Annotated in this window: 228 protein-coding genes, 1 tRNA gene and 18 pseudogenes; 127 read left to right on the forward strand and 120 right to left on the reverse strand. The window is 57.4% G+C overall.

Annotation, left to right across the window (positions count from 1 at the left end):
- Positions 1-153: 153 nt before the first annotated feature.
- Complete coding sequence (locus tag AC1DNK_RS22115; protein WP_477943361.1) at positions 154-429, forward strand: ABC transporter permease subunit; 276 nt, start codon at positions 154-156, stop codon at positions 427-429.
- On the opposite strand, the pseudogene AC1DNK_RS22120 reads toward AC1DNK_RS22115, so the two are convergent.
- Together AC1DNK_RS22120 and AC1DNK_RS22125 are read right to left on the reverse strand one after the other, a co-directional pair.
- A pseudogene (locus AC1DNK_RS22120) lies at positions 374-1,636 on the reverse strand (cation:proton antiporter). The gene AC1DNK_RS22115 and the pseudogene AC1DNK_RS22120 sit on opposite strands and share 56 nt — an antisense overlap.
- Before the next feature lie 42 nt (positions 1,637-1,678).
- Positions 1,679-3,580: a potassium transporter Kup gene (locus AC1DNK_RS22125; RefSeq protein ID WP_477943362.1), complete on the reverse strand. Its 1,902-nt coding sequence runs from the start codon at positions 3,578-3,580 to the stop codon at positions 1,679-1,681.
- Positions 3,581-4,355: 775 nt separating this feature from the next.
- Here AC1DNK_RS22125 and AC1DNK_RS22130 point away from each other — a divergent pair.
- Complete coding sequence (locus AC1DNK_RS22130; RefSeq protein WP_477943363.1) at positions 4,356-4,844, forward strand: invasion associated locus B family protein; 489 nt, start codon at positions 4,356-4,358, stop codon at positions 4,842-4,844.
- Between the two features lie 8 nt (positions 4,845-4,852).
- Here AC1DNK_RS22130 and AC1DNK_RS22135 read toward each other — a convergent pair whose 3' ends face one another.
- Together AC1DNK_RS22135 and AC1DNK_RS22140 are read right to left on the reverse strand one after the other, a co-directional pair.
- Complete coding sequence (locus AC1DNK_RS22135; RefSeq protein WP_477943364.1) at positions 4,853-5,104, reverse strand: hypothetical protein; 252 nt, start codon at positions 5,102-5,104, stop codon at positions 4,853-4,855.
- A 232-nt stretch (positions 5,105-5,336) separates the two neighbouring features.
- Positions 5,337-5,465 carry a hypothetical protein gene (locus AC1DNK_RS22140; protein WP_477943365.1) on the reverse strand — a complete coding sequence of 43 codons (129 nt, stop codon included), beginning with the start codon at positions 5,463-5,465 and terminating at the stop codon, positions 5,337-5,339.
- A gap of 93 nt (positions 5,466-5,558) precedes the next feature.
- Between AC1DNK_RS22140 and AC1DNK_RS22145 the strand changes: the two genes are divergently transcribed.
- Both AC1DNK_RS22145 and AC1DNK_RS22150 read left to right on the forward strand, forming a co-directional pair.
- Entirely contained in the window at positions 5,559-5,960 is a 402-nt protein-coding gene (locus AC1DNK_RS22145; protein ID WP_477943366.1) for a response regulator, read from the forward strand.
- A 16-nt stretch (positions 5,961-5,976) separates the two neighbouring features.
- On the forward strand, positions 5,977-6,279 hold the full coding sequence (locus tag AC1DNK_RS22150; protein WP_477943367.1) for a hypothetical protein: 303 nt from the start codon (positions 5,977-5,979) through the stop codon (positions 6,277-6,279).
- An 85-nt stretch (positions 6,280-6,364) separates the two neighbouring features.
- On the opposite strand, the gene AC1DNK_RS22155 is transcribed toward AC1DNK_RS22150, so the two are convergent.
- Complete coding sequence (locus AC1DNK_RS22155) at positions 6,365-6,781, reverse strand: hypothetical protein (RefSeq protein WP_477943368.1); 417 nt, start codon at positions 6,779-6,781, stop codon at positions 6,365-6,367.
- Between the two features lie 88 nt (positions 6,782-6,869).
- Positions 6,870-7,310 (reverse strand): MarR family winged helix-turn-helix transcriptional regulator, encoded by a 441-nt coding sequence (locus AC1DNK_RS22160; RefSeq protein WP_477943369.1) that lies wholly within the window; start codon positions 7,308-7,310, stop codon positions 6,870-6,872.
- Positions 7,311-7,499: 189 nt separating this feature from the next.
- Between AC1DNK_RS22160 and AC1DNK_RS22165 the strand changes: the two genes are divergently transcribed.
- Positions 7,500-7,721: a hypothetical protein gene (locus AC1DNK_RS22165; RefSeq protein ID WP_477943370.1), complete on the forward strand. Its 222-nt coding sequence runs from the start codon at positions 7,500-7,502 to the stop codon at positions 7,719-7,721.
- A gap of 99 nt (positions 7,722-7,820) precedes the next feature.
- Complete coding sequence (locus AC1DNK_RS22170) at positions 7,821-9,092, forward strand: DUF2254 domain-containing protein (protein WP_477943371.1); 1,272 nt, start codon at positions 7,821-7,823, stop codon at positions 9,090-9,092.
- Between the two features lie 829 nt (positions 9,093-9,921).
- Here the strand turns inward: AC1DNK_RS22170 and AC1DNK_RS22175 are convergent.
- From AC1DNK_RS22175 to AC1DNK_RS22185, 3 genes are read right to left on the reverse strand one after another with little or no spacing between them, the layout of a single operon-like run.
- Entirely contained in the window at positions 9,922-10,320 is a 399-nt protein-coding gene (locus AC1DNK_RS22175) for a GFA family protein (protein WP_477943556.1), read from the reverse strand.
- Between the two features lie 58 nt (positions 10,321-10,378).
- On the reverse strand, positions 10,379-10,576 hold the full coding sequence (locus tag AC1DNK_RS22180; RefSeq protein ID WP_477943372.1) for a hypothetical protein: 198 nt from the start codon (positions 10,574-10,576) through the stop codon (positions 10,379-10,381).
- 18 nt (positions 10,577-10,594) lie between these two features.
- Positions 10,595-11,950 carry a chloride channel protein gene (locus tag AC1DNK_RS22185; protein WP_477943373.1) on the reverse strand — a complete coding sequence of 452 codons (1,356 nt, stop codon included), beginning with the start codon at positions 11,948-11,950 and terminating at the stop codon, positions 10,595-10,597.
- Between the two features lie 177 nt (positions 11,951-12,127).
- On the opposite strand from AC1DNK_RS22185, the gene AC1DNK_RS22190 reads away from it, so the two are divergent.
- Positions 12,128-12,283, forward strand: coding sequence for a hypothetical protein (locus tag AC1DNK_RS22190; RefSeq protein ID WP_477943374.1), 156 nt, complete (start codon positions 12,128-12,130; stop codon positions 12,281-12,283).
- A gap of 30 nt (positions 12,284-12,313) precedes the next feature.
- On the opposite strand, the gene nhaA is transcribed toward AC1DNK_RS22190, so the two are convergent.
- From nhaA to AC1DNK_RS22220, 6 genes are all read right to left on the reverse strand, one after another.
- A complete protein-coding gene (gene nhaA, locus AC1DNK_RS22195; protein ID WP_477943375.1) occupies positions 12,314-13,501 on the reverse strand; it encodes a Na+/H+ antiporter NhaA in 1,188 nt (395 codons plus the stop codon).
- A gap of 548 nt (positions 13,502-14,049) precedes the next feature.
- Complete coding sequence (locus tag AC1DNK_RS22200; RefSeq protein ID WP_477943376.1) at positions 14,050-14,283, reverse strand: cation:proton antiporter domain-containing protein; 234 nt, start codon at positions 14,281-14,283, stop codon at positions 14,050-14,052.
- Between the two features lie 448 nt (positions 14,284-14,731).
- Positions 14,732-16,285, reverse strand: coding sequence for a DHA2 family efflux MFS transporter permease subunit (locus AC1DNK_RS22205; protein WP_477943377.1), 1,554 nt, complete (start codon positions 16,283-16,285; stop codon positions 14,732-14,734).
- Positions 16,269-16,778 carry an isoprenylcysteine carboxyl methyltransferase family protein gene (locus tag AC1DNK_RS22210; RefSeq protein WP_477943378.1) on the reverse strand — a complete coding sequence of 170 codons (510 nt, stop codon included), beginning with the start codon at positions 16,776-16,778 and terminating at the stop codon, positions 16,269-16,271. Before AC1DNK_RS22210 ends, AC1DNK_RS22205 begins: the two co-directional genes overlap by 17 nt.
- Entirely contained in the window at positions 16,775-17,827 is a 1,053-nt protein-coding gene (locus AC1DNK_RS22215) for a type III polyketide synthase (RefSeq protein ID WP_477943379.1), read from the reverse strand. The genes AC1DNK_RS22210 and AC1DNK_RS22215 overlap by 4 nt, the downstream gene beginning before the upstream one ends.
- Before the next feature lie 187 nt (positions 17,828-18,014).
- Positions 18,015-18,359 carry a DUF2147 domain-containing protein gene (locus tag AC1DNK_RS22220; protein WP_477943380.1) on the reverse strand — a complete coding sequence of 115 codons (345 nt, stop codon included), beginning with the start codon at positions 18,357-18,359 and terminating at the stop codon, positions 18,015-18,017.
- A gap of 206 nt (positions 18,360-18,565) precedes the next feature.
- Between AC1DNK_RS22220 and AC1DNK_RS22225 the strand changes: the two genes are divergently transcribed.
- The 4 genes from AC1DNK_RS22225 to AC1DNK_RS22240 are packed head-to-tail and all read left to right on the forward strand — an operon-like array spanning position 18,566 to position 21,416.
- Entirely contained in the window at positions 18,566-18,829 is a 264-nt protein-coding gene (locus AC1DNK_RS22225) for a PepSY domain-containing protein (protein WP_477943381.1), read from the forward strand.
- A gap of 3 nt (positions 18,830-18,832) precedes the next feature.
- Positions 18,833-19,399, forward strand: a complete 567-nt coding sequence (locus AC1DNK_RS22230; RefSeq protein WP_477943382.1) for a cytochrome b/b6 domain-containing protein — start codon at positions 18,833-18,835, stop codon at positions 19,397-19,399.
- Positions 19,396-20,073 carry a response regulator transcription factor gene (locus AC1DNK_RS22235; protein ID WP_477943383.1) on the forward strand — a complete coding sequence of 226 codons (678 nt, stop codon included), beginning with the start codon at positions 19,396-19,398 and terminating at the stop codon, positions 20,071-20,073. The genes AC1DNK_RS22230 and AC1DNK_RS22235 overlap by 4 nt, the downstream gene beginning before the upstream one ends.
- A complete protein-coding gene (locus tag AC1DNK_RS22240; protein WP_477943384.1) occupies positions 20,070-21,416 on the forward strand; it encodes an ATP-binding protein in 1,347 nt (448 codons plus the stop codon). The genes AC1DNK_RS22235 and AC1DNK_RS22240 overlap by 4 nt, the downstream gene beginning before the upstream one ends.
- Before the next feature lie 239 nt (positions 21,417-21,655).
- Here AC1DNK_RS22240 and AC1DNK_RS22245 read toward each other — a convergent pair whose 3' ends face one another.
- On the reverse strand, positions 21,656-22,180 hold the full coding sequence (locus tag AC1DNK_RS22245) for a DUF6428 family protein (RefSeq protein WP_477943385.1): 525 nt from the start codon (positions 22,178-22,180) through the stop codon (positions 21,656-21,658).
- A 41-nt stretch (positions 22,181-22,221) separates the two neighbouring features.
- Between AC1DNK_RS22245 and AC1DNK_RS22250 the strand changes: the two genes are divergently transcribed.
- The 9 genes from AC1DNK_RS22250 to AC1DNK_RS22290 all read left to right on the forward strand — a co-directional run bounded on the left by AC1DNK_RS22250 (position 22,222) and on the right by AC1DNK_RS22290 (position 28,207).
- Entirely contained in the window at positions 22,222-22,578 is a 357-nt protein-coding gene (locus AC1DNK_RS22250; RefSeq protein ID WP_477943557.1) for an ArsR/SmtB family transcription factor, read from the forward strand.
- Complete coding sequence (locus AC1DNK_RS22255; RefSeq protein ID WP_477943386.1) at positions 22,575-23,105, forward strand: arsenate reductase ArsC; 531 nt, start codon at positions 22,575-22,577, stop codon at positions 23,103-23,105. The genes AC1DNK_RS22250 and AC1DNK_RS22255 overlap by 4 nt, the downstream gene beginning before the upstream one ends.
- Positions 23,102-23,539 (forward strand): arsenic resistance N-acetyltransferase ArsN2, encoded by a 438-nt coding sequence (arsN2, locus tag AC1DNK_RS22260; protein WP_477943387.1) that lies wholly within the window; start codon positions 23,102-23,104, stop codon positions 23,537-23,539. Before AC1DNK_RS22255 ends, arsN2 begins: the two co-directional genes overlap by 4 nt.
- Positions 23,540-23,549: 10 nt before the next feature.
- The gene (arsB, locus tag AC1DNK_RS22265; RefSeq protein ID WP_477943388.1) at positions 23,550-24,590 is read left to right on the forward strand and encodes an ACR3 family arsenite efflux transporter; all 1,041 of its coding nucleotides are present in this window, start codon (positions 23,550-23,552) and stop codon (positions 24,588-24,590) included.
- 4 nt (positions 24,591-24,594) lie between these two features.
- Positions 24,595-25,017, forward strand: a complete 423-nt coding sequence (arsC, locus tag AC1DNK_RS22270) for an arsenate reductase (glutaredoxin) (RefSeq protein ID WP_477943389.1) — start codon at positions 24,595-24,597, stop codon at positions 25,015-25,017.
- Complete coding sequence (gene arsH / locus AC1DNK_RS22275; RefSeq protein ID WP_477943390.1) at positions 24,992-25,717, forward strand: arsenical resistance protein ArsH; 726 nt, start codon at positions 24,992-24,994, stop codon at positions 25,715-25,717. The genes arsC and arsH overlap by 26 nt, the downstream gene beginning before the upstream one ends.
- Complete coding sequence (arsK, locus tag AC1DNK_RS22280; RefSeq protein ID WP_477943391.1) at positions 25,714-26,895, forward strand: arsenite efflux MFS transporter ArsK; 1,182 nt, start codon at positions 25,714-25,716, stop codon at positions 26,893-26,895. Before arsH ends, arsK begins: the two co-directional genes overlap by 4 nt.
- Before the next feature lie 269 nt (positions 26,896-27,164).
- On the forward strand, positions 27,165-27,593 hold the full coding sequence (locus AC1DNK_RS22285) for a hypothetical protein (RefSeq protein ID WP_477943392.1): 429 nt from the start codon (positions 27,165-27,167) through the stop codon (positions 27,591-27,593).
- Positions 27,594-27,829: 236 nt separating this feature from the next.
- Positions 27,830-28,207: a hypothetical protein gene (locus tag AC1DNK_RS22290; protein WP_477943393.1), complete on the forward strand. Its 378-nt coding sequence runs from the start codon at positions 27,830-27,832 to the stop codon at positions 28,205-28,207.
- Positions 28,208-28,400: 193 nt separating this feature from the next.
- On the opposite strand, the gene AC1DNK_RS22295 is transcribed toward AC1DNK_RS22290, so the two are convergent.
- Positions 28,401-29,018 (reverse strand): plasmid pRiA4b ORF-3 family protein, encoded by a 618-nt coding sequence (locus AC1DNK_RS22295; RefSeq protein WP_477943558.1) that lies wholly within the window; start codon positions 29,016-29,018, stop codon positions 28,401-28,403.
- A 309-nt stretch (positions 29,019-29,327) separates the two neighbouring features.
- Between AC1DNK_RS22295 and AC1DNK_RS22300 the strand changes: the two genes are divergently transcribed.
- Positions 29,328-29,666 carry a hypothetical protein gene (locus AC1DNK_RS22300; RefSeq protein WP_477943394.1) on the forward strand — a complete coding sequence of 113 codons (339 nt, stop codon included), beginning with the start codon at positions 29,328-29,330 and terminating at the stop codon, positions 29,664-29,666.
- 276 nt (positions 29,667-29,942) lie between these two features.
- Here the strand turns inward: AC1DNK_RS22300 and AC1DNK_RS22305 are convergent.
- The 6 genes and pseudogenes from AC1DNK_RS22305 to AC1DNK_RS22330 form a co-directional block, all read right to left on the reverse strand.
- Positions 29,943-30,891: pseudogene (locus AC1DNK_RS22305) on the reverse strand (ATP-dependent DNA ligase).
- 80 nt (positions 30,892-30,971) lie between these two features.
- Complete coding sequence (locus tag AC1DNK_RS22310; protein ID WP_477943559.1) at positions 30,972-31,607, reverse strand: class I SAM-dependent methyltransferase; 636 nt, start codon at positions 31,605-31,607, stop codon at positions 30,972-30,974.
- Between the two features lie 69 nt (positions 31,608-31,676).
- Complete coding sequence (locus AC1DNK_RS22315; RefSeq protein ID WP_477943560.1) at positions 31,677-32,123, reverse strand: nuclear transport factor 2 family protein; 447 nt, start codon at positions 32,121-32,123, stop codon at positions 31,677-31,679.
- A gap of 71 nt (positions 32,124-32,194) precedes the next feature.
- Complete coding sequence (locus tag AC1DNK_RS22320) at positions 32,195-32,794, reverse strand: NADPH-dependent F420 reductase (protein ID WP_477943395.1); 600 nt, start codon at positions 32,792-32,794, stop codon at positions 32,195-32,197.
- Positions 32,795-32,825: 31 nt separating this feature from the next.
- Positions 32,826-33,578, reverse strand: a complete 753-nt coding sequence (locus AC1DNK_RS22325; protein ID WP_477943396.1) for an SDR family NAD(P)-dependent oxidoreductase — start codon at positions 33,576-33,578, stop codon at positions 32,826-32,828.
- A gap of 47 nt (positions 33,579-33,625) precedes the next feature.
- Complete coding sequence (locus AC1DNK_RS22330; RefSeq protein ID WP_477943397.1) at positions 33,626-34,360, reverse strand: SDR family NAD(P)-dependent oxidoreductase; 735 nt, start codon at positions 34,358-34,360, stop codon at positions 33,626-33,628.
- A gap of 225 nt (positions 34,361-34,585) precedes the next feature.
- Here AC1DNK_RS22330 and AC1DNK_RS22335 point away from each other — a divergent pair, with 225 nt between their 5' ends.
- A complete protein-coding gene (locus tag AC1DNK_RS22335) occupies positions 34,586-35,482 on the forward strand; it encodes a LysR family transcriptional regulator (RefSeq protein ID WP_477943561.1) in 897 nt (298 codons plus the stop codon).
- Between the two features lie 197 nt (positions 35,483-35,679).
- Here the strand turns inward: AC1DNK_RS22335 and AC1DNK_RS22340 are convergent.
- From AC1DNK_RS22340 to AC1DNK_RS22350, 3 genes and pseudogenes are all read right to left on the reverse strand, one after another.
- A pseudogene (locus AC1DNK_RS22340) lies at positions 35,680-35,907 on the reverse strand (alpha/beta fold hydrolase); the annotation flags it as partial.
- Positions 35,908-35,986: 79 nt separating this feature from the next.
- Positions 35,987-36,173, reverse strand: a pseudogene (locus tag AC1DNK_RS22345) (MFS transporter); the annotation flags it as partial.
- Positions 36,174-36,382: 209 nt separating this feature from the next.
- The gene (locus AC1DNK_RS22350) at positions 36,383-37,216 is read right to left on the reverse strand and encodes a universal stress protein (protein WP_477943398.1); all 834 of its coding nucleotides are present in this window, start codon (positions 37,214-37,216) and stop codon (positions 36,383-36,385) included.
- A 413-nt stretch (positions 37,217-37,629) separates the two neighbouring features.
- On the opposite strand from AC1DNK_RS22350, the gene AC1DNK_RS22355 reads away from it, so the two are divergent.
- A complete protein-coding gene (locus tag AC1DNK_RS22355; RefSeq protein WP_477943399.1) occupies positions 37,630-37,977 on the forward strand; it encodes a TraR/DksA family transcriptional regulator in 348 nt (115 codons plus the stop codon).
- A 3-nt stretch (positions 37,978-37,980) separates the two neighbouring features.
- Positions 37,981-39,843, forward strand: a complete 1,863-nt coding sequence (locus tag AC1DNK_RS22360) for a heavy metal translocating P-type ATPase (RefSeq protein ID WP_477943400.1) — start codon at positions 37,981-37,983, stop codon at positions 39,841-39,843.
- Here AC1DNK_RS22360 and AC1DNK_RS22365 read toward each other — a convergent pair.
- On the reverse strand, positions 39,840-40,661 hold the full coding sequence (locus AC1DNK_RS22365) for a universal stress protein (RefSeq protein ID WP_477943401.1): 822 nt from the start codon (positions 40,659-40,661) through the stop codon (positions 39,840-39,842). The genes AC1DNK_RS22360 and AC1DNK_RS22365 overlap by 4 nt on opposite strands.
- 128 nt (positions 40,662-40,789) lie before the next feature.
- Between AC1DNK_RS22365 and AC1DNK_RS22370 the strand changes: the two genes are divergently transcribed.
- Complete coding sequence (locus AC1DNK_RS22370) at positions 40,790-41,248, forward strand: pyridoxamine 5'-phosphate oxidase family protein (protein ID WP_477943402.1); 459 nt, start codon at positions 40,790-40,792, stop codon at positions 41,246-41,248.
- A 421-nt stretch (positions 41,249-41,669) separates the two neighbouring features.
- On the opposite strand, the gene AC1DNK_RS22375 is transcribed toward AC1DNK_RS22370, so the two are convergent.
- A complete protein-coding gene (locus AC1DNK_RS22375; RefSeq protein WP_477943403.1) occupies positions 41,670-42,032 on the reverse strand; it encodes a universal stress protein in 363 nt (120 codons plus the stop codon).
- Between the two features lie 49 nt (positions 42,033-42,081).
- A complete protein-coding gene (locus tag AC1DNK_RS22380; RefSeq protein ID WP_477943404.1) occupies positions 42,082-42,381 on the reverse strand; it encodes a hypothetical protein in 300 nt (99 codons plus the stop codon).
- Between the two features lie 163 nt (positions 42,382-42,544).
- Here AC1DNK_RS22380 and AC1DNK_RS22385 point away from each other — a divergent pair, with 163 nt between their 5' ends.
- From AC1DNK_RS22385 to AC1DNK_RS22395, 3 genes are all read left to right on the forward strand, one after another.
- Positions 42,545-43,528 (forward strand): zinc-dependent alcohol dehydrogenase family protein, encoded by a 984-nt coding sequence (locus AC1DNK_RS22385; protein WP_477943405.1) that lies wholly within the window; start codon positions 42,545-42,547, stop codon positions 43,526-43,528.
- Positions 43,529-43,636: 108 nt separating this feature from the next.
- Positions 43,637-44,992, forward strand: coding sequence for a trypsin-like peptidase domain-containing protein (locus tag AC1DNK_RS22390; RefSeq protein WP_477943406.1), 1,356 nt, complete (start codon positions 43,637-43,639; stop codon positions 44,990-44,992).
- Between the two features lie 124 nt (positions 44,993-45,116).
- On the forward strand, positions 45,117-45,764 hold the full coding sequence (locus tag AC1DNK_RS22395; protein WP_477943407.1) for a BON domain-containing protein: 648 nt from the start codon (positions 45,117-45,119) through the stop codon (positions 45,762-45,764).
- 115 nt (positions 45,765-45,879) lie between these two features.
- On the opposite strand, the gene AC1DNK_RS22400 is transcribed toward AC1DNK_RS22395, so the two are convergent.
- Both AC1DNK_RS22400 and AC1DNK_RS22405 read right to left on the reverse strand, forming a co-directional pair.
- Positions 45,880-47,784, reverse strand: a complete 1,905-nt coding sequence (locus AC1DNK_RS22400) for a hybrid sensor histidine kinase/response regulator (RefSeq protein WP_477943408.1) — start codon at positions 47,782-47,784, stop codon at positions 45,880-45,882.
- On the reverse strand, positions 47,762-48,493 hold the full coding sequence (locus AC1DNK_RS22405) for a helix-turn-helix domain-containing protein (RefSeq protein ID WP_477943409.1): 732 nt from the start codon (positions 48,491-48,493) through the stop codon (positions 47,762-47,764). Before AC1DNK_RS22405 ends, AC1DNK_RS22400 begins: the two co-directional genes overlap by 23 nt.
- Positions 48,494-48,616: 123 nt before the next feature.
- On the opposite strand from AC1DNK_RS22405, the gene AC1DNK_RS22410 reads away from it, so the two are divergent.
- Entirely contained in the window at positions 48,617-49,360 is a 744-nt protein-coding gene (locus tag AC1DNK_RS22410) for a response regulator (protein WP_477943410.1), read from the forward strand.
- Here the strand turns inward: AC1DNK_RS22410 and AC1DNK_RS22415 are convergent.
- Positions 49,323-49,766 (reverse strand): hypothetical protein, encoded by a 444-nt coding sequence (locus tag AC1DNK_RS22415; protein ID WP_477943411.1) that lies wholly within the window; start codon positions 49,764-49,766, stop codon positions 49,323-49,325. The two genes, AC1DNK_RS22410 and AC1DNK_RS22415, sit on opposite strands and share 38 nt — an antisense overlap.
- A 189-nt stretch (positions 49,767-49,955) precedes the next feature.
- Between AC1DNK_RS22415 and AC1DNK_RS22420 the strand changes: the two genes are divergently transcribed.
- Positions 49,956-50,465, forward strand: a complete 510-nt coding sequence (locus AC1DNK_RS22420; RefSeq protein ID WP_477943412.1) for an Hsp20/alpha crystallin family protein — start codon at positions 49,956-49,958, stop codon at positions 50,463-50,465.
- A gap of 78 nt (positions 50,466-50,543) precedes the next feature.
- On the opposite strand, the gene AC1DNK_RS22425 is transcribed toward AC1DNK_RS22420, so the two are convergent.
- Positions 50,544-51,191 (reverse strand): BON domain-containing protein, encoded by a 648-nt coding sequence (locus AC1DNK_RS22425; protein WP_477943413.1) that lies wholly within the window; start codon positions 51,189-51,191, stop codon positions 50,544-50,546.
- 295 nt (positions 51,192-51,486) lie between these two features.
- Between AC1DNK_RS22425 and AC1DNK_RS22430 the strand changes: the two genes are divergently transcribed.
- Complete coding sequence (locus AC1DNK_RS22430; RefSeq protein WP_477943414.1) at positions 51,487-52,734, forward strand: MgtC/SapB family protein; 1,248 nt, start codon at positions 51,487-51,489, stop codon at positions 52,732-52,734.
- A gap of 26 nt (positions 52,735-52,760) precedes the next feature.
- On the opposite strand, the gene AC1DNK_RS22435 is transcribed toward AC1DNK_RS22430, so the two are convergent.
- The gene (locus AC1DNK_RS22435) at positions 52,761-54,062 is read right to left on the reverse strand and encodes an NRAMP family divalent metal transporter (protein WP_477943415.1); all 1,302 of its coding nucleotides are present in this window, start codon (positions 54,060-54,062) and stop codon (positions 52,761-52,763) included.
- A gap of 249 nt (positions 54,063-54,311) precedes the next feature.
- Between AC1DNK_RS22435 and AC1DNK_RS22440 the strand changes: the two genes are divergently transcribed.
- From AC1DNK_RS22440 to AC1DNK_RS22475, 8 genes and pseudogenes are all read left to right on the forward strand, one after another.
- Entirely contained in the window at positions 54,312-55,946 is a 1,635-nt protein-coding gene (locus AC1DNK_RS22440) for an MBL fold metallo-hydrolase (RefSeq protein WP_132671269.1), read from the forward strand.
- The gene (locus AC1DNK_RS22445; RefSeq protein ID WP_477943416.1) at positions 55,927-56,253 is read left to right on the forward strand and encodes a hypothetical protein; all 327 of its coding nucleotides are present in this window, start codon (positions 55,927-55,929) and stop codon (positions 56,251-56,253) included. The genes AC1DNK_RS22440 and AC1DNK_RS22445 overlap by 20 nt, the downstream gene beginning before the upstream one ends.
- On the forward strand, positions 56,246-57,418 hold the full coding sequence (locus AC1DNK_RS22450) for an acetate/propionate family kinase (protein ID WP_477943562.1): 1,173 nt from the start codon (positions 56,246-56,248) through the stop codon (positions 57,416-57,418). Before AC1DNK_RS22445 ends, AC1DNK_RS22450 begins: the two co-directional genes overlap by 8 nt.
- 9 nt (positions 57,419-57,427) lie before the next feature.
- Positions 57,428-59,824 (forward strand): phosphoketolase family protein, encoded by a 2,397-nt coding sequence (locus AC1DNK_RS22455; protein WP_477943417.1) that lies wholly within the window; start codon positions 57,428-57,430, stop codon positions 59,822-59,824.
- An 82-nt stretch (positions 59,825-59,906) separates the two neighbouring features.
- Entirely contained in the window at positions 59,907-60,326 is a 420-nt protein-coding gene (locus AC1DNK_RS22460; RefSeq protein ID WP_477943563.1) for a plastocyanin/azurin family copper-binding protein, read from the forward strand.
- 53 nt (positions 60,327-60,379) lie between these two features.
- The gene (locus tag AC1DNK_RS22465; protein ID WP_477943418.1) at positions 60,380-60,892 is read left to right on the forward strand and encodes a cytochrome b; all 513 of its coding nucleotides are present in this window, start codon (positions 60,380-60,382) and stop codon (positions 60,890-60,892) included.
- Positions 60,893-60,981: 89 nt separating this feature from the next.
- Positions 60,982-61,647 (forward strand): CBS domain-containing protein, encoded by a 666-nt coding sequence (locus AC1DNK_RS22470; RefSeq protein ID WP_477943419.1) that lies wholly within the window; start codon positions 60,982-60,984, stop codon positions 61,645-61,647.
- Between the two features lie 439 nt (positions 61,648-62,086).
- Positions 62,087-62,597: pseudogene (locus tag AC1DNK_RS22475) on the forward strand (fasciclin domain-containing protein).
- 57 nt (positions 62,598-62,654) lie between these two features.
- Here the strand turns inward: AC1DNK_RS22475 and AC1DNK_RS22480 are convergent.
- Positions 62,655-63,443 carry a DUF4394 domain-containing protein gene (locus AC1DNK_RS22480; RefSeq protein ID WP_477943420.1) on the reverse strand — a complete coding sequence of 263 codons (789 nt, stop codon included), beginning with the start codon at positions 63,441-63,443 and terminating at the stop codon, positions 62,655-62,657.
- 205 nt (positions 63,444-63,648) lie between these two features.
- On the opposite strand from AC1DNK_RS22480, the gene AC1DNK_RS22485 reads away from it, so the two are divergent.
- The 3 genes from AC1DNK_RS22485 (at position 63,649) to AC1DNK_RS22495 (ending at position 65,691) form a co-directional block, all read left to right on the forward strand.
- A complete protein-coding gene (locus AC1DNK_RS22485; RefSeq protein WP_477943564.1) occupies positions 63,649-64,194 on the forward strand; it encodes a sigma-70 family RNA polymerase sigma factor in 546 nt (181 codons plus the stop codon).
- Positions 64,191-64,895 carry an anti-sigma factor gene (locus AC1DNK_RS22490; RefSeq protein ID WP_477943421.1) on the forward strand — a complete coding sequence of 235 codons (705 nt, stop codon included), beginning with the start codon at positions 64,191-64,193 and terminating at the stop codon, positions 64,893-64,895. Before AC1DNK_RS22485 ends, AC1DNK_RS22490 begins: the two co-directional genes overlap by 4 nt.
- Before the next feature lie 490 nt (positions 64,896-65,385).
- Positions 65,386-65,691, forward strand: a complete 306-nt coding sequence (locus tag AC1DNK_RS22495; RefSeq protein WP_477943422.1) for a putative quinol monooxygenase — start codon at positions 65,386-65,388, stop codon at positions 65,689-65,691.
- A gap of 285 nt (positions 65,692-65,976) precedes the next feature.
- Here the strand turns inward: AC1DNK_RS22495 and AC1DNK_RS22500 are convergent, their stop codons facing one another.
- From AC1DNK_RS22500 to folE, 3 genes are all read right to left on the reverse strand, one after another.
- A complete protein-coding gene (locus tag AC1DNK_RS22500; RefSeq protein WP_477943423.1) occupies positions 65,977-66,963 on the reverse strand; it encodes an NAD(P)/FAD-dependent oxidoreductase in 987 nt (328 codons plus the stop codon).
- A gap of 126 nt (positions 66,964-67,089) precedes the next feature.
- The gene (locus AC1DNK_RS22505; RefSeq protein ID WP_477943424.1) at positions 67,090-67,437 is read right to left on the reverse strand and encodes a thiol-disulfide oxidoreductase DCC family protein; all 348 of its coding nucleotides are present in this window, start codon (positions 67,435-67,437) and stop codon (positions 67,090-67,092) included.
- On the reverse strand, positions 67,434-68,042 hold the full coding sequence (gene folE, locus AC1DNK_RS22510) for a GTP cyclohydrolase I FolE (protein WP_477943425.1): 609 nt from the start codon (positions 68,040-68,042) through the stop codon (positions 67,434-67,436). Before folE ends, AC1DNK_RS22505 begins: the two co-directional genes overlap by 4 nt.
- 943 nt (positions 68,043-68,985) lie before the next feature.
- Between folE and AC1DNK_RS22515 the strand changes: the two genes are divergently transcribed.
- From AC1DNK_RS22515 to AC1DNK_RS22525, 3 genes are all read left to right on the forward strand, one after another.
- Entirely contained in the window at positions 68,986-69,711 is a 726-nt protein-coding gene (locus tag AC1DNK_RS22515; RefSeq protein ID WP_477943426.1) for a sigma-70 family RNA polymerase sigma factor, read from the forward strand.
- Positions 69,708-70,361 carry a ChrR family anti-sigma-E factor gene (locus AC1DNK_RS22520; RefSeq protein WP_477943427.1) on the forward strand — a complete coding sequence of 218 codons (654 nt, stop codon included), beginning with the start codon at positions 69,708-69,710 and terminating at the stop codon, positions 70,359-70,361. The genes AC1DNK_RS22515 and AC1DNK_RS22520 overlap by 4 nt, the downstream gene beginning before the upstream one ends.
- Before the next feature lie 175 nt (positions 70,362-70,536).
- The gene (locus tag AC1DNK_RS22525) at positions 70,537-71,094 is read left to right on the forward strand and encodes a fasciclin domain-containing protein (protein WP_477943428.1); all 558 of its coding nucleotides are present in this window, start codon (positions 70,537-70,539) and stop codon (positions 71,092-71,094) included.
- 497 nt (positions 71,095-71,591) lie between these two features.
- Here AC1DNK_RS22525 and AC1DNK_RS22530 read toward each other — a convergent pair whose 3' ends face one another.
- The 7 genes and pseudogenes from AC1DNK_RS22530 to AC1DNK_RS22560 all read right to left on the reverse strand — a co-directional run bounded on the left by AC1DNK_RS22530 (position 71,592) and on the right by AC1DNK_RS22560 (position 77,829).
- A complete protein-coding gene (locus tag AC1DNK_RS22530) occupies positions 71,592-72,167 on the reverse strand; it encodes a response regulator transcription factor (protein WP_477943429.1) in 576 nt (191 codons plus the stop codon).
- Positions 72,168-72,276: 109 nt separating this feature from the next.
- A pseudogene (trpB, locus tag AC1DNK_RS22535) lies at positions 72,277-73,455 on the reverse strand (tryptophan synthase subunit beta); the annotation flags it as partial.
- A 597-nt stretch (positions 73,456-74,052) separates the two neighbouring features.
- Positions 74,053-74,724 carry a permease gene (locus tag AC1DNK_RS22540; protein ID WP_477943565.1) on the reverse strand — a complete coding sequence of 224 codons (672 nt, stop codon included), beginning with the start codon at positions 74,722-74,724 and terminating at the stop codon, positions 74,053-74,055.
- A 538-nt stretch (positions 74,725-75,262) separates the two neighbouring features.
- A pseudogene (locus tag AC1DNK_RS22545) lies at positions 75,263-75,528 on the reverse strand (hypothetical protein); the annotation flags it as partial.
- A gap of 73 nt (positions 75,529-75,601) precedes the next feature.
- The gene (locus AC1DNK_RS22550; RefSeq protein WP_477943430.1) at positions 75,602-75,817 is read right to left on the reverse strand and encodes a hypothetical protein; all 216 of its coding nucleotides are present in this window, start codon (positions 75,815-75,817) and stop codon (positions 75,602-75,604) included.
- Between the two features lie 20 nt (positions 75,818-75,837).
- On the reverse strand, positions 75,838-77,466 hold the full coding sequence (gene groL / locus AC1DNK_RS22555; RefSeq protein WP_477943431.1) for a chaperonin GroEL: 1,629 nt from the start codon (positions 77,464-77,466) through the stop codon (positions 75,838-75,840).
- A 48-nt stretch (positions 77,467-77,514) separates the two neighbouring features.
- The gene (locus AC1DNK_RS22560; protein ID WP_477943432.1) at positions 77,515-77,829 is read right to left on the reverse strand and encodes a co-chaperone GroES; all 315 of its coding nucleotides are present in this window, start codon (positions 77,827-77,829) and stop codon (positions 77,515-77,517) included.
- A 276-nt stretch (positions 77,830-78,105) separates the two neighbouring features.
- On the opposite strand from AC1DNK_RS22560, the gene AC1DNK_RS22565 reads away from it, so the two are divergent.
- The 5 genes from AC1DNK_RS22565 (at position 78,106) to AC1DNK_RS22585 (ending at position 80,061) form a co-directional block, all read left to right on the forward strand.
- Positions 78,106-78,378: an usg protein gene (locus AC1DNK_RS22565; RefSeq protein ID WP_477943433.1), complete on the forward strand. Its 273-nt coding sequence runs from the start codon at positions 78,106-78,108 to the stop codon at positions 78,376-78,378.
- Positions 78,379-78,470: 92 nt separating this feature from the next.
- Complete coding sequence (locus tag AC1DNK_RS22570) at positions 78,471-78,761, forward strand: hypothetical protein (protein WP_477943434.1); 291 nt, start codon at positions 78,471-78,473, stop codon at positions 78,759-78,761.
- A gap of 166 nt (positions 78,762-78,927) precedes the next feature.
- Positions 78,928-79,401: an Hsp20 family protein gene (locus tag AC1DNK_RS22575; RefSeq protein WP_477943435.1), complete on the forward strand. Its 474-nt coding sequence runs from the start codon at positions 78,928-78,930 to the stop codon at positions 79,399-79,401.
- 75 nt (positions 79,402-79,476) lie between these two features.
- Positions 79,477-79,776, forward strand: a complete 300-nt coding sequence (locus AC1DNK_RS22580; protein WP_477943436.1) for a DUF982 domain-containing protein — start codon at positions 79,477-79,479, stop codon at positions 79,774-79,776.
- 9 nt (positions 79,777-79,785) lie between these two features.
- Positions 79,786-80,061 (forward strand): hypothetical protein, encoded by a 276-nt coding sequence (locus AC1DNK_RS22585; protein ID WP_477943437.1) that lies wholly within the window; start codon positions 79,786-79,788, stop codon positions 80,059-80,061.
- A gap of 125 nt (positions 80,062-80,186) precedes the next feature.
- Here AC1DNK_RS22585 and AC1DNK_RS22590 read toward each other — a convergent pair whose 3' ends face one another.
- The 5 genes from AC1DNK_RS22590 to AC1DNK_RS22610 all read right to left on the reverse strand — a co-directional run bounded on the left by AC1DNK_RS22590 (position 80,187) and on the right by AC1DNK_RS22610 (position 83,967).
- A complete protein-coding gene (locus AC1DNK_RS22590) occupies positions 80,187-81,077 on the reverse strand; it encodes a PhnA-like protein (RefSeq protein ID WP_477943438.1) in 891 nt (296 codons plus the stop codon).
- A 149-nt stretch (positions 81,078-81,226) separates the two neighbouring features.
- Positions 81,227-81,745, reverse strand: coding sequence for a DUF992 domain-containing protein (locus AC1DNK_RS22595; RefSeq protein WP_477943439.1), 519 nt, complete (start codon positions 81,743-81,745; stop codon positions 81,227-81,229).
- A 49-nt stretch (positions 81,746-81,794) separates the two neighbouring features.
- Positions 81,795-82,055 (reverse strand): BON domain-containing protein, encoded by a 261-nt coding sequence (locus AC1DNK_RS22600; RefSeq protein WP_477943440.1) that lies wholly within the window; start codon positions 82,053-82,055, stop codon positions 81,795-81,797.
- 66 nt (positions 82,056-82,121) lie between these two features.
- Positions 82,122-82,301, reverse strand: coding sequence for a CsbD family protein (locus AC1DNK_RS22605; protein ID WP_112821086.1), 180 nt, complete (start codon positions 82,299-82,301; stop codon positions 82,122-82,124).
- 148 nt (positions 82,302-82,449) lie between these two features.
- Positions 82,450-83,967 carry a PAS domain S-box protein gene (locus AC1DNK_RS22610; protein ID WP_477943441.1) on the reverse strand — a complete coding sequence of 506 codons (1,518 nt, stop codon included), beginning with the start codon at positions 83,965-83,967 and terminating at the stop codon, positions 82,450-82,452.
- 187 nt (positions 83,968-84,154) lie between these two features.
- Here AC1DNK_RS22610 and AC1DNK_RS22615 point away from each other — a divergent pair, with 187 nt between their 5' ends.
- The 8 genes from AC1DNK_RS22615 to AC1DNK_RS22650 all read left to right on the forward strand — a co-directional run bounded on the left by AC1DNK_RS22615 (position 84,155) and on the right by AC1DNK_RS22650 (position 89,212).
- Positions 84,155-84,919 (forward strand): EAL domain-containing protein, encoded by a 765-nt coding sequence (locus AC1DNK_RS22615; protein ID WP_477943442.1) that lies wholly within the window; start codon positions 84,155-84,157, stop codon positions 84,917-84,919.
- A 177-nt stretch (positions 84,920-85,096) separates the two neighbouring features.
- Positions 85,097-85,465 carry a response regulator transcription factor gene (locus tag AC1DNK_RS22620; protein ID WP_477943443.1) on the forward strand — a complete coding sequence of 123 codons (369 nt, stop codon included), beginning with the start codon at positions 85,097-85,099 and terminating at the stop codon, positions 85,463-85,465.
- Positions 85,466-85,747: 282 nt separating this feature from the next.
- Positions 85,748-85,939 (forward strand): CsbD family protein, encoded by a 192-nt coding sequence (locus AC1DNK_RS22625; protein ID WP_477943444.1) that lies wholly within the window; start codon positions 85,748-85,750, stop codon positions 85,937-85,939.
- An 800-nt stretch (positions 85,940-86,739) separates the two neighbouring features.
- Positions 86,740-86,949: a cold-shock protein gene (locus AC1DNK_RS22630; RefSeq protein WP_003575487.1), complete on the forward strand. Its 210-nt coding sequence runs from the start codon at positions 86,740-86,742 to the stop codon at positions 86,947-86,949.
- 122 nt (positions 86,950-87,071) lie between these two features.
- On the forward strand, positions 87,072-87,296 hold the full coding sequence (locus tag AC1DNK_RS22635; protein WP_477943445.1) for a hypothetical protein: 225 nt from the start codon (positions 87,072-87,074) through the stop codon (positions 87,294-87,296).
- A gap of 30 nt (positions 87,297-87,326) precedes the next feature.
- Positions 87,327-87,707, forward strand: coding sequence for a DUF6481 family protein (locus tag AC1DNK_RS22640; protein ID WP_477943446.1), 381 nt, complete (start codon positions 87,327-87,329; stop codon positions 87,705-87,707).
- Between the two features lie 93 nt (positions 87,708-87,800).
- Complete coding sequence (locus tag AC1DNK_RS22645; protein WP_082597290.1) at positions 87,801-88,076, forward strand: hypothetical protein; 276 nt, start codon at positions 87,801-87,803, stop codon at positions 88,074-88,076.
- A gap of 140 nt (positions 88,077-88,216) precedes the next feature.
- Positions 88,217-89,212, forward strand: a complete 996-nt coding sequence (locus AC1DNK_RS22650) for a sensor histidine kinase (protein WP_477943447.1) — start codon at positions 88,217-88,219, stop codon at positions 89,210-89,212.
- A 344-nt stretch (positions 89,213-89,556) separates the two neighbouring features.
- On the opposite strand, the gene AC1DNK_RS22655 is transcribed toward AC1DNK_RS22650, so the two are convergent.
- Positions 89,557-92,670 (reverse strand): hybrid sensor histidine kinase/response regulator, encoded by a 3,114-nt coding sequence (locus AC1DNK_RS22655; RefSeq protein ID WP_477943566.1) that lies wholly within the window; start codon positions 92,668-92,670, stop codon positions 89,557-89,559.
- Between the two features lie 163 nt (positions 92,671-92,833).
- On the opposite strand from AC1DNK_RS22655, the gene AC1DNK_RS22660 reads away from it, so the two are divergent.
- The gene (locus AC1DNK_RS22660; protein ID WP_477943448.1) at positions 92,834-93,835 is read left to right on the forward strand and encodes a sensor histidine kinase; all 1,002 of its coding nucleotides are present in this window, start codon (positions 92,834-92,836) and stop codon (positions 93,833-93,835) included.
- Positions 93,836-93,884: 49 nt separating this feature from the next.
- On the opposite strand, the gene AC1DNK_RS22665 is transcribed toward AC1DNK_RS22660, so the two are convergent.
- The 3 genes from AC1DNK_RS22665 to AC1DNK_RS22675 all read right to left on the reverse strand — a co-directional run bounded on the left by AC1DNK_RS22665 (position 93,885) and on the right by AC1DNK_RS22675 (position 96,780).
- Positions 93,885-95,045, reverse strand: a complete 1,161-nt coding sequence (locus AC1DNK_RS22665; RefSeq protein WP_477943449.1) for a GAF domain-containing protein — start codon at positions 95,043-95,045, stop codon at positions 93,885-93,887.
- Between the two features lie 192 nt (positions 95,046-95,237).
- Positions 95,238-95,690: a response regulator gene (locus AC1DNK_RS22670; RefSeq protein ID WP_477943450.1), complete on the reverse strand. Its 453-nt coding sequence runs from the start codon at positions 95,688-95,690 to the stop codon at positions 95,238-95,240.
- The gene (locus AC1DNK_RS22675; RefSeq protein WP_477943451.1) at positions 95,677-96,780 is read right to left on the reverse strand and encodes a histidine kinase dimerization/phosphoacceptor domain -containing protein; all 1,104 of its coding nucleotides are present in this window, start codon (positions 96,778-96,780) and stop codon (positions 95,677-95,679) included. Before AC1DNK_RS22675 ends, AC1DNK_RS22670 begins: the two co-directional genes overlap by 14 nt.
- 29 nt (positions 96,781-96,809) lie before the next feature.
- Between AC1DNK_RS22675 and AC1DNK_RS22680 the strand changes: the two are divergent.
- A pseudogene (locus AC1DNK_RS22680) lies at positions 96,810-97,010 on the forward strand (hypothetical protein); the annotation flags it as partial.
- Between the two features lie 38 nt (positions 97,011-97,048).
- On the opposite strand, the gene AC1DNK_RS22685 reads toward AC1DNK_RS22680, so the two are convergent.
- The gene (locus AC1DNK_RS22685; RefSeq protein WP_477943576.1) at positions 97,049-97,501 is read right to left on the reverse strand and encodes a hypothetical protein; all 453 of its coding nucleotides are present in this window, start codon (positions 97,499-97,501) and stop codon (positions 97,049-97,051) included.
- A gap of 195 nt (positions 97,502-97,696) precedes the next feature.
- Here AC1DNK_RS22685 and AC1DNK_RS22690 point away from each other — a divergent pair, with 195 nt between their 5' ends.
- Together AC1DNK_RS22690 and AC1DNK_RS22695 are read left to right on the forward strand one after the other, a co-directional pair.
- Positions 97,697-98,803 (forward strand): Fic family protein, encoded by a 1,107-nt coding sequence (locus tag AC1DNK_RS22690; RefSeq protein WP_477943452.1) that lies wholly within the window; start codon positions 97,697-97,699, stop codon positions 98,801-98,803.
- 178 nt (positions 98,804-98,981) lie between these two features.
- A pseudogene (locus AC1DNK_RS22695) lies at positions 98,982-99,225 on the forward strand (type II toxin-antitoxin system RelB/DinJ family antitoxin).
- A 797-nt stretch (positions 99,226-100,022) separates the two neighbouring features.
- On the opposite strand, the gene AC1DNK_RS22700 reads toward AC1DNK_RS22695, so the two are convergent.
- Together AC1DNK_RS22700 and AC1DNK_RS22705 are read right to left on the reverse strand one after the other, a co-directional pair.
- Positions 100,023-100,301, reverse strand: coding sequence for a hypothetical protein (locus tag AC1DNK_RS22700; protein ID WP_477943453.1), 279 nt, complete (start codon positions 100,299-100,301; stop codon positions 100,023-100,025).
- Between the two features lie 13 nt (positions 100,302-100,314).
- Positions 100,315-100,590 (reverse strand): BON domain-containing protein, encoded by a 276-nt coding sequence (locus tag AC1DNK_RS22705; RefSeq protein ID WP_112389415.1) that lies wholly within the window; start codon positions 100,588-100,590, stop codon positions 100,315-100,317.
- 753 nt (positions 100,591-101,343) lie between these two features.
- Here AC1DNK_RS22705 and AC1DNK_RS22710 point away from each other — a divergent pair.
- The 3 genes and pseudogenes from AC1DNK_RS22710 (at position 101,344) to AC1DNK_RS22720 (ending at position 104,328) form a co-directional block, all read left to right on the forward strand.
- Positions 101,344-101,955 carry a TetR/AcrR family transcriptional regulator gene (locus tag AC1DNK_RS22710; RefSeq protein ID WP_477943454.1) on the forward strand — a complete coding sequence of 204 codons (612 nt, stop codon included), beginning with the start codon at positions 101,344-101,346 and terminating at the stop codon, positions 101,953-101,955.
- Positions 101,956-102,026: 71 nt separating this feature from the next.
- Positions 102,027-103,456 (forward strand): annotated as a pseudogene (locus AC1DNK_RS22715) (MFS transporter).
- 116 nt (positions 103,457-103,572) lie between these two features.
- Positions 103,573-104,328 (forward strand): SDR family oxidoreductase, encoded by a 756-nt coding sequence (locus AC1DNK_RS22720; RefSeq protein WP_477943455.1) that lies wholly within the window; start codon positions 103,573-103,575, stop codon positions 104,326-104,328.
- A gap of 253 nt (positions 104,329-104,581) precedes the next feature.
- Here the strand turns inward: AC1DNK_RS22720 and AC1DNK_RS22725 are convergent, their stop codons facing one another.
- A complete protein-coding gene (locus AC1DNK_RS22725; protein WP_477943456.1) occupies positions 104,582-105,490 on the reverse strand; it encodes an AraC family transcriptional regulator in 909 nt (302 codons plus the stop codon).
- Between the two features lie 91 nt (positions 105,491-105,581).
- Between AC1DNK_RS22725 and AC1DNK_RS22730 the strand changes: the two genes are divergently transcribed.
- The 5 genes from AC1DNK_RS22730 to AC1DNK_RS22750 all read left to right on the forward strand — a co-directional run bounded on the left by AC1DNK_RS22730 (position 105,582) and on the right by AC1DNK_RS22750 (position 109,485).
- Positions 105,582-106,409, forward strand: coding sequence for an oxidoreductase (locus tag AC1DNK_RS22730; RefSeq protein ID WP_477943457.1), 828 nt, complete (start codon positions 105,582-105,584; stop codon positions 106,407-106,409).
- Between the two features lie 53 nt (positions 106,410-106,462).
- Positions 106,463-107,053: a TetR/AcrR family transcriptional regulator gene (locus tag AC1DNK_RS22735; protein WP_477943458.1), complete on the forward strand. Its 591-nt coding sequence runs from the start codon at positions 106,463-106,465 to the stop codon at positions 107,051-107,053.
- 67 nt (positions 107,054-107,120) lie between these two features.
- The gene (locus AC1DNK_RS22740) at positions 107,121-107,747 is read left to right on the forward strand and encodes a hypothetical protein (protein WP_477943459.1); all 627 of its coding nucleotides are present in this window, start codon (positions 107,121-107,123) and stop codon (positions 107,745-107,747) included.
- 110 nt (positions 107,748-107,857) lie between these two features.
- On the forward strand, positions 107,858-108,712 hold the full coding sequence (locus tag AC1DNK_RS22745; RefSeq protein ID WP_477943567.1) for a cytochrome b/b6 domain-containing protein: 855 nt from the start codon (positions 107,858-107,860) through the stop codon (positions 108,710-108,712).
- Positions 108,709-109,485, forward strand: a complete 777-nt coding sequence (locus AC1DNK_RS22750) for a molybdopterin-binding protein (RefSeq protein WP_477943460.1) — start codon at positions 108,709-108,711, stop codon at positions 109,483-109,485. Before AC1DNK_RS22745 ends, AC1DNK_RS22750 begins: the two co-directional genes overlap by 4 nt.
- 393 nt (positions 109,486-109,878) lie before the next feature.
- Here AC1DNK_RS22750 and AC1DNK_RS22755 read toward each other — a convergent pair whose 3' ends face one another.
- Positions 109,879-110,022, reverse strand: a complete 144-nt coding sequence (locus AC1DNK_RS22755) for a hypothetical protein (RefSeq protein WP_477943461.1) — start codon at positions 110,020-110,022, stop codon at positions 109,879-109,881.
- Positions 110,023-110,144: 122 nt separating this feature from the next.
- Complete coding sequence (locus AC1DNK_RS22760; RefSeq protein ID WP_477943568.1) at positions 110,145-110,339, reverse strand: ribosome modulation factor; 195 nt, start codon at positions 110,337-110,339, stop codon at positions 110,145-110,147.
- 301 nt (positions 110,340-110,640) lie between these two features.
- Here AC1DNK_RS22760 and AC1DNK_RS22765 point away from each other — a divergent pair, with 301 nt between their 5' ends.
- Positions 110,641-110,958 carry a hypothetical protein gene (locus AC1DNK_RS22765; RefSeq protein WP_477943462.1) on the forward strand — a complete coding sequence of 106 codons (318 nt, stop codon included), beginning with the start codon at positions 110,641-110,643 and terminating at the stop codon, positions 110,956-110,958.
- Between the two features lie 234 nt (positions 110,959-111,192).
- Here the strand turns inward: AC1DNK_RS22765 and AC1DNK_RS22770 are convergent, their stop codons facing one another.
- On the reverse strand, positions 111,193-111,765 hold the full coding sequence (locus tag AC1DNK_RS22770; protein ID WP_477943463.1) for a DUF805 domain-containing protein: 573 nt from the start codon (positions 111,763-111,765) through the stop codon (positions 111,193-111,195).
- Positions 111,766-111,992: 227 nt separating this feature from the next.
- Between AC1DNK_RS22770 and AC1DNK_RS22775 the strand changes: the two genes are divergently transcribed.
- The 6 genes and pseudogenes from AC1DNK_RS22775 (at position 111,993) to htpG (ending at position 120,570) form a co-directional block, all read left to right on the forward strand.
- The gene (locus AC1DNK_RS22775) at positions 111,993-113,291 is read left to right on the forward strand and encodes a CHASE2 domain-containing protein (RefSeq protein WP_477943464.1); all 1,299 of its coding nucleotides are present in this window, start codon (positions 111,993-111,995) and stop codon (positions 113,289-113,291) included.
- 94 nt (positions 113,292-113,385) lie between these two features.
- Positions 113,386-114,177 carry a hypothetical protein gene (locus tag AC1DNK_RS22780; protein WP_477943465.1) on the forward strand — a complete coding sequence of 264 codons (792 nt, stop codon included), beginning with the start codon at positions 113,386-113,388 and terminating at the stop codon, positions 114,175-114,177.
- Positions 114,174-118,073: a CHAT domain-containing protein gene (locus tag AC1DNK_RS22785; protein WP_477943466.1), complete on the forward strand. Its 3,900-nt coding sequence runs from the start codon at positions 114,174-114,176 to the stop codon at positions 118,071-118,073. The genes AC1DNK_RS22780 and AC1DNK_RS22785 overlap by 4 nt, the downstream gene beginning before the upstream one ends.
- A 72-nt stretch (positions 118,074-118,145) precedes the next feature.
- Positions 118,146-118,435 (forward strand): annotated as a pseudogene (locus AC1DNK_RS22790) (YhjD/YihY/BrkB family envelope integrity protein); the annotation flags it as partial.
- Between the two features lie 2 nt (positions 118,436-118,437).
- Positions 118,438-118,599: pseudogene (locus AC1DNK_RS22795) on the forward strand (DNA polymerase Y family protein); the annotation flags it as partial.
- Between the two features lie 78 nt (positions 118,600-118,677).
- Positions 118,678-120,570 (forward strand): molecular chaperone HtpG, encoded by a 1,893-nt coding sequence (htpG, locus tag AC1DNK_RS22800; protein WP_477943467.1) that lies wholly within the window; start codon positions 118,678-118,680, stop codon positions 120,568-120,570.
- Positions 120,571-120,764: 194 nt separating this feature from the next.
- Here htpG and AC1DNK_RS22805 read toward each other — a convergent pair whose 3' ends face one another.
- The 3 genes and pseudogenes from AC1DNK_RS22805 to AC1DNK_RS22815 all read right to left on the reverse strand — a co-directional run.
- The gene (locus AC1DNK_RS22805; protein ID WP_477943468.1) at positions 120,765-121,037 is read right to left on the reverse strand and encodes a hypothetical protein; all 273 of its coding nucleotides are present in this window, start codon (positions 121,035-121,037) and stop codon (positions 120,765-120,767) included.
- 60 nt (positions 121,038-121,097) lie between these two features.
- Positions 121,098-121,451 (reverse strand): DUF3140 domain-containing protein, encoded by a 354-nt coding sequence (locus tag AC1DNK_RS22810; protein WP_477943469.1) that lies wholly within the window; start codon positions 121,449-121,451, stop codon positions 121,098-121,100.
- 270 nt (positions 121,452-121,721) lie between these two features.
- A pseudogene (locus AC1DNK_RS22815) lies at positions 121,722-122,119 on the reverse strand (DUF2177 family protein); the annotation flags it as partial.
- A gap of 156 nt (positions 122,120-122,275) precedes the next feature.
- Between AC1DNK_RS22815 and AC1DNK_RS22820 the strand changes: the two are divergent.
- Both AC1DNK_RS22820 and AC1DNK_RS22825 read left to right on the forward strand, forming a co-directional pair.
- Positions 122,276-122,407 (forward strand): annotated as a pseudogene (locus AC1DNK_RS22820) (glutathione-dependent formaldehyde dehydrogenase); the annotation flags it as partial.
- A gap of 48 nt (positions 122,408-122,455) precedes the next feature.
- Positions 122,456-122,836 (forward strand): annotated as a pseudogene (locus AC1DNK_RS22825) (SDR family NAD(P)-dependent oxidoreductase); the annotation flags it as partial.
- Between the two features lie 64 nt (positions 122,837-122,900).
- Here AC1DNK_RS22825 and AC1DNK_RS22830 read toward each other — a convergent pair.
- Both AC1DNK_RS22830 and AC1DNK_RS22835 read right to left on the reverse strand, forming a co-directional pair.
- On the reverse strand, positions 122,901-123,464 hold the full coding sequence (locus tag AC1DNK_RS22830; protein ID WP_477943470.1) for an OmpA family protein: 564 nt from the start codon (positions 123,462-123,464) through the stop codon (positions 122,901-122,903).
- A 77-nt stretch (positions 123,465-123,541) separates the two neighbouring features.
- A complete protein-coding gene (locus AC1DNK_RS22835) occupies positions 123,542-123,994 on the reverse strand; it encodes a hypothetical protein (protein WP_477943471.1) in 453 nt (150 codons plus the stop codon).
- A 646-nt stretch (positions 123,995-124,640) separates the two neighbouring features.
- Here AC1DNK_RS22835 and AC1DNK_RS22840 point away from each other — a divergent pair.
- From AC1DNK_RS22840 to AC1DNK_RS22850, 3 genes are read left to right on the forward strand one after another with little or no spacing between them, the layout of a single operon-like run.
- The gene (locus AC1DNK_RS22840; RefSeq protein ID WP_477943472.1) at positions 124,641-125,297 is read left to right on the forward strand and encodes an ABC transporter ATP-binding protein; all 657 of its coding nucleotides are present in this window, start codon (positions 124,641-124,643) and stop codon (positions 125,295-125,297) included.
- Positions 125,297-127,705: an ABC transporter permease gene (locus AC1DNK_RS22845; RefSeq protein WP_477943473.1), complete on the forward strand. Its 2,409-nt coding sequence runs from the start codon at positions 125,297-125,299 to the stop codon at positions 127,703-127,705. The genes AC1DNK_RS22840 and AC1DNK_RS22845 overlap by 1 nt, the downstream gene beginning before the upstream one ends.
- Positions 127,695-128,768 carry a lipocalin-like domain-containing protein gene (locus tag AC1DNK_RS22850; RefSeq protein ID WP_477943474.1) on the forward strand — a complete coding sequence of 358 codons (1,074 nt, stop codon included), beginning with the start codon at positions 127,695-127,697 and terminating at the stop codon, positions 128,766-128,768. The genes AC1DNK_RS22845 and AC1DNK_RS22850 overlap by 11 nt, the downstream gene beginning before the upstream one ends.
- A 158-nt stretch (positions 128,769-128,926) precedes the next feature.
- Here the strand turns inward: AC1DNK_RS22850 and AC1DNK_RS22855 are convergent, their stop codons facing one another.
- Both AC1DNK_RS22855 and AC1DNK_RS22860 read right to left on the reverse strand, forming a co-directional pair.
- Positions 128,927-129,739 (reverse strand): DUF1206 domain-containing protein, encoded by an 813-nt coding sequence (locus AC1DNK_RS22855; protein ID WP_477943475.1) that lies wholly within the window; start codon positions 129,737-129,739, stop codon positions 128,927-128,929.
- A gap of 131 nt (positions 129,740-129,870) precedes the next feature.
- Positions 129,871-130,275, reverse strand: coding sequence for a copper resistance protein CopC (locus AC1DNK_RS22860; protein WP_477943476.1), 405 nt, complete (start codon positions 130,273-130,275; stop codon positions 129,871-129,873).
- Positions 130,276-130,461: 186 nt separating this feature from the next.
- Between AC1DNK_RS22860 and AC1DNK_RS22865 the strand changes: the two genes are divergently transcribed.
- Entirely contained in the window at positions 130,462-130,944 is a 483-nt protein-coding gene (locus AC1DNK_RS22865; RefSeq protein WP_477943477.1) for a hypothetical protein, read from the forward strand.
- Positions 130,945-130,965: 21 nt separating this feature from the next.
- The gene (locus AC1DNK_RS22870; RefSeq protein ID WP_477943478.1) at positions 130,966-131,307 is read left to right on the forward strand and encodes a hypothetical protein; all 342 of its coding nucleotides are present in this window, start codon (positions 130,966-130,968) and stop codon (positions 131,305-131,307) included.
- Positions 131,308-131,479: 172 nt separating this feature from the next.
- On the opposite strand, the gene AC1DNK_RS22875 is transcribed toward AC1DNK_RS22870, so the two are convergent.
- Together AC1DNK_RS22875 and AC1DNK_RS22880 are read right to left on the reverse strand one after the other, a co-directional pair.
- The gene (locus AC1DNK_RS22875) at positions 131,480-132,088 is read right to left on the reverse strand and encodes a J domain-containing protein (RefSeq protein ID WP_477943569.1); all 609 of its coding nucleotides are present in this window, start codon (positions 132,086-132,088) and stop codon (positions 131,480-131,482) included.
- Positions 132,042-132,443 (reverse strand): hypothetical protein, encoded by a 402-nt coding sequence (locus AC1DNK_RS22880; RefSeq protein ID WP_477943577.1) that lies wholly within the window; start codon positions 132,441-132,443, stop codon positions 132,042-132,044. Before AC1DNK_RS22880 ends, AC1DNK_RS22875 begins: the two co-directional genes overlap by 47 nt.
- 44 nt (positions 132,444-132,487) lie before the next feature.
- Here AC1DNK_RS22880 and AC1DNK_RS22885 point away from each other — a divergent pair, with 44 nt between their 5' ends.
- From AC1DNK_RS22885 to AC1DNK_RS22905, 5 genes are all read left to right on the forward strand, one after another.
- Complete coding sequence (locus tag AC1DNK_RS22885; RefSeq protein ID WP_477943479.1) at positions 132,488-134,674, forward strand: putative bifunctional diguanylate cyclase/phosphodiesterase; 2,187 nt, start codon at positions 132,488-132,490, stop codon at positions 134,672-134,674.
- A 1,049-nt stretch (positions 134,675-135,723) separates the two neighbouring features.
- The gene (locus tag AC1DNK_RS22890; protein WP_477943480.1) at positions 135,724-136,005 is read left to right on the forward strand and encodes a hypothetical protein; all 282 of its coding nucleotides are present in this window, start codon (positions 135,724-135,726) and stop codon (positions 136,003-136,005) included.
- Positions 136,006-136,120: 115 nt separating this feature from the next.
- Positions 136,121-136,193: transfer RNA gene (locus AC1DNK_RS22895), tRNA-Ile, on the forward strand.
- Positions 136,194-136,546: 353 nt separating this feature from the next.
- Positions 136,547-136,765 carry a DUF982 domain-containing protein gene (locus AC1DNK_RS22900; protein WP_477943570.1) on the forward strand — a complete coding sequence of 73 codons (219 nt, stop codon included), beginning with the start codon at positions 136,547-136,549 and terminating at the stop codon, positions 136,763-136,765.
- Positions 136,762-136,980: a hypothetical protein gene (locus AC1DNK_RS22905; RefSeq protein WP_477943481.1), complete on the forward strand. Its 219-nt coding sequence runs from the start codon at positions 136,762-136,764 to the stop codon at positions 136,978-136,980. The genes AC1DNK_RS22900 and AC1DNK_RS22905 overlap by 4 nt, the downstream gene beginning before the upstream one ends.
- Before the next feature lie 264 nt (positions 136,981-137,244).
- Here the strand turns inward: AC1DNK_RS22905 and AC1DNK_RS22910 are convergent, their stop codons facing one another.
- On the reverse strand, positions 137,245-138,012 hold the full coding sequence (locus AC1DNK_RS22910; protein ID WP_477943482.1) for an alpha/beta fold hydrolase: 768 nt from the start codon (positions 138,010-138,012) through the stop codon (positions 137,245-137,247).
- Positions 138,013-138,184: 172 nt separating this feature from the next.
- Here AC1DNK_RS22910 and AC1DNK_RS22915 point away from each other — a divergent pair, with 172 nt between their 5' ends.
- Positions 138,185-139,171 (forward strand): AraC family transcriptional regulator, encoded by a 987-nt coding sequence (locus AC1DNK_RS22915; RefSeq protein WP_477943483.1) that lies wholly within the window; start codon positions 138,185-138,187, stop codon positions 139,169-139,171.
- Positions 139,172-139,297: 126 nt separating this feature from the next.
- On the opposite strand, the gene AC1DNK_RS22920 is transcribed toward AC1DNK_RS22915, so the two are convergent.
- Positions 139,298-139,738, reverse strand: coding sequence for an SDR family oxidoreductase (locus AC1DNK_RS22920; RefSeq protein ID WP_477943484.1), 441 nt, complete (start codon positions 139,736-139,738; stop codon positions 139,298-139,300).
- A 139-nt stretch (positions 139,739-139,877) separates the two neighbouring features.
- Here AC1DNK_RS22920 and AC1DNK_RS22925 point away from each other — a divergent pair, with 139 nt between their 5' ends.
- Positions 139,878-140,135, forward strand: coding sequence for a GlsB/YeaQ/YmgE family stress response membrane protein (locus tag AC1DNK_RS22925; RefSeq protein ID WP_477943485.1), 258 nt, complete (start codon positions 139,878-139,880; stop codon positions 140,133-140,135).
- Between the two features lie 464 nt (positions 140,136-140,599).
- Here AC1DNK_RS22925 and AC1DNK_RS22930 read toward each other — a convergent pair whose 3' ends face one another.
- The 3 genes from AC1DNK_RS22930 to AC1DNK_RS22940 form a co-directional block, all read right to left on the reverse strand.
- Positions 140,600-140,830, reverse strand: coding sequence for a hypothetical protein (locus AC1DNK_RS22930; protein WP_477943486.1), 231 nt, complete (start codon positions 140,828-140,830; stop codon positions 140,600-140,602).
- A 151-nt stretch (positions 140,831-140,981) separates the two neighbouring features.
- On the reverse strand, positions 140,982-141,212 hold the full coding sequence (locus tag AC1DNK_RS22935; RefSeq protein WP_477943487.1) for a hypothetical protein: 231 nt from the start codon (positions 141,210-141,212) through the stop codon (positions 140,982-140,984).
- Positions 141,213-142,089: 877 nt separating this feature from the next.
- The gene (locus tag AC1DNK_RS22940) at positions 142,090-143,442 is read right to left on the reverse strand and encodes a pilus assembly protein TadG-related protein (protein WP_477943488.1); all 1,353 of its coding nucleotides are present in this window, start codon (positions 143,440-143,442) and stop codon (positions 142,090-142,092) included.
- A gap of 293 nt (positions 143,443-143,735) precedes the next feature.
- Between AC1DNK_RS22940 and AC1DNK_RS22945 the strand changes: the two genes are divergently transcribed.
- Together AC1DNK_RS22945 and AC1DNK_RS22950 are read left to right on the forward strand one after the other, a co-directional pair.
- The gene (locus AC1DNK_RS22945) at positions 143,736-143,906 is read left to right on the forward strand and encodes a hypothetical protein (protein ID WP_477943489.1); all 171 of its coding nucleotides are present in this window, start codon (positions 143,736-143,738) and stop codon (positions 143,904-143,906) included.
- A gap of 97 nt (positions 143,907-144,003) precedes the next feature.
- Positions 144,004-144,420, forward strand: coding sequence for a hypothetical protein (locus AC1DNK_RS22950; protein ID WP_477943490.1), 417 nt, complete (start codon positions 144,004-144,006; stop codon positions 144,418-144,420).
- A gap of 71 nt (positions 144,421-144,491) precedes the next feature.
- On the opposite strand, the gene AC1DNK_RS22955 is transcribed toward AC1DNK_RS22950, so the two are convergent.
- The 5 genes from AC1DNK_RS22955 to AC1DNK_RS22975 form a co-directional block, all read right to left on the reverse strand.
- The gene (locus AC1DNK_RS22955) at positions 144,492-144,755 is read right to left on the reverse strand and encodes a hypothetical protein (protein ID WP_477943491.1); all 264 of its coding nucleotides are present in this window, start codon (positions 144,753-144,755) and stop codon (positions 144,492-144,494) included.
- A 133-nt stretch (positions 144,756-144,888) separates the two neighbouring features.
- Complete coding sequence (locus tag AC1DNK_RS22960; protein ID WP_477943492.1) at positions 144,889-145,131, reverse strand: hypothetical protein; 243 nt, start codon at positions 145,129-145,131, stop codon at positions 144,889-144,891.
- A 316-nt stretch (positions 145,132-145,447) separates the two neighbouring features.
- Entirely contained in the window at positions 145,448-145,714 is a 267-nt protein-coding gene (locus AC1DNK_RS22965) for a hypothetical protein (protein WP_477943493.1), read from the reverse strand.
- 638 nt (positions 145,715-146,352) lie between these two features.
- Positions 146,353-147,174, reverse strand: a complete 822-nt coding sequence (gene nadE / locus AC1DNK_RS22970; RefSeq protein WP_477943494.1) for an ammonia-dependent NAD(+) synthetase — start codon at positions 147,172-147,174, stop codon at positions 146,353-146,355.
- A gap of 61 nt (positions 147,175-147,235) precedes the next feature.
- Positions 147,236-147,565 (reverse strand): hypothetical protein, encoded by a 330-nt coding sequence (locus AC1DNK_RS22975; RefSeq protein WP_477943495.1) that lies wholly within the window; start codon positions 147,563-147,565, stop codon positions 147,236-147,238.
- An 820-nt stretch (positions 147,566-148,385) separates the two neighbouring features.
- Between AC1DNK_RS22975 and AC1DNK_RS22980 the strand changes: the two genes are divergently transcribed.
- Both AC1DNK_RS22980 and AC1DNK_RS22985 read left to right on the forward strand, forming a co-directional pair.
- Entirely contained in the window at positions 148,386-150,047 is a 1,662-nt protein-coding gene (locus AC1DNK_RS22980) for an alpha-amylase family protein (RefSeq protein WP_477943496.1), read from the forward strand.
- Positions 150,048-150,405: 358 nt separating this feature from the next.
- A complete protein-coding gene (locus tag AC1DNK_RS22985; RefSeq protein WP_477943497.1) occupies positions 150,406-151,101 on the forward strand; it encodes a DUF1684 domain-containing protein in 696 nt (231 codons plus the stop codon).
- Between the two features lie 204 nt (positions 151,102-151,305).
- Here AC1DNK_RS22985 and AC1DNK_RS22990 read toward each other — a convergent pair whose 3' ends face one another.
- The 3 genes from AC1DNK_RS22990 to AC1DNK_RS23000 form a co-directional block, all read right to left on the reverse strand.
- Positions 151,306-151,488 carry a hypothetical protein gene (locus AC1DNK_RS22990; RefSeq protein WP_477943498.1) on the reverse strand — a complete coding sequence of 61 codons (183 nt, stop codon included), beginning with the start codon at positions 151,486-151,488 and terminating at the stop codon, positions 151,306-151,308.
- A 218-nt stretch (positions 151,489-151,706) separates the two neighbouring features.
- Positions 151,707-152,051 (reverse strand): hypothetical protein, encoded by a 345-nt coding sequence (locus AC1DNK_RS22995; protein ID WP_477943499.1) that lies wholly within the window; start codon positions 152,049-152,051, stop codon positions 151,707-151,709.
- A gap of 864 nt (positions 152,052-152,915) precedes the next feature.
- The gene (locus AC1DNK_RS23000; protein WP_477943571.1) at positions 152,916-153,131 is read right to left on the reverse strand and encodes a cold-shock protein; all 216 of its coding nucleotides are present in this window, start codon (positions 153,129-153,131) and stop codon (positions 152,916-152,918) included.
- A 545-nt stretch (positions 153,132-153,676) separates the two neighbouring features.
- Between AC1DNK_RS23000 and AC1DNK_RS23005 the strand changes: the two genes are divergently transcribed.
- Positions 153,677-154,054, forward strand: coding sequence for a response regulator (locus AC1DNK_RS23005; protein WP_442208187.1), 378 nt, complete (start codon positions 153,677-153,679; stop codon positions 154,052-154,054).
- 939 nt (positions 154,055-154,993) lie between these two features.
- A complete protein-coding gene (locus AC1DNK_RS23010) occupies positions 154,994-155,398 on the forward strand; it encodes a GFA family protein (RefSeq protein ID WP_477943572.1) in 405 nt (134 codons plus the stop codon).
- Between the two features lie 172 nt (positions 155,399-155,570).
- On the opposite strand, the pseudogene AC1DNK_RS23015 reads toward AC1DNK_RS23010, so the two are convergent.
- Together AC1DNK_RS23015 and AC1DNK_RS23020 are read right to left on the reverse strand one after the other, a co-directional pair.
- Positions 155,571-155,756, reverse strand: a pseudogene (locus tag AC1DNK_RS23015) (sensor histidine kinase); the annotation flags it as partial.
- A gap of 18 nt (positions 155,757-155,774) precedes the next feature.
- On the reverse strand, positions 155,775-156,773 hold the full coding sequence (locus tag AC1DNK_RS23020; RefSeq protein WP_477943500.1) for a GAF domain-containing sensor histidine kinase: 999 nt from the start codon (positions 156,771-156,773) through the stop codon (positions 155,775-155,777).
- Positions 156,774-157,093: 320 nt separating this feature from the next.
- On the opposite strand from AC1DNK_RS23020, the gene AC1DNK_RS23025 reads away from it, so the two are divergent.
- On the forward strand, positions 157,094-157,447 hold the full coding sequence (locus AC1DNK_RS23025) for a response regulator (RefSeq protein ID WP_477943501.1): 354 nt from the start codon (positions 157,094-157,096) through the stop codon (positions 157,445-157,447).
- A 101-nt stretch (positions 157,448-157,548) separates the two neighbouring features.
- Here AC1DNK_RS23025 and AC1DNK_RS23030 read toward each other — a convergent pair whose 3' ends face one another.
- Together AC1DNK_RS23030 and AC1DNK_RS23035 are read right to left on the reverse strand one after the other, a co-directional pair.
- Complete coding sequence (locus AC1DNK_RS23030; RefSeq protein WP_477943502.1) at positions 157,549-158,244, reverse strand: hypothetical protein; 696 nt, start codon at positions 158,242-158,244, stop codon at positions 157,549-157,551.
- A gap of 185 nt (positions 158,245-158,429) precedes the next feature.
- Positions 158,430-158,916 (reverse strand): annotated as a pseudogene (locus AC1DNK_RS23035) (metallophosphoesterase family protein); the annotation flags it as partial.
- A 333-nt stretch (positions 158,917-159,249) separates the two neighbouring features.
- On the opposite strand from AC1DNK_RS23035, the gene AC1DNK_RS23040 reads away from it, so the two are divergent.
- The 3 genes from AC1DNK_RS23040 (at position 159,250) to AC1DNK_RS23050 (ending at position 161,338) form a co-directional block, all read left to right on the forward strand.
- Positions 159,250-159,393 (forward strand): hypothetical protein, encoded by a 144-nt coding sequence (locus AC1DNK_RS23040; protein ID WP_162702813.1) that lies wholly within the window; start codon positions 159,250-159,252, stop codon positions 159,391-159,393.
- 824 nt (positions 159,394-160,217) lie between these two features.
- Positions 160,218-160,634 (forward strand): SyrB-like regulator, encoded by a 417-nt coding sequence (locus AC1DNK_RS23045; protein WP_477943503.1) that lies wholly within the window; start codon positions 160,218-160,220, stop codon positions 160,632-160,634.
- 296 nt (positions 160,635-160,930) lie between these two features.
- Complete coding sequence (locus AC1DNK_RS23050) at positions 160,931-161,338, forward strand: hypothetical protein (protein WP_477943504.1); 408 nt, start codon at positions 160,931-160,933, stop codon at positions 161,336-161,338.
- 352 nt (positions 161,339-161,690) lie between these two features.
- Here the strand turns inward: AC1DNK_RS23050 and AC1DNK_RS23055 are convergent, their stop codons facing one another.
- The 13 genes from AC1DNK_RS23055 to AC1DNK_RS23115 all read right to left on the reverse strand — a co-directional run bounded on the left by AC1DNK_RS23055 (position 161,691) and on the right by AC1DNK_RS23115 (position 174,355).
- Positions 161,691-163,682: a type IV secretory system conjugative DNA transfer family protein gene (locus AC1DNK_RS23055; RefSeq protein ID WP_477943505.1), complete on the reverse strand. Its 1,992-nt coding sequence runs from the start codon at positions 163,680-163,682 to the stop codon at positions 161,691-161,693.
- Complete coding sequence (gene virB11 / locus AC1DNK_RS23060) at positions 163,679-164,704, reverse strand: P-type DNA transfer ATPase VirB11 (RefSeq protein WP_477943506.1); 1,026 nt, start codon at positions 164,702-164,704, stop codon at positions 163,679-163,681. The genes AC1DNK_RS23055 and virB11 overlap by 4 nt, the downstream gene beginning before the upstream one ends.
- Positions 164,670-165,908 (reverse strand): type IV secretion system protein VirB10, encoded by a 1,239-nt coding sequence (gene virB10, locus AC1DNK_RS23065; protein WP_477943507.1) that lies wholly within the window; start codon positions 165,906-165,908, stop codon positions 164,670-164,672. The genes virB11 and virB10 overlap by 35 nt, the downstream gene beginning before the upstream one ends.
- Positions 165,908-166,699, reverse strand: a complete 792-nt coding sequence (locus tag AC1DNK_RS23070) for a TrbG/VirB9 family P-type conjugative transfer protein (RefSeq protein ID WP_477943573.1) — start codon at positions 166,697-166,699, stop codon at positions 165,908-165,910. The genes virB10 and AC1DNK_RS23070 overlap by 1 nt, the downstream gene beginning before the upstream one ends.
- Before the next feature lie 14 nt (positions 166,700-166,713).
- On the reverse strand, positions 166,714-167,406 hold the full coding sequence (locus AC1DNK_RS23075) for a VirB8 family type IV secretion system protein (RefSeq protein WP_477943508.1): 693 nt from the start codon (positions 167,404-167,406) through the stop codon (positions 166,714-166,716).
- 23 nt (positions 167,407-167,429) lie between these two features.
- Complete coding sequence (locus AC1DNK_RS23080) at positions 167,430-168,461, reverse strand: TrbL/VirB6 family protein (protein WP_477943509.1); 1,032 nt, start codon at positions 168,459-168,461, stop codon at positions 167,430-167,432.
- A 9-nt stretch (positions 168,462-168,470) separates the two neighbouring features.
- Entirely contained in the window at positions 168,471-168,686 is a 216-nt protein-coding gene (locus AC1DNK_RS23085) for a hypothetical protein (protein WP_477943510.1), read from the reverse strand.
- 3 nt (positions 168,687-168,689) lie between these two features.
- The gene (locus AC1DNK_RS23090; RefSeq protein WP_477943511.1) at positions 168,690-169,391 is read right to left on the reverse strand and encodes a type IV secretion system protein; all 702 of its coding nucleotides are present in this window, start codon (positions 169,389-169,391) and stop codon (positions 168,690-168,692) included.
- A 12-nt stretch (positions 169,392-169,403) separates the two neighbouring features.
- The gene (locus AC1DNK_RS23095; protein ID WP_477943512.1) at positions 169,404-170,426 is read right to left on the reverse strand and encodes a lytic transglycosylase domain-containing protein; all 1,023 of its coding nucleotides are present in this window, start codon (positions 170,424-170,426) and stop codon (positions 169,404-169,406) included.
- An 80-nt stretch (positions 170,427-170,506) separates the two neighbouring features.
- Positions 170,507-172,921, reverse strand: coding sequence for a VirB4 family type IV secretion/conjugal transfer ATPase (locus tag AC1DNK_RS23100; RefSeq protein WP_477943513.1), 2,415 nt, complete (start codon positions 172,919-172,921; stop codon positions 170,507-170,509).
- 2 nt (positions 172,922-172,923) lie between these two features.
- Positions 172,924-173,223: a VirB3 family type IV secretion system protein gene (locus AC1DNK_RS23105; protein ID WP_112517450.1), complete on the reverse strand. Its 300-nt coding sequence runs from the start codon at positions 173,221-173,223 to the stop codon at positions 172,924-172,926.
- A gap of 3 nt (positions 173,224-173,226) precedes the next feature.
- The gene (locus AC1DNK_RS23110) at positions 173,227-173,565 is read right to left on the reverse strand and encodes a TrbC/VirB2 family protein (RefSeq protein ID WP_112517451.1); all 339 of its coding nucleotides are present in this window, start codon (positions 173,563-173,565) and stop codon (positions 173,227-173,229) included.
- 16 nt (positions 173,566-173,581) lie between these two features.
- A complete protein-coding gene (locus tag AC1DNK_RS23115; RefSeq protein ID WP_477943514.1) occupies positions 173,582-174,355 on the reverse strand; it encodes a lytic transglycosylase domain-containing protein in 774 nt (257 codons plus the stop codon).
- A gap of 203 nt (positions 174,356-174,558) precedes the next feature.
- On the opposite strand from AC1DNK_RS23115, the gene AC1DNK_RS23120 reads away from it, so the two are divergent.
- From AC1DNK_RS23120 to AC1DNK_RS23130, 3 genes are read left to right on the forward strand one after another with little or no spacing between them, the layout of a single operon-like run.
- Positions 174,559-175,188: a hypothetical protein gene (locus tag AC1DNK_RS23120; protein WP_477943515.1), complete on the forward strand. Its 630-nt coding sequence runs from the start codon at positions 174,559-174,561 to the stop codon at positions 175,186-175,188.
- Positions 175,185-175,733: a thermonuclease family protein gene (locus tag AC1DNK_RS23125; RefSeq protein ID WP_477943516.1), complete on the forward strand. Its 549-nt coding sequence runs from the start codon at positions 175,185-175,187 to the stop codon at positions 175,731-175,733. The genes AC1DNK_RS23120 and AC1DNK_RS23125 overlap by 4 nt, the downstream gene beginning before the upstream one ends.
- A 2-nt stretch (positions 175,734-175,735) precedes the next feature.
- A complete protein-coding gene (locus tag AC1DNK_RS23130; protein ID WP_477943517.1) occupies positions 175,736-176,410 on the forward strand; it encodes a thermonuclease family protein in 675 nt (224 codons plus the stop codon).
- Between the two features lie 674 nt (positions 176,411-177,084).
- Here AC1DNK_RS23130 and AC1DNK_RS23135 read toward each other — a convergent pair.
- Entirely contained in the window at positions 177,085-177,420 is a 336-nt protein-coding gene (locus tag AC1DNK_RS23135) for a hypothetical protein (protein ID WP_112389224.1), read from the reverse strand.
- Between the two features lie 138 nt (positions 177,421-177,558).
- Between AC1DNK_RS23135 and AC1DNK_RS23140 the strand changes: the two genes are divergently transcribed.
- On the forward strand, positions 177,559-178,062 hold the full coding sequence (locus tag AC1DNK_RS23140; RefSeq protein ID WP_477943518.1) for a helix-turn-helix transcriptional regulator: 504 nt from the start codon (positions 177,559-177,561) through the stop codon (positions 178,060-178,062).
- 69 nt (positions 178,063-178,131) lie between these two features.
- Here the strand turns inward: AC1DNK_RS23140 and AC1DNK_RS23145 are convergent, their stop codons facing one another.
- Positions 178,132-179,139: a class I SAM-dependent methyltransferase gene (locus tag AC1DNK_RS23145; RefSeq protein ID WP_477943574.1), complete on the reverse strand. Its 1,008-nt coding sequence runs from the start codon at positions 179,137-179,139 to the stop codon at positions 178,132-178,134.
- A gap of 254 nt (positions 179,140-179,393) precedes the next feature.
- On the opposite strand from AC1DNK_RS23145, the gene AC1DNK_RS23150 reads away from it, so the two are divergent.
- From AC1DNK_RS23150 to AC1DNK_RS23165, 4 genes are all read left to right on the forward strand, one after another.
- On the forward strand, positions 179,394-180,278 hold the full coding sequence (locus tag AC1DNK_RS23150) for a helix-turn-helix transcriptional regulator (RefSeq protein ID WP_477943519.1): 885 nt from the start codon (positions 179,394-179,396) through the stop codon (positions 180,276-180,278).
- A gap of 119 nt (positions 180,279-180,397) precedes the next feature.
- Entirely contained in the window at positions 180,398-181,558 is a 1,161-nt protein-coding gene (locus AC1DNK_RS23155; RefSeq protein WP_477943520.1) for an MFS transporter, read from the forward strand.
- A complete protein-coding gene (locus tag AC1DNK_RS23160; protein ID WP_477943521.1) occupies positions 181,555-182,946 on the forward strand; it encodes a hypothetical protein in 1,392 nt (463 codons plus the stop codon). The genes AC1DNK_RS23155 and AC1DNK_RS23160 overlap by 4 nt, the downstream gene beginning before the upstream one ends.
- Positions 182,947-183,295: 349 nt before the next feature.
- The gene (locus AC1DNK_RS23165) at positions 183,296-183,760 is read left to right on the forward strand and encodes a helix-turn-helix domain-containing protein (protein ID WP_477943522.1); all 465 of its coding nucleotides are present in this window, start codon (positions 183,296-183,298) and stop codon (positions 183,758-183,760) included.
- A 15-nt stretch (positions 183,761-183,775) separates the two neighbouring features.
- Here the strand turns inward: AC1DNK_RS23165 and AC1DNK_RS23170 are convergent, their stop codons facing one another.
- The 4 genes from AC1DNK_RS23170 to AC1DNK_RS23185 form a co-directional block, all read right to left on the reverse strand.
- Positions 183,776-185,017, reverse strand: a complete 1,242-nt coding sequence (locus tag AC1DNK_RS23170) for a CapA family protein (RefSeq protein ID WP_477943523.1) — start codon at positions 185,015-185,017, stop codon at positions 183,776-183,778.
- A 62-nt stretch (positions 185,018-185,079) separates the two neighbouring features.
- The gene (locus tag AC1DNK_RS23175; RefSeq protein WP_477943524.1) at positions 185,080-185,916 is read right to left on the reverse strand and encodes a transporter substrate-binding domain-containing protein; all 837 of its coding nucleotides are present in this window, start codon (positions 185,914-185,916) and stop codon (positions 185,080-185,082) included.
- Positions 185,917-185,962: 46 nt separating this feature from the next.
- Positions 185,963-186,646: an ABC transporter permease gene (locus AC1DNK_RS23180; protein WP_477943525.1), complete on the reverse strand. Its 684-nt coding sequence runs from the start codon at positions 186,644-186,646 to the stop codon at positions 185,963-185,965.
- Entirely contained in the window at positions 186,643-187,302 is a 660-nt protein-coding gene (locus AC1DNK_RS23185) for an ABC transporter permease subunit (protein ID WP_477943526.1), read from the reverse strand. The genes AC1DNK_RS23180 and AC1DNK_RS23185 overlap by 4 nt, the downstream gene beginning before the upstream one ends.
- Positions 187,303-187,558: 256 nt before the next feature.
- Between AC1DNK_RS23185 and AC1DNK_RS23190 the strand changes: the two genes are divergently transcribed.
- Entirely contained in the window at positions 187,559-188,470 is a 912-nt protein-coding gene (locus tag AC1DNK_RS23190; RefSeq protein ID WP_477943527.1) for a LysR family transcriptional regulator, read from the forward strand.
- 63 nt (positions 188,471-188,533) lie between these two features.
- Here AC1DNK_RS23190 and AC1DNK_RS23195 read toward each other — a convergent pair whose 3' ends face one another.
- Positions 188,534-189,733: a DUF3422 domain-containing protein gene (locus tag AC1DNK_RS23195; RefSeq protein WP_477943528.1), complete on the reverse strand. Its 1,200-nt coding sequence runs from the start codon at positions 189,731-189,733 to the stop codon at positions 188,534-188,536.
- A gap of 220 nt (positions 189,734-189,953) precedes the next feature.
- On the reverse strand, positions 189,954-190,688 hold the full coding sequence (locus AC1DNK_RS23200) for a GGDEF domain-containing protein (RefSeq protein WP_477943529.1): 735 nt from the start codon (positions 190,686-190,688) through the stop codon (positions 189,954-189,956).
- A 250-nt stretch (positions 190,689-190,938) separates the two neighbouring features.
- Here AC1DNK_RS23200 and AC1DNK_RS23205 point away from each other — a divergent pair, with 250 nt between their 5' ends.
- Together AC1DNK_RS23205 and AC1DNK_RS23210 are read left to right on the forward strand one after the other, a co-directional pair.
- Positions 190,939-191,226 carry a hypothetical protein gene (locus AC1DNK_RS23205; protein WP_477943530.1) on the forward strand — a complete coding sequence of 96 codons (288 nt, stop codon included), beginning with the start codon at positions 190,939-190,941 and terminating at the stop codon, positions 191,224-191,226.
- 1,090 nt (positions 191,227-192,316) lie between these two features.
- The gene (locus AC1DNK_RS23210; RefSeq protein WP_477943531.1) at positions 192,317-192,673 is read left to right on the forward strand and encodes a hypothetical protein; all 357 of its coding nucleotides are present in this window, start codon (positions 192,317-192,319) and stop codon (positions 192,671-192,673) included.
- A gap of 1,600 nt (positions 192,674-194,273) precedes the next feature.
- Here the strand turns inward: AC1DNK_RS23210 and AC1DNK_RS23215 are convergent.
- Positions 194,274-194,567, reverse strand: coding sequence for a hypothetical protein (locus AC1DNK_RS23215; RefSeq protein ID WP_477943532.1), 294 nt, complete (start codon positions 194,565-194,567; stop codon positions 194,274-194,276).
- Positions 194,568-194,602: 35 nt separating this feature from the next.
- Between AC1DNK_RS23215 and AC1DNK_RS23220 the strand changes: the two genes are divergently transcribed.
- Positions 194,603-194,773, forward strand: coding sequence for a hypothetical protein (locus AC1DNK_RS23220; RefSeq protein ID WP_477943533.1), 171 nt, complete (start codon positions 194,603-194,605; stop codon positions 194,771-194,773).
- A gap of 596 nt (positions 194,774-195,369) precedes the next feature.
- Here the strand turns inward: AC1DNK_RS23220 and AC1DNK_RS23225 are convergent.
- The 6 genes and pseudogenes from AC1DNK_RS23225 to AC1DNK_RS23250 all read right to left on the reverse strand — a co-directional run bounded on the left by AC1DNK_RS23225 (position 195,370) and on the right by AC1DNK_RS23250 (position 201,160).
- On the reverse strand, positions 195,370-196,230 hold the full coding sequence (locus AC1DNK_RS23225) for an alpha/beta fold hydrolase (protein WP_477943534.1): 861 nt from the start codon (positions 196,228-196,230) through the stop codon (positions 195,370-195,372).
- Between the two features lie 532 nt (positions 196,231-196,762).
- On the reverse strand, positions 196,763-197,404 hold the full coding sequence (locus AC1DNK_RS23230; protein WP_477943535.1) for a L,D-transpeptidase: 642 nt from the start codon (positions 197,402-197,404) through the stop codon (positions 196,763-196,765).
- Positions 197,405-197,489: 85 nt separating this feature from the next.
- A pseudogene (locus AC1DNK_RS23235) lies at positions 197,490-197,728 on the reverse strand (cold-shock protein).
- 70 nt (positions 197,729-197,798) lie between these two features.
- On the reverse strand, positions 197,799-198,242 hold the full coding sequence (locus AC1DNK_RS23240; protein WP_477943536.1) for a ProQ/FINO family protein: 444 nt from the start codon (positions 198,240-198,242) through the stop codon (positions 197,799-197,801).
- A gap of 552 nt (positions 198,243-198,794) precedes the next feature.
- Positions 198,795-200,171 (reverse strand): sulfatase family protein, encoded by a 1,377-nt coding sequence (locus AC1DNK_RS23245; RefSeq protein ID WP_477943537.1) that lies wholly within the window; start codon positions 200,169-200,171, stop codon positions 198,795-198,797.
- A 41-nt stretch (positions 200,172-200,212) separates the two neighbouring features.
- Positions 200,213-201,160 carry a LysR family transcriptional regulator gene (locus AC1DNK_RS23250; protein WP_310295463.1) on the reverse strand — a complete coding sequence of 316 codons (948 nt, stop codon included), beginning with the start codon at positions 201,158-201,160 and terminating at the stop codon, positions 200,213-200,215.
- Between the two features lie 161 nt (positions 201,161-201,321).
- On the opposite strand from AC1DNK_RS23250, the gene AC1DNK_RS23255 reads away from it, so the two are divergent.
- From AC1DNK_RS23255 to AC1DNK_RS23270, 4 genes are read left to right on the forward strand one after another with little or no spacing between them, the layout of a single operon-like run.
- Complete coding sequence (locus AC1DNK_RS23255; RefSeq protein WP_477943538.1) at positions 201,322-202,677, forward strand: ABC transporter substrate-binding protein; 1,356 nt, start codon at positions 201,322-201,324, stop codon at positions 202,675-202,677.
- 50 nt (positions 202,678-202,727) lie between these two features.
- A complete protein-coding gene (locus AC1DNK_RS23260) occupies positions 202,728-203,636 on the forward strand; it encodes a carbohydrate ABC transporter permease (RefSeq protein ID WP_477943539.1) in 909 nt (302 codons plus the stop codon).
- Positions 203,636-204,466: a carbohydrate ABC transporter permease gene (locus AC1DNK_RS23265; RefSeq protein WP_477943540.1), complete on the forward strand. Its 831-nt coding sequence runs from the start codon at positions 203,636-203,638 to the stop codon at positions 204,464-204,466. The genes AC1DNK_RS23260 and AC1DNK_RS23265 overlap by 1 nt, the downstream gene beginning before the upstream one ends.
- Positions 204,467-204,503: 37 nt before the next feature.
- On the forward strand, positions 204,504-206,051 hold the full coding sequence (locus AC1DNK_RS23270; RefSeq protein WP_477943541.1) for a sulfatase: 1,548 nt from the start codon (positions 204,504-204,506) through the stop codon (positions 206,049-206,051).
- Positions 206,052-206,133: 82 nt separating this feature from the next.
- Here the strand turns inward: AC1DNK_RS23270 and AC1DNK_RS23275 are convergent, their stop codons facing one another.
- Both AC1DNK_RS23275 and AC1DNK_RS23280 read right to left on the reverse strand, forming a co-directional pair.
- A complete protein-coding gene (locus AC1DNK_RS23275; RefSeq protein ID WP_477943542.1) occupies positions 206,134-206,385 on the reverse strand; it encodes a CrpP-related protein in 252 nt (83 codons plus the stop codon).
- Between the two features lie 248 nt (positions 206,386-206,633).
- Complete coding sequence (locus AC1DNK_RS23280; protein WP_477943543.1) at positions 206,634-208,844, reverse strand: putative bifunctional diguanylate cyclase/phosphodiesterase; 2,211 nt, start codon at positions 208,842-208,844, stop codon at positions 206,634-206,636.
- 234 nt (positions 208,845-209,078) lie between these two features.
- Here AC1DNK_RS23280 and AC1DNK_RS23285 point away from each other — a divergent pair, with 234 nt between their 5' ends.
- The gene (locus AC1DNK_RS23285) at positions 209,079-209,879 is read left to right on the forward strand and encodes a transporter substrate-binding domain-containing protein (RefSeq protein WP_477943544.1); all 801 of its coding nucleotides are present in this window, start codon (positions 209,079-209,081) and stop codon (positions 209,877-209,879) included.
- Positions 209,880-210,402: 523 nt separating this feature from the next.
- On the opposite strand, the gene AC1DNK_RS23290 is transcribed toward AC1DNK_RS23285, so the two are convergent.
- On the reverse strand, positions 210,403-211,278 hold the full coding sequence (locus AC1DNK_RS23290) for an adenylate/guanylate cyclase domain-containing protein (protein ID WP_477943545.1): 876 nt from the start codon (positions 211,276-211,278) through the stop codon (positions 210,403-210,405).
- A gap of 107 nt (positions 211,279-211,385) precedes the next feature.
- Here AC1DNK_RS23290 and AC1DNK_RS23295 point away from each other — a divergent pair, with 107 nt between their 5' ends.
- The 3 genes from AC1DNK_RS23295 (at position 211,386) to AC1DNK_RS23305 (ending at position 213,573) form a co-directional block, all read left to right on the forward strand.
- A complete protein-coding gene (locus AC1DNK_RS23295) occupies positions 211,386-211,775 on the forward strand; it encodes a ribbon-helix-helix domain-containing protein (RefSeq protein ID WP_477943546.1) in 390 nt (129 codons plus the stop codon).
- A gap of 38 nt (positions 211,776-211,813) precedes the next feature.
- Entirely contained in the window at positions 211,814-212,119 is a 306-nt protein-coding gene (locus AC1DNK_RS23300; protein WP_477943547.1) for a hypothetical protein, read from the forward strand.
- Between the two features lie 116 nt (positions 212,120-212,235).
- Entirely contained in the window at positions 212,236-213,573 is a 1,338-nt protein-coding gene (locus tag AC1DNK_RS23305; protein ID WP_477943548.1) for a hypothetical protein, read from the forward strand.
- A 22-nt stretch (positions 213,574-213,595) separates the two neighbouring features.
- Here the strand turns inward: AC1DNK_RS23305 and AC1DNK_RS23310 are convergent, their stop codons facing one another.
- On the reverse strand, positions 213,596-214,381 hold the full coding sequence (locus AC1DNK_RS23310) for a class I SAM-dependent methyltransferase (RefSeq protein ID WP_477943549.1): 786 nt from the start codon (positions 214,379-214,381) through the stop codon (positions 213,596-213,598).
- A gap of 605 nt (positions 214,382-214,986) precedes the next feature.
- Positions 214,987-216,192, reverse strand: coding sequence for a hypothetical protein (locus AC1DNK_RS23315; RefSeq protein ID WP_477943550.1), 1,206 nt, complete (start codon positions 216,190-216,192; stop codon positions 214,987-214,989).
- Between the two features lie 747 nt (positions 216,193-216,939).
- Between AC1DNK_RS23315 and AC1DNK_RS23320 the strand changes: the two genes are divergently transcribed.
- From AC1DNK_RS23320 to AC1DNK_RS23345, 6 genes are all read left to right on the forward strand, one after another.
- Positions 216,940-217,677 (forward strand): CDP-diacylglycerol diphosphatase, encoded by a 738-nt coding sequence (locus AC1DNK_RS23320; RefSeq protein ID WP_477943551.1) that lies wholly within the window; start codon positions 216,940-216,942, stop codon positions 217,675-217,677.
- 837 nt (positions 217,678-218,514) lie between these two features.
- Entirely contained in the window at positions 218,515-219,171 is a 657-nt protein-coding gene (locus tag AC1DNK_RS23325) for a hypothetical protein (protein WP_477943552.1), read from the forward strand.
- Positions 219,172-219,715: 544 nt separating this feature from the next.
- Positions 219,716-220,372 carry a hypothetical protein gene (locus AC1DNK_RS23330; RefSeq protein WP_477943553.1) on the forward strand — a complete coding sequence of 219 codons (657 nt, stop codon included), beginning with the start codon at positions 219,716-219,718 and terminating at the stop codon, positions 220,370-220,372.
- Between the two features lie 269 nt (positions 220,373-220,641).
- The gene (locus AC1DNK_RS23335; RefSeq protein ID WP_477943554.1) at positions 220,642-221,100 is read left to right on the forward strand and encodes a hypothetical protein; all 459 of its coding nucleotides are present in this window, start codon (positions 220,642-220,644) and stop codon (positions 221,098-221,100) included.
- A 106-nt stretch (positions 221,101-221,206) separates the two neighbouring features.
- Positions 221,207-221,833, forward strand: a complete 627-nt coding sequence (locus AC1DNK_RS23340; RefSeq protein ID WP_477943555.1) for an O-methyltransferase — start codon at positions 221,207-221,209, stop codon at positions 221,831-221,833.
- A gap of 49 nt (positions 221,834-221,882) precedes the next feature.
- Positions 221,883-221,994, forward strand: a 112-nt coding sequence (locus tag AC1DNK_RS23345) for a transposase (protein WP_477943575.1), incomplete at its 3' end; no start/stop codon positions are given.

Here is a 221,994-nt window from a genome sequence, read left to right on the forward strand (position 1 = left end):
AGCCGACGCCCACATTCATCCCTTGACCGGAAGACGCCGGATCAGGCCTACTTCAACGCGCTGGCACCAATGACGGTGGCGGCATAATCGAGGCGGAAATCCACTTAGCGAAACGCCCGAAACTGTTCAGACAAACCGCGCCAGCTCTTCTCGATGATCGGCGTCATGGAGCGGCCTTATATCCGCACGGCTATCCTGAAGGGCATGAGCACGCGACGGATGGTTCTCGGCCACGCGCTTCGCAATGCGATGATCGCGCCCTTCACCGTGCTCCTGCTGCAAATCAACTTCCTGATCAGCGGCGTTGTCGTCACCGAACTCGTCTTGGAGGCAATCGCCACACGCTCGGCTGCGATCACCAGGTCGAAAGTCGCTAGCCGTTCACTTCGTCCCGCTTCAAAACGTGCTTCGCCAGGCGCCCCAGCGTAAGGCCCTGAACAAGTATCGAGAAGACGACCACGCAATAGGTTGCGGAAAGGAGGAGCGGTTTCCATTCGGTCTCTGGAAGCGATAGCGCGAGCGCGATCGATATCCCCCGCGCAGCCCGCCCCAGACTAATACCGCGGTCGGTCCGCGCTCGAAACTGTACCATCGCTTAAGTGTCGCGACGGCCGATGCCGTGGCGACGAACCGCGCGCCGACCGCAACCGGAATCGCCAGGAGCGAAACCGGAAGGTACGCGGCATCGAAGCGCAGGACGAGAACTTCGAGGCCAATCAACAGGAAAAGGATCGAATTGAGTATCTGATCGACCAGCGTCCAGAAGCCGAACAGATAACGCTGGGTCATGTCACTCAGCGCATCCTTGGGGCCACGGTTCCCTACCAAAATGCCGGAAACCACGACGGCGATCGGTCCGCTCATATTGAGAGCCGTCGCAAGTGAATAGCAGCCCATCGCCAGCGCGATCGAGATAAGAACTTCGACTGGGTAGTCGTCGATCGCCCGCATGGCGCGATATCCCGCGTAGCCGCAGACCAGCCCCAGCAGCCCGCCGCCGACGGCCTCCACGAGAAAGAGCTCGGCAACCTTCGCCGCGCCGATTTCGTCGCCTGCACCTGTGGACGCAATGGCCAGCAGGGCGGTGAATAGCACGACTCCGACGCCGTCGTTGAACAAGGACTCGCCTGCCATGTCCGTTTCCAGCTCCGGGGGGACCTTCACGGCCTTAAGCGTCGCCAGCACAGCGACAGGATCGGTCGGGCTGACGAGCGCGCCGAATACGAGCGCCCATACGAGAGGAAGCTCGGTGCCTGTCGCTCGGGCTAGTCCCCAGACGCAGGCGCCGACGATAGCGGTCGAAACCATCGTGCCAGCGAGCGCCATCGCGCCCACGACCGCGAGGCGTGAACGAAGAGCGGTGAAGTCGACATGAAGCGATCCGGCAAAAAGCAAGAACGCCAGCATGCCGTTCATGACCGTCGTCTGGAAGTCGACCCTCCTGACCAGGTCGGCTAGCTGTTCGTAACGCGCCACTGTGGGAAGCACGAATTTCCAGCAGCACGAGCACGGTAGAAGCCGCCAGTCCCATGACGAGGATGCCAATTGAAGGAGGCAGACGAAGATAGCACCGATTGATCCAGGAAAAGCCAGCTGTCAGGGCCATCAGCAGTGAGATGAGATCGAAGACGGACAAAGGATGCGGGCTTTCTTCTGATGGCGACGATGTGCGGTGGCTTCAGATCGTCGTCTGAAGGCCGAGTTCGACGACCCGGCCGGTCGGGAGGCTGAAATAGTCTGTCGCATTTCCGGCATTTTGGGCAAGGGCAATGAACAGCCGATCCTGCCAGAACGGCATGCCGCCCTTCTTCGAAGGAAGGATCGTGCGTCTGGACAAGAAGAACGATGTCGACATGATGTCGAATTTCAGCCCCAGCTTTCTGACGAGGACGAGCGCCTTCGGTATGTTCGGCGTCTCCATGAAGCCGAACGTGATGATCAGCCGGCTGAACAGTGGGTTAAAGCTTTCCAGGAAGATCTTTTCGTCGTCGGTAACGAAGGGCGTGGTGGCCGTGACGACGCTCAATATCACGTTCTGCTCGTGCAGCACTTTGTAATGTTTAAGACTATGAAGCAGCGCGGTCGGAGCGCCCTCGACGTCGCTGGTCAGAAAAATCGCCGTTCCCGGAACGGTCGGCGGCTTCTTGCGTGCCAGACTGTCGATGATCGATGCTAGCGGTATTTCGTCTGCCTTCGTGCGGGCAGTCAGAAGCCGACGGCCTGACATCCAGGTCTGCATGACCAGTCCCATAGTGCAGGCGACAGTCACCGGCACCCAGCCCCCGTCCGCAAACTTGGCGACGTTGGACGCAAAGAAACCGGCGTCGATCAGGAACAGTGGCACGGTGACCGCCGCGGCACGCACGGGCGTCCAGCCCCAAATGCGCAGCATCACGACGTAAAGAAGCACAGACGTGATGAGCATCTCGCCCGTCACGGCTATTCCATAGGCCGCGGAAAGGCCGCTTGAGCTCCGGAAATAGAGGACAAGCGCGACCACGAACACAAAGAGGAAGGCGTTTACCTGCGGCATGAAGATCTGGCCGGAATGGGTCTCCGACGTATGCAGGATTTGGAGACGGGGCAGCAGATTGAGGTGCATTGCCTGACGTACGAGAGAGTAAGCCCCCGAAATCACCGCTTGGCTCGCAATGACCGTAGCTGCGGTCGCAAGACAGACCATCGGCACCTTTGCCCAGTCGGTGTGCATTCCGAAGAAGGGGTGTTCTGCCATCTCTGGGTTGGCGAGCACGAATGCGCCTTGCCCGAAGTAATTAAGAAGCAAACATGGGAAAACGAGCACAAACCACGCAGTGACGATCGGTCTACGGCCGAAGTGACCGAGATCGACATACAGGGCCTCCGCGCCCGTGACGGCAAGGAAAACCGCGCCCAGAACCGTGACGGTTATTCCAACGTTGCTTGCGGCGTAGCGCATCGCATGCGCGGGGTTTACTGCCCAAAGGATCGCGGGTTCGTCCAAGATGTGAATGGCGCCGCTGAGGCCCAGGACCACGAACCATACGGCCATCACCGGCCCGAACACCGCTGCCACCCCGCCGGTGCCAAATCGCTGGACGAAAAACAGAACTGCGATGATCGTCAATGTGATGGGAACGATCCACGACGAGAGTGCTGGAGCGACGACTTGTATGCCTTCTACCGCCGAGAGAACCGAGATCGCCGGTGTTATGATCGCGTCGCCCAGGAAGAGCGACGCCCCTGCGACCCCCAGCACAAGAACCCAGACCGGCCGGCCACGCAAGCTTTCGCGCGCCAAAGTCATAAGGGACAGCGTTCCACCTTCCCCACGGTTGTCGGCCTTCAGCACGAAGGTCACGTATTTTACGGTTACGACGATCGTCAGCGCCCAGACGATCAGCGAGAGAATGCCAAGCACGTTGTCGGGGTGCGTGCCGCGTCCTGCCGTGGCATGCAACGCTTCCCGGAACGCGTAAAGCGGGCTGGTTCCGATGTCGCCGTAGACGACGCCCAAGGCGGCAAGCACGAGCGCGGGCAAGCCGCTGCTGCTTTGGTGCTCCAGTTCGGGATCGTCGGATCGCAGTTGGGCCTGGGTCAAAGCTGTGCGCTCGCGTCTATATGGAGGAAGGGGAGGAGGCGACGATCCGGCGAAGTAGTCGGAGCTCTCCGATCTCGATCAACTGCAAGTCCGAGTCGCGGGTTCCAAGGGGCCGCGTAGAAAACGTAATTCCCTCGCTTAGCAAGCATCGCCCTGACATGATTAGCATCATGGCATGATGTTTAAATAAGACTTTCCGACTTAGCAATCGCGGGTCGCTGTGCGCAGCGGGTTTATTGGAGCCAGCTGTGGTTAGGAAGCCGTCCGCCAGAAGTGATGGGTCGCGTGGGACCTGCTGGAATTTCTGCCGCCGTACCGGGATGCGAGGAGACGGAAAGCACAGCGGCTTCAGTGCGTAACGACCACATGTGACACGCCTGCGAAGTTCTCTTGAAAAAGGGGTTGAACCGCTGGCACTCATTGATTTATATCACGACATGATATTGCTGTCCTCGGAGCTTGCTGTCGTGGTGTCAGATACAATCAAACCCCGGCATCTGCCGAGTGACGAGATCCTAGCGGACCGGCTAGGCCTCTCCACCAAGGAGTTCCAGCGATATCGGCTGCAGAACCTCGTTTCAGTTTCCACCGCGGACGCGGTCAGGAGTGACGGGTTTGTGGTCACCTGCCAGCTCGGTAACAGGATCTGGCAAGGGATCATCCTGAATGGGAGCGTCACCTCCGAAGAGGTCCGGTTTCTGCGTGGAAAGCGAGCGAGTAGCCCTCCATCGATTGTTCGCCGCAGATCCTGATTCGACTTGAGGAAAGGAAAATAGTGAAGAAGCTCGCCGGCCTCTTTATCGCAATGTCGATCCCTCTTTCCGCCCACGCTGCGGCGAAAATGGTCTCTCAGACCGGCGACTGGGGCGTCTACTCCTTCAAAAGAGATGGAAAGCTCGTTTGCTACGCGCTTTCGGTGCCCAAGGAAGCCAGACCCTCCGACGTCGATCATGGGAAGAACTATTTCCTGATCGCGCCAGCGGAAAGAGGAGGCGGCAACGAGCCAGAGGCGATTCTCGGCTACGAAGTGCAGGCCGGTTCGCCGGTGCAGGTCTCGGTTGCCGACAAGAAGTTCACGATGTTCGTAAAGGACAATACTGCCTGGGTCTCCGACGCCACGCAGGAACCCGAACTCATCACCGCGCTTCGATCCGGGAGCCGGATGACGTTGCAGGCGATGTCGGCGAGAGGAACGCGTACCAGCTACGACTACTCGCTGTCGGGGGTCACGGCCGCTTTGGAGCGGGTGGCTCGCTGCAAGTGAAGCAGGGCTCAACCGATCCCGAATGCGGCTTTGCTGTCGGGCGTCGCGAGTTCTCGAAGACGGTGCGACGGGGTTCGCCCCTTGCCCGAAAGCAGCAGGTCCAGTTCGTGCTTCGAATTCCCAAACCTTTGCAGAAGGCGTTCCGCTTCGTGTCGGCCGATACCGTAGCGCCGCCGGAGGCTTCCTACATCGTAGCTGGGTTCGATCTCGGTTTCGCTCGCCCATGGGGGAGGGCTCTGTTCTTGTTGGGCACGCTGCATCACCAAAACTCCTTCAACGAAGTAATGAACCCGGCACCCCTGCGGTTCCAACCGCTGGGTAATATATCACGTCATGATATAGACGACCGTTAGATCTGCAGAAGGACGTAGATCGCGCCGCCCCAGATTGCGGCGACGAACAGCGCGACGCCCGCCAGGAAGAGTTTGACGTCAAGGGACATGATCAACTGTCAACGCGGTATCCCGCCCGCGGTTCCCAACATCTCATCGCTCATTTCGGAGTCTGGATCAATGCGGCCTGAGACATTTCGGAAGCGGCCTCGCCGGGGATCGATGCGATCGCGAACATGACCGCGACATAGCTTGCGAACACGGCGGAAAGAAAGGCGCTCTTGGTCAATGTCTCGCTCCTTTGTATCATGTGATGACATTCTTTGACCGTTCGCCCATAATGTCAATCCTGAATGCAGGATGAACGGTTGGGGGAAGGCGAATGGCTTTGGAAAAGATTCTGATCGTGGAGGACGACGCGCTGATCGCGGCGGATGTCCAAGATATCGTGGCGAGTTCCGGCTACGAGGTCGTGGGGATTGCCGACAGTTTCGAGAGCGCGCAGCGGCTCGCCCCGTTCGCAACCATCGCCCTGGTCGACGTCAACCTTCGCGACGGGGCCACCGGACCGAGGATTGCGCAGTACCTCGCGAACGACTTCGGCGTCGCGGTGGTCATGGTCACGGCCAACCCCGAAATGATCGTCACCGATCTGTCAAAAGTCATCGGCATGATTTCGAAACCCGCCCAGCCGAAGCTAATCGGCAATGTTCTCGAATACCTGAGGACGATTCGTGAGGGCTCGCCCGGATCACCGCCGGAGGGGATGTGTGTCTTCGCGTGAAGGAGGGGGCGATACCATGATCGAAAGAAGTGCAGAACTCGGTCTCTGGTTGGGCCGGCTGGAAACCATTCTGATCGAACGGGGAGTGCTGAACGAGGACGGCGAGGTTGCCTGCGATGCAGGATCTCGGTTCCCAAAAGACGTCGAAGAGGCGCTGGATGGTTTCATCGAAAACCCGGTCGAGCTCGTCGGTCTCCTCAAGATCTGCCGCGACGCCCGCGATGGAAGACCGTTGTCTCCAGCAGTTCTGATGGCGGCACATCTCATGACCAAGGAGATACTGGTTGCATTGCAAGAGGCCATGGGCGCGGGACGGTAGGGGATTTCCAAAGAAGATGGCCCGCCCGAAATCATTTCGGACGGGCCTCGCGCCAACCAGGTATCTCATCACGCCTGGTCGAAGCCTAGCTGTCGGTCACTGGCGCGTCTCCTCCCGATTGCGGCAGTTCCTTGATCTTGACGAGCTGGTCGGCGCAGGCGTCGGCCGCGTTCGTGACGGTTTCGTCAAGCCCCGCGATCTTCGCCCAACCACCTTCGGTGATAAAGTCGTCGCGCTGCCATGAGGACTTTGCCTGCAGCGCTTTGAGATTGTGCTCGGCGTCGTTCGCAGTGACAAAGTTATGGACGCAGATGCTTGCGACGAGATCCGCCTTGGCGTTGCGGACGGCAATCTCGGTCATGACGTTTGCCCTGCCTGATGTTGTCCAGCCGCCCCAGGTGAAGCCGAGCACCATCGTCAATGCTGAGGCGCCAACGATTGACCAACCCCAAAGAGTCTTGGAAGGCCGGTATCCCGACCAGCCACCTTCGCCATATTCCATAGCTGTTCTCCTCTAATTTATATCACGGCATGATACAAAACTAGGAGCTCAGGTCAATCACGCTATGATCAAAAAACGGTGACGACCTTCATGCGAGTTCTGTCACCTGTCGCAGTCGCGAGAGGGATTCGGCCAGGAGCGGTTCGTTCTCGAGCATGCCGTCGACATGGATCCTCGCCAGAGCTTCAAGAACCTCCTCGCCTTTCGTCGTCATGCCGATCAGTACGCTTCGCTTGTCGTCCTCCGCGGGTATCCGCTCCGCAAGGCCTGCCGAACACATGCGGTCAACGAGCTGTACCGCGCCATGGTGATGCATCAGCATCTGACCTGCGAGATCACGAAGCTTAATCCGGCGGCCGGGCGCCGTCCGGACGACGAGTAGAACCTGATACTGTGGGGAGGTTACGCCAGCCTCGGCGAGCGCCGCCTCGCTGAACGATAGGAACCGCCGCATGGCAAGCCGGAAGCCTGCAAGTCCGTCATAGACTTCGTCAGCCAGGCCGGAAGTCCGGCGTCCCGATCGAGGCATTCATTAGTCCTTCCAAAGTGTCATGATATGATATAAATGACGAAACACGCCAGGAGAACGGTTCGCGGGTGCTGCCGATGCGGTAGACGGTGCAAACCACCGGCGTCGACTGATCACTCGCGGACCATATTCTCCTGATGGTGTCAAAAAGACTGTGCCTATTTCGTGACGTCGAGAAAAAATTACATCTTGGTTGGCAAGAGCAGGTCTGGAACGCAGCCATATGAGACCGATCGTTTCGGCGTACGGCTTGAAGGCGATGGCACCTGGACGGTGTTCGACGTCTTCACCGGCTGGCCGGCGGATTATGTCGGACGGTTTCTCGACGGGTTGGACGAGGGCGTCGCCGATAGCCTTTGCGCCGTTGTAAACACCTTGGACAAGCGCCGCCGCGCAACGCCGCGCCGCTGAAACGGCTCTTTCCAACTCAATTTCAGCCCCGAAGTATCCGAGCGATTGCCTTTCCATCCTTCGAAGTTATCTGACCCTGTCTCGGAAGAAGGGGACGCCATGAACTCGCGCTTGATTTGGTCGATATCGGTTTTGGCGCGGCGCATCTGGTTTAGGGCGACGCTATTCTCCATCGCAGCAGTCGCCACCGCCCTGCTGGCGATCGTCGTCACGCCCTACATCCCGGCGGACTTGTCGACGAAGATCGGCGCCGACTCCGTCGACAATATCCTCGGCATCATCGCTTCGAGCATGCTCACCGTCACGACCTTCTCGCTCAGCACGATGGTCTCGGCTTACTCTGCGGCAACGAGCAACGTAACGCCGCGCGCGACCCGTCTCGTCATGGAGGACAGCACGACGCAGAACGTGCTGGCGACTTTCGTCGGCTCGTTTCTGTTCAGTCTTGTCGGCATCGTCGCCCTGACGACGGGCGCATATGGCGAGCAGGGGCGGCTGGTGCTCTTCGTCGTCACGATCGGCGTCATCGTGCTCATCGTGGTGACGCTTTTGAGATGGATCGACCACCTGTCCCGGCTAGGACGGGTGACAGAGACGACGCGTCGTGTGGAGGAGGCGACGCTCGACGCGGTAAAAGCCTGGCGGGAATCCCCGAACCTCGGGGGGAGGCCGCTCGATCACGACACTCTCGAGCCCAGGGCGGGTGACATGCCGTTTTTCGCGGACGAGATCGGTTATGTGCAGCACGTTGACGCGTCGGCATTGGCGAAAATTGCCAAGGAGAAGGATAGCGATCTGGTAATCGTGGCGATACCTGGCAAGCTTACCTCGCCAGCCCACCCGCTTGGATGGTTTCGTTTTTCCGCCAGCGAAGATGTTGTGGATCGGGCTGCGGCCTGCTTTTCGATAGGCGACGTCCGCTCGTTCGATCAGGACCCGCGGTTCGGAGCGTCGGTATTGACTGAGATCGCGTCGCGCGCCCTGTCTCCTGCCGTTAACGATCCAGGAACCGCCATCGACGTGATTTCCCGCGCGATGCGAATTCTCTTCTCCTGGCATGCCGCGGGCAGCGAAGAGCCTGACGAGATCCCCTATCCCCGGCTTCATGTCGCGACACTTGAAGCAGCCGACCTCTTCGACGACCTGTTCACGCCGATCGCCCGCGACGGCGCCGGCCTTGTCGAAGTCGGACTTCGACTTCAGAAGACCCTCGCAACTCTTTCAACGCTGAGCGCGGAGTTTCGTGCAAATGCCCTGCGCCATTCGAGGGAGGCACTCGATCGTGCGGGCGCCGTGATGCAGGTCGAGGCCGACATGGAGAGGCTGCGGGCCGCGGCAGCAACAATCGCTGCTGACGGTAAATATAGTTGAGTGGCGGAGCGAGGAGATTTGATAGGACCTGAGAGCGAGGAAGATCTGCCCTGCTATTGTCGAGCGTCGTATGGTTTCGCTATCACGCAGTCTCGAAGATCGCCTTGTCCCCGGCGACGGATCTGACCGACGTCGTATCGCAGATCGGTCGGTTTTGATCGCCGCCGCCTACTGCGAACGTCAATAGGGTGTCCAGGGAACAAGTTCTCCGAGCCTTGAAGGCCATAGTCCCAGATCGTCCTGCACCGCAACTGGCAATGCGTCCCTCTGCCGTACCAGCAAGGCGTGATGGATTGCAGTTTCGAGTGGTTCCGCTTCGCCTTGATGAGGTTGGCCTCTGATCGCTAGTTCGCCGGTTGTCCTGACATCGTCGCCTGCGACGACGATGACGTGCCCCGGATAAGACGATGCGCTTCGGCTATCCACCAGGTCGAATCTCTGCATTTATTCCCCCTTGTCGATGTGTTTCGAGTTCCTCGAAGCTTCCGGCCCTATTTCAGACCAGACCTCTTCAATGGTTTTTCCGGCCTCTCGGAGCGCCACGATCCTTTCTATTGTGGCATAAGCCATCGGATCGCTTCGGTTGACCGCCGATTGCTTGCACCACAGGTCAAGCAGAAGGCTCACAGCCACAAGCTCACGGGCGTCCGTTCTTGGGGCTTCGGGTCGACGATGGAAGGCAGGGCTTACGAACCCAATGACCTTAAGGCCTATCGCTGCGGCTGAAAATATCATGTTGTGATATTAATCTAGTTTAAGACATGAGGGAAATAACAATACTGCGAGCGGTCAGCGCTGCTTGGGCAAGCCGAGCAGGTGGACTCGTCGATCAAGAACTCGCTGGAATCTCAGTCTTCGCCGGGAGGTCGAACCTGACCCAATCTAAGCGACTTTCCTCGTAGACGCTTTGCGTCGGAACTAGGGAGGACGGCTCGTCGAAGCATCCCAATGCGACTGCGACGAGATCCTCAAAGAACTCCGGCATCCAGAAGACTGTCGACCGGGGACAGAACCTGAACTCGATCGATCTCCCGCTGTCGCCAGACCTTGCGTAACTGTTCGAGGTTCCGGAAGCCGATACCTTTGCCCTGTCGAAGAAGACCGCCACCCCGAATGCACTGCCCGTGCGTCGCTGGCATTCCCGGCAGTGGCAGGTGGAGATCTTGGTCGGGTCTCCGTTGGACGTGATGGAAAGTTTGCCGCAGGAGCAACTTGCTACTCGCGTCACTGTCGCCATGGTGTGATCCTCCATATGGCCCGCGTCGCTCCCGAAGGCTTTGCGAACGCTATTTCGAGGTTTGTCGCCGCCGGTGCTTGTCGAGTGCATTCATGACGATGCACAGGGACTTTGATCCGTCCTCATCCATCAGTGTTGTCGGACGGCCGTAGTAGTCCGCAGCGAGCCCGGTGAACAGATCGAAAATCGTCCAAAAGCCGTCATGTTCGCGGCGAGTAGAATACCTGTCGGTGAGATAGTCGCGCATGGTCGTGGTTCGTCTGTGTCAGGTTCGAGGTAATTCCGGTTCCTTCTCCGCAGCACGGCGCGCCCGGATCGCGGCTGCGATGAAGACCCGTGACAGGCCGTGATAGAGCGGTTCGCGAGAAAGGATGCGCGAGGTCACGTAGCCGATCATCGACACCGCCATGATTGGGATAACGGCCTGATGGTCGCCGGTCATCTCCAGGATGATGACGAAGGCCGTCATCGGCGCCTGGACGACGCCTGCGAAATAGCCGGCCATACCAAGGATCGCGGCGAGCGCGATGCTGGTGCCGAGCAGAGAGCCGACGGTGCTGCCGAAACCGGCGCCGACTGCAAGAGACGGCGCGAAGATGCCGCCCGGAATGCCAGACAGCATCGACAGGAAGCTGGCTGCAAGCTTCTGGACGAAGAACAGCAGCGGCAGGGCGTTGCCTTCGACCGCACCGCGCGCCTGCTCGTAACCGGTGCCGAAGGTCGTTCCGCCGGATACGACGCCGATGACGGCGATCGCCAGTCCGCAGGCTCCCGCAAGTGCCAGCATGCGTTTGAGCGGCTGCGGTTGCGCCCAGCGGCGGATCTTCTGGCCGAAATGCAGGGCGAAGCCGCTGAAGGCGGCACCCAAAGCACCGCCGCCGACGCCGCAGATCAGAACAAGTCCCCAATCGCGAAGGTCGGTCGGCGAAGCAGATGCCATGCCGAAATAATTGTAGCTGCCGGAAAGCCCGAGTGCGGCTAGGCCAGAAAGGATGACGGCTGTCAGCACGAGCCCGTTAGCGCGCGATTCATAGGTTCGGCTCATTTCTTCGATGGCAAAGACGATACCGGCGAGCGGCGTGTTGAAGGCGGCGGCGATGCCTGCCGCCGAACCCGCGAGGATTAGCCCGCGCGCCTGCGCCATGCCGCCGAAGCGCGCGACAGCAAGCATGATCGACGCGCCGACCTGCACCGTCGGACCCTCGCGGCCGATCGAGGCGCCGCAGAATAGTCCGAGGACTGTCAGCACGATTTTGCCGAAGGCGATCTTCAGCGACAGCAGCCGCGTTCTGTCTTCTGCGTCATGCAAGTGTCGCGCCGCGATCGCCTGCGGAATGCCGCTGCCGCCCGAATTCGGAAACAACGTCGCCGCCAGGTAGGCCGACAGGACGAAGCCAGAGGGCGTCAGCACCAGTGGCATCAGGAAGCTCCATTGACCGGAAGAAGCGAGTGAACCAAATGCGTTCTGCGCCAGATCCGCGAGCTTGGCGAAGCCGACGCTGATCACGCCGATCGCGAAGGCCCCGCACCAGAACACCAGTCTTAGCTTCCAGAGCGAGAACGAACCCCAGATCACGCGGGAGCGGCGAAGGAGCTTGGAATAGCGGTAACGGCTTGGCATGGCGGGCTCGGTACGTGGCGGTTAGAAACCTTCTAATGCCAAAGGCGCCTGAAGATCACCCCCAACAATTGAAAAAGCGTAGGATCGAGGTAGGATCGCTCGTGCCGAACCACGGAGGACGTTATGTTCAGTGCATTCGGAAGGGGATCGCCATTCCTTGGGCCAGACGACGTTTCCATGATGCAGACTCTGGTAAAGAAGTACTGCCTCACGAAGGCAATCGATCCGGACAGCGAGGACGGGAGGGACGTCGCGCGCGAACTGCTGAAGTGGTTTCAGACCGGCGTGACCGATAAGAGCAGACTGCAAGAACTGCTCGCGTCACGTACCTGACGCCGATCGAACCTTGTGATGTTTAAGCATCTACGCCGGTTGTCTCCTCCGGCCCGACGCTATCAGGACGGCGGCCCCGACCACGCCTGAGGCGAGCGAGCCCGCAAGGATCCCGATCTTCACGTGATCCTGAGACGACGCATCCGGAAAGGCCAGAAGTCCGATGAACAGGCTCATAGTGAAGCCGATGCCGCAGAGCAGCGACACACCCGTCATCTGCGACCAGGACGCCCGTGCTGGAAGCTGCGCCAACCCGGATTTGACCAGAAGCGCCACCGTTCCAAGCACGCCTGCAAGCTTGCCGAGGAGAAGGCCAGCGGCGACGCCGACGGTAACTGGTTCCGCAAGGACGCTTGCCGAAGCGCCTGCAAAGGAGACGCCGGCATTGGCGAAGCCGAATATTGGCACGATGAAGAAAGCCACCGGCTTTTGAAGCGCATGCTCCAGTTTGTGCAGCGGAGAGTCCTCGTGCGAGGCTTCAGGCGCGCCGGGGGTGACTTTCAGTGGAATGGCGAGTGCCAGGACGACGCCCGCGAGCGTGGCGTGGATCCCGGAAAGAAAGACGGCGACCCACAGAAGAACCCCCAGCCCCAGATAGACCCAGATGTTCTTGACGCCAGACCGGTTCAGGATCACCAGGTTGCCGATCAAGACGGCTGCGACGGCAAGTGCAAGGACGTTGATGTCTGCAGTGTAGAACATGGCGATGACGATCACCGCGCCGAGGTCGTCGATGATCGCCAGTGCCGCCAGGAAAATCTTTAAGGAGGCGGGCACCCTGTCGCCGAGAAGGGAGAGGACGCCGAGGGCGAACGCGATGTCGGTCGCGGTCGGGATCGCCCATCCCCTCAGGGTGGACGGGTCGGTCAGATTGAAGCCGATGTAGATCAGTGCGGGCAGTGCCATTCCGCCCGCCGCGGCAGCACCCGGAAGGATCCGTCTGCTCCAGCTCGACAGTTGTCCGTCCAGCATCTCCCGCTTGATCTCAAGGCCGACCAGCAGGAAGAAGACGCTCATCAAGGCGTCGTTGATCCAATGCTGCAGACTGAGCGGGCCGAGGTAGACATGCAGGGCGTGGAAGTAGACGTCGGCGACGGGAGAGTTTGCGACAACGATCGCCAGCGCGGCCACAGCCATCAGGATCAGGCCGCCCGACGCTTCACTATCGAGAAACTGACGCAGCGTGGACTTGATGCGGCCTTGGATTGTTTTCGACACGGGTTCACTTCCTCGATGAAGGTTGATCTCAGTCTCCGTCAATCAGGGGAATCCCCGGCGCACGCAGCACACGCCTGTCTCATAACTAAGGACTGGATATTGGTTTGCCTAGTGAAATCGGCAGGCGGTGCCTGTTCTGACAAAGGCTTGAACGGAACGTGAGACTTCTTATCTTTTTCATGCATAGCTCCTAGCCGGGCAGTGCATTCCGTCTCTTCCGATTGGAGGTCGCAAATGCGCCCCTCTGAAATATTCTTCCTCTCTGTAGCCGTAGTCGCAATCGTCGGATTGCTCTATCTCGCACTTTCCGTTGGCCATACTGTCGCGCCACCACCGGTATAGGAAGCATATACGATGATGCCTAGTGCCCGAGCCATCCCGCTACGCCCGCGGCGACGACGCCGAACTGTGCCACGGCGAGGAGAACCAGGGCCGCGATTGCATATGGAAGCCATTTCTTTCTGAAATGCATTCGCGTCGTCCACTCAAGATTGCGATCCCCGTCCTTAGCGCGAAGTGTTAGACGCCCGCAACGCGCAGGTGGCGACTTACCCGAGCGTCAGTCCCTGCACGATGACCGTGAAGATCACGACCGCATTGGTCGCCGCGAGGAGGGGCGCCTTGAATGGCGTCTCCGGCAGGGAGAGAGTCATCGCGATCGAGATGCCACCCCTAAGGCCTCCCCAGACGAGGACGATCAATGTTCCGCGGACGAAGTCGTATTGTCGACGAAGCAGGGTCTCGGGAACGATCGTCGATGCGAAGCGCGCCGCGAGCGCCACTGGGATCGCGGCAGCGCCAGAGGGAACATCGACGTCTCATATCGCACGACCAGGACCTCCAGCCCGATTAGAAGATAGAGCGCCGCGTTCATCGCGAGCGCCGTCGCATCGACGGCGCGCCTACGGGGAGACCGCGTGTGGACATCGAGCGCCAGCAGAATACAAGTACAAGTCGTTTCCCAAATTCGCCGGAGTCGCCTTAATTCTCCGGATTTCCTCACCGAAACTTGTGTGATTAGTCTGTGGCGACCCGCAGTTCTTCCATCCCGATAATCACTGCCAGCTCCACCCGCACCCGAGAGGAGGAGACCTTCGGTGGGAAATAAGCCGATAAGGTACCCGCGCCAGAGGCCGCCTAGACGAAGCCGGTTGGCCGCTACCGGCGTTACACGTCACTAGATCGCTTGTCGACGCGCGCCGAGGCGGGCGGGAAAATCACCGTGCAGGTCTATGAATTTACCATCCGTGGTGGGACTTCCTTCGCAAAAGGTAAGGAAAGGATAGCTAGAATTGTTATCATCGCGACGATTAACCAGGCTTCGTTGAGCGCCTGGACCGTCGCGGCAGTCTGAACAAGTGGGTCAAGCGCCACTGTCGCCTGTCCATCGAAAGGCCCGCTGTGGCCAGCCACCATCGTAGCGGGCGCTCCGACGAATTTTGCGATTTCGAGATTTCCTTGCTCGAGGCCGTTCCAGAGCTTTTGCCCAAGCGGTTCCGATCGAGTGTAGATGACAGTGTCGATCAGCGCGATACCGACTGCACCGCCAAGGTTCCTCATGAGATTGAACAGGCCACTTGCGTCTGAGACATGGGCGGCATCGAGGTTACCGAGTGCCAGCCTGGTGGGCGGCAAAAGGCAAAACATGATGGAAATTCCTCTGACGACCTGCGGCCAGAACATCGCATCAAAGTCTGTCTCTGGATCTTGCCATGCGCTCAAACCTATACCAACAGCAAAGAGTGCAAAGCCCACAGCGGACAGTAACCGCGGGTCAATTCGTTTTTCCAGGGCGACGGCGATTGGCGCGGTGCAAAGCTGGGCAATACCGGTCACTAGCATCGTCATGCCAATTTCCAGAGCATTGTGGCCTCGGACGAAGGCAAGGAAGACCGGCATCAGATACACGGACCCAAATAGGCCGATGCCAAGCACAAAGCTCAGTGCCGAACCGACCAAAAAGTTTCGATCCTTAAAATTCCGCAGCTCTACCAGGGGGTAGGAGATGCGGAACGATCTCCAAATAAAAAAAGTGGTGCAGACTGCTGCAACGCCAAACAGTCCGCCGCTGGTGATTGAAAGCCATCCGCTGGTCGGCGCTTCCTTCAGGCCAATCTCCAAGCAAACGAGGGATATAGACATTGCTGCCAGGCCCGCGACATCGATACCTCTCAGTCGGGAGAGAGACATAGGCTGGCTGGGAAGTGATCTTGCGGCCAACCCAGCGGCGAGAATGCCGGGGATTACGTTGATCAGGAAAAGCCAATGCCAAGAATAGGTCTCGGTCAGCCAGCCACCGACAATTGGCCCTACAGTGGGTGCCAACACCGCTAAGACGCCTGCTATCGTCGTTGCAAGTGCCTGTCTGCTTTCGGGGAACAACAGAAACACAGCGGAGAAGACCGAAGGGATGAGCGTACCGCCCGCAAAGCCTTGCAGAACGCGCCAACCAACAAGTTGACCAAAGCCGCCGCTTGCAGCACATCCTACTGAGGCAATCACGAAGACTGCCAGGGAAGTGACGAATAGCCAGCGCATGGTTAAAACCCGCGTCAGGAAGCCGGTTAAAGGGATCGCGACGACCTCCGCGATGAGATAAGCCGTCTGGATCCAGCTCATCCGCTCCGGATCGATGTTGAGTACGGACTGAATGGTTGGCAACGAGGTTGCCACGACCTGCACGTCGAGAATAGCCATGAACATACCGAGGCACATGGCAATAAAACCGGTCCAGACCCTGAGCGGCCGGTCTCCTACAAAATCGGGATCAGATTGCGTCAGCACGGGCCGCCGAACCTCTGAGCGCTGCATTCTCCGCCTTGATACGTATTGTCAAAATGATTGCGTTCGCGATCGAAAATAACAGGGCGTAGAGCGGCATGTTGAAACACAAAGGCAAAGCCGCGATTTCGCCAATCACGACGACGTAGTTTGGGTGTCGCAGGAATCGATATGGTCCGGCGGCTACGAGATGTTCGCCCGGCACGACGATGATACGCGTAGTCCAGCGTCGGCCGAGTGTTGCAAGTGTCCAGAGCCGCAGTATTTGCAGTACACCGAAAATCCCCAGCCAGACGAAAGATACACGCGCATTCCACGCCAGAATCCACAATCCGCCGAGCCAAAGTCCGTGAAGGAGAACGATCAGCAGGTAGTGCCCCGAGGCGACCTCCTGCCCACCGTTCGCTAACAGGCAACGGGTGTTGCGCCTCGCAAGCCATAGTTCACCTAGGCGCTCGAACGTGACAGCTATCAGCAGAAGCACGGAGACGATCATGCGGCCGCCTTCAATGAGACGCAGCTTGCCGTAAACCCTGGTCCCATGGCGGTCAGGAGGGTACGAGAGGGCAAGCCAGTCCTGACTAAGCGGTCGAGGACAAAAAGTGCCGTCGGCGCGGACATGTTGCCGTAGTCAGAGAGCACCTCGCGTTCATGATTAAGCGTGCCTTGACCCAGGTCCAGTGCGGATTCCAGCGCATCAATCACCTTGGCGCCACCCGGGTGGCAGGCGAACCGGTCAATATCCGTCAGGGATAAACCTGATCGGGATAGAATAGTGGTGATTGCGGGTCGAATGTTGGCTTCCGCGAAGGGCGGTATGGCGCGGTCGAAAATGACGCCCAGTCCCTCGGGGTCGACACTCCAACCCATGATGTCTAACGTGTCAGGCCAGGTGTGCTGACCACTCATCTCGACTTCGGCAACACCCTCGCTGATGGCGCTTAGGACGCAGGCTGCTGCACCGTCACCGAAAAGAGCGGTCGCCACGATATTTGCCTTGGTCAACTTATCCATGCGAAAAGCAAGCGTGCAGGTCTCGACGGCAACCATCAGGACAATGCAGCCAGGTCTCGATGACGCCATATTCGCTGCAATCGCAAAACCGGATACGCCCCCGGCGCATCCCAACCCGAATACGGGCACCCTCACAATGTCCTCACGGAAACCGAGCGTGCCGCTGACCCTTGCATCGAGGCCTGGCGTGGCAATGCCGGTTGATGAAACGGTAACGACAACGTCCACCTGCGAGGCCGAAAGGCCTGCTGCCTCTAAGGCCTTGCCAGCAGCATCAATGAACAACGCGCTGGCACCATCGATGTAGGCCGCGTTTCTTTCCTGCCAACCCGACGTTTTGAGATACCATTCGATCGGTCGAACGCCGTAACGACGTTTGATTCCGGCGCTCTCGAACACTTTCGAGAGGCGATCGAAATCGCTGTAGCGGGATGCAAAGGCCGAGTGCGACGCGACTGCGGCATCATGCTGGTCGATAACATGGGGAGGAACAGCTGTTCCGATGGAAATCAGCTTGACGGTCTTGGGCATGGAAAACTTTCAGTTTCGAGTGCGAAAGCTCTCGCCATACCGGGTCAAGCCAGTTTTTGTAACGATTCTAAAGTGGATTTAGTTTCAGTATGACCCGCACAATTCAAGAAAAGCGGTTCGCTAGACGACGAAAGGAGCCAGCTCCACAACCGGCAGGGGTGGCAGGGAGCGGAATAGCCTCGATCTATCAATTGCTTGTGCGCGTCCAGGTCTGCGTTTTGCATAGGACGTTCGTAACACAGCCCTGAAGTTTCAAGCTGTCACCTGATATCGTCAGCTTGCCGCTATAGGTGGCTTTGTTTCGAGGGTCGGTAATCCGACCCTTGTACGTGTCTCCATCCGTCTGAAAAGACCCCAGCTTCTGGCCCGCATATTGTCCTGATTTGGCGACGATACAATATTGCGACCCGCAACGGTCGATGACCGAGATCTCGCCAGTCTGCGTTTTCCATGTTCCGACAACTGGATCTGCGCCTATCGCAGCGCTCGAAATGAACGCGAATACAATTGCAATCATAAACCTAGGCGACATCGGACTTCCTCGCTGTCGGCCAGATATGTGAGCACATTTCGTTAAGGCAAGATCCGCCAATCAACGCACGGAGCTGCCTCGACTCAAAGCCCAAGAAGATCACCGCCGGTGGGTGAGCATTAATCATCTTGGACAGGAAACTGACAGGAAGAGCACTCTATTGATCGGTTCGTCGCCCAGTCGGGTGTAACCAGAGGATAGAATTAATGCTGAAACTTATCGCCGCAGTCGTAGTCATCGGAGCAACGCCGGCCCTGGCACTTGCCAGCCCGAGCTGCACAAAGGAGCCGAAGTCGAAGTGGATGTCGGAAGACGCCATGAAGGCGAAAATCGACACGCTTGGTTACAAGGTCAAGACTTTCGAGGTGACCGGAAACTGCTACGAAATCTACGGCAAGGACAAAGACGGCAAGCGGGCTGAAGTCTATTTTAATCCCGTATCCGGCGATATCGTTCAAAAGGGCGAATGAGCAATGACAGTTGTCCGTTCACATTCGGGGGGCGGATCGCCCTCCGACGGTAAATCACAAGATATCAAGGTTTGGGACCCAGTGGTCCGGATTTTCCATTGGACCGTGGTGGCGGCTTGCGTACTTAACCTCTTTGTCCTCGAGGAGGGTAAGTACTGGCACCGTATGACCGGCTATGTTGTTGCGTCAGCACTCGTGGTACGGCTTGTCTGGGGGCTCATCGGCACGAAACATGCGCGGTTCTCCGATTTCTTTCCGACACCCAAAAGATTGAGAAATCAGATAAGTGGCATCGTTGGCAGGAACGAAAAGCGGTATCTCGGTCATAATCCGCTCGCCTCGGTCATGATGCTCCTGCTTATGGTGCTTCTGGCAGCAACAGCCTTGACAGGTTGGATGACGACGCTGGATGCTTTCTGGGGAGAGAAGTGGCTCGAGCAATTGCACGGTACGATCGCCAACAGCATTATGGTGCTGGCCTTCATCCATGCTGGCGCCGCTGTGTTAGAAAGCTGGAGGCACCGAGAAAATCTCGTCTGGTCGATGGTAACGGGACGAAAGAAGGCATGAGAATCCTGCTGATCGAGGACAGCGCTCGGCTTCGCGAGCTCATATGCGAGCTTGTCAGAAACGAGGACTGGAAGATCGATGCATTCGGAACAGCCGATGAAGGGCGCCACGCACTCCGAGGTGGCGCCTATGACATCCTTCTTCTTGATCTTGGTCTACCCGACGAGGACGGCATTCAGGTCCTGAGGTCTTTAAGGGCCGCAGGCATGCAAACACCTGTCCTCGTGCTGACTGCAAGGGCCGCGATCGACGAGCGGATTTCCGGCCTCGATGCTGGCGCGGACGACTATCTGACAAAGCCGTTCCACAATGGCGAGCTAACCGCGCGCATTCGGGCTTTGATCCGGCGGTCACCCAGCACCTCTATGCCGGTACTGGAATTTGCCGGGTTGAAACTGGATGCTGCTTCCAGGCAAGTTGTCTGCGGTGGCAGGGAGATCGTACTCACTCCATCTGAGAAAGGACTTCTAGAACTGCTGATACGCAACGGTGAGAAGGTTTTGGCGAAATCGAAAATTGAGCACGCTTTTTCGGAATTCGGCGATGAGCGAAGCAGCAATGCCGTTGAGCTGGCAATATCTCGTCTTCGGAAGAAGCTAGAAGGCCGCGACACTCGCAGCTCCATAGAAACCATAAGGGGCGTCGGATACATGATACGCGAGGTTCGCGATTGATCCTTCAGCGACCGACCCTCGGAACCATCCTGGCGCGTCGTATCGCTTTTTTCGCGATCCTGGCTATGTTTCTGCAACTCGCCAATGTCTTTTCTGACTACTACTGGAACGTAGGCGAACTGTCCCGGCTGTTCGTTGAACAGGAGACTGAACGCCTTGCCTCAGGAATTCACCTCGATGGCGGTTCGGTACGATATGATCTACCTGACAGCTTGAGGGAGCGGTACCGCAACGAGCACACCGGATATGTGGCTCGAATTCGCGCGGCGGACGAAACCCTAATTTTCGAATCATGCGACGCTGCATGCCAGGATCATTTTCTTCCCCGTGACATTAACCCGCCTGACTTTTGGTTGCGCTCAATCAGGCCAGGTAAGCCGCTTTCGCTCGTCGGCGGGCGAGCGTTCACCATCGATGGCCGGCGGTTCCTTGTTGATATCGCAACGATCAACGATACCGCCGACGTGATGTCTGACGTTTTGTGGAACGAGGTGCTGGAGCACATGATTGTGCCGATGAGCATCCTCCTAGTGCTGGTGCTGGGTGGGACACTGTTGTCCGTGCGCCAGGCCTTGCGGCCAGTGCGAGCCGCGGCAGATGCCGCACATCGCATCGATCCGATGGATTCAAAATCTCATCTAGACCCTGCGGACATGCCGAGAGAGGTTGCGCACCTTGCTGTAGCGGTCAACCAGGCGTTCGAACGGGTAGGGGAGCTGATGGCGTCCCAGAAGATTCTGACCTCCGGGATTGCCCATGAAATCCGCACGCCGCTGGCTGCTTTGAAGCTGGAACTTGGTCAGCTCGACCATCCTCGCGCGAGGAAAGCAGAGACAGATCTCGACGACCTCGTTCGCTTCGTAGCGCAGCTTACAGCGCTTGCCCGGCTCGACAGCGTGGATCACGGAATGTTCGAGGACGTCGATCTGGTTGCTCTCGCGTCATCTGTGGTCGAGCAGCTTGCTCCGTGGATTTATGAAAATAAGCACGCGCTCGAGTTTCTGCCCGAGGTGGAAAGTATCTGGGTGAAGGGCGCACCTTCATTGATAAAAGATGCACTACGAAATCTTATAGAAAACGCAGTACGGCACACGCCAGCTCATTCGGTAATTTCTGTCCGGGTTGGAGGTGAAGGAATCCTTGTTGAGGATCGGCGCTCAAAACCGGCGCAGGCCTCAGAGATAACTTCGAGGCCGTCGGACGGCCTTGGGATTGGCTTGAAAATCGTCGGGCGCATCGCTGAGCTGCACGGAGCAATTCTTACACAGTCAGGCTCGCCATACGGGCGCACCTTCCAAATCCACTTCAAAGGACGCCATTCGTCTAAATCAGGCGAATCCTGATACGACAACCTTCGCATAAACGCTTGAACCGATCATGGCTGCGGTTTCGGAACTCACCGGGAAGCCTGCTCGCGCATCTGTGTTGCACCGCAATCTCGCATGGCGACTCGGTCGGAACCGCAATGACAAGCGCTACATCACCACCATCAGGTAAGGGACCTTTTGATGAGCTCGTCGATGATCGACGCGGCGCGGTTGTTCGATCCTCAATTCTATGGTTTCACCCTCGCTGATCGGGCTCAGGAGCAGCACGAGCCTGTCTGTCGTGTTGTGCCACAGCACGCCGCGGCGTTCTGGTTTTCTGGCGCGAGCCAACGATTGCGCGGCTTGCAGCCAGCGGGCCGCGGTACTAGGTCGACATGCATCGCGCCGTTGTGCAGGGCAGGGGTCGCCGCACAGTAAACCTGCATCGGCCGGACGCCGTCACTGACTTCGAAGGTGAGTTTGGCGGAACCATCCAGCTGCAGATGCTCCCAAACCTTGCTGATGATTGCGGCGAACTTCCCGGCCGGCATGTGCGTGTGGTCATCCTCATCGATGTCCCACAGTTGCACGAAGATTTCCGACCACCCCTCATGCTCGGCGCCGCAGTCGAGTGCTGCGAACTGCCCCGCCTTCACCTCGGTCACGCGATTGCCGCCCTTCACCGGCCGGCCGTCGTAGGAAAAGATCAGCGGCATCATATCCCGGACGCCATCGATGGTGTCGAGCAGGCGGCCAAGGCTGATGTCGGTTTCGAGAAGGGACTTGTCGAATGCGTTCATTTCGGCTACTCATGGTTCAATATTTCAAGGATTGTAGAAATATGGAAGAACGTCAAGCCCTCATGTCGTTTGCGGCGCTGTCACAGGAAACCAGGCTCCATATCGTCCGCATGCTGGTGGTGGCCGGTCCGGACGGAATGGCTGCCGGCGCGATCGCGGAAAAGGCTGAGGTGTCCCCGTCCAACGTCTCGTTCCATTTGAAGGAATTGGAACGCGCCGGGCTTATAAACCAGCAGCGCGAATCCCGTTCGATCATCTACACCGCAAATTACGAAGGCCTGGGCGCGCTGGTCCGCTTCCTGATGGAAGATTGCTGCGCCGGTCACCCGGAGATATGCGCACCGGCCACCGAAGTCGTCGCCTGCTGCGCGCCAACCCCCAAGGAGAACCTGCAATGACCGCTGATCGCATTTACAACGTCCTGTTCCTCTGCACCGGCAATTCGGCTCGTTCGATCCTCGCCGAGTCCATTTTGAATGGAGAGGGCAAGGGCCGATTCCGCGCGTTTTCCGCTGGAAGCCAGCCCAAGGGCGAGGTCCATCCGCTGGCTCTGGATACGCTGCGCGGCCTCGGATACGAGGCGACCGGGTTCAGCTCAAAAAGCTGGGACGTCTTCGCGGAGCCTGGCGCACCGCAGATGGATTTCATCTTTACGGTCTGCGACAACGCCGCTGGCGAAGCCTGCCCGGTCTGGATCGGCCACCCGATGACTGCCCACTGGGGCGTTGAAGATCCGGCAGCCGTCGAAGGCTCTCTCATCGAGAAGGGCCAGGCCTTCTCCCAAGCGGCCCGCTATCTCAAGAACCGCATCACCGCGTTCTTAAGCCTGCCTCTTGCCTCGATCGACAAGCTGGCGCTGGAAACCCAGCTCCGCACCATCGGCACGATGGAAGGCAGCACCAGCCGCCAGGGCAACGTCGCGTGAGCTACGTTTTGGATCAGCAGCCGACCAGCGGGCACGATCAAGACCTGCAGGCAGCCCTGCAGGCGGCGGGACTTCCGATCGACGATCTGGAGCAAGGTGGGCGCACCTTCTTCGGATTTATGGACAACGGCCAGCTCGTAGGCTTCGGCGGATTAGAGCCCTATGGCGACTGCGCGCTGTTGCGCTCCGTGGTCGTCCTGCCAGACCAACGCGGACGCGGTTATGGCGAAGCTATCTCGCGCCGGCTGCTTGACGAGGCGGGTCGCGGCGGCGCTCGCACAGTCTATCTACTGACGGAAGGGGCTGCGGCGTTCTTTGAACATCTGGGCTTTGCCAAGGTCGATCGTGCGACCGCGCCGGCCGTAATCCTGCAAACACGGCAGGCAGCAAGCCTGTGCCCCGCCTCTGCAGGCCTGTTTGCAAAACCTATCTGAGGATAAAATCATGTCCACGTTTGAACGCTATCTGACGGTGTGGGTCTTCGCCTGCATCATCGTCGGGGTGGCGCTCGGCCACCTCATGCCGGACGCCTTCCAGGCTATCGGCGCCGCTGAAGTCGCGAAGGTCAACCTGCCGGTTGCAGTGCTGATTTGGCTAATGATCATTCCGATGCTGCTCAAGATCGATTTCGCGTCCCTTGGCCAAGTCGGCCGCCACTGGCGGGGAATCGGCGTCACGCTGTTCATCAACTGGGCCGTAAAACCGTTCTCAATGGCGCTGCTTGGCTGGCTTTTCATCGGTTATCTGTTCCGGCCCTACCTGCCGGCAGGCCAGATCGATTCCTATATCGCCGGCCTGATCATCCTGGCGGCCGCGCCCTGCACCGCCATGGTGTTCGTCTGGTCAAACCTGACCAAAGGCGAACCTCATTTCACGCTGAGCCAGGTCGCGCTGAACGACACGATCATGGTGGTGGCCTTCGCCCCGATCGTCGGGCTGCTGCTGGGTCTGTCCGCCATCACGGTGCCTTGGGATACGTTGATCCTGTCGGTCGTGCTCTACATCGTCCTGCCGGTGATCGCGGCACAGATCCTGCGTCGGCTGACCGACGTAAACCGCCTCGGCGCCAGGCTGCAGCCGGTATCGCTGGTCGCTCTACTGGCGACCCTTCTGCTGCTGTTCGGCTTTCAAGGCGAACAGATCCTCGCGCAACCGGGCGTGATCGCCCTGCTGGCCGTACCGATCCTGATTCAGGTCTATTTCAATTCCGGCCTCGCCTACCTGCTCAACCGCATGAGCGGGGAGGAGCACTGTGTCGCCGGCCCGTCGGCTTTGATCGGTGCGTCCAACTTTTTCGAACTGGCGGTAGCCGCCGCCATCAGCCTGTTCGGCTTCAACTCGGGCGCAGCGCTGGCCACCGTCGTCGGCGTCCTCATCGAGGTGCCGGTCATGCTGTCCGTGGTCTGGATCGTCAACCGCAGCAAGGGCTGGTACGAGCGCGGCGCCGCCGTCCGCTCCTCCAGTTCCACCATCAAAAGGGCCTGAAACCATGGACGTCACAATCTATCACAACCCCGCTTGCGGAACGTCGCGTAACACGCTGGAGATGATCCGCAACGCTGGCATTGAGCCTACCGTGATCGAATACCTGAAAACCCCGCCCAGCCGCGATCAACTGGTCAAGATGATCGCTGACGCCGGCCTCACCGTGCGCCAGGCCATCCGCGAGAAAGGCACGCCCTTTGCGGAACTCGGCCTCGACGACCCCAAACTCACCGACGATCAGCTGCTCGAAGCGATGCTCAAGGACCCGATCCTGATCAACCGGCCCCTGGTCGTGACGCCGCTCGGCACGCGCCTGGCGCGGCCGTCCGAAGTGGTTCTGGACATCCTGCCAGATACCCACAAGGGCGCTTTTACCAAGGAAGACGGCGAACAGGTTCTCGATGCGGAGGGCAAGCGCATTGTCTGATCTGCCTGCCGCATCCCTGTCGCATCTTCGTCAGCCAGACCTGGACGCGCTGCGTCCTCCGTTCTCATCGCACAAACCGCGCATTCTGATCCTCTACGGCTCTCTGCGGGCTGTGTCTTATAGCCGGCTTCTGGCGGAAGAAGCGGCGCGGCTGCTGGAGCACTTCGGCTGCGAAGTGCGGATCTTCGATCCGGCAGGCCTGCCGCTTCCAGATGCGGAACCGGCGAGCCATCCCAAGGTGCAGGAGCTGCGCGACTTGTCCGCCTGGTCGGAAGGCCAGGTCTGGGTCTCGCCGGAACGCCACGGCGCGATGACCGGCATCATGAAAGCTCAGATCGACTGGATTCCGCTTTCGGTCGGTTCGGTGCGGCCGACCCAGGGCAAGACGCTGGCGGTCATGCAAGTTTCCGGAGGCTCCCAATCGTTTAACGCCATCAACCAGCTCCGCGTCCTCGGCCGCTGGATGCGGATGATCACTATTCCCAATCAATCGTCGGTCCCCAAGGCCTTTCAGGAATTCGACGCAGACGGCCGCATGAATCCGTCGTCCTATTATGATCGCGTCGTCGACGTCTGTGAGGAACTGGTCAAGTTCACGGTCCTGACCCGTGATGCCTCTGCCTACCTCACTGATCGCTACAGCGAGCGAAAGGAAGAAGCCGAAAAGCTGGAGCAGCGCGTGAGCCTCAAGTCGATATGACCCAGCGCTTGCCGATCGGCGCGATCTTCGCCCTCGGTGTCACCCAGAATATTGGTTACGGCACCCTCTATTACAGCTTCAGCATCCTGGCGCCAGACATGGCTGAAAGTCTGTCATGGTCGACTGAATGGATCTTCGGCGCCCTTTCTGCCGCCCTGCTCATCGGCGGATTGATCGCCCCCTGCCTTGGCACGCTGATGGACCGCATTGGGGCAGGGCGGGTGATGACCATCGGCTCAGCCGTGGCTGCTGCGGCCCTGATTGCATGCGCCTACGCGCCGGGAAAGGGTACATATGTCGCGGCACTGATCGCAGTTGAGGTCGCCGCCAACCTCGTTCAGTACGGGGCAGCGTTCGCACTCCTCGTCCAGCTGCGGCCGGCGGTGGCGCAACGCAGCATCACTTATCTCACCCTGATCGCAGGGTTCGCCTCGACGATATTCTGGCCGATCGCGACGGCGCTGCACGCCCAGCTGTCCTGGCAGAACGTCTACCTAATATTCGCTGGCCTCAATCTCCTGGTGTGTCTGCCGATCCATGCCTGGCTCTCGCGCGGCCTGGCACACAGTCGCCGGCAAGCTACCGGCCAAAAGGCCGCTCCCGTGGCAGGATCCCTGGCGCCTTCGCAGCGCCGCACCGGTTTTGCTCTCATGACCACGGCCTTTGCGGTGCAGTACCTCGCTGGCGCATCAGTGCTGGTCCACATGGTGCCGTTGCTCGCGGGCCTCGGACTCGGGGGCACCGCCGCGCTGGTCGGCACACTGTTCGGCCCTTCTCAGGTTGCCAGCCGGCTGATCAACATGCTGTTCGGAAAGCACCTTGACGCGCTGCATCTCGCTATGATTTCAGCGGCACTGATCCCTGCCGGCGCTTTGGTCCTTGAGCTGACCGCGCCCTCCATACCCGGAGCCATGGCTTTTGCCGTGGTGTTCGGCATGGGCAACGGCCTGCTCAGCATTGTCAGCGGCACCCTGCCACTGGCGCTGTTCGGCAGTGAAGGTTACGGCAAGCTGCAGGGGAAGATGATGGCCGCCCGACTGATCGTTTCGGCTTCAGCCCCTTTCCTCATGGCGCTGGCAATGGAATGGCTGGGGTTCTCGCTGTCCCTGGCAGCTATAGTCGGCCTCGGCCTGCTGGCCCTGGCCTTTTTCGTCCTCCTCGAGAGCTTTCGCCGCTAGGGTATGGTAAGCTGAGCGCGTGCTGCATATTTTCTTTGCCCTCTCCCTCGCGATAGTCGCTCTGCTCTATTCCTCTGTCGGCCAGGCGGGAGGCACGGGCTATGTGGCGCTGATGGGGCCGGCTGAGTTCGCCCCCGCCGTTATCAAGCCTTCAGCTCTCGCCCTCAATATTCTCTTGTCGGCCATCGGCTCTGTTTGGTTCTACCCGGGCGGGTCTGGTCACCTGGCGCACGTGTTACCCATTCGCAAGCCTTGGCCTGCCGTTATCATTGCTCGGCGGCGCCCTGCACCTTCCTGCGGGGTTGTATCCGCCGGTGGTCGGAATCCTGTTGCTCATTGCGGGGGTGCAGATGCTGCGCCCGGTGTCCGGCCGGGGTGGCGAAGCTTACCCCAAAGGTGTCCGCCCTTTTATGCCTTCGCTCTTGGATGATGGGGCGGTGGAATTGGCCCAGAATAGTGTCGGCGCTAAAGTTCGGCCGAACGTCAATTCGCGTGGAGCTGCCGCCATGTTTTTCCAGAAAGACGACTCGATGCTGTCGCCAGATGAGCTCGCCGTCTGCCAACGAGTGTTCAACCATATCTGCGCGGTCAAGCAGATCGCACTGGACATGCATCGAGAAGAGCTTGCAAAGCAAATCCTTTTCGCATGCCTCAATGGTGTCAAAGACGAGAAATCCCTTATAAGGATACTGCTCTAGTGTTGGGGCGCCTTGGCCGAGTTTGACGTCAACGTCCTCGACCCAGCATCCAAAATGCTAGTAGCACCATTGGAACCGTCGCGAACGATACAACCTCCCATGTAAGGTCGGTAGCGATCGATGAAGCTTCATCGTCACCGAACACAGCAGTTCCAACTACGAAAACGAGTATCGCCGATAGTGTTGCGGTGAGAAGCCCGTACATCAGCCAACCGGGCGACTCTGGGTTTTCGTCCATGTTGCTCCTCACGCTCACACTGATCCTACTCTCTTCCAGTGATAATGAGGTCTTCAGTGCACGGCAAACCAAAAGTTGGAACGCGATGGCGGAACGGCTACCGGTCCTTTGTTTCCTGTTTACGGGCTTCGATCCGCTGCAATTCAATCTCGATAATCTTCCCGATGAATTCAGACCGCCTATTGGTTCCAACCGCGGCGTCGATGCGTTCTTTCTGACCCGCAAAAAGTCGGATCATAAGATGTTCCAGCCCCATTTTTGGTCTACCACGGTTCTGCATGTCCGCCGAGTGTCTGCGATCTTTTATCGGGTCAAAACGAGTTCCCACGGCCTGCCGCGGCAGCGTGAAGCTATTATGCCGTTGGTGGTGAGGTGATTGCTCACAGAGTGGGCAGCATGGCAAACTTTATGTTTCCTGGCCTGCTAGCATGCCTGCCGAACGAATGCAGGAACATAGCTGACAAGTGGTCAACGCTCGCGTGCATGCGTCTGCATTCGTTCCTTTGTGCAGGCAGGCTAAGGTTCAGGTTCAGCTCCGTTCAAGGCGTCTATCTCGAACCTCATCAAATTCATTTCTTAGGGATGGGTTTCGGTTGGTGCAGACGCCGTTTGACGTTTGAGCGCAAAGCGTTGCGCACATCCTTGTCCACCACCGTCAGGTCGAACCATTCCGGGTCAAAGTAGCCACCGCACCAACGAATGGTCTCGGCATATTCTGGATCTTCCCCATCGGCAATGATCTCCAGGAACCGCTCATAACCGGAGATACCACCAACATCTTCGGGTGGTCGCGCCCTTGCACCTTCAACACAGTTTCCTTGTTTGGGCGCAGAGGCGAGCGTCAGGAACTCCTCGACCGCGATTGTGTGCCGCCAGCCATCCCCGAAATCATAGTGGTAGCTGAAGATGGAACCCTGTTCGAAATCCAGCAAGCGAACCTCTTCCTGATCGAAGACTCGAGGATCGTCGTCGATCGCATCCTCTGTCAGGACCTCGACATCGCCATAGCGTAGACCACCAATTCGAAACTCATAAAGATGATAGTCCCACCAGTTGAAAGCGGCCTGAATTCCGAGATGCAGGTGCTGAAGGTTCCAATGGTTGGGCAGGACTAATCGACGCCAGACTTGCGGCTGGATCTCGTCGATAGAAACTTTGATCTGCACGGCGTTTGCGGGCTTGAACATGGCAGGAATGAACAAGGTCGGAAGGAGATCGTCAAGAAGGGCGCTCGACGCTATTGCTTGGATCGGCACGCTCCTGATAGCAACTTGCCGACTTGTGCAGCCGTCGATGCTCACTATCTCTGGTGTGGGCCTGAATTGGAGCATCGCCATGGATCAAAGCGCGGCCGATATGGTGTCGACGGTGTGCATCGAAATTCTTCCGCCGGGACGAGAAGATACCTGCACTTCGGACGAGACAACCTGTCCCTGCTGTCAAAAGTTGCGCCCGGCATCGATCATGGATGTCGATGGCTGTGGGATCTGTGACGAATGCCTGGCGCCCTGACCTCCAGCCGAGAAGCGCCTCGTGTTCATGCCTCATTTGAAGCCGCGCTTGCCAGACTGTCCGACGGCTATGTTGACGGAAATTTTGGCGGTCGACGATGGGGTGTAACGGTCAAGCGGTCGCAGTATGGAAAACGGACCTGGCTTTATGGCCAGGAGCTTGGCGGAACAGATATCATCAGCTTCAACCTCTATCGATTGGCTGGATCGCGCCCGATACTGAAGCCATGCGAAATGTCATCCAACAAGGTGATTGCATTCGTACTCGGTTTCGAGCCAAGCACCCGAGAACGCTGTGGCTCAATGACAATGACCCAAAAATAAACACAGGTTTTATGTTGCATTGCAACATGCGCATGGCTGCCTTGCGAACTGAGCGCTGGCGATCGCGGCGGCGTCTGATATCTTCAGATCAACGAAGCAATGCACCTCCTCCCGCAGGGCTTCGTGTTTCAGGCGACCCATTCCTCCTCCCAGGAGCGCCTGACGGAACAGCGGTACTCCTCCTCCCAGCCGTTGTTCAACTCTTTGAAAAAGCCTGCCGCACCTCCTCCCGCGGCAGGCTTTTTCGTTGTTCGGTACAAGTGCGGAATTCGCGCGTCAAAGCAGACCGCCCTGTTCCACCCGCTCTCCAGATTTCGAGATGATCGTGGATCCGTACGGTTCGCGTGAGGAAATGATCAGCGTGTCATTGGGTAGCGGGCGGGCCAAATCCTTGGCTTCATCCCATGGCGCCCGCATCCAACTGTCGGTCTCTTCCTTCGTCAGCAACAGGATGGGCATCGCCTTCTCATGGATCGGCTTCACCAGGTCGTTGGGATCTGTGGTCAACGAAGCGAAGCCACAAGGCGACGCGATAGATGGCTCATAGCCGACCACCCTGAAGGTTTCGCTCTGGACGCAATTGATATTAACCCAGTCGCCAGTCCTGCCGGACCGACAGGGCTGCTCGCGATGCTCGCCGACAATGCCTTCCAGACCGAGGCGGCAGACGTCGTCACGCAGGACATCGGGTTCGGGGTCGAGTGTCTCCGATAGACGGATGGCGAAGTCTTTGCCATCGAGCACACCCTCGAGAAGAGGCCGACGCGATCGGCATTCCACACTACGCCGGTCATGGCCATCGAGATAGACGAGGTCGAAAGCATAGAAGATCGCATCAGAGGCAAGATTGCCGGCCGTCTTGCCGGAAGCTTCCAACGATTGCTGCAGCAGCCGAAATCCGGTCGTCCGTCATCATCGAGCACCAACGGCTCACCTTCGAAGATCATCGTTGCCGAAATCCGATGCGTCCAGTCATGGCTCGACGGGTGAAGATCCGGATGTTCGTCGGCTCAATATGGACTGCCAGGCGCGCCGTCCCATCTCAGCTCCATCGCTCACCGCTTGGCGGACGTGTCTTCAGCTTCGCGAGCGCCGGCTCAACGCGATCAGGCATGGCGTCGAAGAGAAGCTTTGGCTGCGCCGGGTCGCGCTTCCGACCTGGCTTCGAGCGGATCGGGGCTTCGGTCTCACGAAGAAGCGGCTTTGGTCTCGGGGGCTTCGTCATGTCGAGAGTTCAGCACCAAAACCTCAAGAAAATCAGGCGTTGCACATGTGTCCGATCCATGCTTCCCGATACGGGCAGCCTCATAGGGGCTTCACGAACCGATAGGTCATACGATCGCTCTCGCCCTTGATCGAGGGATCGAACACCTTGGTTGAGTGTGGATCGTCCTTATTCGCAAGAAGGGTGCTTTCCGCGTCCAGTACGAAGCCGGCCGCCTCCACCTCCTCGCGAACGGATGCAGGCTCGATCCGATGCAGCGACTGGGCATCGCTCGTGCCCGCCCCGAAGGCGGCGGCGTGGTCGACGATGACATAGGATCCACCGGGCTTCAGCCGCTCGTAGACGGCTCGATTGAAGGCGGCGGCAGTTGCGCCCCTTGCCTGCATTAGCGCGGTGTGGAGATCGTGGTAGAAAAGGTGCAGCCACAGCACATCCGCTGTTTGCGTGATCTCCGGCATCGCCACGAGATTCGCCGACACGGCTTCGACGTTTGCTCGGCCCGGTTCCATCGCAAGCGTTCGCATGCGGCCGACCGGATCATTCTTGAAGTGAGCGACTTCGGCCGGCACGAAGCTGTAGACCCGTCCTTCGGGTCCGACGATGTCTGAGAAGAGACGGGTCCAGTCGCCGTCGCCCGGGTAAACGTCGATGACGGTGGAGCCCGCATCGATCCGTGCGAACCGGATCAATTCGGATACTCTGGATTTGTCGTACATTGGGATCTCCTTTACGGTTGAGTATTCGACGAGCGCGCGTGCGAGGCTGCGATCCATGGCTCATCACCTTCAAGGCCGGACGGAATGCCGCAGCCGGCCAGCGCAATGCGGCCCGGACGCACCCATCTGCGCGGCGCGCGCCAGCGCTTGCGTGTCGACGTATTCCCGGATGTTGGTCAATCTGCCGTCCCGGAGGGTAATGGCGAAGACCCAGTCGTCCTCGAACGGCTTGTTCGTGGCCTTGATCTTACCCTTCGCGAAGCCGACGACGAGAACCCGGTCTCCTTGCGCTACGAACTCCCGGGGTTCCTTGGACGTTTCGATCGACTTGGATGCCGTCCCGAGCAAATTCGCAAGTCCCGCGTGTCCGCGATGCGTCCCCGCCAGCGGCCAGTCCTTGCCCGGAATGATCCACTCGATGTCTTCAGCGACCAGCGCCAGCAGAGCCTTCCTGTCGCCGCTGCCGATCGCGGCGAAGAATTCCTTCACGGTCTGGATGTTCTTTTCGGTACTCATCATTATTTCTCCATTTCGCATGGATCGGATCGCACTCGATCCGATCCATGCAGAGTGGCGGGTCGTCTTCATCAGTCGAACTTGACCAGGTCCTGGAAGATCAGTTGACCCCAGCTCTTTCCGCGAGCCTGGACCAGCAGTCCGCCTTCAGAAAGCCCGCCAAGTTCGATCGGCGCGAAACCGAGATTTTTCGCCAACGCACCAATCTCCGCTGCGGCAGTGTCATCGTCGCTCGCCAGAAAGACGACTCTCCTGCCACCCTTTATGGCGGGATCCTGGTCAAGCGTGGCAGCGATCAAATGGTTGAAGCCCTTAACCAGTCTTGCACCGGGAAACGCCTGTGCGATGAACCTGGAAGACGGCTGTCCTTCGAGTTCCTCCGGGGGCACGCCGTAGGCATTGGTTAGGTCGACGATGGTCTTCCCCTGCCAGGTGAGGAGCGCCTTCGCGACATCCGGGTGCGACTCGAAACGCATAGCCAAAAAGATGATGTCCGCCTTGACGGCTTCCGCCAGTGTTTTGGGAATAATCGTAGGTCCGATCTGAGCTGCGGCGCCCGCAAAGCTTTCCGGGTCGCGCGTCGTTGTAACGGAAACTTCGATGCCGTTTCTGGCAAATGCCTTGGCGATAGCCTGGCCGATATTGCCGAACCCTATAATTGAATAGCTCATACTGCTTCTCCTATACCGTGTTGACGCTGGGTCAGACCTGCGCCCAACCACCATCGACGGCGAGGTCTATACCGGTGATGTAGGAGCTCTCGTCGGAGGCGAGGAACGTGAGCGCAGCCGCGATTTCCTCTGGTTTGCCCCTGCGACCCATCGGGATCTGTGCCGCGAACTGGGCGACGGCCTCCTCGGCTTGCTCAGCGGTGAGGCCGGTCGTTGTCGCCAAGGCGGGAGTCTCGATCGCGCCGGGGCTCATCGTATTGACGCGGATATTGCGGTCCTTCAGCTCTTGGGTCCAAGACCGCGAGAAGCTGCGAACAGCCGCCTTGCTTGCTGCGTAGGCGCTGAACGCTGGCAGCCCCATCACATTCGAGACCGAAGAGTTGAGAACGATCGATCCGCCGTCTTTGAAGAGGGGAAGGGCTTTCTGCACAGTAAAGAACAGACCCTTCACATTCACATCGAAGGTCTGGTCAAAATGGGCCTCAGTGGCTGCCGCGAGCGGCGCGACCGTACCTGCGCCCGCGTTCGCAAAGAGAATGTCGATGTGACCATGTTCCTCCTTCACGGTGGCGTAGAGCCGATCCAGATCGTCCAAGCGCGAGACGTCGCCCACGACTGTTGTCACGTTTTTCCCGATAAGGGCCGCGGCCTCTTGCAGGGCTTTCTCGCGTCGCCCAATGATCACGACCTGCGCACCTTCCTCCACAAAGCGCTTGGCGGTGGCCAATCCGATCCCGCTGCTTCCGCCCGTGATGACTGCTACTTTGCCTTCAAGTCTTTTCATGATTCTCTATCCTTCGTTGTGTTGCTCGGACGCGGGTCGTGCCGGGTTCAGAGTTGCGCCAGACCGCCATCGACGGCGACCTCGCTGGCGGTCATGAAGCTGCTGTCCGGTGACGCGAGAAAGGCTGCCACCGCCCCGATCTCCGCAGGATCGGCCATACGCTGGAGTGGAGTCATCGCGCCGTAGGCCTTCTGGCCTTCCTCACCCAGCGCCTCTTTCGCAAGTTCGGTCGCTGTCGCTCCGGGTGACAGCACGTTGACCCGGATGCCGGTGCCCTTCAGGTCCTCTGCCCAGGTCCGCGCAAGATTGCGCACGGCTGCCTTGCTCGCGCTGTAAGCAGTGAATCCCGGGGCTCCCGTCGTGCCGGCGCTCGATCCGGTCAGGATGATCGAACCACCCTTACCCATCAGCGGCAGCGCCTTCTGGACCGTGAAAATCGTCCCCTTCACATTGGTGTCAAAGGTCTCGTCGATGTGATCGGCAGTGATTTTGCCGAGCGGAAGCGGGCTTCCCGCCCCGGCATTGGCAAAGACGATGTCGAGCGTTCCGCGCTCTGCCTTCACCGAGGTGTAGAGGCGATCAAGGTCGGCCTCATCCGAGACCGAGCCCGTTAGCGCCCGCGCATTGGGCCCGAGTTCCGCCACAGCGGCGTCAAGTGCCTCCTGCCTGCGGCCGAAGATGAAGACGAAGGCGCCCTCGTCGATGAAGCGCTTGGCCGCGGCACGGCCGATGCCGGTAGCGCCGCCGGTGATCACGGCGGTCATTCCATTCAGTCTGCTCATGTCATGCATCCTTCGTTTCGCCGTCACGCGTTTTGCTGTACGGGGAAGTCCCCCGAGAGCTCCGATATGGGTTCGCCGAAGTCGGGCGAGGAGTGCGCAAACAAGCACATGGGTGGTGCAAAAACGATCCATCCGGATGATCAAGTGCCGCAAAGCCCGCTCACAATGCTGCTCGGTGTGTTAGAACTGGCTTGGAAGCCGCACCCTGCGGCGCGGGAATGCACCATGATCGACTGGGACGACGTTCGCTATTTTCTCGCCGCCGCGCGCGGGGGCTCAGTGCGGGCTGCCGCCAAACTCCTCGGGGTGAACCACGCGACGGTGCTGCGACGCATCGCCCAGCTCGAGGAACGCCTCGGGGCGAAGATGTTCGAGAAGCTGCCTTCGGGCTACCGCCTGACGGATGCGGGGGAGGAGGTTCTCGGGTTCGCGAACCAGATGGAGGCCTCGTCGCATCAACTGGAGACGCGCGTCTTCGGGCGCGATCAGAGCATACGCGGGCTTCTGCGGGTGACGATGCCTCCGTTCCTTGCGACATACCTGCTCATGCCGGATATCGCAGATTTTGCGCGTCGACATCCCGATATCGAGATGGAGATCGTTTCGACCGGCGAGGTCGTGAACCTGACCAACCGAGAGGCGGATGTGGCGATTCGGATGGTCTCCAATCGTAAGACCCTGCCGCTCAATCTTCATGGCCTGAAAGGACCGGATCTGCTCGCGGGTGTATATATGTCTCGCGATAGACTGGCCGCGTGGCGTGCGGGTACGCCGGATCCAATCCGGCCCATCGTCATCGCCGGCCAGGCTCTTCCGGACTGGGTCGCCGAAGGGGAAATTCGCGCTGCAGGGGTTCCGTTCAGAACGCCGGACGCTGACGCGCAGATCGCTGCGGCAAGGCAAGGGATCGGCATGACCAAACTGCCCTGTTTCGTCGGAGATGCCGATCACCTGTTGGCGAGAGTTCCGGGCATTGATGTGAAATCACGTGCGACGATCTGGCTCCTCACGCAAGGGGAGACACGCAAGACGAAGCGCGTCCGGCTGTTCACAGAGTTCATATCCCGCCGATTAGCCGGGTACGCTCCGCTGTTTGCCGGGCAGGCTATATCGAGCGACTGACGCCCGGTGCGAAATGTCCTCCTCCGGGACACCAATGGCGAGTGAAGCGTCTGCGATCTTCGGCAATAGCTTTCGCGCCACGCTTCGTCACCATGAACCACTGGTACCAGTCGAGTTGCGGGTGCCAGAAGGGAGGCGTCGCCGGGCCCCATACGAGGCATGCTCGACAACAGGGCTAACTCCGATACCCGATCCGGCCAGCCGATCGCCAGAGCCTCAGCTGTGGTGGATCCCCAGTCATGGCCAACGGCAGCGAAGCGCTCGATGCCAAGTCTGCCCATGAGGGCGATCGCATCCATCGCGAGAATGCCATTGTTTGCAGTCCGGGGCGCATTGTTGGACCGTTCGAAACCGCAAAGGCTGGGGGTATGCAGGCGCTGGCGCGTCGATCGCAATTCGCGCGCCGGGATCGACCGCTCGCTCAAAACATTCCGCGGGACGGGTGTGGCATACGACGGGCGCCTTATACCTTGACGAGCTTTTCCGCGAAGCGCACGAGAAATCCGTGAGCGGGATCGCGACGACCTCGGCGATGAGAAAGCGGTCTGTATCCAGTTCATCTCGTTTGGACTGATATCCAGCCGCATTTGGATGGTCGGCAGCGAGGTTGCTACGATCTGAACGTCGAGACTGGACGTGAACTTTTCAACGACATCGCCATGAACCCCGTAGAGACAAGGAGGCGATTCATGGCGATGCGCGGACAGTCAGACCTGCTATGCATGGGACAATCCTGAGAAAGCTGTATTCGGCCTGCTCGGATCCGTGTCATCAGGATCCAAGTGAGAAGAAGGCGCATTGAGCGGCATATCGAAGCACCAGGGAAGGACGGCGTGCCTGAAAGCGACAGGCTGAAACTCCGGCAAGGCCGCACAAGGAGCGCGGCCATGTTCTCCTGTGTCAATGCGCCATGAATACTGGCATGTTGCTTTGCTCAATCATGTTCCGTGTCACTCCGCCGAAGAGCGTCTGCTGCCAGCGAGGGTGATTGTATGCCCCCATGACGATCAAATCGGCGTTCACGTCCATCGCATGCTGCCTAAGTATCTCGTCAGCCGTGTTTCCGCCGCTGGCCACGCGATCCACCTGAACTTTTACCCCGTGACGGGAAAGGAAGCTCGCGATGTCTGCCCCGGGTTCTTCTCCATTCACCCGCTCTCGCGAGACCGGATCGACCATCGTCACGTGGACGCAGTCCGCCGTCTTCAACAGGTCTATGGCCTGCCTTGCGGCACGCGACGCCTCATCGCTCGAATCCCACGCCAGCACTATCGATTTGGAAGTGGAAGGGAGCGGCCGCCGTCCGCGGTTGATGATGACCGGCGTGGGCGTGTCGAACAAAGCGCCATCCATGACCCGTTTCCGAAGCTCCTCGTCCTTGCACGCCTGGCGACCGACGAGAACGACGTCCGCATAGAGCGCTCTTTCTGCGATGTCCTCCCGTGCAAAACCATATTCCGTATAGATGTCCTGCACGTCGTAGGACGAAACGGTGCGCGACAGGTTTTCCCTGATCTCTTCGGCTATCTTGTCAAGTTCCTCAATTTCCCGTTGGCGCTCCTCCAGCCAGACGGTCGACAGCGAGTTGTATTCTCCCATTATTGGCGACCCGCCCATGCAAAGCACGATTGCGCTGAGATGCGCTCCGGAGGCTTCGCAAAACTCCGCGGCGGCCTTCAGATCTTCGTCGAAATTTTTGGAACTGAGGATGCTCAATACAGTACGAATGGACATTTCAATCACCTCTCTTGCTGAGTAATGAAAGGATATTGGCGCTTGCGCCGATGTCTTTGATCTTCGTCAAGCCACACGGAATGAACGGTAGTGACGCCTCCGGAAGGCGTGACGGCGACGACGAGGTCATTGCGGAGAAGGGGTGTGACGATCGCCGATCCGCGCGTTGGCCGCAGGCGGGCATAGATGCGGGCGTCTCTTACGATCTCGTCAAGCCTTTGGCCTCCCGCTCGGGAGGCTGCGCCACTGCGCATAAGGCATTGACCGGGATCAAGGAGCTCCGATCGAACTGAGATATGCTGGAGCCGATTTATGGACCGCGGCTTTATGCGGCCACCCGCTGCGCTTGGATTTGTTCCCGACGATGCCGCGTGTGGACCCAAATTGATCAGGCAAGATTGGGAGGCACTTGAATGAATAAATGCTCAGTACAGACCGTCATGCAGACGATGAAGGATGACCTTGTCCGTCGTCTCGAAGCGATCGATGCGGATCTCTGCGTCGCGCTAGAGACGGACAGCGAGGAGCGCGCGACCCAGGTTGAAAACGATGAGGTTCTTCGCGAGATGCAAGCTGAGGGGCGCGACCAGATCGGGGCCATCGACGCGGCGCTCGACCGGCTGAATGACGGCACATACGGGCGGTGCGTCAAATGCCACCATCCGATCGGCAAGGAGCGGCTCGCGGCGGTTCCCTATACGCCGTTCTGCATCGATTGCGCGAAACGTTCCGCTGAGGCTTCTGGATTGATCGGAGGGTGAGAGGTGGCTACAGCGGCGGCTTGGTGGGCTGGTAGGTGGACGTGGCCTGAGGGCCGGGAGTTGCGACCGCGGGACGGGAGTTCCGGATCGGGCCATCTGGTGCTGGCGTCGCTTCTTGCGCTTGTCATCGCATTTGTCTTCTATCTCGCGGGCAGCAGCCTTGGATATAAGGCAATCCTCATCGGCTGCACCAGTCTGACCCTCGCGGCTCTTTGCGTTGAAATCGCCCGGAAGCTGCGGAAAGAGGAATACGGTCTGGACCTGATTGCGGCGCTGGCTATGGGGGCCGCCCTGTGGTTCGGTGAATATCTTGCCGGCGCGATCGTCGGTCTCATGTATTCCGGCGGTCAGTTTCTGGAGGCATACGCACATCGTCGCGCCGACGAGGGCATGTCGGCTTTGCTGGCGCAAGTTCCGCGGACGACCCTGCGGCTTGCCGGAAATGGTTTCGAAGAAATTCCGATCGAGACGGTCGCGGTCGGCGACGTGCTCCTCATACGAAAGGGCGACGTCGTACCGGTTGACGGGGCGCTCGTCGGCGGAGTCGCGACGATCGATCAAGCGGTGTTGACCGGAGAGCCTCTGCCGGTGCGCATCGCCAAGGGTGGAAACATTTCGAGCGGCGCGACGAACGAGGGGGACGCGATCGAAATTCGCGTTTTGAGCCGCGCCGAGGACAGCACCTATGCCGGAATAGTCAGGCTCGTGGAAGCATCGAGGCGCTCCAAGGCAAAGCTGATGCGCCTAGCCGACCGGTTCTCGATCTGGTTCCTGTTCGCCACGGTAGCGATAGCGGGAGTGTCGGCATTGATGTCCGGAGACATGGCAAGGATCGTGGCCGTGCTGGTCGTCGCCACGCCGTGTCCGTTGATCCTGGCGGTACCCGTCGCACTTGCGGCGGGTACTTCAAAAGCCGCCAAGCAGGGCGTTCTGGTGAAGGGGGCGGGACCTCTCGAGGCGCTCGCCCAGGCCACCGTGGCTGTGTTCGACAAAACGGGGACGCTCACTGCGGGGCAGCCGGAGGTTGGCCACATCGAGGGACCAGAGAATCCTGAGAGGATACTGCGGCTCGCCGCCTCGCTGGACCAGGCCTCGGGGCACGTGGTTGGACGCGCGCTGGTGGGCGAGGCGCGTAGACGGGGGTTGGTACTGAGCCTTCCATCGGAGGTAACCGAGACAGCGGGATCCGGCATCTCCGGAATCGTCGATGGCGTGCGTGTCGCCGTCGGAGGAGACACGTATTTCGGGGAGGCGCCGTCGTCAGGGGCTAAGGCGTCACCCAGTGCAATGCGTATAAAGGTGCTGTTTGACAGCACGCCGGCTGGCACGATCACGCTCGAAGACCGGCTTCGCGAAGATGCTGTCCAACTCGTCACCCAGCTCAGGGCGTCAGGAATATCTCGAATAGTCCTTGCTTCTGGTGACGAGTTGGCTGTCGCGGCAACCATAGCTCGCTCGCTGGGCTTGGACGACGTCGCGGCGAGGCTCGCTCCCGCAGACAAAGTCGCAGTCATCGAGAAAGAGCGCGTCCACGGGAAAGTGCTGATGGTCGGCGACGGCGTGAACGACGCGCCAGCGCTGGCGGCGGCCGATGTCGGAATCGCGGTCGGCGTCGAGAACCTTGCCGCGGCCGCGGAGGCTGCAGATATCGTGCTCGTCCGGGACGACCTCACCAAGATAGCGACGGCGATCAGCATCGCGCGTCGTTCCCGAAAGATCGCGCTTCAAAGCATCTATACCGGCATAGGTCTCTCGCTCCTCGCGATGGTGTTAGCAGGGGCCGGGTACCTTCCGCCGGTGGGCGGCGCATTGCTGCAGGAGGCGATTGACGTGGCAGTCATCCTCAACGCACTTCGCGCCCTTTAGTGGGCGAGAAGCACTGGTAGCTCGGCCTTGGCGAGCAGTTCCCGCGTGACGCCGCCGAGGATGAATTCACGGAGCCGGGAATGGCCAAATCCGCCCGCCACCAGGAGGTCTGCTTTTCGTTCCAGTGCGGCCGATTGGATGGCAGCGGTCGCGGTCTCACCACCTGCCTGAATCGATACGTCTTCCACTTCGAATCCCGAGTGCTTCAAAGAAGAGATAAGTAGCGAGCGGTTGGCGTTGTCGATCTCCTTGTCGTCGGTGATAGAGATGACCTGCACCTTGGTCGCGCGTTCGATGAAGAAGCGGGCGCAGGACAGGGCACGTGCTGCGGTGGCGCTGCCGTCCCAGGCAACGGCGATCGTGTCGACACGAGAGCAGACGCTGGTGGCGGGAAACAGTACGACGGGACGGCCGCTCTCAAACAGCAGCGTCTCGGAAAACTGGCGGGACAGTTCAGAGGCCTCGACGATGGAAAGGTCGTGGCACCGGGCTATTTCCGAAAAACATTGGTAGACGAACGGCTCCGTGGCCTCGAATCTATGGATTCGCACCTCGTAGTCGGTTTCCGAAACAGCGTCAGTGAGATGTTCGCGCAGCGAGGTCCCGCTGTCCCGGCTGTTGCCCTCTGCTTGTTCCCGCCATGTATCGACATCGATAAAAGTGGGAAAAGGCTGATCAATCTGGGGGATCCGGACTAGCGGGATGCTGGCTACGAGATCGGCGTCGTTCTGCCGAGCGAGGTCGATAGCATTGTCAATTATGGTGAAGGAACTCGGGTCGGGATAGGTTGATAGCGGGAGATGGAACTGCGGCTTCATGGCGGCCTCCTGAGCTTGAACGGTCGTCATGATGCATGCCGCGATGAGAGTTCGCATTGCGCTTCGTCAAAGCCGGGGGGCAAGGAAACTCCTATGATCCTGCCTTCTCAAACTTGGAGGATACGGACATGACGATCACGCTGACGGAGATCAATCCCGGTGAGTGCTATCGGATCCTTGAGAGCGAGCGCTTCGGTCATCTCGCCTGCTGCAAGGATGGGCAGCCCTACGTGGCGGCGATCTATTTCGCCTTTTCCAACGGCGTTGCCTATAGCTTCTCCATGCCCGGCAAGAAGCTCGACTGGATGCGGGGAAACGACAAGGTATGCCTTCACGTCGAGCAGCGTTCTAGCGCCGGCGGGTGGAAAAGCGTCGTCGTCGACGGCAGGTTCGAGGAGTTTCCTGACAGCGAAGCGCGAGGAAGCGAAAGGCTTCATGCATGGTCGCTTCTCCAAAAGTATTCGGACTGGTGGGAGATAGGCTCCATGAAGCCCCACGAACTCCCCATGCTCGATAGCTCTCCTCACGTCTTCTACGGCATTGCCGTCACGGCAGTGTCGGGACGGGGTGCAGTCAGAACGGAGTAAACGCCGAAACTCGAGCCGAGACCACGTCCCACAAACGGAGCAATACATGACATATCCCCCCAGCCTGCATCGCAGCGCCACGCTCAACGCCGACATCCGCCCATCGTCAGCACGGGGGTTCTGATTCAAGGTGAGATCTGCGCCGCGTCGGCCAGGATCACCACGGATTTGACGGCGTCCGCCGCGCGACGGGGCTCCGATACTTCGATTTCTTGCCTCGACCTGTCTGTAGATCGACAACAGTGATGCGATCGAGGTCCTTTTGGACTGCGTTGAGAGCGAGCTAAAGGAGTAGCCGACGGAGGTGGCGCGGCTGTGCGAGGCCGGGCCACGAACGTTGTCGCACGCCGCCGAACTGTATCGAGCCGCCACCGGTCAGGTCAGGGAGGCTGAAGCGAAGACGGTTATTTGAGCGCGCCTTTCACCGGGTCGTTCGCAAGACGAGTACGGAGCATGGTGCGCGCTGCACGACATGGTCCACGACTGAACCGAAAACCCGGTCGAGAACGTCGTCCCGGTGAGAGGCGATCACGACGAGATCGGCAGTCGTCTCCTTTGCAATGGCGAGGATGATCTGAGACGGGTTACCCGCCCGGACGTGTACAGAGGCGGGAGTGTCGGTCGATCGAAGGGCTTCCGAAAGTCTGGTTTCGGCGGCGGCCATCACCTCGATCGCCCAATCATCCGGCGAGGCCGACGACGGTAGGCCCTCCACCGCGTGTACGAGGTGGAGGCTTCCGTCGGGCGCGAGCTGCGCACGGGCCGTTTCGATAAGCTGGAGCATGCGTTGCCGCGATCCTCGGCCGATGGCGCAGACGACTGTGGCAAACATGTCAGTATATGTCCTTTCCCGACAGGCTGACGAACTCGGTGGTCAGTCCATCGTCATGCGCTTCCTTGAGAAGCCGATCGGCGCTCATGATGTCGAGACACATGGTGCCAGTGAAGGATTGCCGGAGCGCGCAGCAGAAATGGTCTCTCGCCCATACCTGGCCTCGCGGCGTGGCCGCCGTCACCTCCCAGCGATCCTCGTCCCGACGTTCGAGAACAAGGTCTGCGGACGTTCGCTCGACTGGAGGAACGGTCGTGGCTGTGTCGGTTGCTGCCTTGCGGGTCTTTTCTTGTTCGCGCATGTCCGTCTCCTTTGGATGAGGTCTTGGCGCTGTGCCAGGAGCCTATCTGCTCCAACGCGTTCCGTCTTTGACGAGCAACAATCCGGATGCTTGACCGGGATCAAGCCAAGGTGGGGAAGATGGTGATACGACTAGAGCGTGGCACATGCCGATGGAGGGAAGCGTGAGGGCGATGGTACTCGAACAGGTGGGACGGCCGCTCCGTCTCGTGGAGCGGCCGGACCCGCTACCGTCGCCCGGCCACGTCGTCGTCAAGGTGGAGGCCTGTGGCGTCTGCCGGACAGACCTTCACGTCTGCGACGGAGATCTTTTCCAGCCAAAACTTCCCCTTGTTCCGGGGCATGAGATTGTGGGAACCGTGATCGCAACGGGCGAGGGCGTTCCTCGTCGTCTTATCGGTCGAAAAGTCGGGGTACCCTGGCTGGGCCACACCTGCGGCCACTGCCCATATTGCCGAGAGGGTCGCGAGAATCTTTGCGACGCCCCCGGCTTCACCGGTTACTCGATCGACGGCGGCTTCGCAACGCACGCGGTTGTCGAGGCGGCCTACGCGTTCGAACTGCCTGATGATGCGGACCCGGTGGCGACCGCGCCTCTTCTCTGCGCTGGCCTCATCGGGTGGCGATCCTTGAAGATGGCGGGCGAGGGGAGGACGATCGGCATCTACGGGTTCGGCGCGGCCGCCCACATCCTTGTGCAGGTGTGCAAGCATCGGGGCCAGAGCGTCTATGCGTTCGTGCGTTCTGGAGACGAGGCTGGGCGGAAGTTCGCGCTTGATCTTGGCGCCGTCTGGGCCGGGTTCTCCGGTGAGAGGCCGCCGGTGCCGCTCGACGCCGCCATCATCTTCGCGCCAGCCGGCGAGCTCGTGCCGATGGCGCTCGACGTAGTGGGAAAGGGCGGAACGGTGGTCTGCGGCGGCATCCACATGTCAGACATCCCGAGCATGCCCTACCGTCTGCTCTGGGGCGAACGGAGGGTCATCTCAGTGGCGAACCTGATGCGGGCCGACGGGGCGGAATTCTTCTCGATCGCGAAGGCGGCCGAGGTCAGATGCGTCACAATCGTCTACTCGCTTGAACATGCAAACGAGGCTCTCGACGACCTGCGGGCAGGCTGTATCAACGGTGCAGCCATCATTGTGCCTTAGCCGCCATCCGCGTTGACGAGGATCAATGCGGATTGATCGGGCAAAACGGAAGCTACTTCGTCAAGGCGTCCGTCGACAACCGGCGGCGCTTCCGCGGGGAGATCAGAGATGTCGCGTTCGTTGCTAGCCCTGGGGGCGCTCCTCATCGCAGGTGAGGGCCTGTTGTCGGCTCCAGCCGTTGCGGATAGCCTGTCCCTTGCGCCGATGCTCCAGCGTGTCGTGCCAAGCGTCGTCAGCATCTCGGTGCAGGGCAAGGAACTCGACGACGCGGATGCGACACTCGCCGATCCCTTCTACAGAAAGTTTTTCGGACTACCTGACGACGCCGCGCCGACAGAGCACGACTTCCAATCGGCCGGCTCGGGTGTCGTCATCGACGAGGTCCACGGCTACATCGTCACCAACCAGCATGTCATAGCAAGCGCCTCAAAAATCGAGGTGGTGCTCTCCGACGGTCGACGCTTCAAGGCGAAACTCGTCGGCGCCGATCCAGAGACGGACGTAGCTGTCGTTCAAATTGCACCCGATCATCTTGTTCCGGCCGAATTCGGAAGCGCGTCCTCGCTTCGTGTCGGCGACGTCGTCGTGGCGATCGGAAATCCCTTCGGCCTGGGCCAGACCGCGACGATGGGCATCGTCAGCGCGCTTGGGCGCCGCGCCGTGGGGTCGGAGGGCTACGAAGGATTCATTCAGACAGACGCGTCGACCAATCCCGGCAACTCGGGCGGGGCACTTGTGAACGAGGACGGCGTCGTTGTCGGGATAAACAGCGCAATCATCGGACCAGCCGGAGGAAGCATCGGCATTGGTTTTGCGGTGCCTGCGGAGACTGTCGCTATCGTGATGCGGCAGCTCATCCTGACCGGCAAGCTTGTACGCGGCGAGGTCGGATTGATCACGCAGGACCTGACGCCCAATCTCGCAAAAGCGTTCGGCGTCGATGAAGGGCCGGGCGCACTCGTCAGCGAAGTCCTTCCTGATTCGCCGGCGGCGAATGCAGGAATTCAGCCGGGCGACGTCGTCCGGATGGTCGACGGGAGGACGGTGCGCGGCGCGTCCGACGTCCGCAGGCTTGTCGGATCGCTGCCCTTGCAATCCAAGCCGTCCTTTCAGATCGACCGCGCCAGCGAAAGGATAGAGGCATTTCCTGTGGTGTCCGTCGCACCGGTCTCCGAATCGGCCGCTCCTCGTACCATCCATATCTCTCGTGGCCCTCTCGCCGACGTCGAGATGGCGAACTCCCCCGACGGTCTCGGCGCGCGCGTCGTCGTCGTTGGCGAGGGTTCGGTCGCGGCGCAGGCCGGCCTGCAGCCGGACGACGTTATCGTAGCTGTCGACCAGCAGCCAGTAACGGACGTCGGCCAACTGCTTTCAATTCTTGTGAAGGAGCATTCACGCGCGCTGGTAACGATCGTGAGGAACGGCCACCGCTTCTTCATGGCCGCAGACCTTCAAACCCAATAGTGGCTAGGGAGCTGATGTAGAGTCTGCCGGAATCAAAGTTAGCTCTCTTCTGTTTGATGAAGATCAACGACGAAATCTGCTGCGCTGGCACGATCAGCGTGTCGCAAACCTGAAGGAGGTTGTTATGAACGACTTACATCTCAGACAGACAATTCTCGACGAACTCGAATTTGAACCAAGCATTGATGCTGCTGACATTGGCGTCGCCGCAGACAACGGGATCGTTACGTTGACCGGACATGTGCGCACATACGCGGAAAAGGAGGCTGCCGAACGCGTGGTTCGGCGTGTCAAGGGCGTTCGCGGCATTGCAGCCGAGATCGAGGTGCGGATTTTCGGACCCAAGGAGACTGACGACGACGACATTGCGCGCCGGGCTGTGAAGATGCTCGATTGGAATGTCTCGGTGCCGAAGGATGCGGTGCAGGTGCGCGTTCTCAAGGGGTGGGTGACGTTGCGCGGCGAAGTCGAATGGCAATATCAGAAGAACGCGGCCTATGACGCTGTGCGCGATCTAGCCGGCGTGGTCGGGGTTTCCAATCTTGTCGAGCTTACACCCCGCATCATCGCCACCGATGTAAAAAAGCGGATCGAGGACGCCTTTCAACGCGATGCGGCTTTGGAAGCCGGTGCGATCAAGATCGACGTTAAAGACAGAAAAGTTACCCTTTCCGGCAAGGTCAAGACTTGGTCGGAGCGGCAGGCTGCCGAGCGCGCGGCTTGGTCCGCACCGGGCATCGCCATTCTCGACGACCGGCTTACAGTTGGCTGATAGCGTAGCGGTGGGGAAAGGTGGCAATGCTACCTTTCCCCAAGTGCGGATCGTTGCGGCCATCAAGGAAGTGTTTCTTATGCTTCCCAGCGCCCCCCGGAGAACCAGTCAGGTATCATCCGTGGTTATCGAGTAGAAACCTAAGTCGCAGGGACATTTCCGACGCCGTGTACGGCTTCTTTAGCCAGCCGGCGCCGGCTTCGATCTCCTTCTCCGCAGCATGTGGCTCCGAAAAGCCCGACGTCAGGAGAATTTTCACCGTCGGCCAGCGCTCGCGCACCCTCCTGGCCAGTTCGTCGCCGTTCATGCCCGGCATGGCGACATCGGTAAACAGGAGCGCTACATCGTGACCCGCCCCCAGTTCCTTCAACGCGTCGATCGCGTTCGTGGCTTCGATGACGGAGTAGCCGAGCGTCTGCAGACGGCTGACAGTCACTCTGCGAACCCTGGCGTCGTCTTCGACGACGAGGATTGTCTCGGTGCCATGAGACGGGGCGTCCTTGAACTGCTGTTCGCCCGAATGGGACTCCCTGCCGGCGTCGACGCGCGGAAGGAAGAGGCGCACCGTCGTTCCCTCGCCAGGTTCGCTGTAGAGCTGCAGGTGTCCTGCGGATTGCTTGGCGAAGCCGTAAACCATACTGAGTCCCAGGCCCGTTCCCGAACCCGTCGGCTTCGTAGTGAAGAACGGTTCGAAAGCCCTTTCCCTCACATCGGACGTCATTCCGGTGCCGGTGTCGGTCACCGAAATGAGCACGTATCTGCCGGGTCGGATCGCCGGATACATCCCGGCGTAGTCGGGGTCGATCTCGAGCCCGGATATCTCGATCGTCAGCCGGCCGCCGGCGGGCATCGCGTCCCTGGCGTTGATCGAAAGGTTGAGAAGCGCGCTCTGGAGCTGCGCCTTGTCGGCCAGTGCGCTCAACCTACGTCCCAGAATGGTGGTGCGCAGCTCGATAGAATCGCCGAGCGTTCTCTGGACAAGGTCGGAGAACTCTCCGAGGAGAGCGCCGACGTCAAGCACGGTTGGCGCAAGAGCCTGCCGTCTTCCAAACGCGAGTAGTTGAGAAGTCAGTCTGGCGCCATCGTCTGCCGCCGATTGCGCCTCCCGCAGCAGCGACAACTGCCCTGCCTCAGATAGACGGGTTTCAAGCATTTCAAGATTGCCTCTGATGACCGCCAGCAAATTGTTGAAGTCGTGTGCAAGCCCGCCAGTCAACTGTCCGACCGCTTCCATCTTCTGCGACTGCCGCAGCTCGGCCTCGATGCGGTGGCGGCTCGTCAGATCTCTGACAAAACCTGTGAAGATCCGCTTGTCGCCGGCAATCGCCTCGCCGACGGACAACTCCATCGGGAAAGTGGACCCATCCTTCCGCAGGCCGACGACTACGCGCCCGTAGCCGAGGATACGGCGCCGTCCGGTCCGAAGGTAGGACGCGAGATAGCTGTCATGAGCGTTTTGGTCCGGGGAGGGCATCAACATTGAAACGTTCCGCCCGACTATCTCGTTTGCGGAATAGCCAAACAGTCCTTTCGCCGCGCTGCTGAATGAGGTGATTGATCCCTTATCGTCGATGACGATCATCGCATCGGGCACGGTGGCCAAGATCGATTGAAGGTGCGCCTCCCGCTCACGCAGCTCGTCCTCAACGTGCTGCATGAAGGTAACGTCGCTGTTCGATTGGACGATGACGGTATGCGGATCGCCAAGTTCGAGAACTGTCCACCGTGACACGATAGACAGTCTGACCCCGTCCTTTCGACGATGTCCGACCTGCCCATTCCAGAAGCCTTTATCCCTGACTTCGGCCCTAGGCTTCTCGACGTCCGCTGGAAATTTCGTGTCCAAGAGGTCGTGGACCACCTTTCCCAAAGCCTCCTCTGCAGACCATCCATAAAGCCGCTCGCAGCCCGAAGTCCAACGCTGAATGATGCCATCGAAGCCATGGACTATCAAATTCGCCCCGTCGAACATGCGGACGATCCGGTCCAGGTCGGTTTCACTGGAAGCGTGTTCCTGCATAACGTGCCCCTAGCTCGTCTTCCTCGACATCATCGTTCGGATGCTCATCGGCACTACGGGCCAGCGCCGCTCGGCTTGCCACCCTGAACTGATGCTTGTCCGCTGGCAAGAGAACGCCTCTGGCGACGAGCTTTGTCAACGATCTCGACACGGTCTCGATCGTCATGCCAAGATGATCGGCAATGTCGGTCCGGACCATCGGCAGACTGATCATCCGCCCGTCCCGCCCCTCGTTCCGCTCCAGCCGATGCAGCAGGAACGTGCAGACACGCTGCTCGGCGTTCTTATGCGACAGCAGGAGCATGTGGTCCTGTGCCGCCGAGATTTCGTCGCGAAGTTGCGACAGAAGCTGAAGCCGGAAATCAGGCACGAGTTGTAGTTCCTCTTCCAGCGTCCGCTTGTTCATCCGGGTGAAAGCCACGTCATCGATAGCCTCGCCTGCAAACATGTAGCGGTTGCGAAAAGACAGTCCGACAAGGTCGCCGGCACCAAGGAAGCCAATAATGAGCCGGCGGCCATCGGGAAGAAATCGGCAGATGCGGACGTTTCCTGTCACTATACGAAACACATGGCGGGCAGCGTCGCCCTCGAAGAAGATCGAGGTGCCCGGACGCGCCGTCTCGACAGGCTGTCGCAGAAAGAGTGGCGCGAAGTCGAGCGCCCCGAGGCGGGGCTGTTCCTGTGAGTGGATGTTTGATACCGCTAGCATGTTCGGGCTCCCACTGTCTTTGCGTGGGAGTCATTTGATCGAAGCTTGAAGACAACAGGATGCAAGAAGCGTAAGAGTTGATGCTATTGTGTAACACTCCGTAACAACCGAAGAATTGCTCAGATGACAAGCGGAACTGTTAGACGGACCCGCCTACTTGTCGTGGACGACGATGTCCGCATTCAAAAAATGCTCGCGCAATATCTCGGAGAGGAGGGATTCGACGTCGACGTGGCAGGCAGCAGCACTGAAATGCGCGCCAGAATGGCGGGGGCGAAATTCGACGCCGTCTTGCTCGACGTCGTGTTGCCGGGAGACTGCGGCGGGCTCCAACTCGCAAGGGAAATCCGTTCAGCATCGGACGTTCCGATCATCATGCTCTCAGGCCGCGACGATGTGATGGACCGCGTCGTCGGTCTGGAGGTCGGCGCCGACGACTACATTGGCAAACCCTTCCACCTCAGGGAGGTGCTAGCCCGCGTGAGAACGGTTCTGCGGAGACGTCCAGGTCCGAACGCAGTCGCATCCGCGCAAGCAGGCTTGCTAAGTTTCGCTGGATGGCGGCTTGACGTACAACGCAGGGCACTGACGAACCCTGCTGGTAACGACGTAGCGCTGTCGACAGGGGAGTTTGACATGCTGCACGTGTTTGCCACCCATGCCGGCCGTGTCCTTACACGCGATATGCTGATGGATCTGACGCACAAGCGAGGACGCGACGGCTTCGATCGCACGATCGACGCGCTGATCGTCAGGCTCCGTCGCAAGATTGAGGAGGATGCGGCGAACCCTTGCCTGATCAAGTCGGTCCGCGGCGTAGGATATCTTTTCACAGCAAGGCTGGATACCGATTCTGGTCGACCTTGACCATCAGGCCATGATCCCACCGACGAAATCGATCCTCGTTTTCCATCTCCGCAAAATCGCATGGAAACCGCGCCCATAACCGCATGAAAGCGCATCCGACTGATCGTCTCCTCAACGAGGTAAACAGCAGGTCCGCGATGGTCATGTCGTCGATGACGCTTGCCGCTACGAAAAGGGGAATATCCATCAATCGCCCGGCGATCGGATGCGCGCCTATTCGGTAGGCGGCCAGACCACGCACATAGCCGGCCGAATCCGTTAACGAGACGAGCGTCCACCGCTCGGCGTTCGCCACCACCTTCGTCCAATCATCGGCAGAAAAGCACGGAGTGGCAACTTGAATGAGGCTGTATGCAATCAGCGCGTCGTCCGGGTGAAGCTGGCGGGCGCAATATCCCGATGTCATGGCGGCTTTCCTCCTCGATTTAAGGAAATACTCGCATAGTCTGGCTTTGTTGCCTTGTCCCAAGTCAACTCGCATTCAGCCACAAAGACCAGACTGATTGACGGGGATCAAAGACTGAGAATGCATTGAATGTTTTATGTGCGCGTCGCCGCCTGTGAACGACGGCATTCCTGAAAGAAGGAGAAGACAATGGCAGACTCTGCAACGAAACTTCCCGTCAAGACAGAAGCAAGGCCGGCGGCGCCAGCCGACCGATGGTGGCCCCTCGACAGCCTGCGGTCCGAGATCGACCGCGTGTTCAGCGACTTCGGCAGTCCGTCGATTTTCGACCGTGCCTTCAGCAGGATGCCGGCAGCGACCTCGCGAGGCATGCTCGCCGTCGACCTCGCAGAATCCGAAAAGGCCTTCGAGCTGACAGCCGAGCTTCCGGGCGTCGATGCTAACGATCTTGACGTCACGCTCGCCGACGGCGTGCTCACCATCAAGGGTGAAAAGAACGAGACCAAGGAAGAAAAGGAAAAGGACTATCACCTTTCCGAACGACGCTACGGATCGTTTCTCCGAAGCCTGGAACTGCCCCGCGGCGTGGACAGCGAGAAGATCGAGGCGAAGTTTTCCAACGGCATTCTCAAAGTCACAATGCCGAAGACGCCCGAGCGGCAGAAGAACGACAAGAAGATCACGGTCAAGGCGGCCTGACGGTCTACTCTCCGCTGCGCCGAGGGGGTGGCGTACGGTGAGGGCGGAGAGAGGGAGGGGGCGACCCCTCCCTCTTTTTTAGTTAATACGGATGTGGTTCTCGACGATGGCAACGCCTGGAACAGACCAGGCGGTCCTTTCGGCAACGCCGCGCTCGTGCCAGGCGCGCACGCCGCCCTCGAGAACGACCTTGTCGTCCTGAACGTTCACCGAGATGCCGCCGGCGTCGATTTCGGCACTCCGTTTCAGCGCCTCCTCGATCCGATGGCGGACGTCCGGCACCGTTGGGCACGGTCGTATCGTCAGCAGATTGATGACGCCGACCACGCCGCCAAGCTTCCTGACAGCACGTTCTGCGGCAGCCCTCTGGAACTGCCAGCGCACTTCGCCAGACAAGGTCACCCAGCCGTTCTGGACCTTTACCTGCACCACACCCTCCGGAAGCGCGGTGTTCCAGGCGACGATGTCGATCGCCCGCGATGCGATCTGGTCGTCCGCATGTTGCTTTTGATCCACAAACCGGACCTCGATCTCGGAGGCGACCGCACGAACCCCTTTAACCCGCGCAGCCACATCTTCTGCGGTTAGTTTTTCAGCGTAGGTGCCCACGTGGCCCGCAAGTGTCGCAATGCCTGTGTCGACCGCTACTCCAATATGGGCGGCGTCGATGCTGGGTTCGAACGCAAGCTCATCAAGTATGTCCTGTTGGATCGATCGATCGCTCATGTTTTTCTCCTTTTGTTTCGACGGCACCATCGCGCCGCGGCATCCAAGATTGGACCCGCCGCGTCCAGTCGGCATTGCGCTCGATCAATTGCTGCTCAAGTGCGTAGTCTGTCGGATAGTTGCTTACGTCGGCCAGTGTTTTTTCTGACTGGTGGGACCGGCGTTGCGTTCACCGTAAAGAAGCAGGCCAAAGGTTGACTGTGATCAAAGCAGGAATCGGACTTCGATGATTGGTTACCGGGAGAATGCCTAGTAAGCGGTCGCGCATGACGCCCGCTCAATTCTGGAGGCGCAGGTGAACTCGGAGATTGCAAGGCTCGCTCTGGCGCTATCGATTGGGCTCCTCGTCGGGTTGGAGCGCGGCTGGCAGGAGCGGGATTCGCCTGCAGGAAGCAGGACTGGCGGCATCCGCACCTTTGGCATTTCTGGGATGTTGGGCGGGATTATTGCCTCTCTCGGCGCCGCCAGCTCCTACCCGGCGTTTCTGGCGTACGGCGTCGCCACCTTCGGAGCCATCTTCACGCTGTTCAAACTTCGCGAGGCCTGGGATGACGATGATTACAGCGTCACGTCAGTGATCGCCGCGCTTTGCGTTTTTGGATTGGGCGCCTTGGCGATGGTGGGCGATCCGATCGTCGCAGCGGCCGGCGGGGCAGGGCTTGCTGCCATCCTGGCAAGCCGCGACGTCCTGCACGCCTTTCTTCGGCATTTATCGTGGGTGGAACTGCGCTCCGCCCTTATGCTGGCGGTGATGACGGCCGTCATTCTTCCTCTTCTTCCAAACCGCGACATTAGTTCTCTTCTGAAGATCAACCCGTTTGAAGTGTGGGTCTTCACCGTCCTGACCGCTACGATATCCTTCTCGGGATACATTGCTGTGAGACTATTCGGCAACAGGAAGGGCACATTGATCAGCGCAGCCGCAGGAGCTTTAGTTTCGTCTACTGCAATAACCCTAACGCTCGCTCGTTCTTGCAGAGAGGGGCGCGAGGAGAGAGGAGCGGCCGGCGCCGCTTGCTTGGCCGCAGCCGTTTCGATTTTGCGTGTGATGGGGCTGGTCCTGGTCCTGAGGGTCGAGATCTTGCCAAGCCTTGCACCAGTCGCATTCATTGGGGCAATGGCGTTCTCCGGCATGGCTGCGTACTACACAATGTCGGCGCCTCCTGCGACGGTCGACGCGTCCGTACATAACCCCTTCGAGATTGGGTCACTTGTGCTGTTTGCAGCGATATATATCTGCGCTGTCTCTGCAAGCTCGATTCTGATCGCGTATTTGGGAGGCTCTGCTATATTTCTGTCGTCGGCCCTGTCGGGGGCTTTTGACGTAGACGTTGCAGTTCTCACCGCACTTAGAGGACTAGACGTCGCTGGAGCAGATATTGTCACTCGTGCTGTCCTTGTCGCCATGGGAGCGAACGCGGCTGGCCGAGTGGCGCTGGCTGCATCTGCAGGATCAAAACGGTTCACCATCCACTTCGGACTCGCGACGGCCCTGGCGATCGTCGCTGCATCAGTTGCCTTCGCCGCCGAAACCAATCTCTGAGGGAACGAAGTGCCAGCCGCATAGGCTTAATTGGGTGCCAGTAACATCAGGAGCGCCGCGGCACTCATGATGGCAACCGCGATCCAGCCGACGACGGCGTAGGCCATCCCTATTCGATACCTGCCCATCGTCTCGGAGCGCCGCGCCAGGATCAGGATCACGGCCATAAGAGGTACCGCGAGTACGCCGTTCAATATCGCGCTCCAGAACAAAGCCGTCATCGGCGGTATCGGGGAATATTGGATACCTAAACCCAGAAGGACACTCACTGCGATCACTGTGTAGAAGCCGCCCGCGTCCCGCGCTTTCCTTTCAAGACCGAAGGGCCAGCCGAATGCTTCGGCAACCGCATATCCCACAGAGCCGGCGAGGACGGGGACACCAATCAAGCCGACGCCTAGAATGCCTAGTGCGAAGATCAAAGATGCAAATGGCCCAGCGAGCGGGCGAAGAGCACTGGCTGCCTGCGCCGCCGTGTCGATCCGAGTGATGCCTGCAGGGTATAGTGTAGTTGCCGTGGCCAAGATAATAAAGAAGGCCGTCACGTTGGAATAGAGCATGCCGCTCCAGGTGTCCCAACCAATCCGCCGAAGCTCCGTCGGAGCGGAACTGGGATCGCCGAGGAGGGGGCCGTGACCTTGCATATCCTCTACCTCCTCGGAGGCCTGCCAGAAGAAAAGATAGGGGCTGATCGTGGTTCCGAACACGCCGACGACCACGGCTGCGTAAGCGGAGCTGAAGCTGATGTGCGGCCAAACCGTACGTTTGACAACTTCGATCCAATCGACGTGCACCGTGAACAGGACTGCGGCGTATGCGAGGAGGGAGATCGTCAGCCACTTCAGAAATGCAACATATCGATGGTAGGGAACGAAAACCTGGAGCACCAGCGTGCCGACGACGAAGAGGGCGGTCATCAAATGCCGATCGACGCCCGTCACGAGTTCCGCTACCTCACCCATTGCGGCGACATCAGCAGCGATATTTAAAGTGTTGGCGACGACGAGAGCTGTAACGACGCTGAATAAGACCGGTGACGGAAATGCCTCTTTGATATTGGCAGAAAGACCCTTGCCGGTTACCCTTCCGATGCGGGCGCAAGTCGCCTGTACGACGGCCATCAGCGGGAAGCTTGCAGGCATGGCCCACAGCATGTTGACCCCGAACTGCGCGCCCGCTTGAGAGTAGGTGGCGATACCGCTCGGGTCGTCGTCGGCAACCCCTGTGATCAAGCCCGGTCCGACGCGTGCAAGCGGATGCTCCTTAAAGTGGGCGCGCATACGCCGCCAGCTCAGAACTCGTACAGCCTGTTCCGTGGCACCGGTCATGGTTGGGTTCCTTTGCATTGCGCCTGAATTCTATATAGTCCTGATCAACGGGCGGTCGTCCTCTTGCCCCCAACAGCTACGCTCGAAGCCTATCTGCTTGACGGGTTGATTTTAAGGATGGGTTCGCTGCGTCGACGTGTTGATATCGCGACACATAAAGTCACGCGAACCTTTTGCATGTCTTTGACCGGGATCAAGGCGCGCTCCGAAGTTCTGCTCCAGGCTCTGCGACAACGCATAGGAGTTGCTATGGCCAATCCGGTTCTTCATTTTTATGGCGCCGCGGGTTCCGTCACGGGATCGTGCTTCCTGCTGACGACGGATTCCGCTCGGATATTGATCGACTGTGGGATGTTTCAGGGATCGAAGTCCGAGAAGGAACTGAACTACAAGCCGTTCCCGTTCGAGCCGTCGAAGATAGACGCGGTACTGCTCACGCATGCACATATTGATCACTCCGGATTGCTCCCGAAGCTCTCCAGGGCGGGCTTTAGCGGCCCCGTCTTTGCGACCGCGGCTACGATCGATCTCTGTGAGATCATGTTGCAGGATTCGGGACATATCCAGGAGTCTGAGGTTCGTCAGCTCAACAGGCGAAACCGCAAACGCGCGCGACAACTGGTGGAACCAATCTACACGGCCGAGGACGCTCGTAGCATGCTGCCTCAGTTTATTTCCGTTCGATACAACGACTGGCGCGAGACCGCCGGCGGCGTCCGGTTCCGTTATTGGAATGCCGGACACCTTTTGGGGTCGGCATCGATCGAACTGGCGGTTACCGGGTCGGCTGGCCCGATCAGATTGCTGTTCTCCGGCGATGTTGGCTCAACGAACAAGCTATTCGAGAAAGGTCCTCAGAGCCCGTCGGGCGTCGACTATCTGATATGCGAAAGCACGTATGGCGACCGTGAGCGAGAGGACTTTGCCATGAAGGGGCGGCGCAGTCGGCTCCGGGACGTCGTTGTAACAGCCGGAAACCCCAACGGCGTACTCTTGATCCCGTCATTCGCAGTCGAACGGGCACAGGAGGTGTTGACCGATCTCGTGGCACTGATGGACGAGGGAGAAATTCCGCGGTGCCCGATCATGATCGATTCACCGCTCGCTTCAAAGGCGACCGAGGCTTTCAAGAGGCACGCGAGCGACCTGGAAAACGGGTCTGCATTTCGTCGCGCGCTGAATTCGCCCAATGTCCGCTTCACCGAAACGCCGGAGCAGTCGAAGGCTCTCGATCTTGTCAAAGGCTTCCACATCATCATAGCGGCGAGCGGAATGTGCGAAGCCGGCCGAATACGACACCGCCTGAAAAACTGGCTCTGGCGCCGGGAGTGCACAGTCCTGTTTGTCGGTTTCCAGGCAGCCGGAACCCTCGGCCGCATCCTTCAGGAGGGAGCGATAGATGTACGCATTCAGGGCGAGGAGATACGGGTGTCCGCAAGGATGGCGACGCTCGACGCATACAGCGGCCACGCCGACGCCAGCGAACTTGATGAATGGATTTCGGAACGGTTGCCCATTCGAAGGGGAATATTTCTCGTTCATGGAGAGGCGGCTGCGCGAGAGGCGATGGCTTCCCGGCTCTCCCGACACATGGGGACGAGTATCCTATGCCCCTCGCTCGACGATGGTTATGAACTAGCCGGGACGGGCGCGATTGCAATTGCGAAGTCGACCAACCCTCGAATTCAACCTGCGCTTCCTGGCCACCCGGACTGGAACAATGACTATCAGAGTTTTGTTCTGGACCTTTCAGACCGGCTGAAATCGATCGCCGATGACAAGGGGCGCGCCATCGTGCTGCGCAGCCTCCGGCGCGCCCTAGAGCCTGACGTTTCGACAGAGGTCAAGGAGAGGAGGCACGGCAATGCTGATTATGGATCGTGACTGCAAGCGCGGCGGCGAACGCTTCGCGATACCTACCCAAGGGGAAGTACAAGGAAAGCTCGTCGTTCTCGAGGTGGTCGCCGTTACTTGCCTGAAGAGCCTTCTCTCTTCCAAAAGTGCGGCTGAGATCGCCAGGTTGAAGGAGGAGATATTTCTGTCGCTGAAAGAGCAGTGCGCACCCTTCGGCCTGTCGTCGGAAGACCAGGCCGCCGTTGATGAATATGCCCGCGAGTTCTTCGATGCGGCAAAAGAAGCTGCCGCGAGACCGTCGGGAGCGTCGGTTCTGGGGGCTTGTCACCGTGGATAATGTCGCGCTGACCTTTAACGCCGGCTCTTCCAGCCTCAAGGTCGGACTATTCAGGGTGGAAGACAGGCAGGCGGTTCGTCTCGGGAGCGGCGTGGCGACGCTTGGTGAAGAGCCGCGGTTCGCTTTCGAGATTCTGGATCATAAAGAATCGATTGCCCTGCCAACGCACACTGTGATTGACGCCGACCTCCTGTCTTTGGTTGTCAATCGGATGGTGGCCAGGGAAGGCCCTCCGGCAATGGCCGGCCATCGCGTGGTCCACGGAGGGCTGGAGTTCGATGGCCCGGTCATGATCCAACCTGACGTCCTGTCGAGGATCGAGAGCCTCACAGCGCTTGCGCCTATGCATCTCCCGCCGGCCCTCGCAATCATGCGAGCCTTCAAACAAGCTTATCCCGAGACTCCGCAGGCGGCGTCCTTCGATACGGCCTTTCATTCGTCACAGAGCAATCTAGCCTCGCGTCTCGCTGTTCCTAAAGATCTGCACGAAGCCGGCGTTCGCCGCTACGGCTTTCATGGACTCTCTTACAAATACATCTCGGGCGCGCTCAGGAAGCTTGACCCGGATCTCGCGGCCGGTCGGGTGGTCTGTGCCCATCTCGGCAGCGGAGCCAGCCTCTGTGGCATGGTTGATGGCGTAAGCATAGATACCAGCATGGGCTTCTCGGCCCTGGACGGCATCCCGATGGCGACGCGGCCGGGAGCTCTGGATCCAGGCGTGATCCTCCATCTTCTTCGCAACAATTTTCACGATGCAGACAGATTGGAGGATTTTCTCTACCATCGCTGCGGCCTCCTTGGTGTTTCAGGCAGAAGTGGCGACGTCCGGGTCCTGCTGGGAGATTTTCATCCCGCCTCGAGGGAGGCCTTGGACCTCTTCTGCTTCAGGATCGCCGGTGAGATTGGCAGGCTGGCCGTCTCGCTGGGCGGCATTGACGCCATCGTCTTCACCGCCGGCGTCGGCGAACATCAGCCCGAAATCCGCAAAGGCGTCGCCCAACATCTGAGCTTGTTCGGGGTCAGTCTCAGCGAAGTCGCCAACAAGGCGAACGCGACTGTGATCAGCGCGAGAGAGAGCGAGGTCGCGGCGCTCGTCATCCCGACCGACGAGGAGCAGGTGATCGCCGACGAAGCGGTCGCCGTCATCAACCGTCACAAGCTTTGAGGAGCAGACATGCCCGAACTTTCCAATCCTGAGCTCGCAGACGACGAAATTGACTTGATCGACCGTTACTGGCGCGCCGCCAATTATCTCTCAGTCGGCCAGATCTACCTGATGGATAATCCTCTCTTGCGCGAGCCGCTTCTGGCAGCGCACATCAAGCCACGACTTCTCGGTCACTGGGGGACGACGCCTGGACTCAACTTCATCTACGCTCATCTCAACCGCATGATAAAGGCTCGTGACCGTGACGTTCTCTACGTGTGTGGGCCGGGTCACGGCGGACCGGGAATGGTCGCTAACACCTATCTCGAAGGCACCTACAGCGAGACCTATCCGGGCGTTCCGGAGAATGCGGACGGCATGCGCAAGCTCTTCCGGCAATTCTCTTTCCCCGGAGGGATTCCCAGTCACGTGGCGCCCGAGACGCCCGGCTCCATCCACGAGGGCGGCGAACTGGGCTACGCGCTAGTCCATGCCTTCGGTGCCGCCTTCGACAATCCTGACCTTGTGGTGGCTTGCGTGGTGGGCGATGGGGAGGCAGAAACCGGAGCTCTTGCGGCAGCCTGGCATTCGACCAAATTTCTCAACCCTGTACGCGATGGTGCCGTGCTGCCGATCCTGCACCTCAACGGTTACAAGATCGCCAATCCCACTATCTTGTCGCGGACGAGCGACGACGATCTCCGCAGCCTTTTCATAGGATACGGCTACCAGCCGATATTCGTCGAAGGGCATGAGCCCGCGGACATGCATCGACAGATGGCGTCTGCGTTCGGTCGGGCATTCGACCTCATCGAATCCTTGCAGAAATCAGCACGAAACTCTCCTTTGGCGATAGGCGTGCCCAGATGGCCGATGATCGTGCTTCGCAGCCCGAAGGGTTGGACCGGCCCCAAGGAAGTCGACGGAAAGAAGGTCGAAGGGTTCTGGCGCTCGCATCAAGTGCCTGTTGCAAATTGCAGGGGCGATCAAGCACATCGGAAGATCCTGGAGGATTGGATGGTCAGCTATGGCCCTGACGATTTGTTTGACGCCGGTGGCCGCCTTCAGCCCGAACTCAAGGCGTTGGTGCCGGTTGGCGATAAACGCATGGGTGCGACGCCATATGCGAACGGCGGCCGGATGCGAAAAGAACTCAAGGTGCCGGACATCCACGACCTTGCAGTTGAGATCAACGAGCGCGGCGCTCCGCAGGTGCAGTCGACGGAAATCCTGGGACGTTATCTCCGTGATGTCCTGCGACTGAATGCCGACACGAAAAACTTCCGAATCTTCGGCCCGGACGAGACCGAATCCAATCGACTGGGCGCGGTATTCGAAGAGACCGACCGTGTCTGGATGCAAGAGATCGAAGACTACGATGTGCACCTGGCAAGCGATGGCAGGGTCATGGAGGTTCTGAGCGAGCATCTTTGCCAGGGCTGGCTGGAGGGGTATCTGTTGACCGGCCGCCATGGGCTCTTCTCCTGCTACGAAGCGTTCATCCACATCATCGATTCGATGTTCAACCAGCACGCCAAATGGCTCAAGGTGTCGCGGGGGATCGGCTGGCGTGAGCCGGTCTCCTCGCTGAACTATCTTCTTACGTCCCATGTCTGGCGGCAGGACCACAACGGTTTCTCGCATCAGGACCCAGGGTTCATCGATCTGGTCGCCAACAAGAAGTCGGATATCGTTCGCATCTATCTTCCGCCTGACGCCAACACGCTTCTTTGGGTTGGCGACCACTGCTTGAAGACCTATGACCGCATCAACGTAATCGTCGCGGGTAAGCATCCGGAACCACAATTTCTGACGATGGATGAAGCAGCGCGTCACTGCGAGACTGGCATCGGCGTCTGGGACTGGGCAAGTTTCGAAAACGACACGATCGCGCCCGACGTCGTCATGGCCTGCGCGGGCGACGTTCCGACAATGGAGACACTGGCGGCGGTCATGCTGTTACACGAGGCGATACCGAACTTGAAGATCAGAACTGTGAACGTCGTGGATCTGCTAGCGCTGCAGGACCCTCAGCAGCACCCTCACGGTCTTTCCGATGCGCGTTTCGACGCCATCTTCACCACCGACAAACCGGTCATCTTCGCCTATCACGGCTATCCTTACCTTATCCATCGACTGACTTATCGTCGTACCAATCACCGCAATTTCCATGTACGAGGCTTCGTCGAGGAAGGCACGACGACGACGCCGTTCGACATGACCGTATTGAACGAACTGGACAGGTTCCATCTGGCTTTGGAGGCCATTGCGCGAGTTCCGGGTCTTGCCGAGAAGCAACCTAAAGCCGTCGCCGAGCTGCATGAAAAACTCGCCAGGCACCGCGCCTACGTGCGGGAGCATGGGGAAGACATGCCGGAGATACTGGACTGGCGTTGGCGTAGGGAGGGTACGTTGGGTCCGTGACTGGGTACTGACGTTCAGGAAGGCGTCAGCCTCACGGGCTAGGCGGGTCTAGTTCAACCACCGAGAGGCGACCGACGTGAAGATTATTCGAGGAATTCTGGTAGCTTTCGCATTCACCGGCATTGTGACTCCAACCTTGGCAGCGACAACAGTAAAGGTCGTAGAAGGTGGCGAGGGAGGCGGGCCGATGACCCTGTCGGTTGATCAGCCCACCATCAAGGCCGGCGAGACCGTGTTCATGGTGCATAATGATGCGGTGACGGAGGAACACGAGATGGTCTTGGTCAAGTTGAAGTCCCCCGACGCGACGGTCAACGTTGTCGCCGGCAAACATCGTGTCGATGAGAAGCAGTTGAAGAGCATGGGGGAGGTCTCCGAGCTCAAGCCTGGCGCTGACGGGCAATTGAAGGCGAAGCTGACTGCTGGCTCATATCTCCTACTGTGCAACATTAAGGGCCACTACGAAGCCGGCATGCATGCGACGCTGACCGTCACGAAATAGGGGGCTAACCCGTCAAAAAAAGTGTTTGCGAAACAAGAAGCAAGGAGACGACAATGCAGAATGTGACACGAAACCCGACGTCGTACTCCTTGCCGCAACGCATCCTACATTGGCTGACGGCTCTGCTCGTCTTCTACAATCTGCTATTGCCTGACGGCATGAGCGAGTGGCAGCGGGCGATCGAACACACGGGTTCGGCCACTGATGCGCAATTGGCGGGCGCCAATCTCCATGCGTATGTCGGAATTTCGATACTGGTGCTGATCAGTATCCGCCTCGTGCTGCGCTTCATTCAGGGAACGCCTTCCGCGCCCATTGAGGAACCTTACGTCCTGACTCTAGCAGCCAAAGGCGCCCACGCTACGCTATACCTGCTTCTTTTCGCATTACCGATCAGCGGGATAGCAGCGTTCTACTTCGGTTACGACCGTATGGGAGAGGTACACGCCGAGGTGCTGAAGGTTATACTCTGGATCGTCATCGCCGCCCATGTCCTCGGCGCGCTTGCTCATCAATTTTATTGGAAGACGAACGTCTTGAGGCGGATGACGGTCGGGTTAAGGTGATCGCGGCAAAAGTGCTCCGATTGATCCCGATCAAAGCGTCTTGTCGAAATATGAGCTTCAATCGCCTCCACACACCAGGAGGCAGGGCGATGCTGGCCAGAGACATTATGACGTCCCCCGTCACGACAATAGGCGAGGGGCACAACGTCAGACAAGCAATCGAGATCGTCAACGCCAGTAAGATTGGCGCGGTACCCGTCGTCGATGGCGAAGGTTGCCTCACAGGCATCGTCACCGAGGGAGACTTGCTGCGTCGGGTGGCGTCGTCTTGGGCCAGACGGGCGGTGCCGCATACGCGCGACCGCGAAGATGCGCTGGCGGGCTATGTGAAGGCCCGAAGCTGGCGCGTCAAGGACGTGATGTCGACGCCGGTCGTCAGCGCCACCCCGACCGCCACAGCCAGCCAGCTCGCCGAACTGCTGCAGGCCCACGACATCAAGCACCTGCCCGTCGTCGAGAACGGCAGGCTCGCCGGAATGATCAGCCGTGGCGACTTGATGCGAGCGCTCCTTGATGTTCCTCGACAGTGCACCGCTTCCGGCGACGAGGCCCTTGGGATCGCCGTCCGTAGCCGCCTGGAAGCCGAGCTTGAGATAACCGCGCCCATAGTCAAAGCGACCGTCTCCAACGGGATCGTCACCCTAAGGGGGGAGGTCGAGACCGAGCTGGAACGCTGTGCGGCCAGGGTGGCGGCAGAGAGCGTCCGCGGGGTCGGCGGCGTGGTGAACAAGATCACTCTGGCTTCCGCATGGTGAGCCCTCAAACGATGAAATCGTCCCTGGAGTTTCCGTCATGTCTGTCAGGGTCATCGCAGACACTGTCACGTCGAGGCTTCTCGTCATGGTGATACCATGGCCGGAACGGTGGTGGGCGTCCTACTAGTGAAACCATCGGACGACTCGAAGCGGGATCCGAGCGGACTCTCTCTGACCCGTGAGTGCGCGATGAACGTTTGGAGCTCCGGGATTTGATTGCCCGTTGCTTGGCCGATCAGACGCAAAGGGAAATGAGGTGGTGACCAGTTACCAAAATTACTCGCGGATAAATGGTTTCCCCTGAAAACTCTTTTGCTCGCGCCTTCGTCTGTTGTTGCGTTACCCAGATGGGAACGGCCCAGGAGGCGCGCAACCGCGCCAGGGCATTCAGAGGAAGAGGAAGTTGAAGTTCGCACTTAGCGCAGTTGCTGCTACAGCCATCGTGTCCACCACCGCTGTCGGTGCCCCTGCCGCCAATTAGAAGGTGGGTGGCGCTAGCATGTATGAGGAGAAAAGCATCGTCGAGAACGCCGTCAATTCCAAGGATCACACCACGCTCGTGGCAGCCGTCAAGGCCGCCGGTCTGGTCGAGACGCTTGAGGGCAAAGGCTCGATCACGGTTTCCGGGCCGACCAAAGAAGCTTTCGCAGCCCTGCCCGAAGGTAGCGTCGACACGCTTTTGAAGCCAGGGAACAAGGCTCAGCTCGTCAAGGTGTTGACAGCCACGTCGTCGCCGCCGATGCGATGGCGAAGAATGTCGAAAAGATGATCAATGATGACGGCGGCGAGCACGACATCAAGGCCAAGGAAAGCATGGACAAGATCACACTCACCGACGAAATGGGCGGCACCGCCCACGTGACGATCACTGACGCCAAGCAGTCAACGGCGCCATCCATATCGTCGGCGAGGTTCTTCTGCCGAAGGTGGAACTCGGTTCTATTCCATAACCAGACAGGCCGGCGACCAACAGGATGCCGGCCTTTCATATCGCGCCGACCCCCGGGCTACATCGCCGGCAGTACGGTGATGTCGCGCACGTCACTGTCTAGTCCCGTGATTGGACCAACTTCTGTAGCCGCACCGGTTTCGAGATTGACGGTGTAGAGCATTTTGCTGGCGGCAAGGTACGCAGTGTTCTCGCCACCTTCCTCGCCGTGAATGTCCAGAGCATAGGTGGCCGGCATTTCTTTGATGCCAAGTTTGCCGATTGCCTTCAGCGTGCCATCGTTCGGCTTCGTCTGGTGGATCAGCGCGCCGATCGTGGCATCAATATCATACATCGCGGTCTTTTCCGGCTTGCCAACCGAGTTGGTATAGGCGGCGGCGACGATATTGGGCACCTCGCCCTTGTGCATGTCACCATCTTCGAAGGCAAGTACGCCATCGACCGTGACGGCACCTGTATCCGGATGGACGCGATGGTTGGTGGTGCCGGTCATGAAACGCAGCCGGTCGGCCATCGGGTTGAAGTCGACGACAACAGGCGCCTGGGTCATGGTCAGCATCTTGTCCATCTTGGCGATCTCGGTGGCTGCACCGCTGTCGAGATCGATGGTGACGATGCGGTGATCCGGGGTGACGCCGACCACGGTCTTGTTGCCCGGGCGGAAGTCGATGCCGATAAGCTTTTCGACGCCAGTGACATCCATCGTCTTGGTGACGGCGGGTTTTGCGGTATCGAACATGACGAGCGTTTTGTCGCCAGTCAGGCCAAGGACGGGGGCCGCAAATGCTGTCGATGCAGTCGCGAAGGAGGCGGCGGAGGCGATCAGTGCGAAACGATTGGTCTTCATGTGTCTCTCCCGAGTGGAACCGATCGGAAGTCGCCTGGCCCTCGGCTCTCGACGCTTCCTGAACTCAAGACACGCGGGCAATGCCAATTGGATGCAGCCCGGGAAAAAATAATTTCGACTTGCATCCATTTTGGGTCGTTCGGCGGGTATAATTCTCAAAGCTGAAAGTTTTCGCTGCGCGTATTGGGAAAAGGTATTGATGCTGATGGGTTCCGCGCCGGACAAACTCGATACGGCACTTGCCGCCTGCGCCAGGGGTGATCGCAATGCGCTGCGCCTGATCTTTGATATCGAGGCAGGACGTCTGATTGCGGTCGCCGAGCGCATCGTCAGACGCCGCGAACTTGCCGAGGAAGTCGTGCAGGACGCCTTCATTCGCATCTGGACCCATGCGCACCAGTACAAAAACGACCACGGTTCCGCGCGAGGCTGGATCTACGCCATCGTCAGAAATCGCGCGCTCAATCTTCTGCGAGATGGAAAGCGCGAACACACCGTCGAAGAGTTGGAAACCCTGTGTGAGACCGAGCAGGCGGACGAAGTGATGGCGGCCTGGTACGGGCTTGACCGCAACTCTCGCCTCTATGACTGCCTGAATGCGCTCGACGAAACCAAACGGCGCGGTATTCTGATGGCCTATATCGGCGGCTATTCGCACGGCGAAATAGCCGGGCGGCTTCGTATCCCTCTTGGGACTACCAAATCCTGGATCAGGCGCGGTCTCTCGGCTTTGCGGGAGTGCATGGCGTGACCTACGACCGCAAGGAAATCCCGAATATCGCCGACGAATATGTACTTGGCTTGATTGAGGGCGCGGATCTCGCGGAGATCGAGCATGCCATGGACCGTGATGTCGAACTGCGAGCTGCGATCGCTGCCAGCCGCGATCGCTTCCTGCCATTGGACACAGGTGCCTCCCCTGCTGCCGCCACAGAGCAACTGTGGCAGCGTATAGATGCCGCCCTACCTGGCCAGACTCGTTCGGGAGCGATAACTTCGATAGCAAATGCCAGTGACAATCGCATGAACCGTTGGCGTGTAGCTGCGATCTCGGCCATTGCAGCAACCCTTTTGCTCGCGGTCGGTCTTGCCTACAGTTTGACCCGAACCGCCGAGCCGCTTGTGGTCGCGGTCCTGATCAATGCGGCGGGTGAGGTCCAGGCGGTGGTCGAAGACTTCGGCAACGAGCATGCAACAATACGCATGCTCGCCGACTTTACGGTTCCCCGGGACAAAACAATCCAGGTCTGGACCTTGCCGTCGAGAGAGATGGGACCTGTGTCGATGGGCCTAATCGACGGTGTGCGTTCTGCGCGACTGGATGGTCCTGAACTACCAACGCCCAAAAATGAGCAGCTTTACGAAATCACGTTGGAACAGGCTGGGGGATCGCCGACTGGTCGTCCAACGGGGCCAATCCTCGCCAAAGGTTTTGCGAAGCTATCGCGATAAAAGAGAATCCGGTGATTTTTTTCGGTAGCCTAAAACTCAACGGCAACATCGGCATGTAATTGAATGAGCTGCGTTCCGACTGAAGTCAGCGTTATAGACCAAAAGTAATGAGACGCCCCAAAGTGGAGGGGTATGTCATAAATGCTGCGGATACCTATGGCACTGACGGAGCCGCGTGTCTCGAAGAGCTCCTTGATGGGTCTTCCGGGGTTTGTCGCGGCATTGGGCTGCGATGGCGAGGTCAACGTGTTCCGGGAACAGCCGCGTATTGTTCAAACGCTCGATTTTACAGAGAGTTACCCCGACACTACGGGCCAGGCAGTCGGTTCAACTCCTTCAACGCGACTAATGCCGAAACGTTCAACCAGGAGTTCGCCTCTCGCTGCTATCACTGGTCGTGGGCCAACGCGGCAATCTCCGTCGCTTAACATTTGTCGTGCTTGGCGCGTTTCTTCAGTTACGGCACACTCAGGTGCCCACGGAGGTTAATATGACCAAATTCGCGCTGTATGTTTCGCTCGAGGCGAGACCCGGCAAGGAAGAGGCGGTCGCCGAATTTCTCCGATCAGCAGTACCGCTGGTCAATGCCGAGCCCGGCACGATATCTTGGTATGCGATACAGGAGGGGCCAACATCGTTTGCAATCTTTGACACGTTCGACGATGAGGACGGGAGGGAAATCCACTTAAACGGCCAAGTCGCCGCGGCCTTGATTGCAAAGGCAGCGGAAGGGGACCTGTTCGCCAAGCCGCCACAGATACACAAGCTGTCCATCCTCGCGGATAAAGGGACATAGCCTTGCGCAATCTTTGCGATCCGAATGGACAACATTGCGCTGTGTCTCAGCTGAAGACGTGAGAATGGGGTCAGGATGGCCTGGCCCCCGCACTGACGTCAGCCTATTGTCCAAGCCTGCTAGGCTCTTTCGCCTGTCCGGTATGATGGTCTTGAATTTGAAAGCACTGCGGCCCTGGTAGCGGTCGCCGCACAGGGCTGGCTTTACTTTAATTTCCCCCTGCGTACCTTTGTGCTGTATTTTAATCTTTACGGTCTGTTTCGAACACGCGGTCAGTTGTGTCCGTCACAACCGTTCTCCTATAGCTTTCGAAAGTCTCACTGCACTTAGAAATGCTGCCTCAACCCTGTTGCCAATCGTCCAATCTCCGCATGCAGCAAGGCCATTTTCGAAGTCTAAAAGAACGTCACTTTCACTGGCTGTCTGTACGTTAGCAAACTTCCAGCGATGGATATCAGCCGACAGAACTTCATCGGGTAGACCCGGCAGCAGTTTAGCTAGGCTGTCGAGCATGGCAGTGCGCACGATTTCCAAGTCGTCATCGACGTTTCGATCGGCCCAGTGGTTTTGCGAGTGAACGACAAGTGTCGGCAAAGGCGAGCGTTGCGGGCGTGATGTGCAGTCGGCGACCCATGCGATCACCTCGTCGTCATAGCGCACTGCACAGTGTCGTTGTAAGGCGCGTGATTGATGGGTGAGCATCAGTGTAAAGCAAGCATTCATCTTTGCGCTGGCTGCGGGTCGAAAGCCACTGTAATTCGCAGGCATCAAGGCCATCGCCTGGGGAGCAGGACAGGCGGCGACAACCCAGTCGAATGGACCGGCCCGCTCGTAACCGGTAGCAAGTATCCAATTAGACGGGCCGCCTTCGACAGCATCAATTCTTGCATTTAGCCGGATGTCCAATCCATGTGACATCCACTTAGGAAGCGCCGTCATAGATGGAACGCCCACAAATCTTGGCGAACGATCGCTCTCGTCGATGATTGATGCGGAGCCCATCGATGACGAGCCGATGGTTCCTGACCATGTTTCGACGAAGCCGAGTTCGAGTGCTGGCTCTAACATAGCGTGGAACGAGGGGTCGCGAACGGTAAAATACTGGGCGCCGTGATCGAACGTGATTTCGCCGGCACGTCGGGTTGCCATTCTGCCACCGACACCGCGGCTTTTTTCAAAGATTGTGACCTCAGCCAACCCATGCAGCGATCGTGCGAAGGTCAGCCCTGCAATCCCGGCACCTATAACTGCAATTTTCTTTCGATCGGACATCACATTTCCTTTGTATTGATCCTACCCAGAATGGTGTTTGTCAGATCGAGGCGGGTGCACACCGCCGGCGACGTGGCCGCGGACCTCGGCCGAAACGGCCGCGTGGAACTAGGCGACAAGGGTCCTTCATCTGAAAAGCCTTTGCAAACGAGGCCGGATTCGAAGGAAGCCGCGATATGCGACGTCGAACAGCGGGGTGGCCGGTTGCCAACCTGCGAGCAAGCCAAAGGGACGCAATAGAGGGATTGCACGCCACATTGCCGCGAATGCCGCTGCTCCAGAAAGGAGCATTCCTTCTTCCTCGGCACGAAAGCGGGAGAGTACCTCCTCCCGCTCAAACGGACAAACGGTCATGGGATCACAGGCATCGACGAAGCGGATCGCGCCGCGCCGATCTAGCCGCTGTAGCAGAGTAATTTCTCGCCGGCAAAGCGGACAATTGCTGTCGAACCAGACCGTAAGCTTTTCAGTCATCCGCGCGCCAGCATTATGAAGCGCGCCTGTTCGGCAGGTGACGTCTCAAACAGCCCTGTGAAAGTGGTGGTGAGCGTCTTAGAGCCCTGTTTGGCAATGCCGCGCATGGCCATGCACATGTGTTCCGCCTCAATCATCACCGCGACACCCATTGGCCGAAGGCTGTCACCGAGCGAATGGGCGATCTGGGAGGTCATCGTCTCCTGAGTTTGCAGGCGACGGGCGTAGAGATCGACCAGTCGCGCCATCTTTGAAAGACCAAGCACACCCCCGTTCGGGAGGTACGCGACATGGGCCACTCCGTAGAACGGAACCATGTGGTGCTCGCAGTGCGAATGGAAAGGGATGTCTTTGACGATCACCATGTCCTTATATCCTCCAACCTCGGAGAAGGTCCTCGACAGCACGTCTTCGGAAGCGTTCTCGTATCCGGAGAATAACTCGCGATAGGATTTGGCCACACGCGTTGGCGTGTCGAGCAGGCCTTCGCGGAAAGGATCGTCGCCCGCCCACCGGATAAGTGTACGCACGGCAGCCTCCGCTTCCTCCTGGCTTGGCCGATCGATGGCAGCCATATGGCCCGCATTGTTGGCAATGGCATCCATTAAGTACTCCTCACATCCATAGACGGCGAGGCTTACGTCGCTTCTGCCGTTTCAGATCAAAATGCCCTCGTCTCCCGCCTCCGCGTGATTTTTTGATCTGAGTTCAGCATTGGGTCGTAAGCTCCGGCATTTGAAAGAAAATCCCGTGTCGCGTGACATATGTGCTCGCCGAGGCTTCGACGGTTGAAACGAGATCATTCTGGCGGGGTTCGATCACCCTGGTGGAAAGGAGCACGTTGATGCCGAACGGGTACTGATCGAGCGCTGCATTGCGGAGGGGCAGTCTCTCACCATTGTCGGCTTTAACCCGAAGATCAGTGAGAACTGACTGGCACCAACTTTGCCTTTCAAATGGCCCAAGACGAGGCCAAAATCATCATGGCAGTAAATTGGCCGTTTGCCTTTTCGCGCGCATCATTGATCACGCGGCCCGAAAACGCGTTGAGGTATCGAAATCAACACCTTTTAGCTCCAACGTATCAGTCGGTCTCACCTAGCAGGTGCGATTGCTTTCTGGATTTTCCGCCCGCCTCCCCGAAACCGCCGCCGGACTGAGCACCGCATCCATTTACGGCGCGATGATCGCCTGATTCGTGGCTGGAACCCTTTGGGGTCAGCTGCAGGCTACCAGATCCGATCTCGGCGTTCTGCTCGCGAGCAACGCACTTGCTTTGATGTCGTTTGCGACGATTGTGTTCCCGAGGCCGCTGTTATCGATCGCCTACAACCTCCGCTTTTTGGCTGCTGCTACAAAATCTGCTCAAAAAAACTGCGAAAGGCGTTGGTATACAAGACTGCGTTTGCGGGTGACGGTTATTGTTTCGTGAGCTTACGGCGTCATGTTTCTCGCGGCGCATTCCCACGCTGCGATTGGGGATGTGTCTAATCTGCGATGATCGCTAGCCTGTGAACATCTCCTGCGGCGAGCAGCAAGGCAAAAAAATTGCATTTCCTCTTTGATCTATTCTGGTTTCGGGGCGTATTGGCTCGCATGCACATAGAAGCACCGCTCCGAACCGGTTTGCATGACGTGACATCCGCCAATGCGGCGACCGCTTGGCGTCCGCCGGAATTGGAACGAAAGGTCCGAGCGTTGGAGGAAGAACATCAAGAACTCGATTCCGCGCGGATCACGTCGTTGATGGCCGCAGTGGCGGACTCGCGCGATGCCGAAGCTTTCGAGATTCTTTACAGGCATTTCTACCCTCGGGTCCGATCGTACATGGTCCGCCTTACAAGAGGTAATCGCGTGCTGGCAGAAGAGCTTACGCAGGAGACTATGATGAAGGTTTGGCACAAGGCCGCATTATTCGATCCATCGAAAGCACAGGCGTCCACCTGGATCTTCACGATCGCACGAAATCGCAGGATCGACGCGATTCGCAGAGGCGCGCACCCCCAGTTTGACGTCAATGATCCGGCTTTTGTGCCCGACGAGATTGAACCGGCAGATGCTGGAATAGAGCGCCAGCAAGATGCACAATTGTTGCGTCAGGCGATGCTGTCGCTGAAAGGCAAATATGTGGAGGTGCTGCGGATGTCATTTTTCGACGGTCTGACGCATCCAATGATAGCACAGAAACTTAACCTCCCACTTGGAACGGTAAAATCGAGGATACGGCTTGCATGCGAGAAACTGCGGATGGCGCTTCAGGACGAAGCAAAATGATAAATCACCATCTCGATGACGACATGCTCTTACATTACGCAGCTGGGAGTTTGGCGGAAGGGTGGAGCGTCGCTGTTGCCACCCACCTCGCACTGTGCCCGGCGTGCCGCGCCAAGCTAGAGGTGCTCGAAAGCGTCGGAGGGTATTTTCTGCAGTGCGACGACGCGGATGAAAAAGATGTATCGAAAAGCTGGCACAACCTGAAAGCCAGGATTGAAGCAGGTGAAATCGAAAATGTTTTGCCGATGAAGAAGTCTACGGCGGCCAATCAGACTTTTCCAGAGCCATTGAGGTCTTACGTTGATCAGGCAGGCGGCTTGAAGTGGCGCCGGCTCGGCCGTGGAGCCGCTCAAATGATTATTCCAACCGACGACACAACGACCACCATTCGACTGCTGAAGATACCGGCTGGTCAGCCCGTTCCGGAACACTCCCATGACGGCTTGGAGCTTACCCTTGTTCTGGACGGGAGCTTTAGTGACGAAGTCGCCACCTTCAGGCGAGGGGATGTTGAAATGGCAGATGGTGATCTGATGCATCAGCCCCGAGCCAGCACTGAGAAGGATTGCATCTGTCTCGCCGTCACAGACGCGCCATTGCGGTTCACAAGCAGATTGATGCGGTGGTTGCAGCCGATTTTGCGGATATAGGGTCAGGACTTGATTTTAAGCGTCATCGCTCGCTCTCCCGTGGAGCGAACATGGTTTACTGTGCCAGGTTTTCATCTCAAGTATCGGAAATAATTCAATTTAATAGCAAACCGGAGTTCATATCGTGCGTACAAACGATACCGAGCCAGAAGGCCGGCATCGAGAGGAGACGATTATGAACAGGATATTGGCCAATGCTGCAATAGCGGCCGTTGTGACAGCAACAAGCGCATTCGGCGCCTACGCTGCAAATCCGAAGGTCGGCGGCGCTGCTATGTACGAAAATAAAAATATCATCGAAAACGCCGTCAACTCCAAGGACCACACCACGCTCGTCGCAGCTGTCAAAGCAGCCGGTCTGGTCGAAACGCTTGAGGGCAAAGGCCCGTTCACGGTCTTTGCTCCGACCAACGAAGCTTTCGCTGCTCTGCCCAAGGGCACGGTCGAAACGCTACTGAAGCCGGAAAACAAGGCAACCCTCACCAAGATCCTGACCTGCCACGTCGTTGCCGCTGATGCGATGGCCGCGACAGTCGCCAAGATGATCAAGGACGATGGGGGCGAGCACGACATCAAGACGGTCGGCGGCTGCGTGCTGAAGGCCAAAGAAAGCATGGGCAAGATCACGCTCACGGACGAAAGCGGCGGCACGGCCCATGTCACAATCGCCGACGTCAAGCAGTCGAACGGCGTCATTCACGTTGTCGATAAAGTGCTTCTGCCGAAGATGTAGTCTACATGCCGGGGCGCGTGTCCGCGTCCCGGCAGAATTCCGGAGGGCTAGTCAACAGAACCGCCGCGGTTGGTCGATCTTTCCGACCGCCTTCCCCGGTCCTCGAAGAACTCTTCCCCTGCGTTTATCCCTAATCTCATGTATTGAAATGGCGCCTTTAGGGTTATCGTCTCCCCACGAAAGACGATAACGACGCTGTTGGTCAGAGGATCGTAGTAGATCGTCATCCGATCCTCATAGCTCATTGAATTTCCCTTATATTATGTGACTGGCTCTCGAAATACCGCCGGTCCCTAACGGGTATATTGGTGACCTGCTGCGGTCCTAGGGGTCCGAGCCCGGTCTGCTGGCGGGTAGGGCTTTCGTGCCAGACAATGTCATTAAGACCGCGCACTCGCACAGATCAAAAAGTCGGCCGAACACAAGCAATCGCTTGTGTTCGGCACAACTTTCTCCAATGGGCGGCAGAAGCTATCGTCGCGTTGCAGTTCGTCCAGTTATTTTTCCGGCCGCCCGCGGGATAGCATTCGTTGCAGCGTTCGACGGTGCATGTTGAGAAGACGGGCGGTCGCCGACACGTTGTTTCCGGTTTCTGCGAACACGCTTGTCACGTGCTCCCAGCGAACGAGCTCGGCTGGTTTGATGGCATCCCCCAAAGACAACTTTGATGCGTTTGCCACACCGAGAACCTCAAGGATTTCGTCCGCGTCGGCGGGCTTGCTCAGAAATTCGGTTGCGCCAAGTTTGACTGCGGTAACGGCCGACTGAACGGTCCCATAGCCAGTCAAGACCAGCGTTTTTGTCTCAGGAGAAATATCACGCACTTCCGCTACGATTTCGAGGCCACTCCGATCACCGATCCGGAGGTCCGTTATAACGATATCGAAACGACGAAGTCCAAGCGCATCGATCGCATCGTTGACCGTACTATAGATCTCCGTGTCGAAGCCGCGGTCCTGAAGCGCTTTGCCAAGTCGCCGCGCGAACACGCAGTCGTCATCAACAAGGAGAGCCAGGCACCTGGCATCTGAATCTGCGGCTTCGCAAGTCACCGTCGAACCCAACTCTATCATGGCGTTCTCCTTGCCTGGCTTGTGGGGCTGCTAGCCCGAACGAATACTGGTGACTGGTCGCGTCACTGGCCTTTCCCTGAGCGTCGTTATCGCCATCGATCCAGCTGGAGACCGTTAAGATGTCCTTGTCGCCGCGGCCGCAGAGATTGACGATAACGAGCGCTTCCGCCGGCATTTCGGGCGCAATCTTTATCAACTCCGCCAATGCATGAGACGGCTCCAGCGCCGGGATGATCCCCTCTTCGGTAGCGAGAAACTGGAAGGCGTCGAGCGCTTCCCGGTCGGTGGCTGACCTGTACGAAACCCTGCCTTGCTCCTTCAACCACGCGTGCTCCGGCCCAACTCCGGGATAGTCGAGACCTGCCGAAATCGAGTGGCCTTCTTGAATCTGGCCATCGGGATCCTGGAGAAGGTAGGTGCGATTGCCATGCAGGACACCTGGCGTTCCCTTCGAAAGCGAAGCGCAGTGCTCATCCGTATCGACACCTCGGCCCCCGGCCTCGACGCCGATCATCTCAACGTCACGATCACGGAGAAATGCATGAAACAGACCAATCGCATTCGAGCCGCCGCCGACTGCCGCAATCAGGAGGTTTGGAAGGCGCCCTTCATATTCGAGGATCTGATTGCGTGCTTCGGTACCAATAATCGATTGTAGTGTTCGAACCATTTCCGGATAGGGATGTGGCCCGGCGACGGTACCGATGAGATAATAGGTGTCGTCGATGTTTGACACCCAATCACGAAGTGCTTCGTTCATGGCGTCCTTGAGTGTTCCGTTCCCAGAAGTGACTGGTCTTACCTCTGCTCCCAGAAGCCTCATTCTGAAAACGTTCGGCGCCTGTCGTTCGATATCCTTGGCGCCCATGTAGATGATGCACTGGAGGCCGAAGCGCGCTGCGACTGTCGCAGTGGCGACACCATGCTGGCCCGCGCCTGTTTCGGCAATGATACGGCGCTTGCCCATCCGTTGGGCGATGAGTATCTGGCCGACGCAGTTGTTGATTTTGTGAGATCCTGTATGATTTAGCTCATCTCGCTTGAGATAGATGCGTGCGCCTCCCAGAGCGGCTGTCAGGCGCTCGGCAAAATAGAGTGGGCTCGGCCGTCCGACATAGTGCCGCGACAGGTATGCAAAGCGTTCCCAGAATGATGGATCAGCTTTAGCCTCCTGCCATCGAGTTCCAAGATCGAGCAAAAGCGGCATCAGGGTTTCTGCGACAAAGCTCCCGCCGAATTGACCAAAAAATCCATCAATGTCCGGCATCGCAGAATTCATGTCTCGCATTGCACTCTCCTCGTTTATCCGATTGTACGAGAGTGGGTGAGTTTAGATTTGTTGCAACGGGCAAATCGATTTCGGCGGATCGGTAGGGAGGGGCTTGAAACATTCCACGCGCCCGCATGCTTAGCTTTGCGCTCGTGGGGATTGCCATGCTCAAGGTAACCCGTAGTCAAAGACGAAAGCCTTATCCGCGTCAGGGTCATCGACGCGCTGAAGACGCCGGTTTTGAGGGTGGTTGACGCCGGGTCAGCCGATGAAGCGATAGAGCTCCTTGATGATCACATGATACATCTGTGCTTCACGGCTGTTCAGATGATTTTGAAGCCTTCGGGCGATGATCTGGCCAATATAGTCGTCGCTTTCCCGATGCCGGGATCGTCGTCGTTTGCCGCCCGACAGAGTTTTCTCTATGCCCTATGACTTTTCCAGAATCATTGCCCGTTTGGGCCTTTCTGGGAGAATTGAAATCGAACTTGTCGCGTGCGCGAAAGATTCATCGCGACATGAATATAATCCGGAACGAATCCCCATTTAAGGAAACAGGGCGCTCGTCGCACTCGGAAGCGAAGCCCTGATGACGCGCTGTTTGAAGGTCGCTGGTCACGGTGAGAGATTGTTCGCTTCTATCCCGATAGCGAGTGCCAGAACGAATGCTGTGATAGTTGCGACAGCAAACGCCCCAACAAAGGCTGCTGTCGCTTTGGACACAGATATCTCCAGGTCGAACGTAAACCAGCGTACTTGTGCCTGGGCATACCAGACCGTGGCAATGGCCATGGTTACAAGGCCGATAAAAAGGCCCTGTTCATGTGGCATGAAAATGAAGTCGAATGCCAGGCCAAGTACGAATGCAAACGGTGCAGCGACATAGCACTGGCTGTAAAACGGCGGGCGCAAGGAGTTTCGGGTGATCCTCACCGATCTCCATCTCAACAGTGTTACAGCCATTGAGAGCGGATAGATCCCGAACACCACACCGCGCGCAATCAGCAGGTTAGACCCCGATCCGAGCTCCTTGGCCGCCGCTGCGGTGTCAAACTCCGATGGAAACGCGGTGGAAAGCCCTTGGGACAGGAGCAGGGTCAAGAGCAGGAACAGCGGGGGGCTGATAGTGTCGTCGTACTGATCCTCCAGCCGATCACCAAGCTCGAGGTCTGCGTAGCGCATCATGCTTAAAGGCCGTGTGACCGAGCGCCAAACCGTTAGGGGATAGAACAGCAGCCAGGACACAAGCTCGAAAAGCAGTTCCTCCAGCGACTTCAAGAGTTTCATGAAGTCCAAATCCGCCTCCTGCTGCCGGCCTTGTTGCGTCGATGCTTTCAATAACAGGGCCGGGTACTTTCGTCACGCAACGATGTGTCTCGCAGCGTTTCGTTACGAAGCAACGGCTTTCGGTATTGCGACCGACTGGCGCAATCCGAAAGGATGGATATTTCGCAGAGTGATCGCACCGCCGTAGAGTTGGAAGGTTCGTTGGCGATTGTCAATCCGAACCCGTGGCCTGACACGGTCTCATCCAGTCTGACGCCCGGTGCGAATGATTCAGCGATCGCCGCTTTGGCCATGCCGGGGCCGTACGGTGAACGTTGATGTCGCGGCAAACGTGGCGGTTTTCTGTCTCGCTCGCGGCGCCCACTCGAAGGAATCGCCGCAGACCAAACTCGCAACCCGTTGTTCCGGCGCTGCTAGGCGCCGTCTCGTTCCGTTGCGCTTATGTCTGCACCATGCCGGAGGTGATGATGTGCAAGGCAACTGAGGAGATTTGGGTACACGGAGCGTCGGGGGCATGCGCTCCAGCGACTGCTCAAATCTATCCACTCGACGCATTGGCCGAAGCGAATGAGTTCCAGGAGCGCGGCGAGGCCGTCGGAAAGGGCCTGGTCCTACTGCAAAACGCCTGACACGAACGGTTGGCTCGTCTGTCCAAGTATCGAAAGCAAGCGATAACGGCTTTCGGCTCCGGAAACGCCTCAAGGGCGAATACGCCATATTCGCAACCGATGCCCGGCTGTTTGAATGCGCCAAAGGGAGCGAGTGGCTGATGGGTGCGCCGTTGATGACCACTCCTCCGTATTCAGTCGATCCGCAAATTCATACATAGGGCGGCGTATGAGAAGCGCCCGGCCGGTCATCAGCCGGGCGCTTCCTGTCAGGTGTCGGCCTTCATGGCCTCCACCAATTGGTCGTAGGTGCGGACGCCCCTGTTAAAATTGTGGGCAACGGCTTTCATGAGTTCCGCGACCGCAGCCGGTTCCCTCGTCATTCCACGTTCGCGTGCGATCGTCTTAACGACATCGACGCAGATGCGCAGATCTTCCTTCGAAAGGTGGCTCGCCATATGATGGTCACCGAGAGTGCCCGCCATGTCGTGGCGGGCACGCCTGCCTAGAAGTCCATGCCGGCGCCGGCCGGCAGTACCGGAGCGGCTTCCTTCTTCGGTTTCTCGGCGATCATCGCTTCCGTCGTCACCAGCAGGCCGGCAACGGAGGCCGCATCCTGGAGGGCGGTGCGAACGACCTTTGCCGGGTCGATGACGCCCTGCGCGTAGAGGTCACCGTACTCACCGGTCTGCGCATTCCAGCCGAAAGAGAAGTCGGCTTTCTCGCGGAGCTTGCCGACGATCACCGAACCTTCCGCACCAGCGTTCTCGGCGATCTGGCGAACCGGCGCCTCAATGGCGCGTCGGACGATCTCGATACCAACCTTCTGGTCCTGATTGGCTGTCTGGAGATTGTCGAGAGCCTTCACGGCACGAAGCAGCGCCACACCGCCGCCCGGCAGGATGCCTTCCTCGACGGCCGCGCGGGTTGCATGAAGGGCGTCATCAACACGGTCTTTCTTTTCCTTCACCTCGACTTCGGTGGAGCCGCCGACGCGGATGACGGCGACACCGCCAGCAAGCTTGGCAAGACGTTCCTGCAGCTTTTCGCGGTCGTAGTCAGAGGTGGTTTCCTCGATCTGCGCGCGGATCTGAGCAACGCGCCCATCGATTTCGGCCTTGGAGCCGACGCCATCGATGATCGTGGTATTTTCCTTCTCGATCGCCACCTTCTTGGCGCGGCCAAGCATATTCAGGGTGACGTTTTCGAGCTTGATGCCGAGGTCTTCGGAGATGACAGTGCCGCCCGTCAGGATGCCGATGTCTTCGAGCATCGCCTTGCGGCGGTCGCCGAAACCCGGAGCCTTGACGGCAGCAATCTTCAAACCACCGCGCAGCTTGTTGACGACGAGCGTAGCAAGAGCTTCGCCCTCGACGTCTTCCGCGATAATCAGCAGCGGTTTGGAGGACTGCACGACGGCTTCGAGCACCGGCAGCAAGGACTGGAGGTTCGACAGCTTTTTCTCGTGAATGAGGATATACGGGTCCTCGAACTCAACCCGCATCTTGTCCTGGTTTGTGACGAAGTACGGGCTCAGGTAGCCGCGGTCGAACTGCATGCCTTCGACGACTTCAAGTTCGGTTTCCGCGGTCTTGGCTTCTTCGACGGTGATGACGCCTTCGTTGCCAACCTTTTCCATCGCTTCAGCGAGATACTTGCCGATCTCCTCGTCGCCGTTGGCCGAGACAGTGCCGACCTGGGCAATTTCGGAATTGCTGGTGATCTTGCGGGCGTTGGTCTTCAATTCCTTGACGACGGCGTCGACGGCAATATCGATGCCGCGCTTAAGGTCCATCGGGTTCAGACCGGAGGCGACGGCCTTGGCGCCCTCCTTGACGATCGCCTGAGCGAGGACAGTTGCGGTGGTGGTGCCGTCGCCGGCGAGATCATTGGTTTTCGACGCCACTTCGCGCAGCATCTGGGCACCCATGTTCTCGAATTTGTCTTCCAGTTCAATTTCCTTGGCGACCGAAACACCGTCCTTGGTTATGCGCGGCGCACCGTAAGACTTGTCGATGACGACGTTGCGTCCCTTCGGACCAAGCGTGACCTTCACGGCGTTGGCAAGGACATCGACCCCACGCAGCATGCGTTCGCGTGCATCGGTGTTGAATTTGACTTCTTTCGCAGCCATTTGTTCACTCCTTCAATAGGCAGCTTTTTGACTGATGGGCGGGCAGGCTTACGCTGCCCGCTGCTGCTCGGCCTGAGCTTCGATAATGCCCAGGACGTCGCTTTCCTTCATGATCAGCAGGTCTTCGCCGCTGATCTTGATTTCGGTGCCGGACCATTTGCCGAACAGAATGCGGTCGCCAGCCTTGACGTCCAGCGCCTGGATCTGGCCGGCTTCGTTACGGGTGCCGGAGCCGGCGGCGATGACCTCGCCCTCCTGCGGCTTTTCCTTGGCGGTATCAGGAATGATGATACCGCCCCTGGTCTTTTCCTGGGATTCGACACGGCGGACAAGAATGCGATCGTGTAGCGGTCGGAACGACATGTTTTCCTCCATTGGACAAAAAAGATGACGCAAAATCCCCTTCCGGAACGGGTGACCAAACCGGACGGGTGCGAACCTCATCTGAGCGTTCGCGTGGAAAATTTATTTTCGTGATTTTTCGATTTCAAGAGGGGCGGGAGAAAAAAATAGCACTCGATATCGCTGGCTGCTAACATGCTGGAAAGGAACAAGAAACTGCATTTTAGAACTCAAAATGCCGTTGATAGCTGCACGATTTTGCGCCACCTTCGCAATGTCACGAAACGGAGATGAAGCATGCTATTCTCATCGGATCTGGAGCGCCAGCTCAATGGCTATGGTCTCACCACCGCGCATATACTCTACCGCATTCCGGACTTTGAATCGGTCCTGCAGACCTATGTCTGGCAGGATTACGATCTCGCCCCGGACTTCCCCGAAATGCGCAAATTCCTGGACTTCTGGCGCAACAGCCTCGACGGACCGCTGCACTCCGTCCGCTATACACACCAGCGCCTGATCGGGCCCAACGAATGGCGCCGTTTCGATGGCGAATTCAAGCTGCACTGAGGTTGAATCTCACATTTCGACTTCCTAGCTCACCCGGCGATCGGGGCTTGATCAGCCCGGTCGCTTTCCACGTCTGTATGGAGTGAGACCACATGGAAGAGACTATTAAAATCATCAAGGATGCCAGCATCGCGGAGAGGGAGGAGATCATTGTCGATTTCGCGCGCTGGCTCGAGACGGCCTCGCAAGATGCGCTCGTCTACGGTGAGGGCCGTTTCGCTGTGATGTCGGCCAGTATGGCGCAAGCCATCCGCCTTAACGCCGATGAGCTGGCACGCGACACGCCGGAAACAACCGAGCGGCTATTGCAGCAGGCATCCGCGATGATCCTGCAGTTCAAGGCGGCTTATCCGCATCGCGTTCTCAGTCGATCACTCCACTAATCGCGCCACGTCACGAGGTCGGCAAAAATATTTTCGCAGCCGGTCTTGAATCGGAAAATCGTCAAAACCAAATCGTTTGCCGCCAGCCGCTGATACAGGGTTGGCTTCGCCGGGAGCGCCGCTTTTGGCATTCCCGTACCCATGTTGCTTCAAGGAGGATATGGCTATGGCAACATCTTACGACTATGCACCGCTTTACCGCTCGAGCGTTGGGTTCGACCGGATCTTCAATCTTCTGGAAAATGCGCAGCGCGCCCGTTCGACGAATGACTGGCCGCCCTATGACATCGTTAAAACGGGCGACGACTCATACCGCATCTCCATCGCGGTAGCGGGCTTTGCAAAGGACGATCTCGACATCAGTTTCCAATCCAATCTGCTGACCGTCACCGGCAAGAAGCAGGAAGTTTCGGCAGATGGTTACCTGCATCGCGGCATCGCTGGTCGCCCGTTCGAACACCGGTTCGAACTTGCCGATCATGTGCGGGTGAACGGAGCCGATCTCAGCAATGGTCTCCTGTCAATCGAGCTCGTCCGCGAGATTCCCGAGGCACTGAAGCCGCGCAAGATCTCGATCCAGACCACGCCTGCTTTGACGTCAGCCGCTCCGGCGCAGATCGAAGCGCAGAAGGCGGCTTGATCTCTACGTCCATTAGGTCCAAGGGCGCCACCGCGGTGGCGCCCTTCAACATTCCGGGTTGGAAAGGAGAGAGCCATGAAACCCGATATGTTCAAAAAACCCGTCACCATTCTTGTCGGCTTGGGCTTCCCTGCAGAAGTTCGCAGCGTGATGGACGCTTATCGACACCTTGCCGAATGGCCGGCATCGTTCAGGGACACGGCGCACTCTGTTGCTCTGAAGGCGTGTCAGGCAGCGCTTCACGGCGACATCGAAGCAGAGACGGCGCGGGGCCTCTTTGCAGCATTCGCAGCGAAGCATGATTTGCTGGCCCCCCAAACGCCCGCGATTGCTGCCTCTCGCATGCGACGCGACCGCGATCCTCACGTGCAATGAGGTGATCTCATGGAAAACGCCATATTGCAGCAGGCGGTCGACCGTGCAGTCACCATGGGGCCGGCGGTATTGATGCGGGGCATGCAATTCCGGCGGCCGATCGACGTCGTGAAATCCCGATCTCTGTCGGTCGATGACAAGCGGGCCATCCTTGCGGCGTGGGCATCTGACTTCTATGCCGTCGATTCGAAGCCGGCTCTTCGGCAATTGCCCGGGACGGATGAGCCGATCTCAATCGACGAGGTTCAGCTAGCCCTTAGGGAACTCGATTGCAGGCAGGGTTAACAATCAATCCGAGACTGTCGGTTGCTGACATAATTGCGATGAAAGACTGCTTTACGCAGTGCGCCGCCAACCTTTTCAGGCTGGCGGCATCAGTTGGCTATGCGCAGGTCGTCATCGTCATCTCTTTACTGTCGTCGCATTCCGGCTCGCACCGTGCCTGCGACGCCGCCAAACCAGGCTGCGATCGCCCCGATCAAAAGCGCAACGAACGCCACGATCGCGCCCGTTGACAGCACTTTGCTGGCCGACTGAGCGGCCTCAACAGCTTTTTGCTTCGCCATTTGCATCGACTGCTTGTATTGCGCCTCGTAGTCCACAACCTGTGTCTTGGCTTGATCGACCGGGATATTCTGAGCGCGAGCGAGCGCGGCTGCAGCCTTGTTGCGTGCGTCGTCCACTGTCGCCTGGTCCCCGGTGATCACTGCTCGCAGCGCAGCAACGGCAGTGTCGCGTAGCGCCTGGGGATCGTTGCCGCCGGTTGCAGACCTGATCTGCTGTTCGATGCCCGAAAACGGATTTCCGTTATTTGCCAGGGCGGGCACTGCAACACTTGCCGCCGTTGTCGCCGTCTGGCCGACACCGCCAAGCATACTTGAAATGCCGCTGAATGCGCCACCAACAACTGCACCCAGCGATGTTGTCAACAGATAGAGAACCACCAAGGTGGTAACAGCCCATGCCGTCAGGCCGTGATAACCACCCGTCGCTCTAATGGCCCGGCCAGACAGGCGGCTGGCGGTATAGCCGCCGACGAAGGACGCGACAACGCCTGAGGCAACGAACCATGCAGCGCTGGCTGTCGAGACGGTTCCAGCTGCGGGGTTACCATAGGAAGATGGATCGACAACCGCCAAACCGATGCCAAGGCCAAGAAGGTTCAAGAGGGCTTGAGCGGAGAGTGCAAGTGCAACACCGGCAAAGACGGCGCCCCAAGAAACATTGTTCAAAATTGCTGTATTCAGCAGATGACCTTCTCTGTCATCTGATCTGTGAGCTACATTGATCGGATCATTCATGAGCGTGTCCTTTTTTATAGAATGGCCGCCAGGTTCGGCGCCAGAGCACCGGGCTATAAGGTCCCCCGGTGCTCTGATACATCCAAAGATCTGAACTCCTTCGAGCTAAGGCCCCTTTCGGATTGTCTGCTCGCAGGCTGGTCGCTGATTTAGCTCGCTTTGCGCAGTTGCAGGCGCGAGACGCCGGCCGCAACATTCAGACCGGTCCCCGCTTCCGCGCTCAGCGGCTGCAGGCCAAAATTCTTGGCGTTGCCGCCGATGAGTGCATTCGCTCCGAGACCAACGCCGAGAGATGCGCCAGCGGATGCACCGACGTATGTTCCGCCAAGGCTGCCTTCACCGACTGTTGTCGGCGTCGTGTTGACGACGATCCAGCTCAGATAGGATTTTCCGGTTACGCCGATATCGATACCGAGCTTGCCAATCGTTCCGGTGTAGCGTTCGACCTTGCCAGTGCGCTGTTTGAACTCGCAATCGACAGTGCGGCTGGAGCCAATGAGCAAACCTATTCCGCCAGCGACTTCGCACGACAGTGTTCCAAGTCGCTCTCTAGGTTGTGACGCAACTTGCTGATTATGCTGTTTCTTGCTGTGATGCGTGCCGGCCGCTGAAGCAACCGATGCAAGAGCGACTGTGCCCGAAAGGGCGAGGATGAGCATCTTTTTCATGGTACGTTCCTTGTTTTAAATGCAGTGTCTAGATCTGCAGCGCCGCCGGTCAGGCGAGCCGCAAAACAGAAGCGACCTGCAGGTTGCAGATCACCGGCTTCGACGTGAAGTCGGCGGCAATCGAGGTCGCATCGCATGCAGCTTGATGCGATGACACCGTTCCGGTGAGCATGACCACACCGTCTGCTATCTCGACGTCGATCAGGCAGTCTTCGAGACCGTGGGTATAAGCCAGGAGGCATTTGATCGCGGCACCGGCCGCGACGGAATCCGCGGCAGGTGCCGCGCTCGTGAACAGCGGAAAGAGCATCGGGATTGACCTTTGATGGGTGATTGCGGCTCGCCAGTGTTGGCGAGCCGGTTGATCGCAAGAGACCTACTTCAACGCATCCTTGATGGCGTCCTTGCCTTTGCCAACCGTGCTCTGCACCTGGCCGGCGGCCTTGTCGACCTTGCCTTCGGCTTCGAGCTTGTCATTACCGGTGAGCTTGCCGGCAACTTCCTTGATCGTGCCCTTCAGTTCCTTTGCGGCACCTTCGATACGGTTCTTATCCATAATGCAGCCTTTCTTAGACAGCGTTTCAATCATGTGACACCGAATTCGCCGGCGTCATGATGTTGGAAATAGAACCCTTCCCGATGAAAGTTCAGAGTGGAAAGTACTATCGCAATTAGTATCAAATGACCTTTTTGCGGGCTCAACGTCATTTTCCGCGCGCTGTTTGACCCCCACGCGCTCGAGATTTTTCGTCGGGACCACCTGTAAAGCCGCGTTCCCGCGCCCAGATGACTGCGGCCGCACGCCGGTTAACGCCGATCTTTCCGTATAGGGATGCGATGTGGTTGCGGATGGTGTTCTTTGAAAGATGTAGGGTCTCTCCCATTTCAGCATCGCTATGGCCTTTGCAGATCAGGCCCAGGATGTCCCGCTCCCGCTCGCTAAGCTCCAGCAGTCCCGCGGTCGGCGTCGTCGTCGACCCTTGCTTTAGCGTCGCGAGTCGCTCGACAATGGAGCGGCTGAACCAGGACGTGTCGGCCATGACACTTTCGATCGCCTCAACGAGTTGCGCTTCGCTTCGCCGGCGTTCCGTTACGTCCTGAAGGGCCCAAATGACGCATTGCTCGTCATTGATTTCCACGCGTTCAGCGGAAACAAGACAGTCGGCGACACCACCATCTTTTTGCTTCATCCGCATCGGCTCATTGCGAACGAAGGTATTGTCACGCAGCTTCTGCTCGACGGCGCGTCTGGCGGCAATGTCCTCCCATAGGTGGAGTTCGCCTGCCGTTCGGCTGACAACCTCCGTTAAGCTGTAGCCGGAAATTTGCAGGAAGGCGTCGTTTGCTTCTGTGAAGACGAAGTCATCGAGCCGGGAAATAGCCGCCGGAGCAGGTGAAAGCCGGAAGGACTTTGCGAACCGTTCCTCGCTCTGACGAAGAGCATTCTGAGCCTTTCGTCGAGCATCGAGGTCGGCAAAGGTAAACAGCATACAGGGCTCTTCGACGACGGAAATCGGCTCGCCTGCAACGATGACAAGCCGGTCGCCACCGTCGGGAAGAGGAACAAGTGCCTCTCGATGTCGGATCACCCGGCCCTCGGTGAGTTTCAATAGGGCATCGTCCCCGGTGTCGCAGTTCGAGAACAGGCCGATCGCATCCACGGTCTTGCCGATGACGTCTTCTTTGGTGAAGCCTGTCATTTCTAGAAAGCCCTGATTGACGCGGATAAAGCGGCAGTCGTCCAGCCGGCAGATGAGCCCCGGCGCGGGATTGGCATTGAATGAACGCTCGAATCGTTCCTCCGCTTCAAATCGTGGTGTTTCGTCTTTCATGATCAGTGCAAGTACATCAGGCTTGTCGCCTGCGTCAGTTATGATCATCGTGCGAACAGTGTGCACCCACACCAGATCGAGATCGGCGGCAGGCGACACCTCTATTGTAACGTCATCAATCGTCTCGCCGCCAAGCAGGCGCTCGATCGGGTATTGGCCTTCCTCCAAAGGGTGGTTGTTGCGGTACCGCAGCGTGAATGCCCGGCGGTATCCAGTTGCGTCGCCGCCGAGTTCCTCGATGCCGCTGATCCGATGCATCGTGATTGCAGCGGTATTGGCCCAAGTGATGCGTCCGCCTGGTTCGACGAGGATGATCCCGTCGCTGAGGCCCCCGATCAGTTCTTGTAGGCTGCCCTTGTTAATCTTGGGGGGCTCGGGATTATTGCTCATCTCGTCTCTCAGCTACGTCCGATAAACGAATACGTCGCATCCTTGCAGGCCAGGGGAAAGGAAAATCTGCGTCGCCGTTTTGGGTTTATCTACCTTCGAACTGCCGACGGCGTCATTTCTCGCGCTCGGCCGAAACAGAAGATTAATGCTGACCCTATAACTTTCGGCACATAACGGAGCCCTGCTGATGTCGACGAAATGTGATGGTTGCCGCGATGGCGCCGTTTTTGACCTGCCATTTTCGATGGCGTTTCAGCCGATCGTCAATATTACGACGGGCGCTGTCTTTGCCCACGAGGCTTTGGTGCGTGGTCCGAAGGGCGAGGGGGCCGGATCGGTTCTCGGCCAGGTTCGGGAGGCCAATCGGTATGCTTTCGACCAGCAATGTCGGGTCAAAGCGATCGAGCTGGCATCCTTACTCTTTGATCCCACCGATGATGTGAAGCTATCGATCAATTTCATGCCGAACGCGGTCTATGAGCCGCGTGCTTGTATTCGCCTTACGCTCGCCACTGCCATGAAGACCGGTTTTCCACTTGACCGCATTATCTTCGAATTCACCGAGAACGAGCAGCTCGACACCAATCACATTCTTCATATCCTTCGGACCTACAGGGATATCGGATTCAAGACGGCTATCGACGATTTCGGTGCTGGTCATTCAGGCCTTGGCCTTCTTACCCACTTTCAGCCTGACATCGTGAAGTTGGACATGGACCTGATCCGCGGGATCGATACCGATCCCGTCAGGCGAAGGATCGTAAAGCATACCCTCCATATGCTCGAGGATCTGGCGATCCTGCCGCTGTGCGAGGGCGTAGAAACTGCTGACGAGTTGGCGGCACTGAGGGACCTCGGTGTGTCGCTGATACAGGGATACGTCTTGGCGAAGCCAAGTTTTGAATCACTGGCAGTTCCAGTTGGACGGATCCCAATCAACCCCGCGGCTTGAGCGCATACGCCGCAGATCCGGTGTGCAAAGCCGTCACGGACCGCACGGGTTCACTACACAGAAAAATTCTGACTTACCCCTCCCACGGATCATAATTTCTCCAGGCGCGTTATCCGAGCTCGTCCGCCCTATTAAAAAAGACACATCGGAACCCGGCGGGCAGGGGAATGATGAACAATGGCCAAAAGCGGGATCGCGGTACTTATTGTCGAAGACGAAGCCCTCATCCGGATGGACATGGCTACATTGCTGGACGACGAGGGGTTCGAGGTTTACGAAGCAGCAAATGCCGACGAGGCAATTGAGATCCTGCATCTTCACTCCGGCATCCGTGTCATGTTCACGGACATAGATATGCCTGGCAGCATGGACGGGCTAAGGCTTGCGGCCGCGGTGAGGGACCGATGGCCCCCCGTGCAGATTATCGTAACGTCTGGACACCGGCATTTAAGCGATGACGAACTGCCGGTTCAAGGCAGGTTTTTCAGCAAACCTTACAACCACTCACTCGTCGTTGGCGCGATCCGGGAGATGGCTGCATGGTAGTGAGCGTTGGAATGCCAGCTGTGGCAAGAGATCGGCAACGATGTCGCCGAACAGTCTCAGCGATGCGGTCGTCTCCACTTCGAGCCAACCAAAAATGTCTCGGCGAGAACACGGACCTCACCTAGGAGGATTGGTACTCTGCAAATCGATCCGGAACGATGATCGTCTGATGGCGTTACTTACACAAGCGGTTCGTTAAACGGCGAGAGATGGACTTAACCGGCGTATGACCGGAAAGCGACTTGAAGGCTGTGCGATTCCGTCAAATAGGAGAATGCGGACATGGGTTCGACATCAGACAAGATTTCGGGCAAAGCCAATGAGTTGACCGGCAAGGCGAAGCAAGCGGTCGGTGACGCCACCGGCAATCGCAACATGGAGGCAAAAGGCGCTGCCCAGGAAGCAAAGGGTGATGCGCAGCAGGCCAAGGGTCATGCCAAGGACGCTGTCAAGAATGTTGTCGACAAAGCCTGACGTCAATTCTGCCCAAATACGAAAGGCCTGCTATTCAGCGGGCCTTTTTCTATAACGGGGCCCTCAAGATCTCCAACAGCCTTTGACTGCTTCGAATCATCGGCATCCGACGGCAGAAACTGCGACACGGAAATGCTGCCCATCCGATCCGCCGGCTGAGTTTAATCAGGCGAAGCTCCGCATGGGCTAGAAGACACCAAAATTCGAGGTCGTGAATGGCCATAAAATTGTTGAGGTCGATGGACCGATCTTCAAGGCCTACAATGGGACTTTACAGCCGGGTGACGATTTTCCGTACGCTAGAGAAGCTGCGGCTTATGCCAATGCCCTCCCAAAAGGATAGGTGCTAATCCCGGGAAGTATCCGCCCTCGGTTTTGAATCCGCTCAGTCCTGCTTTCCTGATAGGGAGGCGGCGATCGCCGGTGGCTCAACGCTCTTTAAAGATGCTTACAGCTACAGTTTCAGAGGAAGCACTCCCATTCCACCCGCTGATCTGCCTGCATCGGCCGCAAGCTTATGCTCGTCGGGGACATTCGAATGGCGCCGCCAGCGGCGGGGCTCGCGCAACTCAGACTGATATGACAACCAATAATAGAAAAATGGGTATCGAGAAAACTAAGCGTTGACGCCGTTGCTCCTTTACCCTATAGATGTGCCATCGATCTTTTGCTTGCCGAGCTTTGTCTACCGCGCGATTGGCACCGCGCTCTAAGCGAACTTCTCTTTCAAAAATAGTCGGTTTTTATCTGCGTGGCATCCGCTGCGCGGTCCCTCACTCTATGCTTTGAAAGGGTTCATCATGACCACTGGCACAGTAAAATGGTTCAATTCCACCAAGGGCTTCGGCTTCATCCAGCCTGACAACGGCGGCGCTGACGCCTTCGTTCATATTTCCGCTGTCGAGCGCGCCGGAATGCGCGAGCTGGTCGAAGGCCAGAAGATCGGCTTTGAACTCGAGCGCGACAACAAGTCGGGCAAGATGTCAGCCTGCAATCTGCAGTCCGCTTAACGATATCTGCTTCCCTTTGACCACGGATGTACTGGCATCGCCGGAAGCAATTATCACTTTGAGGCCAGGCAGTTCGCCTGGCCTTTTTCGTTTTGCCTCACAGCCAACATCGAGGACATTCAATGACAGAGACATATAGTAAATCTCGCCAGCAGGCCGAGACCGCCTTCGGCAATCTCCAGTCGGAGTTCTTCGCCAAGAACAATGCGGCTGAAGAGCTAGAATCCGTGGCACAGGCGCGCGATGCCAAGACGTTTAGGCTGCGCGAAGCGCGCCTCGCCAAGGAGCAAGCCGACCGGATGTCTGCAACATCTGCGCTGCTTGCCAAACGATCCAAGGCCAGCTGATCATCCCAACGACACTATCAGGATAAAAATTTGAGAAACGCCAGAAACAACGAACTTACCGACCGACGCTCCGCTGCTGCGGACGCCAAGACAGCTCTTCTCACGAGCTACCGAGCTGCAAAGACGGCGGCGGAGCCGTCACAGGCCGCCAGACAGGCCGAGCGCATCTCTCTTGTTGAAGCACGCGAGGCGCGCCGTGCGGAACGGGATCGGCTGAAGCATGAGGAGCTTACCCGGGTCGAGACCCTTGCGGCTCAGGAACAGGCGGCCATCGAGGCAGCAGCTGCAGCTGAGATCGAGGCGCGACAGTCGGCCGAGACTGCCCGGATATCACGTGTTATTCAAGACGAGGCCGCTCGCAAGGCTGAACGCGACAGACGTTATGCCGCCCGCAAGGCCCGGCAGGCTTAGTATCCAGGGACCCACCCTCTATCGGATGGGTCCGTGAGATAGATCAGCGCGACGCCGTCATGCCCGACTTTACACAGTCTCGAGGAGCCAACCATGGCAACGGACCCGAACGAACTACAGGCAATCAACACCTCCTGGCAAATTGCGATTCAGGAAATCCTGCGCATGGTCATCCGAGACATGTATCATGCCGGCGGTGAAGCGTCATTCAACACGCATATCAAGCGGATCGAAGAAGCTGCCGTCGACAGTATCTACACGGATTTGAGGCTTCGCGGCACTGACGAGTGGACGGAGGTGCTGGTCAAGGAAAGAGCTAGCAATTTCGTAACGACGTTGCTGACCTCATTTACCTACGATCGTGCCTGACCACGATAAAGGCTCGCGGAGGCGCTAGCTTTTCAGAAAAATGTGACCGCCTTGAACTTTCAAAGGGTTTGCCGGGTTGATCTGTCGGGCGCCTGCCTAAATCACTCCAGCGTCAGCATCAATAAGCCAAGCGGTCGTACATGGACGAGCACAGCGCAGAACGCCTCGCAGCAATTGTAGAGTCTTCTTTCGACGCGATCATCAGCAAGGATCTTTTCGGTGCGATCGTCAGCTGGAACAAGGCGGCAGAGCGCATGTTCGGGTATCCGGAAAGCGAGGCGGTCGGACAGTCGATCTATCTGATCATTCCTGACGACAAATGGGATGAGGAGGCGGATATCCTCCGGCGGCTGAAGCTAGGGGAGCGGATCGAAACTTTCCAGACGACGCGCCGGCACCGAGATGGACGGATAATCCCGATCTCGATCACCATCTCCCCCATCAAGAGCCGCGCTGGCAAGCTCGTCGGTGCATCTACCATCGCCCGGGACATCTCGGAAACGCGCGAGAACGATCGCCGGCTCCGCCTTTTAATGCGAGAGATCAACCACCGCGTCAAAAATCAGTATGCTGTCGTCCTGGCGGTCATCCGACAGACGGCAACACGGTCTCACTCAATCGAAGAATTTGAGAGGCGGGTCCGCGAACGGATCATGGCGCTTTCGCATTCCCATGATCTTCTGTCGCAAGTCGATTGGGCCGGTGTCAGCCTTGCCGATCTCGTGACTCATCAGCTCAAGCCCTTCGAAGCTTTCCAGCCGGTCCAAATTCTAGGCCCGAAGATCGTGCTTGACGCCAACGCCGTTCTCAATCTCGGCATGGCCTTCCACGAACTGATCATGAATGCGATGCGCTTTGGCGTCACTGATGTCGCCGGCATATCCATTACGTGGCGACTAACCAGTGACGGGGGCGTCGACATATTTGAGCTCATTTGGTCTGAGCAAGCCGTAGCTTATGCAGATTTACTGGCGCAGGAAGAAGGCTTTGGCGCTCTAGTGCTCGCTCAGCTGGTGCCATCTGCTCTCTCAGGTCAGGCGACTTGGAGTTTAGATGGCGGACTGGTTGTCTGGAAGTTCACAGCGCCTCTCGCACGTATCCAGATCGGGCTCGGGTCCTTGGCGCCGCTAAGCTAAATCAGATTTTGTCGTCCTCGCCTTGAACTTGTTAAGCTCCTCCCGAGATAGTTCGGCTTTCCCTAGCCCCGGCTCCGATTGACTTTCTGCAACTTCGTCCTCGCGGGCCTGCTTGAAATATTGATCGAGCAGCCAATAGGGACTCCGGAACTGGTTGGAGAGAGCGTGTTAAAGGATTGCGAGCGAATGAAAGAGGATCCATTTGCAGACTTGTGTTCGTTTACGAAGGGAGGCCAGCCAAGACAACCATTACGATAGATCTTGGCCCTTGTGCCTATTGCGCGGAGGAACGGCGTGCCTTCCGTCAGCAAGTCGATCCGCCAGACTACGGGCATTGGATTCATTCACATATTTGACGCTGAGAGGATCTCGGCCAATCCGTCGATCGTGAATGGCTTTGGCAGATGAAGTGCATCTTCAATACCTGAGGCCGACCTCGCGCTGTCGTCACCGCTTGCAAACACGATGCGCACGGAAGGCCAGCGCTTCCGGACCTGTTGGGCCAGATCGGTCCCAGACATGCCGGGCAGGCCAATATCGGTAAGCAGGACATCGATGTCATGGGTTTCCAGCACCGCAAGGGCATCTTCTGCTGAGCCAGCTTCGTGAGCCGTATGGCCTAGCTCGCTGACCATATCGACCGTCGACATCAGGATCAAAGGCTCGTCTTCCACCACGAGTACTCTCGCACGTTCCGTCCGACCGACCTTCTGTGCGAAGGGAGGCACTTGCTCTTGCCGTTCCAATCGCTCCACGGCGATCTGATGCTGGCGCGCGTTGCTCAGGACGTGCCGGATTTTCCGGGCAAGTGTTTCGCGGGTGTAGGGCTTGGAGAGCAGGTCCACGCCGGCATCCAGCCTGCCACCGTGCACGATCGAGTTTTCGGTGTAGCCCGACGTGTAGAGCACTGCCATGTTAGGAAGGAGCGCCTTTGCCCTTCTGGCAAGCTCCGTACTGCGCATAGGGCCGGGCATCACGACGTCGGTGAATAAAAGATCGATCGGTATGCCGCTATTGACGATAGCAAAGGCGGACTGGGCATCGTGGGCTTTGAGAACGCGATACCCGAGATCGGTCAAAAGTGCGACCGAGGTATCTCGAACTCCGTCGTCGTCTTCGACGACGAGAACGGTCTCGGTGCCACCCTTGATCGGGATAGCATTCAAGTTCGCCAGCCCGTCCTCGATTTGCATGGTGCGCGGCATATAGAGTTTCATCGTCGTACCATGGCCGACCTCCGAGTAGATCTTGAGGTGGCCGCCGGACTGCTTCAGGAATCCGTAGACCATGGAAAGTCCTAGACCCGTTCCTTTGCCTTCGGACTTGGTGCTGAAGAATGGTTCGAGCACGTGATCGATAATATCGGATGGTATTCCTGATCCCGTGTCCGTTACGGCGACCAAGACGTATTGACCAGGACGAACGTCCTCATGCATGCGGGCGTAGTCATCGTCGAGCACGGCGTTGGCTGTCTCGATCGTCAGCCGTCCGCGGCCATCCATCGCATCCCGGGCATTGATCGCGAGGTTCAGGATTGCATTTTCCAGCTGGCCGGGATCGATAAGGGTGTTCCACAATCCGCCAGAAACGATAGTTTCGAGCTCGATCTCTTCGCCCAGCGCGCGGCGAAGCATGTCGTCCATGTTCTGGATGAGCTTGCGGCAATTGACGACCTTCGGCTCGAGCGGCTGTCGGCGCCCGAACGCCAGGAGTTGCGACGCAAGTTTTGCGCCACGGGCGACGCCGGCCAAGGCGTTGTCCAGGCGCTGCTCCGCCCTCGCGTTGCCGTCGATGTCTTTGGACAAGAGCTGCAGGTTTCCGCTCACGACCTGGAGAAGGTTGTTGAAATCGTGCGCGACGCCGCCGGTGAGATTGCCGAGCGCCTCCATTTTTTGCGCCTGCCGCAGAGCCATCTGAGCGGTTTCGCGCTCGACGGTTTCTTTCTCCAGCTGCAGGAGAGCCGATCGCAGTTCATGGGTGCGCTGCTCGACACGTTGTTCAAGCGTATGATTGAGGCTCTGGAGCTGATCTTCCGCCCGCTTCTGATGGGTGACGTCGAACCCGTCAACGAAAATGCCTGTTACCTTGCCAACCGCGTCGAATATCGGCTGATAGATCAAGTTGATGAACCGCTCATCGGTTTCTTTATCGCCCTCGCGCTTAAGAAACACTTGGAGGTTGCGTCCGATATAGGGCTTGCCTGTCTGGAAAACGCCATCGAGCAAGTCGAAGAAGCCCTGTCCTTCAACCTCGGGCAAAGCATCCCTGACGCTCAGACCCAGGAGCTGACGGTTCCCGACCAGTTGCAGGTAGGCGTCATTGACGAGCTCGAAGACATGATCCGGCCCTCTGAGGATACACATGAAGCTCGGCGCCTGCTGGAACAGATCTCGCATCCGATCACGCTCGGCGGTGCGGAGTTCGACTTCCGAGGAAAGCTGGCGATTGAGCTGTTCAAGAGCGACTGCGGCTTGCTCTCGCAATTGGGCGGCTTCCGCCAAAGCCGCGGCCCGACGGCGTTCCGTTTCGAATGCTTCTGCGCTTGCCAGCCGCGAGGCGATCTGCCCGGCGATCAGCTTGAGGAAGTCGAGATACTCATCGTCGACCGCACGGTGGAAATTGAGTCCACTGATCAATATTCCTTTCGGCTTACCTCCGCCCTGTCCAATCAGGGGGACGACCGCCGCCCGTTTCGGTGCCTTAGGCCACGGTCCCGATGGAATGTCACCAATGCCCGTTAGCTCAATCAGCTCGACGGCTTGCTCCGTCCACGCGCGCTCCAGCTTCCAGAAACCAGCGCCGCTGACGATTTCCAAGGGCATCAGTGGATGGTTATCTGGCGCGCCGCATACCCACTCCCGTTTCGCGATGCCATGTTCGTCGAAAAGATAAAGGGCACTGAACGGCAGGTCCCGAAGGTTGTCGTTCAAGGCTCCACAAGACGCGCTTATGACGTCAAGTCGCGTATCGGCAGCCGCAAGTTCGGAGGCCAGCGCCCTCATCGTCGAGATGCGCCTCTCGCCGATGACCCGCTCGGTCTCCTCGGCCACGGCGCAAAACACACCTTCGACCTTACCGGTGTCGCCAATCAAAGGGCTGTAGGAGAAAGTGTGGTAGGTTTCTTCAGAGTATCCGTTACGCTCGAGCAGAAGCAAAAGCGCTCTGTCCCAGGTGGCTTGACCAGTGGCATAGACGGTTTCCAGGCGCTCCCTGATATCGTCCCAGATTTCCGTCCAAAGGATTTTCGTCGGCACAGCCAGTGCATTGGGGTGCTTGTTCCCCAGTGTCGGTCGGTACGCATCGTTATAGAAAAACGCGATCTCAGGTCCCCATCCGAGCCACATTTCGAACTTCGACGTTAGTAACAGGCGCAACGCGACCTTCAGAGCTTCTGGCCAGGTGTCTGGTGTGCCGAGCGAACTGTTCGGCCAATCATGCTGGCGCATCATGTGCGCCATTTCACTGTCACCGACGAATACGTCCAGGTATTTGTTAGAAGCTTGTTCGGTCATCGCATGTCCCGGCGGATAATTGCACGGCGGACTTAGGCCATTGATAACGCTTGTCCAGCCCGCTAGTTCTAGATCGGGCCAGTTTTTGGATATGGCGGAGAGATAAAAAATGAGCCAAGCAGAGGCGCAGCCTGAATGGAGCGCCCACGAACTCAGACAGGCTATTAAGTCGGCAGGTGTCGCACTTTGGACCTGGATCGTCGACGAAGACACGTTCGTAATGGATGCCAAAGCCTACGAGCTCTGGGATGTTTCCGTGGAAACGGACCTCACGTTCGAACATCTCTCCGCCAAGGTTCATCCCGCCGATCGGGACCGGGTGAGGGCTGCATTCGTCGCGACCCGCGCGATCGACGGTCCGTTCGAAATTGACTTCCGCATTCTGACCACGGCCTCCGATGTGCGATGGATTTCCGCGCGAGGACAAGGCAACGAAGGCGATGCTGCAACGAAAAAGATGACAGGCATTTTCCTCGATGTGACGGGGCGCAAGCAGGCGGAGGAAGGTCACGAGCTGCTCGCCGGTGAAATGAGCCACCGGGTCAAGAACCTGCTGGCCTTGGCCGCCGGTCTGACGAACATCACGTCGCGGTCTACCGAGACGAAGGAGGAGATGGCAAAGCAGCTGACGCAGCGCCTGACCGCGCTCGGGCGCGCCCACGAGCTCGTTCGGCCACTTCCGGATGGGCAGGGGAGAGCAGCTTTACTGGGGGACTTGTTTACCGTGCTGTTGGCGCCTTACGACGATGTCGGCGCTTTCGCCGGCCGCATTCGCGTTGCCGTCCCGCGCATGGGGCTGGGGGAGAAGGCTGCCACAAGCCTTGCTCTTGTCATCCATGAGCTCGCAACCAATTCGCTGAAATATGGCGCGCTATCGAATGATGCCGGCTTGCTGGATATCTCCGGGAGTGTCGAGGAAGACAACATCGAAATCATCTGGAGCGAACACGGCGGTGATCCCGTCGAAGAGGCTAAGTCGACAGAGGGATATGGCAGCAAGCTCCTTCAGCGGACGATTTCGGGCCAGCTCGGAGGTTCAATCGACTACAACTGGGTCGAGGGCGGCGTCGTCGTGACACTCAGGATGAAGGAAAGCCATTTGGCGGCCTGACCTGTTTGACAATTCTCGCGTCTAGGTTTCTGCGGGGGATAAAATCCAGCTATCGCTCGATCACCGCCGTCGGGATATCGACAGTAACCACCAGCCCATCACGCCTGAACCATCGCTCGATCTTTCCCATGAGTTGCGCTTCGACTGTTCGCGCAACCATTCTGGTCCCGAAGCCTTTCCTGTTTGGTTCCTCTGGCACGGGTGGCCCACCGATCTCTCGCCATACGATCTTGAACACGTCGCCTTCGCAGCGGCATTCAAGCTCGATATGTCCATTCACGGTCGAGAGTGCACCGTATTTCGCAGAATTTGTAGCGAGCTCATGGATGACCAAGGCAAGAGCGGCCGCTGTTTTCTCGCCGACAGACACCGACGGACAGGAGAAAATGACCTGTCGGTCGTCCCGTTTGAACGGCGCGAGAAGCGCGTCTATCAAGCCTGCCATCCCACTTGTTGCGCCCTCGCTTTCCGACCCGGCCTTGACGATAAAATCGTTCGCCTTGCTAAGCGCCTGTATTCGGCCCGTCACACTTCGTACAAATCCATCGAGATCCGTTTCGGTCCTCGCCGATACAACGAGCAGGCTCGAGATCACCGAGAAGATGTTCTTAATCCGATGTGCGAGCTCGCCCTGGATCAGCGATCGCTGCTCGTCGAACCGGGCCAGCTGTTCGACCCGTTCCCGCAACGCAATCTGCTCTTCAACGAGCTTGGCGAAATCCGCCAGGATCTCCTGCTCGCGACCCGACCACTGGTGCGGCTGACTGTCGATCGCGCAAAGAGATCCTAAGACATGGCCCTCGCCAGTCAACAAGGGGATGCCAAGGTACGCTCTGACGTTCAGTTCTGGGATGGCGAGGTTGTTGCAAACGAGGGGGTCGAGTGTCGCATCGTCGATAACCAGTGGAGCGGCCCTCGCAACCACGTGCTGGCAGAACGAATGCGTCAGCGGCGTTTCGCGCTGGGTTTTCCACGGCTCAGGAAGACCGAATGTGCTTTTGAAAAACTGTCGCTTGGTGTCAACGAGAGAGACGAGAGCAACCGGTACAGACAGGGTCGCTCCAACCAACCGCGTCAAACGATCGAACCGTTCCTCCGGACCGCTGTCCATAAGATCGGTCTGGTAGAGAGCACTTAGTCGCTCACCAGAGTGATCGGAGGACTCTAAGGCTTCGATGGTCGGTGATGCGAGCTCAGTAGAGTAGGTCAAATAGCGTCCTTGGACATTGTTTACGATCTTTACCAGCCGATATGGCGGTACCTTGCCCACGATTAGTGGTCTTGGGTTACATATTAGGGCCAGCGAAAGCAAGCAAAAGCGATTTAGGGCGGTGTTTCGCCGTGTCCGAGACTTCCAAAGGACTTCGGCCTGGAAACAGTCGGCAACAAGACCAGTTAGTTTTCATTCTTCCCATGTGGCCGCAAACGCCGGCGATGCGGTGAAGCTATTTGGCTGCTGGATCGTTGGCGGCGGATCGCAGACACCTTCTTGCAGGTACTTCATGGCCGAAAGAAAGCCGCTACGCGACAGTGGTTTCGGCATGACACCATGCGCGCCGGCGAAGTCAGGCGGTATGATCTTCGGGTTCGCGGTAACAAAAACGATGATCGTGCCTGGCCACCGCTTCTGGATCAGTTGCGAGACATCGAGGCCACTCGTCTTCTCAGCAAGTTGGATATCAACAAATGCAAGGTGTGGCTGCAGATCGTCAGCCAAAGTCTGCGCATCGTAGAGCGATGTCGCTTCGGCAATGACCAAGTGTCCGGCTTCTTCCACCATCATTTCCAGATCCATCGCGATGAGAGGCTCATCCTCGACGATCAGGATGTTCAGGGGTGGCTTAGGTCTCTGCATCAATATTGCTCACTGGAATGCTGATTGTCGCTGCCGAACCGTCAAGCGAACGATGCCACCTCACTTCCGCATTCAACTGCGACGCCAGCCGTGCGATTAGTTTGGTGCTGATCGAGGGCAACTCGTGTTGCGGCGTTTTACTTAAAAGCCGGTTTCCGAGGGTAACGGTAATCATTTTGCCGTCGGAGTGACAGGTAAGTGTGACAGATGCGAGCGGCAAGTAACTTTCAAACAGATGCAGAAGCACCTCATTCATCAGAAGCCCGACTGACGTCGCTTGTCCCGATGGCAGGAGAGTCCGTCGGACGCTGGAGTCCAAAGTCACCGTGTCGTAGGCGCTGCCACTGATTGCATCCTGGATCAGATTGAGGACGAAGGAAGAGAGCTCGAAATATCGAACGTCACCGGCCTGGTATAGCCGCCGATGGATGGCGGCCATGGCATCGACCCGCTCCATCGTCGAGCGTAAGGCCCGTCGAACGGTCGGCTCTTCGGTCTCGCGGATCTGCATGCGCAACAGGGAGCCGATCACCGACAGGTTGTTCTTCACCCGATGATCAACTTCATGAAGCAGCAAGGACTGAGCTTCCAGAGACGCCTCAAGGTCTGCCGTGCGTACTCTCACCTCGTGATCAACCTGCTCCTTCTGATTGGCAATCCTCCGTTGCGATTCGACGCGCTCGGTCACATCGAGTTGGGAGGCGAAAAAGAACTGTACCGTGCCATCTTCGCCGCGCACCGGGCTGAGATAAAGCGCGTTCCAGAAGGTGGTGCCGTCCTTCTTGTAGTTCAGAAGGTCTATTGCTATGTCACCACTGCTCTCCACGGCTGCGCGGACCTTGGCGACAGCCTCGGCGTCAGTATTTGGGCCCTGAAGAAAGCGGCAGTTTTTGCCGATGCATTCATCGCGGCTGTAGCCGGTCAGGCGCTGAAACGCTTCGTTGACAAAGACAATCGGATTGTCTGGCTGAGCTGGATCGGTAATAGCCATTGGCATGCGTGTGGACCGCACAGCCGCGGCGAAGGGATCGCCCCGACCCTTTTCGGCATGAAGGAGGTCAGTTAGATGCCAGTTATTTCGCTCGTCCATGATTACCGCTTGATTTGCAACGGGGATAAATGCCGAGAGAGAGCAATGGTTCCCTTGCCACCACGCTGTCTTCCAACTCCTATGCCCGCGTGTCTGAGTCCACGCCAATCGGCGGTATTGAGGAAGACCATTTCGACCGCGTCTTCAACATAAACGTCAAGGGTACGGTCTTCACGGTGCAAAAGGCTCTGCCGTTGATTTCTGCGGCCAGTCCTGTCGTGTTGACCGGCTCGGGCGCCGGAAGCAAGGGCCTTGCCGACCTCTCCATCTATAGCGCGACGAGGGCATCGCGGTCAGAGCCGACCGATCCATCGTCGACAAGATCATCAAGGGCGCTTCCGTCAGCGATTCTCATCGATAGAGGAAGCACGCGTTGGGTCTGCGACGAGTTGTGTGCGGGTGGTCTCGCGACGGAGTTGAGCTGTGAACACTCGCGGTCGAGGCGGATTGACAAATCCAACGTCTCACCGAGCACGGTGAGGACGGCAAGAAGGCGGCCGCCGAAACAACCAATGAGTTGCTTGTCGGCATGTGGAAGGCGATTGAGTCGTCTTCCCTGCTGCTCGTCTGGTAGGGATTCCACGCGCAAGGTCAATTCGATCGGTCGTTGCAGGTAATCTCTTCCGCAGCGCGGGCTGATCATCAGGCCAGTGAGCAGGGCTACGCCACAGGCAACCTGCCAAAAAACGCGGACACGTGATGACGGGTCGTGTTTGGTCATGCTCATTTCATTTCTGTCGACACCAAGCGGAAATAGGGGCGCCCCTTTGACAAAATATGTTTAGGGCTAGTGGTCACCTGTTGATCGCTGGCTCTTGAATGGAGAGCTGCAGATTTTGGTGCTGAGGCATAGATAGGCTTGCAATAAATCATTAATGGCAGTAATTATGAGTTATAGAGAAGGCGGCTATAACTCATGAAATGGAACTGGCAGGACCCCGATTGGCCAAACTTCAGGTACGATACCGCAAGCCTGGTACCATTGGAGCAAAAGTTCTTGCAATCCGCCGGCGAGGTTATCGGTGCTGTTCGACATTTGAACGATGACGACGGCAACCAACTTCGCATTGAGTTGCTGAGCGACGAAGCAATCAAGACCTCAGAGATTGAGGGGGAATTTCTGGACCGCGCGAGTGTTCAATCATCGCTCCGCCGGCAGTTCGGGCTAGACACTGATGATAGACATATCCGCCCACAAGAGCGGGGGATCGCCGAGATGATGGCGGATGTCTATCGAAGTTGGCATAGGCCGCTGCGTCGTGAGGGACTGTTCCACTGGCATTCAATGCTGATGGCCGGAAATCGATATATTGAAACGGTTGGCGCTTATCGCAAGCATGAAGACGCCATGCAGATCGTGTCAGGTCCATTTGAGAAGCCCACAATCCACTTCGAGGCTCCCCCGTCCCGCCAGGTTTCCACTGAGATGGAGACCTTCATCGCATGGTTCAATCAATCCGGGCCAGATGGCCACATGTCGCTTCAAGCTTTGACACGCGCAGCAGTAGGCCATCTTTACTTTGAAAGCATACATCCATTTGAGGATGGCAACGGCCGAATTGGGCGCGCGCTCGCCGAGAAATCCCTGGCGCAAAACATAGGGCAGCCAAGCCTCCTTTCACTCGCCTTCACAATCGAGAAGAGCCGGAAGGACTACTACTCAGAGCTTGAGCGGCACCAGCGCAAGCTTGATATCACCGACTGGATCATTTTCTTTTCAGAAACGATCCTGGATGCTCAACGGGCGACGCTTGAGCGCATCGATTTCTTCATTCAGAAAGCTAAGTTCTATGATCGTTTCCGGGACCAGCTCAACGAGCGGCAGAAAAAGGTAGTCGCGCGCATCTTCAAGGAAGGCACGGCAGGTTTCAAGGGGGGGGTAAGTGCCGAAAACTACATCTCGATCACAGCTACCTCCCGCGCTACCGCAACACGCGATCTTCAGCAGCTTGTGGAGATCGGTGCGCTGACGCGTACTGGCGAACGTCGGCATACCCGGTACTCGCTGTCATTGCGCAAATAAATTGCAGCTAGTCTAATAAATTCCAACAACGTTATTGTCTTGGTGAACGATTAATCGATTCCGCTCGGGAGCTTAAGAGAGCCTTGGCGGAGATGGCGGCGTGAATTCAATCTTGAAAATGTTATCTTGCGAGTTGTGGGAGATTGCCGTGGCCGCAAACGCACTTGTTTAAACAAGTATTGATGCCGACGTTCGTGATCGCGCCTCAGCTGTGCTTGAAAGCATGGGCCTAACGGAGTCCGTGCAACCGGACTGCTAACGAGGGCGCGCACCTATTGAATTACTTTCTGGTAGTGAAGCACATGACGCTGGGTTTCGGACCGAGGTTCTTGAAACGTTGAACAATGCACGACCGGATTTATCGGACAACGAGTTTTGCCAAACGTCAAGCGGCCGCTCGACTCAAAGCCGGGTCGCGATAATCGTGAAGCTTACTTAGTCTGTCTTTGCGTTGCCGACCTTGCACTGTGACGGCCCTGTTGCTCAGCTTCATTAACTTCTTTCAGCAAGCACATTTCGACACCCTCTTTTCCAAACGGGATGTTCAGATAATTGCAGCGCTCAGATTTTCAACGCCATCTCCCACATCAATAGCGGCGTCCATTACCGATTAATACGCTCCATTAAACGCTCCCTCCGATCATGCGGTTCTTCAAACGACAGGAGCCGGAGAGTGGCTTGCTCCCGGCTCCTTAAGGCGAACTTGAGATTCAGTTAGCGACAAACCTTCGTCGTCCGCGAGACTCGCTCACCATCCCGATAGGTTACAACTCGTTTCGTGAAGCAACCCGGGTGGCGACGATAATCTTCACGTACCAGCCGTGCTCTCCGATCATTATCCCAACCACGGTGGTGGCCCCCTTCCCAGCCGCGATGCGGGCGAGGACCGTCATCAGTACGAATGACGACGGTGTCTGCGTAAGAAGCTGCTGGGACGGCAATGATGGACGAAAAGGCGATGGCGACAGCAAGGATAATTTTCTTCATGGGGCCTTACCTCAAATTATTTGACCGCGTTTAAATGATCGCCAGGGTTTTACGTTCCACAAAAAATCTAAACTCGGACTTTAGTCTGAGGAGGCGTCAGACCATTGGCCACCTGTCGACGTCTTTCATACCAGAGGGTGCTACTTTTTCGTTTCAGGTGATAGAAGATGGCCGCGCTGAAACGCAGGGCAAATCTTAGATGTTTCGGCGACAAGGCAAACTGGTGAAGCCGTCAGTCCTGTTTCAGGCCGGAAGGCGGAATGGGAAACGGGTCGCCCGCGAGCTTGTCCTGCATTTCATTGTCGGTAGCCAAATTCTGACGTTCCCGAAGAAACGCAGCGATATCGCCACCGCAGGCTTCGGTTAGCTCCTCGGCCGTATAGCCGGCCTCTTCAGCTCTAGCACGCAGGATCTCGGCGTGCTGTTCGAATGCTGACGCATCTTCCTCAAAGCCGATTTCCGACCCCATGTTGTCGAGCTTGTCCTCAAGCCAATCGCTGATCGCTTTCATAATCTGCCTCCAATTATTGGGCGCTGTACCGATAGAGCATCCGGTCCTGAACCCTGCCAGCTCCGGCTACAGCCGTGGCAATGCGAACGGCGATGTCCCTATGCTCCCGCGCCGAAAGGTATCCCTCAAGAATTACGATCGGGCCGAGTATTCTGACCACGATACCGCTGCGGTCGAGCGTCGGGTCGGCGGCCCATGCCGCATCGATCGCGGCACGCATGGATGACGAGTTAGTCCCGGCTGCACAGCACTCGTCATATGCCGACCCGTACGAAGATCTAAAAACCATGATGAAATCCTCCCGCTCACTAACGTGGAACTTCGTCGAAGGTTGCGTGTACAGGACCGTACAGTATTGGCCATTGTCCTGATGCCGGAGTATTGCGAGTGGTGTTCGACCCATAAGCATGAATAACTGTCGTCACGAAAAACGATGAGGAGGTTGGCCTTATCACCCCGACAATCGTCATTGAACGGTAAGATATAGCGCGGGCAAGGATCATCAATTTAATAGTCGATCACATGCCCGGCCACAGGAAAGCTGGCGAGGCTAGCGAGATGATCAGCGTTACGGGATATGGAAGCTACGAGGGTGAGGGTTGGTCGATCTGGTTTGCCATTCGCGGGCTAATATACATTAATGCCGAGCTTTACCGTTCCTCGCTATCGATCGGCAAGATCGCGAAATAGCACCCGGCTGAGACAAGCATCACAATTGCGAAGATTGCGGATAGCGTAATCATTAGCATTCCTCCTGCCCACACGATGCCGTGATTTGCCGTTAGGAGCAACCCGATAGAAAAAGCTGCGCAATGGCGGGCAAGAGTTCTCTGGGAGTACGATCTCGGGGAAGGTGACACCGGGTCTGCTCAATCGTGATGATCCTCCGGTCTCGTGGATAGAAGAGCTCAGTTTCCAACCGACCGAAGAACCCTTCGCACACTGCCTTGTCTTGCGAGCAACCCTCTCGGGACAACGAGCGATTACCTACTGCGAGAAAACATGACTTGCAATAGAAACCGAATGGTTCCATATTGCCTTCATGGTAAAAAGCACTCAGACATCCCCGACCGTTGGACGCCCTCGCGAATTCGAACTCGACGACGCAGTCCGCAAGGCGATGGGCGTGTTCTGGGACCGTGGATATCACGATGCGTCTCTGCCCGACCTGCTCGAAGGCATGGAGCTATCAAGAGGTAGTTTTTACAAGGCGTTCGCAGACAAGCGGGGCGTCTATCTCCGCGCGCTTGATGTCTATATCGAAGATGCCATCCGTAAGCTTGGCGAAATCCTGCATACCAACCCGTCGCCGAAAGCCGCAATTCGAGACGCCTTTTCGCGACAGGTCGAGGACTCTTCAGGTGAAGAGGGCCTGCGCGGTTGCTTTGTCGTATTGTCAGCGGTCGAAATGCTTCCCGCGGACGAAGAGGTTTCCGCTCGAATTGCGCGACTGTTCCGGCGACTGCAAGATCTTTATGCGGCCGCAATCATAAGAGCTCAAGCCTTGGGTGAGATTGATCGTGGGCTGGACGAGCGAACTCTGGCGAGATTCCTTGTGTGTCAAATCCAGGGAATGAGAGTTCTAGGGAAAACTGGAGCAGACCGCGACGACACCAAGGCGATGGTCGATTTCGCGCTGAAGCCGCTCGACTAACTTTAATTAGGAACTATTCAGTTCCTATCTTTCGCATCTTGCAACCCGCATGAGCGGTTTCGCGTCTCGATATGGAGAGAAAGTTGATACAATCCCATGCCGCTAAGGACAGTCTCGATCCGCGCAGGTGGACGGCATTGGCCATCTTGTTAACCGGGGCTTTTCTGCCACCGCTGGATTTCTTCATCGTTAATGTGGCGCTGCCCTCAATCCGGGAGGACTTTCAGGCCTCCGCCTCAACGATGCAGCTGATTATTTCAGGCTACGCCACCACCTACGCAGTCATGCTGATCACCGGTGGCAGGCTTGGTGACCTTTATGGTCGGCGAAACGTCTTTCTGGCTGGAATGGTCGCATTCGCCGCCGCCTCTGCCTTGTGCGGCTTCGCCTGGTCCCCCTCAGTCCTGATCACCGGTCGTATCCTCCAGGGGTGTGGGGCCGCAGTTATGGCGCCGCAAGCTTTGGCGTCAATCAATGCGATTTTCCCCGACCACGAAAAGTCGAAGGCACTTAGCTTTTATGCTCTGACATTTGGGGTGGCATCGATGGCTGGCCTGTTTCTCGGTGGGGCGCTGATTGCCTGAATGTCTTTGGCCTCGGATGGAGAGCCATTTTCCTCATCAACCTTCCCGTGATCGCGATAGCCGCGCCGGCCGCGCTGATAATGTTGCGCGAGACGCGATCGGAGCATGCGAGAAAGCTGGATCTGGGTGGAGCGACGCTGATCGCAGTTGCGTTGTTTGCTCTGATCTCGCCGCTCATTGAGGGCCGTGAACAAGGGTGGCCAATCTGGTCGATCTTGATGCTATCTGCTTCCGGGCCACTTCTACTGATATTTTGGCGCTACGAGCTAAAGTTAGGGGCCGCGGGGGGAGATCCGATTGTCGAACCTCGATTGCTCCAGCTCCCTGGATTGAAGCGCGGGCTGCTCTCAGCGCTGTTCTTCTATGCGTTTGCGGCTTTCTGGCTTACATTCTCGGTCTACCAACAGGGCGGCCTGGGCCGCACGCCGTTCGAGGCCGGAGTTGCAATACTTCCCGCGGCCCTCGGTTTCGTCCTGGGGCCATTCGCAAGCGGGAGCATCCTGCGCGTATTCGGTAGATATTCCGCCGCCGCCGGCATGGCCCTGGAAGCGGCCGGATTGTTCGGAACCGCGGCCCTGATCTCATTCGGGGCACCAGAGTTCCTATTCGTTGCTCTGTTCCTTGTTGGCGCTGGTCAGGGAATTGCGCTGCCAAATCTCGTGAAGACTGTCGTTCAGCGGGTTGATCCGGCGCGGTCGGGTTTGGCCTCCGGGCTGGTCAATTCGATGCTCCAGATTGGCGGCGCTTTGGCAACAGCGCTTATCGGCGGATTGTTTTTCTCAATCCTGGGTTCAGCATCCGATGAGAGATCCATCGGCCATGCCTACAGCATCGCAGCCGTCGCGATTGGTCTCTGTCTTCTCGTTGCAGGTTGGCTTTCTGCTGGCTCTCCATCGAACAAAGAAGTCCACCGCTGAGTGCAGACGTTAAGAAGCCCAGTCATTGGCTCGTCCGTTGAAGATGTGATTATTCCCACTACTCGGCCACCCTTGGACAAATCGGCCGATCGACATGCAAAATTGAGGTAAACCCGATGAACGACATTCCTACTCCTCCACTTGCCGGAAAGCGAGCGCTCGTGACCGGTGCGGCACGCGGTATCGGTGCGGCCATCGCTTTAAAACTGGCCGAAGATGGTGCTGACGTCGCGATCACCTATGAGAGGTCGGCGGAAAAGGCCGAAGCCATCGCAGCCGAGATCCGAGTGATGGGCCGCAACGCCATTGCCATTCAAGCTGATGCTGCGAGCCCGGAGGCTGCTAAAGCCGCGGTTGAGCGGACTGCCGCCGACCTCGGCGGCCTCGACATCCTTGTCAACAATGCCGGCGTCCTGTTTGCAGGTGAGTTCTCCTCACAGCCACTGGACGAGATCGATCTTCAACTGAACGTTAATGTGCGCGGCGTCTTTTTGATCACTCAGGCAGCGCTCAAGCACATCCCGGACGGCGGCCGGATCATCAGTACCGGCAGCAATGCAGGCCTTGCTGTCCCGTTCGCAGGAATCGCCGTCTATGCAGCGACCAAATCCGCCCTGGAAAGTTTTACACGTGGTCTAGCACGTGAACTGGGCTCTCGGGAAATTACCGTCAATCTGGTCCGGCCTGGCCCGATCGACACCGATATGAACCCTGCCGATGGCGCTCTAGCAACTGCGATCTTGCCGAGCCTATCGATTGCCCGATACGGTCGGACCCGAGAGGTCGCAGAGGCCGTTGCATTCCTTGCGGGTCCGCGCGCTGGCTACATCACCGGCTCGGGCATTCTCGTCGACGGCGGTATAAGCGCTTGAACATTGAGCAAGTGTCGCGATGTGGTCCGTGAGGAAAGTCGCTCGACGTATGAACGGATTGCGCAGCGACTAATTGATTAAGGCAGTGATTGTCTAATCCTTGGCTGTACCGATGCTGTTGAATGTGGGTAATGTCGGCGTCCCCGTCTTCGATACGACCTTGGTTCACTGTGAAGCCGCCCTTCGAGCTGCTTTACAGGGACATGCTGCCCATCTGGCGACTGGTTTACGGGAGTGTGCCAGAGAGCATCGGTTAGCCCTGATCACCAAGATGCTGGAGGACCCACTCCGCCTCTTCCGACGCAGTGCGTCCAAAATGCCTTCTAAAATCGCGGCTGAATTGAGCAGGGCTGACGTAGCCGACTGACGCAGCTACGTCTGCAATGGTCCCGCTCCGGCGGGCGATCATAAGTCGCGCCTCATGGAGCCGCATAGCCTTTACATATTGCATCGGACTTGAGCCGGTCAGGTTCTTGAAATGGACGTGATAGGAAGGAACGCTCATGCCCACCTCTTTGGCCAGATCCTTGACGGCAATTTCGGTAGCGTAATTCTCCCGCATCCACGTCACGCTCTCGACCAGTTTTCCCGAGGTTCCTTTGCGCTGAAGGGCCGCGATAACCGCGTCACCCTGCGGCCCTGACATGACCCTATAATGCAGTTCCCGCAGGATGGAGCGTCCGAGCACGGCAACATCAACCGGGTTGCCGAGCACAGTCAACAGGCGTAGCAGGACGTCTTCGATATCGCGATCCATTCTGCTCGAAAGCAGCCCTTTCGGTTTGGCATTTGAGGGGCCTGCGAGTTCTTCCACCTGCAGAGCAATCTCGGCCGCCATCTGCATATCGAACTCCAGATAGACGGCGAGCAATGGCCACTGTGGACTTGCCTTTGAGGTCATCCGGAATGGAACGGGTACTGAGACAGCGAGATAATGGTCCTCGTCGTAGAGATAGACTTCGCCTTCCAGGATTCCGTACTTGCTTCCCTGCAATACGAAAACTGCACCCGGCTTATAGAGAACCGGAATGTCATCAAGCACCGCTTCAGTGCGCAGAATACGGACACAACTTATCGCAGTCTGATTGTAGCCGAGGCGAGGAGCCAGTTGTTCGGCCACGACGACAAGTCGGTCATGGGCGACGGGTTGTTCAAGAAACATAGGATTTGGCAAGAAAATTAGAGGATCCACAATCGAACTCAGGTCTCCTTCAGATTATCTGTCATCCACGGTTAATCAAGGAGTTTCAAAAATGTCGAGCAAAACGTTTTTCATAACAGGGGCGAACTCGGGTTTTGGACTGGCGATCGCCAGTGCCGCAATGGAAGCCGGTCACACCGTCATCGGAACCGTCCGCTCCGAAGGCTCGCGCGAAGCGCTGGCAAAGAGCCTCCCGGAACTGCGCCTGGTCCTTTGTGACGTCACCGAGTTCGACCGCATCCCTAACGTCGTCCAGCAAGCCGAGGACGAACACGGGCCAGTTGAGGTGCTGATCAACAATGCAGGATACGGTCACGAGGGCGTGCTTGAGGAATCGCCACTTGAAGAGATGCGACGTCAGTTTGACGTGAACGTGTTCGGCGCCGTCGCTGTAGCCAAGGCATTTCTTCCGAGGTTCCGTGAGCGCCGCCGTGGCTTTATCGTGAACGTCACGTCGATGGGCGGTATGATCACCATGCCCGGCATCGCATATTACTGCGGCAGCAAGTTTGCGCTTCAGGGCATTTCCGAGGTCATGCGCTCGGAAATGGCGCCGTTTGGAGTTCACGTGACAACGCTTTGCCCTGGCTCATTCCGGACAGACTGGGCCGGGCGTTCCATGGTCCGCACCGACAGGTCGATTGCAGATTACGACAGCCTGTTCGATCCCATCCGCGAGAGGCGTCAGGCCGTAAGCGGCAAGCAGCTTGGTGATCCCAAAAAACTGGCTGCCGCTGTGCTTACTCTCATTGGATCGGACAATCCCCCGCCGCAACTTCTCCTTGGGAGCGATGCCCTCAGCCACGTGACGGCGCGGATCGAGCGGTTGCAGAAGGAACTCGCCTCATGGAAAGCTCTTACCGTCTCCACAGACGGCTAACAAGAAAGCTTTTTGCTATTGACGATCTGCCTACTAGAAGGTAGGCAGATTCCATGAGCAATCTTTCGAACACCTCCGACGAAATCCTGGCCTCTGCGCGCAACCTCATCATGAGTGGGGGTTATAACGGGTTCAGCTATGCAGATATCTCGGAAGTGGTCGGCATACGCAAGGCCAGCATCCACCACCACTTCCCCAGCAAGGTCGATCTGGTGCGTGAGCTGGTCAAGCGTTACCGGGAAGACGGTCAGGCGAGCGTTGTAACCCTTGAACAGAATGTTCCAGACGCACTGGACATCCTCAAGATCTATGCGAATCACTGGGCCAAATGCATCGAGGATGCGAGTAGGCCCTATTGTGTATGTGCTTTGCTTGCCAGTGAATTGCCATCCCTTCCGCCGGAAGTCGCAACGGAGGTGACGAATTTCTTTCGCTTCATTTCATCGTGGCTGACGACGGTCATGGAACGTGGCTACAAAAGCGGGACGCTCAATCTCACGAGCGAACCGCATGTCGAAGCAGAAGCGTTTCTGGCGACGGTATATGGGGCGATGCTCTCGGCGAGAGCCTACGGGAAACCGGAGGTCTTTTCGACGATACTTTCACCTGCTCTCAACCGCCTTACCTCGACTGTCTCTCACTAATCCTGCGTGGCTAGCCTGCTCGGGTAAATCACGTCCATGAAAACTACCAACTAGTAGGAAGATAAAAATGAAAAATGCTTTCCCCGCTTTGGCCTTCGGGCTTGCCAGCGTCTTTTCTGTAACCGTCCTTTCGGCACCCGCATCTGCCGAAGGTAAGAAAGTCGCGCCGATCCATGTCCGTGGCAGCATCGTCGACTACCAGGGCTCAACGCTCAAAGTGAAGACGCGCGAAGGCGAGACAATCGATGTCGCGCTTGCCGACGACTGGAAGGTGGCAGGGGTCGCGGATGCCAAGGTCACAGATATCAAGCCGGGCGATTTTGTCGGCATCGCATCCCTGCCAAAAGCCGGCGGTGGCGATGGGGCGCTCGAAGTCCTCATCTTTCCGCCGGCGATGAAAGGCCTTGGCGAAGGGAGTTACGGCTGGGATCTGAAGCCCGACAGCAGCATGACCAATGCGACAGTCGCGGATGCTGTCAAAGGCGTGGAAGGTCGGACTGTTACCGTTACTTATCATGGCAAGGAAAAGAAGATCGCCATTCCGGATGGCACACCTGTCGTCACCATCGCCGGAGCCACCAAGGATGATCTCGTTCCCGGCGCCGTTGTCTTCATCACCGCCGAAAAGGCTGCAACCGGCCCGATCGCCCACCAGGTGGTGGTCGGCAAGAATGGCGTGGTTCCACCCATGTGAAGACCACGCCGTCACTGGCCGGAGCCGCCGCCATACTGCTTCGGCCAGCGACTGCAGATCGACGCTGTTTGATCTTCAGCCGTAAAATGCCACAGATGAAAGACGTTGAGATGAGCGCAAACGCTTACAATGACAATGTTCAATATCCTCGGACGATCTTCATCCGCCGCCACTCCGTTGTAACTCGGTTAACGCACTGGCTGAACGTGCTTTGCCTGAGCTTCCTTATTTTGAGCGGGCTGCAGATTTTCAATGCCCACCCGGAGCTTTATTGGGGACATTACGGCGCGAACGGCGACAGCGCCGTTCTGACAATCGGCTCCGACGACGATGGAGGTACGCCGAGGGGCTTCGTGCGTGTCGCAGGACTTCAGATCCCTACAACCGGCGTCCTTGGTGTTTCCAATGTCGATGGGGAGCCGACTGCGCGAGCTTTCCCTTCATGGGCCACAATCCCCTCGTTCCAGGATCTCGCGGCTGGACGACGCTGGCATTTCTTCTTTGCCTGGCTGTTTGTGATCAATGGGATTCTCTATCTTGGCTTCAGCCTGCTGAGCGGACACTTCAGGCGAGACCTGGCGCCGAAGGTGCACGAACTCTCGCCTCGTCATCTCGGCCGCGAGGTTCTCGACCACGCCCGTCTCCGCTTTCCCGAGGGAGAGGAGGCCAGGCATTACAATGCGCTTCAAAAGCTTACCTATCTGGCGGTCATTGTCGTCCTGCTGCCTCTGATGGTCCTGACAGGCCTGACGATGTCACCCGGCATTGATGCTGCTCTCCCCGCCTTGGTCGATATTTTCGGCGGACGCCAGTCCGCGCGCACGATCCACTTCATCACGGCGTCGGCGCTTGTCATTTTTGTCATCGTGCATGTGGCAATGGTCGTCCTTTCAGGGACCTGGAACAACATCCGCGCGATGATCACCGGACGCTATGCGATCCAGGAAAAAGGCCCGACATCATGAACAAGCTGTTTACTCGACGCCGCTTTCTGGTTGGCGGCACACTTGGCGCTAGCGCCTTGACCCTTTCCGGATGTGACTTGCTGGACCAAAACGCAAACGTCGCCAATATCCTCCGTTCAGCCGAGCACCTGACGTTGAAGGCGCAGAGACTGCTTCAGGGGCGTGATGGCCTGGCGCGTGAGTTTGATGAGAAGGATATTTCTCGGTCGTTTCGCCTAAATGGAACGAGTGCTCCCGATAGCGATGAATATGTTGAATTGGCTGAAGGTAATTTTTCCGCTTGGCGATTAAAAATTGACGGCCTTGTTGAGCGTCCGCGAGAGTTTTCACTCGCAGATCTAAAGGCGCTCCCAGCGCGCACGCAGATCACCCGCCATGACTGTGTCGAGGGGTGGAGCGCCATCGGCAAATGGACTGGCGTTCCCCTCGCCAGCTTGCTTCGCCTAACCGGGCTGAAGCCAACCGCACGTTACGTCGTGCTGCATTGTGCTGATGAACTTGAAAAGACGCTCGATGGCAGCGGCCGCTATTACGAGAGCATTGATCTCATCGATGCGGTTCATCCACAAACCATCCTTGCCTACCAGATGAACGGTCAAGAACTCAGCGTCGGCCACGGCGCCCCCTTGCGTCTCAGGGTCGAGCGGCAACTTGGATACAAACAGGCAAAATACATAATGCGCATCGAGTTGGTCGAGAGCTTCTCAGGCCTGTGGGGCGGAAACGGCGGCTATTGGGAAGACCGCGGGTACGAATGGTACGCCGGCATCTAGGCCATCGGCCACAAAAAGGTTGCTACTTGACCAACCCGGGTTCACCGACGCTGCCGCGCATTTTTCGGCCAAGCGGAAGAGCTTTAGCAAAGGCGCTGCTGTCAATCGAATTGTTGAGTCTATCTCAGCTGCGTTTCAGCGCGTGAGAAATCCGCATTTTCCAAGCGCATATCTTGCCCCTAGCTCCTTAAACACTCGCTCAATGATTAGGGCGTTCACTAACTTGCCGAGGCCTCTCCCACGATGAGTTTCTCTTGCCGCGATTGAGGCACATCGTGTGGACGCTTCACAAAAGGGCACGTCGGAACCTCGTCCACTATAGTTAATCACGGAAAAGGCCCGGTAACGCTGCTACCGGGCCTTCGCGCCGAAGGTGGCGGCGCTTCGGGTCTATCAATTCCCGCTCTGCTCTCTCGTCCCTTTTGGTTTGGCTTCCAGAAGGGCCATGCGTATCAAATATTCGATCAGTGGGTTTCCGTCAGTACGGGCAAGCTTGGCGCAAACGGTAAGATGATCAACAAGAAGTGGCTTGGTCATTTTCTCCTCCGGCGCGTCCTCCAACGCGAATGAGTGTCGTCTAATATATCTTGATCGGAGCTTAACGAACGGGAGCCAATTTTTGCCCCCGAATGGTCTCCTTCTGCGCCCCCACCGCAATGTTATCGTTTCTCTGTTTTGTCGCCATCTGGAAGAGCTGGGACTATCACGGTTGCCCACGCCGAACGGTATCCTCTCAGCCAAGCGGAGTGCAGATCTAGGCGGTCGGCGTATGGGTTCGAAGACGCAAGACCCCCGGACCTTGCAATGTCACGCCCCTGTTGCTCGGCCTCTTCAACTTCTCTCAGTAAGCACATTTTGGCACCCTCATTACCAACGGGATTTCCAAGTAATTCCGGGTGGCCGGATTTCAATGCCTTTCTCCACGGCCGTTCATAAATTGTGGGTAACCGAACACTCCAAGCCGCTCATCGGGGACGGCTTTTCTTATGGCATGACAATCGAGCATAGCATGGCATCGAAAGGGCAAGGGCAGGGATGGCAGTGAGCCTGGAAGTGCGCAACAACGGAAACGGTTTCGATCCTATGGCCTCCTAGGCTCGCCTATCGGAGCGCGCCGAGAACCAGGGCAAGGATCTCTCCGATCTTCGCTCAAACATGAACACGGGCTTCCAGCAGCTCAACGCCGCGATCAACCCCCTCTCCAACGAGGTCCGCGGCGGCTCGAAGACCCAGTTACCTATCATCATCGGCTTCAGCTCGGTGACGATCACCATCCTTACCGGCTTGGGGTTTCTTGCGCTGCAGCCCATCAAGGACAACATCGTGCAGATCCGGGAAGACGCGAAGGTTCAAACAGCAGCACCTCGACGGCTAATGCTACCCTGGTCGACAAGATGGTCAGCAAGGACGAGATGCAGTGGCGGTGGGATATTTCCAACCGATCACCCGCGGCAACCTATCGCAGATCTTTGATGCGGGCTCCCGCTCTCGCAGGAGCGCGAGACCTCTGGCATCTAGGGAGGTGACAATCGTCCCCGTGATCTTGGGGGGGCACAAAGAGCGGCTCAGCTGCTCTTTTTGACGCGCTCGTACAACAGCGACAGCATGCGCCCCGCATATGTCAAGAAGAGGGAAGTCGCGAAGGTCGGGCGCTAGACGGCGGATATTTGCTCGCCGTCGATCGTGCGCCGCCATAGGGCACAGCTATCATCCCAGGATTTTCCTCTTCTCGGCATCGTACTCGTCGCCACTGATTGCGCCGCTATCCTTTAGCTTCGCGAGCCGCTCGAGCACCTCGACGGCGTTCGAAGACATGGTGCCGCCCGCCGCCTTCGTCGTGGCGGGCGTGACCTCGTCGGTGCCTGCAGTGCAGTACCAGATGATCAGCGCGATGGTGCCAACAGGGAACAGGTACGACAAGAGCTGATGCCAGCCGCTTCTATTCAGATCATGCAGACGACGGGTTGCGAGGGCGATGGTTGGCAGAAGGACGCCGAGACTAAACAGGCCAGACAGGGCGTCAGTCGGATCGATAGCACTGAGAACGGCCGAAACGATGACGAGGAAGAGGAATGTAAACCAGAATTCCGATCGGCTGGCGCGGCCTTCGAACGTCGCGTACTTTTTGAAGAACGTCGAAATCGCCTGTCCGAACCCCATTGAAGAAGGAGCTTGCCCAAAGCGGTTTGCGCCTGACGGTGGGCTCTTGAACACGAAGAATAGCGGCAACCCGAATACAATAAGAACAACAAGCATATGCCAGGCCGAAAGGCTTTCCATAGTTCCCCCCTTTGAATGCCGCCCGAATAAATTTCTAGTTTTGGCCTCGTACTCAAGTCAATATCCCGCTTTCGTCCAATTCAGTTCTGTCAAATCGACTGGTAAGTCGCTGGAGACTTAGCGAACATATTGTCGTTATCCGAATTGGTTACATAGACTTGATTGCGAATTTTCAGCCATCGTGATCTGATCTGGCCTGGGAATTCTCGTGTCTGGCGTTTGGGGCGATGAAGTTACGTAGCCGTTACAGGCTTGTTATTGTGACATTGCTGTCTTTTGGGCTGATTGGGGCTGTCGCACCATTCTGGTTGAAGGAATGGGTGGAATCCGTCACGGACAACCCGAATCTCGACAAGATTCACGCTGTTTCTCAAGGCCTCGGGTTGCTCGCCTTGCCCAGCGTGCCGGTGACGCTGGTGCGCATTGATGACCAGAGCTTCGAGGCGTGGCAACGTCCTTTTCCAATCACCAAGGCGATCATCGCTGGCTTGATAGAAAAGGCGAGGGCAACCAGTCCGCGGGCAATCCTTGTTGACCTCGATATATCCGCAGGAAGCGGCAAAGACGCCAAGGTCCTGCACGACCTACTCGACAGCTGGGCACCGTCGGACCCACCCTTGCTCTTCCCAAGAGAGCTTTCGTTCGACCCCGACGGCAACAGTCTCCCTGCCTTGCCGTCCGACTTTGATAGGCATTTCAAAATCGGAAAACCGCTCTTTTGGGTGAACGTTCTTTTTGAGGTGGGTGAGGGTGACAAGATTAGAAACTGGAACCTTTGGGAGGTGCCTAAGGGTGCCTGCCAAGCTCTGCTGTCTCCGGCGATGCTGACTTATGCATTCAACTTGGGTGGCACGGCGATGGTCGAGACTGCTCAGAGGTATCTTGGCAGCCGCGAAGGCGCGGACTGCGCTCTCGAAGGTCAGGACATGCCGAGTGCTGTGCCAAGATGGTTGAGCGACGCAGAGAAGAGTTCGGCAATCCAGTTTTCATTCCCAAAGAGTGACACTGCGATGTCCGCAATGATGGTCGAAGATGGTCATGGGCCTGCTCTTATTCAGTTGTCGGGATACCAGTTTGCTCAGCGTCCCATCGCCGCCAGTGCGTTGGTGGATCGCTTCGTCATCATTGGAAACAGCTATGCCTCCAACGGGGACTTCCACGACACCCCGATCGGGGAAATGGAAGGAATGCGCGTCATCGCAAATGCTGTCGCCAATTCCACAAAGGCGATTGCAGCTGCAGAGTATTCGACGAAGGTCGCCGTCATCCTATCGAGCATATTCCTCGCGGGTCTCGTCGCATTTCTGACATTCACCTTCAAATCTCTGATCTCGGCCCCGTTGGCGCTGCTGGTCGGGATCGTCGTGTACACCGCCTGCAACATCAATCTTGGCGCTTCCGCCGCCCAGTCTGTCGTCCAGTACGCCATCGTAATCTGGGTCCTGGTGATTGCACTGGAGTCTGTTGAATCGATATGCCGCGGGTTTCTCGAGGGGCGCAGCTGGAGGTCGTTTCTCAATGGGTAGACGTGTATGGATGTGGGGAAAACCGACATGCGTCATGGTAGCGAGCTGTATTCTCTTTGCACCGGCGGCATCTCCGGCGGGACAGCCGGCGGCCGTGATCGTCGACTACGACGGCGCGGCCTCCATCATCGGCACGCGATCGGGCACAACGATGGAGCTCCAGCTGGGGAGTGTGTTGGAGGAGGGGGATCGCCTCGATATTCCAGACCCTGGCTTTGTCAAACTAAACCGAGGGGGGGCCTGCGAACTATTGCTGTCACCCGACACATCGAGGTCCGAGGAGCCGGGATGCTCGACCAGTCGCTTCTCGTCGTATTCTGTCCCGTCCTCCGGACTGACAGATGACGTTTCGAGCAGATATCATCAACTGGCGGAAGTCTTGGGCTGGTGGGACCCCGAACGCAAGTCGAAGCCGATGCGCAGCAGGGAATCCTACGGCCTTCGCGTTCCGGCTCTGGACAATGTAGCAAAGCCATTGCTTGTCGCGGGAAGCAGGACGCTTGAGGTGCGCTGGGTCGACGGGAAGCCACCCTTCCTTCTGAAGGCTATTACTTCTGACGGCAAGCAGGTTGAGGGGACTGTAGCCGATAGCGCGCGAACCGGCAGCGTTCACGTCCTCATCGAGCCTGGCAAGACATTTCGCCTGGAAGTGGCCGATGCGTCCAAGGTTGTTTCCTACAAAGTCTACGGGATCGCAGCTTTCGAGGACAAGAAAGCTGCAAAGCCCGTGGATGATTACGACTGGGCGTCTCAAATCGTCGCGGCGATCTCCAAGAGCGGCGGTGACTGGGCATTCGAAGGCGTCCAACAGATCAAAGGTCTTGCACTCGAGCCGCGCGTGAAGACCGCTCTGACCAGCGCGATCGAATACGGAGACTGGCCATGAAATTCGTCCGCTTGTTCGTCGCGACGGCATTCAGCACTTTGCTCTATTTCGTCGCTGCCACGGCGACCTCGGCGATGGAAGGCATGATCACAGGGCCGGAGCATTCCGCGATCAAGCAGATCATCCAGACCGACTACGTTACATCCGAACAACTGGATAACGCTGTCGTGGTGCTTCGTCGGCTGATCGAGGCAAGCGAGGTTCAGTTCGGCAAAAACAGCCGACAGGTTGGCGTGTTGCTCTGCGACATCGGCGAAGTTGCATACAAGCAGGCCAATTTCCTGCAGGGCAAAGCCAAAACCGACAAACTCAGGAGGGCGACCGCTGCCCTGGTGTCAGGCGCAGACATCCTGAAGCCCTATCAGGCGGAGCATGACGGCTATATCATCCAACGGGCACGCGCCTACCGGTTTGCAGGTATGGCGTTTCTTGCCTTGGGCGACAAGAAGAGCGCCGAGTCCAACTTGCGAAATGGACTTGCCATTCACTGGAAGCGATACAACGACAACGCCTACCAACTTCAGTTCTTCCCGCCATTGTTCGACGCCGTAGACGGATCAGAAGCGAAACGGAAGGTCGCCGAAGCGGAAATCAAGATAGCCAGAAACGTCTACAGTGTTCCGACAGGAAGCGGGCACGCGAGCCTGGACGGTCCACTCAAGCGGCTGCGGATGGCCGAGACAGATGGCAACCCGCTGATCGCAAAGCTCGAAGCATCTCGCGCCAAGGCCGCCGCCCTTGCTGAGGCAGGCAACCGCGACGCGGCCTACGAGGAGATCGCTTCCTTGTTTTCGGCAGCGACAAGCGAGAGCGATCGCAGTCTGTTCGTTGGTCGGATGAAGCCGCGGCCGTTTTTCATCTACGATGATCCCGACGCCGGCCAATCCGTCAGCTGGAGCGACGACAAGGCCGCCTATGAGATGAGGCCCTACGACTACGTTGCAACGAAATTCTTCGTCGATCACAATCTTATGCCGTTCATCGCGGAAGGGAGGAACAACCTGTTCACCTTGCTATCGCAATGGCAGGAAATCTACGATTCTGGAGACCGTGAGAATGCCGCTTACCTCTGCCGGCTGATTCCAGGGAACTACACCGGATACAGTGGTTTTGACCTGCCTGGCTTTGATCGAAGCCAGCCGGTCATCCCTCCATTTTGTGCTGCATCCATTCAGTGGGCCGGATGGATGCGAATGCAAGGTATCATCGGTCAGGGCCGGCAGTTGGTCGAGATGGGTATCGACCTGCTGCCCGCCGACGTCCGCGAAACAGCTATCGGGAAGAAGTTCCTCGCGGACAGCCTCGGGCTGATGTCTGCTTTCGAGGCCTATTACGGCTCTCCAGATAGCTTCCTCTCGGCCTATGAGCGCCTTACCGACGTGGATGCTCCATCATCGGCTGAATATGCCTTCTACGCGGCCATCATTCGTGACGAACCAGATGCGTTCATGGAAGCATTAAGACGGCTGGGGGCGGCAGCATTGCTCCAAGGCGACGAGGAGGAAGGCCCGGGTCCTGTTTCGAAGTTGGCAATCATCGGTCCGAAGGTCGCTGAGGCGATCTGTGGGCAACAACCAGCAGAGCTGCCGGCGATCGTGCGCGCGTCGTTTTGTACCGATGATGCGGCGATCTCGCCTGATCAGTTGCGTGCCGAGTTGCAGAGTGCCTCGAAAAGGTTGGAGTCAGGACAGGTCAAGCCGTTTTTCGCTATTCCGAATTGGCGAATTCTGAAACTTCTCGCGGCCTCCGAATACGCAGCCCTCCGGCCTTTGGCGAAAGCCGCGTTCTCGCCTGGTGAGGTGGCTCAGTTCCAGGAGCGTAGGCTGTCGAAACGCGAGCAGGCGTTTCTCAAGAAGCCAAAGGACCACGACACCTATATCCAGCAAACGCCGAACGACACTCGCTTTGCCGACCAGGTATCTGACGACTTCGATGCAGCTTTCATCTCTACCGCGCTCTTCGAGGCTGGAAAGGTCGACATGGCGAAATCATGGGCTCTTCCGGCTATCGAGCGCTATCAGTCCGCAAGCCCTCCGCAAACGATATTCAGTCTTTGGCTGGCGGATACCTATGAGGAGCAGACATATCTCGATGGCTGGAGATGGCTTCTTATGGATCGCCCGCTGCTTGCCAGTGCCGCCTTTGGAAAGCACATCCCGGAACACCTCGCATACACCCGAGGAGGCGTGGGCGAGGGCGCACAATCGAGTCTGGACTGGGAGCGGGTGATCGGCTCCTATCACGGGCGAATGATCGCGGGCACCCAGCTTCACGATGATCTGCGAGCTCGGGCGGACGCTCGATCGCTGGTATCGTACGTCAAATTCGTCCTCGGTCTGCAGAGCTTTTCACGCAACGAAACCCGAGAGGTCATCGTTCGGGTTGCTCGCCCGGCTCTGAACGAAGCGCTTTCCATTCTCGTCGACGGGCGCGAGCTCTCTCCTGACGACGTGGAAGCGGTCTTCGAGATCGTCCAGATGATGAAGCCGAGCGGGACCGGTGCAACCATTGCCCGTCTGGGTGCGAGGCTTTCTGCGGTGTCTCCACAGCTGGCAAATCTTGCCAAGCAGCGCGAAGAATTGCGTCAGAAGTGGCTTGCAACGCCGGTTGATCAGACCRCCGATCGCAAGGCGCTGGCCGCCCAGGTCGATGAGATCGATGCAGAGCTGGCGAAGCAGTTTCCTAAATACGTCGAGATATCGGGCACGGTCGCCGTGTCGGTTGCGCAAGCGACCGCCGCATTGTCGGACGACGAGGCTCTGATCGCATTTCTCGGCACGGGCGACAACTTTCTGGTGGTGGCTGCAAGCAAGGACAAGACGATCGTCGTCAAGACGGAGATGACTTCTGACGACGTAAACGGCTTGGTACGCGAGCTTAGACGAGGACTTGAACTTCGCGGAGGACGGGTTCCTGCCTTTCGCGGGGAGGCAGCATATCAGTTATACCGCCAACTCTTCGAACCGATCGAAGCAAAGTGGTCTATGTCTCCGAGACACCTGATTTTGGTGCCGGACGGCTCTCTTGAGAGCATTCCTTTCGCGGTGCTGCTGACTGAAGAGATGGTGCGGGATGATTTCGTCGGCGCGAAGTGGCTATCGGACAAGTACACCATGACGCGCGTGCCATCGGTCGCATCACTGATGACGCTGAGAGCCGGAGCCGGCGCGAAGCCGGGCGGGGAGCCTCTGCTTGGAATCGGTGACCCTGTTCTGGATGGCAAACCTGATACCGAGCGCGGCGGGTTGGCCGCCTCGAAGCTGGTTGCTCTCCGGGGTGGCGCGAATGTGCACGACATCCGAGCGCTTCCAAGGTTGCCGGAAACGGCTGACGAGCTAAGGGCCCTACAAAAGAGCCTGAAGGCCCCTGACGGCTCGTTGTGGCTTGGACAGATGGCGACGGAGACGTCCTTGAAGAGCGAGGACCTCACCAGGTTCCAGACACTGGCCTTCGCGACCCATGGCCTGCTCGCCGGAGAGATAACTGGGGTTCAGGAACCTGGGCTGATCATGACGCCGCCGGCGGTGGCGACGCCGACCGATGACGGATATCTTTCTGCCAGCGATATAGCTGCGTTGAACCTCAATGCCGAGGTCGTCCTCCTCTCGGCATGTAACACCGCCGCACCCGAACAGGCCGGAGCGGAGGGGCTTTCGGGACTAGCCAAAGCGTTCTTCTTTGCGGGTGCCCGAAACCTGGTGGTGTCACACTGGGCTGTGGACTCGGCAGCGACCGCGGCCTTGACGACGAGAATGTTTGAAAACCGGGCTAGCGGGAAGTATAAGACCTACTCGTCGGCACTGGGAGATGCGATGCGCGAGTTGCGGTCGAGCGACGAGGGCAGGTATGGCCACCCGCTGTTCTGGGGACCATTTGAGGTGGTCGGCGCGGATTGAGGCGGCGTAGAGTTCGTGCTCAAACTCCTTCAATCGGCCGTCTTTCTTACCTGCAAAGACTTCAAGCTTTGATGGCTGACGTGGGGCTCTGGTCTGGTGATGGTGGGCTGGTTTGTCATGTCACTCGGCTTCTCGTTCTATCTCAAGCATTTCGCGGATTACGACGCCACCTACGACACGCTCGGCGTACTGAGCGGGTTCCTCGTCTGGATTTGGCTGTCGATTTCGATCCTGATCGTCGGGGAGAGTTGAACGCCGAGCTTGAGCACCAAACATCGAGGGACACGACGACCGGTTCGCCTCGGCCCATGGGGATTGGAGGCGCGTATGTCGCCGACACGTTGTGCGAAGTTTCCGACTGAGTGCGAACACGGCCCGCGCACCGCTGGTTCTCCGGTTCGGTCCGGAGATCGGTCGGCGGCTCGATCAGATTTTCGGTCGCATGTCCGAACCGACCGACCCAGTTCCCACACCAGAATGGATAGAGGTCTCCCGCGCGATGAATGCGCTGACTGGAAATCCTGAGCGTAGGTTGTCATTGGCGCTTGAAATCCGGTGGTGAAAGAGCCATCTGACCGGCATTTCTGAGCAATGGGGATTATCGATGACGACAGGAGAAGATCGGCAGCCTGAGCACCACGCATTCGAAGCCGATGTCAGCCGGCTGCTGCACATGATGGTGCATTCGGTTTATTCGGACAAGGATGTGTTCCTCCGCGAATTGATCTCGAATGCTGCGGATGCCTGCGAAAAGCTGCGTTACGAGTCGATTTCCCAGCCGCAGCTCTCCGCCGCTTCGACCCCGCCGGGAATTCTCGTGAGCCTCAATGAAGAGGCGTTGACGCTCGTCATCGAGGACAACGGCATCGGCATGAGCCGCGACGAGATGATCGACGCGCTCGGCACGATCGCGCGCTCTGGCACGAAGGCGTTCATGGAGCGGCTTGAGGCTGCAAAGGCTGGTGACAAGGCGGAATTGATCGGCCAGTTCGGCGTCGGCTTCTATTCCTCGTTCATGGTCGCCGAACGGGTCGACGTAATTTCCCGCCGTGCTGGTCAGGACCAAGCCTGGAAATGGTCGTCCGACGGCAAGGGAAGTTACGACATCGTCGCAGTCGATCTCGAAGCGGCGCCGGCGAGGGGCACGCGTGTCGTGCTGCATCTCATGCAGGATGCAAAGAAGTATACGGGCAAATGGACGGTCGAAAAGATCATTCGCGACCAGTCCGGCCACGTGCCTGTCCCCATTCGCCTTATTGAGAAAGAGGGTGCTGAGCCGTCGCAGGTTTCCGATGGCGCAGCACTTTGGACAAAGCCGAAAAACGAGATATCCAAACAGGACTATGACGATTTTTATCGCGGTGTCTCCGGTCAGTATGACGAGCCACTGGCCAATGTGCATTTCCGCGCCGAGGGTCGCCACGAATACACAACGCTCGCCTTCATCCCCGGTTCTCAGCCCTTCGACCTGTTCGATCCAGACCGCCAGGGTCGGATGAAGCTTTACGTGAAGCGCGTCTTCATTACCGACGAAGCCGAGTTGCTGCCGCGTTACCTGCGGTTCGTCCGCGGCATCGTCGACACCTCGGATCTGCCGCTTAACATTTCCCGCGAGATGATTCAGGAAAGCCCGGTGCTGAGCGCCATCAAGAAAGGCGTGACCAGCCGAATCCTCACCGCGCTGGAGAAAATGGCTGAAGGCGAAGCCGAGACGTTTTCCAAATTTTGGGACCTGTTCGGGGCGATCCTCAAGGAAGGGATCTACGAAGACTTCGAGCGGCGCTCGCAATTGCTGAAGCTGGCCCGCTTCCGCAGTACCGTGTCCGGTGAGACGACCCGCAATCTGGCCGACTACATGGCGTCGATGACAGAGGGGCAGCCGGCGATATATTACATCAGCGGCTCCAGTCTGGACCAACTGAAATCGTCGCCACAACTCGAAGGTTTTCGAGCCAGGGATATCGAAGTCCTTCTCCTGACAGATGGTGTAGACAATTTCTGGCCGACGAATGTCCCAGATTTCGAGGGAAAGTCCTTCAAGTCGATCACCCAGGGTCTGGCTGATCTGAGCGGCATTACCGGCGAGGGAAGCCCAGATGAGCAGGGCCTGGACGCTTCTCCCGACGTTGCGGCATTCATCGATTTTGCGCGAGCTAGCCTGAAAGAGGAGGTTGCCGACGTGCGGGTCTCCAGTCGGTTGACCGAAAGTGCCGTCTGCCTTGTCGCATCCGAACATGGGCCAGATCGACAGCTCGAGAAACTTTTGCAGGGGGCAGGGCGGCTACAGACCGCTTCGAAGCCAATCCTGGAAATCAATGCGCAGAACGAACTTGTGAAAAGCATTGCCGCGATGGACGACCAGGCGTTTCGCGAAGATGCCGCCTGGCTCCTGCTCGACGAAGCCCGCATTCTCGACGGGGACAAGCCTACCAATCCGCGCGCTTTCGCGGAAAGGCAGGCCAGACTGTTTGCATTTGCGATCGGACGGGCGAGGTAGCACCACACCCAAACGACCTCTTGCTGGCAGGTCAAAAACCTAGAATTGGCAGACTTACTGGAAAATCGGTCGGATCAAGCTTCGCCGCACGGGCGAGGCCTATCACTTTGACTGGAGCCATGAGACCGTTCTGATCCACGGCGTGACAACGACGGTGAAGGTTGCGCATCTCCGGCTCTGCCACAGCGGATGCTTCACATGGACGACGACGGAACGATCCCGAGAGTCGGCGTCAGAAACACGTCGTCATCCTTGCGATCGCTCGCTGAGCTGGCGATCGCCGACCGGACTTCAGCCTCTTCCCAGCCCGCATCGACCGCCGATGAAACCAGTTCGGCGGTCTTTTCCGCGTCAGATGCGTTCGAAGTTTCGTTCAAGTGCTTGCGGGCCGTGTCCAGGCATTGCTTCAAATCCTCGATACGAGTGGGCTCGTCGGCGGAATGACTTGGGGATGCTACGTAGGTCATGGTGGCTCCTTTGATTTTAGGATTAACCGCGAGGGTGCCCCGAAGTTCCACGCGGCTTCCTTACCGCTTCTTCAAGGGATCGTGCCCCCAGTTCATTAGCGAGTAGCGCCACGCCGAGCGCTCCTTGTCCACCTTCGGTCCGCCTTGGGCGAGATGCCTGTGCACGTAGCCCACGACTTTTCGCATATGCGAATAGTCCTCATCCTTCAGGTCTGCCCTCTTTTTGTGCTTGATGTCGACGATAAGTCGTCCGGAGTGATGATCGATCGACTCCTTGCGGCCGTCCGCCTTCCACCCGTTGTCGAGGCTTTCCTCCGTGCGCAGCCACTTCTCCAGCTCTGAGGCAGACATGTTCACGGCGTCGCCGAATTCCGCCCACACCTGATCGGTGTCGATGTCGCTGTCTTTCGTCATCCGGCTCTCCTGTAACGCCCCGACACTATGCTGACGAACGCAGCGCGTCACGAAAAGTTCGCGAAAAGGTCGGATCCTGACGGAGATATGCGTGAGGCGAGGACGGGCGATCCGCGACAAGTGCATCGCGTGCGAGCCGACGTCTCTTATGTGGCAGGCCTATGCACAACCAATTTCGCGAGTGTGCAGGTCGCGGATGAACGTAAAGTCGATAAACAAGGCCGATGACAGAGCCGGCTCACCGTGTTGCAGCGCCCGGAAGGTGCGCCTAGCCAAAAAGCGAGGGGTCGCATATCCGCTTGCGCTTGCAACAGCGGTCAGAAACGTGCCCCAGATCATGTCAACAATGGTCAGATGAAGGGGCCAGCCTCGGAGCGTCGAGAGGTTCGTCATGTCGTAAATGCCGTACGCCGCAAGTCCGAGAACTGCACCGTACGCGACGGCGTCCATCCCGAGCCTGCGCCTAATCCAGGCCGCACTGCGAGGATGACAATTGCTATGGCGAAGACAAGGTAGAAGATTGCGGCGGCGGCCAAGTTTGGAGAAGGAAGCATCAGGTCGCCGAGCTGATCTCGATAGAAGCTTTTAGCAGTGACGCCGAGCCATAATGCATCAAACAGCAGAAACGAAATCAGCGTGCCAGCGTAAGCAATGCTCAGAAGTCTCATCGGATGAACTTTCGTTCGGTTTTCCGTTCAACTCCCCCCCATCGCATCGTTGTTCCCTAAGCATCCGCGATGCTGACTTGATGTTGTTTGCGCACGGAACAAGATCACTGACTCGAGGTTTGCGGCTGACGACGACTATCGACATTGGAGGAAACAATGAAGTCGTTCACTTGGCACTGCGAACATGACATTCGATGCGACGGCGTTCCCGACCCGAAGATCGAGGAGGGCCGCGGCGCGATTTTCAGGGTGACCGCCTGCGCAATCTGCGGTTCCGGCCTCCACCTGAGCATATTGGCATCCAAATGCGCATATGAGGTGCTGGCACGATCTTAAACCGGGTCGATCGCTGGTTTCATCCCCGGCAGCTATCAAGCGGTTTACAACGGCAGTAACGCGTCTCTGAGCAGCTTCTCGTCGCACTCCTGAACGAGCGCAAAGACTCAGGCGTACGGTGACCTGCCTCATGCCCGGACCCACCGACACCCGGCTCTTCGAACGCGCCGATATACTCGATACCGACGTTGGTCAGGCCGAAAAGGATGACCCTGCGGATGTCGCAAAGGACGGCTTCGACGCTATGTTGAACGGGGAGGGCGACGTCGTAGCCGGCTGGAAGAACTAGTTCCAAGCGGCCATGGCAGACGTCACTCCCGCATCTGTTCTCGCCGCGCGCAGCACGCGAAGATGCCAGCGCCTGGAATGGCGAAGAACTGAAAGCTTTTGGGAAGAGCTCTGACTGTTGTTTACACGGCACCAGGCGGCCTTCGCACTTATCGTTCTAGTCGGTGGGCCTGACCAAGATTTCGACGCGTCGGTTTTTCTGACGGCCGTCCGGATCATCTTGCCCGCCAGGGGTCTCGTTGGGGGCAACTGGGTTTGCCTCACCGCGTCCCTCGATTGCGACAGTCGATGGATTGAACTTCGCCGCCGTCGCGAGGTAGTCCTTGACGGCGGCCGCTCTTCGGAGTGACAGCTTGAGGTTATAGGCGTCGCTTCCCTTGCTGTCCGTGTATCCGTCAACAACGAAGCTTGCCTGCTTGAAACGCTGGCGGACATCATTCGACATCGCTTTAAGGGCTTGGGTGGCCTTCGGACGCAGGGTCGCCTTATCGAAGTCGAAGAGGATGTCCGCCGAGAGAGTGTATCGAACGCCGTCTTCCACCTCTGTCACCTCAAGGCCCTGGACGACCGGCACGGGAGGGACCTTGGTCTTTGGTCCCAATGCTAGCTCTTCTTGCGTCATCGGTGGCGACCGAAATTCGATGCGGGGTGACGAATAGCCGATCGAGGGTGACACGAAGCCCACGCTCGGCGAGCGGGCTGTAAAATTCGGCGGCGCCACGGTAGGGGCTTCTTGTGCTTGCGTTGTGCCTATTGTCACTACGAGCAGAGAGAGTGTTCGAATTGGTAGCCTGGTTATCATTGAACAGGAACGTCCATCACGGGAAGCGTCGATCCGAAACGAACGGCAAACGGACCCGGGTTGCTTTCAGGCGGCGCGAACCATGCCCATGCCTTGAATGTTTCACCTGGCTTTAGTGGCGCTTCTGGCGGCTGTGTGCAGAGGCACTCGCTCGCGACGCCTATCTTGAAACTGATTTTGTTGGGGAAGTCATACAAGGTGATGTCATTAAGACCGTAGCTTGCACGCCCGATGCCGATCTCCGCCAGGTTCACAGGGGCGTCTCCGGTGTTGCTGATCTCATAATCGAGCTGCACGATCTGCTGGCCAGGGACGCGTTTCAAATCGAGGATCTTGGCCGAAACGCCAGGCTGAAGCTCAACGGCTGGCGGGAGATTTTGCGCCACGGCAAGCGTGGCGGCGAGCAACGCGGCGGTTACCGTGACGATTGATAGCACGCGATTGAGCAAGTCCCATTCCTCCGAGTTCTGGCACCACAAGGTGATAGCGCATACTAATTTAGGCAATCAGCAATATCGGTTATCCAAATTATTGTTATGTCAGTGACGGCTACTTGGACAAAATGTCCGCTATACCGACCGTTTTCCTCCGCAGTCTAGCCACCCTCTATGACCTCAATTCAGACAAACCTCGAGATGGGTTTCTATCGTTAGAATCAGGAGCCGATGAAAGAGTACGCGAACTTTTCCGGGGAAAGTGAGGTACCTCTTTTGATGGCTAGCCATGAGCTTGAACGGACTGGTGAACCCGGGGATCTCCTTTGCTCTGCTGACTCCTTTCACCAGAGGCCTTTTGTTGTGCCTTCCACGTCATGGGCTTTTCTTTGTGATCTGACGCCTTGGACTAAATTCCACAGACATTCGCATGGCTTTTAGATTGGTGATGGAACCCAATGAAGCTAGGGTTGTTGTCCAATACCGCAATAAGCGGAGCCGCCTCCTGCGCACGGCTGCGGCAGGTAGTCGGTACCGTGGGTACTCACGAATAGCCACAGTCCTGCGGCCTCTGCAATAAGCAACTCTGAGCTTGTAGACCGGCGCCTTCCCGCATAGTTCATTTCGATCGGCTAATTCTCGAAAGTGACCTGAGCAAATAATGATCCTCACCCTCAACAATGTTCGAAAATCGTACCCAACAGCAGAAGGTACAATCGAAATTTTGAAAGGGATCGACTTTGGTGTGGCTTCAGGTGAGACCGTCGCTCTTACTGGTGAATCCGGTAGCGGGAAAAGCACACTTCTCCACTTAGCAGGAGGGCTCGATCGTGCAGACTGCGGGGCCATCGTCATGGATGGCGATGATCTCAGCAAATACTCCGAGAGCGAGCGAGCGCAGTACCGACGGATCAAGGTCGGGCTTATTTTTCAACAGTTCAACCTGATCCCCTCCTTGACCGTCTCGGCAAACATCTCTTTTCACGCAAAGTTGGCTCAGCGCCAGGACGGCGCTTGGGAAAAGACTTTGATCGAGGCGTTGGGTTTGCAGCGGTACGCAACCCGTTATCCAGAGCAGCTATCAGGAGGCCAGCAACAGCGTGTCGCCATAGGCCGCACTCTGGCGGCAAGGCCGAAGCTCATTCTTGCTGATGAACCGACAGGAAATCTGGACGAGCAGACAGGTGACGCCGTTCTGGACCTGATGCTTGACCTGGCTGGCAGCGCGGGGTCGGCATTGCTTCTTGTTACCCACTCGACGCGGCTCGCGGCTCGGCTGGACCGCACTGTACATCTTCGTGGTGGAAAGATCGCTTAATGAGCTGGGTAGCGTTTTCCGCGCTTTTATCGCACTGGCGCCGCAAACCTCTGCAGCTGCTCACTTTAGTGCTGGGGATCGCGCTTGCGACAGCGCTTTGGTCTGGTGTGCAAGCAATCAATTCTGAGGCGAGGGCGAGCTATGCTCGCGCCGCATCTGTTCTGGAGCAAGGGTCCCTTGCTCAAATTGTGGCTAAGGACGGCACCGGGATTCCCTACGAGATCTATGGGAAGCTTCGACGCCTCGGCTTCGATGTCTCGCCGGTTATCGAAGGGAATCTGCGCCTTGGCACGATCCGCATCCGGCTAATCGGCATAGATCCTCTAACGATGCCAAAAGAGGGTTATGCGCTGAGCGTGACGAGCGGACGCGATATCACCGGCTTCATCTCTCCTGTTGGAGAGCTGGTGTTGTCCAGCGAAACGGCGGAACGGCTGCGCGGCAACACGGACATGAGCTTTCGGATCGACGAAAACGTTCCTGAAGGCGCGGCATTCGTGGACATCTCGGTCGCTGACCGGTTGCTTGACAAGCACGGCAAGATTGATCGTTTGACAGTCGCTTCCGACCAGGAGATCAGCGCCATCGCCGTCAAACAGATTTCCTCTGGGCTCCTGTTGCGGCAACCGGTTGAGCAGCCCGACGTCGCGCAATTAACTGACAGCTTCCACCTTAACCTGACTGCTTTTGGCTTTCTTTCCTTCATCGTTGGCCTCTTCATCGTTTACTCCGCGACCGGGCTTACGTTCGAACAACGTCGCGGCACGTTCCGAACGCTACGATCCCTTGGCATTTCCCTCCGGCAGCTTACTGCGATGCTCGTCGTTGAGCTTTCGATATTTGCTGTCGCATCCGGCGTCATCGGGGTCGTGCTTGGATACCTGATCGCGTCGATCCTCATGCCGGGGGTAGCCGCAACCCTGCGGGGACTTTACGGGGCGAGTGTCTCCGGATCACTTTCGATACGCGCGGACTGGTGGCTCGCAGGGCTAGCGATGGCGCTTGCCGGGACAGCAATTTCGTCCGCTCAAAGCCTCTATCGGGTCTGGAAACTTCCCATCCTTGCGGCCGCGCAACCCCGAGCATGGGCGCGAGAGTCGATGCGAGGTTTGCTAATCCAGGCAGCGGTGGGAGGGGCGCTCCTTCTCCCTGCAGGTGTTTTGGCTATAGCCGCGTCTGGATTGGTGGCAGGTTTCGCGGTGCTCGCATGCTTGCTTTTGGGCGCGGCCCTCATGCTTCCGGCCGTGTTGGCAACCTTTCTCTCCGCCATGCAACGCACGTCGCATAGCGCACTTGTCGAATGGTTTTGGGCGGACACGCGCCTTCAGCTTCCGGGACTTTCACTCGCGTTAATGGCATTGCTACTGGCGCTATCGGCGAATATCGGCGTCGGCACGATGGTTTCCAGTTTCAGGCTGACATTCATCGGATGGCTTGATCAACGTTTGGCCGCTGAACTATACGTTACGGCCAAAGACGAAGCCGAGGCGGCGAGGTTACGGGCCTGGCTTCCATCACACTCCACATCGGTCCTTCCAATCTGGAGCGTAGATGGCGACGTTACCGGCGAGGAGGTCCAGGTCTTTGGCGTTGCGGACGATCCGACCTACCGCGACCATTGGCCCCTGATCGCGTCCCAGGATGGGGTTTGGGATAAGATCGCCAAAGGTGAGGGTGCTCTGATCAACGAGCAGATGTGGCGCCGCGGTGTAGCGCGAATGGGAGAGATAGTAGCCATGCCGGGGGGCTGGAACGCTAAGGTGGTAGGAGTCTACTCTGATTACGGGAACCCAAATGGGCAGGTTATCATAGGGATCGACACCTTGGTCGCCCACTACCCTCAGGTAGCTAAGCTCCGATACGGCGTACGGGTTGCTCCTGAAAGATCCATCGGTCTGAAGCGACAGCTAATCGAGGAATTCGGCCTCCCAGAAACTGCCATCGTGGACCAAGGTTCGCTCAAGAGGCAGTCGCAAGCGATTTTCGATCAGACGTTCAAGGTTACGGGGGCCCTTAACGTGCTCACCTTGGCTGTAGCCGGTTTCGCCATGTTTTCCAGTCTCTTGACACTCTCGGGAATTCGGCTTCCTCAACTGGCGCCTGTTTGGGCGATGGGAGTGCGTCGACGTGATCTGGCACTGTATGAGGCCGCCCGAACGCTGGCGCTTTGGCTAGCCACGTTCGTCACGGCGATACCCTTGGGTCTTGTGTTGGCATGGGTGCTGCTGGCCCGTGTCAACGTTGAGGCATTCGGATGGCGACTACCCATGCACGTGTTCCCCATGGACTGGCTATTGCTCGGTTTTATCGCCTTTCTCGCGGCACTAGCGTCGGTATTCTTTCCAGTCCATCGCCTTGCAACGATCAATCCGGCCGATCTGCTTAGGATTTTTGCCAATGAACGGTAGAGCCGTTGCTTTAATATTGCTGGGCGCCGCCATGATGGGTTCAGCGAGACAAACTCTGGGACAAGGGTTCGCTGGACTGGGATCGGACGCCCAAGGCTTCGCTATTCCTCAGCGCGGCTCCGAACTATCGTTTCCAGAAGATCATGGCGCGCACCCGGATTATCGCATCGAATGGTGGTACGTGACCGCCAATCTCAAGGGGCAAGACGGCAAGCAATATGGAGCACAGTGGACGCTTTTCCGATCAGCGCTTGCCCCGGAAAGTAAGGCTGGGTTCGCTGACCCCCAGATCTGGATTGGACATGCCGCTGTAACGACGTCGGACCACCAATACGTCGCGGAGCGGTTGGGCCGTGGCGGCGTTGGTCAGGCGGGCGCGACGGCTGCGCCTTTCCGCGCCTGGATAGACAACTGGACAATGTCAGCCGCTGACAATTCCAGCTCCGATGCTTTGACAAATCTTTCGTTGAAAGCCGCTGGGCAGGACTTTAGTTACGCTCTGGACCTTGAGGCCAAAGGCCCACTGGTTCTTCAAGGTGATAAAGGCTTTTCTGTTAAGTCGGCAAGCGGGCAGGCGAGCTACTACTACTCCCAGCCGTTCTATGATGTCTCCGGAACTATCGAGGCATCGGGGACGCCCATCACGGTCAGCGGCAACGCTTGGCTCGACAGGGAATGGTCGTCTCAACCCTTGGCTTCGAACCAAACGGGGTGGGATTGGTTTTCGCTGCACTTGGTCAGCGGAGAGAAGCTGATGGCGTTCCGTCTCCGTGACGACAAGGATGGGTTTGTCTCAGCGAACTGGATCTCTCCCGATGGACAAACACTGCCGCTTACAAAAGACCAGGTTCATCTCACACCATTGCGTACCGCGACGGTCGATGGGAGGCAGCTTCCGGTGTCATGGCGAATAGAGATCCCCTCAAAATCGCTGAATATCCAAACGAGACCGTTAAACGATCAATCATGGATGGCCACGTCCACCCCGTACTGGGAGGGCCCTATTTCGTTCGAAGGCTCCACCACCGGCGTAGGCTACCTTGAGATGACGGGATACAGGTAGGAGCCAGTAGCTCAGGTTTACAGGAATGCAGACCTATACGGCCTTTCAAGTTCGCGACTTAAAGGCGCTAGGTTGCGGACATCAATTTCCAGGTCATGCAACAGGCAAAGGCCAAAGTGCATCTTCGCCCGCACTTGCGTCGAACTCCTCAGAGCTTGTTACCTGTGAGATAACGGCAGTTCAAGCTCCACCTTGGAAAGGCTCGGTGTGGATACGGTTCGATATCGCGCTTCGACAAGATTGTAGATCCCGAAGGCGGCAAGGCCTATGGCAACCGCGAGATAGAACACCCCGCCAAGCGGAAGCTGCCTCACGAAAGTCAGTGCGTCACTCATGCTCCCAGCTTGATCGGCGTCAACGCTGAATGCTGCGTAGCAGAAGAAAATCCCGACGATCGCGAAGACGATCCCGCGTGAAACCAACCCGTAGATACAAACTAGTATCAGTGGTCGGCTCTGATCGAGCTTAAGGTACCTTTCGAACTTTCGAGAAATTCCTTTGAGTGCGGTCGCTATACCGCCCACCAAAAAACCGACGCCGATGGCACCGGCCAGATATCTACCAAACGGTTGCGACATCGCCCACTCGGCAAGATCTTTTTCGCCACCATCGCCTGCTGATCCCACGCCCAGCGCGCCTTTGAAAGCGTAAATTGCCAGGCCGATATACGTAACGGCACTCCCGAGAAGGGCAGCTCGGATCAGATAACTTTTCGCACTTGCGTGGTGATTGTCGGCATTGGCAATTGATTGAGCAAGTCGCCAAGCCACAAACCCCAGCAAACCGAGCCCTATCAGTCCGAGCCATAATTTGCCAAAGGGCTGGTCAAGCAGTGCGTCGAGCGCAGATTTTGCGTCCGGCTTGCCACCGCCAAAACTCGAAAACAGAGCGAGCCCTGCCACAAGCAAAAAGACAATCCCTCGGGCGCTGTAGCCCGCTCGGGCAAGCCATTCAAACTTTGGTTCGTTCATTTTTCGATCTCCCCGCCGCCCGTAAACGAGCAACCTGTAAAACGGTTCCTGTCCGGACGGGCCCCATCGAGGTCCCGAATTTGCCACGTCGCCGACGAATTCCTGTAGGCGAAAAATGAGACGCGGGCGTGTTATCGGCTGGTAGCATCCGCTGCCGATGGCAATTCGATGTACCTTGATAGCGAAGGTCGCTCTGGCACTGTAATTGCGGATGTTCCTGTCACGGGCTGCCCAAGCGTCGAGTATGCCGTGAATTGCACGATGTAGAGGCCAGGCTGAAGCTTGTCTGAAACGGGGATCAACAAATTCGTCCGATCCGCTCCATATTCGAGCGTACCTGTGGGAATGGGGCCGCTTGGTCCGAAAATCTCAACCTCCGACCGTTCAGCATCCACTGGCGCGGTAAAGGTGAGACTGATGTTGTCGTTGAAATTGACATCGTCATGCATATCGGGAGTAGGGTTGATGCTTGCATTTGCCATCGGGCTGAGGCCGAGAAATGCCGAAATGGCGATTGCAGGTGCAAACCTATACATAAATCGACTCCGTTTCCGTTCTTGCGATGATAATTCGCCACGCTGCTATCCGTTCCGAGCGCTACAAAACTACGAGGCGCCAAGCCGGAATCGGCCAACTGGCATCATTGTTGAATCCAAAGGGTATAAATTCCGTTCCCTTTATGTTCTTTTCTTGCTACTCGTATTTAAAAGGCAGGTGGCGACATGAAATTCGATACAGCATTACATCGCGATCAACGCCGTTTGGCGGTTGCAAAGTTTGACGCTCTTTCCGAAGGTAATCCCCTCCGCGACAGATATAGAGATTGGATTCGGCGGTTGGATGAAATCATCGCTAGCGTCGGTTTGCTAACGCAAGATGAGAACTCGAATGCGTTAGTGACGACCACAGGCCAACCCGATGATGTCTCTGATCTACCCGCGAGCCACATTAGAAGTTTACCTGGCGCGATATCCCAAAGTCCGGTTGGTCTAGGCAGGCCCATTGGTTCGACGATCAGCAAAGCTGTTCCGCAACCGGCACATGCCTTGGCGCCACAGCATGCAAAGCTCAAAATGGAAAAGGATTTTGGCAGATCGCGCAAAAGTGAGAAGGCCGCCGTCTGTGGTCATGAGGCGCAGGCCCGAAAGGATAGGCTCATCGCTGAAAATCGGCTGCTTGAGTGCATGCTGGCCAGGTTTGGCTAATATTGGATTGTCAGCGGTGTGTTGCGTGACGTAGTTGCCGCCGAGCCAACTCGCGGTCATGATTTCGAAGGTCAAACTGAGATTTTGCCGTGGGTGCGGGTAGAGGCCGACGAGATCGACCTCATACTCTCATTGATCCCGACTGGTCCGCTGGCGGAAAAGCTGCGGAGGGAGCCAGATCCCCAGGCAGCAGCCTTCATCGCTGCGGTAGACACAGATGACGAGCATGAGGTCGATGCTGACGCGGTAGTTTCACGCGGTGAAGATGATGGTGCGCTCTTTATGAGTTGGATATGGGTACCAGCAAGCCGCTGGTATCTCCTTGGTCGTGAGGAGGACGACGAGATCGTTTTCCGGATGTAATCGCTGAAACGCCATGCGTCTCAACTCGGCGTCGGCATCATAGGCTCGGGACGCTGACACTGGCCATTGCCGCCTAGATTTTGCCGCAGAGAACTATGGTGCAGATTTCCAGTGGACGACCAGATGCGAGTACCGAAGTATATAGCGGGCAGGTCGACGAAGTGATTTTCGTTTAGCAAAAGCCGTTTATTTTCAGCACCCTATAAGCTTTTATTGTGGCCTGCAACCGATCCTCGGAGTGTCGATTGCCGTCATTGGAATCTGGATGATGGAGTTTCAGCTTCTCCTTGTAGCGGAGTCTTATATCGTCCGGGCTTGCATTATGTGACAGCCCAAGGGTGTCAAAAGCTTGGGCTTCGAGCGGCCTTAGCCTGCGTTGCTGAGCCGAGGAAATGGTGCCTGCTGAATAGCTGGCCTTCCCGCGTGCCCTGAGTGATTTCGCTGACCCTGAGGGAACAGATGAAGGGAGCGGTGTCTCCAAGTTATGGGCGTTTGTCCTCACACCACGCGCCGGAATTTTGCCGCTCGCGGCATCGAGCTGGTACTTTGCAACAATGGGGTCCGACTTACTTGGCGAATAGTCGTAGCCCTTATTGTATTGGCGTGAATGCTCAGCACAAAACAGAAGATACAGCCCTTCCGCAGCGCCACCCACTGGAGCCCTTTGGGTGCCAGAATTCTCGCAGCCTTCCCACTGACACTTAGGGCCGCTCTGTTCAGTGTGCTTTTGGCGGCTAGCGCGTATCGGCCGAATGCCAACGAAGATCTTTGAAACGGTCATYAGGCTGATATATGGTGGACGCTCCGTCACCGGCAAGCTTCAACTTCGCTGTGTGGCGTGATGATGTCCTGGCCATTTCAATAATGACTGCCGCAGCAAAAGCTGGTCCGAGCATCAGTTCTATTGGCACGGTGGTGGTGACCAAATTCACACGTGTGGACTCAGAGACATCGGCAGTCGAAAACAACTCCGCGTTGACGGAGAAATTAGTCGGCTTCGGCGCCAACTTGCGGACAAACTGAGGCTGCAGAACGATCAGCTCAAACAAACGGTTCGGCGCTTCGATCCGTCTTAGCCTGTCACAGCCAAAATGGCCACGATTGCGACGGCTCGGTAAGCAACCATACATTGGCATCTTTTCATGTTCTTAACCGGTAAGGGCTAGTGATAGGCGATTATGTGCCGGAAGTCGTCCAAATGTCTCCATCAAACACGTCTGTCTCTGTCTCCCTAAAATTCCTTGTATCGGTTGCTTGCTGGGCCGTCGTGGTCGGGGCGATTTACGGAACAATGGTATGGGCCACTCGCCAAAGTGACGAAACGGCGGTCCAGCGCCAGGAAAGTCTCGTCAGCCGGATCGTCAGCGAGATGCAGGATAGAATCGCTCACGACCAGGAAAGTGCAACCGTCTGGGACGATGCTGTTCGCAAAGTAGGTGAGGGGAATCGCGAATGGATAGAAGCAAATCTAGGCAAGTGGATGCATACCTACTTTGGCCACGACGCTGCATTTGTGATCGGCCCCGCCAATAACCTAATTTATGGATTTTCGGACGCCGACAACGATCCGGAGAAAGCTTATCCGACTGTCTATGTGAAGGTCCGAACGCTGATCGATGAACTTCGTCGACGCCTGGCTGCTGGCGATACATCCGGCACTTCCGACCGGACACTCAGCATCGGCGAGAGCGATATAGTAAGCATCAACGGTAGCCCGGCAGTTGTAAGCGTCAAACCGATCATCTCAGATAGCGGCGAGATTAAACAGCTCGCAGGCGAACAGCCACTCCACATCGCGGTGCGTTATCTGGACGGCGACTTCGCCCAGATGCTCGGTTCCCGTTACTTGTTTACCGGAATGCGATTCGACTGGAGCAGCGGCAATCCAAACCGCCGCTATTTTCCACTAACGGCACATGACGGGAGCAGTATGGGATTCTTCAGTTGGGAGCCATTCCTGCCTGGAAAGGCCGTGCTTGAAGCGACCAGGCCAGTTTTCGCGCTTGCAGCACTCTTTATGCTGGGGGCAGTTGCAGCTTTCGTCATGCTTCTACAGCGCCGCGCGGACCGTTTGCGCAAAAGCCAGGGCGAGCTTTTCTATCTCGCCCATCATGACGCTCTAAGCGGACTTCCGAACCGTATTTCATTCAACGCCAAGGTCGACCAGGTCCTGGCGAAATCCGCGGCAGCTGTATTTTTCCTCGACCTTGACCGTTTTAAGCAGGTCAATGACACATTGGGCCATCCGGCCGGCGACAGCTTACTCGTCGATGTGGCGGCGCGGCTAAAGGCGACGGTTGGAAGCGACATAATGGTCGCTCGAATTGGCGGCGATGAGTTTACCATCCTCATTGAAGCACCAACTTCGACTGGGGTCCAACAGCTGGCGGAAAAGCTTATCTCTGTGGTTCGTCAACCTTTCGAGATCGATGGTCAGCCAATCTCAATTGGGATGAGCATCGGTATTGCTTTCTCATCTGGCGGCACGTCGGATACCACCGACGTCTTGCGGAGGGCTGACATCGCGCTCTATAGCGCCAAGAGCACCGGCCGCAATCGTTACGTGATTTTCGGACCGCATATGGACGAGATGGTCAGAACGCGGCGCGACCTGGAACAGGACTTACGCACGGCTATCAAAAGCGGAAGCCAGATTGAAGTGCACTATCAACCCGTCTACGGCGCAAAAAGCAATCATTTGGCGGGCGTTGAGGCGCTTGCCAGATGGCGGCACCCGTCAAAAGGGCTGATTCCCCCGGACACGTTCATCGCGATCGCCGAGGAGGCAGGCCTGATCGATAGCTTGGGCGAATGCGTACTGGCAACGGCTTTAAGCGACGCCAGGGCTTGGCCCAACCTTTCTGTGGCAGTCAATGCCTCGGCGGTCGAGTTGCGGGGGGAAACCTATGCGCTACGTGTAATTTCGGCTCTCGAAAAGACGGGTTTTGATCCTGCGATGTTAGAGATCGAAATCACTGAAAGCGCGTTGCTCGAAAACGAGGACACCTGTCGCCGCAATATCAACGCTCTGCGTCAAATCGGCGTTCGGTTCGCGCTCGACGATTTCGGAACAGGGTTCTCGTCATTTGGCCGTTTGCAGCAGCTCGATGTTGACCGCATCAAGATCGACCGCTGCTTCGTTGCAAGCTATGGGACCGCAGAGAATAATGACGCCATCGTCCAGGCGATGATCAGTCTTGCCCGCGCCAAAGGATTGAAGATTACGGCAGAAGGCATAGAAACTATCGAGCAGAAAGTATGGCTCAGTGAGCTAGGTTGCGACGATCTCCAAGGCTATATCCTATCCAAGCCGCTGCTCCCGGAACTGATAAGCGAACTCCATACCGGCAATGCTCGCCGAGCGTAGACTTAAGGAAAATTCCGTTCAATGGCTGAACAGGCCACCACCATGGCGCCGAATGATGGGACATCGGTCGGAATGGCACGCGGATCGTCCGCTGGCTGCCGGAAAAGGATCCAAGCCATGTAGACTTTAGTAGATCGAGTGAGATGAAGTGGCGCTTGACGTCACAACTGACTGCGACTTGTCGACCTCATCGTATTCAGAAATGGGCAAAAAAGTCGGGTACCTTTCGCTATCGCATACCCATGAGATGCCCGGGCGGCATCATGTTAACGTTGAGATTGTGAATGATCTTCATCGAGCCAAGAACCACCAATCCGACCAGGAATACCCCGAACGCGAGCGCCAAAACATTGTTAGTGTCCTCTGACCCACAGCGGCCTGCAAGTGCGACAACAACTCCGAACCGATTAACCCATCGTGTAAGAGCGTCCGACGTGCGACGCTTCATACTGTGATCTCACCCCACGCAATCAAATGTCTCAATGCGCTGCATTCAGCGTTGAGCAGGTGCGCAGGAGACGTTGAATTTTCACGATCCTGATTGTTTGCGCTGGCGCGAGGCGCCGTCGAAAATAGGTTTAACGGCGGCCGCCACGGAGGCCAAAGGCTTAGGGTTACATTGGGCTGACCGTTGAGCACAGATGCGGTACCCTAGCAGTTTGATCGCCAATGGCCAGACTTGCAAATGCGCCTGATCAGCATGGAAAAGAGCGCACAGATCTGACAATCGAGTTACAAACCGAACCGAGGCAGTGTTAAGCCGTCAGTCGCCCTCTATGTGTTGTCGAGAATCAGATAATCGTAGAAATCAATTTTTGAGAGGTCAACTTGCCCGCGTTTCTCGTGACTGCAACAATCCTCGTTGAAGCTGACGACGAAGTCCGCGCTTCCCGTAAAGCGCTAGCGAAGATCTTAATGGAACCCAGCATCGCCCTCGACGTCCAATCCGACGGCGAGCACCATGCTCGCGTTATTATCCAAGGTGTCGAGCGGCAAGAGTTGTTAAGAGAAGTTGGCCTCATCGATAAAACGAACGAAGATCGGCCATCATGACCGACGAAGGAAATGTCTCAAATCGACGACGGGTCACGATCAATAAAGCGCTTGCAAGGGCCCAGGCGCTTGGGATCCAAGTAGATGCTGATCTTCGGTTCGCTGAGCTTCTGGAGAATTGGGCAGATGGGCACATCACGATGAAGGAAGCTCGTGCTGCGTACCTAGATTATATTCGGGAGAGGGACCAAGCACGGGCCGACTGGCGTTCACTTGGGATTGCATCGGCGATAGCCAAGGCTAAGGCCGCGCTCGTCAAAAGGCACGGGGAAAGCTGAGGCCCTTCCACAGCAGCTTTCTGCCAAAGGTTCGTTAACCCGTTGTTGAGTTCGTCCGATCACACCCGCAGACGCCGCTTGCGAATCTTCATGCGCTGCCATATCGATTAGGTGCGGGCCTGTAGCTCAATGGTTAGAGCCGTCGGCTCATAACCGATTGGTTGCAGGTTCGAGTCCTGCCAGGGCCACTTTTTCCCGTGCCGGCTTCCGCCAAAAGGATGAGGCGCGGATGCTCGAGGAACTCATTCCATTCGATGGAAGACCCGAACCGCCCTTCGCTCAGGATTGCGAGGTGGTCGGGATCAGTCAATCTTGTCTTCGCACCGCCGGCATGATGAGCTTTCCGTCTGTGTAGAACATCAGATTTCTCCTAGAGAGGGGAGCGGACCGCCAACCTTAATCGCGCGTGGCTTTGTGCTCGTCCGTTTTCATACGGAAGCCCCATCCCCGGAACAGTTTCTTCTGCACGCGGTTAGTTGGCATCGAGCGCTAGAGGTCTGTCATGCAAGTCATCGACGTCAACTTCCACGTCACGTGGGAAATGCCGGTATATATCCGAATAGGCGGAGGCTCCCGAGAGCGTATCGATGGCCCCGACGCGGCGCTGTCAGTGTTGTCAAATCGCTGGCCCGTGTCAAACAGCGGCGAGCTTGAGACTGCGAAGCGCTTTTGTCTAGCGGCCATCACCCGCCATGGGAGCACAGCGCTAGCGCGCACTAGCTTTATAGACGCCGCGGTCGCGGCGAAGGTGTTCGCATGACGATGTTTCCGGCGACCGCCGTTGAGTGGGCCCTTTTGTTCGGCGTCGTTGCGCTGTTGTGTTGGATGTCAGCTTGGCTCGCGGCAGTGCTAGGCACCAGCGAGCAGATCAAGCAAGGGGGGCGAAGTAAAGCCTCGGAATACGTGGCAAACGGTCTCACCGTGATCGGGCTCATCTCTGCGGCAGCGATGATGGCGGTCTTGGTTGTTCGGTGACGAGCTTCAAAAGCGCCGGTTCCGATGTCTGCCAGGCCCGCTGTGCAGGGCTGGGCCTGGCAGTTTTTCGACGGTACCTTGCTCCATTCGCTACGTCAGTGGCATCACATGGTCAGCTCTTAGTATTCGATCAATCTTGAACCTTGAACTGGACACCTTTTGGGACGGCGCCTCCCGTCACGCGTGGCCTGCATGATGAAATGGCGATGGAGGTCGAATCACAACGCCGCCGAACTGATCGGCGGCGTTGTCGGAATGGTGGAATTACTTGGCGCCGGCTGCGGCCTCGATAACGGCTGCGACCTCTGCCGCGTGCGATGCTAAGGAAGCGTGGCTACCGTCGACCGTCGTCAGCTTGGCTTTGATACGCTCGGCGAAGAACGCTTGTGCATGGGGATCGAGAGTGAGATCCTGAGCGCTCAGAACGTACCAGCTCGGTTTGTCGTGCCAGGCGGCCACTTCGGCGGCGGCATCGAACGCTGTGTGATTGATGGGCATCTGGTGGGCCGCCAGGTGTTCGCCGATTTGCTTCGGCAGATCGCCGGCCACCGCGCTTGGAAACACGGCAGGGTCGATGGTCAGATAGCCCTTCGCGTCGGGCCGGATTGCCTTGACGCCCGGCGTGGCAGGGCCACTCGCTGCGAGCRCGGATATCGTCTCACCCTTGTCCGGCGCAAACGCGGACACATAGACCAGCGATGTTACTTTGGGGTTGTTGCCCGCTTCACCGATCACGACGCCGCCCCAAGAATGTCCGACGAGGACAGTCGGGCCATCCTGTGCATCAAGGGCTGCATTTGTGGCAGCGACATCATCGGCTAGCGATGTCAGCGGGTTCTTGACGGCTGTAACCTTGTAGCCCTTGGCGGTCAGGATGGCTGCGACGCCGTCCCAGCTCGTCGCATCGACGAATGCGCCATGGACCAGCACGATGTTCTTGATCGCCTTCGTGGAATTGGTCTGGGCGAAGGCCGAGGAGATGCCCAGGACGGTGGATGAGAGCATGAGGGCAGACATGATAAGAGTTTTCATTGGTGGGCTCCTGTCGGTAGCGCTTGATAGCGATTGATTTTATTTCGGATTATCTGCAATTCACTAGACGCCTGCACCAAGGAGCTATGGGAAAACCAATCTCTATGGACAGTATTCTGTATTGTCTTCATATTTCTGTTCTGAAGACCTTATGAACTTATGGAAAGATCCTATGAAGGGCCATGACCAGAACCCCGAAAGGCATGCTCCATCGTCCAACCTGCCCGCCATGCTCGCTTCGCGCGTCGATCTTTTGTCACAGATGCTCGACTTGGTAAGGCTAAGGGGAGAGTTGGTATTTTCCGCCGAGCTCAACCGGCCGTGGGCAATGAGTTTTGAACCCGGATCGCCTTATTTCTTCGTGGTCCTGGAAGGGAGCCTGACGGTTCGACTTGAGGGGGAACCCTCAGTTGAGGCGGTCGCCGGTGACTTGATCATGCTGCCGCGCGGTGTTGGGCATATTCTCGATGATGGCGGGGAGGCGATAGCAGCGAATGCCGATAACCTGATGCAGGACCAGTTCACAGCCGAGCGGCTGGAATTGCACCATGGCGGAAATGGCGAACGCACCAAGACAATCGGCGGAGTGTTTCGTTTCGAAAGCACGTCCGTGCCCTGGGTTGTCTCGGCGCTGCCGGCCGTCATCCATATTGAAAAATCGGGCGGTCGGACAGGCGGATGGCTTGAGGGGCTGGCGCATTTCATGATGATGGAAGCCCAGGCGGTACATCCGGGCTCCTCAGTCATGATCTCCCGCCTCATCGACGTTCTGATCATACGCGTCATCCGAACCTGGGCGCAGACCAAAAATCCCGGTGACACCGGATGGGTGGGCGCTTTGGCAGATCCCCGCATCAGCCGCGCCCTCAAAGCCATTCACGACGAGCCGTTCCGCCGGTGGAGCGTGGCTGATCTCGCAACCTCGGTGGGAATGTCCCGGTCGGCCTTTGCTGAAAGGTTCTCGTTTCTGGTCAAGGAAGCGCCGTTGTCGTACCAAAGCCGCTGGCGGCTCACCCTCGCTCATGGGATGCTACGTCAGGCCAATGCGCGTGTGAGTGATGTTGGAAGACAGGTGGGGTACGAATCCGAGGCTGCGTTTAGCCGAGCGTTCAAAGCTCAATTCGGAGTTCCCCCCGTCGATGTCAGATCGTCTAACTGATTTTTGCGCCGTCCTGATCGTCAGGTTCTGTTGATCGCGGGTCGGCCAAGGCCGTCCATCGAGCAACGGGCTGATCACGATGACCTTGGCCAGCCTCGCAACCGGCCAATTTGGTCTGGTCATGCGTCAGACCTGGGCCATGCCTCCATCGACAGCCAGTTCCGCTCCGGTCGTAAAACTGCTCTCCTCGCTGGCAAGGAAGAGCACTGCTGCCGCAACCTCATCTGGTCTACCCATGCGTCCAAGAGGGATCATGCTGGACAATGCATATCGTACCCCCTGTGAGGCGCTTGCCATCATCGCCGTGTCAGTTGGGCCGGGGCTGACGACGTTGACGCGAATACCTTTGGGACCGAGTTCGTTTGCCCAGGTGCGTGTAAACGAACGGACTGCTGCCTTCGTCGCACTGTAGAGGCCATAGCCCTTTGTGCCGACGTTCGCCCTGCCTGATGTCGTCCTCGACCGGACGTCCCAAGGACGGACGCCCGTGAGCTCGTGGCCGTTTGCCTTCTGCTTGACGAGTGGTGCAGGCGTTCGACGGTCAACTGAAGTGATCCGAAGGCTCACGCACTATTGCAAAAATCGTCGCGCTATTTCAGGCCGGCGTCACCGCCCTCGGGCGGAACAAAAGGTGGTTGCGTGTGTTTCAGTGCTGACCGATCAGCAGATTCGCGGCCGGCGGCATTCGAAATCATCGGAGATCAACATGGAAAACGCACAAATCGGCTGGATCGCGGCCATCATTATCGGCGGCGTCGCAGGCTGGCTCGCCGAGATGTTCATGAAGTCGAACATGGGCGTCCTGATGAACGTCATCCTAGGCATTGTCGGCGCGATCGTCGCCAATTTTATCCTGTCGCTCTTCGGTGTCGCGCTAGGCGGCTGGCTTGGTTACCTGATCGCTGGCTTCATCGGCGCGTGTATCTTGATCGCGCTCGCGCGCATGGTTCGTCGCACCGCGTAGAGAAAGCGCTCGGCGGCCCCCAATGCCGCCACGCAGTTCAAGTATTTTCGGGCTCGTATCTTGGGTATCCGGACATGATCGGCAAGCGAGCGGATCGACTCCCTCACGTCAGACATCTTCCTGACGTGAGGTGGACCCGATCAAACGGTCGAGATGCTCCCCCTTGAAATGCAAAAGCGCTTCATTTCGCCATTGTTAAGGTTGCCTAGGTCATTCCCGATCCGAAGGCGCCAGTCATGGTATCTGGCGCGCTGCATTGACTAGCCGAAGACGGCGTCTATCATCTGCGGGGGCCATGCCGTCGGCGAAGAAACCAGGTAAATCGACAAATGGCAGCGGTGTTTGAGACTTAGAGTCGGCGGCCGTGACGCTGAAGTAAACCGACAGCACGCCTGCGTCACTGGAATTAGAGTCGTGCTAAAAAGTCAGTCAGCAAGGTGGTCCAACCTTAGTGACTGCGACAATCAGGTTTCAGGCGGCTGGCGAAGCTGTGATTTGATAGTTGCCTGAATGAGATCGCGCGCAAACAAGTGATAGCGAAGAGACTGCCGCCATTTTGAGAGGTCGGCACGAGCAATCGCGGTAGTTTCGCCGCGAATTAAACCCTCGGCGATTTCGGCCTCAGACGTGGCTATATTGCGCTGGTCTTGGGTTATCTTTTGTCCTGCCACTTCGACTGCAGATCGGTTGGGCATTTTCCGCTCCTTCGTGGGTTTGGGAAAATTCATAGCGCAGTATTAAGCACTGGCGCATTTCTGGACTAAGTTCAAAAGGTTGGTCATCATGATGGCTTGTCTGTCATCGCCGGCACGCTCCTGACGACTGGGACCCGGCATTGTCAGGCGATTATCCCTCACCATCTTCAACCATTCCCTCGGCTGCCGTGCCGATCGCGGAGGAAGCACCGCTCTTGACAGGTGTCTCGATCTTTTCCTTGTCCCGGTCGCACTTGTCGGGCATGGCTGTGCGCAGACCCTTTCCAGCCTCCTTCCCAAGCTTCTCGCGGCGCCGGTCGGCATCAGCGCTGTCAGAAGCTCGGGCGTCATCAGTCTCCGGCGGTATTATTGTCTTCGTCATAGGATTAACCTTTCGTGCTTATTGCGGCCTCTGACAAGCGACCTGACGTCCGCATACAGTGCGCGACAATTGCCTTTACCGCCATCGGCCGTAGTCTGCTGTGCGCGTGCGCGTAGATTCGTCTGAACGCTTCCCCTACGCTTGTCCTGCAAACGGGCAGACCTTCGAGCTCACCCAAACCTTCTGCCTGTCGTTAAGTTCCCGGAGCGCTCATTCAACCGGGTATCCAATTTTTTCGTCGCGAGCGCTCCCGATGAGTTCTCGGGCTGTGCGAACCAGGGCATCGACGGTGATGTCGAACTTGGCGTAAACGTCGTCGATATTACCCGCGGCTCCGATCTGGTGCATGCCAACGAAGCCGCCGCTGATGCCGGTATAGCGGTCCCAGGATGTCTGTACGGCAGTTTCAATTCTACCCGCAACCGCGCGTTTCACCGAGCACGGAACGCTTGTAGGATCGGTCCTGCTGTTCGAACAGCAGTTGGCATGACCTCGATACTGCTGCGGCGGCGATCCCGAACGTCTGCAACGCCGCGCGCGGCTCGATCGCGCCGGCAGGCCTTCGTTGCAGCTTCACTGGAAACCTCGATCCCTTTTGCCTGTCCAGTTTTCACACTGTAGCACGATTACGAGCAAGGCAGTGTTTGGCAAAGGCTCATTCTCTGGTCAAACAGCGTTTACCCTTTTGCATGATGCACACTGCGTATAACTCTGGACTACGAAGCAATAACCCGTTCTGGAGAAAACTGGTTGATACTCGCCTGATGTCGTCGATCGAGTCGACGCAGTGCTTGTTTCAGTCCGCGCGACTGCTGACCTGCCCTTCGTTTTGGTCCCAAATCCTCCGGCGCTTGGCATTTTAGTTCGATCAGGTGTGTCACATGGTAAGTCGCGGCGTCATGATCTGGCCGGCGATGGTCTTGAAGACATCGACGAGCTTGGCAGAGTCTTGGATGCTATAGGCCTTCGACTTGTCCGACGCGCATTCCGCCAAGCCGTCGGCCGTCGAGCCAGTCACACCGACGGCAACGGTGAAAATGGTTAGCCCAGCACCCTTTGCATTCGTGCAGACGGTGGTCATCAGCGTGTCCGCTTTCGCGGTGTCGGTTCCCGTGTGCAGAAGGTAATTCGACTTGTTCGGCGACAGCGTGTTCGTGCCGTCTGTCATGACAATCAGGAACTTGCTAAGCCCGTTGCCTTTATCGGCAGCTTCCTCGAAGGGCATCTGTGACGAGAGAGTGTTCCAACCCCAAAGAATACCTGCAGGAATGTAGGTCTCGTTGTTGGCGACCATCTTCGAAATAGCAGTGCGCAGGGTCGTATAGTTGTTCGTCAGTGGCACGATCGCAGAACCACAGCTCGTGTTCTGAAGTCCGGTATATCTTGTCGTTGGCTGGGTGTCCTGCACGTCGAGTGGATTGTTGCGCGACCCGACGCACCCACTCCACGTGTAGGTAGTCGTCTTGTCACTGCACGTGGTCACAGGGTCGCCGTAAGTGTAGCTGTCACACTGCTCCTTCTGACCTGTTGTTGTCACGCCGTCGTTTGTGCTGCTGGTCGGAACCATTTTACAGCCGGATTTCGACACAACCGGCTTCGACGTGGTGCAGGTGTTCTTTGTTGTCGATGAGTCGTCTGGAACGCTGATCCAGGGCTGATTGCGGTTTGCGGTGCCGACATTGACATAACGGGAGAATGGTACGAGCGAGAAGCGCACATTGGTGTTCTTGGTCTTCTCGAAAACGTTCAGGAGGGCATTCGCCGCGGACTTGAGGTCGGTCAACTTCTGGCCTGACATCGAATATGTGTTGTCGAGGACCATCGCCACCTCTAACTTTTGGTAGTCAGACCGTACGGACTGGGCCGACACGCTGACTTTCAGGTCATCCTCGAACAGTATCTTGCCGATCGTCAGCGGCACACGCGTGTGGGCGTCGAGGGTTATGTGGTTGTCGGACGAGACGCTGATGCCATCGACTGCGGCATAGGCCGCGAGGTCAGCTCTCAAGTTGCCTTTGAACGCCTCCGTTGCCTGCGCCTTCATTTTGTCGGCTGTGGTGGACGGCATCGAAGCCGCCGCAAGAACGGCCGCATCGGCTGCCTGCTGGAGTTCAACCTTGCGCGATACTGCCATCGTGAAGTCGACACCTAAGCCCGCGGCAGCGATCAGAGGCACGGCAAGGATCGCCGTAGATATCGCGAAATTTCCGGATTCGTCCTTCCAAAACATAGAACTGTCCCCCAAGGTTTCGAGGGAAATTGTCGCGCAAGTATTACGAATTTCTTATGGATGAGGAAGCCGTGCAGTGTCGCGTCGTATCTTGCTTTACAACTACTTAGAACTTGCAACACTGGCGAGTGCGTGGCGCGCAGTTCACCTTAGCGGGCTCATTTGCTTATCGACTGAATTGATTAGTTGCTAATAAGCGGCAGGAGATTACTCTCAAGACCATTCGCAGCATCGAGGTATCGCGTATGTGTGCATTGTCACGGAAATCGGTCGGCAGCGAGGACTGCATTATATTGGTCGCGATCCTCGATCAATGGTGCGCCGTGAACCCAATAGCTGCAAACGGCATCGAGGCGAGGGCGAAAGCCGAGGAACTGGTCGACTGGTTCGAATTCGGTGTCTCTGATCCTAAGGAGTTGGCAGACCTCATCCATCGAAAGCACTGGCAGGTTTCGACGATTTAAACTGGAAGCTCGTCGACCGGCTGGCTAAAGCTGCCCGGCGGAAGGTCAAACATTTCCAGCTGTCTTCAAGACTGTCGATCATTTCGGTGCGCACGGCATGATAGCCGGCAAACAAGTCGAATACCTGGGCGTGATCAACCGCCTACGGAGGGCTGAGATCAAACGTATGGAGCATGACCTCTCCAGTTTCCAGACGATCGACGTCGGCGCGAACCGTCTCCCGCTCTCTGGTCGGCGCCCCGAGTCCCGCGCCGACCCTGGCGATGCCCAACTCTTGTTCGCTCGAGAGACGACGCTATCATGGAGGCAACTCGCTCAATTCGAGAAGGTCTCCGATCTGATCAAATTGAAGTTCTTCGAAATGGGCTACATTGACAATACGAAGACCGTGTCGCAACGCGTTGGTGGAGACGCCTGGTCTCCGCAACGCCTTTCATTGTTCAAACAAACCGATTTCGAACGGACGAAGCTGATCGTCCGACCTGTCGGGCAGGATGCCTATGGGTGCCGTTAGTAGTTGAATAATTGTCTGCGCTCTTACAGCTTCCAACGAGGTCGCGAGGAATACGGCCTCCGGCCCAGATACTATCCATTCAGCTCATGGTGCGATTTTTCGAAACCACCGACATTGAAAGCGAAGAATGAGTTGAAGGCAAATGCCGTCGTGGCCAGCGTTGTCGCGAGGCCGATTTTCAACGGCGTGAGCCACAGTGTGTCGGCCGCCAAAAACTCCGGCCAAGCAAGGCCTTCCAGTCCTCTAGGAGCGGGAGGTACAAGCTGGGTGTCATCAGGGCCAGAGCTGATAACTCCGACAGGGATTGGATTTCCGAGAGTAGTTTCCTGTGCCATCGTATTCTCCATGGTTCGAGACTGCCTAACGGCAATCCCCATCTTCGGTTCCCAGTTTGGTCCAATATGGCTGCCGTTTCATGACAATGAGTTCGAAGGTGTCGCTGCCCTCCAGAGCAGCGGCCGTAGACCGTCAGTCGAAACCGTCCGTCTTTCCGGAGCGATACACGACAACCGGGTCGCCTTCTTCGCCGACGACCGGATTTCCATCACGACGAACGACAAGGACGCCAGCGTGGGTTGACGCCATCTGTTTCGCCTCCTCGATCCCTTCAGTGTCGGCGGCGTCAACAACAGTCTCCCAAGCCTGTACGGCCTGGCCACGGTCATCGAGGTCGAATGCGAATACGCTGATGGAAGAAAAAGTGCCGGCCATATGACTTCCCGTTGGGTGTCCCATAAGGGTGTGGGGCGGATAGCGCCAATCGAGTTGGCATCATAAGTTCATGCCAACGCGTGTTTGATGCGCTCAACATGAGATGACGGAGCTGTGCCCAGCTCATCCTCGGCGACTTAAATCTCGGATACGGTCAGTCCGGTGGCGATCGCGAGGTCCTCTAAGCTGTAGTTTTTGGCTATACGAAACGCCTTGAGGCTGGCAGCTGTCGACTGGGGTATGTGCGAAATCTGATCCATTTCAATGCTCCTTCTCGCCGCATTTAACGGCGAAGCAGAATTCTGGTTCCGCCGAACTATTTCGAGGTCGGATTTTGGTTCGCGGCGAGCCTCATCCGGCGGAGACGCTCGCTCTTTTCGTGGCGCAGTCGGCGCTCTTCGTCGGCGAAGTCCGTAGCAATCTTGTTGGTATGTTCGAAAGCTGCCGCCCGTTGTTCCACAGTCAGTGTCTTTCTGATCCTGCTCACCATGATAATTTTTCCTTTGGGGATTTCGTCCATATGGGAAAGTGTGGCCGCTCCTTCAAACGCATCACATGCTTTGTCCTGTAACGGACGCGTCACGTCACGGTCTTGAGGAGGGAGCGCCAAGACCCCATTTTAGATCGGCCACCCCACATCACACGAGCCTCCGCAGCGGCGTCCGCCGGCGCATGCGTGAGGCTTGCGCGCGGGGTGAGAGGGCCGCTCCCTTATCTGAAGGTCGAGCGCCCTCGGACTCTTTCTCACGGTGGTTTGGAGATGACCAATAGCCGATAAAAACGGCCCTCTCACGGGGGTTAAGAGGGCCGTTAATATCAGGAGATCGGTCAATGGAGGTCGCCATCGGCCGACTGACAGCGGACACTGTCGTCGCCTAACGTAACGGAACCAGAGGGCTCCGGTATCCCTAGATTTCGCCAGGGACGTGGTCAGCCGCTATCTATCTGAGCCCATGGGCGGGCGGGATTGCGAACAAGTGCTCAGACGACGGCGATCGCGAATCATCCTGTTACAGCCAAATCCGTTGCGGACACGCAGTGGCCGCCGAAAAGGTTTCCGAAGTGGTGATCGACCCCTTGGAGCAAGCCATCGCATAGAACTCACGCAACTGCGCGACACCATCAGAGGCGCATGAGCCAAGCGATCACACGCGGCTGGTTGCCCCGCTCCAAGCGTCCGACCCTCGACGGATCTTCCAAACCTGCTTCGCGAGCTAATGTCTACTCTGATGGCGCAGCGGGCAGGGCGCGTTTGTGTTCCGACGCACGATACATCGTTAGGATGCGGTCCAGTGAGTTTTGTTCGATTTCCTGGCCTTCCAGAAAATCGTCGATCTCGTCGTAGGTTACACCGTAGGCGTCTTCGTCGGGCCTCAACGGAGCATCGCTCTCTAGGTCGGCCGTGGGGGTTTTGAACACGAGCTGGTCGGGTGCGCCGAGATATTGGGCGAGGGCTCGAACACGACGCTTGCTGAGGCCCGACAAGGGTAGGATGTCGGCCGCTCCGTCTCCGAACTTCGTATAGAAGCCCATCAATGCTTCCGCTGCATGGTCGGTGCCGATTACGAGGCCCCGCGTGGCACCCGCTAGAGCGTACTGGGCGATCATGCGCTGGCGAGCTTTAACGTTCCCCAGATGGAAGTGGAAGCGGTCACCCTCAAGAAGATCACCTGCATCTTTTGATATGGCTGCGATCATAGCGTCGGCGGCCGGCTTGACGTCAATGGTGACGATCCTGTCGGGTCTGATGGTATCCAACGACAGTTGCGCGTCGACCTCGTCTGCCTGGTCGCCGTAAGGCAGCCTCACGGCAACGAACCGCGCATCGTCGCCAGAAGCTCGGAGATTCGTGACTGCGCGCTGCGCCAGCAACCCGGCGGTGAGGGAGTCGACGCCTCCGCTGATACCCAGGACATACACGCGGCATGCTGATGCCCGCATGTAGTTCTCCAGGAAAGATATGCGTTTTGCCGCTTCCGCATCCAGGCTGAATGCTCTGGAGACGCCCAGTCGTCCGATTATCGCTTCCTGCTCAGGCAGCATGTCTGTCTTCCATCCCAAAATAGAAACTTCTTAAGTGGATGTATCTCACATGTGGCGAAGCTCACGAAATGACGGAGCCTGAAGGGCGAACACGTGCCAACTGTTCTCCCGTCTCGGCATCGTAAATCGAAAGATCGACGACAAAGTCTCCTGATCTAGCGAGCTGATCGAGAAGGGTCGCCGCCAGTCGAAGTGCACAGATCGGATTGACCGCGATGTCCATGGTCTCTGTACTGGACAACGCAAGCCGGGCCAAATGGCTACCGTCATGAAGGGGGGCGAACATCTGAAAGCTTTCCACCTCAAGATAGACATCTGCGTCGCCTTCGGTCGTCGGACGGCGGCTCGCGAAGAGCTCGACGAAAGAAAGCTTCTGATTGTTGGAGAGCATAGGGTTCAGTCCCTCAGTGATCGGTTATTTGTATGTCTTGGAATAAGGGATCAGACGCGGCACCGGATAGGCAGTCCCTCGGGTACAATGAGACGACAAATCCGACCTGTCACTGTTTCGAAATCACCTCAATTAGTGTTGCATTCGCTAGTTGGGCCACCAGAGCGTCTAGTGTGCAGTCATAAAATTGTCCCTAGCGGCGAACGGGCTACAGAGAGAGACCCTTATGGGAGAAGGCTTTTATGAAGATCGCTGCCGCCGAGTCCGTCCACCCGTCATCAACACGCAAGTTGTAGTCGATTCTACCATATCATGATTTGTGGCGGGGCAATTCTGCTGGCAGAGCACACTGATCGCTGCGTTGGTGTTCCATCGACTGGAAACCATCGTCGATGAGGTAGTCGTCCTGCACTGCAATGCTCAGCCATTTGAGGACGACATCTCTCGCAAGGCTGGTCCCGGTCCAGAAGCAACATCGCTTTCGCACAACCTCCCCAGACAGGACGAAGTGGAGCCGCTCGTCGAAAGGTGGTGCAGGCTGGGGGAACGCTCATCCGCAAAGGTGACGCGCCCGTCCACGGGGGCTTTCGTGGTACGTCGACGACCCCGACGGCCACGCATGGGAGATGGCATATAATCCAACATGGGCAATCGACATCGACGGCCTCGTGACCTTCGGCGAGTAACGAGGCAGATAGTCGCATCTTCAAAGATGTAGTCGCCAGACACTCACCGATAGGAACTGCTCCGCGCGTGCGCTCGGAACCTTTCGGGCTCTAAAGCGCTTCCGTCACCATCTTCGGTGGCGGGAGCAACACGCATGATTAACGATCTTTGGTACAAGAACGCCGTTGTCTACTGCTTGTCGGTCGAAACGTTTATGGACTCGAACGGTGACGGCGTCGGCGATTTCCAGGGGCTGCAGCGCCGTCTCGACTATTTGGCGGGCCTTGGCATCACAGCGATATGGCTCATGCCCTTCCAAACGTCACCAGGACGAGATGACGGCTACGACGTGTCTGACTACTATAACGTCGATCCTCGTTACGGCACGCTCGGTGATTTTGTCGAGTTCACTCACGGCGCAAAACAACGGGGCATTCGCGTTCTCATCGATCTCGTCGTCAACCATACGTCCGACGAGCACCCCTGGTTCAAGGAGGCAAGGGCGGATAAGGACTCCCGTTACCGAGACTGGTATGTTTGGTCGAAGACGAAGCCGGAAAACGCCGACGAAGGGATGGTGTTTCCAGGGGTCCAGAAGTCAACGTGGACGCGGGACAAGCAATCCGGCGAGTACTATTTCCACCGCTTCTACGATTTCCAACCCGACCTGAATACCGCGAACCCGCTTGTCCAGGCTGAAATTCTGAAAATTATGGGTTTTTGGATACAGCTCGGCGTTTCGGGCTTTCGCATGGACGCCGTGCCTTTCGTCATCGCCGAGAAGGGAGCAGACGTTAAGAAACCCAGGGAGCAGTTCGAAATGCTCCGAGCGTTCCGTGAATTTCTTCAGTGGCGGAAGGGCGACAGCATCATTCTCGCCGAGGCCAATGTCGTGCCAAAGGAAAACCTTGAATATTTCGGCGATGACGGCGACCGAATGCAGATGATGTTCAACTTCCATGTCAACCAAGCACTATTCTATGCAATGGCAAGTGCTGATACTCGACCGCTTGTCAAAGCGATGCGTGACACTGGAAACCTGCCGAAGACCGGGCAGTGGGGCGTGTTCTTGAGGAACCATGACGAACTTGACCTCGGCAGGCTCACGGAAAGTCAGCGGCAAACAGTGTTTTCCGCTTTCGGGCCAGAGAAGAACATGCAGCTATACGACCGCGGCATTCGGCGCAGGCTCGCGCCGATGATTGGGGGTGACCTTCGCAGGCTCAAGCTGGCTTACAGCCTGATGTATTCGCTGCCCGGCACGCCCGTCCTTCGATATGGCGACGAGATCGGAATGGGCGATGACCTGACGCTTCCCGAGCGGAATTGCGCGCGCACCCCGATGCAATGGTCCAACGAACCACAGGCAGGTTTCACCAAAGCCGACAAGCCTGTCCTACCGGTCATTTCCGATGGGCCATATGGATACGGTCACGTCAACGTCGCCTTCCAGCGCCGAGACAGCGAATCCATGCTGAACTGGACGGAGCGGATGATCCGCATGCGGAAAGAGGCACCTGAGATCGGATGGGGCGAATTTACAGTCATTGACTGCGGTGATCCCGGCGTCCTGATCCTGCGTTACGAATGGAAGAGGAACGTATTGGCGATTATCCACAGCTTCCACGACAAGCCTGTCGAGATCAGTTTCCGGATCGAAGGAAACGAGGACGCGTCGGCGCTGATCGACATTCTCGACGGCCACGATAGCCATATCGACCAAGGCGGGAAGCATCGAATGGTGCTCGAGCCGTACGGCTTCCGTTGGTATCGATCCGGCGGCCTGGACTACCTTTTGAAGCGTAGCGAAGTCTAAAGAGCGTCAACGGACGCCCATGACGAGATACAGACCATAGCCGAAGACGAATGCAATCGCCCGATGACCTTGATCGCCGCTGATCAGCTATTCGGATCTTCGTGTGGACAGGCCTTCTTTTGAGAACACCGCCACGTTGTAACTAGAGATTCCGAACTACTGCCAAAAGGAATAGCCATCGACGTGTTTGCGCTGGCTCTAAGGTCTCGCGTAGCATCACGGGATTTAGGGGGCGATAGCGGTCGCGCCTTCGCCAAAGCCGCCGGCAAACCTCTCCCGCTTTATGAGCCATATTTTTTTGGTCTGGACCAGACCCGAAGTTAGCGGGAATCCGGTTGGCTTTCGGATGGCCGTTCCTATGTTTGATGAAGCCCAGTCCCAAGTGATCGCGACGACCACCGGGTCGGGCGGCGAAGGCAAGGTTTTACAAAAGGAGCGTCCGGTGAACTCGATCGAGCAACTGTGGGAGTGGCGGCAAACCATTGCGGATCTCTACTGTAATATCCGAACGAGCGAAGACCCCGCGATCGCCTGGCAAACGTGGTGCGACACCCGTTCCCAATTGTTCCGGGGGCATCCCCAATCACCCATCGAGGCCCAGGACCGACAAGGTTATCGAGGCCCCGCAATGTTTCCTTATGATCCTTCGCTTCGTCTGACTGTTCGCCTCGAGGAAACACGCGAGGAACGGATCACCGTTGCGACGGGCGCTGATGGCGAGTTGACCATGCGTGCCTTCGCACGTACCGGCGGGTTACAGGATGTGCTCGGAGGAGAACTGACGCTTTACTGGATCGAGGGCTACGGCGGCGGAGTATTCCTACCTTTCACCGACGCCACCTCAGGCAACGAAACTTACGGAGGCGGGCGCTACCTTCTCGATACGATCAAGGGCGCCGACCTCGGTACGTTGCGCCCGGACGGAAGCGCCATTCTCGACTTCAACTTTGCTTATTTCCCGTCCTGCTCGTACTCCAGCCGTTACGTCTGCCCACTGGCACCGTCGGGCAATCGCCTAAGAGGCGCGGTGCGGGGCGGGGAGCGTTGGGGATAGGGTCCGGAAACAGGTTGAGAGTCATAGAGGGTGTATATTTCACGGAGCGACCTGCATGCGGATGCACGGTTCCAGCCAAGTCCTACAACGCGATGATGGCAGTGAACGCCGTTCAGAGCGTCATTCAAGCGGTAAGAGGCAATCCTCCGACCTTCAACCGTTCAGGGCGGGCGGCAGTCGATCGACTGAGATCAAGATGTTCCGTCAGCGCGGACAACGGTGGTCGATGCTGGTTAGCACGATCCCCCGCGTTGGCATCGTGGTGACGATGTCAGCGTATGGTTCCTCGCCTTCCGTGTGAACGACCATCACCGATCCCGGCTCCAAGGTGACCGTGGTGTAGAGACCAGTTCTGCGGCGGTATTCGGTGAGACCAAAGTCAGTCATCTGCGGTCGACAAAGTGGCCAGCAATTGCTGAGGCCCAGAACCGTGGATTGGCGACGAGCAAACAGGTTGCGAATGTCATATACGACGCTGCGACTGCCGGGACCGACAGGCTCCGTTACGTGACTACCGAGGACATCAGGCCCCTCGTGGAGAAGCGGCGCGGTAGCTCAGTAGAAGAGGATATGGCTTTCATGCCGGAACAGATGACGCCAAGGCTCTAGCCGCCGTCAGTTATCTCGCCAGCGCTCCGCCAGTAGTGGTCGATAATATGCTGACCGTTGTTGACGATGCGCTGGCCGATCTCGGCATCGCCGCCCTTCAAAGTGTCGGGATCTCCCCCGCTCAAGCTCACGAACATGACCTGCTGGACCGTGAACTTAAAATAGTCGGCGCTTGTTGGCTCGAACGCCAGTCCGGCCTCTCTAAATCTGTCCGCGACCTCCGCGGCAGCATCATTGATAGCCGCGAAAACCTTGTCGAGCATCGCGCGCTCTGCGGCGTCCTTGATCTCGATGTATTTTCGCTCTTCGGGCGTTGGGACTGGGCAGGATTTGTCGGACATCGGCAACTCCGGACTTGGTTTCGGTTAGTTAGCTTTCCACTATCGATGGGCGATATTGCGACAAAATTGTACGCCGAGGCTCGATCCGTTTCACTTTTTGTCCTCCGATGTATGAAGATCCCCAAACTAGCGCGTTGACCATGACGTTACGGCAGAGTTCAGAGTCTTTTCTGAGGTGGGGCAATTTCGGAGACCGTACCATGTCAAAATTAATTGGCGGCATCCACCGATAAGCGTATGTTTGTTCGTCGGCTGGAATGCAATGGCAACGGCCGCTTGGGAGTTGATACGAGCTCTCGCTCCTCGAACAAGGAGGGCGATCTATGTCGGAGCTATTCTGCGCGATTTCGTTCAGTGATGACGTGACACCGGTATTTGAGGCCATGGCTGAGTGGTGTGAAACTCACCGCGTCAGTCCGAACAGCCTGGAGGGGTGCTCGTTGGTATCACGCCTCTTCGGCCTTTTGCAGGCCGGATATACAATCAAAAGCGAGTCGCTGGCTGCGTTGGGCGAAGCGCGCCAAACTTAGTGGTTCGCACGATCCCGACGCACGAAACTGTATTTCCACTGATCATGGGACGAAAAATGAAACAGTCGGCTGTTGATCTCATCCTTCGGGGAGACAGATACATCGTTCGGGTGACCGAGCTGGGCAAGGTCTCCGAGCAGGATTTTGCAGGCATTCATTTTGCACTTTCATGGGCATCAGGCCAAAGCGTTCGCCTTGGCTTGAAGACGCCCAATCCCCCGTCTTTCAATTCCGAAGCGTAGTTGTAGAGTGCCGAAACCGACCAAGATTATCTTTCTAAGGCACCGTTTACTTGCGACAGAATTCTGTGGCAGCACCGCAGAGGCATACAGCCTTATGCGGTCTCAAGCTGCACATTGACGGCTCTGGGGCCCTTACCCCTCTGGTCAGGCTCCGTATCGAACGAAACCTTCTGACCATCGCGCAGGGATTGGATGCCGGACGCCTGAAGCGCGGAGATGTGGACAAAGATATCCGCTCCGCCGCCATCCGGGGTGAGGAAGCCGAACCCCTTGTCCATGTTGAAGAATTTGACCGTACCTGTTGCCATTTTTTTGTTCCCCTCGGCATTTTTACGGGCAGCAACATGCAATGGCTTTTGGAAGCCTGCAACCATAAAAACAAATTCACAAGCAAACGACATCGGTTCGTCGTTTGATCCAGCGATCAAGCGGAAGCGATCCTTGATCAGCGCCTATCGGGCTCCAGTCTGCAATAGCGGAGAGTGGAATTCGGATATCCCTCGCGTTGCGCCGAACAGTCAGCACAACGCCGTCGCAATCGATCGGTTCTACGATCAACGCACGACATGGTGTCTATGACAATTTGCATCGCGCGGCTCCACGTTTATGAGCTACATCTTATGCAAGCAACCTTGCTCCAGGCAGGGCTGATGACGGGCAGCTGGGCGGGAAGGCTTCGGCGACAGCCTTGCTAAAAGGTAGGGCTTAGAGCGCCGCATATGGAGAGTCGGTTCCTATCATTGCCAGCGGTCACACATCCCCTCATCGAGCCGCTGGCTCGCCGTCAAAAACCCGTGAACAAACCGACGGGCATGAAACGTGACCTAACTCGTCGGATGTCCAGGAGGAGAATATGCGGGTTTTGATTGTTGAAGATGAGGCGCTCATTGCTATGGAGCTTGAGCGGATTGTTACGGACGCCGGGCATTCTACGGTTGGTCCAGTTTCCACAGTGGAACAGGCGCTCGCTCACGCCCCTCGTGTCGAGGCCGCTTTGGTCGACCTTGGTCTGGCAGATGGGTTGAGTGGAGCCGCCTTGGCCCGAAGGTTGATCGACCGCTATGGCACGAAAGTGATCTTCGTCACCGGGACCCCCCGAGAGGTTGGTCATGGCTTGGATGGCGCAGTCGACGTGATCGGGAAGCCGTTTTCGGACGAGCGAATTCTCCAGAGCTTGGCGAAGGCAGACACGAAGTCAAAGACGGCCTTGAACGTCGCTGCAGACTGGTAGACCGCGTCTTGGGGCTTCTGAAGCCAGATATGCACGGCGATTTGCCTTCTACGCGGTGCGGCTAAATTGGGCCGCACCGACCATCATCACGCGACCACTTTTAGTTCAAGCGTCCACATGTTGATGGCGTCCAAACTAGAATCGTGGATTGCGATGCCGCTCCCTTGATATCCATTTGCATGGTTGCAACAAGCCAGTCAGGCGGCATGATGGATGGCAGATCTTCCGCGGCCAAGACCTCTATGAGTTTAGCTTCCGTGGAAAGACCGCTGCGGATCGCCGGTTGTGTCGGTGCAACGTCAAAAGGTATCTCTGCATCATCATGTTAAGTCTACATTTTTGTCGAGCGCACTGACTAACCGTGGGACGACGTGAAGTGAAGACCAAGTCGACACTGGTTTGCTCGCGTAGCGGCTTGCTAATTCCTCGGGTGTGAACCCATAAACCGCTGCATTGGCGCTATCCTGTTTCTCACGAAGGCCTTTGTACGATGCGTGACGTGGTGTCCGTCTGCGACCCCCGGGAACCTCGTCGCCGTCAAACGCCGGCGAAAATCGAGCACAACCACAAACCTGTCCGCTCAGGATCGGCCGCTCGACGCTGGCAATTCCACACGGGAATCCGAATAGCCCAGAATTCAAGGAAAAAAATAGCGCCGCTGGGAGGTGGCGCTGAATTGTGCTCGGGAATTGAGCATAGGAGCGGACAAGACGACGAAGAGGGAAGTCATCATGCCCACTACGCATGTAGTGCGTGTTTTTGGTGTTGCCAAGGTGCCCGCCACGCCTTTCGGTCCCACTGAGTTCGTTGGGATTGCATGTGATCCAAAGAACTCCGATTTTTACTTGAGGGGATCTCAAAATCTGACACACTCACATGGAAATCTGGCATTCAACCCCTATTTCGCCAAGGATATGGGTTGTTGGAGATGAGATGCATATCGACATCGACGGCGCGTGCCAGTGTGGACAGGTCATGTACGTCGCTAAGGTCCAAGCCCAGGACGTCACGATTTGCCATTGTAACGACTGCCAGCGGCTCACGGGTGCCGCGTACCGCGTGACTGTAACGGCCCTACGTGAGAACTTCCGCCTAACTTCTGGCCATCCAACGCTGTACGTGAAGACCGCCGCTAACGGCCGCAGAAGAATGCAATACTTTTGCTCCAACTGCGGCTCGCCGATCTATACGACCGGCGAACTCGAGGATGCCAATCAGGTTGGAATCCGGCTTGGGACCATAACGCAGCGGCAAGATCTCAGGCCAAGCGCACAGTTTTGGTGCTCATCAGAGCTTTCTTGGGCCCAAGATATTCGGTCCTTGCCTCGATACAGCGGTGATTAAATCCGAGGTTTGCACTTGCGAGCAAGTTACGGTGGGCTAGCATCGTAACGATTGATGCCCAATGCGATCTGCCTCGGTGTCTAACGTCCAGAAAGGGAAGTGGGCGCGGTATCTGTCCGGCGGCCACGAGCAGCCTGAACGGTGCCAGCAATGCCTTGGTGTCCAACGGCGCTCATTTCGGAGCCAATCTTGCAACGGGATCAAACTCGTTGGGCATGGAGAAGCTGAAGCGAGTCATCTTCTCGTCGGACAGAACCCCCAACGTCCCTCCGTGGGCGCGGGCGATTTCTGAAGCAATAAAGAGGCCCAACCCCAACCCCTGACCCTTCGAACCCTCTGCTCTTTCAAAAGGTTGGAAAAGCTTATTGAGAGATTGCTACGGAATTGGCTCGCCACGATTTTCGACGCTTAACTCGAATTTGTCATCCGTGGTGATTGCCTTCACCCGCACGGCATGGTCTGGCGCACCGTGCGTTAGGGCGTTTCCAAGGAGATTGGAGAACATCTGTCCTATTCGCGCATGGTCGATCCGCAGCGGAGCTTCGATCTCCACCGACACCTCGATCTCTCTTTCGGGATGGGCGATTTTGAACTCCTGAACGACGTGCTCGATCGTGTCCCCAACGGTTCGGTCGGGATCGAAGTCAAGATTGATCCCGCCGCCGAGCCTCGCGCGCGCCAGGTCCATGACATTGTCTACCAGTGCCGCCATGCGCACCAGGCTTGCCTTCATCATGCGTAAGAGTTGTGGCGACTTATCGGTCCAGCCATGACGTAGAAGCCGATTGATCCCGGCGTCCACGCCGGCGATCGGGTTGCGAAGATCGTGGCCGAGCACGGCGATGAATTGTTCTCGCAGCTCAGACTGCTTTCTTTCGTAGTCAAGATCTATTTGTGCAGCATCTAACCTGTCACTGGCGTCGAGATGGTAGGCGATCAGTTCTGCGAATAGCTTAAAGGTACCTATTGTCTCGGGGTTGTTGACCTTCGCTGTCTTGGAGTGGATAGCGCACAGAGTGCCGAAAAAAGTTCCGTCGGGAAGGATGATCGGCACCGAGATGTAGCTTTGGAGGCCGTAGATCCGCGGTGTGTGGTGGTCACTGTAGATCGGGTCTTCAGCCACATTGTCGATGGCGACGACTTCATGATGCTGCCGGATCTCATGACAGAGAGTGGTCTCCACATTCAGCTCACTACCCGCCGGCAACCCGAAATCGGCATTGTCCAAGACCTGACATGCGATCCATCGCTCTTCCGTGACGCGGGCTACGGCGGCAAACCCCATTCCGGTCGATCGGCAAACGACATCGAGTATCGATGGAACCGCGGAAATTCGCTGGACTTTATCGATGTCTTTTTGGAAGTCTTCGTTCACCTGGCCGCCCCAACACTAATAATACTGCGAATATGGTGTTCCCCAACACTTTTGAAAGCGCTCGTGTGCCGGGTTTCTGCGCGGGTTTCACTGAATTCGAGACGACGTGAGGCTTGTTCGGCAGCAAGGGTCTACTTTCATCCAGTGGCGAGTAAAGCCGTCGCATCGTGCGTGGATGTTGAGCGGCCCAGAGGCTCAAGGTCGCGGAACGCCGCAGACAGCGACCTCAGGTTCGATAATGCCATCCTTCGATTATGGTCATTAAGCTATGGAACTCCCTTCCGGGCTGGTATCTCGCACTACTTAAAGGGGAGAATCCGGTGATCCAAGTATTAGTCGTTGAAGACGAGCCGCTTCTTTTGATGATGGCGCTGGACCTTGTCGAAGATATTGGTTTCGAGGTTTTCGAAGCAACCAACGCGGACGACGCTCTTCGGCTATTGGAAGCGCAGCCCGGTATTCAAATAGTTTGGACGGATATCGACATCCCGGGCTCGATGAATGGCCTCGTGTTCGCAACGGCCGTACGTGAACGATATCCGCCGATTGAGATACTAATTGTATCAGCGATGACACAACCGCTCCTCCACCAGATGCCGGAGCGCGGAATTTTCTTCACAAAGCCATACAATCGGAAGGAGTTGGCTCAAACCTTGATCGGGCTCGCCGCATAGTCGCCGCTCGCTGGCATCAAAGGCAGCGGAACTCGAACGCATTTACAGATACAGTCCTACGAGGCCGCGCTGACCGTGCGCGGCTTCGAAAGTCTTCTGCCTCAGCGACTGCCCGGCAGGCTCTGGCTCTGCCGTAAGTCGTCAATCGACTGGCTTTGCGACATCCGTTCGTTAGCATTGCGGTCGCCCTCTGACACGTCGCGTTGGTGGCCGGTCGGGATAACGTCGTCGACAACGTCGCTCGAAACGTCTTCAGCAAGATCGTATCCGCGAACCCTTGGCGAAGTCGCTTTGGAACTCCTGCTGTATCGGCCGATGCCGGTCGCGCTGCCAGCGGTCGCATCAGCCTGGAACACGTCCTCCTTGGACGCTACAGCCTGCTGGTTATATCCGCCGGCCGACCAGCCTTCGGCGCGCCACAGATCGGCCCGCTCGTCCATGTCTATCGATCCCTCATCGTCAAGTATGTCGTGCGCCGTGTCGTAGTTGCTGTTGTCGACCGAAGCGGAGACCAGAAAGCCGCCGCGACGAAGGCCCTCGGCATAGACGTCGCGGTCATTGTCGGGAAAGAACCAGTCGGCAAGCCCGGCCCAGAATCCGGAACCTTCCCTTTCGCTTGCAGCGTTTTCGCCGTCAGCCTCGTAGCCCGGCATCAGACGGACGTCGGCAAGGCCTGCCGACCTCAGCTTTTCGATGGCAGTCTCGGCGTTGCTCCGGCTGTCAAAGAATGCTGTCAAAGTACTTTTGGCGAGGTCACCCGCGTATACGGGCGCGCTTTCGTTGTAGACGTTGGTCATGAATGCTCCTCCTCTTTGGTTAGTAGCGAACGAGCACGCGCGTTGAATGTTCCGACTTTAACCGAAGCCAGACGATAACTAGCCGCAATGGCGCCACAGCCTGTAAAAATCGTCGCCGGCAGCTTTCGTCCTCCGACGTCTCGCGTGCTAATCGTCCTCAACGATATCTCACTTCTCGTCGGCCACCGACTTCTCCGAAGGATCACATCGAGGGTGACTGGACGCAGCCCTTGCGCGCCAACTCCGACGTCGATTGGCGGAAAACGGGCTTCAACTGCCCATGCGAGTGGCCGAGCAGATCTATAGACTTCTTTACGATCTGGTTCCATGTCCGGAAAGCGTAGTGGCAAAGGATCAGGTGGTGACCGCCCTGCTGGAGGTCGGCATAGTGTTGCACGCTATCCCCTTCTCGCGACTGCGTCGTCGTCTCAGGATCGTTGTTGCCGACGATCAGGTGCTTGTGGCCGTGAGCTTCCTTAGGAGTTCGTTGCAACTGCCGGCCTTCGCCGCCATGACGTCTCCAAGATGCCAGACCTCGTCTTGGGAGCCGACCGTCTTATTCCAGTTCCGGATGAGCGCTGCGTCGCGTTCCTCCATGTTGGAGAAAGGCCTTCGATCCAGACGGAGGACACGCTGACCGCCGAAATGTGTGTCGCCGGTGAAAAACATCATCCGCAGTATTTGGCGCTCTGAGTTCGGACGTCGACAGCAGCCCATGTTGGTTCTGACGCAGCAAGCGCGCTATAAAACAGACCGCAGTATCTAGGTAGCGCACGAGCCGTTACGCCAACAGGTTTGCGCGCACAAAGATGTTTGCAGTTCGATTGTATCTTCGTCCGCTGTCGTTGCGTCAAAGTAGGGCCGTCCGAGCGGCCGCCGGTCCCAGCAGCACAGACGTTACCCGCAGCCTCTGTAGTTGTACGGTGCCGGACCAAACCCCGCATAGTAAGCCTTGGTTGAGTTTCATTAGTAAAGCTGAATATGCTCTTTGCAACGGAGGTTTATATGTCGCAGGTTCATCTGATTGACCATCTTGAAGCAGCCAAAAAACTCGCCGAACTCAGCGATCAACCGTTTGTCGTCTACCTTATCAAAATGGCAAAGGACGCCGCTATCAAGGCGGAGGCCGAGCGGAGGCGGGTAGCCTAAGCCAGGGCTTTCCTTTGCGGGCCAGTTCCACTGAAGTTTGTATGGTCTGCGCGAGCTCCAAAAACCTAAATAGACGAGGTGGATGACGTCCGCGCCGACGATCGTCGCAACATTGATCTTTGGGCCCTCAATCGCTCAATCCGAAAGGGCCTCCGATCTGATCAATTCGAAATTCGTCGAATTGTGCTACATTGACGATACGAAGACCGTGTATTCGGAAAAGGCGTGCTCCTTTGCGAATTGACTGTCTATCGGAGAGCCGAGCAAGAGCGTCCTATTCTCGATTCTGAGCACTTCGGTCACCTCAATAGAACGGCGATCCCGTGCGTTGACAGGGTAATTAGGAGCGCAGTCCCGTGGACGTTGGGAAACCTTCACCTAGCAATCAGTGGGCGGTGCTATAGGCGGCGTGGTATAAACGGCGGCGGCATCAATGGTGCCACCTCTGTCGTGCTTGCCATTCCTTCCGCCTTCGCATTTCTGTATTTGCTGGAAATCTAAACGAGGGCCGGGCAAGTTGTCCCTTACCTGCTTCTGGCGCGTGGCGCGGCATTCGTCGTGATTTTGGAACGACGTTCGGGCTTAAAATCCGACAAACGTTGGGTGCACTGACAGGCGCGTTCGCGTCAGGCGGCGCAGTGTCCTGGGTCATCGTACTCAACATTGTCACCCGACATCCGGTGCCGATGCGAGTTCGCCAAAGTGCCATCAAGACAATTGCAGACTACATTGGGCATTATGCTCTAATGCTGAAGAATCGCATGCGATATTGACAGCCTCGAATCTACAAACGACAACGAGATTGCCAAACAGGAGACACGCCAATGGCCGACGAAAACAATCCAAGCATCGCTCCAGACGCAGCCGCTGTAGCGCCGGAAGCCCCGGCAAAGAAAAAACGTGCACCGCGTGCCAAAAAGGTGGATGCGAAGGCAGCTGCAACGGTTGCGGAGCCAGTTAAGAAAAACCGTGGTGGTCGTCCAAAGCGCACCGAGGTTGCCGCATCGCCGACAGCTGCCAGCGCCACAGCGACCCGCGGTAAGCGCACAGCAGCAAGCCCAACGACAGGCAAACGCGGGCCAAACCGTTCGACGAATCCAACAGCGGCCATATCTCCTTTGGCCGACGACTTCGCGGAACTTCTCCAGCTCGAAGAGGAAAACCAGCGCCTCCGCAAATCGCTGGCAGAAAAGCTTCGCGCTGAGAACGCGGATCTTCGTAGCCGTCTTGGACTGAAGTGATCGCCTATCGATGGCGGATGGTTTGCTTCGCATCCGCCATCGGTTAAACTCCATGTAGAGAATCGTTCGCCCGATCGGACTTTCCGATCCGGTCTCTGCGCCGCGTATATTGGCGCGTCAAACGAGAGGGAACGTCGATGTCGCCATGGAACATTATCTCCAAATTTAGGTCTAAGGCCCCGGCTCAAGCTGCAAAACTAACCCAAGAGCCGGCAATCCCCCCTAGCGCAGAGGCCTCGTCGAGCGTTGCCTCTGACGAGGTGAGGACCACACAGGCCGCCCCGATTGCAGGCGCGATGGTACGCGAGCATGAGCGCGTCGTCGTCAAGGTCTCGGCCCACCACGTATCATCCGACAACTCTGCGGTGACTGAACAGCCGACGGACATGGAGGTAGCGGATGAGCCCCGGGATACGCATCAAGTTTCTGGGGACGCGCTAACGATCAGCAATGCTCGACCTACCTACGATCTTCGAACTAAGAAGAAAGCGGCCAAGCCGTCTCGGGTCTCCTTGAAGTCAGCAGGGGCCAAAGCCCCAGCCAAACTGGTTGAGCCGCCGCCAAGCGACGAGCGGGGGGAATATGTCACCGCAGTGTTCAGCTTGGATGATGATATCAAACAGCTCAGGGCCACACTTGCCGAAAAACTGGAAACACAGAACGACCAATTGAGAACCATGCTTTCCCGCTTCGATGGCAGATAAGGGTCGCGTCTCGCCTTAATCAATCCTGGCTCAACAGATTGATTCAGACTACGCTGACGATCGGCTAGGCAGGAGGCCCTGTTTGATGCGGGATGTCGTGTCGACCTCAAGTGAAAGAGCTGATGACAGACTTTCCGTGTGCCTTTTCAAGGGATAGAAGGCTTCGTGGAGCGGCTTGCTGGTCGTTGTGGCTGACTGCGGACGTTGGATTGCCGTCAACGGGACAAAGCTAGGGCGCAAGACAGCTAACGGCAGCGTTCCCATGGTGTCGTGCAATCGGCGCTCTCAACACACGCATTATGGTGCCAGCGGCGAGGCGGCGCAGGTTCCCATAGTAGGCTGCGTGCTGTTGCTAGGTGCCAATCTCCTCCGGATCAGGGACTGTGTTTGCAAGGATGTCGTGAATGCTCTTTCGCTGCTTTGGCGACAGATTGGGATTGCCATCGACTGTTCTTTCGACAGCGGCCTTCAATTTCTGTGCCGTCTTCACGAGACGTAGCTCTGCTGTCACGAGTTTTTCAGACGCCTGTTGCATCGGGAGGCTGCCCTTCGAAGCGTGATCAACAGTGCGGCTCCTCCTCGGCGTTTTCGAAGGAGACGCTTCTTTGTCGGTTGCTTGTGGAAGTTCAGGCTTTTCGAGGTTTTCAGTCGGGGACTGTCCGTAGTCCTGCAGCACGGCCGGCACCATTGGCATGGCTGTGAGTTCGACCTCAGGAATTTCGACCATGCGATACGGAGCAGCAGCAGCGGTCTTGAACGGTTCGACCTTGTAGTAGCGGATCTTTTTAGCCTGGATTGGCCGTTGTCCTTCGACCAGCAGGATCGCGTTCTCCTCCGGCATTTGTCTGATCTCCTGCGGCATCATCAGGTCGCGCTCGCGGATCTGCTCGACCTTGGTGCGGCGCGGAAGCCCCATCAGCTCGAGCGTCCTCGATTCTGACTGATAGCGGATCGTCCGCTTCCCAAGTGCACGAGAGGTATAGTCGGCGGTTGCCTGGTCGTTGGCGCCGAGGATGAGTTGAAGGCCGCAATTGCCAAGCAGCGAGTGCCGCGCGGTTTCGCCGTAGATTTCGTCGATATTCTTCAGGTCCTGAATGACGAAGGCTAGCTTAATATTGTAGCCCGCGACATAGGGCAGTTTGTTGAGAATCTCGTCCATTCGTTTCAACTGCCGGAATTCATCGAGAAGGAAGTAGACGGGCAGGGCAGCCGGATTATGTTCGCGGGTCAAGAGGTCCATGATCTGCTGAACGAAGAGTGTCAGCAGTGGCCGAAGTATGGTCATATCGGTGATGTTGGGTGCCAGATAGATTGTGACCGGTCGCCGCTGCAGAGAGGCGATGTCGATGTCGGTGATACTGGTGGCCGCGACCACACGCTCGTTGCGGAAGGGAGCCAGCGCCTTCTGGATATCGAGGAGCGCCGAGCGCGCAGCGCGTTCGTTGAGTGAGATGTAGGCATTGAAGCTATCGACCGTGAAGCGGGACAGATCCGTTTCATTCTCTTTGATAAGCTTCAGCAAGGCCTGGAGATCGACGCCGGCATTGAAGAAAGCATTCACTTCGCCGAAATTGCGCCGATTGTGATAGTGGCGGCTCTCCAGGATGTAGCTGATGATCCCCGCAATGACCTGCTGGGCGGTGCCCTGCCAGACGGCATTCTCCGATCCGACCGTCTCCGGTATCAAGATCGCTGACATATTCTGGATATCGATCGTACGGCTGCCGCGATTGGAGCGTACGAAGTCGAGCGGATTCCAGCGATGCGTTTTCGGCGACCCTGGCGAAAACAGAAATACCTGATGCCCTCGCGATTTCCGGTATCCGGCAGTCAGTTCGAAAATTTCGCCTTTGAGATCCGTGACGATCATCGAGCCTGGAAACATCAGCGCATTCGGTATGACATAGCCGACACCCTTGCCGGAGCGAGTCGGTCCGATGATCAGGTGGTGACGATCGTCCTTTCGCCTCAAGATACTGCCACCGTAGGCGCCGAGGACATGGCCATCCTTGCGGAACCAGCCTGCGCGCCGCAGGGTACCCATATCCTGAAACGCCGCGTCTCCCAACGGATTGGAGGGTCGTCGAAGTCCGAACATCGCGGCTGCGACAGCGGTACCCAAAGCTGGGATCGCGGCGGCGCAGGCGACCAGTTGAAGCGGCCGGTTGCCGATATAGGCGGCAAATTGCTGAAGCGGCGCGAGCGGGTTCGTCGTCGTCATCAGATGGAGGACGCGTCCATCCTTCCATACGACCTGCAAAATTAGCGAATAGGCAAGCATCCAGACTGCGACTGCGAGCAGAGCGCAGAAGAACAGGTAGGCGGCGACATATCCGCGGCTCATCCTGTCCGCCTGGCGTAGAAGATCTCGGAGACGCCTCTTCGCCCGCCGTCGCGCCGTAACTGAATAACGATCGGGATGACCATGCGGATGTAGGACATCAGATCCTGCTTGGAGTAGCCGGAGGACATGCCGGCCTGCATCATCATCATCGCGAGTTGCTCGTATGCGCCCGCCGGCGTATCGGCATGAACCGTCGACATGCTTCCGGGGTGGCCAGTGTTGATCGCACGCAGGAAGGCGAACGCTTCTGCACCGCGGATCTCGCCGACAAACAAGCGATCCGGCCGCATACGAAGCGATGCCTCAAGCAGGGTCTGGATCGAGACGTGCGCCGTGCCTTGGTCGCCGCGTGACGCCAGCAGATGCACGCTGTTGCGATGGGGCGGGAAAAGCTCACGGGTATCTTCAAGCGTCAGGATGCGCTCATGCGGATCGATGCTTTTGAGGCAGGCGTTGAAAAACGTCGTCTTTCCCGTCGAGGTGCCGCCACTGATCAGCATCGACACACGTTCGCGGATCGCCGTTTCAATAAAGTCATGGATCCGCTCGGCTTCGAGCAGAGCTGTCAGCCTCGTCTCGATCTCGCTCGCGCCGCCAACGGTGACGGACACCCTGTCGAGCCCGCCGGCATCGCGATACTCCGCCAGCGTGAAGTCGTTGACGACCTGCTTGCGGATCGAGATCGAGCCACCGTCCGCGGCAGCCGGAGGCAGGACAATCTGGATGCGCTCGCCTGTGGGAAGTGCGGCACTGAGCAGCGGATTGATCCGGCTGATAAACTGGTTGCTGGCCGCAGCGACCCGTTCGCCAATATGCTCGATCTCCTTGGCTGTCAGTGCGGCAATGGCGTGGAACTCCATTGCGGCCGCTCCAAGGCGTTCGACAAACACTTCTCCTGGCCTATTGACCGATATTTCGATGACGCCGGGGTCATTGAGGAACTCGCCGAGCGGCGCCAGGGCGCGGCGCAGGAAATAATACGGATCGCTACCGGCTACGACCTTGATCGAGGCCTCGTTCATGTTTGATCTCCTTCAGTGCTTCCTCGACCGGATCGGGATACATGGCGGAAAAGTCGAGATCCTGCCGGACGTAGACGAAAATGCGCTCGCCCTGGTGCACACTGATGGTCGGTGGAATTTTGAGGTTCTCCGACAGCGCCTGGTTTGCCATGTCGGAGAACGTCTGGGCGATCGTTTCGCGTGCGAGGTCTGCGGCCCGATTGGAATTGGATTCTTCATTGCCACTGCGCGAGCTGTATTGGCCGCTTCCGTAACCCGTCAGGTAAGACGAGCTGGCGCCGACAATCGAGAGCAGGATCGCGGAGCCAAAACGCTCACGCCACTTGTTGTCGACAATGCCGGTGAGGCCGGAGCGTCCGAGGTTGTCCGTTCCAACACTGTTCAGCCGAACGGTGACGCCATCGTCACGCAGCAGCCTGGTCCAGATGACGAAGATGCGCTTCTGCCCACGGGTCACCTCCGACTGGTATTCACCAATCAGTCGCGTGCCCGTTGGGATCAGGACGCGCCGACCATCGAATGAATAGACGTCCTTGGACGTGATTGCCCGGATCTGGCCCGGCAGATCGCTATTAATCGCAGTTTCGAGGATGCCGGGGATGAGCGTGCCTTCGGGGATCATCGCGTCAATCCGGTCGATCTTGCGTGCCTTGGCTGACCGGTCGCCGACGGCCGACGCTGTCGCGAGGAATTTGCTGTTTCGATCTTCGCCCGCCACCGTTGGGCCGCCGGCAGCATTGCTGCCACCGAATGATGATCCGTCGCTTTCAACCTTCGCGGAATCGACGACGATCTGCTTCGAGCGGAATCGCTCCGGGAATATTTCCGGTTCCGGCTCGGCCGCAGGCGGTGCTGCGGCAACCGCCGGCGGTGGCGGCACGGCAAATTCCGTCGTGTCGGGCGGTGCGGGTCTTTCGGGCGGCGGCTCCGGTAACTGGATGATATTGTCAGCCGGTTTTGGATCGGGCTGAGGCTCCGGACGCAGAAATGACGGCGGCCTGAAGGTCGTTGTCGAGAACTCCTCGTCGCCCTGCAACATATCGCGTGCAGGCTTCTGAGGTCCGAAGAAGACGACGTAGACGAGTGCTGCGCCTCCGAGCAGCAAAGCGGTGCCGCCGAGAAGGTGCTTCCGACGGGCGCGGCTATCGCGCACCGCGACTTCGTCGCCGGCAAGCATGGCTTCCAGTTCTGGAGAACGCTGCATCAATTGCCGCTCCTTCTTCGTGTTGTCGCTCGGCTGTCAGGTGAGGGGCCGAAGACATCAGCGTCAGGCTGGCCGAAATCCGGCTTGCGCAGATTGAAGATGCAGGTCCACTGGTCACCATCGCGCATCGTATATTGCGTCGCGGTGCCATCGACGACGATGTATTCGCCCTCGCGCCGGTAGTTACGCAGTGTCTCGCTGAAGTCGCTGTTCACCGCGAAGATCGCCGGCACCTTTGGACCGAATTTGAAGAAGGTCTTCTTGCCGTCATCAAAAACCATCATCGGCTTAAGAGCCGCATCGCCGGAGAAGGAGTAGTCGATGTTGACGTTCGCCTTGTCGATGCCGGAAATGTTCGGATAGCCGGCGCGCGCTTCGGCCTCCTTCCGCAGCGAGGCATTCAGATCCTTTTCGGGATAAACAAAGCGGATCCCGAAGACCTTTTTGTTGTCCTCCGGCGCATAGTCATTGAGCTCAAGGTAGTAGATGCGTTTGGTGGTCACGACATTCATGTTGGTCGCGACATCCTTCGCTTTCGGCTTCACAAAAAGGATGTTGCCCTTGTCGGTTGGTACGACATCCCAGCTTGAGGTGTCACCAACAGCAATCGTCTCGAATTTTTCGTCCTCGTCGAAGATGATCATCGTCGAGATGCCGTAAGTCGCAAAAACGCGCACGACATTGTTCGGCTGGTAGATGACGCTGGTCACGCGGGGATCGAGCCGGCCGGCGGCTGGCGTCTCAACCGCGTTCGATGTGTTCGCTATGGAAGCTGCGAGCAGAAAGCCGATCAGAAAGAAGCGCCTCACCGATTGCTCTCCGTTACCGTTTCCTGGTCCCGTCGATAGTCGTAGACCTGGAAGCCAAGCGGGTTTTCGAAGCGCCATTCGTTGGTCGCCGGCGTGTCTGTGTAGCGATAGCGAACAACCGCGATCCAATGACGGGTGACCGCGTCGGTGTCGGAAACTTCGGTCGTGGCAAACCGCACGATCCCGGTAGAACTGTTCGGAAACGTCACGGATGCTATCTCGACTGTGACCCGTTTCGTTTTCCCGTAGACCTTGGCAGGGTTTTTGGCGTTGGCGGCGCTGTAGAGATCCTGCAACTCGCGGGCAGCGTTGCCGGTCGACAGGAGTGCTGCAATCTCGAAGTTCTGTTCGATGGCATAGGGATCGTAACCCTCGCGCGACCGGATATAGCGCACGATATTTGCCTGGGTGATGGCCTGCTGTTCAGTGAGGTTGGCCGGTCGCGTAAGACCGCTCTTGACCTCGAGATAGCCGGTGTTTCTGTCGACTTCGACGATGTAAGGCTCAAAGCTCTTCAGCGGCACGAGCATCACCAAAGCCAGCAGGCTCAGCAACGTTATGCCAGCGAATATCATCGTCACCAACCAGGCAAGGGTACGGGACCGCTTCGCCTTCTTGACGATCTCCTGCTCCCAGATGTCCCCGCTTTGATAATAGGTCCGAAGGTCAAGTTCTTTGGTATCTGCCATGTTGGTGCTTCATATCCGGTTGATCAGCCTGGGAGGCCCTGGCGGGAAATCTTCGTTTGCATCGCGGTCCGCGCTCCGTCGGTGTCCTCGTCGCCATCACCGCGGTTGGTGAACCTGCTGGCAAGGGAGCGGCCAGCGCGATAGGCACCTCGGCCGGCAGCTGTGCTGCCGCGCGCCGCCGTCAGGGGAACTTGTATTCCGACGAACTGCGAAATGCGGCGTGCCGCGCTACCGACGCCAACGGCAATCCCGCCGGCGATCCCCTGGCCGATCGATTGGATGTAGAGCATGACAAATCCACCGGCGACGCAAAGCAGCAGGAAGCCTGCGATGTCGGCAAGGGTGAGGGTCCGCAATCCGCTTGCTGCATCGATTTTGGTGAGCTCCGGGCTCATCGCTGCGATCAGAAAGGCGGCGATGACATAAATGAACAGCGGAATAAGCGCGTAGGTCAGGACCTGATTGAACCAGCCGATGCCATATCCCCGGGTTCGTTCAAACAGCATGCAGGCGATGAAGACTGGCGCGACACCGATCAGCACCCAGAGCATCACCTTCGCGAGGATGAGGATCGCTAGCGCAATCGCGATGAACACGCCGGCGCCGACTATGGTCAGGATGCCGATCATGCTGGGGAGGATGGAGAAGTAGCCCGATTGCTCGGCGAAAGCCGAGGCCGCCTCGTTGGCCGTCTTCCAGATCTGCGACAGGCCATTGGTGGGATCGGTTATCCCCGTTCCGGAAGCCGCAAGAATGGCCCGACCAACATCCTCGGGTGTGTCGTTGAGCCAGCGGTAGAAGAGGTTATCGAAATTTGCCCAGGAGCCGACAAGCGCCAGGATGATCATCATCCTGACAATCCGGCCGATGGTTTCGCCGACCGATAGACGCGAGGTGCCCATAACAAGTTGCAGGCCATACCAAGCAACATAGACTATCAGCATGATCCGCAAGAGCGGCATCAATTCGTTGCCGACGACGGTATAGGCCTGCTGCGAGAAACTCGAGCCGGTATCTTCAATCCGCTGAAGGAGATCGCCCAGAAAATCTTGCATCTTGAGACCCTATTTGCCGCCTGGTTCGGGGATGCCTATCGCGGAAAAGGCGGCGGCGGGATTGTTGACCGCCCGCATCGGCCCGCAATCGTTTCGGGGATCAGCAGCAAAGGAGGTCAGGTTGGCCGGCCGTTTGCAGGGGGCGGTCTTTTCCTTGACCGTGCCGCAGCCAGCCAGCATCGACAGGCTTGCAACGACTGCGGCATTCAGGATCGCGTTTTTCATGATTCAGTTGCCGTAGCTGAGCGCTTTTTTGGTGTTGGAAATATCCGTCAGGCGCCGCTGGTTCTCCGCCTGCAGCGCGGAGACTGCGCCGTTCATCACACCGATCATCTCGTTCAACGTCAGGCCCGACTGGACCTGGAGCTGGCTGTTCTGATCGATCGACCCCTTGATGTCCTGAGCGCTGCCGATCTGCGATCCTGCTTGCTCAAAAGCGCTCCTTCGCGTTTCGATTGCCTGTTGTGATCCGTTGATCAGCGCTGAAACGCTGAGCACGGAGTTGACGAGCTGCTCGTAGGACTTGTCACCGGAAAAGCTGCTGTTTTCCTTCCCCGACAGGCTTTTCACCAGCTGCAAGCCATTGATGAACGCGGTGGCTGCCTTGGCGATATCGCCGCCCATCGATCCAAAGTTGGGAACGCCCTCCTTGAGGATGCGATCAAAGGACGGGATGGAGGAGACGCTGAAGCCGTTGCCGATCGCCAGGTCCTTCAGAGGCGCGGCGGTGCTGCCGCGGTCACCGGTCACCGCCTTCAGCGTATCCTGCACCGTCGTCAGGATGTTCTTGTTGGTATCGAGGATCTTGTCCGTCGTATCCGCGGTCTGTTTGGCGACCGCGTAGTTGGTCTTGTCGATCACCGGAACGTCGGCAAGCGCGGCTGCCGGCAACAACAACAGGATCAATGTGCTCGAGGCCTTGAATATCATTGCAGTCCTCCATCATTGCGGCTGAAGCAGCAGCCGCACATCGTTGGTATTGGGGCGTTTCTGGATGCAGCCGTTTTGCTCGTCGCTCCACACAAGGTTCTGTCGGGGGTCGCACAAGCCGGTCGTATCGCGCGGCGAGGTATCATTGGAACCGCCGGCGGCTGTCCGTGATGATCCGGAAAGATTGGCTGACGACATCGCATTGCGAGAATTGACGAGGTCGGCCATCGCCGTCGTCAACTTGATGACGTTGTTCATCATTTCCAGATTGGCGTTGCGGGCCGTCGAATTCTGGTCCCAACTGTCCTGGATCGTACCGGTCTGCATCGCGCCAAGTTGCTGGTACCAGCTTGCAACGTTGCTAAGGCTGTCCGACGTCGACGCACTTGCGCTCATCGCATTAAGCGTGGATGACCGCATGCCGGTATAGGCGGTCTCCCCACCGCCGAAATTGAGGGGAATCCCCGACTTGTCTGAGCCACCGAAAGCCGGCAGCCAGTCCCGCGTGATCGAGGCGACGTAGCCTTGCGTCTCCTTGAACGGCGGGATCCCGCCATACTTGCTGACCGCTCCCGGACCTGCGTTGTAGGCGGCAAGTGCCAGATTGGTATCGCCGCCAAATTCAAGCAGTTGCTCTTTTAGATACTGCGCGCCGCCGCGCAGGTTGTCTTCGATATTGTTCTCGTCAACGCCGAGGCCTGCCGCTGTCGCCGGCATGAGCTGTGTCAGGCCAGTCGCGCCGGCGGCGGACTTGGCGCAGGGATTGAACCGACTTTCCTGATAGATGAGAGCGAGAAAAAGGCTCTCGTCGACGCCTTTTTCCTGCGCGACCCGCCGGGCGAGCCCGGCGATTTCTGGATTGGCTTGCGCAGCTCCGACCGGATCGTTTGTCCGGCCCGGCCGATACATCGAGCAGGTCACGGATGTGTGGATGATGTAACGGTCGTGATCCGTGTCTTCGAGATTGCTCGTCGTTTTGTCTCGGCGATCTCTTGGGTTGAAATTGGTGCTGTCGATCGTTGGTACGTCGGCCATTGCAGGAGCGGGACCAACGCTAGACCCGCATGCGAGAAGCATGAGCACGGCCGTGGCATATGTCGGAGTGCGGCTGCCTCTCACGGTTGCTGCTCCCAGCCGCAGAACTTCGCGAGCCAGCCCATGGGGTCGTCACCGAACTGATCACGGAGCGCTGCGCATTCTTCGATGGTTTCTTTGCGCCCGGAGAGGACTTTGATCAGGTCGGGCATAGACCCGAGGTCGAGCCTGGCGATGACGCTGTCATTGCCGTGCTTAATGAGAAAGGAGCGCTTTTCGGGCGGCGTATTGCGGATGAAGCTGAATTCCTTCGCCGTCAGCCCGAAACGGTTGATGTAGCTTTCCTCGTCGGCTCGCGGGTTCGGGAAATGAATATTGGTCGCCGACTGCTCGATCAGGGTATGGGCCGCCGGCGAGTTCACGATATCGGCAGCCGATTGGGTGCCAAATCCGACGATGCCATTCAGTTTGCGGATCGTTTTCATCTTGTCGACGATGAAGTCGCTGAAGGTCTGATCCCGTAGCAGGCGCCATCCTTCGTCCATGAAGATCATCACAGGCGTGCCGCCGAAGAGCTCGTCAAGACGGTGATAGATATACATCAGAGCCGGGGTGCGAACCTCGTCGTTGTCGAGGATGCTCGTCATGTCGAAGCCGAATACGCGGCGGCCGGAAAAGGACAAGACGTCGTGCCTTGCATTGAACAACCAAGCCTTTTCTCCGTCGATCCAGGGCCGAAGCCGAGAATTGAGATCGTTAGGATCGGCACGTGAACGGCCGGTCAGGAGACCGGCAAAGTTGACGAGCGTTCGCTCCGCCACCGGTTCGGACATGATCCGCACGATCGCGCGCTCAAGGGTGTCTTCTTCCTCCTGATCGATGGCATCCGAGCGATCCTTGCGCAGCATCGCCTTCAGCAAACGGAGGAGAAACTCCCGGTTTTCACCGGAGTTCTCGAGCTGCAGCGGATTGAAACCGGTAGAAGTTCCGGGTGAGAGGATCTCGTAGGAGCCATTCATTGCCCGGATGAAAATTTCCGCGCCGCGATCCTTATCGAAGAAGACAGCGCGGGGTGAGGGTTTTACTCGGAAGGCCTGGGCCAAGAGAAAGGTGAGGGCGACTGTCTTGCCGGATCCGGTCGGTCCAGTGACAAGGAAGTGGCCGATATCGCGCCGATGAAAATTGAACCAGTAAGGCGTCTGGCTCGTCGTTTCGAGGATGGTGATCGGGCTTCCCCAATGCGTGTCCTCTCGTTGTCCGGCCGCGAAATTGTGCATCGACGAGAGGCCGGAAAAGTTGGCGCTCGAGAGCATGGCGCGTCGCGCGATATAAGCATGATTGCCAGGCAGTTGCGCCCAGAACGCCGCTTCCAGGTTCAGATCTTCGCGCAGCCAGTTGATGTTCATGTCAGTAAGACAGGCGCCAAGGTCGGAGACCGACTTGTTGACCCCGTCCAAATCCCGCGACAGGCAGAGGAGCGACAGATGGTGGAAGCCGAAGACGGCTTCCTGGTTCAGAAGGCTGTTCAGCGCGAAATCGATATCGGTTTCGACATCGCTTCCAGCCTCGTCCGAAGCGCCGATCTGTCGCTTCAGACGTGTAATCCGCTCCTGCGCGATTGGCTTGTCTGCAAGCGTGAAGGACTGAGTCAGGATGAATTCGTGGTTCACCTGAAGCAGGCCATCCAACATCCCGGGCCCGGTAAAGGGCGGATATTCCTTAATCGACAGCATCGCGCCGAAGCGGTCGTCTTGCTTAACCGGCCCTTGCGCTTGCATGGTCCGCCTGGAGAAATGCAGCCTCGATGTGCCAACGAAATTCGAAAGCCCCATGCGCGGCAGCCGCATCTTTCGCTGTACTCCACACGTCAGAACCGAGTTCAAGAATTCCGCCGGTTCGGAATAGGGCGACCCTTCGATCGAGCGGATGCCGAGCGCTCTTGCGCCATATTTGTTCAAATCACGGACGATATTGCCGACAAGTTCCTCGAGCTCGTTGATTGTTTCACGGCTTTGATTAGCTTGCCCATCGCGCCCAGCCGCGCGACCGATCAGTCGGCGCACGCGATCACCTGCGGCCAGTGCCCCGCGCATCCCCGAGCGAAGCACCGTAAGATAAAGTTCGTTGGTAAACATGCGCTTGCCCCCAAGCGAGGCCGCATAGCGCCGATCGAGTTCAGCGCAGAAAGGATCGTCGAACTGACCGTCAATGGATGTATCGACCTGCCGCCTGATAACGGTGGACCACAGCGAAAACCGGCTGGAACCAAGGGCCCTGATCAGCGTGTTCTGCACGATCGAACGCATATTGATCTCGGCCTGATCTTCCGTCTGGAAGAAAAGACCGTCCAGCTTGATGATGCTCATGAGCGCGCCGCCATCAAGCTTGATGACGGTATCTGCAACATGACGCAGATAGGGAATGTGCTTTGACATGGGCCGTTCGCGGTGGCCAATCGGGCCGAAGCCGAGCTCTTCGCGGATAACGCTCAGCATGGTCAGGGCCCATAGGAATTGGCGCCCCAGAACGTCTTATTCGGCGTTCGGGGCGTCAGGCGGCTGGAGACCTGCAGCACGTCGAGCACGCGTGCATCCCAGCTACAGAGGGTGAAGAGAGCCGCATAAGCGACAGGCGCCGTAAGCAGTGCCCAAAGAGCGTTGGTCACGAGCCAGGCGATGATCGTCAGGCCAATCACCAGGACGACCGCCATGTAGGGGACGCCCCAGAGCGTGGGTGACCGGGTGAGGCCGATCACCAGCGGGGTCAAGTGAGGCTTGTCATCCTGAGCGGTCGCCATGGATCAGTTCCCGACCGTGGAGATCAACTGATCGACGATCGCGGGGGCCCCGAAGACCAGTCCGATGCCGAGGACGACCGCGCCTGCGGTGAACCAGCTCAGTCGTCCAGCGAATGCGAGAAATCCGAGGCCAATGACGGCAATGATGGCAATGAGCCGACCAAAAGGCCCGGTGATGAAGTCGACGACCGCCTGCACGACCGTCTGGAGGGGCGCAAACGCCTGATTGGTCGCTTGCGCCATGGCAAGATCAGCGGAGGCAAGCTGTACGAGGGCAATTGCGCAAACGATGGCAACACCCTTTACCAGAAGCTTCCGGCGGGGCGATGAGACAGGTTTCATGATCTGTTCCTTTGCTTCAGAATTGCATGACGCCGCTGACGAATTTCGGTGCTCGCGCGCCGATGACGTCGATCGTGGAGGTCTCACTGATTTCGATGGATGATTTGCCATCCGCCCTTGCCGTGATCGGGGCGGGAAAACCAAACTGATGGTTGATGACAGACGAGACATAGCGGACGGTTTCGGGATAGGCCGGCACGCCGCCGCTGTCGTAGACCGCCTGCTCACCCGCATTGTAGGCGGCGGCAGCAATGATTGGGTTTTTGAACTCATCGAGGAGCTGACGCAGATAGCGCACTCCGCCGTCGATATTTGCGACAGGGTCGCAAATATCGGTAATACCAAAGAGCCGTGCCGTCTGCGGCATAAGCTGCATTGGTCCGCGAGCGCCTTTGGGGCTATTTCGAACGCGGTCAAAGCGACTTTCCGTCCATGTGACGGCCAACGCAAAGTCCGGATCGACGCTGTACCGATTTGCTGCGATGACCACCAACGTTTTGATTTCTTCGATCGACGCCGGGGAGGGACCGCAGGGTCCCTGAACCGATGTGAGGCCTGGATGAACCGATTCGGTTTCCGTCTTCAGCGGAAATGCGCTGCCTCCAGCAGTATCCGTGTCATCGGGTTTCAAACTCGGAATTGAACCAAAATAGGCTTTTTCGTGAGAGCGCGGGCTAACTCGGCTGACGATGCCCGGACCATCGATCGCGAAGTCCATACTATCAAACGAACGCCCGGCATCGTCTCCGGCTGCAGCGGCATCAAACCGTCTAGAATCAAAGTTTTTCACGCTCTGTGCATGGATCGTCGGGGCGGAAAGGCATGCTACCGTTGCGGTGAGGCTGAGGAAACACCTGTTGAACATAGGGCTACCTGTGCGTTGCATTCGAGGGCAAACGACAGCAATTCTTCGATATTGTCAATTGTAAAGTGAACTAAAATAGGTTTCATTATTTTCAGGTAACCGCTCTCAACTCCAGGAGTGAGATGAAAATGGACCGAACAGATTTAGTTCGAAGCACTGCCATATGGGCTGTGGCGCTGGCGGCGCTGCTGACCGCGGTGAAAGGCGCCTTTGCAGTGAGCGCGGTCGATCCGGCCTACATCAAATCTCTTGCAGCGCCCGGCAAAGCGGTGCTGGTCGTTGAATATTATGATGGCGCGAAAACCATTGTGTCGCGAAAAGGATATGCCTCCTCGACTGGCTTTCGAGCTGCCTCGTCCTTGGACATTGTCGTCGACGGCAAAACAAACCTGCACCTGTATGGCCTTGAGCCCTGTGCCGGCGACATGGTCAATCGTAGAGAGAATTATTCGGGCTCGTGCGCTGACTTTGCGCAGCAACAGCTCCAGATTCTGTTGACGTCACCGAAGGTGATCCTTTGCCGGGCATTCGTCTCTGAGGAAAATGCGATCAAGCAGGATGTCACGTGCTTCGGATATTACTATTTTCCGGGCGCGCTCGACAGCGTCGACAATCTCGAGGAGGAACTCCTGTCACTCGGTGCCCTGCGGCTTGCGAAGAACCCGGATGGCACCCTGATGCGTCCGGACTTGGCGGATGCTGAAAGGATCGGCCGTCAGGGGTTTGGGATGTGGGCTGATCCAAGGGTGCCCAGATGAAAGGGGATATCGTACGCCTCGCAGTGGCCTGTTGGTTGGGCGCCAGTGCTTCTGTGGCAGCTGCTTCCCTTCCGCCGGACGTCATTGTTATCCACCCCGGCGTAACCCTGGTCTCCGGCGATACCTGGCTCGCAGATGGAAAGCGATACCGGCTCTTCGGTGTTCAATCCTGTTTGCGCGGCACCTGGTTTACAAACGCGACGGGTCAGCGGCTCGACTGCGGCGATGCCTCGATGGCTTTCCTCGCTGCCTTCATCAAGGATACCAATCCGCGCTGCACCCCTTTGGTAATCACATCCGAGCTTGCCTACGTCGTTTGCTCGGCTGCGATTGGCAATCAAACGGTGGATCTCGGCACCGCCCTTGTGGGCAGCGGCTACGCGTTCGCAGCGCTCGATAATCGCGGGCTTCCCGCAAACCCAGCTTATGCGGTTGCTGAGCAACGGGCGAGGGCGGCCAGGGCAGGGCTTTGGCAATTCGCGGATGTGCAGCATCCGGCACTGATTTTGGGACCAGCGGAGTCCCAAGGGAAGGCGCAGAAATGAGGATGAGGCGACGCGGGGCCGTTCTGGCCATTTTGCTTGTCGCCAGCGTGACGCACGCGGCAGATCTCCTGCCCGAAGGGCAAGAGACACTGCATCCGACATCGCCCATCCAGCCAATCGTTACATTGACCGGTGACGCATCGGTCATCGACGGCCGGACACTTTGGCTTCCAAGATATGAGCTTCGAGTGCGGCTTGCTGGCATCGACACATGCGAATTGCCGCAATGGGCCTTTGATCCGGACCGTGCCGAGGCAAATGGAGACAAGCTCAAGCCGGTGCCCTGCGGGGCATTCGCCAAGGCTTGGTTGAAGCGGACGATCCAAAACAGGCGGGTGGAGTGTCGTGTTCTGGCAGGGCGTGATGGCCTGGCCGGACAGTGCCGGGCCGGAGGCCGGGATCTTGCGCTCGGGCTCCTCAGGGTTGGCTGGGCGAGGGCCGTGGAAAACGTGGGCTTGTCGATCGGCTACCATCTGGCTGAAAGCCAGGCGAGGAGGGCGCGCTACGGGATGTGGGCGACGTACGTCCTCGACATGGATGAGTGGCGTACGAAAGCAGTCGACAAGACTGTCAGCAGACGACCGATCGCCGACTACAATCTTTTGCGTGAAAGGCGCCTCGAAATCTCGCCATCCTTTGCGGACGCCAGGCGCTTGCATAAGCGCACCGACCGCTGACGAACATCTGGGAAAAGTCCATGAAGCACATTTTCGTTGTTATTGTCGCGTTGTTGATTGCGATCTGTCCACGCCTTGCATTTGCCAACGAGTGGGGATGCGAGGTGCTGGTGTGTGCGGCGTCGTCCAATCCATCCTGGCACGGGGTACCGGAGTGCCATCCGCCAATGGACCGACTGATCTCGGAGATGAAAAAGCCCGGGTTCTCTTGGCCGACCTGCCCAGAAGGCGGGGCCGGCAAGCCTGGGTATGAAGCATTCGCCGAGTGCCCGGCCGGCTGGTCGCCAACCGCGGGCGAACATGGTCGCGACGGCTTTGCTAACTCGGAGCTGTCACGCTGCACCCGGGCCGTAAGTGACTGTCACGATGGTCGACGTCAGTTTGGAAGGGGCGGCGAGGGCGCGCGAACCGAAGTCAGAGACGGTATTACAAGAGTTTACGACGGAGGTCGGGGATGTGGATACAGGGAATACGTAGCCCGGCCGCGCCGTCAGCAACCCTATTTCTTCGATATCAGAGACCCGCAAACGCAAGTCAGCTCCCGATTCTATTTTGATTTGAGTAAATAGATCGGGCAGAGTTTCGCACCTGCAGCATTGACCGCCCGCATTGGTCGTAGTCGTATCTTGTCGATAGCACGGCCCGCTGCAATATCTCTCGTAAGGCGGGGGAGTTCAGGACCCGCACGGAGGCTCGGAAGTTCGGCCAATGAAGCGGGTCACTTCGGCTGTGATTTTACCTAAAGAGATGTCGTCCAACCCTCTGTCCATCTCGATAACGTTGACGAGCAGGTGCAAAAGTTTCTCCGTCAGGAGATCGGCATCCGGAGCGGTCCATGCGATCAAGGCCTCGCGAGACGAAGCCTCATCAGCAGCCGCTTTGATGAACTCGACGCTCACCGGATCGCCTGATCGCGCTCGGCTTTCAAAGGCAGAAAGCCGGAGCGCGGAACGAATATGTGCGTTTGCGAGCAGTTCCAGTTCGGCTCGGGCCTCGTGGTCTTTATCCATTTTTGACACGTGTTGTAGTGTTGAAGCGGCAGCTGACTTTGAATCGAAAAGCGCTAGGCACCATCGGATTTGTGAAAAGCACATAGCCAATCGCAGCGCGGGTGATATAACTCTCCGCACGGAATTGGGCGGGAATGCATGACGGCTAGGACTGACGAATTTATCAACGAGGCGGGGCTCGAGCCGACAGAGGACCCGAAAGTAGAACGACCCATCTATCGGCGGCCCGGGTTCGCTGGTATCCCCACGCCTCAGGAGATGGATGATGCGATCGCTGCATCATTGAGACAATTTCGAATCGACAAGGATCTATCCAGGGCAGAGCTTGCTCTCCTGATTGGCTCGCTGGAGCAGGTCTACGGACGATACGAGCGCGCGATAACGAAACTCCATGCTACGCAAATCCTTCATCTTTGCGAGGTCCTCGGCATCTATCCCGACGATCTGCTTTTCAAGGCCGCACCTCATATTTGGGGCGCCTCCGAGGAGGAAGCGAACGAGAGGCGTCGGATTACCAAGATGATCCAGTCACTGTCGCCATCGACGCTGCGCACCGTCGCTACTATTCTAGACTCGGTGTTCGCGCTGCAGAAATCCGAAAATGGGACCCCTCTCGATATCGACCTCAAAGAGCCACGATGAGTGTGGTTCAGCATGCTTTTCGGACTTGTCGCGCCGCGTCGTGAGGTAGTTAGTAGGTTGCTGCCGGGACTAAACATGTCTGCGCCTTTTGTTACTGCGCGGCAGGTGATCGTAGAGGCGAGAAGGTAGCGCCTGATATACGTATTCGGTCGGGAGCGCTGGCCTTCCCATCTTTCTAATTAGGCTCTGCAAATTCCGAGGGCTATTGCTCGAGGCAATTGTATAGAAGTTGCCGCTGTTCCAAGTCACGAAGGAACTGACAAAGAGATCGCTTAAGGCGTCTGCAATCTGCGGGAGCGTAACCTCGTTTCCGTTCATCCGTGTCAGAACTTCATCTTCCTTGGCTTGGATCTGCTCGCTGGTAAAGTGACGGGATTTGAAGCCAAAATCCTTCTGATATTCGCGTCGTCGATACTCAGAGGGATCGATATGTCGGAATTTCTCGACAAGGAGAAGTATACCATCCGGCTTCAAGTGTTGTCGGACAAAACCAATCTGATCTTTCCTGTTCGGTGAATACATTTGGAAGGTGGTGTCCTCCATGATGATGTCGAAGCCGGTTGAGAAGGGACGGAAATCTTCACGGCTCGCGATCACGCTTGGTGTGAGATGGTGGAAGGGACCGTGGAAAAAGAACGCGTGGGGCGGCTTGCCATAGGCTAAGAAGCTACGCTCATTTTCTACGTTCGGGCTGCATGACAGCGACTTCACGTGGCCATTGGCGATCTCACTAATGGTTCGGGCCATTGTGGCTTCGGCGGTCCCAAGGCTGTACAAACTCAGCGGCTCGCTTCGGTCTATGGCGTAGCGCAGGATCGCCGTTCCCAAACGACATTCCTCCTCAAACCTGTAGGGGATGCTGCTGAGGTAGTGCTGGTCGAACGGCCCCTGACGCTTTTCATGGAGCGCTATAAATTGGGCTGTTAATGAATCCCGGCGAAGAAGGCGGCGGTCAACGTCCGGTCGCTGCGACGGCATTCCTGAGCGTCCCGCCGCAGTGGACGAGAAAAACGCGGCAAGTTCGTTAAGCCGAGGCGCACGGTCGCACTCGGCGATGAAATCCGTAAAGTCCTGCATGTCAAAAATGGCCCTTCGCCTGCGCCGCTGCTCCGCCTTCATGACGCGAGACCGCTACTACCTGAAGGAAGTGCGGAGGCGGCTTACTGGTGGGCATTGTGCATGCGCCGTCAGGCCGTCCGCATTCAAAATTTTGATGTACTTTCATAAATTTGATACGAAATTCCACCCTTGATTAACGCGTCTTTGATTAGCAACCATCGGTAAATTACGGTAGCCTTCTATTTTTGAATTTGTGATTAGTGGTAAGGGCAATGACAATAGATTTCGACAACGAACATACGAGGTCATCGACGGCCGACGTCGTCGTGCAACGTCACGAACAGTGGCAGGGTTTCAGGGCTGAATTTGTGCGTCGCACCGGCTTGACGCGACAGGAAATCCGGGTCGGGGGTGACATGCATGCAATACTTTTGAATCTCGAAGGCGCGGCCCGATCCGGCGAGAATTTTATCGATGGGAAGCGCACGAGCTTTGTTGCCCGGCCGGAGGGCTCTCTCGCCTATGTCCCGCCTGGCCGCACATGGAGCGGATGGGACGACGGTGATGATACTGCGGCCTACTTGTTCCTCGCGGTTGATCGCGCATTTGCCGGACGGTTTTTTGATGATCCGCGCCGATCGGATGATCTTCGGCCGGAGTTGGGGTTTCACGACCTCGCGATCCAGTTTGCTGCACGCAAGATTGCAGCGGAGCTCCCGCGCATCGACCATGCCAGCGGCCTGATCGTCGAGGGCTATCTTACAACCATCTTCGGGCACCTATCCCGGCGGATCAATCATACCGAACGGCCGATCAAAGGTGGCTTGGCGCCGACTGTCTTGAAGCGCGTTCTCGATCGTCTGGGCGAGGTCGGCGAGAGGGTCACTCTGTCCGGGCTATGTCAAGACCTTGGGATGAGTACGGCACATTTCAGCCGTGCGTTCAAACAGTCGACGGGTGTCAGTCCCCATGCCTACTTCAATCGCAGAAGGCTGGAGCACGCCAGTATGCTCTTGCGCACCACTCCGCGTACGGTCACGGAGATCGCCTTCATCTGCGGCTTCGCAAGCGCCAGTCACCTGTCGACCACCTTTACGCAGGTCCTGGGAGTATCGCCAAATGTCTATCGTTCCGTCTGGCGCAAGATCGAGAAATAATGTCAAAATCCTGAAAGCTGGAATGGGTGAGCTTGGATAGGCTGTGCAGGAATGGGGGCTTCCTGAACAGCGGACCGGATATGATGTCGTTATCGAGACCTGATCTATGTAGACATTACATGACCAGTGTAGGCGCGTCGGCAACCGGTCGGAATGCCTACTTTGTCATCGTCGCTTGGATGGGCGTGGATATCAGCAACGGTCCTGCCTTCGTCGCTATTCTTCTTGCTGCTGGCAGCGTCGCGGAGTTTCTCACAACAAATCTCGGTGGCATCATCGCCGATCGCTATGAGCGCAAACTCGTTTGCCTGGTCTGCGATGGACTGCGAATGATCCTGATGGCCCTGACCATTCTAGGCCTCTGTCTGCTCAATCCACTGGCTGTTCTGACGGTCTCATGGATTGCCTACTCCGTCATCGACCGAACTTATCTGACGACACTTCAGGCGATGATCCCGGCGCTGGCACCTGCAGATCGCCTCGCGCGCGTCAACTCCATGTCCTACATCAACATGCAGATAGGCAATTTAATTGCGGCCGTCGCCGCCGGCCTGTTGCTGACGATGATCCCGCACGCGCTTTCCCTGCTCCTGCCTTTGTGCTGCTACGTGGTGTCGTTCTGCGCGCTATCGGCCCGCAGATTTAAAATCCAAAAAATGACGCCGGCACCGCACCTGAGGATCTGGGACCGGGGCATTTTTCCGACCGCCTTGCCGCCTGAGCCTTTGCGGCTCATCGCGGTTGTTTACGCGCTGATCTATGCGATGGGCATGCTCGTCAGCGTGCTTGCGTCAGCGCTTGTGCTGAGCCAGTTCAGGAGGTCTGCTCTCGAGTTCGGCTATCTCGAAGCGTTCTGGGCGGCGGGATCCATTGTGGGCTGTCTCTATGTGTTTATAGGGGGGGTGCGGTTGCAGAGCCAGGCCGGCCTGCTTCTGATTTCTGGTTCGGTGCTGGCCGTTTTCCTAGTCATCCAGAACCTCAATATTGCCTTTCTCCAGATGGCGGTGCTCGGCATTGCGTATAACGTCGCCCGTATCGTCATCGATGTGCATATCCAACAGGTGGTTCCGATCGAAGCGCTGGGGCGCTGTAGGGCTCAATTGCATACCGTATGCGTGGCTTTGGGGCTGCTGACATATGCTGCCGTGGCGACAGCCGGCAACAGCTTCCCTCCGGCGACTGTTTTCGGCTTTTTTGGTCTTCTCATGCTTCTGGTCGGCGCCATACTTATCTTGCGATACAGAGGAGCGGCTGCGTCTCGCAGTTGGTCAGGGACATGAGCGCGGCGTCGTCGATCGATCGTGAGCGGCTTCTCGCTGTTCTGTTCGATCTCTTTCCCTGGTCGCGGGTCTATCGCGATCGCCCAGTCCGAGACTATGCCGCCGCACTCTTTGAAACTCGATCGGATCTCACCTGCTCGACACGCCTTCATGCAAGACACGTTATGTGCCGCTGGATCAGACAGAAAGCTATAAAAGTTGGATTTGATACCGTGAGGGCCGACAGGATTGTCGAAGAAATCGACAGTTTCCCAGTTCTCCAGACAGGGCCGCACCTACATCTGCTCATAGAGCCAGACGCATTCTACACACATATCTTCAGCCTCCTCGGACTTCGAGCGCGCAACGCTACAAGTTACGTGTCTTATGCGTGTTCGACCGTGAAATTTGTCGAAAAGAGCCGCAAGGGACCGGGCTGGCTGCGCCTTGATGGGCAGGCGGTGAACGTCTTCGGCCTCAGCCGCCGCGAAATGATACCCTATAGTGTTTTAGCGCAGAACAGGGACTATGAATTCAGGCTGCAGCCGGCCGATGGTTACACGAGTCCTTCACCTGCCATCCAGAAATTTCGCGAGTTCTTGCCGGAAGAGTCTTTTTCATCTGGAGCAGCTGCAATCAAGGCCGCAAACCAGAGATTGTGGCTCGAGTATTTCGATCCCCGCGTCGATTTCCTCCAACTTGATGACGACGACGTCATTGATCTCGTCGTTTCTCATCTGGCTGATCCGAATTCCTGGCTACACTCGAAGTTCTTGGGCGATGCTACGCTGCCGGTGACGATGCTTCGAGCGGTCGATCGGCTTGCGTCGACACCCTGGCGAAACTGGCTGAAGAATAGCACGCATTATTTCTGGGGCTGCGATAATGGCCGCATCTATCCGATGCTGCTCGAGGCCGGCATCCTGAAGCCGGCTGACGGCGTTGGCGAAGGGATTGCATTTACGCCCGAGGGACTCATGAGCGGGCTGACCGCAAAGCGGATCGTTCCCAATCTGTTTCTGGTCTTCATTGTTACGGCCATTCTTCCAGGTGTAAGGGTGCTCGGTGGCAGCCGCCACACTGTCTACTACCCATTGATGCGTTATGCATTCTGTTCGGGGCTCGTAGATAGCGAGCGGGACGATGACCTTCTGCGATCGCTACTGCACGACAAGAGAGCCGGAGCATGGGGGCACCGGGTAATCAGCGATGAAGTTGAACCCTTCGCGCTGCTCAATTCGAGGAACGGCGAGGTGCCCTCCCTGCTGTCGCGTTATGGTGCCAAGACGTTTGACCGCTCCTGCGGTCCGCTCGAAAGCTTCATCGATGACCCCTTATGGGTCGAACTGGCAGCAGCGCTTGGCAACGGAACGGCCAGCACGATGCGTGGCCCCTGGGCCTTTGCTTAAACGGCAAACACTCACCTCTCGCCGCGCATTCATGAGGCGTTTCGGATATTAGAAGTCCTTGAATCTTATCATATTTTGTCTTGAAAAATGCCCGCCGCGCGTGTATGTTTCTGGATGAGGCAGTACGCGCTGCCTTGGGGCTTCATAACCCCTGCTAGCGGTTGATGCCGGCCGATACGGCATCGCACTCCCTTACCTTTGGTCGGGGAGCCTGTGACGTATGTCCAGGTTCTCCGGAACTAAAGGCCACAGGGCCGTCTAGCACGGTTATGAACTCCCCGATCTCGGGTTAAGTGAGTTTCTTTGGGCGGGGGCGCACCGCTTGAAGCTCTCTCACGGGGAGTTCGCGATGAACCGTCAATCCGCACTAAGCCATCGTTCTGCTAGATCGGCCCGGCGCCCGGCAGAGGTCGCACAGCCGGATGCTCATCCGGTCGACCGCCATGTCGGCCAGCAGATTCGCATCCGGCGCATCCAGTCGAATGTTTCCCAGAACGATCTCGCCAGGGGGATCGGCGTGAGTTTCCAGCAGGTCCAGAAGTACGAAAACGGCCGCAACCGGGTCAGCGCTTCGATGCTCTACCAAGTCGCTGCATGCTTGCGCACGCCGGTCTCGACTTTCTTTGTCGGATTGCCCGAACCTGCTGATGGCCAACAACCGTTGGCGGTCGCCGAGATCGACGAGAGGATCGCCTATATCTCGACGGCCGAAGGACGCCAGCTGATTGAAAGCGTCCTTCGTCTGTCACCGCGCCTCCGCAGCAAGGTTGCGACGCTGCTGAGCACCATCGCTGAGGAGAACGAACCGGAGTAATCGGAGACGTCCGGCTTAGCCGGCGATCGTCAATCGCGCGCAGTTGCCGCTCTTGACCAGCCTTGTACCATATTGGTTGGAACGGTCGGCCAGGTCGTCGAGGATTTCGCCGGCGAGCCAGCCTTCGGCAAGCACGGGATAGGGAAGACGCGCTGCTGTTCTGTCATCTAGCGCATCCGGCCCGCCGACCGCGATTGGGTCGAGATCGATGCCCTCAAGGTTTCCTTCGCCGTCAAAATGGCAGGTTGCAATCACGCTCTTCCAGACGTCGCGCGGGCTCCACTCGTCATCATCATGCGACGTATGGAACAGGAAATTGCCGAGCCCATAGAAGATCGGCGCGTTCTTATAGATCTCGACCCCCTGGAGAACCGGCGCGCCGTGGCTGACGAACATGCGCGCACCGGCATCGACACAGATCCGTGCGAAATCCTGAACCCATCCGGGCGTTCGCAACCAGTCTGGCTCCCAATGATGGTGATGCAGATAGGCAATGACAAACAGGCCCTGTGCCGTCGCCTTGCGGATCGCAGAGAGCTGGCGGATCGCGCTTTTCGGATCGACAGTGACCCGTCGATGTGTACCCAGGCCCTGTCTGAAGACTGTTCCGAAGAAGTCGGTTTCATTTGTGCCGTCGGTTTGCGGAGGATCGTTAGGCTGGGCATAGTTAGCAAGCTCCAGCTGCGTCGTTCCGACCTGGCGCTGCAGGTGCTGAAGCACCGCAAAGGCGCGCTCGTCGACATCGAACCGGCGCTCCACCTTGAGCTCGTTCACGCCAGGGCGCGCCGGACGAGTGCCTTTGGCGTCGGCGGCGTACATGAATGCGGGGCCGGGGCCTGCATCCATGGCGACCAGCCCAATTGCGCGACCCGCAGCATTGCCCTTCCCGGGTGCTTCGGCAGACTGCAAATCCTGGCCGGTGCCTGCGTGAATGAACCCAAGCCGTGTTGCCTCCTCCATAGTCGAAAGAATACCGGGTGGCCCAAGATCGAAGGCGTGATTGTTTGCCAGTGACAGGACCGAGAATCCCATGCTCTTCAGGCAGTCGAGCACCACGGGTTCGGCATAGCCGAAATAGGAGCCTTTCAATGGCCAGCCACCGTGGCTTCCGAGGACGGTCATCTCGAAATTGGTGAAGGCAAGATCGGCACGCCGGATCAAAGCTATGACGGCGTCGAGGCGGCTGTCGGCCACGCCGCGAAGATCCTGGTGGATGAGAGATTGGCCGGTGGCCACGACGGAAATAGGAGAGGTCATAGTAACTCCTTGAGAGAGTGCCGCTTCGCCTTTCGACGAAGCGGCCGGAAGGATGTCTGGGTTCAGGGGTTGGGCGAGACATCCATTCCGAACCATTGCAGGCTGAGGCGCTTCAACGTGCCGTCGGCCTCGGCATCGGTAATCGCCCGATCGAGACGTGCGGCAAGATCCGTATCCGCCTTGCGAAGGCCGATGCCGACACCCGGGCCCCACGGCCCACCCGACAATTCAGGTCCGTAGAATGCGGCTTGCCTGCCGCCATCGCTGTCCAGAAACGCCTTCCACGTGAAATAGTCCGCAAGCCCGCCATCGATGCGTCCGGCAGCAAGGTCGAGCTGGAGATTGTCCTGTGAGTCGTAACTGCGTATCTCTGCACTGGAGCCGACCAGCTCCTTGAGCACGATCTCGGAATTGGACGAGCGCAGCACGCCGAGCGTCTTGCCTTTCAGAGCCAGTTTCAACCCATCAAGGACGCGCTGCTTGTCGGCGGTGATCTCCGTTAGATCAAGCTTCTGGGTGATGTCAGTTGCCGGGAGCCCGATCTCGCTCCGCATGACGATCTGATTGAAGCCTCCAGCATAGGGCTGCGAGAAGGCGATCGACTTTTTTCTCTTCTCGGTTATCGCCATGCCGGACATGATCGCGTCGAACTTGCCGACGGTGAGCGCCGGGATGATCCCGTCCCAGTCCTGGGCGACGAAGCGGCAATCGAGTTTCACACGGCGGCACAGATCCCTGCCGACATCGATATCAAAGCCGACCAGCTCGCCATTGGCGCTGATCGAGTTCCAAGGCGGCGATGCACCCTCCGAGCCGATGGCTAGGGTTGCAGCATCGGCGGCGAGCGCGACGGTGACGTTAAGCACCAGGGCGATGCTGGTGAGTGTAAGCTTTCTCATACAGTTCCCTTCCTGTGGTTGGTCGATGGTCTTACCGGTTGCCGGATCAGTGGCGCACGATTGGGTTGAGGCCGCGCTCTATTGCTCGAGCAAGCCAGGTGATGCTGAGGGTTGTGGCAAGGTAGATCGCACCGGCGACGACGAAGACCTCGTAGGGTGCGAAGGTTGCAGAGACGAGTTGCCGTGAGAGGCCAGTAACCTCAAGAATGGTGATGGTGCTCGCAACCGAGGTTGCTTTCAGCATTCCGATCACCTCGTTGGTATAGGCGGGAAATACTGTGCGGATCATCAGTGGGTAGGTCACGAAACAGAGCGTCTGCAGACGCGTAAGGCCGAGTGCCTTGGCGGCCTCGATGGGACCTTTCGGAACTGCCAGGAAGCCACCGCGGAAAATCTCGGTCGTGTGGGCGGCACTGTTCAGCGTGAAAGCTATCAGAGCGCACCAGAGGGGTTCACGGAAGACTGGCCAGAGAAAGCTATTGCGCACCAGAGCAAGCTGCCCGAGGCCGTAATAGATCAGGAAGAGCTGGACCATCAGTGGTGTGCCCCGGAATATATAGGTATAGCCGAGCACGATTGACGAACTCAGGGTTCCCTTGGCAGTGCGCACGAGTGCAAGAGGAAGCGAGACGATGAACGCTATGAGGAGCGGCACGACCGTCAGTCCTGCCGTCAGGACCAGACCGGTCGGGAGCAGCATAATCGCCTCGCGAAATGCATCGAGGTTCATCGCTGCCTGCCCCGGTATTCGAACTTTCTTTCCAGGATTGTGAAGGATAAAAGCGCGATGCTTGTCAGCGCCAGATAAATGGCCGAGGCAGCAAGAAAATAGGGCAGGGGTGCGCGGTTGGATCCAGCGCCGACATAAGCGACGCGCATGATGTCGCTGAGGCCGACAATGGACACGAGCGCGGTATCCTTGATGAGCGAGATGCAAAGATTGCCATAGGCTGGCAATGCGAGAGGAAGCATCTGGGGAACGATGACCAGCATCCAGCGGTGCAGGCGCGGCAGGCCGAGAGCGAGGGCCGCTTCCGTCTGCCCTCGCGGAATAGCCATAATTGCGCCTCTGAAAATCTCGGCGGCGTAGCCGCCAAAGACGATCGTCAGCGCAGCCGCGCCGGCCGCAAAGGCATTCACCTCCACATAGCGTCCAGCGATAGCGCTAAGTCCGGCCGTACCGCCAAAAAAGACGACCAGAATGATGAGCAGCTCCGGTACGCCGCGGATGACGGAAACATATCCGGCAGCGAGTTGACGAAGCGTCGCGGAACGTGACAGCGAGGTGCCAGCGGCGGTCAGTCCGATAAAGGTTCCAAAGCAAACGCTGACGAAAAATACAGACAGAGTCACAAGTACTCCGATACTAAAATCAGAATAGCGCATGATTAGTTCTCCAGGTAGGAAAGCGCCGGTTGATTTTATACAAATAGGAATGGCAAACTATAAGGATTATTTCTCGTTAAAACCGCCGGCATAAACCGCCGCGCGACATTTTATCGAGCAATAACCTTTGATTGCTGACCTTAGGTTTGAAAATATACTTTACAAAATGGAGGTCAATTTATAAGCTGCGATTAAAACCGATAAGTAAACCTTATCGAGATGACCTTACGTCATGGGGAGCAGCTATGTGGAGATAATGAGTTCCGGTCTGAAGCTGCGTCATCTGCAGGTATTGCGCCAGGTCATGAAGGCTGGGTCAGAGCGATCGGCGGCCCGCAATCTGCGCATCAGCCAGCCGGCAGTCAGCCAAAACCTCCGCCACTTGGAAACGATTGTTGGTTTTCCACTCTTCATCAGGGAGAACAATCGCCTGGTGGCGACCACGCAGGCCTATGAATTGCTTCGCAGCGTCGACACAGCCTTAGCCGGCCTTGACCGTCTTGGACGGGCCATAGACGGTATCCGGAACAGCGACAGAAAAACAGTGACGATCGCCGCGCCGAGTGCCTTCTGCCTCCGGCTGCTTCCTTCAGTTGCGGTTGCTGTCAGGAGCAATAAGGCTGCCCAGGCATTTAGCATTCGCACCGGCGCTTATGACGAACTCGCCGATCACGTCCATCACGGACGCGCCGACATCGCGCTGACGCGATTGCCGCTCGATGAACGCCTCTTCGATTGCCGTCCACTGGGCACTGCGGCGAACGTCTGCCTCTTTCCCAAAGGTCATCGTTTCCACGAGCGCAACATCCTCACGCCCGATGATCTTGTTGGCGAACCGCTTGTCGACATCGATCCCCAGTTCGCCTCGCATCAAATGAACGTCAATGCACTGAGGTTCATGGGCGAAACCCCCGAGGTCGCGGTTGAATATGACGCCCACGGTCATGACGCAGGCTTCGTTGCCGCCGGCCTCGGCGTCTCGATCACCAATGACCTAGTGGCTCGCGAGTATCAGCGCTTCGAGCTATTTTCTCGCCCCTTCGAGCCAAGCGCCATCTATCACTATGTGATTGCATGGCAAAAGGAACGGCAGCCGGACGGGGCGGTCCAGCGAACTATCGATGCGCTTATTCGGGCGGTAGAGGAAAACGGCCGGCTGGATACCTGACTGTCAGGCCGGGTCGGCAGGCTCCTTATAGCATGGGCGATAGCGCGCCAGTCCAATTCTTGATCAGCTGTGCGCAGAAAGCGCATGCTTGACGCGGGCAATGCAAACGACCACGGCGCCAATGACGATTGGAACCGATCCAAGCATGATGAGCGGATCGACATGGAGGCCTGCGTGATCGGCTGCCTCGAACGTGATTTTGAGCAAGCCCAGGAGATAGTAAGTGATGGCGATGATCGAAAAGCCTTCCACCGCTCTCTGGATCTTGACCTGGACGGCGGCTCGTTCTGCCATCGCCTGAATTTGCACGGTGTTCTGGAACTCGATTTCGACCTGTATGCGCGTCTGTAGCAGATCAATCAGATGCATCACTGCGCGCGAAAGCTGATCCAGGCGCAGCGCCGTCGCCTCACACGTGCGGACAGCAGGCCTGAAGCGGCGGGTGACGAAAATTCCAAACCTTTGATATCCCGGTAAGTGTGTTTCTCTGAGCTCGGTGATCCGCTCCTCCACGATCCGCGCATATGCGGCGGTCGCCCCAAAGCGGTTGCGCGTCCTTGCGGATGCGGAAATAATCTCGGCCGAGAAGGCCGATATTTCCTCCAGAAGTTTCCTGTGCTCAGCCTGAGCGGTCGTCTGGTTCCGGTTCGACAGTTCCATCAGCCTGCTGTCGTAGGACCCGAGCGATGGCGCCAGTCTGCGTGCTTCAGGAAGTCCAAGCAGTGCCATGGCCCGGTAAATCTCGATCTCGTAGATGCGGCGGACCATACGGCCAAGGCGATAGGCATTCAGGCCGTTGTTGAACAGCAGTATTCGGCTGGTGCCGTCAGCCTGGACCCTGAAATCGGAGACCACGGTTGCATCGCCGCCGGCAACGGCGGAAGCAGCGCTATCTCCAAATCCGAACTGGCTGAGAGTTGGTCCAAGTTCTGCCGGCGCCGGGCCAAGGACAAGAATGCCGACATGCGAGACTAGTTTTGGTGCGCAAGGGCCAAAAAGTGCAGTAATCTCCTCAGGCGAGAATGTCGGACGTGGCCAGCTCTGGGGCTCCAGTTCCAGTCTGGATACCCTGGTCGCACTGACAAATTCGGTGTGGACTTCGATCTGCACTGGTGCCGTACCGCCGTCGTCACTCGACACAAGGCGGCTCCCGATCGGGCCGCCCATTTCAACAGGGACAAGGGCGACGTGCTCGACATAGGCAGGCCCTTCAAAGTAGATCGAGGGCCGGGCGTGTAGTTCTGCATTGAAATCCGACGTCATGGATCCGTCTCCCGGCAATCGAAACTTGCTCGGCGACATCAATTGAAGCCGCCAGAAACCTCAATCATCAGCGACGGGGCAGGTCAACGCGGCGGCGGTTCTTCTAATCGATTTTAAGTTTGGATTTTGAAATCGTCGCTCGTCTATTCAGCGAGATTCGGCCTCTACCCCCGGTGGGCCGGCTTCCGTACGACGCAGACAGATGAAAATGCAGCGCCCTTCAGTAATGCGCGATTGCGATTGGCTCGTCCTCGCTGGCTTCCGAAGCCAACTCTGATGCCAGCTGCCGGACGCTGTTGAATTCGGCGTACCCGTCGAAGGACGTGCCGCCGAGTTTGAGATTGAAAGGCAGATCCGTCCCATCCGCTGCCGCCGCTGAAGCCGCGACGCGAGCCCTGATACGCTGGGCAACGTCGATAGCGTTCTCGGCGGCGGCTCCTGGAAGAAAGATTCCCAGTTCGTTCATGGAAAGCCGCGCGACCAGATCCCCGGCGCGCACGGACGACTGGATGATAGCCGTCAGAGACTTCATAACGGTTTCAGCCCATTCCGGGCCGTAACGCTTGCTAACCTCGTCATATGAGCCAAAGACAGCAGATACCATGATGCCACCACTATCAGTGGCAATGCGCTTTCGACGCTCCGAATATTGGCCAACGGCCTTTGCGAAGGCGGTCCCATTCATTGCGTTCGTGGATGGATCTCTGTGCAAAAGCTCGTCGATGCGGTGCGCCAGACTGTCGATCTCAGCGCCTTGTAGCCTCACGATCAGAAGCAGTGAGAAAGTCAGAAACGCCATTAGTACCGACAATGTCGCGACAAGGAGCGTCACTGAGGAATTGCCGTCGAGCGCGACCCACGAGGCGCCAATGACGATCGCGACAGCTGCAACAGCTCCTGCCGCTGGTCCAGCAAAGGCTTTCTTGGAGATGTGCGAACGGAGCTTTCTACTCATCTTTTCCACCCGTATTGCGCGTGGGAGTAGACTAGAACGGCGCATCCAACAGTCGATTAAAGAATTTGATAAAACTATCCATAGCTCGCCGGCAGCCAGTCGGCGGAGAACTCTTGCTCGCATCCTGCAGATTATCCCAGATTAAGTCGTGAATAACTGCGGCAGAGGTCTTTTGAGCGCGCCGATTGTTCAGTACAATCTGGCTAAACGAGCTAGTTTCTAACAGGTTTGCACTGTGGTTATTTCGAGAGTGACAGATATATTCATCCGTGAGATCCTGACGGCTGTAAACCGTTCCGAGCGCCTCTCCGACGTCGATAGGCGAATGCTTGCCGAACGTAGTCTAGAGACTGCCCAGAAAATCTGTGATGCCGTTGGCGGCGAGAAAAGTGCGGAAGTGATTGCTGCTGCGTCGATATTGCGCGAGGCGGCGGAAGATCTCGGCATTCTCAAACGCGGCAGAGAAGATGTCGTCGCCAGCCTTCTTAACACCGCCTCAGCAGCCCGGTCCTTCAGGATGACACATGGAGTCCGTTGACTCGATAGAAGCGGTATGGTCGACGGTGTCGATAACGGACCCGTTTTCCTGCGCGTCCGCGCCTGAAATTCGCGCAAGATATCGGTATAGTGCCGCGCAAGCTCGCCAACGAAAGCGGCGTTTTCGATAGCTGCCGCAAATGTCCGGTGATGAGGACAAGTTCCAAGGGTTGGCGTCCGAAATCACTTTCGATCACAACCCCGGCCGCGGCGCACCAAGCGGTATTCGGCGCGAAGCCTTGGCAAACACTGACCGAGTTCCGAGCTAATCGTAGTGGTCAATAGCGATCAGCGCCGATGTCAAACATCGACGCGTCCAACCTTGAGGCGCGGCAGTTTGACATTTTCTTGCGGTTGGCGCTCCGGTTGCTGGGGCCTTTCTCGATCGATCATTCGCCACTCGCGTTCAAGGCGTTGCACGACGCTTTCCGGTATCATTTCCACCAATTCACTCTCCCTATTCCTTGGGAGCGCAACAAACACCATCGGAGTAATGATTTCAAATAGGTCTCGAATTTAAAGTAACTATTTCTGGTTAATAGTGTATTCGATACAATTTCCAGTAATGGCCTTTTCTAGACTGGCGCCGTCGTGGCGAAAAGCAGGATGCCTCACCCTGAAGGGATACCGTTGCCTACTGGTCATTCGGAACAAGCTCAGTAGTACTTTGGGATCGTCTCACCGACCGCAGGGTCCACTCGTCAACGAAAAAGGGCGCAAGTCACACAGGCGTTCCGCCACTCGACAGGAGGTTAGATGCTGCGGGTTGTTCGGCGGGTATCGAGGACATGCTCTCATGACCCCAAAAGACCTCGCCCCGGAAACCAAAGCCTGACTGAGACGGGTTGAATATGGCGTAAGCAGCCAGCATTCGTGACGGTATCAAAGGCTGTGGACGACGATTGTCGAATTGCACAGTCCATGCGCATGCCGAGATTTCAAATTCGATAAGCCACTGGTAGTTATTGCCGGCTTGATAGCATCGGGCAGGCAATGCAGACTCGGTTGGATTCGTGCGGCGCTTGCAACGGCGGGCAAGGCGAGCCTGCGCGTCTACCCGGCGGGCAATGTAAAATAGAAGCGGAGTAATCTTGGCATATTTTGTGGTAACCCGCCGCATGGTCGTCGAAGCTGATGATGAGCAACACGCCGCAGAACAGGCAGCTGCAAATGCGACGGCAGATCAGGTCGCGTTTGAGGTCCTGAGGGAAAATAGTCCGCCGGTCAGGATTGTCGTGGCATTGAAGAGTGAACGGTCCGGCGTGGCGCAAAGCCCTTCCGAGCCCACTGTGCCATCTGTTGACCCGACCTTCTCAGCCGGGAATGACGGCCATCGAGGGTTCACTCAGGAAAAGTCGTCAGTTGTTGCGATGGCTATTGCGGGCGCCGTGGGTTTCATCACCGGTATTGCCCTTGCGGGCATATCGCTGATTGTCTGGCTTGGGTGACGCAGCGAGTAGAACTGATCTGGCCGTGACGCGGTCAGAAGGAAAGGAGCGGCGCACGGAAATGCGGGGAATCTGGCTCGGCAGCTTCCCGGCATGCCGAAGGCATGCGCAGGTGACGATTGAGCTTCATTAGCGACGAGCTCCTGCTCGCACCTATGGCAACTGGAGGCAAAACTGCTTCGCCCCCAGGATGGCAATGTGCCAGCCATCGGCATACGTCCACAGCCAGCGCGTCAGCCGATGCCCGGCGCTCGCCGACGCCCGTCTCGCGGATTCCTTCACGCCGTGCTCAATTGAGATGGATCACGGCGATAGCAATTGATCCCCAGAGGCTGGCGACAAAGCACCCGATACCGATCAGTGTGACCTTCATGTCCATAGTGCCCCCATCGAAGGCAAGTCTCCCACCCGGCGCGTGTGCGGTACAGTGAGTGGCCGGGTGGGAAGAATTGGCGGCAACCCCAGAAGCCGCGCCACGATGAAAAGCAGGTCTTGGGTTTTGGTTCAATGCGAACCGCTGAGTAAGCTTATCAGGTAAGGTTAAGCCGTCGCATTTTAACGATCGCAATGGCGGATGAACACCGATGTCAACAGCGGGAGCCTGCATATGATGTCCATGACGGCTGAATGACCGATGCGGCCGATCGAGCGTATCTCTCCGCTGCGATAAACGGCCCAGAGAACATTGGTGTGCAGCTCATATTGAAGAGTGGCAATGTTGCGGGTGTGAATTGGGAAGGAGATGACCATATGCCCAACTCAATGGGACAGCCGGTTTCGCTGTGACTGGATCGGTACTAGGGTCAACGCATCGACCAGTATACCAGCGTCCGTTCGGGATGAACCTTCCGGTGTAGCCTCATTCTGCACCGCAGGTAGTGTCACGGCTGGGATGATAGATCGCCACTCCTCGTCGAACCGATCCACGATGGTTTGTTCACTAAGACCCGGCACGGAACATTTCCCTTAGATTGAGACCGCTGGCCTGGGGCACAGGGAGCCTCCGAGGTTGCAGTGCTCTTCGCTTCTCCGTGCGAAGCGCCCAACCTATTCTCAAGCCAAGGTCTGTCGGAGGCAAGGCAGTCAAAAGCGGTAGCGTTTTCGTTCAACTGGGGACGAGCAGTGATACGAGCTGTCCGACCGGACCGGTCTACGGCAAAGAAATTGGGCGTCGTTTTGTTCGCCATCGTCACCCGGCAATGCAGCAAATGTCCAAGGTAGGGACGGATGCCAATTGCGGAAAGCCTGGCCGGGGAGGGGTGATGCAGACTTTCCGCGCTGCCTAGAGGCGAAACATAAGTATATACTGTTACTGCTATTTCATAGGGCCCATTTGTCGCAGGCAGGGCTCCTGCACATACTCGATTCCCAGACGCCAACATCAGCAGCAGAGTGCGGGATGATAGGCGTTCGATTTTAGGAGGAATTGGGCCCGCTACGCAAAAAACAGGCGGGCCCCGTAACAATGTCGCGGGATCTCATTCCGTGACGATGCTATCGTGGCTGCAAAAGATGAACGATGTGTGAACTCGCAAAGCGAGCTCTCCTCGCGGTCACTCCCGTACCCTAAGCGTGGTCTGGCAGTGACGCGATTTGCCGCTCATGCAGCTTTTGAGAGCTGAGCGGTACCGTTCTTTTGCTGCCGTTTGAAGAGCTGCCGAGGATAGCTACGGTGAACGCCATATTTGGCCGCGAGAAAGTCGATCCTGGCCCCCGCCAGGTATTCGGCGACCAGGGCAAGACGTTGTTTTTGCGTTAATTTAATACGTGCCACGGCGGGAGAGATAGCGGGGGATTGCGTTTTTGTGAAGCTATCAGGAGCCGTCCATTTCTGGGTGGATATGGCGCTGCTAATTGCGACTTGCGTTTGGTCCAAATCGATCCAAGTCGCCACGTCCTTAACTGTATATTGACGATGGACGTGGTTGCATGCAGATGCGAATCGCCCGCGAAGGTAGCTTGAGTCGCATGACGAGACGGTTGAAATATCTTCTGTTGGCGATTTCGATATCGCTGATGATGTGGGGCGGAATAATTTCTGGCGCCGTCTGGCTGATGAGCGACGGCACTGACAACGCGTTTACTGCTGGCACTCGTTGATCACGGCAATCCCCACATATTTGTTAAGCTCCGGCAGACATGACTGGGGGAGCCTTACAGGCGGCCCTTTGCTCTGCTTCTGACTACATGGAATGGCGGTGGCTCTGTGCCGCTTTGCGAGCTGCTTACGCGACACGACGAGCCATAGGTGCATCCGTTTTAATCTCGTGCCTTCTTGTCATTGCTGTCGCAGTGGGATCGTTTGGAACGGCACAACGGAATCGAGCAACGTGCGAGGGAAGCATCGCGTTCGGCGACGCTGAAACCTCGGTCAAATGTTCCGGTCAGCTAGTGGATATCCTCGATGATTTGTGGCTCTGGAACATCGTTGATGAGGAGCGTGTCGAGTATCCACGTTGACGCGAAAACGAAGATGACGAGAAAGGCGATCGATGTCAGCCGAATGTGGAATGCGACCTTTAGCATTCCGAGACACATGACCTTTAACGAGATCAAGCACAATTCGGCAATCTGGCTTAGGCCGCCTGGTCGATCTTTAAGAGGTGATGCGCCTCTAGCTGTTCGACCGTCTTGGACAGATAGAGCAGGCGGACCTATTCCGTCAAAAAAGACGCAGGTGCCTGGCCGCTTCTTGGCTAAAATGGGCGGTCGATGAAGTCCTCGATCGATTTTGCATACTGATCTGGGTCCTGGTAGATCGCCAAATGACTGACATTGTTCAGGATTAGGAGTTTTGCACCCGGGATGTTGGCTGCAATGTAGCGCGAGTGCTCAGGCAGTATAAACTCGTCATGGTCGCCCACGACAATCTCCGTCGGCACGTGGATGCGGTGTAGATCGGCGGCGGTATAGTTGGGCTCAGTCTTCCATAGGAGTTCGATGGCGGCTCTGAACTTCTCAAAATCGCCCGGGGTCGACGACAGGCGCTTGTATTCAGTTTCGTCGCGCGCTCCCGCTGCGGCAAGCACCGTCATGTCAGGATCGTTGTTCAGGCCGTCCGGTGTGACATTGGCCGCATGTGCGAACAATCGGCTTAAATGCTCCGGATGGTTCATCGCTATGTCGAGGCCGATAATTCCGCCATCGCTCCAGCCGACCAGCGAAACTTGTGGTTCATGCAATTTATCAAGCAAAGCAACGTAGTCCTCCGCCATCTGGTGATACGATAAAGGTATATCAGTGCGCGTCGAGCGGCCGTGTCCGCGGCTGTCTGCAACGATGATTTCATGCCTTTGCGAGAGGCGTAGGACTTCGAAACCCCAGACATCGGCGCTGCCCATTCCTCCGTGGATCAGCAGGATCGGACTTCCACGGCCCTTGCCATAGATGGCATAGTACATCCGGATACCATTGATATCGGCCAGTCCGCTTTCATCCGCCACGGGCATTGGAGGAGGGGCAGTGAATGTTTGCCATTTTTCGACAGCATGGCTGTCCTGCACCATGGCCAGATGCATCACAATTGCTGCAAGCTTTGAGAATGCGTGCCGAAACATTACAATTTTTATCCAGTGCCACGTTTGGAAAGAAACGAGCAAGCATCATGCCACAAGGGTGATAAAGCAGACCCGGTTCCAATCGGAGCCGTTGTTCGCAAGGTGGACCAACAGCTAGAATGCGTCTTTGAGGCTGCGCTCGAGCCGTAAAAGATCGATTGCCGATGCGTTTCGGTTTCGCCTTGAACACGCAGCGAATGTGTCTTCATCGTGCTCGGCTCGATATCAAGGTGCGTCGTCCATGCGCAGTCCCTGCGCAGCGGACTCTGAAGGATCCCCATAGTATGCTAACATTTGCAACATCGCCGCGATCGCAAACGCGCTTGCCGGGGTGACGATCTGCGGAAGAAGTGGAAGCCTGATGTTTATTCGGCAGCCCTTGTTCCATATCGCTCGATTACTTCTCGCCATCGCATAACGTAACCATCAACGATGGTTCTAGTCACTCCGGAGGCCAGCAATCGTTCTTCGAGATCGTTCGGCGGGCGCTTTTTCGTTTCTGGCGCACTCACGGTCGGGTACGGCCCACGGATCATTTCCCCACGATGACCTGCGTGCCAGGTTGCACCATCTCGTAGAGCTCCTCGACATCCTGCCGGTACATGCGGAAACATCCACTTGAGGCATTGGTACCGATAGACGAGGGGTCGTTGGTGCCATGAATTCGGAGTAGACCGTCGGCAAGGTAGATGGCGCGTGTGCCGAGCGGGTTTTGTGGCCCGGCCTTCACCACTGCCGGGAGCCTGGGGTCCTTCGCACGCATGCTGGCAGTCGGACGCCATTCGGGGTGTTGGCGCTTGGAAACAACCCTCGTCGTTCCGAACCATTGTTTGCCTTCGCGGCCTACAGCGATCGGATAGACGAACTGCCGTCCCTGCGAGGTCGTGTAGGAAAGCACGTGCTGACGTGTTGAGATGGTGATGACTCCCCTCGCGGCACGTAGGAAAGGCTGGCGACGCTCCCTGTCTGGTACACGATAGTGCGGCTCCCGATACTCGGGCTCTTGATACTGCGGTTCGTCCTCGTAATAGGGAGGCGGTGGATAGGGACTGTATGGATCGTCATAGCTATAGCCGCCGTATTCATCATAGCCATCGTATGGCGCATAGACCTGCGCCTCAGCGTGAGCCGCTGTTAGCACGAAAAACGAGAATAGGAAGGCCAGCAGTCTCATTCGCACCACCCAATGTTTACCAGATGATTGCACCGAACTCTGTGGCGGCACTATGACCGCCAGACAAGACTGCCGGCTCCCAGGTTTATGTGGTCTCCAGCTCGATGTTCATAGCCTTCGGTCCTTTGTCTTTTTATCCGGTTCGGTGTCGAAAGATACCTTCTGGCCTTCCCGAAGCGACTGGATGACTGAAAACTGAAGTGCTGAGATGTGACTGAAGATGTCCGCACCTCCGCTATCAGGCTTTAAGAAGCCGAAGCCAAGGCTTTGATGATGTTCTCCGGTAGACTCAGAGCCTTGCCGACATCCCCAACCTCCGTCCAAGTGATGGCGCCAGAAAGGGCGTTGTCGTTGGAAATCGGCGGGCGGATTACGCGTTGGCGCGCGATATCGGCTACTCCCGCTTTCGTGGCAGGAGACCCCCACGAATTCTGGAGGCCCTGTCCTCTTGCGCTGGCGCGGTAGGCTTTGCATGGGCTGACTGCAAAGCAACAAGGCTCTGCAGTGCACTTTCCCGGTCTGCCTCACTCACCTTGCCGACGGCAACACCTGCCAGATCGAAACGCTCAGCGTCCGGCCGAGCGCAGGCAAGGTAGTATCGCTTCGAGTGAACATAGCCAGACGTGACGCGCCGAAGCTTCGATACGGTCCTGTCGGGCTTGAGCAAGCCCCTGATCTCGTCGAAAAGACCAATTGCGAATGGCCGGACAGGGTCGCCGGGTTCGGACGGCAGAATATCGATGCTGCGTACGAGCATCTCGATGATGGCTTCGGCCCGCCTGACCTCAAGCTCGGTCGCGAGAATGGGACCTGTGTCTTCCCTCTGCGCTTTCTCCATCGTCAACTCCGCGTCGCTCATCATCATCTGCGATTGTTTTCATATGGGTCTACTGTTGTAGTCATTAAAATGCGAAACGGTCACAAGGCAAGTGGCCGGCCTGCCTGTCACGAGGTCAGCTTGATCGAGAAGATGGAATATGTGATTGGGTCTTTCGATACCCGAGCCGCCTGAATGCTTGACACAGCCGTCGCGTGGGATCGCCGATCTCCAATCTGGGCCGAGGGTGATCTTTCAGGCAACTCAAGGGGTATGGCATATCTTCGCGCGTGGGATTTCCGCCAGTGACTTGAAGGCTACCACCGCGCAATAGCGAGACGCGGGGTGGGCGGACACGCCCACAAATGTCGGTCGCAATGGCCGTGCTCAAGACCACTCGAGCAACCATTGCCGGCAAGCAGCAAGCTCCAGCACGTTCGCCGCCAGCATGGCGGCGTGGGCGCGGGACTATTTGTATTGAACCAGGCTGCTGATCGCGTGATACGCCGCAAGTCGCAGGGTGCCGATGCAGGAGGCGCGGGGTGTCGTTTTGCGCCATAGAGTTGCCTGCTGCTACTCGATCGGATCGATATCGCGCTCCCTGTCCACTGCGTCAATCAGGTCGCTGGCGTTCAGGCGGTATTGGCGGGGAAAGCGCGGGTTTGCATCCCGAATTTCCGGTTGATGACCGTCTTCGACCTCGCCAATCCAGCGCAAAAGCCGTGCCTTGAGATCATCTGAGGTTTCGCGAAACGACGTCAATCCCACCAGGTTGACCATCTCATAGGGGTCATTGTCGAGATCGTACAGGTAGGCTTCCCGGTAGGAGTCCGAGCGCGCCTCATCCTTATCGTAATCTGACGTCACGCCATATTTCCAGCGGTGTGTTCTGAGCGCACGTCCCGTTTCCGTCTCGGAGATCTGGAAAAAGATATCGTCGCGCCAGGCAGCACGATGATCCCGGATGACGGGCAGGATGGATTTTCCTGTCATTGCTGCAGGGATATCGAGGCCGGCGGCATCGATCAGCGTTGGGGCAACGTCGACAGTCGAGAAGAGCGCACGGACCTGTCCACCGGCCTCGAAACCGGGGCCGATCACCATTGTCGGTACGCGCACGGCACTTTCATGGCAAGAGCGCTTGTACTCGGCATTTCGCGTCTTGAAGTGGCAGGCGTGATCTGATGTGAACATCACGATCGTATTGTCCAGAATGTCGAGGCTTTTGAGCGCATCCACCAAACGGCCAAAGGCTTCGTCAAGGCGTTTGACCATCCCGTAATAGCCACCAAGGTGCCAAGTGCTTGTTCCCTTGAGCGTTGCGAGATCCGGCGGTGTCCACGTCTTGGCGTCCATCATCTCGCGATAGCCGTCGGGGGCGGGATAAGCATCGGTATGGTTCTGGTGGTGGGGCTCTAGAAAAGACACAAAGAGGAAGAACGGCTCGCTTTGATGATCGTCGCAGTAACGGATCGCAGCATCCGTGAGCGCGTCGACGCGGTATCCTGGAAGTTTCTTTTTCTGGTCATCGACATCGTAGACGACGGTGTCATAGGCGTCCGAGGTAAACTCGAGAAGGTTGGCGGCTAGCCAGCTCTGATAACCGCCCCGCTCGCTCTTGGGAACCGGGTCTGTACCGCCGAGATGCCACTTGCCGATGTATCCCGTTTGGTAGCCATTTTTCGCGAAGACCTTGGCGATTGTCTCTGCGTCATCGGCAAGCGGGATGCCGTTGCGAAACACCCCGGTCTCGGTGGCAAATAAGCCTGTCTGCATCGATGATCGTGCCGGACCGCAAAGTGGCTGGCTGGTAAAAGAATTGAAGAGATGCGTTCCCTTGGCCGCGAGACGGTCGAAGTTCGGCGTCAGGCCCATCGGATTACCGTGGACGCCCGTGGTGTCATGACGCTGCTGGTCGGTGAAGAAGACGATGACGTTGGGCTTGCGCATAGTGTGCTCCGCGATCTGCATTTTGCGCGAACCTAGTGAAGTCACCCTTCCATTGGAAATGACTTCGAAACCCCACGGCTATAACTTCCGGGAATGGCAAGTGTCTCGCTGGCCAGCTGAGGCAGCAGATCAAGGGCTCGCCGCATGATCGGGTATTCGCGCGACGATGTCCGGTACCACGCTCCCGAGCCGAAACTCCAGATCGGAGCCGCAAAATGGAGGGGGACGAGCCCGAACTGCTCGGCCACGTTGGCGAGCGAAAGGGGGGCGAGCGTGAGCTTATCGGAGTTCGCAACGATCCTGAAGCTTGCAGCAAGCGCCTCGACTTCCATGGCAATGTCGGGCGGCGGCAAGCAGCTGTCGCTGAAAAAGCCTGCCATTCTGGCTACGATCGCATCGTCGCGGCGGTATATGACCCAGCGCCTGTTGGCAACGTCTTCGGGCCGTACGAGGTCAAGCCTGGCAAGACGATCGCTCTTTCGGCAATAGGGCACGATATCGACCCTGATGATCTCGGCAGTTTCGATACCTTCGGGCGGGCGGTCATGGATCGCGCCGAGCATAAGATCGACGTCGCCTGCCACCAGCCGCGGAAGGGTGAGGTCCGCCACATTGAAATCCAGGCGGACCTTTGTCTCGGGAAACTCGTCGGACAGGATGCGGGCGATATCGGGAGCAATCTCCATGTGATAGGCCGCACCAGCACCAATCGAGAAATGCGGCAACGAGCCCGAAACGAGCGATTTGATCTCCTCGCGTGACTGGCGGTATTGGATCTCGATGCGCTTGGCCCGGTCGCGAAGCTTTGCTCCGGCCCGAGTCAGGTTCATGCCACGCGATGTGCGGTCAAAGAGTGGAGCCTCATAATCGCGCTCCAGCCGGCGGATCATTTTTGTAAGGGCAGGCTGGGTCAGGCCGACCTTGACGGCAGCTGACGTCAGATTTCCTTCCTCGGCCACGACAAGGAAGGCGAGCAGCGTTCGATCCACGGTATTCCTCCACGTTATAGCTGAACATGGATAGCATTCGCCTTCGGACAAATCAGCATCAGCCGTTCCTTTGAAACGGCTCGGCATAGAAAACCCTTTCTTTAACGTTGCAGCGTTTGTCGGCTTACTCTCAGAAAATGCGATTTCGACGGAGGAACCCTATGAGTATCAGCAGATTTGCAGTTCTCCTTGCCGCGGGAACGATGGCGGCATTTTCGACACCGGCCGCAGCAGCCGACAGCTTCCTGGATGTCGGCTCGCAGGAGCCGATTACGATCCTGATCAATGCATCGCCTTGGTACAAGGGGTTCGAGAACGTGGTCGCGCTCTACGAAGAGCAGACCGGCAACAAGGTTGACCTCGAAGTCACGCCATTCGATGGAATGCTGGAGAAGGCACGGTCGGCCGTGCGCAGCGGCGACACCAGCCCCTATGATCTTGTCAACATCAACGGAAATTCCACGGTTGAATTCTATCAGGGCGGCTTCCTTCAGCCCTTGAACGAGATCGATCCCAGCTTCCAGGTCCCAAAAGAAGTCTACGCCTTTGGCGACAGCGGCTGCTGGGACGAAGCCAAGAAGTTCCGTACCTGCGCGAGCGGCAAGTTGATGGGATATTCGCCGAACGGCAACGTCCAGCTTTTCTACTATCGCGACGATGTCCTGAAGGAAAAGGGTCTGAAGGTCCCGGTCACGTTCGACCAGGTGCTCGAAAACTGCAAGGTCCTCCAAACCCCGCCGGATAGCTACGGTTACCTGCAGCGCGGCGAGAAGGGCGACTCGATCTACTACGATTTCATGGCCTATCTGTTGTCTTACGGCGGCTCGATCGAAAAGGACGCCGCCAATGGCGACTTCACGGTTACGGTGAACAGCCCCGAGGTCAAGCAGGCGCTCGACAAGTTCATCGAGATCTCGAAGTCCTGCGGACCGCAGAACTACGCCTCGCTCGGACAGGGCGATCTCATCCAGCTGATCCAGACCGGCAAAGGCCTGCAGGCCCATGCCGTTGTCGCAGCCTTCCCGAATTTCGACGATCCCAAGAAGTCTGCAGTCATCGGCAAGGTAAACGCCGCTGTCCTGCCAAAGGCCAAGGTCGACGGCGAGCCTGGCGTTGCCATCGGAAACTGGGTGCTAGCCGTTCCGAAAAACGCCTCTGACGATGGCAAGAAGGGTGCGCTCGCGTTCTCGAAATGGTTCCTCACCTACAAGGCACAATATGCCTATGCCGAAGGCGGCGGGATCCCTGTGCGCGAAGACGTCTTTTCCTCCGACCTGAAGGATCGGCCCGAGTTCCGTTGGATGCCGGCATACCAGGAAGAAATCAAATACGGCAAGCAGCTGCTTGGCTATTCGGAAGGTCCGGCCGTCAACCAGGCGCTTGGCCTGCGGCTGAACCAGGCGCTGATCGGCGAACTCTCCTCCGCTGCGGCGCTCAACCAGGCCGCAAAGGATATCGAGGCGATCTTCAAGAAGGGTGGCCGCAAGACAGGTCTCCTTAGCCCGCTCGCCGAATAGTCATTCCAGCAGGCAGCCGTTCCTCACCAGGAGCGGCTGCGGAACATGCCATGACGACAAGATCTGAAAAGCCTCGTCCCTTCGCAGACTTCATCGACCGTCATTTTCAGTGGCTGGCACTGGCGCCGGCCGCCCTCTTCCTGCTGCTTCTGACCGTCTACCCGGTTGGCGAGCTGATCGCCATGTCTCTTTCGACGATTACCTTCGAGAGGGCCAGTGAGATCTGGCAATTCACCCCGGCGGAGAATTTCAGGCAGCTGCTTGACGACGACATCTTCCGGATTGCGTTAAAGAACACTGTGGTCTTCGCGATCATCAGCGTTTTGATCGAGCTGGCCTTTGGCCTGGTGCTTGCCATCCTTGTCTCGTCGGCGGGCAAGGCAAAGGCTATCCTGCGCACCATCCTGATCATTCCGATCCTCATGCCACCGGTGGCGATCGGTTCGATGTGGAAGCTGATGTACAGCCTAGACTTCGGTGTCCTGAACCAAGCCGTCACTCTTGTGGGGCTGCAACCGATCAACTGGCTCGGATCGACTTCGTTGGCGCTGTTGTCGGTCGTCATCGTCGACGTCTGGCATTGGACGCCTTTTGTCTTCCTCATCCTGTTCGCAGCCGTCGAGGCAGTGCCCGGCGACGTCATCGAGGCGGCCCGCATCGACGGCGCAAAAAACCGAACGATTGTCCTGCGGATCATCATACCGCTGATCTGGCCGACGCTGCTGGTCGCGATGTTTTTCCGCACGATCCTCGCCTTCAAGGTTTTCGATCAGATCTTCCTGTTGACCTCAGGAGGTCCAGGTACATCGACCGAGGTCGTCAGCCTCCACCTGTACAAAGTCTATTTCCAGCAGAATGATCTCGGATACGGCTCAATGCTGTCAATTGCCGTGATTGCCGCGACCATTGCATTCATTTGGGTCGCGCATCGCGCTGGCCGTTTCGTGAGGGCTACCTGATGCTCGATCTGAGAGGCCCAAGCCGCCTGATCGGCATTCTCCTTCTTTCAGCCGGGGTGTTCGTCATCCTGGCTCCGTTCCTGTGGGTTTTCCATCAATCCTTGAAATACGAGATCAACATCCTGCAGGGATCGTGGCTCTTTAAGCCAACATCCTTCAACTATGCCGACGTGCTTTATTCCCGGCGCTCAGATTTCCCCGAAAACGTTTGGAACAGCCTCGTCGTTGCTATCCTGTCGACATCAGGCGTGCTGATCATCGGAACGCTTGCGGCCTACGCTCTCGTCCATTTCAAATCGCGCACGCTGATTTCGCGTGTCTTCCTTGGCTGGACGCTGATTTTCAACATGATCCCACCGCTCACTCTCGTGGGACCTTGGTATCTGATCTTCCGGGAATTGAATCTCTCGGGCACGCTGACGGCACTGGTGCTGACGCATATCGCCCTGAACCTTCCAATGACCATCTGGATGATGATGGCCTATTTCCGCGAGATCCCGCACGAGATCGAAGAGGCGGCGCTCGTCGACGGATGCAGACGGCCCTCAATCTTCTGGCGCATTGCCCTTCCGTTGGCTGTGCCCGGGCTTATCGCGGCTGGAGTTCTTGCCTTCGTCTTCTCCTGGAATGAGTTCTCTGTCGCGTTGACGCTGACCAGCCGTCATACGGCAACGGTTCCAGTTGCGATCTCGCGCTTTGCCCAGCAATACGAGGTTCAGTACGGCCAGATGGCTGCCGCTTCAATCCTTTCCACGATACCGGCGCTGATCATGATGTTCGTTGGGCAGCGTTTCATCGTCCGGGGCCTCACCATGGGAGCCGTAAAATAATGCGGCACCTGCCCTCCGGACCTCAGGGAGACCACTCATGAAGACTGTCTTCGTCCTCTTTGATTCATTGAACCGGCACATGCTTGGCGCTTACGGCGGCACCAGGATCCCGACGCCGAATTTCGACAGGCTGGCGGCGCGTACAAGGGTCTATGACAAGCACTACGTGGGTTCTCTGCCCTGCATGCCCGCCCGCCGTGATCTCCTGACCGGACGGCTGACTTTCCTGCATCGCAGCTGGGGGCCACTTGAGCCGTTCGACAATGCGTTCCCGGAACTGCTCAAACAGAAGGGCGTTCATTCGCATCTGATCACTGACCACTATCACTATTGGGAGGATGGCGGGGCGACCTATCACAACCGTTACTCCACCTTCGAATTCGTTCGCGGCCAGGAGTCCGATCCCTGGAAAGCCATGGTCCAGCCGCATTGGGAGCGGCTGCGGGAAAAGTATCACGAGGCGCAGGCGCCCAAAGGGCCGATGGGCAAATTTGCGCCCTATCTCATCAATCGCGAGTTCATCAAGGAGGAGAAGGATTTTCCTTCTGTCCAGTGCTTTGCACATGGCCTTGAATTCCTGGATGCCAATCGTGATGCGGATGACTGGCTGCTGCAGATCGAGACCTTCGATCCCCATGAACCGTTCTTCGCTCCCGAACGCTTCAAGGAACCATTCAAGACGGACTGGGATGGGCCGATCCGGGACTGGCCGAGATATGGCCGCGTCGAGGAGCTGCCGCAAGAGGCTGACGAGCTTCGGGCCAACTACTATGCGATCGTTTCGCTCTGCGATTTCCTGCTCGGGCAGCTTCTGGACTATTTCGATGAGCACGATCTGTGGAAGGACACAGCCCTCGTGGTGACGACCGACCATGGCTTCCTGCTCGGCGAACATGATTTCTGGGCAAAGAACCGGATGAACATGTACGAGGAAATCGTTCATATTCCGCTGTTCGTTCACGACCCGCGCAAGCCGGGAGCACGAAGGATCGACCGCCTGACCCAGTCGGTCGATGTCGGACCGACCTTTCTCGACCTGTTTGGCGTGGCAGCCCCTCCGGAGACCGAAGGCTTCTCGCTCCTTGCGGAGCGTCAGCGCGAGGCGGTTCTGTTTGGCTATTTCGGTGGCGCGGTCAATGTTACGGACGGCCGCCACACCTATCACCGGTTTCCGGCGGACCTCGCTACTCAGGAAATCTTCCAATATACCGTGATGCCGACGCATATCACGCAGCCGTTCACGCCTGAGGAACTCTCTGCCTCTACGTTGTCCCCGCCATTTGGCTGGACGAAAAGCGTGCCCCTCCTGAAGGTGCCGGTCACACAGCGCTCACCGATGTACTCGAATTATGGACCGGGAGCACTGTTGGAGAAGGAGACGCGGCTCTATGACCTGGTCAGAGACCCGGGGCAGCTTGCACCGCTCGCCGATAGTGCGGTAGAGCGTCGGATGATCGGCATGATGTTGAAGCTTATGGGCGCCAACGAAGCCCCGGATGAGGCATACAAGAGACTGGGCTTGGCGTCCGCTCTGTCGCCCACTGACGCGTCACGTCGAACTCAGGAACTCAGCCGCCGGGATTAGGGATGATCACCGCATTGGCTTTCGTTTCACAAAGCGTTTGGTGTATTTCAAAGCCAATGCCGCTGCGGCGTTCTCAACGTGCTTAACCCGGTATCTGTTCGATGTGAGGCAGCAGATTTCGCATATACGGCAAGAGGTTGCCCTCACGGCTGGCGTTCTCAGCCTCCCACCCAAACTTCCACGCATCGTGGCGGGAAAGCCAGTCGGCCAATCCGTCGTGGTTTTCTGGGGGTAGCTTGTCTGCTTTTAGGAAAGGGTTCTCGTGGCCGGCAAGTCCCAAAACACACGCTCTGGCTCCGGCTTCCTGCAGATCCATCAGTTCTTCTATCGTCATAACTTATCCCCTAAGGCGGATGCTATCAACAGGAGGCGCTAATGCAAGCATTGTCTTTCTCAAGAGTTTGCAGATGCTAGGAATTTGCATCGGAATAGCTGGACCGAAGAGCGCAGGGGTAGGGTTGCTCGACGGACCAAGGCTTCGCACTCCGAATTAAGAACACTCGGCTGGAGCACTGTGACAACTGACAGCCTGGCTTGCGCGTTTAGCGGGTACGGTGCCGTGATACACAGTCCTTGGAAGAATCACGCGGTATGTGCGGCCACGGTATTACGATCCTCGTGTCTGGCAATGATCCGGTCAAAATCCACGCCCGCCATCGGGCGGGAAAAATAGAAACCTTGCAGATCGGTGCAACCGGCCGCAATCAGGAAGTCGCGTTGCCCTTGGGTTTCGATACCCTCAGCTGTTGTGGTCTTGCCGAGCTTTCTGCTCAATCCGATGATTGACGAAACGATGGCAGCTCCCTCGGCCTGGCTTCCAAGCAAACTGACGAATGAGCGATCGATCTTGACCCTGTCGATATTGAATTGGATTAGATGGCTAAGCGAAGAGAAGCCGGTTCCGAAATCATCCAAGGCAATGCGAATTCCGTGCGCCCGAAGAACCGCAAGGGTCTCCTGAGCGCCGTGGTCCAGATTAAAAAGCGCAGCCTCTGTGAGTTCGAGTTCGAGACGCGAGGGGCTGAGGCCGGCCTCCTTGATAATAGAAAGAACGCGGTCACCAAATCCGCGGCGCCGGACTTGGGAGGGCGAAACGTTGACAGCCAGCGTGATGCTCAAAGGCCATGATGCCGCTCTTAGCGCGGCAGTTCTCAACACCCACTCCCCGAGTTGGTCGATAAGGCCGGCCTCCTCGGCAATCGGAATAAACATGTCGGGCGTGAGCAACCCTAGATGCGGATGCCTCCACCGTACCAAAGCCTCCGCACCCGACAGCGACATTTCATCGGAAGCCAGGTGGACTGATTGGAAGAATACTTCCAGTTCGCCCTTATGTCCCGGTGTGACGGAATCGCTGGCGGAGCCCAGAAGAAGACGAAGATCCCGAGTCAGGCTGTCCTTTTCGACATTTCGGGTATCAAGATATTCGTGATACTCGACACACCGACCCCTTCCACGGCTCTTGGCCTCGTAAAGCGCCACGTCAGCGCGACGAAGGTATTCGCTGCGGGCTAACGTCCGGTCGTTGACCATAACAGCACCAACCGAGCCACCAATCCTGACAACGATATCGCCGTTGCGCAGATTGAATGGCTTGGCGAGCTCGGAGACTACCTCCTCCCATAATTCTGGGAGCGCTCGCCCCGCGGCGCTCCCAGGGGACAGGAGCAAGGCGAATTCGTCGCCGCCTACCCTGGCAAGCATATCCCGTTCTCCAAACAGAGGGCTCAGCCGGATCACAACGCTGCGCAGAAGCTCGTCCCCTGCCGGGTGTCCGTGGGTGTCGTTGATCTCTTTAAAGCGATCAAGGTCAATGAGTGCCACGATGGCATAGTCAGCAGAAGCATCCAGGGTGTCGAGACAATGCTGAAAGCGCTCCGCAAAGAGCGCTCTGTTGGGCAATCCCGTCAACACGTCATGATAGGACAGATGACGAGCATGGTCCTCGCTGCGGCCCAGTTCCTGCAAACTTTTTCTCAACCGTGCCATGAGTGCGAAGAACAGACCGCCGATCAGCAGTCCTGCGACCGAAAGGAGGGGCACGAGACGGGCAACGACGCGTGAGCCGGGAAGATCCGGCGTCCATATGATAAAACCGATGGGCTCGCTCGTAGCAGTTGCCTCGATCTGGAAGGCGACCTCATTTGCATCAGCGTCTGCGGTTCGCGCGTACCGGGCGCCGGCAAGGCCCTGCTCACGGCTGAGCGCATCAAGAGTGGCCCCATCAAGAAAGCGGAAAGCAGCGAGATACAAGGGCTGCACCGGTGTTACCTTGACGCCATTGGCTTCGATTGACCCTGTCACTTTCGCGACGCCCGCAATAGACGGCCGCCCCTCCAGTTTCATCAGCGCAACATGGATCCGCTCTGGGTTCGTCTCGCTCTGCCCAGGGCCCTTGAGATCGGACTGCTTTATCATCGGCAAAAGGAGCGGGCGGACCCATCTGTACCGGCGGGCGGTTTCGGCGTCGGCCTCAAGCGCAAGATCGCCGGTCGATGTGACCAGATAGGTGCCGTTGTATCCAAACACGGACTTTGCGACGGTGGCGAAAGCTTCGGCGGTGCTATTGTCGTTTCCGTCATCCGCGGCCACCGTATTTTCCGACAGGAGTGACGATAAGCCTGCAGCCATCAAGCGCATGTCTTTCGAAACCCGGTCTACCTGGTCCTGAAGGCGGCCGTTGACGAGTTTTCGCTGATGGTCCAACGCCGCAGCGTCACTTTCTTTCCCGGCCCAAAGTGCTGCGACGAACACGAGGCCGAGAATGGCAACACCGCTGATCGCGAGCAGCACGAGTGTGGCTCCAGAAGAGCGGGCGGCTTTCTGGGCAAGACGTAGGGGTAGGTCATATGCAGACAAAGAGCTTCTCTCCCGGGGCGCCTTCAATTCTGGCGCGCATTCATTACGAAAAGCTTGTCAAGGATGCGCAAATTTAGTGCTTGGAAAGGGTAAGCATCTTAAATCTTTGATGGTTTGATTGGCATCATCAAACAGCCTGATAGGCGCAACGAACGGTGGGGTCGCAACATGCCAGAAATGACGATGTTCATTACGCGAAGGATGCTGGTTTTGGGTTCGGTGATGGCCCTTGCCGCAGGGGCGCCGTTTCCGTCGCTGGCAGCCGAAGATGATACCGTCCGTGTGGCGGTGGAAGGGGGATTTCCACCATTCAACTACCTAGACTCCGAGAACCAGCTCCAGGGATTTGACGTCGATGTCGCCAAAGCCGTGTGTGAGGCGGCAGCGCTCAAATGCGAATTTGTGATCCAGGAGTGGACAGGCATGATCCCCAACCTGCTCGCAAACAAGTATGATGCCATCGTTTCGTCGATGTCCATGAGCGCCGAGAGACGTGAGAAAGTGGCGTTCTCGGCAAAATATTACGACAGCCCATCCGTGTTCATTGTGCGCAAAGGTTCCGACATTGCAGGCACGTCGCCCAATGACCTCAAGGACAAGAAACTTGGCGTCACTGCAGCAACGGCGCAGGAGGCATACGCGAAAAAATACTATCCCAATGTATCGACGGCCGTGGTTCGGGCATCGCCCGACCTTTACAAGGAACTGGCTGAAGGAAGTGTCGATATCATTTTTGAAGACAAGCTTGCGGTCTACGACTGGCTGACCAACACCAAGGCCGGAAGCTGCTGCGAGTTCAAGGGCGAGGACATCAAGAATGCTGAGTATTTCGGTGACGGAGCGGGGATAGCCGTGCGTCCCGATGACAAGGATTTGCTCGGAAAACTGAATGGCGCCCTTGAGAAAATCCAGTCGAGCGATGTCTACGATACGATCAATGCGAAGTATTTTCCCTTCAGCATCAGGTAGACGCGATCCGGACTGACCAGCACCGTACGTTGTCAATGGTGGATCGCGCCAGAAAATAGCCTCATATACCGTCAATCACACTTTCGCCAAGTATAAAGGCACCTGGTTGGCGATGTGCGGGATGGATAAGGCCTATAGCCTCGCCCGTATCCTGAACGCCGACGCCTGAATAAACGGCCCGCAGAAGATGTGACGGGACTTTGGGCCGGCTATCCCGAAATCTAACGATACCGGCTCGTCGTTCGATAAACTATTTACCAACCATCCTGATGCGTCTTGGCGGACACTGATGGACGAAGGGCTCGCGGCGTTAGCACAGTGGGCCCTTCTTGTCGTTTGGCAAATGTTAACCGCGCTCCGGAATTTTGGGTTGCATGGGACGCCCGCCACTAAACCTCGTCAGGATGCACGCCAACCTCCAGCCGGAGGATCTGCTGCGCATTGACGCGATCGTAGGGCCGCACGGCCGGTCCAAGTTCATCCGTTATGCTATCGTATGCAGCTCGACCAGATCGCGCCCACATCACCGGTTCCTCGAACCCCCATCTATAGTTGGGGGCGATGACGCACTAGGTCCGAAAAGCGTTCCAAATGTCTCGGCAAATGAGAGTTTGTCGAAGTCTGGCGTTTCGTGTGGACTCGGCATTGAGAAGCCAATTCTTTCCATAGCCTTCATTGCTTCATTGGCTTTTTGCTGGATTGCAACCGGCTTGGGCGGGGCAACGTTCAGGTAGTCAGCTCCGGTTTCCACATACTGAAAGATATTGATTTTTTGCCCGGCCTTAATCGACACGTCTTTGAACTGAAAAAACTTTTCATCCATTGCTGGATCGTTCACGACGTCTATTAGACCGCGATAAGCGTCTTCGGTAAAAATGATCTGACTACGCTCCGCTAAATTCATGACACGGGCAGCGAGGTTAATGACTGTTCCAGCCACATTGTAGTTATCGTTGACGTCGCGATATATGATCCCTTTCCCCTCAGACACGCCAACGGCGAGGTTGAAGTTCGCATGACAGTTGCACCACCCCTGTTCTCCAAACTTCGCACAATGTGAAGCGCTGTTCGCGGCGTGAACCTCTTTAAGGATTTGCTTTGCGAAGAACAGATGAACGTCATGCATTCCCTCGAACGGAAAACAGACTGCAGCACCATCTCCTGAAGGGATAAGTATCAAGTCGGACCGAAAGTTTACGCCATTGTCCTCACAATACTGGATATAGTTTTTTGCAGTTTCAGAGCGCGCCTTCTCTAAGCTTTTCATGAGCGCGTCGATCACTTGAGCTTGGGTCTGCGACCGACGCTGCGAGTAAGCTACGACATCGACAAAGACAATCTTCAGATTCGTCGACCTGTTCTTGGTGTCGATAATGCTGTCAATCAATTTCGAACTCATGCAATTCGGCCTCCATTTGGAGGGAATCCATAGTACAAGCATTTTCTTCCGGCAACCCTAGCTCGCAATTCTGAAATATTTAACCAGCCACCTGCAATTATAAACATATGGGACGCCCGCCACTAAACCTCGTCAGGATGCACGCCAACCTCCAGCCGGAGGATCTGCTGCGCATTGACGCGATCGTAGGGCCTCACGGCCGGTCCAAGTTCATCCGTGATGCCATCCGCATGCAGCTCGACCAGATCGCGCCAGGCGACGAGAAGGCAGGCGAGCCCTACTTCGAGGATGACGGCCTGCACGAGCCGCGCCTATCGGCGTCTGGTCGCGCCACCGTCTTCCGCGTTCTGCGCAAGAAGCGCCGCAGTCTCGATGAGCTGCAGCGCGCCTTTGGCTTCGATGATCCGATCGATTTCCTGCATGCCCTGTTCGGCTTCAAGCCTCTCCCAAACCGTGCTGCCAGCGTCGTCGTTGCCGAGCTGTTGTCCAAGGGCTAACGTGGTCTGAGAGCAGCAGTTACCGGGAAGATTACATTATGACGGAAGAGATTTCCAACGCATTGCAAAAGGCCGCTGCGGAGTGCAGAGCCGTCGCCGGCATGCCCATTACTGACGTGGGGCACTACCCGAACTCAACCGAGACTGAAGAGCACAAGGATCGGGTCACGGAGATATGTGACGAGCTGGCCTCCCTTGCACAGCAAGCCCTCAAAAGGCGAGTGTCCCTCTCGGAATATGACGCCTTGAGACATAAGCTCGCTGCTTTGGGTTCTCATCCAGCCGGTGAGACCTTCCGAAAGATCCAACAGGCATTCGTGAAGCAGGGACCGCCGTACTCATAAACGGCCCCTTTTGATGATGGGGCGGTGGGGTGTTGACCTTAACGCTATTGAACGACAATCCTGGACTTGGCGTTCGAAAAGTAAGATGGTGCCGGGCGCCAAAATCCGGAGATCTTATGAGCCTCACATTTTCGCTGATCATCGAAATATTGATGCTGTTAGAGATCACCCGCCGCTTTCGCTTTGTAACGGCAGTCCATCTGGTAATTCTCTATGTGATCTGTAGCCAGATCGCCTTCTTCTTCGGGAATGTCTTGATCGATGATCCCGGCCCGGAGAGCCGCCTCACCTACCTCTTCAATCAAAATCTTGGTATCTGGACCTACTTCCTGATTGCGGTCATCGCATATTCATCAAGTGTTCTCCTCGCTCCGGCCGAAACCGTTTCGACCAGGCAGGTCGTTAAACAACTCGCCGGTGCAGCATCACGGTTCGTCCCCTACGTAGCAGGGGGTTGCGCGCTGTTCGTTTTCTTTCAGCTGTCGGTCATCGACTACAGCAGCATGATGTTCCATGCTTGGTACGGCGCGGCGCCGCCGAGGTTCGATTCTTCAGCCCTTAGCGCAGCTTTTAAACTCTACTCGCTATTTGCGATCTTGTCGGCCGCATCATTGCCGCTCGCATGGCGATCCGGATCTAGGTTAAATGCTTTCGTCCTTACGGTGACCACGTCTTGGCTTTTCCTCTACTCCCTATCGAGCGCGTCGCGCGGCGCAGCTGTCATGATTTTTGCGTTCGCTGCAGCTTGGCTTGCAACCACAAACCGGAACCACATTCCTAAACTTGCTGCCAGCGTCGTGGTACTTCTCCTCGTAATGCAAAGCGCGCTGACAAGCCGAGGCCTTGGCGAGTTTGGACTTTCGTCACTACCCCACATGATTGGGAACGCCTTCGATCTGTCGGGCACCCAATTGCGATACGTCATCGTGAACCTCTTCCAAGGAATTTTCACCACGACAGACGGCTTGACGGTCTCAGCGAATTTCAATCCCATCTATTCTTGGCTTTCATTTTCTCCGCTCCCCTCGGGCATTGATGGCTTTGACAAGGTGCTCAGAAACTCGGAAATCCGCCTGGGGCTTTACGTGCCAATGAGTGCGATCGCAGAAGCCTACAACTTCGGCCCGATATTCCTGGTCATTGCGATCTTCACGCTTTGGCTATCGCTGCGGTCGACGCTGATCTCCCTGTCAAAAGGGTACGCGGCTGTTTCATTGTTCACATCGCTGATGCTTTTTGCGTTCTTCGTGCAAGCCAACGCATACCCGATGCGCAATACCTACCGTCCATTTCTAGCGGTAATCGCGATCAACTTTTTGGTCATGTTCTTCTTCAGAAAAAATAATTCCGCGGGGCCATTACGAAATGTTCAACGCAAGACAGATCGATCAACGAAACCCAACGTTCTCGCGGTTCAGCAGACTATGACCCAACTCCCGCCAATTCGTTGGTAACGTGCAATCTTCCAGGATACAGCTAAACTGTAGGCTTTTTCTGTGCGAAGACCATCAAGGCTGATCTCATAGAAGGCGGCGTTAGCCAGAACATCAGCCTCGCTGCCCTCCAGAGTGTGATGTTGTTCCCAAAGTATGCCGGTTCGGCATCATGGGTGTAGGTCACGAGGTTCCAACGATCAGCCGGAAAGGCGGACCTTATCTGTGTCACCGTGTTCATGCGGTAAAACGTTGGAAACACGTCCTGTGATTTTCGATTTGGCTGCGCTCGCTTCAGGACTGTGGAATGAAGAGCGTCAGGCAACAGGCGAGACGCAATGCTGATATACCCGTTTTTATTAGGGGTCCTTGCACAAAACCATCCCCCCGGCTTCAAGACCCTGAAAACCTCGGCCTGAAATTGAGATGGATGCTCGATGTGCTCCAACACCCAGTCGGCAAACGCGAGGTCGATCACCTGGTCGTTCAGCGGCAGCGTCCCCGCTGTGATGACGTGCGCCTCGTCCAGCGAAGGATTGCTGAGCACGGCGTCGTCAACGTCTAACCCGATCACCTTCGCGCAGCGGCCGCGGAAGTTCATCATTTTAGTACGGAAGAGATGACTTTGCTCCACATGAGCGTAGCCTCTGCCTGCTCCTATATCGGCTACAACATCTCCCGGGTTCACGAGGGCACTAACCCTCTGGAAGAACTCAACCGTTCCATCGACGCGACTGTAGCCGCCGACCGACACTTCGGGATATAACTTCTCCAATGCACTGATGCTAGATTTCACGACCTCAACCCTCCTTGGAAGTATGAGGAACAACTTGCTGCTCGCGGCAACTATATGTCAAGAGTGTCCGAAGTGGAGACCCGCAATTGACACTGCGTTACTAACCACGCCCTGTATACTTTTCTCGATAGCGACCAAATGAACCCTGCAGAACAAGCCAACTTCTACCTTGACGTCCTGATTTGGTCGGTAATCGTGGGTGGGGTTTTCGCAGGGCTGATCGGAGGCGCCCTAGACGCAATGAAGGCGGGACATCCTAAGCGCGTCTACAAAAAGGTGCCGCGAGGAGTGTTACGGGTATTGGCCGCTGTCGACTATTTGCTCTGCAGGACTAGGTAGACGACGCCCATCGAGCTAACGAGCCACATCCCGAACCAAGGAGCTAGAGGGTATCCAGCTTCGTAGGACGTTACCCTCAAAATGGTGGAGTCAAACATCAGCGAGCCGATAACGAGCCCGGATGCGAAACACGTGACGATCGCCGACCCCCAAGCTATGGGCGTGAGGAACGGGTATCTCTTTCGCAGAAACAGAAGGCCGAAGATTACAACGAAGGCTACAAAGCCGATTATCATGATGATCCCGCAAAACCCTACCCAACCGACACATTAGCATTCACGGGATCATCAACTCAACAGTCATGCCGCCATAGCCGCGAGCGCATCCATCGTTTGGTCGGCGTACCAAGCGCCTGCAGACCGGCAACCCGCGTCGTTTAGGTGAGAGGTATCGAACATAAGCGGATGGCCCGTGGTGGCACCGGACGCCACGAAGCAACCGCCTACAGCCCCTACAACCGGCTTGAACTGCACCAGCTTGTCAGATGAGAACTGGTCGAAAGCAGCCTTCACCGCCGCCTCGTTGTCGACCAGAGCAAGCGTTCCGCCCGTCCCTCCGTTCACCGGGGCAACACCAAAACCAATGATCGGAAGGACCGGATAGCGGGATCGCAGCAAGGCTATTGCAGCGGCGCAACGCGTCGTGATGTTCGAAGCTGAAGCGTTCTTGTCGTTGATGCTGCCCATCAAGAAGATCGGCCCTGTCGGCACTCCATTAAGCGCTTCGTCGCCATTCTGGATGCGCTGCAGGAAGTTGTAAGCGGTCGGGCTGGACTGGTCCCAGCCTGTGCCACCGGAGCCGCTATTCATGTGGCCTTCGAACCCGAGACGATCTGCCATATGGGCGAATGGCCCATCGCCTAGCGCCGTTGCGGCAGAACCTTGCACCCAGCTATCGCCTATGATCACCGAGCGAAATTCCGGATCCGGGAGTTTTCCAACCGTCTCGTTGGCGCCGACATAAACACCCGTGAAGGTGCAGCCCGGCTGGCCTTCGAGGATGATCTCTCGACGAGCTCGCCCGCCGATCGACGAGAAGTCCAGCGTGATATATTCCGTTCCGCTGGTATTGAGGGTCGCCGTTCCCGTCAGATCGACATACTGTCCATCGACGATGAACCGATACTTCGCGGTAGTGGCGGCACCTGTCAGACGAAACGTCACCTTCGCCGCGTCGGCAGAGAAGCCGATACGCCACCAGTTGACCTGACCGCCTGCCCCGTCACCAAGGTTGCCACCGGATGTCCAGATGATAGCCGACTTGAGTTTGGAGCCGGATGCGTACCACTGTCCGCCCGTCTCGCGGAATAGTCCAGCCGGGAAGGCGCTGCGGTTAAAGGCCGTAGTCTGACCCGCTGGGGCCGTTGTCCCGTCCGGAGTAATGGTCGGCGGCGAAGACATGACGCCGCGTGAGCGGATATTACTCTGCTTGGCACGACGAGCGGACGCTAAGGCGCGGCGAACGATATCATATTTCGACTGTACTGCGACACGGGTATCGACCATTTATGCAGCCTCCACGAGGTAGTAGCCGTCCTGATCGATCAGGTACGCGCCGTCGTTATCAATGAGGAAAACAAAGCCTACGGGCGGGACTAGCCCCCCACCGCCCTGTTCTGGGGAGCTCAGGAAGGAAATGAGCTTTTGCTCTGGTGAAAAGCCAGCTGGTGGCTGCTGCGCGCAAAGCCATCAGGCCCCAGGTCCAATTTTAGCGCTGTCATCCCAGGCAGGCTCTAAAACATGAGTTGCCGCACACAGATTTGTTGAGAATTCGGAATGTCGAATCGCGCCGAGACCGGTGACGCGGATCTATGGATTTCGTCGAGGGTACACCGCTTGACGCATCAAGGGGCGCGGGGAGGCCAATGATTGCCGTATTGTTATGCAAGCGAACCCACGCAGGTACCTCGTGTTCGACGCGCCATCTGCCACCATGTACGGTTTCCGGCAATCCCGGCCCCAGTGCCTCCAATATCCCTGCACCTGTCCGGGACTGATTCTGAGGCCGCTGCTGTTAAGTCGATGAGACAATTGTTGGCCGTGCAGCTTGAGTTTTGTTGCTTCTCTCCGGCCAATGCGGGTCTCGGTCTTTCGTCGAGCGCCAGGTCATTGGCCGTGGCGAGGGACTTTTGCTGATGCCTCCGGACAATTTGGCAACGATGACTTCCAGCCTCAACTCCGGCTGGCTACATTTTTCCAAAAGGGAAACCCTGCTTATTGACCGCCGACTGTGATTTCTTATTGTGCTGCGCGATGAAACGTTTCTTCTCAATCTTTATCAGCTGCGCCCTCACGGCGTCTGCTGTACTCGCAATTGACAGCCGGTCCGCTTTGACGACAGTCCTGAAAACCTGCGAAATCAGCTTCAAACTCTCCGGCGGCGCATTCCCCTGTCTGAAAGTATCTGAGGGGGAAGATCCGCTCTTGTCATATGCCGTACTCCGCGAGCCGATGGCCAGCCAGCGGACGATATTTTCGCCGCTTGCCGAGATACCGGGCATCGAGGATCCGCGCCTGTTGGCGCCCGGTGCACCAAACTTTTTTTCCATGGCGTGGAGCGAGCGGTCGTTGGCCGTGCCTGAGGGCAGAGATCAATGGGACGGTGTTGCCCTCGCGATAAATGCTGCGGTCAACCGTACCCAGGATCATCTCCACATCCACATGGGGTGCCTTGCGCCGAAGTTCACCGCGGCGCTAGCGAAGACAAAGGTCAGCTCCATTGAATTTCGCCGGCTCGGTATCAAGCTCGAACGGCAGATCTATTGGGCTCGTTTTGTGCCTGCCGACGATCTGTCTGGCATCAACCCGTTTAAACTCGTTGCTGACCAGGTGTTCCTAGCGAAAAGGTTCATGGGTGGCGTCACGATTGGGGTGATCGGCGGCGAACGCGACGGTCAACGGGGATTTTTCATATTGGCGAATGCGATGGGGCCAAAGTCAGGTCACGATGCGTCTGCAGAAAGCCTGATCGATCCGTCATGCGGACGCTGACGGTTCATCGGGCATCCGAGGATAGATTGAGCCAGCCTTGCAACCCCAAGAACGTCGTTCATGGTGTGGAGCTTCACGGGAAAGAAGCGCTGGATAGAAGTCCGCGGGAAATACTGGCCGTCACTAGCGGCAGTATTATCTTATAAAGCGCCGGATAATATAAGTCATTTCTCTAAAATTATACTATTTTATTTTCGATACTAATTTATGTTATCCATGGTTTACAGTAAATATTCTCCGGATCTCTGTGTCGCTCGTGCGGTATGAAATTTACGTTGAGTATACGTGGGGGGAGAATGTCGTAAGTCTATTTTTAAGTACGCCATCATCGTCGCAGCTGTGGTCCTGTCCGGACCCGCAATGGCCGGTACGGGCAATCCGCCCAGCCACAGTTTCGATCAAGCGACGTCGAACGGAACATTCAGGTAAGCCGATCCGTCACTTTCCAAGCTTACCGATGGCATCACCGGGGACACAGGGTGGGCGGATAGTGGAGGCGTCGAATGGGCGGGATGGACCAACACGCCCACGGTCAACATCGATTTCCGGTTCTCCAGCTTCGTCCAGGTGCGTCCTAGGATGGTCGCCTGAAATACTGGGCACGACTGCATTTTAGAGGCCGTGCCGCGCGTTAGGCGACGCCTCGCGTCTCGTAAGACTACGCAAAGAAAGCGATATAAGATGACATAATGAAATCAAATGGGCAGCTTGACGCCAGGAATAACCCAGTAATAGTCTGGCGCAGATTAACTTTCTTTGCTGCTTATAGTTGACGCATGATTAAGATTCAGCGCTTTGTCGCTCGCGGTGATGTTTTTTTCTAATGGGAGTTTTAACGTGAAGAAATCGCTAGCTGCCCTCCTCTTGGGCGCGACGCTTGCGTTTGCGACATCTGCGAGCGCCACAATGACGACCGATCGCGATGAATTCGAAGACGCTGCTTCGAATTACTCGGTTACGTCCAACTACGGCACCAACCTTTCGACGCCCGGTGCGGTAACGCTCGGCGGCGTCAGCGCCTCGTCGTCCAATCCACTTCAGGTCCTCCAGATCGGCAACGGTTGGAACACAGGCTCCTGGATCCAGAAATACTCTGGTCAAGTTCTGTTTTCGCAGTACGCGCAATCGATCACGCTGACCTTTGACAAGATGGTGACCGGCTTCAGCTTCCTAGCTGAGGCAAACCTCTATGGGACGAGCTCCGTCACCCTGAGCGCTGGCGGCGAAACGTTGACGCAGGACGTCCTGACGAAGAGTGACAAGGGCGGCGCTGCCTACTTTGCCTGGTTCGGTGATGCCATCAGCTCGCTGACGATCAGCACGAGCGACAGCTTGGGCTTTGCCTTCGGCAAGATCGCTGTTGCGACGAACGGCCAAGCTGTTCCCACGGCGGTGCCTGGTCCGGAAGCCGGTGCCGGCCTTGGCGCGTTGGTACTTGGCGGCATGGCTTTCTGGATGAAGCGCCGCCGCAAGGAGGATGTCCTGGCCGCCTGAGCCAGCTATCCCGCGCAACAATGACGGCCCCGGAAACGGGGCCTTTTCTTTTGCAGCGATGGGGCGCCTATCGGCCAATCGACCTACCGGCCTGGGCTCGACACCTTCCATGAGCCTCCGGCGATCGAAGTCGACTGGAGAAGGATCGTACCATCCCGTTCAGGCGCGTGACGACCACCAGCGTCGTCTAGGAACAGTGGGAGCGAGGTTCCCCCTTGAGCCATGGAATTCACAAGAACGACCGTGATTTCGAAAAACCGTACTGAGCGCACGCAAAGCAAGGGCTCGGCGGCGCGAATGGTCGGCGTATTTTCAGATCACGCAATTGCCGGATCACTCACCACCGGTTGACGTCAAAAGCAGAATTCCCGTCTGGAAGACAAGATAAAAAGATGGTCCTGCGCTCAAAAATTCCGTCAATACTGACCATATCTCAGTTAATCATTTAGACGTACATGAGTTGACAGCCATTACTGCAATGTAGTTCTCTTTTATTTGTGCGGGGATTTAAAGTCACGTCGAGTATGCGTGGGGGGAGAATATTGTGAAGTCGAGTTTAAAATACGCCATCGTCGTCGCGGCCGCGGCTTTCTCCGGTCCGGCGATGGCTGAAACGCTCAATCCGGACAGCTATAGTTTTGACCAGCCGACGACGAACGGAACATACGATTATTCTGATCCATCGTTTTCGAAGCTGACCGACGGTATCACCGGGAACGCCGGATGGGCCCATAGCGGAGGCATCGAGTGGGCCGGTTGGTACAACAAGCCGACGGTCAATATCGACTTCCTCTTCGACAGCTTCGTGCAGGTCGCCTCGATAACCTTCTACACGGCCCAGAACAGCCTCAGCGATGTGGTCTTCCCCTCTCTACAGGTTTTCTCATCGACGGACGGCATCGAATGGGTTCTGCAAAAGACCCTGACCATACCCGCCGACGGTGCCAACAACACGTTCCATGAAGACGGCGGCCCTGCTTCAAGCTTTCTTATCGACGGTCTGAATTTCGTGTCGCAATACGTACGCGTCGCGGCTCTGGCAAACGGTTCCTGGACCTTCGCGAGCGAAGTGACTTTCGAGGGATCTGCAGTTGCAGTACCAGGCCCTGAAGCGGGAGCCGGGCTGGGGGCCGTGGCCCTCGGCGGCATCGCTCTCTGGGCAGCGAGGCGCCGGCGCCTGAATGTTGGACTCACTGGCTGATCGCTCGATCTGTGATGATTTCAGAAGGCTCCCGCTGCGGAGCCTCTTTTTTATGCGGGCTCCCCGCTGCACCTGGTGACTAAGCGGCCGAAAATCCCGCTGCGGCGGATCGGGTGTTGGTTTCGGACATCCGTCGCTACCGCTGCGCCAATGGGACATGATAACTGGAGCCTCTCACCCTCTTCACGCATCGCTGTATTGATCTCATTACGCTTTCTTATCCTGTATGCCAGCATCCTGTCGTTGAACAACCGGGGATCGCAGAGACTATGACGGCAAACATCCGAGACATTCTGGGCTACTGGCGAGCGTCGCTGGCGGATGGTGCGCTCGGCGAAGGCAAATTCACTCAAGCTGACCGAAAGCGTTTCCTCGAAATCCCGGCAGCTGCCCTCAAGACCGGAATTCTGCCGAAACAGTTGTTGGACCAGGTATTCCGGGACCAGGCGTCGGTAAGGACAGTGGCCATCCGGTTCTGGCCTCTGGTGACGGCGCGCAAGTCATCGCATGGGGTAGCAAGGACCGGCGGCCTGCCGGACATCGTCGCGCCCGTCGTGACCGAGGCGACAATCGATCGAGACGGACGGATAACCCCGATGCGCAATGCGCTTGCGCGGGACCTCTTGACGCCGCTGCCATCAGGCGAGTTTGCCATAGGCTCCGTCGTGCACATCCACGCAATGCCAACCAACAAGACAACAATTTGGAGCCGACCGCTAGGGGTCTGATAGAAGTGCTTTGATCATATTCCCTCGAGTAGCCCAAATGGGGGTTTCAACACGTCCTTTTCGATTGCCAATCTGGCTCATGTCGTAACCGAGGAAGGATGATGGCATGGTCCGACGTCTGCTTTGGAAGATATGGAAGGCCGATAACGAACGGATATCTCGCTTTCATGACGGCGAAGGAGGGCTGATAACTCCAATGGACCTTTTGCAGCTTCCTAGGCGGATATTAGAAAGCCTGGATGCGAAACGCGGAAAGTTTGCGGACGAACCCTGGTGGCCGCCGAAGGCCACGGTAGCGATACGCTCATTGATCGAGCCCAATTGGTCTGTGATGGAATTTGGGTCTGGAATGTCAACACTCTGGCTTGCCCCGAAAGTGGCGCAAATTGTAAGTGTCGAACATAATCGCGATTGGGCAGACCGTACCCGCAAAAGCCTCGATGCAGTAGCTGTGTGCAATGCGTCTTTGTTAATTCGCGACGAAGAAACCCACCTGTACGACCTTCCCGACGAAAGTTTCGATCTCATAATCGTTGACGCGATACGAAGGGCCGACTGTGTTCGATGGGCTCTCAAACACACCAAACCCGGCGGATACATTTACTTGGATAACGCCGACATCGACAAGGATCGCCGTCAGGAAGGCGTCAAGAACCTTGCCCGCTCCCTGATGCGCGATGCTGAAAAATCTGGCCTTGAGAGCTGGCTCGGGAAATCTGCACAGCGGGGATAAGTGGAAATTCTGCCTGACTTCGGCTTAGATGCCAGGAACAGGAGATACCATGACGAGACGACCGCGCCGGAACCATAGCCCGGCTTTCAAGGCAAAAGTGGCGCTCGCCGCCATTCGAGGCGAGCAGACGCTGGTGGAACTGTCCCAGCAGTTTGACGTGC

The sequence above is a fragment of the Rhizobium sp. 01N424 genome (genome assembly GCF_056399485.1).

Excerpts from the sequence above, each read along its gene's own strand:
- AC1DNK_RS22595 (WP_477943439.1), bottom strand. The coding sequence starts at position 81,745 with ATGAAAAAGATGCTCATCCTCGCCCTTTCGGGCACAGTCGCTCTTGCA.
- AC1DNK_RS22605 (WP_112821086.1), bottom strand. The coding sequence starts at position 82,301 with ATGGATAAGAACCGTATCGAAGGTGCCGCAAAGGAACTGAAGGGCACG.
- AC1DNK_RS23170 (WP_477943523.1), bottom strand. The coding sequence starts at position 185,017 with ATGACCTCTCCTATTTCCGTCGTGGCCACCGGCCAATCTCTCATCCAC.
- arsK (WP_477943391.1), top strand. The coding sequence starts at position 25,714 with ATGACCCAGCGCTTGCCGATCGGCGCGATCTTCGCCCTCGGTGTCACC.
- AC1DNK_RS23245 (WP_477943537.1), bottom strand. The coding sequence starts at position 200,171 with ATGCGCAAGCCCAACGTCATCGTCTTCTTCACCGACCAGCAGCGTCAT.
- AC1DNK_RS22805 (WP_477943468.1), bottom strand. The coding sequence starts at position 121,037 with ATGACCTACGTAGCATCCCCAAGTCATTCCGCCGACGAGCCCACTCGT.
- AC1DNK_RS22500 (WP_477943423.1), bottom strand. The coding sequence starts at position 66,963 with ATGTCCGATCGAAAGAAAATTGCAGTTATAGGTGCCGGGATTGCAGGG.
- AC1DNK_RS22615 (WP_477943442.1), top strand. The coding sequence starts at position 84,155 with ATGTCGACGAAATGTGATGGTTGCCGCGATGGCGCCGTTTTTGACCTG.
- AC1DNK_RS22630 (WP_003575487.1), top strand. The coding sequence starts at position 86,740 with ATGACCACTGGCACAGTAAAATGGTTCAATTCCACCAAGGGCTTCGGC.
- AC1DNK_RS23265 (WP_477943540.1), top strand. The coding sequence starts at position 203,636 with ATGCTCGATCTGAGAGGCCCAAGCCGCCTGATCGGCATTCTCCTTCTT.
- AC1DNK_RS22675 (WP_477943451.1), bottom strand. The coding sequence starts at position 96,780 with ATGGACGAGCGAAATAACTGGCATCTAACTGACCTCCTTCATGCCGAA.
- AC1DNK_RS22855 (WP_477943475.1), bottom strand. The coding sequence starts at position 129,739 with ATGAACGAACCAAAGTTTGAATGGCTTGCCCGAGCGGGCTACAGCGCC.
- AC1DNK_RS22810 (WP_477943469.1), bottom strand. The coding sequence starts at position 121,451 with ATGACGAAAGACAGCGACATCGACACCGATCAGGTGTGGGCGGAATTC.
- AC1DNK_RS22670 (WP_477943450.1), bottom strand. The coding sequence starts at position 95,690 with ATGCAGAGACCTAAGCCACCCCTGAACATCCTGATCGTCGAGGATGAG.
- AC1DNK_RS23095 (WP_477943512.1), bottom strand. The coding sequence starts at position 170,426 with ATGGCCGACGTACCAACGATCGACAGCACCAATTTCAACCCAAGAGAT.
- AC1DNK_RS22395 (WP_477943407.1), top strand. The coding sequence starts at position 45,117 with ATGAACGACTTACATCTCAGACAGACAATTCTCGACGAACTCGAATTT.
- AC1DNK_RS22530 (WP_477943429.1), bottom strand. The coding sequence starts at position 72,167 with ATGATAGAGTTGGGTTCGACGGTGACTTGCGAAGCCGCAGATTCAGAT.
- AC1DNK_RS22295 (WP_477943558.1), bottom strand. The coding sequence starts at position 29,018 with ATGTTCAAGCCCGCAAACGCCGTGCAGATCAAAGTTTCTATCGACGAG.
- AC1DNK_RS22505 (WP_477943424.1), bottom strand. The coding sequence starts at position 67,437 with ATGACTGAAAAGCTTACGGTCTGGTTCGACAGCAATTGTCCGCTTTGC.
- AC1DNK_RS23315 (WP_477943550.1), bottom strand. The coding sequence starts at position 216,192 with ATGGTCGATACCCGTGTCGCAGTACAGTCGAAATATGATATCGTTCGC.
- AC1DNK_RS22400 (WP_477943408.1), bottom strand. The coding sequence starts at position 47,784 with ATGCAGGAACACGCTTCCAGTGAAACCGACCTGGACCGGATCGTCCGC.
- AC1DNK_RS22135 (WP_477943364.1), bottom strand. The coding sequence starts at position 5,104 with ATGCAGCGTGCCCAACAAGAACAGAGCCCTCCCCCATGGGCGAGCGAA.
- AC1DNK_RS22590 (WP_477943438.1), bottom strand. The coding sequence starts at position 81,077 with ATGAATGATCCGATCAATGTAGCTCACAGATCAGATGACAGAGAAGGT.
- AC1DNK_RS22700 (WP_477943453.1), bottom strand. The coding sequence starts at position 100,301 with ATGAAAGCGATCAGCGATTGGCTTGAGGACAAGCTCGACAACATGGGG.
- arsC (WP_477943389.1), top strand. The coding sequence starts at position 24,595 with ATGGACGTCACAATCTATCACAACCCCGCTTGCGGAACGTCGCGTAAC.
- AC1DNK_RS23040 (WP_162702813.1), top strand. The coding sequence starts at position 159,250 with ATGTCGCAGGTTCATCTGATTGACCATCTTGAAGCAGCCAAAAAACTC.
- AC1DNK_RS22445 (WP_477943416.1), top strand. The coding sequence starts at position 55,927 with ATGCTGATTATGGATCGTGACTGCAAGCGCGGCGGCGAACGCTTCGCG.
- nadE (WP_477943494.1), bottom strand. The coding sequence starts at position 147,174 with ATGCTGCCTGAGCAGGAAGCGATAATCGGACGACTGGGCGTCTCCAGA.
- AC1DNK_RS23140 (WP_477943518.1), top strand. The coding sequence starts at position 177,559 with ATGACGGCTAGGACTGACGAATTTATCAACGAGGCGGGGCTCGAGCCG.
- AC1DNK_RS22255 (WP_477943386.1), top strand. The coding sequence starts at position 22,575 with ATGACCGCTGATCGCATTTACAACGTCCTGTTCCTCTGCACCGGCAAT.
- AC1DNK_RS22655 (WP_477943566.1), bottom strand. The coding sequence starts at position 92,670 with ATGGCGCACATGATGCGCCAGCATGATTGGCCGAACAGTTCGCTCGGC.
- AC1DNK_RS23080 (WP_477943509.1), bottom strand. The coding sequence starts at position 168,461 with ATGCAAGATTTTCTGGGCGATCTCCTTCAGCGGATTGAAGATACCGGC.
- AC1DNK_RS23110 (WP_112517451.1), bottom strand. The coding sequence starts at position 173,565 with ATGAAACCTGTCTCATCGCCCCGCCGGAAGCTTCTGGTAAAGGGTGTT.
- AC1DNK_RS23150 (WP_477943519.1), top strand. The coding sequence starts at position 179,394 with ATGACAATAGATTTCGACAACGAACATACGAGGTCATCGACGGCCGAC.
- AC1DNK_RS22485 (WP_477943564.1), top strand. The coding sequence starts at position 63,649 with ATGGGTTCCGCGCCGGACAAACTCGATACGGCACTTGCCGCCTGCGCC.
- AC1DNK_RS22525 (WP_477943428.1), top strand. The coding sequence starts at position 70,537 with ATGAACAGGATATTGGCCAATGCTGCAATAGCGGCCGTTGTGACAGCA.
- AC1DNK_RS22290 (WP_477943393.1), top strand. The coding sequence starts at position 27,830 with ATGTTGCTCCTCACGCTCACACTGATCCTACTCTCTTCCAGTGATAAT.
- AC1DNK_RS22320 (WP_477943395.1), bottom strand. The coding sequence starts at position 32,794 with ATGAGCTATTCAATTATAGGGTTCGGCAATATCGGCCAGGCTATCGCC.
- AC1DNK_RS22585 (WP_477943437.1), top strand. The coding sequence starts at position 79,786 with ATGGAAAACGCCATATTGCAGCAGGCGGTCGACCGTGCAGTCACCATG.
- AC1DNK_RS22890 (WP_477943480.1), top strand. The coding sequence starts at position 135,724 with ATGACCGACGAAGGAAATGTCTCAAATCGACGACGGGTCACGATCAAT.
- AC1DNK_RS22325 (WP_477943396.1), bottom strand. The coding sequence starts at position 33,578 with ATGAAAAGACTTGAAGGCAAAGTAGCAGTCATCACGGGCGGAAGCAGC.
- AC1DNK_RS22580 (WP_477943436.1), top strand. The coding sequence starts at position 79,477 with ATGAAACCCGATATGTTCAAAAAACCCGTCACCATTCTTGTCGGCTTG.
- AC1DNK_RS22565 (WP_477943433.1), top strand. The coding sequence starts at position 78,106 with ATGCTATTCTCATCGGATCTGGAGCGCCAGCTCAATGGCTATGGTCTC.
- AC1DNK_RS23270 (WP_477943541.1), top strand. The coding sequence starts at position 204,504 with ATGAAGACTGTCTTCGTCCTCTTTGATTCATTGAACCGGCACATGCTT.
- AC1DNK_RS22575 (WP_477943435.1), top strand. The coding sequence starts at position 78,928 with ATGGCAACATCTTACGACTATGCACCGCTTTACCGCTCGAGCGTTGGG.
- AC1DNK_RS23145 (WP_477943574.1), bottom strand. The coding sequence starts at position 179,139 with ATGCAGGACTTTACGGATTTCATCGCCGAGTGCGACCGTGCGCCTCGG.
- AC1DNK_RS23225 (WP_477943534.1), bottom strand. The coding sequence starts at position 196,230 with ATGTTTCGGCACGCATTCTCAAAGCTTGCAGCAATTGTGATGCATCTG.
- AC1DNK_RS22455 (WP_477943417.1), top strand. The coding sequence starts at position 57,428 with ATGCCCGAACTTTCCAATCCTGAGCTCGCAGACGACGAAATTGACTTG.
- AC1DNK_RS22860 (WP_477943476.1), bottom strand. The coding sequence starts at position 130,275 with ATGTATAGGTTTGCACCTGCAATCGCCATTTCGGCATTTCTCGGCCTC.
- AC1DNK_RS22635 (WP_477943445.1), top strand. The coding sequence starts at position 87,072 with ATGACAGAGACATATAGTAAATCTCGCCAGCAGGCCGAGACCGCCTTC.
- AC1DNK_RS22160 (WP_477943369.1), bottom strand. The coding sequence starts at position 7,310 with ATGCCTCGATCGGGACGCCGGACTTCCGGCCTGGCTGACGAAGTCTAT.
- AC1DNK_RS23100 (WP_477943513.1), bottom strand. The coding sequence starts at position 172,921 with ATGCTGAGCGTTATCCGCGAAGAGCTCGGCTTCGGCCCGATTGGCCAC.
- AC1DNK_RS23085 (WP_477943510.1), bottom strand. The coding sequence starts at position 168,686 with ATGAAAAACGCGATCCTGAATGCCGCAGTCGTTGCAAGCCTGTCGATG.
- AC1DNK_RS22765 (WP_477943462.1), top strand. The coding sequence starts at position 110,641 with ATGAACACGGGCTTCCAGCAGCTCAACGCCGCGATCAACCCCCTCTCC.
- AC1DNK_RS22215 (WP_477943379.1), bottom strand. The coding sequence starts at position 17,827 with ATGCCCAAGACCGTCAAGCTGATTTCCATCGGAACAGCTGTTCCTCCC.
- AC1DNK_RS22760 (WP_477943568.1), bottom strand. The coding sequence starts at position 110,339 with ATGTGCTTACTGAGAGAAGTTGAAGAGGCCGAGCAACAGGGGCGTGAC.
- AC1DNK_RS22900 (WP_477943570.1), top strand. The coding sequence starts at position 136,547 with ATGCCGGTATATATCCGAATAGGCGGAGGCTCCCGAGAGCGTATCGAT.
- AC1DNK_RS22975 (WP_477943495.1), bottom strand. The coding sequence starts at position 147,565 with ATGCTCTCCAACAATCAGAAGCTTTCTTTCGTCGAGCTCTTCGCGAGC.
- AC1DNK_RS22425 (WP_477943413.1), bottom strand. The coding sequence starts at position 51,191 with ATGAGCGATCGATCGATCCAACAGGACATACTTGATGAGCTTGCGTTC.
- AC1DNK_RS22995 (WP_477943499.1), bottom strand. The coding sequence starts at position 152,051 with ATGTCCGACAAATCCTGCCCAGTCCCAACGCCCGAAGAGCGAAAATAC.
- AC1DNK_RS22330 (WP_477943397.1), bottom strand. The coding sequence starts at position 34,360 with ATGAGCAGACTGAATGGAATGACCGCCGTGATCACCGGCGGCGCTACC.
- folE (WP_477943425.1), bottom strand. The coding sequence starts at position 68,042 with ATGGATGCCATTGCCAACAATGCGGGCCATATGGCTGCCATCGATCGG.
- AC1DNK_RS23135 (WP_112389224.1), bottom strand. The coding sequence starts at position 177,420 with ATGGATAAAGACCACGAGGCCCGAGCCGAACTGGAACTGCTCGCAAAC.
- AC1DNK_RS23160 (WP_477943521.1), top strand. The coding sequence starts at position 181,555 with ATGAGCGCGGCGTCGTCGATCGATCGTGAGCGGCTTCTCGCTGTTCTG.
- AC1DNK_RS22845 (WP_477943473.1), top strand. The coding sequence starts at position 125,297 with ATGAGCTGGGTAGCGTTTTCCGCGCTTTTATCGCACTGGCGCCGCAAA.
- AC1DNK_RS23320 (WP_477943551.1), top strand. The coding sequence starts at position 216,940 with ATGAAACGTTTCTTCTCAATCTTTATCAGCTGCGCCCTCACGGCGTCT.
- AC1DNK_RS22180 (WP_477943372.1), bottom strand. The coding sequence starts at position 10,576 with ATGCGCGACTATCTCACCGACAGGTATTCTACTCGCCGCGAACATGAC.
- AC1DNK_RS22375 (WP_477943403.1), bottom strand. The coding sequence starts at position 42,032 with ATGCTCCAGCTTATCGAAACGGCCCGTGCGCAGCTCGCGCCCGACGGA.
- AC1DNK_RS22550 (WP_477943430.1), bottom strand. The coding sequence starts at position 75,817 with ATGGCGGGCACTCTCGGTGACCATCATATGGCGAGCCACCTTTCGAAG.
- arsB (WP_477943388.1), top strand. The coding sequence starts at position 23,550 with ATGTCCACGTTTGAACGCTATCTGACGGTGTGGGTCTTCGCCTGCATC.
- AC1DNK_RS23055 (WP_477943505.1), bottom strand. The coding sequence starts at position 163,682 with ATGAGCCGCGGATATGTCGCCGCCTACCTGTTCTTCTGCGCTCTGCTC.
- AC1DNK_RS23180 (WP_477943525.1), bottom strand. The coding sequence starts at position 186,646 with ATGAACCTCGATGCATTTCGCGAGGCGATTATGCTGCTCCCGACCGGT.
- AC1DNK_RS22560 (WP_477943432.1), bottom strand. The coding sequence starts at position 77,829 with ATGTCGTTCCGACCGCTACACGATCGCATTCTTGTCCGCCGTGTCGAA.
- AC1DNK_RS23175 (WP_477943524.1), bottom strand. The coding sequence starts at position 185,916 with ATGAGAAAGCTTACACTCACCAGCATCGCCCTGGTGCTTAACGTCACC.
- AC1DNK_RS23050 (WP_477943504.1), top strand. The coding sequence starts at position 160,931 with ATGGTACGCGAGCATGAGCGCGTCGTCGTCAAGGTCTCGGCCCACCAC.
- AC1DNK_RS23305 (WP_477943548.1), top strand. The coding sequence starts at position 212,236 with ATGAGCCTCACATTTTCGCTGATCATCGAAATATTGATGCTGTTAGAG.
- AC1DNK_RS22725 (WP_477943456.1), bottom strand. The coding sequence starts at position 105,490 with ATGTTTCTTGAACAACCCGTCGCCCATGACCGACTTGTCGTCGTGGCC.
- AC1DNK_RS23075 (WP_477943508.1), bottom strand. The coding sequence starts at position 167,406 with ATGGCAGATACCAAAGAACTTGACCTTCGGACCTATTATCAAAGCGGG.
- AC1DNK_RS22405 (WP_477943409.1), bottom strand. The coding sequence starts at position 48,493 with ATGCTAGCGGTATCAAACATCCACTCACAGGAACAGCCCCGCCTCGGG.
- AC1DNK_RS22355 (WP_477943399.1), top strand. The coding sequence starts at position 37,630 with ATGAATAAATGCTCAGTACAGACCGTCATGCAGACGATGAAGGATGAC.
- AC1DNK_RS23120 (WP_477943515.1), top strand. The coding sequence starts at position 174,559 with ATGGACCGAACAGATTTAGTTCGAAGCACTGCCATATGGGCTGTGGCG.
- AC1DNK_RS22155 (WP_477943368.1), bottom strand. The coding sequence starts at position 6,781 with ATGGAATATGGCGAAGGTGGCTGGTCGGGATACCGGCCTTCCAAGACT.
- AC1DNK_RS22230 (WP_477943382.1), top strand. The coding sequence starts at position 18,833 with ATGACAGTTGTCCGTTCACATTCGGGGGGCGGATCGCCCTCCGACGGT.
- AC1DNK_RS22300 (WP_477943394.1), top strand. The coding sequence starts at position 29,328 with ATGCCTGGCGCCCTGACCTCCAGCCGAGAAGCGCCTCGTGTTCATGCC.
- AC1DNK_RS22645 (WP_082597290.1), top strand. The coding sequence starts at position 87,801 with ATGGCAACGGACCCGAACGAACTACAGGCAATCAACACCTCCTGGCAA.
- AC1DNK_RS22540 (WP_477943565.1), bottom strand. The coding sequence starts at position 74,724 with ATGAAACTCTTGAAGTCGCTGGAGGAACTGCTTTTCGAGCTTGTGTCC.
- AC1DNK_RS22940 (WP_477943488.1), bottom strand. The coding sequence starts at position 143,442 with ATGTTTTGGAAGGACGAATCCGGAAATTTCGCGATATCTACGGCGATC.
- AC1DNK_RS22925 (WP_477943485.1), top strand. The coding sequence starts at position 139,878 with ATGGAAAACGCACAAATCGGCTGGATCGCGGCCATCATTATCGGCGGC.
- AC1DNK_RS22600 (WP_477943440.1), bottom strand. The coding sequence starts at position 82,055 with ATGCTCTTTCCGCTGTTCACGAGCGCGGCACCTGCCGCGGATTCCGTC.
- AC1DNK_RS22915 (WP_477943483.1), top strand. The coding sequence starts at position 138,185 with ATGAAGGGCCATGACCAGAACCCCGAAAGGCATGCTCCATCGTCCAAC.
- AC1DNK_RS22470 (WP_477943419.1), top strand. The coding sequence starts at position 60,982 with ATGCTGGCCAGAGACATTATGACGTCCCCCGTCACGACAATAGGCGAG.
- AC1DNK_RS22735 (WP_477943458.1), top strand. The coding sequence starts at position 106,463 with ATGAGCAATCTTTCGAACACCTCCGACGAAATCCTGGCCTCTGCGCGC.
- AC1DNK_RS22380 (WP_477943404.1), bottom strand. The coding sequence starts at position 42,381 with ATGCGCGAACAAGAAAAGACCCGCAAGGCAGCAACCGACACAGCCACG.
- AC1DNK_RS22905 (WP_477943481.1), top strand. The coding sequence starts at position 136,762 with ATGACGATGTTTCCGGCGACCGCCGTTGAGTGGGCCCTTTTGTTCGGC.
- AC1DNK_RS22435 (WP_477943415.1), bottom strand. The coding sequence starts at position 54,062 with ATGACCGGTGCCACGGAACAGGCTGTACGAGTTCTGAGCTGGCGGCGT.
- AC1DNK_RS22875 (WP_477943569.1), bottom strand. The coding sequence starts at position 132,088 with ATGACCGTTTCAAAGATCTTCGTTGGCATTCGGCCGATACGCGCTAGC.
- AC1DNK_RS22310 (WP_477943559.1), bottom strand. The coding sequence starts at position 31,607 with ATGTACGACAAATCCAGAGTATCCGAATTGATCCGGTTCGCACGGATC.
- virB11 (WP_477943506.1), bottom strand. The coding sequence starts at position 164,704 with ATGAACGAGGCCTCGATCAAGGTCGTAGCCGGTAGCGATCCGTATTAT.
- virB10 (WP_477943507.1), bottom strand. The coding sequence starts at position 165,908 with ATGCAGCGTTCTCCAGAACTGGAAGCCATGCTTGCCGGCGACGAAGTC.
- AC1DNK_RS22705 (WP_112389415.1), bottom strand. The coding sequence starts at position 100,590 with ATGGTTTTTAGATCTTCGTACGGGTCGGCATATGACGAGTGCTGTGCA.
- AC1DNK_RS22625 (WP_477943444.1), top strand. The coding sequence starts at position 85,748 with ATGGGTTCGACATCAGACAAGATTTCGGGCAAAGCCAATGAGTTGACC.
- AC1DNK_RS23165 (WP_477943522.1), top strand. The coding sequence starts at position 183,296 with ATGAACCGTCAATCCGCACTAAGCCATCGTTCTGCTAGATCGGCCCGG.
- AC1DNK_RS22985 (WP_477943497.1), top strand. The coding sequence starts at position 150,406 with ATGTTTGATGAAGCCCAGTCCCAAGTGATCGCGACGACCACCGGGTCG.
- AC1DNK_RS22730 (WP_477943457.1), top strand. The coding sequence starts at position 105,582 with ATGTCGAGCAAAACGTTTTTCATAACAGGGGCGAACTCGGGTTTTGGA.
- AC1DNK_RS23290 (WP_477943545.1), bottom strand. The coding sequence starts at position 211,278 with ATGAGTTCGAAATTGATTGACAGCATTATCGACACCAAGAACAGGTCG.
- AC1DNK_RS22950 (WP_477943490.1), top strand. The coding sequence starts at position 144,004 with ATGATAGCCGGCAAACAAGTCGAATACCTGGGCGTGATCAACCGCCTA.
- AC1DNK_RS23335 (WP_477943554.1), top strand. The coding sequence starts at position 220,642 with ATGACGGCAAACATCCGAGACATTCTGGGCTACTGGCGAGCGTCGCTG.
- AC1DNK_RS22610 (WP_477943441.1), bottom strand. The coding sequence starts at position 83,967 with ATGAGCAATAATCCCGAGCCCCCCAAGATTAACAAGGGCAGCCTACAA.
- AC1DNK_RS22990 (WP_477943498.1), bottom strand. The coding sequence starts at position 151,488 with ATGACTGACTTTGGTCTCACCGAATACCGCCGCAGAACTGGTCTCTAC.
- AC1DNK_RS22770 (WP_477943463.1), bottom strand. The coding sequence starts at position 111,765 with ATGGAAAGCCTTTCGGCCTGGCATATGCTTGTTGTTCTTATTGTATTC.
- AC1DNK_RS23090 (WP_477943511.1), bottom strand. The coding sequence starts at position 169,391 with ATGATATTCAAGGCCTCGAGCACATTGATCCTGTTGTTGTTGCCGGCA.
- AC1DNK_RS22245 (WP_477943385.1), bottom strand. The coding sequence starts at position 22,180 with ATGAACGCATTCGACAAGTCCCTTCTCGAAACCGACATCAGCCTTGGC.
- AC1DNK_RS22145 (WP_477943366.1), top strand. The coding sequence starts at position 5,559 with ATGGCTTTGGAAAAGATTCTGATCGTGGAGGACGACGCGCTGATCGCG.
- AC1DNK_RS23200 (WP_477943529.1), bottom strand. The coding sequence starts at position 190,688 with ATGAGTAGAAAGCTCCGTTCGCACATCTCCAAGAAAGCCTTTGCTGGA.
- AC1DNK_RS22315 (WP_477943560.1), bottom strand. The coding sequence starts at position 32,123 with ATGAGTACCGAAAAGAACATCCAGACCGTGAAGGAATTCTTCGCCGCG.
- AC1DNK_RS22410 (WP_477943410.1), top strand. The coding sequence starts at position 48,617 with ATGACAAGCGGAACTGTTAGACGGACCCGCCTACTTGTCGTGGACGAC.
- AC1DNK_RS22720 (WP_477943455.1), top strand. The coding sequence starts at position 103,573 with ATGAACGACATTCCTACTCCTCCACTTGCCGGAAAGCGAGCGCTCGTG.
- AC1DNK_RS22750 (WP_477943460.1), top strand. The coding sequence starts at position 108,709 with ATGAACAAGCTGTTTACTCGACGCCGCTTTCTGGTTGGCGGCACACTT.
- AC1DNK_RS22570 (WP_477943434.1), top strand. The coding sequence starts at position 78,471 with ATGGAAGAGACTATTAAAATCATCAAGGATGCCAGCATCGCGGAGAGG.
- AC1DNK_RS23105 (WP_112517450.1), bottom strand. The coding sequence starts at position 173,223 with ATGGCGACCGCTCAGGATGACAAGCCTCACTTGACCCCGCTGGTGATC.
- AC1DNK_RS22850 (WP_477943474.1), top strand. The coding sequence starts at position 127,695 with ATGAACGGTAGAGCCGTTGCTTTAATATTGCTGGGCGCCGCCATGATG.
- AC1DNK_RS23000 (WP_477943571.1), bottom strand. The coding sequence starts at position 153,131 with ATGGCAACAGGTACGGTCAAATTCTTCAACATGGACAAGGGGTTCGGC.
- AC1DNK_RS23155 (WP_477943520.1), top strand. The coding sequence starts at position 180,398 with ATGACCAGTGTAGGCGCGTCGGCAACCGGTCGGAATGCCTACTTTGTC.
- AC1DNK_RS23275 (WP_477943542.1), bottom strand. The coding sequence starts at position 206,385 with ATGACGATAGAAGAACTGATGGATCTGCAGGAAGCCGGAGCCAGAGCG.
- AC1DNK_RS22480 (WP_477943420.1), bottom strand. The coding sequence starts at position 63,443 with ATGAAGACCAATCGTTTCGCACTGATCGCCTCCGCCGCCTCCTTCGCG.
- AC1DNK_RS22170 (WP_477943371.1), top strand. The coding sequence starts at position 7,821 with ATGAACTCGCGCTTGATTTGGTCGATATCGGTTTTGGCGCGGCGCATC.
- AC1DNK_RS22440 (WP_132671269.1), top strand. The coding sequence starts at position 54,312 with ATGGCCAATCCGGTTCTTCATTTTTATGGCGCCGCGGGTTCCGTCACG.
- AC1DNK_RS23285 (WP_477943544.1), top strand. The coding sequence starts at position 209,079 with ATGCCAGAAATGACGATGTTCATTACGCGAAGGATGCTGGTTTTGGGT.
- arsH (WP_477943390.1), top strand. The coding sequence starts at position 24,992 with ATGCGGAGGGCAAGCGCATTGTCTGATCTGCCTGCCGCATCCCTGTCG.
- AC1DNK_RS22745 (WP_477943567.1), top strand. The coding sequence starts at position 107,858 with ATGAGCGCAAACGCTTACAATGACAATGTTCAATATCCTCGGACGATC.
- AC1DNK_RS23030 (WP_477943502.1), bottom strand. The coding sequence starts at position 158,244 with ATGACCAACGTCTACAACGAAAGCGCGCCCGTATACGCGGGTGACCTC.
- AC1DNK_RS23300 (WP_477943547.1), top strand. The coding sequence starts at position 211,814 with ATGACGGAAGAGATTTCCAACGCATTGCAAAAGGCCGCTGCGGAGTGC.
- AC1DNK_RS22220 (WP_477943380.1), bottom strand. The coding sequence starts at position 18,359 with ATGTCGCCTAGGTTTATGATTGCAATTGTATTCGCGTTCATTTCGAGC.
- groL (WP_477943431.1), bottom strand. The coding sequence starts at position 77,466 with ATGGCTGCGAAAGAAGTCAAATTCAACACCGATGCACGCGAACGCATG.
- AC1DNK_RS22755 (WP_477943461.1), bottom strand. The coding sequence starts at position 110,022 with ATGACCAAGCCACTTCTTGTTGATCATCTTACCGTTTGCGCCAAGCTT.
- AC1DNK_RS22660 (WP_477943448.1), top strand. The coding sequence starts at position 92,834 with ATGAGCCAAGCAGAGGCGCAGCCTGAATGGAGCGCCCACGAACTCAGA.
- AC1DNK_RS23340 (WP_477943555.1), top strand. The coding sequence starts at position 221,207 with ATGGTCCGACGTCTGCTTTGGAAGATATGGAAGGCCGATAACGAACGG.
- AC1DNK_RS22335 (WP_477943561.1), top strand. The coding sequence starts at position 34,586 with ATGATCGACTGGGACGACGTTCGCTATTTTCTCGCCGCCGCGCGCGGG.
- AC1DNK_RS22365 (WP_477943401.1), bottom strand. The coding sequence starts at position 40,661 with ATGAAGCCGCAGTTCCATCTCCCGCTATCAACCTATCCCGACCCGAGT.
- AC1DNK_RS22775 (WP_477943464.1), top strand. The coding sequence starts at position 111,993 with ATGAAGTTACGTAGCCGTTACAGGCTTGTTATTGTGACATTGCTGTCT.
- AC1DNK_RS23230 (WP_477943535.1), bottom strand. The coding sequence starts at position 197,404 with ATGAGACTGCTGGCCTTCCTATTCTCGTTTTTCGTGCTAACAGCGGCT.
- AC1DNK_RS22210 (WP_477943378.1), bottom strand. The coding sequence starts at position 16,778 with ATGATCGTCTCCGTGCTTCTGCTGATAGCTGTCACGTTCGAGCGCCTA.
- AC1DNK_RS22115 (WP_477943361.1), top strand. The coding sequence starts at position 154 with ATGATCGGCGTCATGGAGCGGCCTTATATCCGCACGGCTATCCTGAAG.
- AC1DNK_RS23240 (WP_477943536.1), bottom strand. The coding sequence starts at position 198,242 with ATGGAGAAAGCGCAGAGGGAAGACACAGGTCCCATTCTCGCGACCGAG.
- AC1DNK_RS22740 (WP_477943459.1), top strand. The coding sequence starts at position 107,121 with ATGAAAAATGCTTTCCCCGCTTTGGCCTTCGGGCTTGCCAGCGTCTTT.
- AC1DNK_RS22935 (WP_477943487.1), bottom strand. The coding sequence starts at position 141,212 with ATGACGAAGACAATAATACCGCCGGAGACTGATGACGCCCGAGCTTCT.
- AC1DNK_RS23220 (WP_477943533.1), top strand. The coding sequence starts at position 194,603 with ATGCAGATGCGAATCGCCCGCGAAGGTAGCTTGAGTCGCATGACGAGA.
- AC1DNK_RS23255 (WP_477943538.1), top strand. The coding sequence starts at position 201,322 with ATGAGTATCAGCAGATTTGCAGTTCTCCTTGCCGCGGGAACGATGGCG.
- AC1DNK_RS22865 (WP_477943477.1), top strand. The coding sequence starts at position 130,462 with ATGAAATTCGATACAGCATTACATCGCGATCAACGCCGTTTGGCGGTT.
- AC1DNK_RS22520 (WP_477943427.1), top strand. The coding sequence starts at position 69,708 with ATGATAAATCACCATCTCGATGACGACATGCTCTTACATTACGCAGCT.
- AC1DNK_RS22650 (WP_477943447.1), top strand. The coding sequence starts at position 88,217 with ATGGACGAGCACAGCGCAGAACGCCTCGCAGCAATTGTAGAGTCTTCT.
- AC1DNK_RS22620 (WP_477943443.1), top strand. The coding sequence starts at position 85,097 with ATGGCCAAAAGCGGGATCGCGGTACTTATTGTCGAAGACGAAGCCCTC.
- AC1DNK_RS23185 (WP_477943526.1), bottom strand. The coding sequence starts at position 187,302 with ATGCGCTATTCTGATTTTAGTATCGGAGTACTTGTGACTCTGTCTGTA.
- AC1DNK_RS22370 (WP_477943402.1), top strand. The coding sequence starts at position 40,790 with ATGACGATCACGCTGACGGAGATCAATCCCGGTGAGTGCTATCGGATC.
- AC1DNK_RS22685 (WP_477943576.1), bottom strand. The coding sequence starts at position 97,501 with ATGACCAAACACGACCCGTCATCACGTGTCCGCGTTTTTTGGCAGGTT.
- AC1DNK_RS23190 (WP_477943527.1), top strand. The coding sequence starts at position 187,559 with ATGAGTTCCGGTCTGAAGCTGCGTCATCTGCAGGTATTGCGCCAGGTC.
- AC1DNK_RS23045 (WP_477943503.1), top strand. The coding sequence starts at position 160,218 with ATGGCCGACGAAAACAATCCAAGCATCGCTCCAGACGCAGCCGCTGTA.
- AC1DNK_RS22150 (WP_477943367.1), top strand. The coding sequence starts at position 5,977 with ATGATCGAAAGAAGTGCAGAACTCGGTCTCTGGTTGGGCCGGCTGGAA.
- AC1DNK_RS22235 (WP_477943383.1), top strand. The coding sequence starts at position 19,396 with ATGAGAATCCTGCTGATCGAGGACAGCGCTCGGCTTCGCGAGCTCATA.
- AC1DNK_RS23130 (WP_477943517.1), top strand. The coding sequence starts at position 175,736 with ATGAGGCGACGCGGGGCCGTTCTGGCCATTTTGCTTGTCGCCAGCGTG.
- htpG (WP_477943467.1), top strand. The coding sequence starts at position 118,678 with ATGACGACAGGAGAAGATCGGCAGCCTGAGCACCACGCATTCGAAGCC.
- AC1DNK_RS22690 (WP_477943452.1), top strand. The coding sequence starts at position 97,697 with ATGAAATGGAACTGGCAGGACCCCGATTGGCCAAACTTCAGGTACGAT.
- AC1DNK_RS23295 (WP_477943546.1), top strand. The coding sequence starts at position 211,386 with ATGGGACGCCCGCCACTAAACCTCGTCAGGATGCACGCCAACCTCCAG.
- AC1DNK_RS22840 (WP_477943472.1), top strand. The coding sequence starts at position 124,641 with ATGATCCTCACCCTCAACAATGTTCGAAAATCGTACCCAACAGCAGAA.
- AC1DNK_RS22250 (WP_477943557.1), top strand. The coding sequence starts at position 22,222 with ATGGAAGAACGTCAAGCCCTCATGTCGTTTGCGGCGCTGTCACAGGAA.
- AC1DNK_RS22980 (WP_477943496.1), top strand. The coding sequence starts at position 148,386 with ATGATTAACGATCTTTGGTACAAGAACGCCGTTGTCTACTGCTTGTCG.
- AC1DNK_RS22710 (WP_477943454.1), top strand. The coding sequence starts at position 101,344 with ATGGTAAAAAGCACTCAGACATCCCCGACCGTTGGACGCCCTCGCGAA.
- AC1DNK_RS22190 (WP_477943374.1), top strand. The coding sequence starts at position 12,128 with ATGATGCAGACTCTGGTAAAGAAGTACTGCCTCACGAAGGCAATCGAT.
- AC1DNK_RS22185 (WP_477943373.1), bottom strand. The coding sequence starts at position 11,950 with ATGCCAAGCCGTTACCGCTATTCCAAGCTCCTTCGCCGCTCCCGCGTG.
- AC1DNK_RS22960 (WP_477943492.1), bottom strand. The coding sequence starts at position 145,131 with ATGGCCGGCACTTTTTCTTCCATCAGCGTATTCGCATTCGACCTCGAT.
- AC1DNK_RS23195 (WP_477943528.1), bottom strand. The coding sequence starts at position 189,733 with ATGACGTCGGATTTCAATGCAGAACTACACGCCCGGCCCTCGATCTAC.
- AC1DNK_RS22495 (WP_477943422.1), top strand. The coding sequence starts at position 65,386 with ATGACCAAATTCGCGCTGTATGTTTCGCTCGAGGCGAGACCCGGCAAG.
- AC1DNK_RS22955 (WP_477943491.1), bottom strand. The coding sequence starts at position 144,755 with ATGGCACAGGAAACTACTCTCGGAAATCCAATCCCTGTCGGAGTTATC.
- AC1DNK_RS23260 (WP_477943539.1), top strand. The coding sequence starts at position 202,728 with ATGACGACAAGATCTGAAAAGCCTCGTCCCTTCGCAGACTTCATCGAC.
- AC1DNK_RS22465 (WP_477943418.1), top strand. The coding sequence starts at position 60,380 with ATGCAGAATGTGACACGAAACCCGACGTCGTACTCCTTGCCGCAACGC.
- AC1DNK_RS23005 (WP_442208187.1), top strand. The coding sequence starts at position 153,677 with ATGCGGGTTTTGATTGTTGAAGATGAGGCGCTCATTGCTATGGAGCTT.
- AC1DNK_RS22390 (WP_477943406.1), top strand. The coding sequence starts at position 43,637 with ATGTCGCGTTCGTTGCTAGCCCTGGGGGCGCTCCTCATCGCAGGTGAG.
- AC1DNK_RS22225 (WP_477943381.1), top strand. The coding sequence starts at position 18,566 with ATGCTGAAACTTATCGCCGCAGTCGTAGTCATCGGAGCAACGCCGGCC.
- AC1DNK_RS22420 (WP_477943412.1), top strand. The coding sequence starts at position 49,956 with ATGGCAGACTCTGCAACGAAACTTCCCGTCAAGACAGAAGCAAGGCCG.
- AC1DNK_RS22930 (WP_477943486.1), bottom strand. The coding sequence starts at position 140,830 with ATGCCCAACCGATCTGCAGTCGAAGTGGCAGGACAAAAGATAACCCAA.
- AC1DNK_RS22350 (WP_477943398.1), bottom strand. The coding sequence starts at position 37,216 with ATGTCCATTCGTACTGTATTGAGCATCCTCAGTTCCAAAAATTTCGAC.
- AC1DNK_RS22415 (WP_477943411.1), bottom strand. The coding sequence starts at position 49,766 with ATGACATCGGGATATTGCGCCCGCCAGCTTCACCCGGACGACGCGCTG.
- AC1DNK_RS23125 (WP_477943516.1), top strand. The coding sequence starts at position 175,185 with ATGAAAGGGGATATCGTACGCCTCGCAGTGGCCTGTTGGTTGGGCGCC.